The sequence below is a fragment of the Pseudomonas sp. FSO-7 genome, assembly GCF_059579345.1.
Map to the genome: position 1 here is coordinate 1 of NZ_CM184193.1, position 229,908 is coordinate 229,908.

The 229,908-nt window shown below is 60.8% G+C and carries 203 protein-coding genes, 3 tRNA genes, 4 rRNA genes and 3 pseudogenes (1 of these 213 only partly in view); 110 read left to right on the plus strand and 103 right to left on the minus strand.

The window, feature by feature from the left end:
* From dnaA to gabP, 5 genes are all read left to right on the plus strand, one after another.
* The gene (gene dnaA, locus AC515T_RS00005) at positions 1-1,527 is read left to right on the plus strand and encodes a chromosomal replication initiator protein DnaA (protein WP_496530955.1); all 1,527 of its coding nucleotides are present in this window, start codon (positions 1-3) and stop codon (positions 1,525-1,527) included.
* Positions 1,528-1,566: 39 nt separating this feature from the next.
* Positions 1,567-2,670 (plus strand): DNA polymerase III subunit beta, encoded by a 1,104-nt coding sequence (gene dnaN, locus AC515T_RS00010; RefSeq protein ID WP_003196145.1) that lies wholly within the window; start codon positions 1,567-1,569, stop codon positions 2,668-2,670.
* 23 nt (positions 2,671-2,693) lie between these two features.
* Complete coding sequence (recF, locus tag AC515T_RS00015; protein WP_003196148.1) at positions 2,694-3,797, plus strand: DNA replication/repair protein RecF; 1,104 nt, start codon at positions 2,694-2,696, stop codon at positions 3,795-3,797.
* A 5-nt stretch (positions 3,798-3,802) separates the two neighbouring features.
* Complete coding sequence (gene gyrB / locus AC515T_RS00020) at positions 3,803-6,220, plus strand: DNA topoisomerase (ATP-hydrolyzing) subunit B (RefSeq protein ID WP_496530956.1); 2,418 nt, start codon at positions 3,803-3,805, stop codon at positions 6,218-6,220.
* A gap of 303 nt (positions 6,221-6,523) precedes the next feature.
* Positions 6,524-7,918 carry a GABA permease gene (gene gabP, locus AC515T_RS00025; RefSeq protein ID WP_496530957.1) on the plus strand — a complete coding sequence of 465 codons (1,395 nt, stop codon included), beginning with the start codon at positions 6,524-6,526 and terminating at the stop codon, positions 7,916-7,918.
* Between the two features lie 46 nt (positions 7,919-7,964).
* Here gabP and AC515T_RS00030 read toward each other — a convergent pair whose 3' ends face one another.
* Positions 7,965-8,699, minus strand: a complete 735-nt coding sequence (locus tag AC515T_RS00030) for a response regulator transcription factor (protein WP_014335791.1) — start codon at positions 8,697-8,699, stop codon at positions 7,965-7,967.
* Positions 8,700-8,932: 233 nt separating this feature from the next.
* On the opposite strand from AC515T_RS00030, the gene AC515T_RS00035 reads away from it, so the two are divergent.
* A complete protein-coding gene (locus AC515T_RS00035; RefSeq protein WP_496530958.1) occupies positions 8,933-10,450 on the plus strand; it encodes a sensor histidine kinase in 1,518 nt (505 codons plus the stop codon).
* A 202-nt stretch (positions 10,451-10,652) separates the two neighbouring features.
* On the opposite strand, the gene AC515T_RS00040 is transcribed toward AC515T_RS00035, so the two are convergent.
* The 4 genes from AC515T_RS00040 to glyQ all read right to left on the minus strand — a co-directional run bounded on the left by AC515T_RS00040 (position 10,653) and on the right by glyQ (position 15,054).
* Entirely contained in the window at positions 10,653-11,432 is a 780-nt protein-coding gene (locus AC515T_RS00040; RefSeq protein WP_496530959.1) for a lysophospholipid acyltransferase family protein, read from the minus strand.
* Between the two features lie 80 nt (positions 11,433-11,512).
* Positions 11,513-12,046: a D-glycero-beta-D-manno-heptose 1,7-bisphosphate 7-phosphatase gene (gmhB, locus tag AC515T_RS00045; protein WP_496530960.1), complete on the minus strand. Its 534-nt coding sequence runs from the start codon at positions 12,044-12,046 to the stop codon at positions 11,513-11,515.
* Between the two features lie 3 nt (positions 12,047-12,049).
* Complete coding sequence (gene glyS / locus AC515T_RS00050) at positions 12,050-14,104, minus strand: glycine--tRNA ligase subunit beta (protein WP_496530961.1); 2,055 nt, start codon at positions 14,102-14,104, stop codon at positions 12,050-12,052.
* The gene (gene glyQ, locus AC515T_RS00055; protein ID WP_003177094.1) at positions 14,101-15,054 is read right to left on the minus strand and encodes a glycine--tRNA ligase subunit alpha; all 954 of its coding nucleotides are present in this window, start codon (positions 15,052-15,054) and stop codon (positions 14,101-14,103) included. The genes glyS and glyQ overlap by 4 nt, the downstream gene beginning before the upstream one ends.
* An 81-nt stretch (positions 15,055-15,135) precedes the next feature.
* Here glyQ and AC515T_RS00060 point away from each other — a divergent pair, with 81 nt between their 5' ends.
* From AC515T_RS00060 to AC515T_RS00075, 4 genes are all read left to right on the plus strand, one after another.
* The gene (locus AC515T_RS00060) at positions 15,136-15,693 is read left to right on the plus strand and encodes a DNA-3-methyladenine glycosylase I (protein WP_060739899.1); all 558 of its coding nucleotides are present in this window, start codon (positions 15,136-15,138) and stop codon (positions 15,691-15,693) included.
* Positions 15,694-15,736: 43 nt separating this feature from the next.
* Positions 15,737-16,624: a lysophospholipid acyltransferase gene (locus AC515T_RS00065; protein ID WP_496530962.1), complete on the plus strand. Its 888-nt coding sequence runs from the start codon at positions 15,737-15,739 to the stop codon at positions 16,622-16,624.
* A 325-nt stretch (positions 16,625-16,949) separates the two neighbouring features.
* Positions 16,950-17,675 (plus strand): hypothetical protein, encoded by a 726-nt coding sequence (locus AC515T_RS00070; protein ID WP_496530963.1) that lies wholly within the window; start codon positions 16,950-16,952, stop codon positions 17,673-17,675.
* Positions 17,676-17,883: 208 nt separating this feature from the next.
* Positions 17,884-18,672, plus strand: coding sequence for an SDR family NAD(P)-dependent oxidoreductase (locus AC515T_RS00075; RefSeq protein WP_496530964.1), 789 nt, complete (start codon positions 17,884-17,886; stop codon positions 18,670-18,672).
* Between the two features lie 116 nt (positions 18,673-18,788).
* Here AC515T_RS00075 and AC515T_RS00080 read toward each other — a convergent pair whose 3' ends face one another.
* The 5 genes from AC515T_RS00080 to AC515T_RS00100 form a co-directional block, all read right to left on the minus strand.
* Positions 18,789-18,962, minus strand: coding sequence for a hypothetical protein (locus tag AC515T_RS00080; protein WP_496533210.1), 174 nt, complete (start codon positions 18,960-18,962; stop codon positions 18,789-18,791).
* 33 nt (positions 18,963-18,995) lie between these two features.
* The gene (locus AC515T_RS00085) at positions 18,996-19,415 is read right to left on the minus strand and encodes an organic hydroperoxide resistance protein (protein WP_003196182.1); all 420 of its coding nucleotides are present in this window, start codon (positions 19,413-19,415) and stop codon (positions 18,996-18,998) included.
* A 798-nt stretch (positions 19,416-20,213) separates the two neighbouring features.
* A complete protein-coding gene (locus tag AC515T_RS00090; protein WP_496530965.1) occupies positions 20,214-21,338 on the minus strand; it encodes a GGDEF domain-containing protein in 1,125 nt (374 codons plus the stop codon).
* A 254-nt stretch (positions 21,339-21,592) separates the two neighbouring features.
* Complete coding sequence (locus AC515T_RS00095; protein WP_122567698.1) at positions 21,593-21,967, minus strand: lysozyme inhibitor LprI family protein; 375 nt, start codon at positions 21,965-21,967, stop codon at positions 21,593-21,595.
* Between the two features lie 138 nt (positions 21,968-22,105).
* Complete coding sequence (locus AC515T_RS00100; protein WP_496530966.1) at positions 22,106-22,663, minus strand: hypothetical protein; 558 nt, start codon at positions 22,661-22,663, stop codon at positions 22,106-22,108.
* 552 nt (positions 22,664-23,215) lie between these two features.
* Here AC515T_RS00100 and AC515T_RS00105 point away from each other — a divergent pair.
* Positions 23,216-23,575 carry a DUF6124 family protein gene (locus AC515T_RS00105; protein WP_496530967.1) on the plus strand — a complete coding sequence of 120 codons (360 nt, stop codon included), beginning with the start codon at positions 23,216-23,218 and terminating at the stop codon, positions 23,573-23,575.
* Between the two features lie 201 nt (positions 23,576-23,776).
* Here AC515T_RS00105 and AC515T_RS00110 read toward each other — a convergent pair whose 3' ends face one another.
* The 3 genes from AC515T_RS00110 to AC515T_RS00120 form a co-directional block, all read right to left on the minus strand.
* Positions 23,777-24,550, minus strand: coding sequence for a MetQ/NlpA family ABC transporter substrate-binding protein (locus tag AC515T_RS00110; RefSeq protein ID WP_496530968.1), 774 nt, complete (start codon positions 24,548-24,550; stop codon positions 23,777-23,779).
* A gap of 91 nt (positions 24,551-24,641) precedes the next feature.
* The gene (locus AC515T_RS00115) at positions 24,642-25,316 is read right to left on the minus strand and encodes a methionine ABC transporter permease (RefSeq protein WP_003196204.1); all 675 of its coding nucleotides are present in this window, start codon (positions 25,314-25,316) and stop codon (positions 24,642-24,644) included.
* Entirely contained in the window at positions 25,316-26,323 is a 1,008-nt protein-coding gene (locus AC515T_RS00120) for a methionine ABC transporter ATP-binding protein (protein ID WP_496530969.1), read from the minus strand. The genes AC515T_RS00115 and AC515T_RS00120 overlap by 1 nt, the downstream gene beginning before the upstream one ends.
* A 268-nt stretch (positions 26,324-26,591) precedes the next feature.
* On the opposite strand from AC515T_RS00120, the gene katE reads away from it, so the two are divergent.
* Positions 26,592-28,730: a catalase HPII gene (gene katE, locus AC515T_RS00125; RefSeq protein ID WP_496530970.1), complete on the plus strand. Its 2,139-nt coding sequence runs from the start codon at positions 26,592-26,594 to the stop codon at positions 28,728-28,730.
* 107 nt (positions 28,731-28,837) lie between these two features.
* Here the strand turns inward: katE and AC515T_RS00130 are convergent, their stop codons facing one another.
* From AC515T_RS00130 to zur, 4 genes are read right to left on the minus strand one after another with little or no spacing between them, the layout of a single operon-like run.
* Positions 28,838-29,551 carry a PA5502 family lipoprotein gene (locus AC515T_RS00130; protein WP_496530971.1) on the minus strand — a complete coding sequence of 238 codons (714 nt, stop codon included), beginning with the start codon at positions 29,549-29,551 and terminating at the stop codon, positions 28,838-28,840.
* A 37-nt stretch (positions 29,552-29,588) separates the two neighbouring features.
* Positions 29,589-30,377, minus strand: a complete 789-nt coding sequence (znuB, locus tag AC515T_RS00135) for a zinc ABC transporter permease subunit ZnuB (protein WP_003196213.1) — start codon at positions 30,375-30,377, stop codon at positions 29,589-29,591.
* The gene (znuC, locus tag AC515T_RS00140) at positions 30,370-31,152 is read right to left on the minus strand and encodes a zinc ABC transporter ATP-binding protein ZnuC (protein ID WP_496530972.1); all 783 of its coding nucleotides are present in this window, start codon (positions 31,150-31,152) and stop codon (positions 30,370-30,372) included. The genes znuB and znuC overlap by 8 nt, the downstream gene beginning before the upstream one ends.
* Complete coding sequence (gene zur, locus AC515T_RS00145) at positions 31,152-31,634, minus strand: zinc uptake transcriptional repressor Zur (protein WP_018602776.1); 483 nt, start codon at positions 31,632-31,634, stop codon at positions 31,152-31,154. Before zur ends, znuC begins: the two co-directional genes overlap by 1 nt.
* Positions 31,635-31,700: 66 nt before the next feature.
* On the opposite strand from zur, the gene znuA reads away from it, so the two are divergent.
* The gene (gene znuA / locus AC515T_RS00150; protein WP_496530973.1) at positions 31,701-32,630 is read left to right on the plus strand and encodes a zinc ABC transporter substrate-binding protein ZnuA; all 930 of its coding nucleotides are present in this window, start codon (positions 31,701-31,703) and stop codon (positions 32,628-32,630) included.
* Positions 32,631-32,761: 131 nt separating this feature from the next.
* Here znuA and AC515T_RS00155 read toward each other — a convergent pair whose 3' ends face one another.
* Together AC515T_RS00155 and AC515T_RS00160 are read right to left on the minus strand one after the other, a co-directional pair.
* Complete coding sequence (locus AC515T_RS00155) at positions 32,762-33,712, minus strand: homoserine kinase (protein WP_496530974.1); 951 nt, start codon at positions 33,710-33,712, stop codon at positions 32,762-32,764.
* A 59-nt stretch (positions 33,713-33,771) separates the two neighbouring features.
* Positions 33,772-34,059 carry a DUF2782 domain-containing protein gene (locus AC515T_RS00160; RefSeq protein ID WP_018602771.1) on the minus strand — a complete coding sequence of 96 codons (288 nt, stop codon included), beginning with the start codon at positions 34,057-34,059 and terminating at the stop codon, positions 33,772-33,774.
* A 74-nt stretch (positions 34,060-34,133) separates the two neighbouring features.
* On the opposite strand from AC515T_RS00160, the gene polA reads away from it, so the two are divergent.
* Entirely contained in the window at positions 34,134-36,902 is a 2,769-nt protein-coding gene (gene polA / locus AC515T_RS00165) for a DNA polymerase I (RefSeq protein WP_496530975.1), read from the plus strand.
* Positions 36,903-37,338: 436 nt separating this feature from the next.
* On the opposite strand, the gene yihA is transcribed toward polA, so the two are convergent.
* Positions 37,339-37,980 carry a ribosome biogenesis GTP-binding protein YihA/YsxC gene (yihA, locus tag AC515T_RS00170; protein ID WP_003196227.1) on the minus strand — a complete coding sequence of 214 codons (642 nt, stop codon included), beginning with the start codon at positions 37,978-37,980 and terminating at the stop codon, positions 37,339-37,341.
* 191 nt (positions 37,981-38,171) lie between these two features.
* On the opposite strand from yihA, the gene AC515T_RS00175 reads away from it, so the two are divergent.
* From AC515T_RS00175 to AC515T_RS00205, 7 genes are all read left to right on the plus strand, one after another.
* A complete protein-coding gene (locus tag AC515T_RS00175; RefSeq protein ID WP_003196231.1) occupies positions 38,172-38,462 on the plus strand; it encodes a c-type cytochrome in 291 nt (96 codons plus the stop codon).
* 46 nt (positions 38,463-38,508) lie between these two features.
* Positions 38,509-39,120, plus strand: coding sequence for a c-type cytochrome (locus tag AC515T_RS00180; protein WP_496530976.1), 612 nt, complete (start codon positions 38,509-38,511; stop codon positions 39,118-39,120).
* A gap of 187 nt (positions 39,121-39,307) precedes the next feature.
* On the plus strand, positions 39,308-39,949 hold the full coding sequence (locus AC515T_RS00185; protein ID WP_496530977.1) for a thiol:disulfide interchange protein DsbA/DsbL: 642 nt from the start codon (positions 39,308-39,310) through the stop codon (positions 39,947-39,949).
* A gap of 15 nt (positions 39,950-39,964) precedes the next feature.
* Entirely contained in the window at positions 39,965-40,843 is an 879-nt protein-coding gene (locus tag AC515T_RS00190) for an endonuclease/exonuclease/phosphatase family protein (protein WP_496530978.1), read from the plus strand.
* Entirely contained in the window at positions 40,840-42,894 is a 2,055-nt protein-coding gene (locus tag AC515T_RS00195; RefSeq protein WP_496530979.1) for a GGDEF domain-containing protein, read from the plus strand. The genes AC515T_RS00190 and AC515T_RS00195 overlap by 4 nt, the downstream gene beginning before the upstream one ends.
* Before the next feature lie 102 nt (positions 42,895-42,996).
* Positions 42,997-43,776, plus strand: coding sequence for an N-acetylmuramoyl-L-alanine amidase (locus AC515T_RS00200; protein ID WP_496530980.1), 780 nt, complete (start codon positions 42,997-42,999; stop codon positions 43,774-43,776).
* Positions 43,777-43,851: 75 nt separating this feature from the next.
* On the plus strand, positions 43,852-45,465 hold the full coding sequence (locus tag AC515T_RS00205) for an EAL domain-containing protein (RefSeq protein ID WP_496533205.1): 1,614 nt from the start codon (positions 43,852-43,854) through the stop codon (positions 45,463-45,465).
* Between the two features lie 29 nt (positions 45,466-45,494).
* Here the strand turns inward: AC515T_RS00205 and AC515T_RS00210 are convergent, their stop codons facing one another.
* The 4 genes from AC515T_RS00210 to algB form a co-directional block, all read right to left on the minus strand.
* On the minus strand, positions 45,495-46,631 hold the full coding sequence (locus AC515T_RS00210) for a CgnE/CgnB domain-containing protein (RefSeq protein ID WP_496530981.1): 1,137 nt from the start codon (positions 46,629-46,631) through the stop codon (positions 45,495-45,497).
* 98 nt (positions 46,632-46,729) lie between these two features.
* Positions 46,730-46,891 carry a hypothetical protein gene (locus AC515T_RS00215; protein WP_496530982.1) on the minus strand — a complete coding sequence of 54 codons (162 nt, stop codon included), beginning with the start codon at positions 46,889-46,891 and terminating at the stop codon, positions 46,730-46,732.
* Positions 46,892-47,064: 173 nt separating this feature from the next.
* A complete protein-coding gene (locus AC515T_RS00220; RefSeq protein WP_496530983.1) occupies positions 47,065-48,852 on the minus strand; it encodes an ATP-binding protein in 1,788 nt (595 codons plus the stop codon).
* 10 nt (positions 48,853-48,862) lie between these two features.
* Positions 48,863-50,209: a sigma-54-dependent response regulator transcription factor AlgB gene (algB, locus tag AC515T_RS00225; protein WP_053126909.1), complete on the minus strand. Its 1,347-nt coding sequence runs from the start codon at positions 50,207-50,209 to the stop codon at positions 48,863-48,865.
* Positions 50,210-50,646: 437 nt separating this feature from the next.
* Here algB and AC515T_RS00230 point away from each other — a divergent pair, with 437 nt between their 5' ends.
* The 5 genes from AC515T_RS00230 (at position 50,647) to AC515T_RS00250 (ending at position 55,162) form a co-directional block, all read left to right on the plus strand.
* Positions 50,647-50,931 (plus strand): hypothetical protein, encoded by a 285-nt coding sequence (locus AC515T_RS00230; RefSeq protein ID WP_496530984.1) that lies wholly within the window; start codon positions 50,647-50,649, stop codon positions 50,929-50,931.
* Positions 50,932-51,012: 81 nt separating this feature from the next.
* Positions 51,013-51,177 (plus strand): DUF1328 domain-containing protein, encoded by a 165-nt coding sequence (locus tag AC515T_RS00235; RefSeq protein ID WP_003177151.1) that lies wholly within the window; start codon positions 51,013-51,015, stop codon positions 51,175-51,177.
* A 2-nt stretch (positions 51,178-51,179) separates the two neighbouring features.
* Positions 51,180-51,644, plus strand: coding sequence for an inhibitor of vertebrate lysozyme family protein (locus AC515T_RS00240; RefSeq protein ID WP_496530985.1), 465 nt, complete (start codon positions 51,180-51,182; stop codon positions 51,642-51,644).
* A 700-nt stretch (positions 51,645-52,344) separates the two neighbouring features.
* Positions 52,345-53,676, plus strand: coding sequence for a glutamate/aspartate:proton symporter GltP (gene gltP / locus AC515T_RS00245; protein WP_496530986.1), 1,332 nt, complete (start codon positions 52,345-52,347; stop codon positions 53,674-53,676).
* Positions 53,677-53,932: 256 nt separating this feature from the next.
* Positions 53,933-55,162, plus strand: a complete 1,230-nt coding sequence (locus AC515T_RS00250) for a nucleoside recognition domain-containing protein (protein ID WP_496530987.1) — start codon at positions 53,933-53,935, stop codon at positions 55,160-55,162.
* Between the two features lie 5 nt (positions 55,163-55,167).
* On the opposite strand, the gene AC515T_RS00255 is transcribed toward AC515T_RS00250, so the two are convergent.
* The 10 genes from AC515T_RS00255 to AC515T_RS00300 all read right to left on the minus strand — a co-directional run bounded on the left by AC515T_RS00255 (position 55,168) and on the right by AC515T_RS00300 (position 66,392).
* Positions 55,168-55,800 carry an ABC-type transport auxiliary lipoprotein family protein gene (locus AC515T_RS00255; RefSeq protein ID WP_496530988.1) on the minus strand — a complete coding sequence of 211 codons (633 nt, stop codon included), beginning with the start codon at positions 55,798-55,800 and terminating at the stop codon, positions 55,168-55,170.
* A complete protein-coding gene (locus AC515T_RS00260; RefSeq protein WP_496530989.1) occupies positions 55,797-56,735 on the minus strand; it encodes an MlaD family protein in 939 nt (312 codons plus the stop codon). Before AC515T_RS00260 ends, AC515T_RS00255 begins: the two co-directional genes overlap by 4 nt.
* Before the next feature lies 1 nt (position 56,736).
* Positions 56,737-57,540, minus strand: coding sequence for an ABC transporter ATP-binding protein (locus tag AC515T_RS00265; RefSeq protein WP_496530990.1), 804 nt, complete (start codon positions 57,538-57,540; stop codon positions 56,737-56,739).
* Positions 57,537-58,685, minus strand: coding sequence for an ABC transporter permease (locus AC515T_RS00270; protein WP_496530991.1), 1,149 nt, complete (start codon positions 58,683-58,685; stop codon positions 57,537-57,539). The genes AC515T_RS00265 and AC515T_RS00270 overlap by 4 nt, the downstream gene beginning before the upstream one ends.
* 52 nt (positions 58,686-58,737) lie before the next feature.
* Positions 58,738-59,763: a DUF5924 family protein gene (locus AC515T_RS00275; RefSeq protein WP_496530992.1), complete on the minus strand. Its 1,026-nt coding sequence runs from the start codon at positions 59,761-59,763 to the stop codon at positions 58,738-58,740.
* A gap of 184 nt (positions 59,764-59,947) precedes the next feature.
* Positions 59,948-61,336, minus strand: a complete 1,389-nt coding sequence (locus AC515T_RS00280) for a M16 family metallopeptidase (protein WP_496530993.1) — start codon at positions 61,334-61,336, stop codon at positions 59,948-59,950.
* A 186-nt stretch (positions 61,337-61,522) separates the two neighbouring features.
* Positions 61,523-63,181, minus strand: coding sequence for a Na/Pi cotransporter family protein (locus AC515T_RS00285; RefSeq protein ID WP_496530994.1), 1,659 nt, complete (start codon positions 63,179-63,181; stop codon positions 61,523-61,525).
* A 349-nt stretch (positions 63,182-63,530) separates the two neighbouring features.
* Complete coding sequence (locus AC515T_RS00290) at positions 63,531-64,298, minus strand: TerC family protein (protein ID WP_496530995.1); 768 nt, start codon at positions 64,296-64,298, stop codon at positions 63,531-63,533.
* Between the two features lie 72 nt (positions 64,299-64,370).
* Complete coding sequence (locus AC515T_RS00295) at positions 64,371-65,678, minus strand: CitMHS family transporter (protein ID WP_092167797.1); 1,308 nt, start codon at positions 65,676-65,678, stop codon at positions 64,371-64,373.
* 375 nt (positions 65,679-66,053) lie between these two features.
* Entirely contained in the window at positions 66,054-66,392 is a 339-nt protein-coding gene (locus AC515T_RS00300) for a DOPA 4,5-dioxygenase family protein (RefSeq protein ID WP_496530996.1), read from the minus strand.
* 84 nt (positions 66,393-66,476) lie between these two features.
* Here AC515T_RS00300 and AC515T_RS00305 point away from each other — a divergent pair, with 84 nt between their 5' ends.
* Positions 66,477-67,136, plus strand: coding sequence for an NAD(P)-dependent oxidoreductase (locus AC515T_RS00305; protein WP_496530997.1), 660 nt, complete (start codon positions 66,477-66,479; stop codon positions 67,134-67,136).
* Positions 67,137-67,228: 92 nt separating this feature from the next.
* Here AC515T_RS00305 and AC515T_RS00310 read toward each other — a convergent pair whose 3' ends face one another.
* The gene (locus AC515T_RS00310) at positions 67,229-68,179 is read right to left on the minus strand and encodes a choline sulfate utilization transcriptional regulator (protein WP_496530998.1); all 951 of its coding nucleotides are present in this window, start codon (positions 68,177-68,179) and stop codon (positions 67,229-67,231) included.
* A gap of 114 nt (positions 68,180-68,293) precedes the next feature.
* On the opposite strand from AC515T_RS00310, the gene betC reads away from it, so the two are divergent.
* The 3 genes from betC (at position 68,294) to AC515T_RS00325 (ending at position 72,473) form a co-directional block, all read left to right on the plus strand.
* Positions 68,294-69,808, plus strand: coding sequence for a choline-sulfatase (gene betC, locus AC515T_RS00315; RefSeq protein WP_496530999.1), 1,515 nt, complete (start codon positions 68,294-68,296; stop codon positions 69,806-69,808).
* A gap of 16 nt (positions 69,809-69,824) precedes the next feature.
* Positions 69,825-70,745, plus strand: coding sequence for a choline ABC transporter substrate-binding protein (choX, locus tag AC515T_RS00320; RefSeq protein ID WP_496531000.1), 921 nt, complete (start codon positions 69,825-69,827; stop codon positions 70,743-70,745).
* A 159-nt stretch (positions 70,746-70,904) separates the two neighbouring features.
* Entirely contained in the window at positions 70,905-72,473 is a 1,569-nt protein-coding gene (locus AC515T_RS00325; RefSeq protein WP_496531001.1) for a SulP family inorganic anion transporter, read from the plus strand.
* 151 nt (positions 72,474-72,624) lie between these two features.
* On the opposite strand, the gene aroE is transcribed toward AC515T_RS00325, so the two are convergent.
* Both aroE and hemF read right to left on the minus strand, forming a co-directional pair.
* Complete coding sequence (aroE, locus tag AC515T_RS00330) at positions 72,625-73,446, minus strand: shikimate dehydrogenase (RefSeq protein WP_496531002.1); 822 nt, start codon at positions 73,444-73,446, stop codon at positions 72,625-72,627.
* A 13-nt stretch (positions 73,447-73,459) separates the two neighbouring features.
* On the minus strand, positions 73,460-74,374 hold the full coding sequence (gene hemF / locus AC515T_RS00335; protein ID WP_496531003.1) for an oxygen-dependent coproporphyrinogen oxidase: 915 nt from the start codon (positions 74,372-74,374) through the stop codon (positions 73,460-73,462).
* 164 nt (positions 74,375-74,538) lie between these two features.
* On the opposite strand from hemF, the gene AC515T_RS00340 reads away from it, so the two are divergent.
* The gene (locus AC515T_RS00340) at positions 74,539-75,516 is read left to right on the plus strand and encodes an NADPH:quinone reductase (RefSeq protein ID WP_496531004.1); all 978 of its coding nucleotides are present in this window, start codon (positions 74,539-74,541) and stop codon (positions 75,514-75,516) included.
* A 318-nt stretch (positions 75,517-75,834) separates the two neighbouring features.
* Here the strand turns inward: AC515T_RS00340 and tsaC are convergent, their stop codons facing one another.
* The 3 genes from tsaC to AC515T_RS00355 all read right to left on the minus strand — a co-directional run bounded on the left by tsaC (position 75,835) and on the right by AC515T_RS00355 (position 78,654).
* A complete protein-coding gene (tsaC, locus tag AC515T_RS00345; protein ID WP_014335849.1) occupies positions 75,835-76,392 on the minus strand; it encodes an L-threonylcarbamoyladenylate synthase type 1 TsaC in 558 nt (185 codons plus the stop codon).
* 61 nt (positions 76,393-76,453) lie between these two features.
* The gene (dprA, locus tag AC515T_RS00350; protein WP_496531005.1) at positions 76,454-77,548 is read right to left on the minus strand and encodes a DNA-processing protein DprA; all 1,095 of its coding nucleotides are present in this window, start codon (positions 77,546-77,548) and stop codon (positions 76,454-76,456) included.
* 80 nt (positions 77,549-77,628) lie between these two features.
* Positions 77,629-78,654, minus strand: a complete 1,026-nt coding sequence (locus AC515T_RS00355) for a LysM peptidoglycan-binding domain-containing protein (protein WP_496531006.1) — start codon at positions 78,652-78,654, stop codon at positions 77,629-77,631.
* Between the two features lie 170 nt (positions 78,655-78,824).
* Here AC515T_RS00355 and def point away from each other — a divergent pair, with 170 nt between their 5' ends.
* From def to AC515T_RS00380, 5 genes are all read left to right on the plus strand, one after another.
* Entirely contained in the window at positions 78,825-79,331 is a 507-nt protein-coding gene (gene def, locus AC515T_RS00360; protein WP_003196300.1) for a peptide deformylase, read from the plus strand.
* A 71-nt stretch (positions 79,332-79,402) separates the two neighbouring features.
* A complete protein-coding gene (fmt, locus tag AC515T_RS00365) occupies positions 79,403-80,362 on the plus strand; it encodes a methionyl-tRNA formyltransferase (RefSeq protein WP_496531007.1) in 960 nt (319 codons plus the stop codon).
* The gene (gene rsmB, locus AC515T_RS00370) at positions 80,359-81,669 is read left to right on the plus strand and encodes a 16S rRNA (cytosine(967)-C(5))-methyltransferase RsmB (protein WP_496531008.1); all 1,311 of its coding nucleotides are present in this window, start codon (positions 80,359-80,361) and stop codon (positions 81,667-81,669) included. The genes fmt and rsmB overlap by 4 nt, the downstream gene beginning before the upstream one ends.
* Positions 81,670-81,692: 23 nt before the next feature.
* Positions 81,693-83,066: a Trk system potassium transporter TrkA gene (gene trkA, locus AC515T_RS00375; protein WP_496531009.1), complete on the plus strand. Its 1,374-nt coding sequence runs from the start codon at positions 81,693-81,695 to the stop codon at positions 83,064-83,066.
* Positions 83,067-83,242: 176 nt separating this feature from the next.
* Positions 83,243-83,554, plus strand: coding sequence for a tetratricopeptide repeat protein (locus AC515T_RS00380; RefSeq protein ID WP_496531010.1), 312 nt, complete (start codon positions 83,243-83,245; stop codon positions 83,552-83,554).
* Between the two features lie 178 nt (positions 83,555-83,732).
* On the opposite strand, the gene AC515T_RS00385 is transcribed toward AC515T_RS00380, so the two are convergent.
* Entirely contained in the window at positions 83,733-84,698 is a 966-nt protein-coding gene (locus tag AC515T_RS00385; RefSeq protein ID WP_496531011.1) for an endonuclease/exonuclease/phosphatase family protein, read from the minus strand.
* Between the two features lie 392 nt (positions 84,699-85,090).
* On the opposite strand from AC515T_RS00385, the gene AC515T_RS00390 reads away from it, so the two are divergent.
* From AC515T_RS00390 to AC515T_RS00400, 3 genes and pseudogenes are all read left to right on the plus strand, one after another.
* Positions 85,091-87,079 (plus strand): M10 family metallopeptidase C-terminal domain-containing protein, encoded by a 1,989-nt coding sequence (locus AC515T_RS00390; RefSeq protein ID WP_496531012.1) that lies wholly within the window; start codon positions 85,091-85,093, stop codon positions 87,077-87,079.
* 12 nt (positions 87,080-87,091) lie between these two features.
* Positions 87,092-87,193, plus strand: a pseudogene (locus AC515T_RS00395) (hypothetical protein); the annotation flags it as partial.
* A 720-nt stretch (positions 87,194-87,913) separates the two neighbouring features.
* On the plus strand, positions 87,914-89,053 hold the full coding sequence (locus AC515T_RS00400; protein ID WP_496531013.1) for an alpha/beta hydrolase: 1,140 nt from the start codon (positions 87,914-87,916) through the stop codon (positions 89,051-89,053).
* A 241-nt stretch (positions 89,054-89,294) separates the two neighbouring features.
* Here the strand turns inward: AC515T_RS00400 and AC515T_RS00405 are convergent, their stop codons facing one another.
* Positions 89,295-89,657 (minus strand): DUF6124 family protein, encoded by a 363-nt coding sequence (locus AC515T_RS00405; RefSeq protein ID WP_496531014.1) that lies wholly within the window; start codon positions 89,655-89,657, stop codon positions 89,295-89,297.
* Positions 89,658-90,345: 688 nt separating this feature from the next.
* On the opposite strand from AC515T_RS00405, the gene AC515T_RS00410 reads away from it, so the two are divergent.
* Together AC515T_RS00410 and AC515T_RS00415 are read left to right on the plus strand one after the other, a co-directional pair.
* Positions 90,346-92,532: a TonB-dependent receptor gene (locus AC515T_RS00410; protein WP_496531015.1), complete on the plus strand. Its 2,187-nt coding sequence runs from the start codon at positions 90,346-90,348 to the stop codon at positions 92,530-92,532.
* Positions 92,533-92,728: 196 nt separating this feature from the next.
* On the plus strand, positions 92,729-93,373 hold the full coding sequence (locus tag AC515T_RS00415) for a DUF2459 domain-containing protein (RefSeq protein ID WP_496531016.1): 645 nt from the start codon (positions 92,729-92,731) through the stop codon (positions 93,371-93,373).
* A gap of 64 nt (positions 93,374-93,437) precedes the next feature.
* Here the strand turns inward: AC515T_RS00415 and AC515T_RS00420 are convergent, their stop codons facing one another.
* The 3 genes and pseudogenes from AC515T_RS00420 to AC515T_RS00430 all read right to left on the minus strand — a co-directional run.
* On the minus strand, positions 93,438-94,070 hold the full coding sequence (locus AC515T_RS00420) for a uracil-DNA glycosylase (RefSeq protein ID WP_496531017.1): 633 nt from the start codon (positions 94,068-94,070) through the stop codon (positions 93,438-93,440).
* 139 nt (positions 94,071-94,209) lie between these two features.
* A complete protein-coding gene (locus tag AC515T_RS00425) occupies positions 94,210-94,638 on the minus strand; it encodes a hypothetical protein (protein WP_496531018.1) in 429 nt (142 codons plus the stop codon).
* 196 nt (positions 94,639-94,834) lie between these two features.
* Positions 94,835-95,035 (minus strand): annotated as a pseudogene (locus tag AC515T_RS00430) (transposase); the annotation flags it as partial.
* Between the two features lie 276 nt (positions 95,036-95,311).
* Between AC515T_RS00430 and AC515T_RS00435 the strand changes: the two are divergent.
* Positions 95,312-95,899: a DUF805 domain-containing protein gene (locus AC515T_RS00435; protein WP_496531019.1), complete on the plus strand. Its 588-nt coding sequence runs from the start codon at positions 95,312-95,314 to the stop codon at positions 95,897-95,899.
* 326 nt (positions 95,900-96,225) lie between these two features.
* Here AC515T_RS00435 and AC515T_RS00440 read toward each other — a convergent pair whose 3' ends face one another.
* The 6 genes from AC515T_RS00440 to AC515T_RS00465 all read right to left on the minus strand — a co-directional run bounded on the left by AC515T_RS00440 (position 96,226) and on the right by AC515T_RS00465 (position 100,994).
* Complete coding sequence (locus AC515T_RS00440; RefSeq protein ID WP_496531020.1) at positions 96,226-96,663, minus strand: GNAT family N-acetyltransferase; 438 nt, start codon at positions 96,661-96,663, stop codon at positions 96,226-96,228.
* A gap of 425 nt (positions 96,664-97,088) precedes the next feature.
* Positions 97,089-97,724 (minus strand): SCO family protein, encoded by a 636-nt coding sequence (locus AC515T_RS00445; protein ID WP_109752904.1) that lies wholly within the window; start codon positions 97,722-97,724, stop codon positions 97,089-97,091.
* Complete coding sequence (cyoE, locus tag AC515T_RS00450) at positions 97,721-98,620, minus strand: heme o synthase (protein WP_496531021.1); 900 nt, start codon at positions 98,618-98,620, stop codon at positions 97,721-97,723. Before cyoE ends, AC515T_RS00445 begins: the two co-directional genes overlap by 4 nt.
* A complete protein-coding gene (locus AC515T_RS00455) occupies positions 98,608-99,687 on the minus strand; it encodes a COX15/CtaA family protein (RefSeq protein WP_496531022.1) in 1,080 nt (359 codons plus the stop codon). Before AC515T_RS00455 ends, cyoE begins: the two co-directional genes overlap by 13 nt.
* Positions 99,688-99,697: 10 nt before the next feature.
* Entirely contained in the window at positions 99,698-100,291 is a 594-nt protein-coding gene (locus tag AC515T_RS00460; RefSeq protein ID WP_207963478.1) for a PA_0111/PP_0108 family redox-active disulfide protein, read from the minus strand.
* Entirely contained in the window at positions 100,257-100,994 is a 738-nt protein-coding gene (locus tag AC515T_RS00465; RefSeq protein WP_496531023.1) for an SURF1 family protein, read from the minus strand. Before AC515T_RS00465 ends, AC515T_RS00460 begins: the two co-directional genes overlap by 35 nt.
* A gap of 70 nt (positions 100,995-101,064) precedes the next feature.
* Here AC515T_RS00465 and AC515T_RS00470 point away from each other — a divergent pair, with 70 nt between their 5' ends.
* Complete coding sequence (locus tag AC515T_RS00470) at positions 101,065-101,268, plus strand: twin transmembrane helix small protein (RefSeq protein ID WP_122567766.1); 204 nt, start codon at positions 101,065-101,067, stop codon at positions 101,266-101,268.
* Between the two features lie 8 nt (positions 101,269-101,276).
* On the opposite strand, the gene AC515T_RS00475 is transcribed toward AC515T_RS00470, so the two are convergent.
* The 4 genes from AC515T_RS00475 to coxB all read right to left on the minus strand — a co-directional run bounded on the left by AC515T_RS00475 (position 101,277) and on the right by coxB (position 105,664).
* Positions 101,277-102,164 (minus strand): cytochrome c oxidase subunit 3, encoded by an 888-nt coding sequence (locus AC515T_RS00475; protein ID WP_072411165.1) that lies wholly within the window; start codon positions 102,162-102,164, stop codon positions 101,277-101,279.
* Between the two features lie 24 nt (positions 102,165-102,188).
* Complete coding sequence (locus tag AC515T_RS00480; protein WP_496531024.1) at positions 102,189-102,740, minus strand: cytochrome c oxidase assembly protein; 552 nt, start codon at positions 102,738-102,740, stop codon at positions 102,189-102,191.
* Between the two features lie 121 nt (positions 102,741-102,861).
* On the minus strand, positions 102,862-104,454 hold the full coding sequence (ctaD, locus tag AC515T_RS00485; RefSeq protein ID WP_092167716.1) for a cytochrome c oxidase subunit I: 1,593 nt from the start codon (positions 104,452-104,454) through the stop codon (positions 102,862-102,864).
* A gap of 82 nt (positions 104,455-104,536) precedes the next feature.
* On the minus strand, positions 104,537-105,664 hold the full coding sequence (gene coxB, locus AC515T_RS00490; RefSeq protein ID WP_496531025.1) for a cytochrome c oxidase subunit II: 1,128 nt from the start codon (positions 105,662-105,664) through the stop codon (positions 104,537-104,539).
* Between the two features lie 372 nt (positions 105,665-106,036).
* On the opposite strand from coxB, the gene AC515T_RS00495 reads away from it, so the two are divergent.
* On the plus strand, positions 106,037-106,687 hold the full coding sequence (locus tag AC515T_RS00495) for a hypothetical protein (RefSeq protein WP_122567770.1): 651 nt from the start codon (positions 106,037-106,039) through the stop codon (positions 106,685-106,687).
* A 440-nt stretch (positions 106,688-107,127) separates the two neighbouring features.
* Here the strand turns inward: AC515T_RS00495 and AC515T_RS00500 are convergent, their stop codons facing one another.
* From AC515T_RS00500 to AC515T_RS00510, 3 genes are all read right to left on the minus strand, one after another.
* On the minus strand, positions 107,128-108,657 hold the full coding sequence (locus AC515T_RS00500; RefSeq protein WP_496531026.1) for a SulP family inorganic anion transporter: 1,530 nt from the start codon (positions 108,655-108,657) through the stop codon (positions 107,128-107,130).
* Positions 108,658-108,745: 88 nt separating this feature from the next.
* Entirely contained in the window at positions 108,746-109,477 is a 732-nt protein-coding gene (locus tag AC515T_RS00505; protein ID WP_060739823.1) for a carbonic anhydrase, read from the minus strand.
* Positions 109,478-109,682: 205 nt separating this feature from the next.
* Complete coding sequence (locus tag AC515T_RS00510; RefSeq protein WP_496531027.1) at positions 109,683-110,741, minus strand: PA0069 family radical SAM protein; 1,059 nt, start codon at positions 110,739-110,741, stop codon at positions 109,683-109,685.
* Positions 110,742-110,923: 182 nt separating this feature from the next.
* Between AC515T_RS00510 and AC515T_RS00515 the strand changes: the two genes are divergently transcribed.
* Positions 110,924-111,604 carry a dual specificity protein phosphatase family protein gene (locus AC515T_RS00515; protein ID WP_496531028.1) on the plus strand — a complete coding sequence of 227 codons (681 nt, stop codon included), beginning with the start codon at positions 110,924-110,926 and terminating at the stop codon, positions 111,602-111,604.
* Between the two features lie 4 nt (positions 111,605-111,608).
* Here AC515T_RS00515 and AC515T_RS00520 read toward each other — a convergent pair whose 3' ends face one another.
* The 3 genes from AC515T_RS00520 to prlC form a co-directional block, all read right to left on the minus strand.
* Entirely contained in the window at positions 111,609-113,597 is a 1,989-nt protein-coding gene (locus tag AC515T_RS00520; protein WP_496531029.1) for a M3 family metallopeptidase, read from the minus strand.
* A gap of 115 nt (positions 113,598-113,712) precedes the next feature.
* On the minus strand, positions 113,713-113,991 hold the full coding sequence (locus AC515T_RS00525; protein WP_047230061.1) for a YheV family putative zinc ribbon protein: 279 nt from the start codon (positions 113,989-113,991) through the stop codon (positions 113,713-113,715).
* A complete protein-coding gene (prlC, locus tag AC515T_RS00530; RefSeq protein WP_496531030.1) occupies positions 113,988-116,039 on the minus strand; it encodes an oligopeptidase A in 2,052 nt (683 codons plus the stop codon). Before prlC ends, AC515T_RS00525 begins: the two co-directional genes overlap by 4 nt.
* 99 nt (positions 116,040-116,138) lie before the next feature.
* Between prlC and AC515T_RS00535 the strand changes: the two genes are divergently transcribed.
* Together AC515T_RS00535 and AC515T_RS00540 are read left to right on the plus strand one after the other, a co-directional pair.
* Entirely contained in the window at positions 116,139-116,684 is a 546-nt protein-coding gene (locus AC515T_RS00535) for a gamma carbonic anhydrase family protein (RefSeq protein WP_496531031.1), read from the plus strand.
* A gap of 165 nt (positions 116,685-116,849) precedes the next feature.
* On the plus strand, positions 116,850-117,500 hold the full coding sequence (locus AC515T_RS00540) for an HAD family hydrolase (RefSeq protein ID WP_496531032.1): 651 nt from the start codon (positions 116,850-116,852) through the stop codon (positions 117,498-117,500).
* Between the two features lie 192 nt (positions 117,501-117,692).
* Here the strand turns inward: AC515T_RS00540 and AC515T_RS00545 are convergent, their stop codons facing one another.
* The 4 genes from AC515T_RS00545 to aspA all read right to left on the minus strand — a co-directional run bounded on the left by AC515T_RS00545 (position 117,693) and on the right by aspA (position 123,283).
* Positions 117,693-118,685 carry an AraC family transcriptional regulator gene (locus tag AC515T_RS00545; protein ID WP_496531033.1) on the minus strand — a complete coding sequence of 331 codons (993 nt, stop codon included), beginning with the start codon at positions 118,683-118,685 and terminating at the stop codon, positions 117,693-117,695.
* A gap of 96 nt (positions 118,686-118,781) precedes the next feature.
* A complete protein-coding gene (locus tag AC515T_RS00550; RefSeq protein ID WP_496531034.1) occupies positions 118,782-119,786 on the minus strand; it encodes an asparaginase in 1,005 nt (334 codons plus the stop codon).
* Positions 119,787-119,918: 132 nt separating this feature from the next.
* Positions 119,919-121,370 carry an alanine/glycine:cation symporter family protein gene (locus AC515T_RS00555; RefSeq protein WP_496531035.1) on the minus strand — a complete coding sequence of 484 codons (1,452 nt, stop codon included), beginning with the start codon at positions 121,368-121,370 and terminating at the stop codon, positions 119,919-119,921.
* A 488-nt stretch (positions 121,371-121,858) separates the two neighbouring features.
* Complete coding sequence (aspA, locus tag AC515T_RS00560) at positions 121,859-123,283, minus strand: aspartate ammonia-lyase (RefSeq protein ID WP_003196363.1); 1,425 nt, start codon at positions 123,281-123,283, stop codon at positions 121,859-121,861.
* Between the two features lie 180 nt (positions 123,284-123,463).
* Between aspA and AC515T_RS00565 the strand changes: the two genes are divergently transcribed.
* From AC515T_RS00565 to AC515T_RS00585, 5 genes are all read left to right on the plus strand, one after another.
* Positions 123,464-124,381: a LysR substrate-binding domain-containing protein gene (locus AC515T_RS00565; RefSeq protein ID WP_496531036.1), complete on the plus strand. Its 918-nt coding sequence runs from the start codon at positions 123,464-123,466 to the stop codon at positions 124,379-124,381.
* A gap of 332 nt (positions 124,382-124,713) precedes the next feature.
* Positions 124,714-125,205: a 5-(carboxyamino)imidazole ribonucleotide mutase gene (gene purE / locus AC515T_RS00570; RefSeq protein WP_003196369.1), complete on the plus strand. Its 492-nt coding sequence runs from the start codon at positions 124,714-124,716 to the stop codon at positions 125,203-125,205.
* Between the two features lie 12 nt (positions 125,206-125,217).
* A complete protein-coding gene (locus tag AC515T_RS00575; protein WP_496531037.1) occupies positions 125,218-126,303 on the plus strand; it encodes a 5-(carboxyamino)imidazole ribonucleotide synthase in 1,086 nt (361 codons plus the stop codon).
* 102 nt (positions 126,304-126,405) lie between these two features.
* Positions 126,406-126,651, plus strand: coding sequence for a GlsB/YeaQ/YmgE family stress response membrane protein (locus tag AC515T_RS00580; RefSeq protein WP_003196372.1), 246 nt, complete (start codon positions 126,406-126,408; stop codon positions 126,649-126,651).
* Positions 126,652-126,740: 89 nt separating this feature from the next.
* A complete protein-coding gene (locus tag AC515T_RS00585) occupies positions 126,741-127,277 on the plus strand; it encodes a DUF3299 domain-containing protein (RefSeq protein WP_013691991.1) in 537 nt (178 codons plus the stop codon).
* A gap of 136 nt (positions 127,278-127,413) precedes the next feature.
* Here AC515T_RS00585 and AC515T_RS00590 read toward each other — a convergent pair whose 3' ends face one another.
* Positions 127,414-128,313, minus strand: coding sequence for a D-hexose-6-phosphate mutarotase (locus AC515T_RS00590; RefSeq protein WP_496531038.1), 900 nt, complete (start codon positions 128,311-128,313; stop codon positions 127,414-127,416).
* A gap of 57 nt (positions 128,314-128,370) precedes the next feature.
* The gene (locus AC515T_RS00595) at positions 128,371-128,775 is read right to left on the minus strand and encodes an acyl-CoA thioesterase (RefSeq protein ID WP_003177184.1); all 405 of its coding nucleotides are present in this window, start codon (positions 128,773-128,775) and stop codon (positions 128,371-128,373) included.
* 376 nt (positions 128,776-129,151) lie between these two features.
* Here AC515T_RS00595 and AC515T_RS00600 point away from each other — a divergent pair, with 376 nt between their 5' ends.
* The 8 genes from AC515T_RS00600 (at position 129,152) to AC515T_RS00635 (ending at position 140,021) form a co-directional block, all read left to right on the plus strand.
* Positions 129,152-130,450, plus strand: coding sequence for an MFS transporter (locus AC515T_RS00600; RefSeq protein WP_496531039.1), 1,299 nt, complete (start codon positions 129,152-129,154; stop codon positions 130,448-130,450).
* 282 nt (positions 130,451-130,732) lie between these two features.
* A complete protein-coding gene (locus AC515T_RS00605; RefSeq protein WP_496531040.1) occupies positions 130,733-131,728 on the plus strand; it encodes a phosphate ABC transporter substrate-binding protein PstS in 996 nt (331 codons plus the stop codon).
* A 218-nt stretch (positions 131,729-131,946) separates the two neighbouring features.
* A complete protein-coding gene (locus tag AC515T_RS00610) occupies positions 131,947-134,232 on the plus strand; it encodes an ABC transporter permease subunit (RefSeq protein WP_496531041.1) in 2,286 nt (761 codons plus the stop codon).
* Between the two features lie 15 nt (positions 134,233-134,247).
* Positions 134,248-135,918, plus strand: coding sequence for a phosphate ABC transporter permease PstA (pstA, locus tag AC515T_RS00615; RefSeq protein ID WP_496531042.1), 1,671 nt, complete (start codon positions 134,248-134,250; stop codon positions 135,916-135,918).
* Positions 135,919-136,084: 166 nt separating this feature from the next.
* Complete coding sequence (gene pstB / locus AC515T_RS00620) at positions 136,085-136,918, plus strand: phosphate ABC transporter ATP-binding protein PstB (RefSeq protein ID WP_122567789.1); 834 nt, start codon at positions 136,085-136,087, stop codon at positions 136,916-136,918.
* 97 nt (positions 136,919-137,015) lie between these two features.
* The gene (gene phoU / locus AC515T_RS00625) at positions 137,016-137,777 is read left to right on the plus strand and encodes a phosphate signaling complex protein PhoU (protein WP_060739809.1); all 762 of its coding nucleotides are present in this window, start codon (positions 137,016-137,018) and stop codon (positions 137,775-137,777) included.
* A 170-nt stretch (positions 137,778-137,947) separates the two neighbouring features.
* The gene (locus AC515T_RS00630; RefSeq protein WP_496531043.1) at positions 137,948-138,901 is read left to right on the plus strand and encodes a response regulator; all 954 of its coding nucleotides are present in this window, start codon (positions 137,948-137,950) and stop codon (positions 138,899-138,901) included.
* A gap of 223 nt (positions 138,902-139,124) precedes the next feature.
* Complete coding sequence (locus tag AC515T_RS00635; protein WP_496531044.1) at positions 139,125-140,021, plus strand: peptidoglycan DD-metalloendopeptidase family protein; 897 nt, start codon at positions 139,125-139,127, stop codon at positions 140,019-140,021.
* A 167-nt stretch (positions 140,022-140,188) separates the two neighbouring features.
* Here AC515T_RS00635 and AC515T_RS00640 read toward each other — a convergent pair whose 3' ends face one another.
* From AC515T_RS00640 to phoB, 3 genes are all read right to left on the minus strand, one after another.
* The gene (locus AC515T_RS00640) at positions 140,189-141,529 is read right to left on the minus strand and encodes a hemolysin family protein (RefSeq protein WP_030138217.1); all 1,341 of its coding nucleotides are present in this window, start codon (positions 141,527-141,529) and stop codon (positions 140,189-140,191) included.
* Positions 141,530-141,642: 113 nt separating this feature from the next.
* Positions 141,643-142,929 carry a phosphate regulon sensor histidine kinase PhoR gene (gene phoR / locus AC515T_RS00645; RefSeq protein WP_496533206.1) on the minus strand — a complete coding sequence of 429 codons (1,287 nt, stop codon included), beginning with the start codon at positions 142,927-142,929 and terminating at the stop codon, positions 141,643-141,645.
* Positions 142,930-143,009: 80 nt separating this feature from the next.
* Complete coding sequence (gene phoB / locus AC515T_RS00650; RefSeq protein WP_003177195.1) at positions 143,010-143,699, minus strand: phosphate regulon transcriptional regulator PhoB; 690 nt, start codon at positions 143,697-143,699, stop codon at positions 143,010-143,012.
* Positions 143,700-143,851: 152 nt separating this feature from the next.
* Here phoB and AC515T_RS00655 point away from each other — a divergent pair, with 152 nt between their 5' ends.
* Complete coding sequence (locus tag AC515T_RS00655) at positions 143,852-144,235, plus strand: COG4315 family predicted lipoprotein (protein WP_496531045.1); 384 nt, start codon at positions 143,852-143,854, stop codon at positions 144,233-144,235.
* A gap of 178 nt (positions 144,236-144,413) precedes the next feature.
* Here the strand turns inward: AC515T_RS00655 and ubiA are convergent, their stop codons facing one another.
* Both ubiA and AC515T_RS00665 read right to left on the minus strand, forming a co-directional pair.
* On the minus strand, positions 144,414-145,304 hold the full coding sequence (gene ubiA / locus AC515T_RS00660) for a 4-hydroxybenzoate octaprenyltransferase (RefSeq protein WP_305469052.1): 891 nt from the start codon (positions 145,302-145,304) through the stop codon (positions 144,414-144,416).
* Positions 145,304-145,867 carry a chorismate--pyruvate lyase family protein gene (locus AC515T_RS00665; RefSeq protein ID WP_496531046.1) on the minus strand — a complete coding sequence of 188 codons (564 nt, stop codon included), beginning with the start codon at positions 145,865-145,867 and terminating at the stop codon, positions 145,304-145,306. Before AC515T_RS00665 ends, ubiA begins: the two co-directional genes overlap by 1 nt.
* Before the next feature lie 176 nt (positions 145,868-146,043).
* Here AC515T_RS00665 and AC515T_RS00670 point away from each other — a divergent pair, with 176 nt between their 5' ends.
* The 3 genes from AC515T_RS00670 (at position 146,044) to AC515T_RS00680 (ending at position 147,851) form a co-directional block, all read left to right on the plus strand.
* The gene (locus tag AC515T_RS00670) at positions 146,044-146,211 is read left to right on the plus strand and encodes a rubredoxin (protein ID WP_003177199.1); all 168 of its coding nucleotides are present in this window, start codon (positions 146,044-146,046) and stop codon (positions 146,209-146,211) included.
* 24 nt (positions 146,212-146,235) lie between these two features.
* Positions 146,236-147,384 (plus strand): NAD(P)/FAD-dependent oxidoreductase, encoded by a 1,149-nt coding sequence (locus AC515T_RS00675; RefSeq protein WP_496531047.1) that lies wholly within the window; start codon positions 146,236-146,238, stop codon positions 147,382-147,384.
* 191 nt (positions 147,385-147,575) lie between these two features.
* Positions 147,576-147,851, plus strand: a complete 276-nt coding sequence (locus AC515T_RS00680) for an HU family DNA-binding protein (protein WP_003213368.1) — start codon at positions 147,576-147,578, stop codon at positions 147,849-147,851.
* A 283-nt stretch (positions 147,852-148,134) separates the two neighbouring features.
* On the opposite strand, the gene AC515T_RS00685 is transcribed toward AC515T_RS00680, so the two are convergent.
* Positions 148,135-149,226 carry an aminopeptidase gene (locus AC515T_RS00685; RefSeq protein ID WP_496531048.1) on the minus strand — a complete coding sequence of 364 codons (1,092 nt, stop codon included), beginning with the start codon at positions 149,224-149,226 and terminating at the stop codon, positions 148,135-148,137.
* 57 nt (positions 149,227-149,283) lie between these two features.
* On the opposite strand from AC515T_RS00685, the gene AC515T_RS00690 reads away from it, so the two are divergent.
* Positions 149,284-149,697, plus strand: a complete 414-nt coding sequence (locus tag AC515T_RS00690; RefSeq protein WP_496531049.1) for a PA0061/PA0062 family lipoprotein — start codon at positions 149,284-149,286, stop codon at positions 149,695-149,697.
* A gap of 41 nt (positions 149,698-149,738) precedes the next feature.
* Positions 149,739-150,164, plus strand: a complete 426-nt coding sequence (locus AC515T_RS00695) for a PA0061/PA0062 family lipoprotein (protein ID WP_496531050.1) — start codon at positions 149,739-149,741, stop codon at positions 150,162-150,164.
* A 6-nt stretch (positions 150,165-150,170) separates the two neighbouring features.
* On the opposite strand, the gene AC515T_RS00700 is transcribed toward AC515T_RS00695, so the two are convergent.
* Positions 150,171-150,404 (minus strand): DUF1161 domain-containing protein, encoded by a 234-nt coding sequence (locus tag AC515T_RS00700; protein ID WP_496531051.1) that lies wholly within the window; start codon positions 150,402-150,404, stop codon positions 150,171-150,173.
* Between the two features lie 152 nt (positions 150,405-150,556).
* Complete coding sequence (locus AC515T_RS00705) at positions 150,557-150,988, minus strand: OsmC family protein (protein ID WP_496531052.1); 432 nt, start codon at positions 150,986-150,988, stop codon at positions 150,557-150,559.
* A 237-nt stretch (positions 150,989-151,225) separates the two neighbouring features.
* On the opposite strand from AC515T_RS00705, the gene AC515T_RS00710 reads away from it, so the two are divergent.
* On the plus strand, positions 151,226-152,227 hold the full coding sequence (locus AC515T_RS00710; protein ID WP_496531053.1) for an LLM class flavin-dependent oxidoreductase: 1,002 nt from the start codon (positions 151,226-151,228) through the stop codon (positions 152,225-152,227).
* 54 nt (positions 152,228-152,281) lie between these two features.
* Here the strand turns inward: AC515T_RS00710 and AC515T_RS00715 are convergent, their stop codons facing one another.
* Both AC515T_RS00715 and AC515T_RS00720 read right to left on the minus strand, forming a co-directional pair.
* Positions 152,282-152,503 carry a DUF1161 domain-containing protein gene (locus tag AC515T_RS00715; protein ID WP_003177208.1) on the minus strand — a complete coding sequence of 74 codons (222 nt, stop codon included), beginning with the start codon at positions 152,501-152,503 and terminating at the stop codon, positions 152,282-152,284.
* Positions 152,504-152,618: 115 nt separating this feature from the next.
* Positions 152,619-152,834, minus strand: coding sequence for a dodecin (locus AC515T_RS00720; RefSeq protein ID WP_003177209.1), 216 nt, complete (start codon positions 152,832-152,834; stop codon positions 152,619-152,621).
* Between the two features lie 156 nt (positions 152,835-152,990).
* On the opposite strand from AC515T_RS00720, the gene AC515T_RS00725 reads away from it, so the two are divergent.
* Positions 152,991-153,317 carry an ElaB/YgaM/YqjD family protein gene (locus tag AC515T_RS00725; RefSeq protein ID WP_025211165.1) on the plus strand — a complete coding sequence of 109 codons (327 nt, stop codon included), beginning with the start codon at positions 152,991-152,993 and terminating at the stop codon, positions 153,315-153,317.
* Here the strand turns inward: AC515T_RS00725 and AC515T_RS00730 are convergent.
* A complete protein-coding gene (locus tag AC515T_RS00730; protein ID WP_496531054.1) occupies positions 153,290-154,207 on the minus strand; it encodes a LysR family transcriptional regulator in 918 nt (305 codons plus the stop codon). The genes AC515T_RS00725 and AC515T_RS00730 overlap by 28 nt on opposite strands.
* A 113-nt stretch (positions 154,208-154,320) precedes the next feature.
* Between AC515T_RS00730 and trpB the strand changes: the two genes are divergently transcribed.
* Positions 154,321-155,553, plus strand: a complete 1,233-nt coding sequence (gene trpB, locus AC515T_RS00735) for a tryptophan synthase subunit beta (RefSeq protein WP_496531055.1) — start codon at positions 154,321-154,323, stop codon at positions 155,551-155,553.
* Entirely contained in the window at positions 155,553-156,365 is an 813-nt protein-coding gene (gene trpA / locus AC515T_RS00740; protein ID WP_496531056.1) for a tryptophan synthase subunit alpha, read from the plus strand. The genes trpB and trpA overlap by 1 nt, the downstream gene beginning before the upstream one ends.
* 231 nt (positions 156,366-156,596) lie before the next feature.
* On the opposite strand, the gene AC515T_RS00745 is transcribed toward trpA, so the two are convergent.
* The 4 genes from AC515T_RS00745 to AC515T_RS00760 all read right to left on the minus strand — a co-directional run bounded on the left by AC515T_RS00745 (position 156,597) and on the right by AC515T_RS00760 (position 159,635).
* Entirely contained in the window at positions 156,597-158,558 is a 1,962-nt protein-coding gene (locus AC515T_RS00745) for a DUF7844 domain-containing protein (protein WP_496531057.1), read from the minus strand.
* Positions 158,555-158,875, minus strand: a complete 321-nt coding sequence (locus AC515T_RS00750) for a DUF2388 domain-containing protein (RefSeq protein ID WP_003187020.1) — start codon at positions 158,873-158,875, stop codon at positions 158,555-158,557. Before AC515T_RS00750 ends, AC515T_RS00745 begins: the two co-directional genes overlap by 4 nt.
* 27 nt (positions 158,876-158,902) lie before the next feature.
* Positions 158,903-159,211 carry a DUF2388 domain-containing protein gene (locus tag AC515T_RS00755; protein ID WP_496531058.1) on the minus strand — a complete coding sequence of 103 codons (309 nt, stop codon included), beginning with the start codon at positions 159,209-159,211 and terminating at the stop codon, positions 158,903-158,905.
* Between the two features lie 106 nt (positions 159,212-159,317).
* The gene (locus AC515T_RS00760; RefSeq protein WP_053127081.1) at positions 159,318-159,635 is read right to left on the minus strand and encodes a DUF2388 domain-containing protein; all 318 of its coding nucleotides are present in this window, start codon (positions 159,633-159,635) and stop codon (positions 159,318-159,320) included.
* Positions 159,636-159,693: 58 nt separating this feature from the next.
* Between AC515T_RS00760 and AC515T_RS00765 the strand changes: the two genes are divergently transcribed.
* Positions 159,694-159,873, plus strand: a complete 180-nt coding sequence (locus AC515T_RS00765) for a hypothetical protein (protein WP_496531059.1) — start codon at positions 159,694-159,696, stop codon at positions 159,871-159,873.
* Between the two features lie 95 nt (positions 159,874-159,968).
* Here AC515T_RS00765 and AC515T_RS00770 read toward each other — a convergent pair whose 3' ends face one another.
* The 6 genes from AC515T_RS00770 to AC515T_RS00795 form a co-directional block, all read right to left on the minus strand.
* A complete protein-coding gene (locus AC515T_RS00770) occupies positions 159,969-160,184 on the minus strand; it encodes a DUF1127 domain-containing protein (protein WP_003187014.1) in 216 nt (71 codons plus the stop codon).
* Positions 160,185-160,502: 318 nt separating this feature from the next.
* Complete coding sequence (gene scpC / locus AC515T_RS00775) at positions 160,503-161,996, minus strand: succinyl-CoA:acetate CoA-transferase ScpC (protein WP_496531060.1); 1,494 nt, start codon at positions 161,994-161,996, stop codon at positions 160,503-160,505.
* A 200-nt stretch (positions 161,997-162,196) separates the two neighbouring features.
* On the minus strand, positions 162,197-163,633 hold the full coding sequence (locus tag AC515T_RS00780) for an NAD(P)(+) transhydrogenase (Re/Si-specific) subunit beta (protein WP_186708190.1): 1,437 nt from the start codon (positions 163,631-163,633) through the stop codon (positions 162,197-162,199).
* On the minus strand, positions 163,633-163,956 hold the full coding sequence (locus AC515T_RS00785) for an NAD(P) transhydrogenase subunit alpha part 2 (protein WP_003187010.1): 324 nt from the start codon (positions 163,954-163,956) through the stop codon (positions 163,633-163,635). Before AC515T_RS00785 ends, AC515T_RS00780 begins: the two co-directional genes overlap by 1 nt.
* A 15-nt stretch (positions 163,957-163,971) precedes the next feature.
* Positions 163,972-165,093, minus strand: coding sequence for a Re/Si-specific NAD(P)(+) transhydrogenase subunit alpha (locus tag AC515T_RS00790; protein WP_496531061.1), 1,122 nt, complete (start codon positions 165,091-165,093; stop codon positions 163,972-163,974).
* A gap of 434 nt (positions 165,094-165,527) precedes the next feature.
* Positions 165,528-166,424: a LysR family transcriptional regulator gene (locus AC515T_RS00795; protein ID WP_496531062.1), complete on the minus strand. Its 897-nt coding sequence runs from the start codon at positions 166,422-166,424 to the stop codon at positions 165,528-165,530.
* Positions 166,425-166,580: 156 nt separating this feature from the next.
* Between AC515T_RS00795 and AC515T_RS00800 the strand changes: the two genes are divergently transcribed.
* From AC515T_RS00800 to pgaD, 14 genes are all read left to right on the plus strand, one after another.
* A complete protein-coding gene (locus AC515T_RS00800; RefSeq protein WP_014335919.1) occupies positions 166,581-167,762 on the plus strand; it encodes an acyl-CoA dehydrogenase in 1,182 nt (393 codons plus the stop codon).
* Positions 167,763-167,775: 13 nt separating this feature from the next.
* On the plus strand, positions 167,776-168,996 hold the full coding sequence (locus tag AC515T_RS00805; protein WP_496531063.1) for a CaiB/BaiF CoA transferase family protein: 1,221 nt from the start codon (positions 167,776-167,778) through the stop codon (positions 168,994-168,996).
* A 629-nt stretch (positions 168,997-169,625) separates the two neighbouring features.
* A 16S ribosomal RNA gene (locus AC515T_RS00810) occupies positions 169,626-171,162 on the plus strand.
* 81 nt (positions 171,163-171,243) lie between these two features.
* Positions 171,244-171,320, plus strand: a tRNA-Ile gene (locus tag AC515T_RS00815).
* Positions 171,321-171,350: 30 nt separating this feature from the next.
* Positions 171,351-171,426 (plus strand) — tRNA-Ala (locus AC515T_RS00820).
* Positions 171,427-171,671: 245 nt separating this feature from the next.
* A 23S ribosomal RNA gene (locus tag AC515T_RS00825) occupies positions 171,672-174,563 on the plus strand.
* A gap of 168 nt (positions 174,564-174,731) precedes the next feature.
* A 5S ribosomal RNA gene (gene rrf, locus AC515T_RS00830) occupies positions 174,732-174,847 on the plus strand.
* A 107-nt stretch (positions 174,848-174,954) separates the two neighbouring features.
* Positions 174,955-175,070, plus strand: a 5S ribosomal RNA gene (gene rrf, locus AC515T_RS00835).
* The 16S, 23S and 5S rRNA genes sit together here with 2 tRNA genes alongside, the layout of an rRNA operon.
* Positions 175,071-175,246: 176 nt before the next feature.
* Positions 175,247-175,882 (plus strand): NADH:ubiquinone oxidoreductase subunit N, encoded by a 636-nt coding sequence (locus tag AC515T_RS00840; protein ID WP_496531064.1) that lies wholly within the window; start codon positions 175,247-175,249, stop codon positions 175,880-175,882.
* 157 nt (positions 175,883-176,039) lie between these two features.
* On the plus strand, positions 176,040-177,545 hold the full coding sequence (locus AC515T_RS00845; RefSeq protein WP_496531065.1) for a YdgA family protein: 1,506 nt from the start codon (positions 176,040-176,042) through the stop codon (positions 177,543-177,545).
* Positions 177,546-177,790: 245 nt separating this feature from the next.
* Entirely contained in the window at positions 177,791-180,271 is a 2,481-nt protein-coding gene (pgaA, locus tag AC515T_RS00850) for a poly-beta-1,6 N-acetyl-D-glucosamine export porin PgaA (protein WP_496531066.1), read from the plus strand.
* A gap of 12 nt (positions 180,272-180,283) precedes the next feature.
* Positions 180,284-182,281 (plus strand): poly-beta-1,6-N-acetyl-D-glucosamine N-deacetylase PgaB, encoded by a 1,998-nt coding sequence (gene pgaB / locus AC515T_RS00855; RefSeq protein WP_496531067.1) that lies wholly within the window; start codon positions 180,284-180,286, stop codon positions 182,279-182,281.
* Between the two features lies 1 nt (position 182,282).
* Positions 182,283-183,638 carry a poly-beta-1,6-N-acetyl-D-glucosamine synthase gene (pgaC, locus tag AC515T_RS00860; RefSeq protein ID WP_103310345.1) on the plus strand — a complete coding sequence of 452 codons (1,356 nt, stop codon included), beginning with the start codon at positions 182,283-182,285 and terminating at the stop codon, positions 183,636-183,638.
* Positions 183,635-184,141, plus strand: a complete 507-nt coding sequence (gene pgaD / locus AC515T_RS00865; RefSeq protein WP_496531068.1) for a poly-beta-1,6-N-acetyl-D-glucosamine biosynthesis protein PgaD — start codon at positions 183,635-183,637, stop codon at positions 184,139-184,141. Before pgaC ends, pgaD begins: the two co-directional genes overlap by 4 nt.
* Before the next feature lie 201 nt (positions 184,142-184,342).
* Here pgaD and AC515T_RS00870 read toward each other — a convergent pair whose 3' ends face one another.
* Positions 184,343-185,875: an FAD-dependent oxidoreductase gene (locus AC515T_RS00870; protein ID WP_496531069.1), complete on the minus strand. Its 1,533-nt coding sequence runs from the start codon at positions 185,873-185,875 to the stop codon at positions 184,343-184,345.
* Positions 185,876-186,014: 139 nt separating this feature from the next.
* Here AC515T_RS00870 and AC515T_RS00875 point away from each other — a divergent pair, with 139 nt between their 5' ends.
* From AC515T_RS00875 to AC515T_RS00885, 3 genes are all read left to right on the plus strand, one after another.
* A complete protein-coding gene (locus AC515T_RS00875; protein ID WP_496531070.1) occupies positions 186,015-186,575 on the plus strand; it encodes a YbhB/YbcL family Raf kinase inhibitor-like protein in 561 nt (186 codons plus the stop codon).
* A 154-nt stretch (positions 186,576-186,729) separates the two neighbouring features.
* Positions 186,730-186,903 carry a hypothetical protein gene (locus AC515T_RS00880; RefSeq protein WP_170866874.1) on the plus strand — a complete coding sequence of 58 codons (174 nt, stop codon included), beginning with the start codon at positions 186,730-186,732 and terminating at the stop codon, positions 186,901-186,903.
* A gap of 38 nt (positions 186,904-186,941) precedes the next feature.
* Positions 186,942-188,255 (plus strand): MFS transporter, encoded by a 1,314-nt coding sequence (locus AC515T_RS00885; RefSeq protein ID WP_496531071.1) that lies wholly within the window; start codon positions 186,942-186,944, stop codon positions 188,253-188,255.
* 8 nt (positions 188,256-188,263) lie between these two features.
* Here AC515T_RS00885 and AC515T_RS00890 read toward each other — a convergent pair whose 3' ends face one another.
* Positions 188,264-189,142 carry a LysR family transcriptional regulator gene (locus AC515T_RS00890; RefSeq protein WP_496531072.1) on the minus strand — a complete coding sequence of 293 codons (879 nt, stop codon included), beginning with the start codon at positions 189,140-189,142 and terminating at the stop codon, positions 188,264-188,266.
* 107 nt (positions 189,143-189,249) lie between these two features.
* Here AC515T_RS00890 and AC515T_RS00895 point away from each other — a divergent pair, with 107 nt between their 5' ends.
* The 5 genes from AC515T_RS00895 to AC515T_RS00915 all read left to right on the plus strand — a co-directional run bounded on the left by AC515T_RS00895 (position 189,250) and on the right by AC515T_RS00915 (position 194,130).
* Positions 189,250-190,251, plus strand: coding sequence for a zinc-dependent alcohol dehydrogenase family protein (locus AC515T_RS00895; RefSeq protein ID WP_496531073.1), 1,002 nt, complete (start codon positions 189,250-189,252; stop codon positions 190,249-190,251).
* 102 nt (positions 190,252-190,353) lie between these two features.
* Positions 190,354-190,935 carry a hypothetical protein gene (locus AC515T_RS00900; protein ID WP_496531074.1) on the plus strand — a complete coding sequence of 194 codons (582 nt, stop codon included), beginning with the start codon at positions 190,354-190,356 and terminating at the stop codon, positions 190,933-190,935.
* Positions 190,936-191,092: 157 nt separating this feature from the next.
* Entirely contained in the window at positions 191,093-192,769 is a 1,677-nt protein-coding gene (locus tag AC515T_RS00905; protein WP_496531075.1) for a vWA domain-containing protein, read from the plus strand.
* Between the two features lie 174 nt (positions 192,770-192,943).
* Positions 192,944-193,516 carry an RNA polymerase sigma factor gene (locus AC515T_RS00910; protein WP_496531076.1) on the plus strand — a complete coding sequence of 191 codons (573 nt, stop codon included), beginning with the start codon at positions 192,944-192,946 and terminating at the stop codon, positions 193,514-193,516.
* Positions 193,513-194,130 carry a hypothetical protein gene (locus AC515T_RS00915; protein WP_496531077.1) on the plus strand — a complete coding sequence of 206 codons (618 nt, stop codon included), beginning with the start codon at positions 193,513-193,515 and terminating at the stop codon, positions 194,128-194,130. Before AC515T_RS00910 ends, AC515T_RS00915 begins: the two co-directional genes overlap by 4 nt.
* Positions 194,131-194,261: 131 nt before the next feature.
* On the opposite strand, the gene AC515T_RS00920 is transcribed toward AC515T_RS00915, so the two are convergent.
* From AC515T_RS00920 to AC515T_RS00930, 3 genes are all read right to left on the minus strand, one after another.
* Positions 194,262-194,786 carry an AidA/PixA family protein gene (locus AC515T_RS00920; protein WP_496531078.1) on the minus strand — a complete coding sequence of 175 codons (525 nt, stop codon included), beginning with the start codon at positions 194,784-194,786 and terminating at the stop codon, positions 194,262-194,264.
* Positions 194,787-194,906: 120 nt separating this feature from the next.
* Positions 194,907-195,410, minus strand: a complete 504-nt coding sequence (locus AC515T_RS00925) for an inclusion body family protein (RefSeq protein ID WP_496531079.1) — start codon at positions 195,408-195,410, stop codon at positions 194,907-194,909.
* A gap of 358 nt (positions 195,411-195,768) precedes the next feature.
* Positions 195,769-195,845 (minus strand) — tRNA-Arg (locus AC515T_RS00930).
* 349 nt (positions 195,846-196,194) lie between these two features.
* Here AC515T_RS00930 and gabD point away from each other — a divergent pair.
* The 3 genes from gabD to AC515T_RS00945 all read left to right on the plus strand — a co-directional run bounded on the left by gabD (position 196,195) and on the right by AC515T_RS00945 (position 200,447).
* Positions 196,195-197,637, plus strand: a complete 1,443-nt coding sequence (gene gabD / locus AC515T_RS00935) for an NADP-dependent succinate-semialdehyde dehydrogenase (RefSeq protein WP_496531080.1) — start codon at positions 196,195-196,197, stop codon at positions 197,635-197,637.
* A gap of 173 nt (positions 197,638-197,810) precedes the next feature.
* Positions 197,811-199,088 (plus strand): 4-aminobutyrate--2-oxoglutarate transaminase, encoded by a 1,278-nt coding sequence (gene gabT, locus AC515T_RS00940; RefSeq protein WP_092204970.1) that lies wholly within the window; start codon positions 197,811-197,813, stop codon positions 199,086-199,088.
* Between the two features lie 144 nt (positions 199,089-199,232).
* Positions 199,233-200,447, plus strand: coding sequence for an HDOD domain-containing protein (locus tag AC515T_RS00945; RefSeq protein ID WP_496531081.1), 1,215 nt, complete (start codon positions 199,233-199,235; stop codon positions 200,445-200,447).
* A 369-nt stretch (positions 200,448-200,816) separates the two neighbouring features.
* Here the strand turns inward: AC515T_RS00945 and AC515T_RS00950 are convergent, their stop codons facing one another.
* The gene (locus AC515T_RS00950) at positions 200,817-201,806 is read right to left on the minus strand and encodes a GGDEF domain-containing protein (protein WP_305469107.1); all 990 of its coding nucleotides are present in this window, start codon (positions 201,804-201,806) and stop codon (positions 200,817-200,819) included.
* A gap of 329 nt (positions 201,807-202,135) precedes the next feature.
* On the minus strand, positions 202,136-203,320 hold the full coding sequence (gene desA, locus AC515T_RS00955) for a delta-9 fatty acid desaturase DesA (RefSeq protein ID WP_496531082.1): 1,185 nt from the start codon (positions 203,318-203,320) through the stop codon (positions 202,136-202,138).
* A 145-nt stretch (positions 203,321-203,465) separates the two neighbouring features.
* Here desA and dibA point away from each other — a divergent pair, with 145 nt between their 5' ends.
* On the plus strand, positions 203,466-205,373 hold the full coding sequence (gene dibA, locus AC515T_RS00960; RefSeq protein ID WP_496531083.1) for a phosphodiesterase DibA: 1,908 nt from the start codon (positions 203,466-203,468) through the stop codon (positions 205,371-205,373).
* Positions 205,374-205,858: 485 nt separating this feature from the next.
* Here dibA and AC515T_RS00965 read toward each other — a convergent pair.
* Positions 205,859-206,242, minus strand: a pseudogene (locus AC515T_RS00965) (DUF6124 family protein).
* Positions 206,243-206,722: 480 nt separating this feature from the next.
* On the opposite strand from AC515T_RS00965, the gene oscA reads away from it, so the two are divergent.
* From oscA to AC515T_RS01005, 8 genes are all read left to right on the plus strand, one after another.
* On the plus strand, positions 206,723-206,905 hold the full coding sequence (oscA, locus tag AC515T_RS00970) for a sulfur starvation response protein OscA (RefSeq protein WP_003186967.1): 183 nt from the start codon (positions 206,723-206,725) through the stop codon (positions 206,903-206,905).
* 136 nt (positions 206,906-207,041) lie between these two features.
* Positions 207,042-208,055: a sulfate ABC transporter substrate-binding protein gene (locus AC515T_RS00975; protein WP_496531084.1), complete on the plus strand. Its 1,014-nt coding sequence runs from the start codon at positions 207,042-207,044 to the stop codon at positions 208,053-208,055.
* Positions 208,056-208,203: 148 nt separating this feature from the next.
* Entirely contained in the window at positions 208,204-209,022 is an 819-nt protein-coding gene (gene cysT, locus AC515T_RS00980) for a sulfate ABC transporter permease subunit CysT (protein ID WP_013692011.1), read from the plus strand.
* Between the two features lie 12 nt (positions 209,023-209,034).
* On the plus strand, positions 209,035-209,904 hold the full coding sequence (gene cysW / locus AC515T_RS00985) for a sulfate ABC transporter permease subunit CysW (protein ID WP_024618577.1): 870 nt from the start codon (positions 209,035-209,037) through the stop codon (positions 209,902-209,904).
* Positions 209,905-209,907: 3 nt separating this feature from the next.
* Positions 209,908-210,897: a sulfate/molybdate ABC transporter ATP-binding protein gene (locus AC515T_RS00990; RefSeq protein ID WP_003196507.1), complete on the plus strand. Its 990-nt coding sequence runs from the start codon at positions 209,908-209,910 to the stop codon at positions 210,895-210,897.
* 286 nt (positions 210,898-211,183) lie between these two features.
* A complete protein-coding gene (locus AC515T_RS00995; RefSeq protein WP_496531085.1) occupies positions 211,184-212,551 on the plus strand; it encodes a cytochrome C in 1,368 nt (455 codons plus the stop codon).
* Positions 212,541-213,050 carry a sorbitol dehydrogenase gene (locus AC515T_RS01000; RefSeq protein WP_496531086.1) on the plus strand — a complete coding sequence of 170 codons (510 nt, stop codon included), beginning with the start codon at positions 212,541-212,543 and terminating at the stop codon, positions 213,048-213,050. Before AC515T_RS00995 ends, AC515T_RS01000 begins: the two co-directional genes overlap by 11 nt.
* Positions 213,047-215,269 carry a GMC oxidoreductase gene (locus AC515T_RS01005; RefSeq protein ID WP_496531087.1) on the plus strand — a complete coding sequence of 741 codons (2,223 nt, stop codon included), beginning with the start codon at positions 213,047-213,049 and terminating at the stop codon, positions 215,267-215,269. The genes AC515T_RS01000 and AC515T_RS01005 overlap by 4 nt, the downstream gene beginning before the upstream one ends.
* 119 nt (positions 215,270-215,388) lie before the next feature.
* Here the strand turns inward: AC515T_RS01005 and AC515T_RS01010 are convergent, their stop codons facing one another.
* Positions 215,389-215,913, minus strand: a complete 525-nt coding sequence (locus AC515T_RS01010; RefSeq protein WP_496531088.1) for an Mpo1 family 2-hydroxy fatty acid dioxygenase — start codon at positions 215,911-215,913, stop codon at positions 215,389-215,391.
* Between the two features lie 87 nt (positions 215,914-216,000).
* Between AC515T_RS01010 and AC515T_RS01015 the strand changes: the two genes are divergently transcribed.
* From AC515T_RS01015 to AC515T_RS01025, 3 genes are all read left to right on the plus strand, one after another.
* Positions 216,001-216,687, plus strand: a complete 687-nt coding sequence (locus AC515T_RS01015) for a Crp/Fnr family transcriptional regulator (protein WP_496531089.1) — start codon at positions 216,001-216,003, stop codon at positions 216,685-216,687.
* Positions 216,688-216,958: 271 nt separating this feature from the next.
* The gene (locus AC515T_RS01020) at positions 216,959-217,207 is read left to right on the plus strand and encodes a helix-turn-helix domain-containing protein (RefSeq protein ID WP_496531090.1); all 249 of its coding nucleotides are present in this window, start codon (positions 216,959-216,961) and stop codon (positions 217,205-217,207) included.
* Positions 217,200-218,438 carry a type II toxin-antitoxin system HipA family toxin gene (locus AC515T_RS01025; protein ID WP_496531091.1) on the plus strand — a complete coding sequence of 413 codons (1,239 nt, stop codon included), beginning with the start codon at positions 217,200-217,202 and terminating at the stop codon, positions 218,436-218,438. The genes AC515T_RS01020 and AC515T_RS01025 overlap by 8 nt, the downstream gene beginning before the upstream one ends.
* A gap of 126 nt (positions 218,439-218,564) precedes the next feature.
* Here the strand turns inward: AC515T_RS01025 and AC515T_RS01030 are convergent, their stop codons facing one another.
* Complete coding sequence (locus AC515T_RS01030) at positions 218,565-219,569, minus strand: AraC family transcriptional regulator (RefSeq protein ID WP_496531092.1); 1,005 nt, start codon at positions 219,567-219,569, stop codon at positions 218,565-218,567.
* Positions 219,570-219,669: 100 nt separating this feature from the next.
* Here AC515T_RS01030 and AC515T_RS01035 point away from each other — a divergent pair, with 100 nt between their 5' ends.
* Positions 219,670-220,743 carry a fatty acid desaturase gene (locus tag AC515T_RS01035; RefSeq protein WP_496531093.1) on the plus strand — a complete coding sequence of 358 codons (1,074 nt, stop codon included), beginning with the start codon at positions 219,670-219,672 and terminating at the stop codon, positions 220,741-220,743.
* Between the two features lie 153 nt (positions 220,744-220,896).
* Here the strand turns inward: AC515T_RS01035 and AC515T_RS01040 are convergent, their stop codons facing one another.
* The 3 genes from AC515T_RS01040 to AC515T_RS01050 form a co-directional block, all read right to left on the minus strand.
* Positions 220,897-223,401 carry a TonB-dependent siderophore receptor gene (locus AC515T_RS01040; RefSeq protein WP_496531094.1) on the minus strand — a complete coding sequence of 835 codons (2,505 nt, stop codon included), beginning with the start codon at positions 223,399-223,401 and terminating at the stop codon, positions 220,897-220,899.
* 86 nt (positions 223,402-223,487) lie between these two features.
* Positions 223,488-224,489 (minus strand): FecR domain-containing protein, encoded by a 1,002-nt coding sequence (locus AC515T_RS01045; RefSeq protein ID WP_496531095.1) that lies wholly within the window; start codon positions 224,487-224,489, stop codon positions 223,488-223,490.
* Positions 224,479-224,979 (minus strand): sigma-70 family RNA polymerase sigma factor, encoded by a 501-nt coding sequence (locus tag AC515T_RS01050; protein ID WP_496531096.1) that lies wholly within the window; start codon positions 224,977-224,979, stop codon positions 224,479-224,481. The genes AC515T_RS01045 and AC515T_RS01050 overlap by 11 nt, the downstream gene beginning before the upstream one ends.
* Positions 224,980-225,257: 278 nt before the next feature.
* On the opposite strand from AC515T_RS01050, the gene AC515T_RS01055 reads away from it, so the two are divergent.
* The gene (locus AC515T_RS01055; RefSeq protein WP_496531097.1) at positions 225,258-227,138 is read left to right on the plus strand and encodes a methyl-accepting chemotaxis protein; all 1,881 of its coding nucleotides are present in this window, start codon (positions 225,258-225,260) and stop codon (positions 227,136-227,138) included.
* A 391-nt stretch (positions 227,139-227,529) separates the two neighbouring features.
* On the opposite strand, the gene AC515T_RS01060 is transcribed toward AC515T_RS01055, so the two are convergent.
* Together AC515T_RS01060 and AC515T_RS01065 are read right to left on the minus strand one after the other, a co-directional pair.
* Positions 227,530-227,994, minus strand: a complete 465-nt coding sequence (locus tag AC515T_RS01060) for an SRPBCC family protein (RefSeq protein WP_496531098.1) — start codon at positions 227,992-227,994, stop codon at positions 227,530-227,532.
* 32 nt (positions 227,995-228,026) lie between these two features.
* Positions 228,027-229,908, minus strand: partial view of an amino acid adenylation domain-containing protein gene (locus tag AC515T_RS01065; RefSeq protein ID WP_496531099.1) — the 3' portion only. 1,646 nt of this gene lie beyond the right edge of the window; the window shows 1,882 of its 3,528 coding nt (coding positions 1,647-3,528); its start codon lies beyond the right edge, outside the window; the stop codon is at positions 228,027-228,029.

Sequence of the window (229,908 nt, forward strand, 5' to 3'; positions counted from 1 at the left end):
GTGTCAGTGGAACTTTGGCAGCAGTGCGTGGAGCTTTTGCGCGATGAGCTGCCTGCCCAACAATTCAACACTTGGATCCGTCCACTACAGGTCGAAGCCGAAGGCGACGAGTTGCGTGTCTATGCACCGAACCGTTTCGTTCTCGACTGGGTCAACGAAAAGTACCTGGGCCGGGTCATGGAATTGCTCGACGAGCATGGCAATGGCATGGCGCCTGCGTTGTCCTTATTAATAGGCAGCAAACGCAGTTCGGCACCCCGCGCCGCGCCCAATGCGCCGCTGGCCGCCGCCGCATCACAAGCCCAGCAGGCTGCCCCGGCGCCGGTGCACAACCATGCCGCCCCGGTGCCCGCGCCTGCCCCGAGCAAACGCAACACGCAAAAAGTTGCCGAGGTCAGCGAAGAACCTTCCCGGGACAGCTTCGACCCTATGGCCGGTGCCAGCTCCCAGCAGGCTCCGGTGCGGGCCGAACAGCGCACCGTCCAGGTCGAAGGCGCGCTCAAGCACACCAGCTACCTGAACCGGACCTTTACCTTCGAGAATTTCGTCGAAGGTAAATCCAACCAACTGGCTCGCGCGGCGGCCTGGCAGGTCGCGGACAACCCCAAGCACGGCTACAACCCGCTCTTCCTGTATGGCGGCGTCGGCTTGGGTAAGACCCACTTGATGCACGCGGTGGGCAACCACCTATTAAAGAAGAACCCGAATGCCAAGGTCGTGTACCTGCATTCCGAGCGTTTCGTGGCCGACATGGTCAAGGCGCTGCAACTGAACGCCATCAACGAGTTCAAGCGCTTCTACCGTTCGGTGGACGCCTTGCTGATCGACGACATTCAGTTCTTCGCCCGCAAGGAACGTTCCCAGGAAGAGTTTTTCCACACCTTCAACGCATTGCTTGAAGGCGGGCAGCAGGTCATTCTCACCAGTGACCGCTACCCGAAAGAGATCGAAGGCCTCGAGGAGCGCCTCAAGTCGCGTTTCGGCTGGGGCCTGACGGTGGCCGTCGAGCCGCCGGAGCTGGAAACCCGGGTCGCGATCCTGATGAAGAAAGCCGACCAGGCCAAGGTCGAGCTGCCGCATGATGCTGCGTTCTTCATCGCCCAGCGTATCCGCTCGAACGTGCGTGAACTCGAAGGTGCCCTCAAGCGGGTGATCGCCCACTCGCACTTCATGGGCCGCGATATCACCATCGAGTTGATTCGCGAATCCTTGAAGGACTTGTTGGCGCTCCAGGACAAATTGGTTTCTGTGGATAACATTCAGCGAACGGTTGCCGAATACTACAAAATCAAGATCTCCGACCTGCTGTCCAAACGCCGTTCGCGTTCGGTGGCGCGTCCGCGTCAGGTGGCCATGGCCCTGTCCAAGGAACTGACCAACCACAGCCTGCCGGAAATTGGCGATGTGTTTGGCGGACGCGACCACACCACCGTGCTGCACGCCTGCCGCAAGATCAACGAACTTAAGGAATCCGACGCGGACATCCGCGAGGACTACAAGAACCTGCTGCGTACACTGACCACTTGATGACCACCAGCGCAGCTTATTAAGGCAAGGGACTAGACCATGCATTTCACCATTCAACGCGAAGCCCTGTTGAAACCCCTGCAACTGGTCGCAGGCGTCGTCGAACGCCGCCAGACCTTGCCGGTACTTTCCAACGTGCTGCTGGTTGTCGAAGGCCAGCAATTGTCGCTGACCGGTACCGACCTGGAAGTCGAACTGGTCGGTCGTGTGCAACTTGAAGAACCGGCTGATCCGGGCTCCATCACCGTGCCGGCGCGCAAGCTGATGGACATCTGCAAGAGCCTGCCCAACGATGCGCTGATCGACATCAAGGTCGATGAGCAGAAGCTCGTGGTCAAGGCCGGTCGTAGCCGCTTCACCTTGTCCACACTGCCCGCCAACGATTTCCCGACTGTTGAAGAAGGCCCGGGTTCGCTGACCTGCAGCCTGGACCAGAGCAAATTGCGTCGCCTGATCGAACGCACCAGTTTCGCCATGGCCCAGCAGGACGTGCGTTATTACCTCAACGGCATGCTCCTGGAAGTGTCGGCCGGCGTTATCCGCGCCGTCGCCACCGATGGTCACCGCCTGGCGATGTGCTCGATGCAGGCCGATATCGGTCAGCCGGATCGCCACCAGGTGATCGTGCCGCGTAAAGGTATCCTGGAGCTGGCCCGTCTGCTGACCGAGCCGGACGGCAACGTCAGCATCGTGTTGGGCCAACACCACATCCGCGCCACCACCGGCGAGTTCACCTTCACGTCGAAGCTGGTGGACGGCAAGTTCCCAGACTACGAGCGCGTGCTGCCAAAAGGCGGCGACAAGCTGGTCCTGGGTGATCGTCAGGCGCTGCGCGAAGCCTTCAGCCGTACCGCGATCCTGTCCAACGAGAAGTACCGCGGTATTCGCCTGCAACTGGCCAACGGTCAGCTGAAGATCCAGGCGAACAACCCGGAACAGGAAGAAGCGGAAGAAGAAGTAGGCGTTGAGTACAACGGCGGCTCCCTGGAGATCGGCTTCAACGTCAGCTACCTGCTGGATGTGCTGGGCGTGATGACCACCGAGCAAGTGCGTCTGATCCTGTCCGACTCCAACAGCAGTGCGCTGGTGCAAGAGTCCGATAACGACGATTCGGCTTACGTTGTCATGCCGATGCGTCTGTAATCATCATGCCCAGCAGAAGCTAGATGTCCTTAAGTCGCGTCTCGGTCACCGCGGTGCGCAATCTGCACCCGGTGACCTTCTCCCCCTCCCCCCGCATCAATATCCTTTACGGCGCCAACGGCAGCGGCAAAACCAGCGTCCTGGAAGCCGTGCACCTGCTTGGGCTTGCCCGTTCGTTTCGCAGCACTCGCCTGTTACCGGTCATCCAGTACGATCAACTGGCGTGCACGGTGTTCGGGCAGGTGGAATTGGCGGAAGGCGGTCATAGCGCCTTGGGGATCTCGCGGGACCGGCAAGGCGAGTTCCAGATCCGCATCGATGGGCAGAATGCGCGCAGCGCCGCGCAGCTGGCCGAGATCCTGCCGTTGCAGCTGATCAACCCGGACAGCTTCCGCCTGTTGGAGGGCGCGCCGAAGATTCGCCGGCAATTCCTCGACTGGGGCGTGTTCCACGTGGAACCGCGTTTCATGACGACTTGGCAACGCCTGCAGAAGGCGCTGCGCCAGCGAAACTCTTGGCTGCGGCATGGTACACTTGACGCCGTTTCGCAAGCGGTTTGGGACAGGGAACTGTGCCAGGCCAGCGCTGAAATCGATGAATACCGCCGCGCTTACATCAAAGCCTTGAAACCGGTCTTCGAGCAGACCTTGAGCGAACTGGTTGAGCTTGAGGGCCTGACGCTCAGCTATTACCGAGGCTGGGACAAGGACCGGGAACTGAGCACCGTGCTGGCTGGCTCGCTGCAGCGGGATCAGCAGATGGGCCATACCCAGGCTGGACCACAACGCGCTGACTTGCGCCTCAGATTGGGCGCGCATAACGCCGCGGACATCTTGTCCCGGGGGCAGCAGAAGTTGGTGGTGTGTGCCTTGCGTATCGCCCAAGGGCACCTGGTCAGCCAGGCCCGTCGCGGTCAGTGTATTTATCTGGTGGATGACTTGCCGTCCGAGCTGGACGAAGCCCACCGCCGCGCGTTGTGCCGCTTGCTGGAAGACTTACGCTGCCAGGTGTTCATCACCTGTGTAGACCACGAATTATTGAGGGAAGGCTGGCAGACGGAAACGCCAGTCGCCCTGTTCCACGTGGAACAGGGCCGTATCACCCAGACCCACGACCATCGGGAGTGAAGGCATTGAGCGAAGAAAATACGTACGACTCAACGAGCATTAAAGTGCTGAAAGGCCTGGATGCCGTACGCAAACGTCCCGGTATGTACATTGGTGACACCGACGATGGCAGCGGTCTGCACCACATGGTGTTCGAGGTGGTCGACAACTCCATCGACGAAGCCCTCGCCGGCCATTGCGACGACATCAGCATCATCATCCACCCGGATGAGTCCATCACCGTTCGTGACAACGGCCGTGGCATCCCGGTAGACGTGCACAAAGAGGAAGGCGTTTCCGCCGCCGAGGTCATCATGACCGTCCTCCACGCGGGCGGTAAGTTCGACGATAACTCCTACAAGGTCTCCGGCGGTCTGCACGGTGTAGGTGTCTCGGTGGTGAACGCGCTGTCCGAAGAACTGGTCCTGACCGTTCGCCGCAGTGGCAAGATCTGGGAACAGACCTACGTCCACGGGGTGCCTCAGGCACCGATGGCGATCGTTGGCGACAGCGAGTCCACCGGCACCCAGATCCACTTCAAGGCGTCGAGCGAAACCTTCAAGAACATCCACTTCAGCTGGGACATCCTGGCCAAGCGGATTCGTGAACTGTCCTTCCTCAACTCCGGTGTCGGCATCGTCCTCAAGGACGAGCGCAGCGGCAAGGAAGAGCTGTTCAAGTACGAAGGTGGCCTGCGTGCGTTCGTTGAGTACCTGAACACTAACAAGACCCCGGTCAACCAGGTGTTCCACTTCAACGTCCAGCGTGAAGACGGCATCGGCGTGGAAATCGCCCTGCAGTGGAACGACAGCTTCAACGAGAACCTGTTGTGCTTCACCAACAACATTCCGCAGCGCGATGGCGGCACCCACCTGGTGGGCTTCCGTTCGGCGCTGACCCGTAACCTGAACAACTACATCGAACAGGAAGGCCTGGCGAAGAAGCATAAAGTCGCCACCACCGGTGACGATGCCCGTGAAGGCCTGACGGCGATCATTTCGGTGAAGGTGCCGGATCCGAAGTTCAGTTCCCAGACCAAGGACAAGCTGGTGTCTTCCGAAGTGAAGACTGCGGTCGAACAGGAGATGGGCAAGTACTTCTCCGACTTCCTGCTGGAGAACCCGAACGAAGCCAAGTTGGTGGTCGGCAAGATGATCGACGCCGCCCGTGCCCGTGAAGCCGCGCGCAAGGCCCGTGAGATGACCCGCCGCAAAGGCGCGCTGGACATCGCCGGCCTGCCGGGCAAATTGGCCGACTGCCAGGAAAAGGACCCTGCCCTGTCCGAGCTGTACCTGGTGGAAGGTGACTCTGCTGGCGGTTCCGCCAAGCAGGGTCGTAACCGTCGCACCCAGGCCATCCTGCCGCTCAAGGGCAAGATCCTCAACGTCGAGAAGGCGCGCTTCGACAAGATGATTTCCTCCCAGGAAGTCGGCACCTTGATCACCGCGCTGGGTTGCGGCATTGGCCGCGAAGAGTACAACATCGACAAGCTGCGCTATCACAACATCATCATCATGACCGATGCTGACGTCGACGGTTCGCACATCCGCACCCTGCTGCTGACCTTCTTCTTCCGTCAGTTGCCGGAACTGATCGAGCGCGGCTACATCTACATCGCCCAGCCGCCGCTGTACAAGGTCAAGAAAGGCAAGCAAGAGCAATACATCAAAGACGACGACGCCATGGAAGAGTACATGACGCAGTCGGCCCTGGAAGACGCGAGCCTGCACCTGAACGAAGATGCCCCAGGCATTTCCGGTGAAGCCCTCGAGCGCCTGGTCAACGACTTCCGCCTGGTGATGAAGACCCTCAAGCGTCTGTCACGCCTGTATCCACAGGAACTGACCGAGCACTTCATCTACCTGCCGGCCGTGAGCCTGGAGCAACTGTCCGATCACGCGGCGATGCAGGATTGGCTGGCCCAGTACGAAGTACGCCTGCGCACCGTCGAAAAATCCGGCCTGGTCTACAAAGCCAGCCTGCGCGAAGACCGTGAGCGTAACGTCTGGCTGCCGGAGGTCGAACTGATCTCCCACGGCCTGTCGAACTACGTCACCTTCAACCGCGACTTCTTCGGCAGCAACGACTACAAGACCGTCGTATCCCTCGGCGCGCAACTGAGCACGCTGCTGGACGAAGGCGCGTACATCCAACGTGGTGAACGCAAGAAAGCCGTGACCGAGTTCAAGGAAGCCCTTGAATGGCTGATGGCCGAAAGCACCAAGCGCCACACCATCCAGCGATACAAAGGTCTGGGTGAAATGAACCCGGATCAGCTGTGGGAAACCACCATGGACCCAAGCTCGCGCCGGATGCTGAAAGTCACCATCGAAGACGCCATTGGCGCGGACCAGATCTTCAACACCCTGATGGGTGACGCGGTCGAGCCTCGTCGTGACTTCATCGAGAGCAATGCGTTGGCGGTGTCCAACCTGGATTTCTGATCCTTCTGCGGCGATTCGTTCCAACAAAAAGCCAACGCTTATGCGTTGGCTTTTTTTTACATTTGAAAATCTCTGCACCCCTTCGGACCCGTCGGTCATAAACGGGGTAACTCGGTAACACCCTGGCACAAAGCCTTCATTCTCAATAGGTTAGGAATCCGGGGAGAGTCCCGGATAACGGGAGCTTTAGATTTTCTGGCGCAGAACTTGCGTGTTTAATAACTTACACATCGTTTTTTTAAATTTACAGAAAGCGATGGGTCGAGGTGGTACGAATAAATTCAAATGCCAAGGGTAGTCTCAATGAGCGGTACGCAAACTTCCGATAATCTGGCGCAAGGGCTCAAGCCCCGTCATGTGACGATGCTTTCCATCGCCGGTGTGATTGGCGCCGGTCTGTTTGTCGGCTCCGGCCACGCGATCGCAGCGGCCGGTCCGGCCGTGCTGCTGGCCTACGCGGCGGCGGGTGCCTTGGTGGTGCTGGTGATGCGGATGCTGGGCGAAATGGCGGTGGCGTCGCCGGACACCGGTTCCTTCTCGACGTACGCGGACCGGGCGATCGGTCATTGGGCTGGTTTCACCATTGGCTGGCTCTACTGGTGGTTCTGGGTCCTGGTGATTCCGCTGGAGGCCAACGCCGCTGCGACGATTCTGCATGCCTGGTTCCCGAACGTGGCGATCTGGGTGTTCACGTTGGTCATCACCCTGCTGCTGACGGTCACCAACCTGTTCAGCGTGAAGAATTACGGGGAATTCGAATTCTGGTTCGCCCTGGTCAAGGTGGTGGCGATCATTGGCTTCATTGGGCTGGGGCTGATGGCGATATTTGGTTTTCTGCCAACCAGTCAGGTCAGCGGCGTTTCACACCTGTTCGACACCCAGGGCTTCCTGCCCAACGGCATGGGCGCGGTGTTGGGGGCGATCCTGACCACCATGTTTTCCTTCATGGGCACCGAGATCGTGACCATCGCGGCGGCTGAATCGAAGAACCCGGGCCAGCAGATTTCCAAGGCAACCAACTCGGTGATCTGGCGGATTGGCTTGTTCTACCTCGTGTCCATCTTCATCGTCGTCGCCCTGGTGCCGTGGAACGATCCGCTCTTGGCCAGCGTCGGCTCCTACCAGACGGTACTGGAGCGCATGGGCATTCCGAATGCCAAGCTGATCGTCGATATTGTGGTGCTGGTGGCGGTCACCAGTTGCCTGAATTCGGCGCTGTATACGGCGTCGCGGATGATGTTCTCGTTGGGCAAGCGCGGTGATGCACCGGCCGTTTCCCAGCGCACCAACAAGAGCGGCACGCCTCACTGGGCAGTGATGCTGTCGACCGGTGCGGCCTTTTTGGCGGTATTCGCCAATTACGTGGCACCGGCGGCGGTCTTCGAATTCCTGCTGGCCAGCTCTGGCGCCATTGCGTTGCTGGTGTACCTGGTCATCGCGGTTTCGCAGCTGCGGATGCGCAAACAACGCATGGCTCGCGGTGAAAAAATCGCTTTCAGCATGTGGCTGTTCCCCGGCCTGACCTATACGGTGATTGTCTTCATCGTCGGGGCCTTGACCATCATGCTGTTCCAGGAAGCTCACCGTACGGAGATCCTGGCGACGGGGCTGCTGAGTGGGTTGGTGGTGCTGTCCGGCGTGCTGATACAGCGTCGCCGGATCGCAAAAACAGGAAGCCTGGTGCAGACGATCGGGTGATACCCATTGTGGTGAGGGAGCAAGCTCCCTCGCCATGGATGCAACCCTAACTCGCGACAGACGCCTCACTCCCCGCCGCCACACTCTCCAACCGATACCCATACCCGTAAATCGTCAGCAACTGCCAACCCCGATCCGCCGTCAGCCCGAGCTTGTTGCGCAGGCGATAGATGTGGGTGTCGAGCGGGCGGGACGAGGTCATTTCCTCGTGGGTCCAGAAGCGCTCGTAGAAGTACTCCCGAGACAGCGGCCGGCCCAGGTTGGCGAACAGGCACCGGGCCAGGCGGTATTCCCGTTCGGTCAGGCTGATGGGAATGCCGGCGCGGGTGATGGTCAGCTCGGCGTCGTCGAACGCCAGGTCGTTGAACACCAGCACGTCGCTGGCGGGCGCGCGTTGCAGGTTGTGGCGCCGCAGCACGGCCGTGACCCGGGCCTTGAGCTCGTTGGGCCTGAAGGGTTTGCTCACGTAGTCGTCGGCACCGGCGTTGAGGGCCTGGACGATGTCGTGCTCGCCGTCGCGGCTGGTCAGCATGATGGCGGCCGGTGGTGAATCCATGTGCTCGCGGGTCCAGCGCAGCAGCGAAAGCCCGCTGATGTCGGGCAGTTGCCAGTCCAGGATCAACAGGTCGAAGGTTTCCCGACGCAGTTGCCGCAACAGGTCTTCGCCTCGTTCAAAACTATGCAGGGTCCAGGCTTGCTCGCCTCTGCCGGGGATTTGTTGCAGTGTCTGTTCTACCCGGCGCAGCTCGGCCGGCTCATCGTCCAGTATGGCGACACGCATGGAATGCGATTCCTTGATCTCGAAAGTAACGGACATCCTCAGGTGGCAATGAAAGGCAGCCAGTGGCTGATTCATTGACCTGTCGCTGGTTGCGACAATACCGGCTCGCGGCACAGAGGGAAAGGCAGCAGCGCGCCACCCATCGAGTCCGTTATAGTCGTGGGCGTTTCAGCCTGTCGACTGATGCGGGCCAGTGAAGATATCCACAGTCCTTGAGTTCGGCCAGGAGGCCTATGAGTAACCAGCGTCGCCGTGAGAGTCGTGAACCCACTCAGGTCCAGCGGTTGTTTCGCCAGTTGGTACGGGAGTGGTTGTGGATAAGTCTACTGCTATTGCCGCTGACAGCCTTGCTGTCATTGAGCAGCCAATCCACAGGCAACCACTCAGGCGCCGCGTTGTTGTCGGTGTGCCTGGTGGGCTGTGTATTGGGTTTGCTGCTGTTGCGCCCACGCCTGGCCCTGTGGACAACGGTGGGCGGCATGAGCCTGGCCCTGTTGATCAGCGCCGTGCTGGGCGCGCGGGGTTGGTGGTGGTCGCCCATGGCCAGTGTGCTGGGCATCATGTTCGGCTACCTGATCTGGAACTGGCGGCGCCTGAGCGTGGTGCTGGCCTATTTCGGCTGGGAGCTGGCACGCCTGGACGCCGAGCCCAAGGTCTTCCCTGAACGTCGCCGTGCCTCCTACACCGGCAGCGACCGTTTGCAGGGCCAGATCATGGCCCTGGAACAAGCCATGAGCCGAACCCGCGACACTCGGCGCTTCATTGCCGACGGCCTGGAATACTTGCCGGTGGCAACCATGATCAGCGATCCCCAAGGCAAACTGCTGCTGGGTAATCGCAAGGCGCGCGAGCTGTTCGGCCATGGTCTGGCGGGCGGCGATGTGCTGGAGCACCTTGGGCAATTGGGTTATCCGGGGCTGGAGCATGGGGCGCATCACCGGTTATCCACATTGCCCTTGGTGGAGTTTCGCGACATTCGCGAGCGCAGCTTGCGCCTGGAACGGGCGGCGCTGTTGCCGGTTGATGGCGATGCGCCGATTGGCTGGTTGCTGAGCCTCACGGACCTGAGCGCCGAACGTGAGGCGGAAGAACAGCGCAGCGTCATGCTGCGGTTCCTCTCCCATGACTTGCGCGCCCCTCACTCGGCGATCCTTGCGCTGCTCGATGTGCAGCGGCATCAGGCGGGTGGCGATCATCCGCTGTTCGACCAGATCGAGCGCCAGGTACGGCGCGCCCTGGACCTGACCGAGGGCTTTGTGCAATTGGCCAAGGCCGAATCCGAGGCCTATCAATTCCAGCCGACGCTGTTCGCCATGCTGGTGCTGGACGTGCTCGACCAGGCGCTGCCCATCGCCCAGGCGAAACGTATCCAGTTAGTCCACGAAATAGAGGATGAAGAGGCGACGGTGAGGGCCGATCAATCGTTGCTGACTCGTGCCCTGTTCAATCTGTTGGAAAATGCCATCAAGTACAGCCCGCCCGATGCCTGCATTTCTCTGCAGGTTCATTGCGCCGCGGGTTGGTTGATCTGCAATGTCGCTGACCAAGGCAAGGGCATCAGCGTCGAAGAACTGCCGGACCTGTTCAGTCAGTACCGACGGTTTTCGTCGGCCCAAGGGGTCGATGGAATTGGCCTTGGGTTATCGATGGTCAAGGCAGTGGTTGATCATCACGAGGGGAAAATCGAGTGCCACAGCGTGGTAGGTAAAGGCACAACGTTCAGCCTGCGCTTCCCGTTGCTGGAAGATTGAAAGATCGCCGCCTTCGGCAGCTTCTACAGGACGTATCGAATCTCTGCAGGAGCTGCCGAAGGCTGCGATCTTTCAGGTGCTATAAAAACTTATGCACCTGCAGACGGGTTTTATGTGTTTAGGAAATATGTATTAAAAACAGATACCTACAACATAAAAGCAACGGATTTTGAAAAAACGGTACACAGGTTATCCACAGATCTCAAACAGCGGCTTGTTCCGTGGGTACTTCCGCGACAGGGCCGGGAGGAAGCGAGCCCATTTCCCGTTGTGCCTGTTCATTCCAAGCCTGTACGCGGTCATTGAGCTCGGCGATGGCGCGGGGCCCGGTGCCTTCGGCATACATCGGCGCGCCGATCACCACGGTGATGACGCCCGGCGTTCTGATCCAGCCCGCCTTGGGCCAGAATTTGCCGGCATTGTGTGCAATCGGCAGCACTGGCAGGTTCGCGTTCACCGCCAATGCGGAACCGCTGCGGGAGAACTTGCCAATCTTCCCGTAAGGAACACGGGTGCCCTCGGGGAAGATCAGCACCCAGGTGTTGTCCCTCAGCAGCTCGTCACCCTTCTTCGCCACCTGCTTGAGCGCCAACTTGGGGTTGTCGCGATCGATGGCAATCGGACGCAGCATCGCCATGGCCCAGCCGAAGAACGGTACGAACAGCAGTTCACGCTTGAGGACCTGGCTCAACGGCTCGAAATAGGCCGAGAGGAAGAACGTTTCCCAGGTGCTCTGGTGGTTGGACTGGATCACGCAGGGCCGGTCCGGCACGTTCTCGGCGCCCTTCACTTCATAGCGGATGCCCAGGAACACCTTGCTCAGCCACAGTGCGCAGCGGCACCAGTACACGTTGATGAAACGGTAGCGCGCCCTGAACGGCAGAAAGGGCGCGATAAAAAAACTCAGGGAGCACCACAACAAGGAACTGGTGCCCAGCAGCAGGTAAAAGAGAAAGCTTCTGATGGCCTGCAATATCGACATAGCGGCGTTTACCGTTGCGGGCAATGCCCGCCTGTTCAAGCGCTTCCCGAACAATCCTTGATCAGGATGTATTGGGAGCTCTAATTGTGGATAAGTTCAGCGGCAATCGCCGCCAGGTCGTCAAAAATCAAGGTGCCCACCGGCAGGGTCTTGCCCAGAGTCTTCTCGCCCTTTCCGGTCTTTACCAAAACTGGCTGACAATCGACGGCCTTGGCCGCCTCCAGGTCACCGAGACTGTCGCCGACGAACCACACACCCGCCAAGGCCACATCGTAATGTGCGGCAATGGTTTTCAACATGCCCGGCTTGGGCTTGCGGCACTCGCAGCCGTCGTCCGGCCCGTGCGGGCAATAGACGATCAAACCGACTTCCCCGCCCTGCTCCGCCACCAGGGCGCGCAAGCGCTCATGCATGGCGTCCAGGACGGCGAGGTCATAATAACCGCGGGCAATGCCCGACTGGTTGGTGGCGACCGCCACCGTCCAGCCGACCTTGCTCAACTGCGCGATGGCTTCGATCGAACCGGGTAGCGGCAACCACTCCTCCACCGATTTGATGTATGCGTCGGAGTCGTGATTGATCACCCCGTCCCGATCGAGAATCAGCAGTTTCAAGCGTTACCCCAGCAACGAAATATCGGCGACGCCGAGGAACAGCCCACGCAGACGCGCCAGCAGTGCGTAGCGGTTGGCCCGTACTTTGGCGTCTTCGGCGTTGACCATCACCGCCTCGAAAAACGCATCCACCGGCTCGCGCAGTGCCGCCAGGCGCGCCAGGGTTTCACTGTACTGACGCGCTGCCGCCATCGGCTGGACCGCCTGGTCCGCCTGCTGGATCGCCGAGTACAGGGAAAACTCGTTGGCGTTGTCGAAGTACTTGGCTTCGACGGTGGCCGCGATGTTGCCTTCGGCCTTGCCCAGCAGGTTCGATACCCGCTTGTTCACCGCTGCCAGCGCGGCGGCTTCCGGCAATTTGCGGAACGCCTGCACCGCTTGTACGCGCTGGTCGAAGTCCAGGGCCGAACCCGGTTTCAGGGCACGCACCGACAGGTAGGTGGCGACATCGACGCCTTCATCTTCATAACGCGCACGCAGGCGGTCGAAGATGAATTCCAGCACCGCATCGGCCAGGCCGGCGGCCTTGACCTTGCTGCCGAACGCATTGACGGCGAATGCCACGGCGTCGTTCAGGTCCAGGTCCAACTGCTTGTCGATCAGGATCCGCAACACGCCCAGCGCCGCGCGACGCAAGGCATACGGGTCTTTGCTGCCGGTGGGCAGCATGCCGATGCCGAAGATGCCCACCAGGGTGTCGAGCTTGTCGGCGATCGCTACGGCCGCACCGGTCAGGGTGGTCGGCAGTTCAGCACCGGCACCGCGGGGCATGTACTGCTCGTTCAGCGCCAGGGCTACGTCCTGCGGCTCGCCATCGTTGAGGGCGTAGTAGTAACCGGCAACGCCTTGCATCTCCGGGAACTCACCGACCATCTCGGTGGACAGGTCGCACTTGGACAGGATGCCGGCACGGGCCGCGCGCTGGGCGTCGCCGCCGATGCGTGGGGCGATGAATGCCGCCAGTTTCGAAACACGCTCGGCCTTGTCGTAGACGCTGCCGAGTTTTTCCTGGAACACCACGTTGCGCAGGCGTTCGTTGAAGCTTTCCAGGGGTTGTTTCTTGTCTTGCTTGAAGAAGAACTCGGCATCGGTCAGGCGCGGGCGAACGACTTTCTCGTTACCGGCGATGATCTGCTGCGGGTCCTTGCTTTCGATGTTGGCGACCGTGATGAAGCGCGGCAGCAACTTGCCGTCGGCGTCCAGCAGGCAGAAGTACTTCTGGTTGTCCTGCATGGTGGTGATCAGCGCTTCCTGCGGCACTTCAAGGAAACGTTCCTCGAACGAGCACACCAGCGGCACCGGCCATTCCACCAATGCGGTCACTTCGTCCAGCAGGTTGGCCGGCACGATGGCGGTGCCTTCCTGCAGGGTGGCCAGCTCTTCGGTGCGCTTGCTGATCAGCTCGCGACGCTCGTTGGCGTCGGCCAGCACGTAGGCGGCGCGCAGGTCGGCCAGGTAGTTGGCCGGCGAGGTGATGCGCACGCTCTGTGGATGGTGGAAGCGGTGACCGCGGGAATCGCGACCGGCCTTCTGGGCCAGGATCGTGCAATCGATGACCTGGTCACCGAGCAGCATCACCAGCCATTGGGTCGGACGCACGAACTCTTCCTTGCGCGCCGCCCAGCGCATGCGCTTGGGGATCGGCAAGTCATTGAGGGAGTCTTCGACGATGGTCGGCAACAGGCTGGCGGTCGGCTTGCCCTTGATGCTCTGGCTGTAGCGCAGCTTCGGACCGCTCTGGTCGATTTCGCTCAGGTCCACGCCGCATTTCTTGGCGAAACCCAGGGCGGCCTGGGTCGGGTTGCCGTCGGCATCGAACGCGGCCTGGCGTGGCGGGCCGTCGAGGTTGATGCTGCGGTCCGGCTGTTGCGTCGCCAGGGCAGTGATCAGCACGGCCAGGCGGCGCGGCGCGGCGTAGACGTGCTTGGCTTCGTAGTTCAGGCCGGCGGCTTGCAGGCCTTTGTCTATACCGGCCAGAAACGCATCGGCCAGGGTGTTCAGGGCTTTGGGTGGCAGTTCTTCGGTGCCCAGTTCAACCAGAAAATCTTGAGCACTCATTGTGCAGCCTCCAGCTTAGCCAACACTTCATCACGCAGGTCCGGGGTCGCCATCGGGAAGCCCAGCTTGGCACGGGCCAGCAGGTAGGCTTGCGCAACGGAACGCGCCAGGGTGCGCACACGCAGGATGTATTGCTGGCGCGCGGTCACGGAAATCGCCCGGCGTGCGTCCAGCAGGTTGAAGGTATGGGATGCCTTCAACACCATTTCATAGCTCGGCAACGGCAGCGGCTGGTCGAGCTCGATCAGGCGCTTGGCTTCGCTCTCGTAGAAATCGAACAGCTCGAACAGCTTCTCGACGTTGGCGTGTTCGAAGTTGTAGGTCGACTGCTCCACTTCGTTCTGGTGGAACACGTCGCCATAGGTCACTTTGCCGAACGGGCCATCGGCCCACACCAGGTCGTAGACCGAATCCACGCCCTGCAGGTACATGGCCAGGCGTTCCAGGCCGTAGGTGATTTCGCCGGTGACCGGGTAGCACTCGATGCCGCCCGCCTGCTGGAAGTAGGTGAACTGGGTCACTTCCATGCCGTTGAGCCAGACTTCCCAGCCCAGGCCCCAGGCGCCCAGGGTTGGCGATTCCCAGTTGTCTTCGACGAAACGAATGTCGTGCACCAGCGGATCGAGGCCGACGTGCTTGAGGGAACCCAGGTACAGTTCCTGGAAGTTTTCCGGGTTCGGCTTCAGCACCACCTGGAACTGGTAGTAGTGCTGCAGGCGGTTCGGGTTTTCGCCGTAGCGGCCGTCAGTCGGGCGGCGGCTGGGCTGCACATAAGCGGCGTTCCAGGTTTCCGGGCCGATGGCACGCAGAAACGTGGCAGTGTGGAAAGTGCCGGCGCCTACTTCCATATCGTAGGGCTGAAGTACCACGCAACCTTGCTCGGCCCAGTATTGCTGGAGGGCGAGGATCAAGTCTTGGAAGGTACGCACGGCTGGCGTAGGCTGGCTCACGAAATTCACCTGTTTCTTGGGCTGCGATTTAAAGAGCGGGAGTATACCCGATTCGTTCGTGCGCACGCCCCCTGGAGCCTTATGCCACGCTGCTTTTGGTGTTCTGACGATCCGTTGTACATGGCTTATCACGATCAGGAGTGGGGCACGCCGCTGCGCGATGCGCAGGGTTTGTTCGAGTTGCTTTTGCTCGAAGGGTTCCAGGCGGGGTTGTCCTGGATCACCGTTTTGCGCAAACGCGAGCGCTACCGGGAAGTGTTGTACGGCTTTGACGTGCAGCGTGTGGCGCAGATGAGCGACGCGGAAATCGATGAGCTGATGCTCGACCCGGGCATCATCCGCAACCGCCTCAAGCTCAAGGCCGCCCGGCGCAACGCCCAGGCCTGGCTGGCGCTGGAAGACCCGGTGGCGTTTCTCTGGTCGTTCGTGGGCGGCAAACCCATCATCAACCATTTCAAGGACCGCAGCGAAGTGCCGGCCATCACGCCCGAGGCGCTGGCGATGAGCAAAGGCCTGAAAAAAGCCGGGTTCACCTTCGTCGGGCCGACCATTTGCTACGCCTTGATGCAGGCCTCGGGCATGGTCATGGACCACACCCAAGACTGTGACCGCTACGCCGAGTTGGTAAACGGCGGTTAGAATAGCCGGCTCGCAACACGGCCCATACATTCAGGAGTGACCTGTGGATAAGTTGAAAGGCGCCTTGCTGGTCGGCGCTCTGCGGTTGTTTGCGCTGCTGCCCTGGCGAGCGGTGCAGGCGGTGGGCTCGGCCATTGGCTGGCTCATGTGGAAATTTCCCAACCGTTCCCGCGACGTGGTGCGGATCAACCTCGCCAAGTGCTTTCCCGAGATGGACTCGGCCGAGCGTGAGCGCCTGGTGGGCCAGAGCCTCAAGGACATCGGCAAATCCCTGACCGAAAGCGCTTGTGCCTGGATCTGGCCGGCTCAGCGCTCCATCGAGCTGGTGCGCGAAGTCGAAGGCCTGGAGGTGCTGAAAGAAGCCCTGGCCTCCGGCAAAGGCGTGGTCGGCATCACCAGCCACCTGGGCAACTGGGAAGTGCTCAATCACTTCTATTGCAGCCAGTGCAAACCGATCATTTTCTACCGCCCGCCCAAGCTCAAGGCGGTGGATGAATTGCTGCAAAAGCAACGCGTGCAACTGGGCAATAAAGTCGCGGCCTCCACCAAGGAAGGCATCCTCAGCGTCATCAAGGAAGTGCGCAAAGGCGGCCAGGTGGGCATCCCCGCCGACCCGGAACCGGCCGAATCCGCCGGCATCTTCGTGCCCTTCTTCGCCACCCAGGCCCTGACCAGCAAGTTCGTGCCGAACATGCTCGCCGGCGGCAAAGCCGTCGGCGTATTCCTCCACGCCCTGCGCCTGCCGGACGGCTCCGGCTACAAAGTCATCCTCGAAGCCGCCCCGGACGCGATGTACAGCACCGACACCGAAACCTCATGCGCGGCCATGAGCCAAGTGGTGGAGCGCTATGTACGCGCCTACCCGAGCCAGTACATGTGGAGCATGAAACGCTTCAAGAAACGCCCGCCGGGCGAGGCGCGGTGGTACTGAAAACCTGTTGCTTTCTATGAGCGTGGGGGCTTGGGATTTGGGGTGAATGCAGGATCTGTGAACACCCAGAGCCAAGCTTGCTCGCGATGACGGCGGCACATTCAACATCGATGCAAGCAGACCCACCGCTATCGCGAGCAAGCTCGCTCCCACAGTTTTTCCGGGTTGTTCACAGACATCGCATCCATCCCAAATCCTGTGAGAGCGAGCTTGCTCGCGATAGCGCCCTGACAGCCGCCGCATAACTCACTGACCCCACCCCCTCTTAAAGCTTGGTCCCCCCCTGTCGATAACCCGATGTATCCGCCAATCATGGACCGATGAAATGGAACTCTCCCTGAACGCTGCCTCTATCTCGCCCGGCAACACCAACCTCGCCCGTTCCGACCAGAAGTTGGTGAGCAATCCTCCAGCGGACGCCGTAAAGCAGCTGGCAAATGCCGGCCCAGCAGCGATCTACCACCCCGGCGAAGAAACCCAGCTCATGGTGGAGTCGCCGGTGGTCATCGAAACCTGGATCGGTCGATCCCAATCGCCAGATTTCCCTCGATACGCCGCCATCACCGAGAGCGCGAAAAACACCCTGAAAAGCTCTTTCGAGACATTCCAGTCAACGCTTTCGGCAACCCATCCGGATTTGGCCGGTAAGAAATACGGCTTCACCGTCGAGGCCGATGGCAGGCTCAAGGTGCTCAACACGGCCGGCCAGCTCAGCAGCTCGGACACCCAGCGCCTGACGGATCTGCTCAATGAATCCGCTGATTTGAAAACCGCGGCCGTTGCGTTCCGCGACGCCTCGATCGACATGGTCGACGCCGACTCGCCGTGGTCTGGAAGCTACCTGGGCCGCTACAACCTGACCCAGGAAAACTTCGCCAACACCATCGATCTGGCGCCGATGCTCAAGCGCCCCGGCTCGGTACCGCCCCAGGAGTTTTCGGACGGGTTGTTTTTCAACCAGTTGGCGTACAAAGGCGAACTCGCGACGCGAGAGACGGAGGCGGCAATGTTTGAACGGCGTGCAGCCCAGCGATTCAGCGCGCAGGCCTGAAAGGCTGGGTCGCGAATCCGTGGTCAGATCAGTAATTAACCTGACGGCTGATTGATCACAAAGAGGCGCAAAGCCTCAATCGTGTCCATGATTAAGGGCCTGCGATAGCGGCGACGTTGGGATGGCAAAGCCATCTCTAAATCCGTCGGACTACCCTCCAGCCAGAAATATCGCACTTCCTCTGGTTCATTAATCAAGGAGTCCCCTCATGAACATCGATTTCACCGGACGTCAGGTCCTGGTTACCGGGTCCACTAGCGGCATCGGTTTTGCGACCGCCAAAGGCTTCCTGCAAGCCGGCGCCCACGTGGTCATCAATGGTCGCAGCGAGAGCAGCGTGGAGGACGCGCTGCAGCGCTTGGGCGACCTTGCCTCAAGGGCGACTGGCTTTGTGGGCGATCTCAGCAACGCGCCTGGCTGTCAGGCACTCGTCGCCCAGCACCCAAGTTTCGATATCGTTATCAACAACCTGGGCATTTTCAAACAGGAAGACTTTTTCGAAACGCTGGACAGCGAATGGCAGCGCTTCTTCGAAACCAACGTAATGTCTGGCGTGCGTGTTTCCAGGGCCTACGCGCAAGGCATGGTCGAGCGTGGTTGGGGGCGGATTGTGTTTGTCTCGTCGGAATCGGGCGTGAACATTCCCGCTGACATGATCCACTACGGCTTCACCAAAACCGCCCAACTGTCCATCGCTCGCGGCCTGGCCAAGCGACTCGCCGGCACGGGCGTGACGGTGAACTCGGTGCTGCCTGGGCCGACCCTTTCCGAAGGTGTTGCCCAGATGCTCCAGGCAGACGTCGAGCGCAGCGGGGAAAGCTTGGAAAAAGTCGCGGCGGATTTCGTCAACCAGCACCGCAGCACCTCGATCATCCAGCGTGCGGCGCGCGTCGAGGAAGTCGCCAACATGATCATCTATGCCAGCTCGGAACAGGCCTCGGCCACCACCGGTGCGGCGTTGCGTGTGGATGGTGGTGTGGTGGATAGCATCGTTTAGGGCCCTATGACACGTTGCAAAAAAACGCCGCTTCCTCATGAGAGATAAGCGGCGTTTTTTCTTTCGGAAGCAACATGGGTTGATATGACCGGTTTTCGGAGCGTTGAAGGGTTTGTTCAGCCTACCCGGTTTTCGATCAAGCGATCCGAGCCGCCTTCGGCTACACGTTTTTCGATCAGGCGATCCGAACCACCCTCAGCGAACGTAGGTTGAACAGAAGAAGTCGCGAACGCATTGCCGAGCGACAGAGCCAGAAGCGAGCCAACGAGAGTTTTGCTGAAAGTGTTCATGTCCTGATCCTTTTTATTCGTAGATGAAGTGAGTTAGACGGTGACGTGCAAACGGACGTCGACGTTGCCGCGTGTCGCGTTGGAGTACGGGCAAACCTGGTGAGCCGCGTCGACCAGCGCTTGAGCATCGGCTTGATCCAGACCTGGCAGGTTGATGTGCAGGTCGATGTCCAGACCGAAACCGCCAGGGATCTGGCCGATGCCAACGTGTGCTGTGATCGAAGCGTCAGCAGGAATGCTGCGTTTGCTCTGGCTGGCGACAAACTTCAACGCGCCGATGAAGCAAGCCGAGTAGCCGGCGGCGAACAACTGCTCAGGGTTGGTGGCTTCACCACCGGCGCCGCCCAGGGCTTTTGGAGTAGCCAGTTTCACGTCGAGAATCTTGTCGCTGGAAACAGCACGGCCATCACGGCCACCGGTGGAGGTTGCGACTGCGGTATAGAGAACGTTCATGGTGTTTCCTCTTTTGCTGATTGATTTGATCGTTTTGGCTTGCGCTAAATGTTTGTGCGCTAACCAGTTGAGATAAAGTTAACGGATGAATAATTAGCGCGCAAGATAAATTTTTAAAAATTTACCTGCCTTGAATTAACCAATTGATCTAAAAAGAAATTTATTTTTAGGCGTCGCAGTGTCGCCAGCTTGTGTGGGCCGCGAGGAGAGCCAAGGAGAAGGAAGTGCTAGGGGGATCAGCAGGTCCAGCGCAATTGCAGGCCTTCGGAGACAGGGAGTTCAAAGCAGAATAATGGGCTTCTCGATCGTTCCCACGCTCCGGCGTGGGAAGCCGCCAGGGACGCTCCGCGTTCCGCTTGTGGGGTGTGACGCAGAGCGTCACGGGATGCATGCCCACGCAGAGCGTGGGAACGACCACCACGCCTCCGCCAGCCCACACAGCCTAGCGCCTTTGCCTACAACCACACCGGAACCCACCTGCTTGTGTGCCCTGCCCCCCGGGTTCTATTGTTTTACTGCCACTGCCCATGAACCCCACTTCTATTGATGAGTTTTCCATGAAGGCTTCCAAGCGCCCTTCAAAGCCATGCTTGCAGCTCAGCACCAAGTGGAAGCCCGCCGTCTGGCTGGCTGCGCGACTACTATTGAGCGCCAGTTCTTGTCGGTTAGCCTCGCCAAGGGTAAGGAGCTTGAACCCGTTGGCCGTATGGCCAGTGCCAGAACCTGATTTTCTGCTGATACAAAAAAACGCCGAATTGGCGTTTTTTTGGTTTTCCGCTGAGGGTAAAGCCAACCCGACTAAGCAACAGCCACTCGATTGCGACCCAGCGCCTTCGCCCGATACAGGGCCTTATCCGCATCGTTCATCAAGCTGTGAAGGTCCTTATTGCAAGCCTCCGTCGACGCGACGCCAAGGCTGGCGGTTATGCAGTGAACAGGCTCGATCATCAAACCCGCAATCGTATCGATGAGCTGTTCTGCAATCTGGGTAGCGACTTCGATGGACGTGTCCGGAAGCAGAATGGCGAACTCTTCCCCACCTAGCCGACCGTGAATATCCGTCGCCCGAAACGACGAACTGATGACCATCCCCATCTCGCGCAAAACCTGATCCCCGACCTGATGGCCGTAGGTGTCGTTGATGTGCTTGAAGTGATCCATGTCCAACATGACCGCGCACAACCCTAACCGGTTGGTCTTGCATTCGTCATAAAGCTGCTGAGCATGTTCGAAAAAAGCCCGTCGACTCTTCAGGCCGGTCAGTTCATCGGTTTGTGCGGCGCGGGTTGAAATGCTGTTCGCCTGTTCCATTTCACGGGTAAGACGAAAGGCGATTTCCAGGGCCTGGGACATTTTGTGTGTGGCGCGGGCCGCAAATGCGGCGAACACCAGGATCGAAAGGGCCATGCCAACTTGGATCGGCGACGGTTGAAACAGCAGCCAGACGGTGCACGGAAACAACACCAGGCCAATGGAGACCAGCGTCATATCGCGGTAGGCCGAATAACAGGACACCGCGCTGACGGACATCCCGACGGTAAAGAGCATCACCAACGCCTGGGACAACAGATCGTCCGCCGGCATGACCACAAACGCCCCGCCGCCCCAGATGCTGGCGGACAATACCAACGTGACCCAGTACCTGCGCTCCCAGCGTTGAGGCGTACGCTCACTTTCGTCGCTGCGAAAATAGGCAACGAACATCGCGATACGCACCAGCGTCGATGCTGTCAGGAAGGCCAGCCACCAAAGAATGACACTGTGCTCAAACCGATCCCAACACAGCCAACTCAACATGATGGCAGCCATGTAACTGCCGAAAACCGCAGAAACGGATTGGCGAAACAGTTGCTGCAATCGATCAGTCCGCACCTGCTCGGCTATGCAAAAATCCTGGCCATTGCGAGATCTTGGGCCGCCCATTTGATCCACCTGATCGTGACGCAACGAAAGCGGCGATTGTGGCACCCTGCCACCAACGCAAACAACTGAATTACTGTGGCGAGGGGATTTATCCCCGCTGGGCTGCGAAGCAGCCCCAACCCTTCCCACAACAAACTGTGCATCATCTTCTTTACAGGAGCAGGCTGGAATCAATCCGCAATAACGGGTGAACCCGCCAAAGAAAAACCCGACGCTTTACGTCGGGTTTTTCAGCGAAGGCAAGTTGTTACGGGTTACTCGACTTGCGACAGCTTGGCGTCGTCGCAACCGGCAGCACGGCACTCGCGCTCGACCGCTTTGAGGATGACGATACGCGCCTCGGTCTTCTCGTTGGCACAGTCCAGGTAGAGCAGGCCATCGTTGGAACAGGCGCTGTCACGATTTTTGATCCACTGGATTTGAGCGGCTTTCACCTTTTTCTTTTGCTCCGGGTTCAGCGCACTCATCGTCTTCTTGTATTGATCGTTGATGTCCTGATCCGACTGAACCATTTTCAGCGACGCGCAATAGGTTCTGTCATAGGCGTTTCTAGGGTTATCGCAACTCATCGCAGATGCCGATGCGGATGCCATTGCCAGCAATGCTCCAACCAACAAAGACTTGATCACTCACTTCACTCCCTGAATGCCCTCTATTCATTAGAGGTCGCGGCGGGAAATTTATCATGAGGGCTGTAGAACAATGAAGCGGGTCCTACCCCCCCCTCATGTTTTCCATGGCCCACAATCGGCCGCGACTGCCTTGCGTTACAGCTTTGACGTTCTCGACCAAAGATCAAGGTCGCTGCCGCACGCCGCAACGATGTAGTTTCCACACCAAGAGAATCCGAACGCCCTCACGTGGTCCCTGTAGATCACCGTGCAATCTGCTTGATGACCCTCAATCAGTGCATTTTTGAAGGGTTTGCTCAGAATAAGGCTGTTCTCGGGCCAATCTGGGGAAACCAGCTCCAGTCCCTCCCCGGCGATGTTGCTGGTTGGCAAGCCTCCGCCCTGTATGCCACACAGCGGTATGACTTCATCGGCGATCACGCCAATGCCCTGGCAATGCAACCCAAGCTCGCTCAAGCCTGCATACTCTTCATAGTCGCGCTCAATTTTTTCGCCTGTGTCGCAGTGCACAACACTCCGACCCGAGCTTGAGACGACCAGCAAGTAGGGACCTTTTTGCGAAAACCCTACCGATAGCAGCCCGCCGACGGCTATCGAAGCCACATGAGCCCAGCCCTCGGGGTTCTTATCGACAGGGATCTGTTCGATGAGTCGTATCAAGCGTTTTCGATTGTCTTCGCGTAATGAATTCATGGGGGCATTCGGATAAAAAGGGGCAAGTATATTCCTGCGCTCCCCCCTTTTTCGGAGCGAAAGACAGCAACCATCACGTACCGAGCGGGCATCCCGAGCCGGTCAAACATTCGTGGCGAGGGAGCTTGCTCCCGCTGGGCTGCAACGCAGCCCCACCCACTTCAAACCTCAACCGCAAACCCGTCTAGCCCCGATTTATGGGCCAAAACCAAGCCCTGTTTATTCCGCTGGCGTGATCCTTCCATCAAGCTACACATCCTTGCGCCATTACCTACAACTACGCCAGAATCCGCCCGCTTGTGCACCTTGCCCCTGGGTTCTATCGTTTTCCTGCCACTGCCCATCAGTGGTCGGGTTTAGTAGCCCGAGGTATTTAGTAAGGTGCAAAGCTCTATCAATCAGGTATTTCCATGCCTGTATTTGATGGCGGTTGTGCGCAGGGCGCCCTCGGGCGCGCCGGCTTGCTAAGTCCCCGGTCTACTAACCTGCGTACAGCTGCCACCCCTTGTTTAGTAGCTAGAGGGTTGCGGCTTCAACTATAGGACTTAGTACATGTTCAAACCTACACCGAATCCGCCAGAGGCGGACCAAGCTCCCCCGCGCACCAAATCCAAGGCCAAAAAGCACGACGAAGCCACCAAACGCGTCCTGGATCACTACCTGCTCCCAAAACCGGAAAAGTCCGAAGATGCGTCCCAACCGGGTCAGCTCTTCACCGTCGCAAAAAACGCCGACAACGAATCCCTCCTAGCCAACCTCAGCGAAACCCTGGCGGCAGCCGACGCAATGGTCAGCAACCTGGCCTTCGATCTGGAAGGTCAGCGCCGCCACATCCTTCTCGGCATCCAGCAATTGATTGAGCTGAGTTCATTGCTGGCTAACCGGGTGTTGGATAACGTTGATCCGCGATAGCAAATAAACATCCTTGCCAAAAGCAAACCCTACACCTTGCGTCGGGTTCGCTTTTTTAACGCTCCAGAAACACGAAAGCCCGCAGAGATTTCTATGAATGCCCGTGATCTTGCGGATTTTTGCCCGTCACGCATATTTCCGAGCAAAAAAAAACGGGCCTGCATTCCCACGCAGCCCCGTTTTTTTCACCACCTGATCAGCTCAAAACGCCGGCAAAACCGCCCCTTTGTACTTCTCAAGAATAAAAGCTTTCACCTCCGGCGTATGCAGCGCCGCAACCAGCTTCTTCATCGCCTCACTGTCCTTATCATCCTCACGGGCAACCAGAATGTTCACATAAGGCGAGTCGCTACCTTCGATCACCAGCGCGTCCTTGGAAGGATCAAGCTTCGCCTCCAACGCATAGTTGGTATTGATCAACGCCAGATCCACCTGAGTCAGCACCCGCGGAATGGTCGCCGCTTCCAGCTCACGGAACTTCAAATCCTTCGAGTTCTCGGTAATGTCCTTGGTCGTCGACAGGATGTTGTTCGAATCCTTCAACTTGATCACCCCAGCCTTCGCCAGCAGCAACAGCGCACGGCCGCCGTTGGTAGCGTCGTTAGGAATCACCACGTTGGCGCCGCCTGGCAGTTCTTCAAGCTTCTTGTACTTACTGGAATAAGCGCCCAGTGGCTCCAGGTGCACACCGGCCACGCTCACCAGGTGCGTGCCCTTGGCCTTGTTGAACTCATCCAGGTACGGCTGGTGCTGGAAGAAGTTGGCGTCCAGGCGCTTTTCCGCGACCTGCACGTTGGGCTGGATGTAGTCGGTGAAGACTTTGACCTTGAGGTCTACGCCTTGCTTTTCCAATGCCGGTTTGACGAATTCGAGGATTTCCGCGTGAGGGACCGGCGTGGCCGCGACGGTCAGGGTGTCGGCGGCGTGGGCGGAAAACGCTGCGGCGGCAGCGAAGGCAACCAGTAGTTTCTTCATTCAGCTAACTCCTTTTGAGTGCCCGCTTGCGGCGCCTGCTCTCGGCGCCTGCCAGCGAATGGCCGGCTCATGGTTTATTGGCCGCGAGGCCTTATTTTCTAGAAAAATGCACAACCAGTTTGTCGCCCACGGTTTGCAGGACCTGGACCAGCACCAGCAGCAACACCACTGTGACCACCATGACGTCGGTCTGGAAACGCTGGTAGCCGAAACGGATCGCCAGGTCGCCCAAACCACCGGCGCCGACCACACCGGCCATGGCCGTGTAGGACACCAGCGTAATCGCTGTCACCGTAATCGCGGCAAAAATGCCCGGACGGGCTTCCGGCAGCAAGGCGTTGACGATGATCTGCCGCGTGGTAGCGCCCATGGCCTGGGTCGCTTCGATGATGCCGCGGTCGACTTCGCGCAGTGCGGTTTCCACCAGGCGGGCGAAGAACGGTGTCGCGCCCACCACCAGTGGTGGGATCGCGCCGGCCACGCCCAGGGAGGTGCCGGTGATCAATACCGTGAACGGGATCATCACGATCAACAGGATGATGAACGGCAGTGAACGCAGGATGTTCACGATCAGCGACAGCAGCGCATACACACCGCGGGCTTCGAGCAACTGGCGCGGGCTGCACAGGAACAGCAGCACGCCCAGGGGCAGGCCGAGCAGCACGGTGAACAGCAGCGAGCCGAACAGCATCAGGAAGGTGTCGCCCGTCGCCAGCCAGATTTCCAGCCAGTCGATGTTGGAGAAGAACGAACTCAACAGTTCCATTAGCGCAGCACCTCCATGTGGACATCGGCCGCGGTGAAGCGGGCGAACGCCGCCTCCATGTCACCGCCGGTGATGGCGAGGGTCAGTTGCCCGTAGGGGGTGTCTTTGATGCGGTCGATGCGACCGGCCAGGATGCTGTAGTCCACCCCGGTTTCCCGGGCGACGGTGCCGAGCAACGGCGCGTAGGTCGCGTCGCCCTGGAACGTCAGACGCACGATGCGCCCCGGTACGTGAGCGAAATCGTCGCGCTGTTCGCTTTCGTCGATCTGCTCGTCCTCCTGGACGAAACGCTTGGTGGTCGGGTGCTTGGGGTGCAGGAACACTTCGGCCACCGGGCCTTGTTCGACGATCACACCGGCGTCCATCACCGCCACTTGATCGCAAACGCGGCGGATCACGTCCATTTCATGGGTGATCAGCACGATGGTCAGCTTCAGCTCGCGGTTGATCTCCGCCAGCAGTTGCAGGACGGAGGCGGTGGTCTGCGGGTCGAGGGCGCTGGTGGCCTCGTCGCACAGCAGGATCTTGGGCTTGGTCGCCAGGGCGCGGGCGATGCCGACGCGCTGCTTCTGGCCGCCGGACAATTGCGCCGGGTATTTGCGGGCGTGGTCGGACAGCCCTACCCGTGCCAGCAGTTCGGCGACGCGCTGGTCGATTTCGCTGCGGGACAACTCACCTGCCAGCGTCAGCGGCAGCGCCACGTTGTCGGCCACGGTCTTGGAGGCCAGCAGGTTGAAGTGCTGGAAGATCATCCCGACTTGCTGGCGGAAGCGCCGTAGGCCGCTGGCGTCCAGGGCGGTGACTTCTTCGCCGTCGACGATGATCGTGCCGCCGCTGGAGTCTTCCAGGCGATTGATCAGGCGCAGCAGGGTACTTTTTCCCGCACCGGAATGGCCAATCAGGCCGAAGACCTGACCGTTCTCAATCGTCAGACTGGTCGGGTGCAGGGCGGGGATATCCCTACCGGCGACCCGGTAGGTTTTATAAACGTTTTGAAACTCGATCACGTAGCGAACCTTGTGGGGCGCGTTGGAAAAGGATCAGCGGTTAGCCGGGCGCGCATTTTAGCCTGTCCGTATAGAGGTTCTTAGCATTTATTTGCGATCGGACCAGTCATTTGGCAATAACGCGATCAATGGGCATAAAAAAGGAACACAGCCAAACGGCATCGGTCACTCATTAAGCAACTCGAAAATGCCCAGGTACCGACCTGCGGTATCTATCGAACTCAAGAGTCCTGGCCACGGCGGGGATCGCAAAGAGGAGTTATGCCTGATGAGTACCGAAAAGCCTACGGTCAACAAGAGCCAACTGGCCGGGACCGACACCCTGGATCGCGGCAACACCAACGCCAAGCTCGAAAGCCTGGAACAGTTTCGCTCCGACGCCACCGAGCAGGCGTTGCGCACCAATCAAGGCGTGAAAATCGCCGATAACCAGAATACCCTTCGTGTCGGCGCTCGCGGTCCCTCGCTGCTGGAAGACTTCATCATGCGTGAAAAAATCACGCACTTTGACCATGAGCGCATCCCGGAGCGCATCGTCCACGCCCGCGGCACCGGCGCCCATGGCTACTTTCAGAGCTATGAGGCGCATTCGGCGCTGACCAAGGCCGGTTTCCTACAAGACCCGAGTAAGAAAACCCCGGTGTTCGTGCGTTTTTCCACTGTGCAAGGTCCACGAGGTTCCGGCGACACCGTGCGCGACGTGCGTGGCTTTGCGGTCAAGTTTTTCACCGAGGAAGGCAACTTCGACTTGGTGGGCAACAACATGCCGGTGTTTTTCATTCAGGATGCGATCAAATTTCCTGACTTCGTCCACGCGGTGAAACCCGAACCCCACAATGAAATACCTACCGGTGGTTCGGCCCACGACACGTTCTGGGATTTCGTCTCGCTGGTGCCGGAATCGGCCCACATGGTGATCTGGGCGATGTCCGACCGTGCCATTCCGAAAAGCCTACGCAGCATGCAAGGTTTCGGCGTGCACACCTTCCGCATGATCAACGCCGAAGGCAAAAGCAGTTTCGTCAAATTCCACTGGCGCCCTACCGTCGGCACCTGTTCATTGGTGTGGGACGAAGCCCAGAAGCTGGCAGGTAAAGACACGGACTACCATCGTCGCGATCTCTGGGAGTCGATCGAGATGGGCGACTATCCGGAATGGGAGTTCGGCGTGCAGATTGTCGCCGAGGAAGACGAGCACAACTTCGACTTCGACCTGCTCGACCCGACCAAGATCATCCCTGAAGAGCTGGTGCCCATCACACCCCTGGGCAAGATGGTGCTGAACCGCAACCCGGATAATTTCTTCGCCGAAGTCGAGCAAGTTGCGTTCTGCCCCGGGCATATCGTGCCGGGCATCGATTTCTCCAACGATCCGCTGCTACAAGGTCGACTGTTTTCCTACACCGATACGCAAATCAGCCGACTCGGTGGGCCGAACTTTCATGAGCTGCCGATCAACCGGGCGATCACCCCGGTGCACAACGGCCAGCGTGACGGCATGCACCGCAGCACCATCGACAAGGGGCGCACGTCCTACGAGCCCAACTCCATCGACGGTGGTTGGCCGAAGGAAACCCCTCCCGGCCCGGAGGACGGCGGCTTCGAAAGTTATCCAGAGCGTATCGACGCCTACAAGATCCGCCAACGCAGCGATTCGTTCGCCGATCACTTCTCCCAGGCGCGGCTGTTCTACAACAGCATGAGCCCCCACGAAAAAGAGCACATCATCGCCGCCTACAGCTTCGAGCTGGGCAAGGTGGAGCGGGAGTTCATCCGGAAGCGGCAGGTGAATGAGATCCTCGCCAACATCGACTTGGACCTGGCTGGGCGAGTCGCGAAAAACCTCGGCTTGCCGGCACCGACCGCGGGTACCGTCGATGTTCCGACGCCTTCGCTGGAGCAATCCCCGGCCTTGAGCCAGGCGAACCTGCTGTCCGGCGACATCAAGACGCGCAAAGTGGCGGTGTTGGTGGCCAACGGTGTCGATGGGGCGATCATCGATGCCCTCAAGCAGGCCCTGAAGGCAGAAGGCGCTCACGCCAAAATCCTCGGACCAACCTCCGCGCCGGTCACCACCGCCGACGGGCAGACGCTACCGGTGGATGCCTCCATGGAAGGCCTGCCGTCCATTGCCTTCGACGCAGTGTTCGTTCCAGGCGGGGCGCAATCGATCCAGGCCCTGAGTGCCGATGGGGTGGCGTTGCATTATGTGCTGGAAGCCTACAAGCACCTGAAGGCCATCGCGCTGAATGGCGAGGCCCGGCAATTGCTGGTGCTGTTGAAGCTGGAGGCGGATGCGGGGTTGATTCCGGATGTGGATGCCAGCAAGTTCCAGGCGTTCTTCGATGCGATTGCTCAGCATCGGGTTTGGGCGCGGGAGCCGAAGGCCAAGGCGGTTCCAGCCTAAAGAGAGTTGTTGTCTGGTAGGACGCTATCGCGAGCAAGCTCGCTCCCACAGGGGTTAGGTGCCGATCACTAAACCCCATGTGGGAGCGAGCTTGCTCGCGATGCTTTTTAAGGCTTGCGCGGAGTCAGCACGACCTGGGCCGGCACGCTGCGCAAAATCTGCTTCTGCAGCTTCAGATCAAACCCAGGGTCCAGCTTCTTGACCCGCTTGGTCAGCAACGTCGCCAACCATGGATAGTCATCGGTGCGCGGCGCCTGGATGCTGACGTCACACTGATAATTCACCACATCGGCGGCGATGGCATCCAGTTGTCGGCGCATTTGCTGTATATCGGCGAGGTTGAGCGCAACCGTGGTGCTGGGGGCGCTCGGGTCGATCACTTTGGCGACCGGTTTGGCTTCGGCGGCCTTGAGGTCGGCCTCGGCCTTTTCCAGGTCGGCCTTGCGGGCTTCGGCAATGGCGCTGTTGACCTCGCCGGTGAGGGCCGGGGCCTTGGGCATCAGTGCTCGGGCGCGGCTCAGGGCGGTGGCGGCGGCGTTGACGTCGCCTTTTTGCAGGTCGATCTGGCTGCGGCGCAAATACGCCTCGGCCAGTTGCCGCTGGTAAGGTTCCAGCGACCGGTCTTCCGGCGACTGGGCTTGCAAAGCGGCCAACTGGCCTTCAGCGGTGGCCAGCTCATTGCTGGCCAGGCTTTGCTCGAGCTGCGCGATGGCCGGGCCCCGCGTATCGGGAGCCTGGGTGGCCGGCGGTGTACTCTGGCAAGCGCCCAGCAGCAGGGAAAATGCGACAAGGAGCAGATAACGGGAGGCGAACGGCTTCATTCCTGCGACTCTCTATTTGCGCAAAAAGCGAGCAAGTCTACACCCCTCGACGAGGCAGGACAAAACTCAGCAGAAACAACGCAGCGGCGCTGACCACGATCGACGGGCCGGCCGGGGTGTCCTTGAACCAGGAAAGTGCCAGGCCACCACACACCGCGAGCATGCCCAGCAGGCTCGCGCCCAGGGCCATCTGCTCGGGTGAGCGGGCGTGACGCTGTGCCGCAGCCGCCGGAATGATCAGCAATGACGTAATCAGCAACACACCGACGATTTTCATCGCCACGGCGATGACCACTGCAATCAGCAGCATCAGCGCCAACCGTAAACCCAGCACGGGCAGGCCTTCGACCCGGGCCAGTTCCTCATGCACGGTAACGGCCAGCAATGGCCGCCACAGCGCCACCAGCAACAGCAGCACCGCCGCGCTACCGCCCAGGATCCACGACAGGTCCGTCGGGCTGATCGCCAGCAGGTCGCCGAACAGATAGGCCATCAGGTCGATGCGCACATCATGCATGAAGCTCAGCACCACCAGCCCGAGGGACAGGGTGCTTGGCGCGAGAATGCCTAGCAACGTGTCGGATGCCAGCGGCTGACGGTGTTGCAAGGTCACCAGTACCACCGCCAGCAACAGGCAACCGACGGTCACTGCTACCGCCGGGCTGACATCCAGCAGAAACCCCAGGGCCACGCCGAGCAACGCGGCGTGGGACAAGGTGTCGCCAAAATAGGCCATGCGCCGCCAGACCACGAACGAACCCAGGGGGCCGGCGACCAGGGCGAGTGCCAGGCCTGCGAGCAGGGCGTACAACAGAAAATCAGCCATGCTTGCAGCCATCTCCATGAACATGATTGGAAGCAGAAGGGGCGCTGACCACCGAGCCATGCAGGTCATGGGCGTGGTCATGGTGGTGGTGATAAATCGCCAGGCTTTGTGCGTTCTTTCCGAACAGTTCGACGAAAGCCGGATCGCCGCTGACCTGCTCGGGATGCCCGGAACAGCAGACATGGCGGTTGAGGCAGACCACCTGGTCGGTGGTGCTCATCACCAGGTGCAAATCGTGGGACACCATCAGCACGCCGCAGCCGTGGCGGTCGCGCAGGCGCGTGATCAGGCTGTACAACTCGGCCTGACCCGCCACATCGACCCCTTGCACCGGTTCATCGAGGACCAACAACTCAGGCTCTCGCAACAGGGCGCGGGCCAGTAGCACACGCTGCATCTCGCCCCCGGACACGCTTTGCACCGGGCTGTCGATCACCTGTTCGGCGCCCACTTCGTTGAGCGCGGCCAAGGCGCGCGTGCGATCCACGCCAGGCACCAGGCGCAGGAAGCGCAGCACCGACAGTGGCAGCGTTGGGTCGACGTGGAGTTTTTGCGGCATGTAACCGACGCGCAACCTGGGCTTGCGCCAGACGCTGCCGCTGTCGGGCTTGAGCAAACCCAGTACGGCGCGCACCAGGGTGGTCTTGCCGGCGCCGTTGGGGCCGATCAAGGTCACGATCTGTCCCGGCTCGACGCTCAGGTGAATGTTGTCCAGCACGCTCTGGCCGGCGAATGTCACGGCCACCTGCTCGAGGCGGATCAGCGCGTTGCTCATCAGGCCCCCTGGCAGCCGGAGCACAGACCCACCACTTCGACGGTCTGGGTGTCGACCACGAAGCCCACGTCCTTGGCACTGGCGATGATCGCATCGCTGATGGACTTCTGCTCCAGCTCGATGGCGGCGTGGCATTCGCGGCAGATCAGGAACTGGCCTTGGTGGGCGTGCTCCGGATGGTTGCAGCCGACGAAGGCGTTCAGCGACGAGATGCGATGCACCAGGCCGTTTTCCAAGAGGAAATCCAGCGCCCGGTAGACCGTCGGCGGCGCGGCACGACGGCCGTCCTGCTCGCTGAGCACGGCGAGGATGTCGTAGGCGCCCAGCGGCTTGTGGCTCTGCCAGACCAATTCCAGCACGCGCCGCCGCAGGGCGGTCAGGCGCAACCCCTGGCGCGCGCAGATGGCGTCGGCCTCGGACAGCGCGCTGTGCACGCAGTGGGAGTGATCGTGGGGACGACTGGCAAGGGGCGTAATAGGCATGGGCAGCGACGTGTTCAGTGAGAGACGTTATTATGTTACCCGTTCTCGCTTCTACGAGTGGTCATCGTGTCCCGATTTTTTTCGCTCTTTGTCGCTTTTGTCGCAAGTTTTCTACTGATCGGCCCGGCCCAGGCCGACGTCAAGGTCCTCACCAGCATCAAGCCGTTGCAGCTGATTGCCGCCGCCGTGCAGGACGGCGTGGCGGTTCCGCAAGTGTTGCTGCCGCCAGGGGCTTCGCCGCATCACTATGCGTTGCGGCCCTCGGATGTACGCAAGGTGCAGTCGGTGGACCTGCTGTACTGGATTGGGCCGGACATGGAAGGTTTCCTACCGCGGGTGTTGAACGGTCGTACCCTTCCCTCCGTTGCGGTGCAGGATCTGCCGGGGCTCACGTTGCGTCACTTCGCCCAGGACAGCGCCTCCCACGAGGATCATGACCATGGCGACGATGAACACGATCACGACCATCGCCCCGGCACCGTGGATGCCCACCTGTGGCTATCGCCGCACAATGCGCGGGTGATCGCTGCGAAAATGGCGGCGGACCTGAGCGCGGCGGATCCGGCGAACGCGGCGCGCTATCAAAGCAACCTCACGGGCTTCAACCAGCGTCTCGACGCCTTGGACACGCGCCTCAAGACGCGTTTGGCCGGGGTCGCGGGCAAGCCGTATTTCGTGTTCCACGAGGCGTTCGACTATTTCGAAGACAACTACGGTCTCAAGCACGCCGGGGTGTTCGCCGTGGCCGCCGAAGTCCAGCCCGGCGCCCAGCATGTGGCGGCGATGCGCACGCGCTTGCAAGCGGTGGGCAAGACCTGCGTTTTCAGCGAACCGCCGCTGCGCCCGCGTCTGGCCGAAACCCTGGTGGCCGGGTTGCCGGTGAAGCTGGCGGAGCTGGATGCACTGGGCGGCGACACCCCGGCGACGGCGCAGGGGTATGAGCAGTTGTTGGAGAAGTTGGGGAATGATTTGGCGGGGTGCCTGGAGTCGCTGTAACCCCACGGCTCTTGTGGCGAGGGAGCTTGCTCCCGCTGGGCTGCGAAGCGGCCCTAAAATCTTGCGGTCGCTACGCAACCGAGCGGGAGCAAGCTCCCTCGCCACAAAAGCCTTCGTGCGCCTGTGGGTTGTCAGAGGGCGAAAGGCAACAAAGTGTGGACCGTCTGCCGCTGCGCCAACCGCTGCTGGAACTCCATCGGATCGTGAATCAACACATCCTGCCCGGCAAACGACTCAGCGGCGATCAATCGCGACAGCCAGAATCGCACGCACGCCACGCGCAGCATGGTCGGCCATAGCTCGGCCTCGGCAGCCGTAAACGGCCGCAACGCCGCATAGGCACCCAGCAACGCCCGCGCCCGGGGGCCATCGAGCGCACCGTCGTCATCCGAGCACCAGTCGTTCAAAGCGATGGCAACGTCATACAGCATCGGCCCGGAGCAGGCGTTGTAGAAGTCGATCAACCCGGTCAGGTGCGTGCCTTCGAACATCGCATTGTCGCGGAACAGATCGGCATGGATGTTGGCCCGGGGTAGCGCCAGGATGCCGACCTTCCGCAAAACGATTTCATCCAATGCCGCTTCCAGCAACCGACGCGGCTCATCGTCGAGGTGCGACAACAGCTTGGCGCCCTCCTCCTGCATCCAGTCCAGGCCGCGATCGGTCTTGCGCTTGATCATGTTGTCCCGGGTTGCCAGGTGCAGATGCGCCAGCAACTCCCCGACCTGGGCGCAATGCTGGGCGTTGGCCAGCTTGATGTGCTTGCCGGCCAGGCGCGGTTGCAACAGCGCCGGCTTGCCCGCCAGTTCCCGCAGCGCGACGCCGTCGGTGGTGCGCAAGGCGTAAGGCACCGGCAGGTCGGCGTTGTGCAGTACGTCCAGCAGTTCGATGAAGAACGGCATTTCCTGCACCGGGCCACGCTCGACCAGGGTCAGGACGAATTCGCCCTGCTCCAGGCTGATAAAGAAATTGGTGTTTTCGCTGCCGGCGGCGATCCCCTGGAAATCAAGCAGACGGCCAAGCCCGTAAGGGGCGAGAAAGGTTTCCAGCTCGGGCCGAGCCAGGGGCGTGAACACAGACATGGTTAAAACTGCCAGTACGGGCGCCCTTCAGCGGGCGCCGGTTGAAGTGCAGAGCGGTACTACCACTCAAAGATTTTCCACGAAGGGATCAGCATATCCGGCTGGTCCGAGCGGATGAAGTTTGCATCAGTGCCATCGGCGCGCACCAGGAAATAAGGCTTGCCGTTCTTGGGCGTGACCTTGATCGCGTACAAAAAGCCGTTTTGCCGATACTCCTGAATGGTTTTATCGCCTTCGGTGCGGATGGTGACGTCCGGGTCCGCCGAGGGCGCGTCATCCGCTGCCATGACGGCCAACGGGGTGATTGCAAACAAGCCAGCCAGTAACAGGCGATTTAGTGTACGCATGATAACCTTGTCCCTTTGTCGTCAACGGTCCCGCTATTCTAGCCCCGGACCCGCCGAAAAGGTTGATCCTGCTCATGAGCCAAGCCCCCCTCGTCCTGGTGGACGGTTCTTCTTATCTGTACCGCGCCTTTCACGCGCTGCCACCGCTGACCACGTCCAAAGGCCTGCCGACCGGTGCGGTCAAGGGCGTGTTGAACATGCTCAAGAGCCTGCGCAAGCAGTATCCGGACAGTCCGTTCGCCGTGGTGTTCGACGCCAAGGGTGGGACGTTTCGCGATGCGCTGTACGCCGAATACAAGGCCAACCGCCCGAGCATGCCCGACGACATGCGCGTGCAGATCGAGCCGCTGCATGCCAGCGTCAAGGCCCTGGGCTTCCCGCTGCTGTGCGTGGACAACGTCGAAGCCGATGACGTGATCGGCACCCTGGCCCGCAGCAGCGCGGCGGCCGACCGTCCGGTGGTGATCTCCACCGGCGACAAGGACATGGCGCAGTTGGTCGACGGGCACATTACCTTGGTCAATACCATGACCGGTAGCGCCCTGGACGTGGCTGGCGTGAAGGAGAAGTTTGGCGTCGCTCCCGAGCAGATCATCGATTACCTGGCATTGATGGGCGACTCCTCCGACAACATCCCCGGCGTTCCGGGTATCGGGCCGAAGACCGCATCCGGCCTGTTGGTAGGCGTCAATGGCGGCCTGACCGAGCTGTATGCGCAACTGGACATCGTTGCCACCTTGCCGATCCGTGGCGCCAAGACCCTGGCCGCCAAGCTTGAAGAGCACAAGGAAATGGCATTCCTTTCCTACGAGCTGGCGACCATCAAGACCGACGTGCCGTTGGACGTCGGCCTCGACGACCTGCAAATGGGTACGCCCGATCACGAGAAACTGGCTGAGCTGTACACGGTGCTGGAGTTCAAGAGCTGGCTCGAAGAAAACCAGCGGGACGCCAAGCGTGCCGGCCAGGAAATCGTCGAAACCCGCGACGAACAGCCCGGCGCTGCCGAGGCCAAGTACGAGGTCATTCTCGATCAGGCGCGCTTCGAGGCCTGGCTAGCGAAACTCGACAAAGCGCCGCTGTTTGCCTTCGTCACCGAAACCAACGGCGGCGATGCCCAGCATTCGCAACTGGTCGGCTTGTCGTTCGCTGTGGCCCCTTTCGAGGCGGCCTACATCCCATTGACCCATTCCTACATGGGCGTGCCGGAGCAACTGGACCGCGACACGGTGCTCAAGGCGCTCAAGCCGCTGCTGGAAAACCCGAACAAGCTCAAGATCGGCCAGCACGCCAAGTTCGAAACCAACATCCTGGCCAACTGCGCCATCGGTGGCGACCAGGACAATGGCATCCTGGTCCAGGGCATCGCCTTCGACACCATGCTCGAATCCTACGTGCTGGACTCCACCGCGACCCGCCACGACATGGACAGCCTGGCGCTCAAGTACCTGGGCCAGAGCAAGACCGATTTCCAGGACATCGCGGGCAAAGGGGTCAAGCAACTGACCTTCGACCAGATCTCCCTGGAACTGGCCGGTCCTTATGCCGCCGAAGACGCCGACGTGACCTTCCGCCTGCATCAGGCCTTGCAGGAAAAACTGGCCGCCACGCCAAGCCTGGGCCCGGTGCTCAACGATATCGAAATGCCGCTGATGCCGGTCCTGGCGCGCATCGAGCGCCAGGGGGCGTTGGTCGATGCCAACCTGCTGGGCGTACAGAGCGTCGAGTTGGGCGAAAAACTGGTGGCGTTGGAGCGTGAGGCGTTTGCCATCGCCGGCGAAGAATTCAACCTGGGTTCGCCGAAGCAATTGGGCGTGATCCTGTATGAAAAGCTCGGCTTGCCGGTGCTCAGCAAAACCGCCAAGGGCCAGGCATCCACCGCCGAAGCGGTGCTTGCCGAGCTGGCGGAGCAGGATTACCCGCTGCCCAAGGTGCTGATGCAGTACCGTTCCCTGAGCAAGCTCAAGAGCACCTACACCGATCGCCTGCCGGAACAGATCAACAGCCGCACTGGCCGCGTCCACACCAATTACCAGCAGGCCGTCGCCGCGACCGGGCGTCTGTCCTCCATCGACCCGAACCTGCAGAACATCCCGATTCGCACGGCCGAAGGCCGACGCATCCGCCAGGCATTCGTCGCGCCGAAAGGCTACAAGCTGCTGGCGGCGGACTATTCGCAGATCGAACTGCGGATCATGGCGCACCTGGCCAAGGATGAGGGGCTGCTTCATGCGTTTCGTAATGACCTGGACGTGCACCGGGCCACGGCCGCCGAGGTGTTTGGTGTTGAGCTGGAAGCCGTCACCCATGACCAGCGCCGCAGCGCCAAGGCGATCAACTTCGGCTTGATCTACGGCATGAGTGCGTTCGGCCTGGCCAAGCAGATCGGCGTTGATCGCAAGCAGTCCCAGGCCTACATCGACCGCTATTTCACTCGCTACCCGGGTGTGCTGGCGTACATGGAGCGCACCCGCGCCCAGGCGGCCGAGCAAGGTTTTGTCGAAACCATTTTCGGTCGCCGGTTGTACCTGCCGGACATCAACGCGAAAAACCCGGCCCTGCGCAAAGGCGCCGAGCGCACCGCCATCAACGCGCCGATGCAGGGCACGGCGGCCGATATCATCAAGAAAGCCATGGTCGCGGTGGATCGCTGGCTGACGACGTCCGGGCTGGACGCGAAGGTCATCCTGCAGGTCCACGACGAACTGGTGCTGGAGGTGCGTGAAGACCTGGTCGACCAGGTGCGCGAGGAAATCCGCCAGCACATGAGCACCGCCGCCACCTTGGACGTGCCGTTGCTGGTGGAAGTGGGCGTGGGCAATAACTGGGACGAGGCGCACTGAGCCGTTTGTTCTGAGGCCTCCTCGCCACAGGGGGGGCTGATAGAGCTGGGGGGAGTGAAAGATTGTCATCGCGAGCAAGCTCGCTCCCACAGGCGTTTTGTGTCGAGCCGACTATCGAGCCAACACCCATTCACTGTGGGAGCGAGCTTGCTCGCGATAGCGTCAGCCCAGACAACCTATGCCCATTGAGTCACCCAAAACCCAGGTGCGGCCTCATTAGCTCGGAAAGCTCCTACGGTTATTTCCAAAAATAATCTGAACTAAACCCGTGAATCGCCACTCAGAGATTCTGAATGGCTGGTGAAGCCCTTCAATGCTCCTATGTTGTGTTAAGTGTTGGCAGATATCTGGACCCCGCCCTAGCGGTCCGGAACTTGGACCCCGAACTTCCCCCTCCCCATAAGAAGTCCGGGGTTTTTTTTGCCTGCGATGTGGCTTATTCGGCCTCTTCGCTGCCCTTGTCCGCCAATTCCATCCAGTCGGCCAGCACTGTGTAGGCTTCTTCCAGGCCCATGCGCTTGGGCGCCGAGAACAGTTGGATGGTGATCGCGTCGCCCCAGCCCTTGCGAATCTCCGACTGCACTTTGAGCAAGGTATTTTTCGCCGCGCCGTAGGTGAGCTTGTCGGCCTTGGTCAACAGGATATGCATCGGCATGCCGCTGGCGACCGCCCAATCGAGCATCAACAGGTCGAAGTCGGTCATCGGATGGCGAATATCCATCATCAGGATCAGGCCTTTCAAACTCTCGCGGCTGCCCAGGTACGCTTCCAGGTGGCGCTGCCAGTGTTGCTTGAGCGGGATCGGGACCTTGGCGTAACCATAGCCGGGCAGGTCGACCAAACGCCGTTCATCGTCTAGCTTGAAGAAGTTCAAGAGCTGCGTGCGACCCGGGGTTTTCGAGGTGCGTGCCAGGCTCGCATGGGTCAAGGTGTTCAGCGCGCTGGATTTGCCGGCGTTGGAACGTCCGGCAAACGCCACTTCGAAGCCTTCGTCGTCTGGGCATTGATCGACTTTGGCGGCGCTGAGCATGAAGGTGGACTGTTGGCACAGGCCAAGGATGGGGTTCTTCAGTTGCATGGGATTTCCGATGTGGGCGGCGTCGGGAATGGACGCGGCAAGCTGTGTCGTTTCCGTTTCAGTGACGCCAGTATATAATGCCGCAGATTTTGTGTGCGCTTTGTCCCAGCGTAGGATGAAGCTCACGGGAGCGACCGACCGAAATTGCGCATTAGAACGCAGCTCGTTCCCAACCCTGAAAAGGTCGTTTTATGACGAAATGGCTGCTAGCTGCCGGTGTCTTGATGCCGCTTTACAGCGCTCAGGCTACACAGGATCCGGAAGCTGTGTACAACCGTGTTTGTGGTGCCTGTCATTCCGGCCAACTCCCCATGGCGCCCCGCAAGGGCGATCAGGAAGCTTGGACGCCGAGGTTGGCGAAAGGTATGGAGACGCTGGTGCAACACGTGACCCAGGGTTTCAAGGCGATGCCGCCGCGTGGTTTGTGCATGGACTGCAGTGCCGAGGATTACCGAGCCATCATCCAGTGGATGAGCGAGTAAACCCGGTCCATAACTCTTTAACCCTTAGCCGTAGTTGGATTAGCTGATGAACAAACTGATCGTGAGTCTGCTGTTGACCTTGGGGATATCCGGCGTAGCCCACGCCGCTGGCGACGCCGCTGCCGGTCAGGCTAAAGCGGCTGTATGCGGGGCCTGCCACGGCCCGGATGGCAATAGCATGGCGCCCAACTTTCCGAAACTGGCGGGCCAAGGCGAGCGTTACCTGAACAAGCAACTGCACGACATCAAGTCCGGCAAGCGCACGGTGTTGGAAATGACCGGGCTGCTGACCAACCTGAGCGATGAAGACCTGTTGGACATCGCGGCCTATTTCGCCAGCCAGAAGGGCAGCGTCGGCGCCGCCGATCCAAAACTCGTGGCTCGCGGTGAAGCGCTGTTCCGCGGCGGCAACCTCGACAAAGGCCTGCCAGCCTGCACCGGTTGCCACTCCCCGGACGGCAAGGGCAACGCCGCCGCCGGCTTCCCGCACCTGGGTGGCCAGCATGCCCAGTACGTTGCCAAGCAGCTGACCGATTTCCGTAAGGAAGAAAGCGGCCGTACCAACGATGGCGACACCAAGCCCATGCAGAGCATCGCCAAAAAGCTGAGCGACGAAGATATCGCGGCAGTCTCCAGCTACATCCAGGGCCTGCACTAAGGCCGTTGCGAGGGGGTACACCTCTTGTAACGTTAACGCTCGATTAATCTGTCGATGCGAGCATCAAAAGGGTGGCTTTGGCCGCCCTTTTTTGTGGCCGCTGCCGTTACACTAGAGAACTTGAACCCGCCACGGTCTGTCTTAGAAACAGGCCTTGCGAGGCCCCCTCATTGTCCAGGAGTAAAGCATGCGTAATCTGATCATCAGCGCCGCGCTCGTCGCCGCCAGCCTGTTCGGCATGACTGCCCAAGCGGCTGAAAAGCCCGCCGCACCCTATGTCGAATTGACCAACCCCGTTGCGGTGGCAGCGCCTGGCAAGATCGAAGTCGTGGAACTGTTCTGGTACGGCTGCCCGCATTGCTACGCGTTCGAACCGGTCATCAACCCATGGGTCGAGAAACTGCCGTCGGACGTTAACTTCGTCCGCATCCCCGCCATGTTCGGCGGCCCATGGGACGCCCACGGCCAAATGTTCCTGACCCTCGAATCCATGGGTGTCGAGCACAAGGTTCACGCGGCGGTATTCGACGCGATCCAGAAGGGAGGCAAGAAGCTGACCGACAAGAACGACATGGCCGACTTCCTCGCCACCCAGGGCGTCGATAAGGAAAAGTTCCTCGCCACGTTCGACTCCTTCGCCATCAAGGGCCAGATCAACAAGGCCAAGGAGCTGGCGAAGAAATACGAAATCACCGGCGTACCGACCATGATCGTCAACGGTAAATACCGCTTTGACATCGGCTCCGCCGGCGGTGCCGAACAAGCACTGCAACTGGCCGACCAACTGATCGCCAAAGAGCGAGCGGCCACCAAGGCTGCCGCCAACTAAGCGCGGCCCACGCCCATGGCCCGCTGGAGTACCGAACGCGTCGTTGGCCTGCATGAACCACGGGTCAACGAGCATCATGTCTCGTCCACGGGCCTGCCTGGCGACAGCCGCTTGCGGCTGCTCAGCTTCAATATCCAAGTGGGCATCAGCACCGAACGCTACCGGCATTACCTGACCCGCGGCTGGCAGCATTTGCTGCCGCACACCGGGCGTGCCGGCAACTTGCAGAAGATCGGCGCCCTGCTCAAGGACTTCGACCTGGTAGCCCTGCAAGAGGCCGACGGTGGGAGCTTGAGGTCAGGCTACGTCAATCAGGTGGAACACCTGGCCCAATTGGGCGCCTTCCCCTACTGGTACCAACAACTCAATCGCAACCTCGGACGCCTCGGCCAGCACAGCAATGGCGTGTTGAGTCGCTTGCGCCCGTGGGCGATCGAAGACCATCCGCTGCCGGGCCCCAAGGGGCGCGGGGCGATCCTTGCGCGTTTCGGCGAAGGTCCGGAGGCGCTGGTCGTGGTCATGATGCACCTGGCGCTCGGGGCGCGGACCCGGACGATGCAGCTGGCGTACATTCGCGAGCTGATCGGTGGTTACAAGCACCAGATCCTGATGGGCGACATGAACACTCACGCCACCGACCTGCTGCAGACTTCACCGCTGCGCGATCTCGGTCTGCTCGCCCCCCAACTGGAAGCGACATTCCCCAGCTGGCGCCCCCAGCGCTGCCTGGACCATATCCTGTTGAGCCCGACCCTAACCCTCGAACGCGTCGAGGTGCTGGCCCAACCCATTTCCGATCACCTGCCGGTCGCGGTAGAAATTCGTTTGCCGGGTTCGCTCACGGCCGATGCATTCCCCGCGCTGAGTACTGCCCCTCGCGGATCCGATGAATGAGCGACGACGCCGAACGCTGGAGAGAGAAATACCTCAAGAGTATCGAACAGCAGGAAAAGCTCGAGCGCCGCTGGGATGCTCGGCTCGACTTGCTGCGTCGTGGCCTGGTGCGCAGCACCCTGGCCGCCGAGGGCACTGATCGGGCGGTCGATCAATGCATGAAAGAAATGCGCGAGGTGGTGCGCACCGATGACATGGACGCCGGCCTCGCCGCTCTGATTCCGCGCCTGGAGAAAGCCGTACTCGATTCCGAACAACGTCGCGAAACCCGGGTCGAGCAAACGAGCGCTGCGTTGACGGCCCTGGTTGCCCAGTTGCAGAGGCTGCCGTTGCCGAAAGAAGTCAGCCGGTCGCTGAAGAAGTTCGCCAAGCAACTGGAGGATCGGGCCAGCCAGGCTCGGGAGATTCCGCTGCTGCTCAGCGAGTTGAGCGGCTTGCAAGGCAAGGCGCTGAGTGCCCTGGACGCCCCTGTCGAACCGAGCCGCCCCGGACTGCTGCAACGGCTGTTTGGTGGTCAAGGCCATGATGACGCGTCACCCCAGCCTCACGAGCCTGCCCAGGCCAGCGTGGCGCCCCCGGCAGACACGGCCCAGCCAGTAGCCGTTGAGCCGGCAGCTGCCACAGCATCCGTCGCACCAGCACCAGCACCACCGTCGGACGCGGAGCCGGCACCCTCGTTGGAGGAGACGCCCGAACCGATCGACTTGGTTGCACCGCAGACCGAAGCCGCTCCAGCGCCCGCTCCGACTCCAGCAGCCGACGTGGTCCAGCCGATCACCAAACCGGACGAAGCCATCGAGCTGGCGGCATTGCAGGCACCGGTCGCCGACGAACCCCCGGTAGCGGCACCCGCCCTGGAGAATCCCGACGAACTGATGTCCGAGGAGGCGCCACAGGCCCTCCCCGACTCCTCGGCGCTTCCAGCAGAAGCCGAGCCCGACGAGTCCCTGACAGCCGCCGATGCTGCTGACGCCCAATACGCCCTGCCCGACTCGCCGGAACCGTCCTACAGCTCGGTCGCCAAGCACATCGAAGACACCTTGTTGGGCCTGTTGGGCGACCTGACCTTGCCCGAGCGCCATCGGCCACAAGCCGAAGCCATGCGTGAGCGGCTGCGAAATGGCCTGAACTGGTACGAGTTGTTGCCGATCCTCGATGATCTGGCGGTGCTGATGCTGGCCATCACCGACACCGGCCAGCATGAATTCGAAGCGTACCTGCAACGCCTCAATGATCGTCTCGAGTCATTCCAGAGCAGCCTGCAGGCCGCCAGTGAAGACCACGCCGACAACCTGTCGGCTTCTCGGGAAATGGACACCCAGATCCGCGAACAGGTGGACGGCCTGCAAAGCAGCGTGCAACAAGCCGATGACCTGGAAGGCCTCAAGCAGGTGCTGGAGAACCACCTCGAAGGCTTGCTCGGGACGATGGACCAACACCGCCAGCAACGGGATCAACGCGAGCACGAAGTCTCGATGCGCCTGAAAAGCCTGGCCGATCGCGTCGCGCTGATGGAGCAGGACGCCCAGGTCGTGCGAGAAAATCTCGAGGAGCAGCGGCAAAAAGCACTGGTCGATCCGCTCACCGGGTTGCCCAACCGCGCCGCTTGGTCCGAGCGCCTGGAGCATGAAGTCGTCCAGTGGCAGCAGCACGGCAACAGCTTGTTGCTGGCCATGCTCGATCTCGATCATTTCAAGCGAATCAATGACAACTATGGCCATCTGGCCGGTGACCGGGTGCTGAAACTGATCGCCTCGGTCCTGCGTAAACGCCTGCGTGGCGGCGATTTCATTGCGCGCTTTGGTGGCGAGGAGTTTGTCCTGCTGGTGCCGGATACCCCCCTGGCAGCGGGTGCCAAGCTGGCCGAGGCGCTGCGTCTGGCCATCGAAGCCTGCCCGTTTCATTTCAAGGGCGAGCCGGTCACGGTGACGGTATCGATGGGCATGACGGCTTTCAAGCCGGGCGAACACAGCGATTCTGTGCTTAAAAGAGCCGATCAGGCGCTTTACCGGGCTAAAAATGCTGGACGCAACCGCGTGGAGCTAGGCTGAGGCTAATTGTTCCAATTTGTTTAATATCGTCCCGCGCGACGGATCATCGCGGGGTGATACGTTACACTGTTGCATTACTTCCAGCGCGTAATGCCTTCCGCCATGAAATTCCTTTCGCTCATTGTTTCTTTATTTATCCTGGCCGGCTGCACCAGCGGTCCTCGGTTCGACACCAGCCACCCTTCCGTCAACCACGACAACCGCATCCAATTCGTGGTGGTGCATTACACCTCGGCGTCTCTGGAGCGTTCACTGGCCCTGCTGACCCATGGCGAAGTCAGTGCCCATTACCTGATTGGCGACGATAAAGACGCGACCATCTACAAGTTGGTGGATGAAAGCCGACGCGCCTGGCACGCCGGGGAAAGCGAATGGGAAGGCCGGACCTGGCTCAACTCCAGTTCCATTGGCATCGAAATCGTCAATCCGGGTTTCGTCGACACGCCCACCGGGCGCCTCTGGTATCCCTACAGCGAAGCCCAGGTCCAGGCCTTGACCGTCTTGCTCAAGGACATCATCCAGCGCAACGGGATCAACCCGCGCAGCATCATCGGCCATAGCGACATCGCGCCCCTGCGCAAGCTCGATCCGGGGCCGCTGTTCCCTTGGAAGCGCCTGGCGCAAGCGGGCTTGGGGGTGTGGCCGGATGAACAGGCCGTGGCACGCCAGCAGGTGCTCTTCGCCGCGCAATTGCCGCCTGCCAGTTGGTTCCAGGCCGAGCTGGCCCGCCTGGGCTACCCGACACCGCAGACCGGCGAATGGGACGTGGCCACTCACCATGTGCTGGCCGCCTTCCAAATGCACTATCGACCGACCCGTTTCGATGGCACGCCGGACGCGCAAAGCGCGGCGATTCTGCAGGTGCTCAACCAGACAAAATAATGACGCCCGTCCGACGAATCGGGCCAAATCCAAATCAGAAGCTATAACTCATTGGTAACTTTCGGATTACCCATGATGACGGCTGCCCGCGAAACCCTACAGAGCTGGCTCCATCGCCCCCTGTTCCTGGCGATGATGGCGGCTGCCCTGAGTACCGTCCTGCTGCTGGCGGGCAGTCTGTTCGTGGTCGTGCAGCAGATCCAGCAGCGTGAAAGCGATCAGATGAATGCCCAGGGCGAGCGCTTTCTGCTGCGGCTGGAACAGCTCTTCGGGCAATTGCGTGAAAGCCTCGACGATTTGCAAAACCAGCCGTTGCGCGGTTGCGACGATGACATGATCGCGACCTTGCGAGAGGTCAGCTTCAATTACCGCTTCGTTTATGAAGCGGTGTACATCGACGGCAGCGGTGTCTGTTCCAACCGTCCGCGCCAGAGCGGATTGTCGGTGACCCGCCCGCCCGACCTGCGGGGCCCGACCTACAGTTACTGGCTCAATACCACCACCGAACCCAACGAAGACCGCGCGGCGCTGATGCTGGGCCGTGGCAATTTCCGCGTTGCCACCTCCCGCGGGCATCTGGCCGACGTGGTCGACCTGCCCTCGGGCAGCAGCCTGCTGGTGGTCCTGGATCACGGCACGCGGGCCATTCCCGTGTTGGGCACCCAGCAATACTGGCCGCCCACGGAGCCTTGGCCGCCGAAAAGCCACAACGCCTTGCAGATAACGCCGACCCGGTTGATCTATCGGATGCCCACCGACAGCCCGGAATATCAACTGGTGCTGATCGCCCAGCGCAATGCTTTCAAGGTTCCGGCCTATGCCTGGTGGATGCTGCCCATCAGCCTGGTGCTGGGCCTGGGGATTGGTTTCCAGGTGTTTCTGCTGGCGCGCCATCGCCAGTCCATGGACGCCGAGCTGCACGGGGCCATCCGGCGCGGTGAGTTGCAGGTGCTGTACCAGCCGATTTTCGACCTGGACAGCCGCAACTGCGTCGGTGCCGAAGCCTTGCTGCGCTGGCGACGACCGGACGGCACCCTGACCAGCCCGGACTTGTTTATCCCGATGGCCGAAAATACCGGGCAGATCCGCCAGATCACCGATTTCGTGCTGCAGCGGTTGTTCGATCAGTTGGGCCAGCTGCTGCGGGCCAATCCGCAATTGTATATCTCTGTGAACCTGGCGGCCTGCGATGTGATGGTGCCGCGTATTGGCGAAGTGATCGCGCGCCTGCTGGCGTTGCATCGGGTCTCGGCGCGTCAAATTGCCTTCGAAGTGACCGAGCGCGGGCTGATCGATGTGTTGGTCGCTCGAGATAACCTGCAATCGCTGCGTGACGTTGGGCATCAGGTGCTGATCGACGATTTCGGCACGGGTTATTGCAGCTTGGCCTACCTGCAAACCCTGCCGGTGGACTGCCTGAAAATCGACAAGGCCTTCATTGATGCCTTGGGGCACGATGCCGCCAGCAGCGGTGTGGCTCCGCACATCATCCGTATGGCCCACGCGTTGCAGCTCAAGGTGATCGCCGAAGGCATCGAGCATGAAGCCCAGGCCTCCTACTTGAGCAGCGAAGGGGTGAGGTTCGGCCAGGGCTGGCTGTTCGCCCATGCCCTCAGCGCGGTGCAGCTCATCGAATTGATTACCCGTGGCCGACGCCTGCGTGGACGTCGGCTCGATGATGAAGCCTGAGCGCTGGCGCCAATGAGCTGTAGTGTTCGCTAGAAGCGAGCTGCACAGCAATCCGCATCTGTCAGTGGAGGGGAAAGAACGTCCTCATGCCCGCGGCCAAGATGAAGAGAGCGCCAGTTGGATGAAGGTTGGATGTCGGCGAGATCAATATATTTTCCCGACGCATTCGCACGGATAAGTCCACCCCGGGCAATAAGGTCAACGTGAGTTTCGCACTCGAAGCCCACATCACCGATGGCTTGGTTGTGATTCCCAAAACCAAGGTGCACTCCGGGGCATCGTTCATTCAGAAGGCAGTTGTCGGCGGCTGGAATTTCCACCTGCGTATTGGTGCCAAAGCCAAGTTCGCCGACCCGGCGAGCATTCTCATAGGTAAAAGCTTTGTCCAGAATGCGCATGATTTCCGGGCGCGCGCAGGAAAAATCAACGACTTCGCTGTTCTTTATATCGAGGGTGAGGGGAGTAGTGTTCAATCGGATATCATCGATAATGCGGAAATTCGCTTGCAGTGCAAAGTCAGCGACCAGTCGGCCAGAAACAGTCACAGGGTAGGTAGCGATCTCACCACTTGGCAGGACAAGTGCTTTTCCTGAATAGATAATTCCACTCATGCTTAGCCATCTGAACCTGGAAAGATCCAAGCCGACTTCGAGTTCAGTGCCGCCCGGTGTCGTAATGGTCAGAGACGAACTATCCCGGCAATGTTCAAAGATGGCAGCGTTCTTGGCGGCATGTTCTTCTGGTTTAACCTTCAGGCCGTTGGCAAACAGGTGGCGGCTTGCATTGAGAGCACGCACCACGAGATAACAGTCGAAAGCATAATTCATGAATGTCTGCTGTAAGATCTCGTCATGTGAAACCGTGTCTCGCTCAAACAGCACGACAACACAACGGCGGTGCGTTTCACGATAAGGCGCAATCGATGTCGACAGGCGCTGACAAAAATCGGGATCTCGCAACGGTAACATCGGTATCAGCGTGGTGGATACGCCGCGCAATTCCAAGGCGAGAGCGACCCACGCCGCAGGCTCCCGTACATCCAGGGTATAGGCAAGAACGACGTTGTCCTCCTGAGTGATATGGGCGTAATTATCAATCAGCGACTGAATACCATCCCATGCCGCTTGATCGAGGTTATCCAACGTATCCGTCTTGATAGCGTTCATGGTTCTGACCCCTATCGATGCAAGGTAAACAACCTGACAATCCGATCTCCGTGCAGGGATTATTTTAAATGAAATCACTGCACGGAGTGTTCGCGGAGTCAAGGGATATAGGTTATTTTTCCTTCAGGGCTAATCTCGAGGGTATAGGGCTGGTCAGAACGAAACTTGCCTTTTTCCTCTTTTTTTAATTTGTTCAGAATGACCATCAGTTCTTTCTGAAGATGCTCTGGAAGAGGGGTTTTTTGCGGTTCTTTGTTCATGTTAATAATCTCCAGACTAAAATCATGGAACGTTATCGTAAGGGCCCTCAGCATATACATCATCACTGAAATTAAAATCTAATGACGAGTTGCACACTTGGCTACTGTTAGAACTAACAGTGAGTTAGTGTGTTTTGGAATAACAAGAGTTGCTCTTGTGGCTGGTTCGGCGCTCAGACCGTCAGCGCCATGTAGAACTGCGTGCCCTGCCCCGGCCTTGAATAAACGCCCATGCGTCCGCCGTGGAGCTGGACGATCTCCTTGCACAGGGCCAGGCCGAGGCCGGCGCCGCCCTTCTTGCGTCCGACCTGGACGAAAGGTTCGAAGATCCGTCCCTGTTGGCCGTAGGCAATGCCTTCACCGTTGTCCTCGACACTGATGATCACCCGCTCGCCGTGGCGCCGGGCCTGCAAGCGGATCTGGCCGTCTTCGCCGGTGTGGCGCATAGCGTTGTCGATCAGGTTATCGAGCACCCGATCCAGTTGCGCAGCGTCGGCATGCAGCCGCGGCAGCGGCCCCTGGATCGCCACGAGCAGCTCGATACCCTTGGCTTGGGCCTGCTCGGCGAACCGCAATCGGGCCTCTTCCAACAGGTCGTCGATGGAACAAGGCGCGAGGGTCAGCTTTTGCAGGCCGTTCTGGTAGCGAGAGAAATTCAGCAGGTCATTGATCAACTGCATCAGCCGCTGCATTTCTTCCGTGACGGTGTTGAGCAGGTCCGCCTCGCGCGACTCCTCTGGAAAATGCAGGCGCTCCTGCAACAGGCCGAATGCCATGTGCATGCCCGTCACCGGGGTACGCAGTTCATGGGAGGCCCGCAGGACGAACTCGCTGCGCACCCGTTCGAAGGCGCGCTGTTCGGTGACGTCATGCAGCACCATGACCGCGCCGAGGATGTGGCCTTGGGTGTGGCTGACCGGCGTAAGGCTGTAGGTCAGCACCCGCGACTCGCCGTCGACCTCGATGCTCAGGTCTTCCGGCGCACGTTCCAGGGTTCCCCCGCGCAGCACCAGGTGCAGTTCTTCATCCAGTTCCAGGCGGCCCAGCGCCTCGCCGAGCCCTTGGCCCAGGCGTGCCTCATCCCAGCCCAATTGACGCTGGGCCACCGGGTTGAGGTGCTCCAGCTGGCCTTGGCGATCGATCATCAGCAAGCCGTCGTCGATGCTGTCGAGCACCGCTTGCAAACGTTGCTGGCCGGCGAGCAGTTCATCGACATTGGTGGCTTGATGCTCGCGCAGTGCCTGGGCCATGACCCCGAAACGACGGGTCAGTAAATTCAACTCGGCGGCGGAAGAAATGGGCAGCGTGACCTCGAAATTGCCCTGGCCGATGTCATCCGCCGCCGCGACCAGTGCCTCGATCGGCTCGCCGAAACGCCGGGCAATGCCATGGGCCGTGATAAAGCCGATGATCAGCACCGCCAGCCCCACCAGCCCCAGCAGTCCGGAAATCCACATCGCACGTTCGCGGGCGCGGTCCTGGGTTACGCTGATGTTGTTCAAGGCGTGCCGGTATCCTTCGATCAGACCGGTGCGCAATACGTTGAATTTTTCGGTGAGGCCCTGAAGTCCGGTGAGAGAGGGTTGCTGGCGAGAGGCCGCGAAGGCGTCAAGAAAACTGATGTAGTCGGCTTTGGCCTTGCTGAAGTTGTCCACCAAATCGGCTTGCCCTTGTTCGTGGGCGATGCCCTCTTCGAGCAAATCGAAATACTGTCGCTTGGACTCCTCCAACGCAGCCAGGTTGGGGTTGTCGTCGAGCATGATCATCAACTGATCGCCGAGGGTCTGGCGCAGCTTGAGGCCCAAGTCCAGCAGGACGAAGTTGTCGCGTACCGATTGTTCCTGGGTATTGGCCATTTGCATCACGCTGACCAAGCCCAGCACCAGCCCCAGCAATGCCACGGTAATAAGGGCCGAGATACTGAGAAACAGCCGTGTGCGCAGCTTCATCGCCAGTTTCATAAGGTGTCGCTCACAGGTTGTACTGCTTGCGTTTGCGATAGAGCGTGGAGGCATCGATACCCAGCGTCTTGGCCGCCTGGTCGAGGGTGTCAGCCGTGGCCAGCACCGCGCCGATGTGAGCTTTTTCCAGTTCGTCGAGGCTCAACGCGGCACCGATGCGCGGCGCATTGTTGACCGGCTGCTCGGCCATGCCCAGGTGACTGATTTCGACTTTTTCCTGCGGGCAGATGATGCTGGCGCGCTCGACCACGTTGCGCAGTTCGCGGATGTTGCCGGGCCATCGGTAGCCCAGCAGCGCTTCGCGGGCCTCGTCGCTGAAGCCCCGGGCCGGGCGCGCGTATTCCTTGACGAAACGGGCCAGGAAGCGGTCGGCCAGGGTCAGGATGTCTTCGGCGCGCTCACGCAGCGGCGGCAGGTGCAGGGTGATGACGTTCAGGCGATACAGCAGGTCTTCGCGAAAACGCCCGTCGCGCACCATGTCTTCGAGGTTGAGGTTGGTCGCGGCGAGAATCCGCACATCGGCGCGACGGGTGACCGGATCCCCTACCCGCTCATATTCCTTGTCCTGGATGAAGCGCAACAACTTGGGTTGCAACGTCAGGGGAAAATCGCCGATCTCGTCGAGAAACAGCGTGCCACCGTCGGCCTGGTTGACCCGCCCCAGGGTACTTTCGCTGGCGCCGGTAAAGGCTCCACGGCTGTGGCCGAACAATTCGCTTTCCATCAATTCGGCGGTCAGCGACGGGCAATTGATGGTGACGCAGGACTTTTTCGCGCGCTTGCTCCAGCCATGGATCGCCCGGGCCAACTCGCCTTTACCGGTACCGGATTCGCCGAGGATCAGGATGTTGGCGTCGGTGCTGGCAACCTGGCGCGCGGTCTCCAGGACGACTTTCATCGCCGGGCTGTGGGAATCGAGGCCGTCCTTGGGTTTGCGCACTTCCCCTTCCAGGGCTTCGAGCCTTGCCGACAGCTGGCGCACTTCCAATTGCTTGGCGGTGGCCAGGCGCAGTTGATCCGGGCTGCAAGGCTTGACCAGGTAGTCGGCCGCCCCGGCCTGGATCGCATCGACTGCGGTATCGACCGCCGAGTGAGCAGTGACGATCACCACCCGCATCCAAGGCGCCTGGATGCGCATTTGTGCCAGGACATCCAGGCCGTTGTCTTCCCCCAGGCGCAGGTCGAGAAAGCACAGGTCGAACACCTGGCGTTGCAGCAGTGTGTCGGCCTGGGCGGCGCTGTTGGCAGTGGCGACGGTATAGCCTTCGTCTTCCAGGCAGTAACGGAACGTACGCAGGATGGCGGACTCATCGTCTACCAGCAGAATGCGGCCTTGGTGCTCAGTGGCGGATTCCATTTTTCCTACGCTCCTTAATGAATGATGTTGGTTAGTGTCAGAAAAATCGGGCAAGTTGCATGGTCGATTCTGAGGGGATATTACCCACCGAACTTGCCTCTGTGGACGTCTGACTCCTAAAAGACTGATTTGAGTTCCTTTTTTTGTGATTTGTCCGGGGCGGACGGTTCATATCGCTGATTCCGACGGCTGCGTCTGACAGGAAACTTCAGAACCACCTTACGCCTTTTCCCTTCCGTTCGTGCAATACGCACGACGTTCGCACGGGTCATCGTGCAGGATGCGTCCCACAGCTCCCTTAGCCATTTGCTAACTATTTGATTTTAAAGAGATTTAACTCTTAAAAAATCCTGGCACGCCGGCTGCACTGCTCTGGTCAACGTGGCGTGAGAGCGCCTCAACCAGATCACCACACCCGGGTGGGGAGGAATTTCAGGATGAATCGTCAATGTGCCGCCCAGTTTCGACTCTCTTCCTTGAAGATCCAGCAGGGCTTATGGGCTGCTCTGGCATTGCTGATCACGCTCGTGATTGGCCAGCAATGGTTGCTCTGGCATGAACGTCAACAGCCAGAAGCGCCACAGGTGACGATTCAACGTGCCCCACAAACCCATTTCAGCGCCGTCAGCGCCGCAGAAGCTTCCGCTTCCATGCGCATGATGGATGTCGATCAGGCTCAGCCAGTGGCCGACATGACGCGTGAAGAGCGCTGGGTGTTTTAACCCCGATGTACCGGTCGTCCACTGCGCCGGAACCATCACCGCCAGACCCTAACTAAATAGAAAAGCGTAAGGAGAATCACCATGTTGAGCTGGGCAATTACCTTCCTGATCATTGCCATCATCGCCGCCGTACTGGGCTTCGGTGGTATCGCAGGCACCGCCACGGGCATCGCCAAGATTCTCTTTGTCGTGTTCCTGGTGATGTTCATCGCTTCCTTCTTCTTTGGCCGTCGTGGCCGAGGCTGACCATGAGCGTTTCCTTAAAAGGACTGGCCGCCGCCCTGTTGTTGGGCGGCAGTGCCATGGCAATGGCTGCCAATGACGGACAGATGCGCGTCAATCAGTTGCTGGAGGCGGACCCGCAATACCGCGAGACCTGGCAGCACGTCGTCAAAAAAGAAGAACGCCTGCCCGATTGGGTGTTGAACCTGTCAGGCGATTCGCAGCAGATGAATGCAGTCGAGGAAGACGGCGACAAATACCTGGTGGGACCGCTGTGTGAAACCCAGGCCACGTGTCGCAACAAGCGCTTGATCGTCGCCTTCAGCTTCGACAAGGACGAGGCCTATGCCATGTTGGTGGAAGTCCCTGCCGGACTGCCGGCCGACAAGCCCCCGACCCGACATGCGGACTACCGTTTCCTCGGTAATCCCAATGAAGGTATGCAAGAACTGTTAATGGAGCAACTCAAGAAAGATCCGAACTGGTACTGATTCTGAAAAGGGGAAAAGCAGCCCTGCTTTTCTCTGTTGCACAGCCCGAGGAGGGCCGATGCATGACCAGGGGGCCGGGACGTTCTGACGGATGTGCGTCGGAGTGACCTACGGGCACAAGGAGTGCCTGCGAAAGGGCCGGGTCAGGTAAAAGCTGTGACGCAAGTTCGCAAAGCCCTCGCGGCTTGGCGAACTTGCGTCGAGCTTCGGATCGCAAATGTGTGGGCCAGAGCGGTTGTTCGACCTGGCGTCGCAAGCAGGCCGCGATGCGGCATTTTGTCTCCTCCCGCCAATTTATTGCCCTTTCCCTGACCGTATATCGGAGAATGACGAGACGATTTCTCTCTTGGGTCGCGTCTGGATCCGTCGCTGTTTCATCGATTCCTCACGTTTGGAAGAAAAAGCCCAGCTACGCTGAAATGGCCGGTTCACGGCACTTATGCCTGCAAAAATGTCGCATTCGAACCGCTTGTCACGCGGCTTTCGTTTGGAAAATCTCATGCCGATTCGGCATGGGGTAGGCGTTTACGGCATTAGACGAGCCCCCCTGGCATCGCAATAGTTGCGCCTTTTTTCGCCTGCCAGTAAGCCGCTAGCGCGCTCGGGGTGACCTTATACGGGGGCAGGGGCGCGAATGTTTTTCGTCATCGACGAGCCGTTCGCGCCACTGCCCGAGTCCAACTGAAGTAAGGGTAACGACATGAAGAAGGCACGACTAAGCCTCGCCTGGCAGATCCTCATCGGTCTGGTGCTGGGGATTGCATTGGGCGCGCTGCTCAACCATTTCAGTGCCGAGAAGGCCTGGTGGATCAGCAATGTGCTGCAACCGGCGGGCGACATCTTTATCCGTCTGATCAAGATGATCGTGATCCCGATCGTGATTTCCTCGCTGATCGTCGGCATTGCCGGGGTCGGTGACGCCAAGAAACTCGGGCGTATCGGCCTCAAGACCATCCTTTACTTCGAAATCGTCACCACCATCGCCATCGTCGTCGGCCTGCTGCTGGCCAACATCTTCCAGCCGGGCAGCGGCATCGACATGAGCACCCTGGGCACGGTGGATATTTCCAAGTACCAGGCCACGGCTGCGGAAGTCCAACATGAACATGCGTTCATCCAGACCATCCTCAACCTGATCCCGTCGAACATCTTCGCCGCCGTCGCTCGTGGCGAGATGCTGCCGATCATTTTCTTCTCCGTATTGTTCGGCCTGGGCCTGTCCAGCCTGCAATCGGACCTGCGCGAGCCGTTGGTGAAAATGTTCCAGGGCGTGTCGGAAAGCATGTTCAAGGTCACCCACATGATCATGCAGTACGCGCCAATCGGTGTATTTGCCCTGATCGCGGTGACGGTCGCCAACTTCGGCTTCGCATCCCTGCTGCCGCTGGCGAAACTGGTGATCCTGGTTTACGTCGCCATCGCCTTCTTCGCCTTCGTGGTGCTGGGCCTGATCGCCCGCCTGTTCGGCTTCTCGGTGCTCAAGCTGATGCGCATCTTCAAGGATGAGCTGGTGCTGGCCTACTCCACCGCCAGTTCCGAAACCGTGCTGCCGCGGGTGATCGAGAAGATGGAAGCCTACGGTGCGCCGAAAGCCATCTGCAGCTTCGTGGTGCCCACCGGGTATTCGTTCAACCTCGACGGCTCGACCCTGTACCAGAGCATCGCGGCGATTTTCATCGCTCAGCTGTACGGCATCGACCTGTCCATCAGCCAGCAACTGCTGTTGGTGCTGACCCTGATGGTCACTTCCAAAGGCATCGCCGGCGTGCCGGGCGTGTCGTTCGTGGTGCTTCTGGCCACCTTGGGCAGCGTGGGCATTCCGCTGGAAGGCCTGGCCTTCATCGCCGGTGTCGACCGCATCATGGACATGGCCCGTACCGCGCTGAACGTCATCGGCAACGCCCTGGCCGTGTTGGTCATCGCCCGTTGGGAAGGCATGTACGACGATGCCAAGGGCCAGCGCTACTGGAACTCCCTGCCGCACTGGCGCAGCAAGGAGCCGCTGCCGGCGGGGGAAACTTCCAGCCGTTGATCCATTGGGGGGGAGTTCGGGCCAGCAACAAAGTGCCTGAACAACCCCGGTCATTGTGGGAGCGAGCTTGCTCGCGATAGCGCCGGATCAGTCAGTATCGATGTTGACTGACACACCGCCATCGCGAGCAAGCTCGGCTCCCACAGGGTGTTCATTGCTCACCTGCACAGTACCAATCAAACCCCGGAGCAATCCGGGGTTTGTCGTTTCTGCCAGCCCCGCTATCATTCGCGGCATCTTCCGGGGGATTTAACCGATGCTCAATGGCCTGTGGCTTGGCTTCTTTATCGTGGCAGCCGTGTCGGCTCTGGCGCAGTGGCTGATCGGCGGCAACGCCGGGATCTTCGCGGCCATGGTGGAAAGCATTTTCGCCATGGCCAAGCTGTCGGTGGAGGTGATGGTCCTGCTGTTCGGCACCTTGACCCTGTGGCTGGGCTTCCTGCGCATCGCCGAAAAGGCCGGCATCGTCGACTGGCTGGCCAAGGCCCTCGGCCCGCTGTTCTTGCGCTTGATGCCGGAAGTGCCCGCCGGCCACCCGGCGATCGGCCTGATCACCCTCAACTTCGCCGCCAACGGCTTGGGGCTGGACAACGCGGCCACCCCCATCGGCCTCAAGGCCATGCGCGCCCTGCAAGATCTCAACCCCAGCCCGACCATTGCCAGCAATGCACAGATCCTGTTTCTGGTACTCAACGCCTCGTCGCTGACCCTGTTGCCGGTGACCATCTTCATGTACCGCGCCCAACAAGGCGCGCCGGACCCGACCCTGGTGTTCCTGCCGATCCTGATCGCCACCACCGGCTCGACCCTGATGGGGCTGCTGTCCGTGGCGTTCATGCAGCGCCTGCGCCTGTGGGATCCGGTGGTGCTGGCTTACCTGATCCCGGGCGCGCTGGCGCTGGGTGGCTTCATGGCGCTGCTGGGGACGCTCTCGGCCACGGCGCTGGCGGGGTTGTCATCGATCCTCGGCAACCTGACGCTGTTTGGCCTGATCATCCTGTTCCTGGTGGTGGGCGCACTGCGCAAGGTGAAGGTGTACGAGGCCTTCGTCGAAGGCGCGAAAGAAGGGTTCGATGTTGCCAAGAACCTGCTGCCGTACCTGGTGGCGATGCTCTGCGCCGTCGGCGTGCTGCGGGCGTCGGGGGCGCTGGATTTCGGCCTGGACGGCATCCGCCACCTGGTGCAGTGGGCCGGCCTGGATACGCGCTTCGTCGATGCCTTGCCCACCGCCATGGTCAAGCCGTTCTCCGGCAGCGCCGCCCGGGCGATGTTGATCGAGACCATGAAGACTTCCGGCGTGGACAGCTTCCCGGCCCTGGTGGCAGCGACCATCCAGGGCAGTACCGAGACCACGTTCTATGTGCTGGCGGTCTATTTCGGCGCCGTGGGCATCCAGCGGGCGCGCCATGCCGTGGGCTGCGCGTTGCTGGCCGAACTGGCGGGCGTGCTGTCGGCGATCGGGGTCTGCTACTGGTTCTTTGGCTGAGGCCTTCAGGGCGCCGGCGTTGCGAAACGCTGGCCCTGCTCCAACGTCCAGTTCACCACTTCGGCGGTCAGCCGATCACCAGCCCGGCCAAAGCCGTCCACAACCGCCGGCACTTTCACATCGCTCAACGGCTGGCGCACTTCAAAACGGCGACTGGCCAGGATGCGTTGGTCGAACCCACGCACCAACAGTGCGTCCAGGCGAATCACCACGCTGGCCGCTGTGCCCTGGTATTCGGTCTGGAACGCCTGCAGTTGTCCGCCCAGTTCCAGGTCCGCTTGCAGGTTGCTGTCGGCGACGCTCAACAGCCTGACGCGCCCGTCCTGGGCAAAACCATCGAGCAGGCGGTTGCGCAACAGCACCGGGGCTGGGTCGCTCCAGCGCGAGGCGGCGTAACTGCTGAACAGATTGCCCTGGGGAATCACCGCGATTTTCGGGCTGTTGAGCACCTCGCTGGTCTGGGGGCTGGCCAGTCGCAGCGACCAGCTCACCGCCGTGCCCGCAGATACCGGGGCCTGGGTGGCCGGCAAGCGATACACATCCGAAGGTTCGGCCTTGGGCAAAATCGAGCAACCACCTGCCAGGGCAAATCCTGCCAGCAAGAGAAGAGGGCGGATAAACCGGTTGGACGGCTTCATGGCGTGAACTCCTTGTCCTTGTCATTGCCCAGCAAATAGCCGCTGGGGTTGGCATCCAGACGCCGGGAGATCCCCCGCAAGGCACTCAGGGTTTCGCGCAGCTCACGCACGGCTGGCGCCAGGGCATTGAGGCCTTGCATGCCGTTATTCAACGAATCGCGGTTGTCGCTCAACAGTTTGTCGAGGGTCGCGGTGCTGCGAGCCAGGGACTGCATGGCCTGGCCGGCGTTGCCGAACGCCTGTTTGCCCTGGTCGTTGAGCAAACCATTGGCGTTGCGCATCAACGCCGTGGTCTGTTCCAGCGTGGCGCTGGCCTGTTTGCCGATGGACGCCAGTTGCTGCATGGCCTGGCGAATATCGCCGCGCTGCTCGGCAATGACCCCAGTGGTTTGTTCCAGATGCTCAAGCGTCTTGCCCAGGCTTTGGACGTTGTCCGAGGAAAACACCTCATTGGCGTTGTGCAGCAACAGGTTGATGCTGGTCATCAAGTCATCGCTGTTGTTGAGCAGGCGGGCGATGGGCGAGGGGGCGGCGATGATCACCGGCGGTTCACCGTCGTGCCCTGTCAGCGCCGGGCTCTGGGGCGTGCCGCCACTGAGCTGGATAATCGAGGTGCCGGTGATGCCGGTCAATGCCAGCTTGGCCTGGGTGTCTTGCTTGACCGGTGTTTCCCCGCTCAAGCGCACCTGTGCCAACACCCGGCGCGGGTCGTTCGGGTCCAGGCGCAGATTGACGACGTCGCCGACCTTGATCCCGCTGTACTCCACCGAGCTGCCCCGGGACAGCCCGCTGACCGCCTCGTTGAACACCACTTCGTAATACTTGAATTCACTGTCCACGTTGGACTTGGCCAGCCACAGGCCAAACAGCAGGGCGCCGGCCACCACAATGACGGTGAACAGGCCGATCAACACATGATGGGCTCGGGTTTCCATGTCAAACCTCGTTGGATGGTGTAGCGGTCGATAACGCCGCGCGGCCGCGAGGGCCATGGAAGTATTCGTGAATCCAGGCATCGTCGGTTTCCGACACCTTGTCGATGACATCGGCCACCAGTACTTTTTTCTGCGCCAGTACCGCCACCCGATCGGTGATGGTGTAGAGGGTGTCCAGGTCGTGGGTGACCAGGAACACGCTCAAGCCCAAGGCATCGCGCAGTGTCAGGATCAACTGGTCGAACGCCGCCGCGCCGATGGGATCGAGGCCGGCGGTGGGTTCGTCGAGAAACAGGATGTCCGGGTCCAGGGCCAGCGCACGGGCCAGGGCGGCGCGCTTGATCATGCCGCCGGACAGTGAGGCGGGGTATTTGTCGGCGGCCGAGAGTGGCAGCCCGGCCAGCGCCAGTTTCACCGCCGCCAAGTGCTCGGCGTCGGCCCGGCTGAGCCCGGCGTGTTCGATCAGTGGCAGGGCGACGTTTTCTGTCACGGTCAGTGACGAAAACAGCGCGCCTTTCTGGAACAACACGCCAAAGCGCCGTTCCACCCGCGAACGTTGTTCCGGGGGCAGGCTCGGCAAGTCCTCGCCGAACACCCGCACAGCACCCTCGCTGGGCCGATTCAGGCCGACGATGCTGCGCAGCAGCACCGATTTGCCGCTGCCGGAGCCGCCGACCACGGCGAGAATCTCGCCCTTGTACACATCCAGATCGAGGTTTTCATGCACGCTCTGGCGGCCAAAGCGATTGCACAGGCCCCGCACCTGAATCACCGCCTCGGTGGGCGGTCGTAAGGGTTGGCTCACCAGTTCATCTCCATGAAAAACAGCGCGGCCACGGCATCGAGCACAATCACCACGAAAATCGACTGCACCACGCTGGAGGTGGTGTGAGCTCCGACCGATTCGGCACTGCCACTGACCTTGAAACCTTCCAGGCAGCCCACGGCAGCGATCAGGAAGGCAAAGATCGGCGCCTTGACCATCCCCACCACGAAATGCTGCACGCCGATGTCTGACTGCAACAGCGTCAGGAACATGGCCGGTGAAATACCCAGCGACAAAGCGCAGACCACACCGCCACCAATAATCCCGGAGAGCATGGCCAGGAAGGTCAGCATCGGCAGCGCCACCAACAGCGCCAGCACCCGTGGAATCACCAGCAACTCGACGGGATCGAGGCCAAGGGTGCGGATCGCGTCGATTTCTTCATTGGCCTTCATCGAGCCGATCTGCGCGGTGAACGCGCTGGCGGTGCGGCCCGCCATGAGGATGGCCGTGAGCAAAACGCCGAATTCGCGCAGGAACGAGAACGCCACCAGGTCCACGGTAAAGATGCTGGCGCCAAAATCGGCCAGCACCGTCGCGCCGAGGAACGCCACCACCGCGCCCACCAGGAACGTCAGCAGGGCGACGATGGGGGCCGCGTCCAGGCCGGTCTGTTCGATATGAACGACCATCGCTGTCATGCGCCAGCGCTTGGGGCGAAACAGGTTGCGGGCCAGGGTTTCCAGGATCAGGCCGACAAAACCCAGCAGTTGCAGGGTGTCTTGCCAGACTTTGTCCACGGCGCGGCCGATACGCGTCAGCAACTGGGTCATCACGCTGACCTGCGGCTCTTTCACCGGCACACAGAAGTCCGTCAGCGAGCAGTAGACCGTCTGCAACAGCGCTCGCTCGGCGGCCGGCAAGCTGCAATCGGGGTGCTCGGCGGTCTTGCCCAGCCGTTCGGACCCCAGCAGTTCCACCAGCAACGAAGCCCCGGCGGTGTCGAGGGCGCCGAGGCCGTTGAGGTCGATCAGGGTGTTTTCGTCGTATTGGCCGCGCAAGGATTCGCTCACGCGCTTGAGCTGCGCGTAATGGGCCAGCGTCCAGTCGCCGCCGACCCAGAGCTGCGCCGGAGAGCGAGACGTGTCCAGCCGGGCAGTGCCAGTGTGGGATCCGGGGGTCATATGCTCCATGCTCGTTCGACTTGAACAGCGCTACCTAATAGCACGACCACCGTTATTTTGCCTCGGGTACGGCAGCGTTCACCTCGAAACGCAGCACACCGATCAACTGGCCGTTTTCCGTGAGCACCCGCACCTGCCATTTGCCTGTCGGGTCGTCCGGGAAGTTCTGCTTGTGGGTCCAGGCGCGATAGCCTTCCTTGCGCCCGCCGTGGATGTCCAGGGCGATGCGGTCGACTTCTTTGCCGTTGAACTGCCAGACGTGATAAATCCGCTCGTCGAGCCCTCGCGGCGCGTTGATGGCCGTGTAGGCGTACAAGCCATTGCCGCGGATCTGGGCGGCGCTGACTTCCTTGAGGCTGGCGCCCGGCGTGCGGTCCTCCAGTTGGGTGCTGATCGCCACTTCGGTCATCCACAGCGTGGCTGGCGGCACCCAGGAGCGCAGTACCCAGCCGGCGGCACCAATGCCCAACGTGATGCAGAGGATCGCCAGGGCGTTGCGTACGGTGCGGATCGGGAAGATCGAGGCCAGGCTGGGAAACGACAGCAGCATGGCAATGCCCAGCGCCAGCTTGAAGCTCTGGTCGGTGGTCAGGTGCAGGATGACCGGCAACGCGGTGAGCAGGGCGGCGAACAGCGTCAGTGTGTGCAACGCCAGGAACGCCCAGCGCCGGGGTGCCAGCCATTTGTAGTACAGCGGGTCGGTGATCGAGATCAGCGCCGCGATCGTCAGCAGGCCGGTGAAAAGCAGCTGGCTGCTGTTCCAGGTGGTGGTGATGAAGAAAAACGGCAGGACGAAAAACAGGCTTTCCTGGTGAATCATCTGCGTGGCGTAGCGCAACAGCGGCTGGGGGATTTCCCGTTTGAAAATCCGCGTGAACAGCCGGGTCATGCTGTTCTCGACCATCAGCCAGAGCCAGCTCACCAGCATCATGATGGCGATCCAGGTCGCCAGGCCCTGCTGGCGGTCCACCAGCATGAAACTGCCGACCCCGGAGATGAAGCCACCGAGCGCAATGACCCCGGGATAGCGCTTCATCAGCTCAAGGATGCGCTGGACATAGACCGTCAGGTTCTGCATTCGGTGGTTTCACAGTAAGTCGTAGGAAATATCCCTGACAGAGTATCGCCAAGGCGGTGACGTGGCGAGGCTCGCGACGCGTGTCGTGGTGATCTTTTGTGGCGAGGGAGCAAGCTCCCTCGCCACGGGATTTGAGTTGTCCTGGCGGGAGCCATTCGCGAGCAAGCTCGTTCCCACTGGGGGATCAACCAGGCTCCGGTCGCGTCCTGCGACACAATCGCCAGCCAATCCCCACCAGCAACAACCCCAGCAAACCACCCAGCCCCCAAACCAGCTCATCATCACTGAGCAACGGCTTTTCGATGCGCAGGTAACCCGGGTCCTTGAGCAGCTCGCGCAGGGCCACGTTGGCCTGTTCCAGGCTCACCTCCTGCAGGCGCACGGCCGGGTTGGCGAAGCGACCGTCTTCATAGTCGCCCAAGGCCCCCCAGTAGTAATCGGCCAGTGCGCTGTTGCCTTGAACCGCCCAGGACTGATGGGCGATGGCCGCGCGTTTGATCCGCACGAAACTGGCGGGGTCCAGGCCATCCTTGTGCAAGGTCTTGCGCAGTTCTTCGAGCGCCTGTTCGGCTTCGGGCAAGTCTTCGCGGGACAGGTCGGCGTTCAGGCTGAAGAAGCCGACGCCGCCGAACACTTCGCGCTCGGTCCACGGCCCGTAGGACAGGCCGCGGGCCAGGCGCAGCTGGCGATAAAGCGCCCAATCCAGGTAATCCTTGAGCAGGTCGAAGGTTTCGTCATGCTGCTCGTCCAGCACCGGTTCCGGGAACAGCCAGTGAAGCTTGGCGCTGTCGCCAGCCAAGCCACGGATCAGGTTGCGCTTGGTGACCGCCTTGTAGCGGATCTGCGGCAACGCCTCGTGGGCACTGGGCTCCACCGGCTCGAGTTCGCCAAAGGCGCGTTCCAGGTAGGCAGGCAGCAGTCGGTCGAGATCGCCGACCACGATCAGCGTCATGTTGTTCGGCGCATACCAGTCCTTTCGCACTTGTTCGAGGCGGGCGAGGGTATGGCGCTGGACCTCGGCCCGTTCCGCGCAGCGCAGGCCCAACTCAACCGCCAATTGGTTGCTGGCCTTGTGGCCCAGGTCCTGGTGATCGAGCCAGCGTTGCAGGTGGGTGTAGTGGCCACCGTCCTCGCGTTCCACCACTCGTTTGGCCGCCTCCAGGGCTTTTTCGTCGATACGGGTGCGGGTCAACAGCGCCAGCAGCAGGTCCAGCACCTTGCGCTGATTGCGCGCCGGTGCCTCGATGACGAACGTGGTATCGGCGTTGCTGGTGAAGGCATTCCACTCGCCACCCAAGGCCTGCATGCGCTCTTCCAGCCCACCTTCACCACTGTCATCGACGCCGCTGAACAGCAGGTGTTCGAGCAGGTGCGGCAGTTCCTTGTCGGCGCAACTGAAGTCGTCCAGGCCCACGCCGACCACCAGCCGGATCGCCACATGCCCGCGCTCGGTGCCGGGCTTGAGCATCAGTTGTATGCCATTGGGCAGCGTATAGCCTTCGACCTGGAACCGGTCCAGGGCAACCACGGGCAGTGAGCCGAGCAAAAGAAAGGCGAGCAACAGACAACGCATAAGGGCTTCCTGGCGGCTGAGTGGGGGTCCATGGTGCCGGGCAGGCCGTCATCGGCGGAGTGTCGCCCGGAGTCGGCTCGCTCCCCCTATCGAATTTATGCGGTATTCATGACAACGGGAGCAGGCGGGCCGGTGAACGGTTTCAGGCCCGAGCCTTTGTTACTGACTGACCAATGCGCCAGTCGTTCACGGCGAATGGGTTATGTCGGAAATTTCATCGACCGCCAGCGCACCGATCTCGGCCGTCTCCAGCACCACATAGGCGCTGCCGCAAAACAGCGAATTGAGGCGTCTCATGTCGGCGATCAGCTCCAGGTGCAGGGAACTGGTCTCCAGACTTTGTACGACTTTGCGTTGCAGGCGGCTGACGTGGGCATGGGCCATGCGCCGTTCCTGCGCCCGAAAGCGACGTTTCTCACGCAGCAACTGGCGGGCGCTTTCCCGGTCGGCGCTGAGGAATACCGACAACCCCAGCCGCAGGTTGGCGATCAAGTGGCTGTGCAGCCCCGCCAATTCCTCCAGGCCCACATCGGAAAAGGAGCGGCGTTGGGAAGTCTTCTGCTGCTGGACCTTGCGCAACATGCGCTCGATAAGGTCGCTGGCCAGCTTGAGGTTGATCGCCAGTTCGATGATCTCCGCCCAGCGGCGGCTGTCTTGTTCGCTGAGGTCTTCACGAGGCATTTGCGCCATGTACAACTTGATGGCACTGCACAGCGCCTCGACGTCATCACTCATGCGCCGTACATCCTGGGTCACCGCCGTTTGCGTACCGCGCAGCACGTCCAGCATGGCTTCGAGCATGTTTTCGATCAGGTCGCCAATGCGCAAGGTTTCCCGGGCGGCGTTCGCCAGCGCCAGGCTCGGGGTGGCGAGGGCCGTGGGGTCCAGGTGGCGGGGCTTGGCCGTGCCGTTGGTCTCGGGCCGTTCCGGCAGCAGCCAGGCACAGAGCTTGGCCATCGGCGCGACGCTGGGCAGCAGCACCAGGCACCGCACGGTGTTATAGAGCAGATGAAAACCGATCACCGTTTCCTGGGGGCTGAAATCCAGGCCGTCCAGCCAGCCCACCAGCGGATCGAGCACCGGAATGATCAACACCAGGCCGATCAGCTTGTACAACAAGCTGCCCAGCGCCACCTGGCGCCCGGCGCTGTTTTGCATGCTGGTGCTGAGGAACGCCAATACGCCGCTGCCGATGTTGGCGCCGATCACCAGGCCGATGGCCACCGGCAGGCTGATCACCGCTGCGCCGGCCAATGTCGCGGTCAGCAGCACGGCGGCCAGGCTGGAATAGGAGATCATCGCGAACAGCGCGCCGACCAGCGCATCGAGCAGGATGTCGCCGGTCAGCGAGGCGAAGATCACTTTCACACCTTGGGCGTGGGTGATGGGCGCGGCGGCTTCGACGATCAATTGCAGGGCCAGGATGATCAGCCCCAGGCCGATGCCGACCCGGCCCATTTGTCCGACGCGGGTCTGTTTGCGCGAGAGGAAAAAAATCACCCCGAGGAAAATCAGCAGCGGCGACAGCCACGACAGGTCGAGGGTCAGCACCCGTGCCATCAACGCGGTGCCGACATCGGCGCCCAGCATGGTCGCCAGGGCCGGGGTCAACGCCATCAGGCCCTGGCCGACGAACGAGGTGACGAGCATGGCCGTGGCGTTGCTGCTCTGGACCATGGCCGTGACCATGATCCCTGCGATAAACGCCAGCCAGCGCCTGGACATGTTCTGGCCAATGACATGGCGCAGGTTCGAGCCATAGACCCGCAAGATGCCAGTACGCACGATATGCGTGCCCCAGATCAGCAGGGCCACGGCGGAGAGCAAATTGAGCAGGGTCAGCATGAGAGGCCCCCTGTTAGCGTCCCAAAGGAACAAATTGACGATGCCACATTCTTCTTTCTTGTACTTAAGCTGTAGTTGGCGAACGGTACGGGCGCCAGCATTGCACAGCTAAAGAATCGTTTGAAACAAAACTGTCATAAAAACCGCTTCGCCAAAAGACACCGCGAAACCCTGTGGGAGCGAGCCTGCTCGCGATGGCGGCAGCACATCCAACATCACCGGTTCAGACAGACCGCTTTCGCGAGCAGGCTCGCTCCCACAGTTGCTCAATCAAGCTGATCGAGCGGCCGCTTTCCTGCAGGCATGAAAAAGGGGCTCGAAAGCCCCTTCATTCACTGCCCCGCAACCCTTACTGGCCCGGAACATCCTTACGCAGTTTCACCGGATCCTGCTGCTTGCGCTTGCGCGCCATGGCGGTGCGCATCTTGATGTTGACCGCTTCCACCGCCAGGGAGAACGCCATGGCGAAGTAGACGTAGCCTTTTGGCACATGCACGTCGAACGACTCGGCGATCAGCACGGTACCGACCACCAGCAGGAACGACAGCGCCAGCATCTTCAGCGACGGGTGCTTGTCGATGAACGTGCTGATGGTGCCCGAAGCCAGCATCATCACCAGCACAGCGACGATGATCGCGGCGACCATCACCGGCACATGGGAGACCATGCCGACGGCGGTAATGACCGAGTCCAGGGAGAACACAATGTCGATGATCGCGATCTGGATGATGGTGTAGATGAAGTTGCCGCCCTTGCCCGAAGGTTCGTCGTTGGTTTCATCTTCGCCTTCCAGCGCGTGGTACATCTCCTGGGAGCTTTTCCACAGCAGGAACAGGCCGCCGAAGAACAGGATCAGGTCACGACCGGAGATGCCCTGGCCGAACACTTCGAACAAATCGGCGGTCAGGCGCATGACCCAGGTGATGGACAGCAGCAACAGGATCCGCGTGATCATGGCCAGCGCCAGGCCGAAGATCCGGGTGCGCGCCTGCATGTGCTTGGGCATGCGGCTGACCAGGATCGAGATCATGATGATGTTGTCGATGCCCAGGACGATTTCCAGGGCGGTCAGGGTAAAGAAGGCAACCCAGATTTCCGGGTTGGTCAGCCATTCCATGTGAGTTCCTTTGAGCGAGTGTTAGGCCGTGCCGCGCCTTGTCAGACAGGCACGGCACAGCGAGCGTTGCTTTTATAGAGTGCTGAACAGCGGAAAAATCCCCATCAGCAAGGCGGCGAACATTATGCACAGGCAAACCAGTACTGCCCACTTCAGGGTGAAGCGCTGGTGATCGCCGAACTCGATCCCGGCCAAGGCTACCAGCAGGTAGGTCGACGGAACCAGTGGGCTCAACAGGTGGACGGGCTGGCCGACGATGGAGGCACGGGCCATTTCAACGGCGGTAATGCCGTAGTGGCTGGCGGCTTCGGCGAGAACCGGTAACACCCCGTAATAAAATGCATCGTTAGACATGAAGAAGGTGAACGGCATGCTCACCAGTGCGGTGATGACCGCCAGGTAAGGACCGAGGAACTCCGGAATCACCGCCAGCAGGCTCTTGGACATGGCGTCGACCATGCCGGTGCCGGACAGGATGCCGGTGAAGATACCCGCCGCGAAAATCAGCCCGACCACCGCCAACACGCTGCCGGCGTGCGCCGCGACGCGGTCTTTCTGCTGTTGCAGGCAGGGGTAGTTGACGATCATCGCGATACTGAAGGCCACCATGAACAGCACCGGCAACGGCAACAGGCCGGCGATCAGGGTGCACATCAGGGCCAGGGTCAGGGCGCCGTTGAACCAGATCAGCTTCGGACGACGGGCGTCCGGGAACTGGGACACACTGATTTCGCTGTGGTCGATCTCGTCGCCTGCCAGGTGCAATTCACCCAGGCGCGCACGCTCGCGTTTGCCGTACATGTAGGCGATCGCCAGGATCGCCACGACACCGGCCAGCATCGCCGGAATCATCGGCACGAAGATGTCGGACGGGTCCACATGCAGCGCACTGGCCGCTCGGGCCGTCGGGCCGCCCCATGGGGTCATGTTCATCACGCCGCCGGCGAGGATGATCAGGCCCGCCATGATACGTGGGCTCATGCCGATGCGGCTGTAGAGGGGCAGCATCGCGGCCACGCAGATCATGTAAGTGGTCGCGCCGTCACCATCAAGGGAAACGACAAGCGCCAGAACGGCGGTACCGACCGAAACTTTCAACGGGTCGCCCTTGACCAGCTTGAGGATCTTGCGCACGGCCGGGTCGAACAGGCCGGAGTCGATCATCAGGGCAAAATACAGAATCGCGAACATCAGCATCACCCCGGTCGGGGCGAGCTTGGTGATGCCTTCGAGCATCATCGGGCCGATTTTCGGGGCGAAGCCACCGAACAGGGCGAACAGGATCGGGATGATGATCAGGGCGATCAGCGCGGACAGGCGCTTGGTCATGATCAGGAACATGAACGTGATGACCATGGCGAAGCCAAGGAAAGTCAGCATGGGAAATACTCCAGGCGTGGCGCGGCTATGAAATGCGAACCGGACAGGTCAGCGCGAAATGCAAAGCACGAGGGGGACGGATGGAGTGGGTGCAGCGGGACGGGTAGCAGCGGACATCGGAAATCACCATTGTTGTTGTTAAAAGGGCCGAACGAGCCTTGAAAACTCGCTTTTGGCCGACCGGTCTGTTGCCGGAAGTGAGGTGATCCTAATCGCGCTAGCTTTCAGTAAGCTTTCGCCGCTGCAATGGCTGATGGTTGGCCAGGCGAGTCTTTGTGGCGAGGGAGCTTGCTCCCGCTCGGTCGCGCAGCGGCCGCAAAATCCTGGGGCCGCTTCGCAGCCCGGCGGGAGCAAGCTCCCTCGCCACAGAAGCAATCAGGTCTTTGCTTTAAAGGCTGAAAGATTCAACGGCCGTACCGCCCCCATCCAGATCGCATGCTCGGTGTGGTCCGTCAGGTCATCGCCGGTCTCCGGGTGCAGGAAAATCACCAGGCCCTTGCGATTGAGCGCCAACCAGGGCAAGACCACGCCGATGTACTGCGGATCGAACGCCAACTGACAGCTCCAGTCCGGATGCGGGCCGACCGGGCGTTGATGGACGCGGCCCATTTTCAGCGCAAATAGCTGCGCCGCTTCCTCGCACAGGGCCCGCGCCTGGTCGAGGGTGGTGGCGTCGAAATACACGTGGGCGTGGTAGCCCTTGATCCGCTGCATTTGTACTCCTTGAAAAAGAGGCCGAACCCTCGCCGTTTGCCGCGGGTCAGAGCCTTTACATGCCGGACAAAGAGGAAAACAGCCATGAAAAACGCCGAAACCCCGGTCATCAAAGTGGTGCTCTATGGTGCCATGAGCAGCCTCGGCAGTGCGTTGATGGCTGAAATGCTGCGGCGCCAGCATGAGGTCATCGCGATTCTCGACGATCTTACCGCCCTGGCTCCACGCCCGGGCCTGCGGACCAAGACCGGCGATCTGTTCGACCCGGAGCGGGTCAAGCAAAGCGTCGCTGGCGCCAGCGCCGTGGTGTGTCTGTTGAACGCGCCGGGGTTGCCAATGAACAGTGAGCAAGTGGAGCGCACCTTGATTCCCGGCCCGGTGGAGCAAGTCCTGGCGGTGGACGCACTGATCGCCGGCATGCAGGCGGTGAACATTGCACGGTTGTTCCTGGTGGGGGATTTTGCGGTGCTCGACGAAGAACAGGCCGACGATGACTTGCAGCGCCATGCCGCCGAAGAAGTGCTCGATGCCCTGAAGAACAGCGCGTTGCAGTGGACCTTGATCAATGCACCCTATGCCGCGCCAGGCCTGGGCATCGAGCATTTCAGCCAGGTCAGCACCAGCCTCGAACCCGGCATGGCCGAATCCCTGGAGCGGCTTAACCGCGTGGCGGTCGGCATCGCCGATGAGCTGCGCCTGAACCTGCATGTGGGTGAGCACGTCAGCTTCGTGGCCGCCCACTAGCTGTGGATATCCATATCCCTGTGGCGAGGGAGCTTGCTCCCGCTGGGCTGCGAAGCAGCCCTAAAAAAGGACAATGCCCCCCGGCCCTGTCCTCAAACAGCAATCGACGGCAACGGCAACCCCGTGAGCGATTCGGCACTGTTGGCCTGTTCCTCCATCAGCCAGTCCACAAACAGCCGGATCAACACCCCGCGCCGTTTACGCTGGGGCAAGACCACGTAATACCCCAGCCGCGACAGCACCGTTTCCGCGATCGGACGACACAGCAGCCCTTGCGCCAATAAGTTATCCACAAGGTGCCGCCAGCCGATGGCGACACCTTGGCCGCCAATCGCCGCCTGAATGAGCAACGTGTAGTTGTCGAAGCGCAGTTGCCCGGGCGCCGGTGGCGACGTGATGCCCAGCTCGCGAAATACACCGCTCCAGTCGAACCAACTGTTGCTGTTGCCCGCGCGCAAGTGCAGCAAGGGAAATTCCGCCAAGGCCTGGGCGGGCAAGGGCAGGGGATGCTCCTTGAGCAGCAGCGGGCTGCATACCGGAAAGACTTCTTCACTGAACAGCCAGCGACTTTCGCCTTGTTTGAAGCGACCGTCGCCGAACAGTACGGCAACGTCGATATCGGTGCGCAACATGTTGTGGTTGCGTTCGCTGGTCACCAGGCTCACGTCCACCTGCGGATTGGCGGCGTGAAAGCGATGCAGGCGCGGCATCAGCCAATACGCGGCGAAGGCGAAGTCGGTGGCGACTTGCAGCACCTCATGTTGGTGCTGGGCGGTGATGGCGCTCAGCCCGGCATCGATGCTCTGCAAACCGACCTGCACCTGCTCGAACAGGATCGTCCCGGCCTCGGTCAGTTCGATGCCGCGGTAGATCCGGTCGAACAACCGTGCGCCCAGTTGCTCTTCCAGACGCTTGATCTGCTGGCTGATGGCCGGTTGTGTGGTACCCAGCTCAATCGCCGCCGCCGTAAAGCTCTGGTGGCGGGCGGCGGCTTCAAAGGCGCGGAACAGTTCCAGGGACAGGTTACCCAAGGCGTCATACATAAGCTGTGCTTATCCTAGTCATTATCCTGCATGGGCTTTACCCCAAAACCCGGGGGCTACATGCTCAATCGCAGCAATGTCGCATAACTGCCTACTATGGAATGCCGCGAATACATGAAGCGCAAGAACATTCTTTTCATCATGGCCGATCAAATGGCCGCGCCAATGTTGCCGATCTACGGTCCTTCGCCGATCAAGCTGCCGAACCTGTCGCGCCTGGCGGCCGAGGGCGTGGTGTTCGACGCCGCCTATTGCAACAGCCCGCTGTGCGCACCGTCGCGGTTTACCTTGGTGAGCGGCCAGTTGCCGAGCAAGATCGGCGCCTACGACAACGCGGCGGACTTTCCCGCAGACGTGCCGACCTACGCCCATTACCTGCGCCGCCTCGGCTATCGCACGGCGTTGTCCGGCAAGATGCACTTTTGCGGTCCCGACCAACTGCACGGCTACGAAGAGCGCCTGACCAGCGACATCTACCCGGCCGACTACGGCTGGGCGGTGAACTGGGATGAGCCGGACGTGCGGCCGAGCTGGTACCACAACATGTCGTCGGTATTGCAGGCCGGCCCTTGCGTGCGCACCAACCAGCTGGATTTCGATGAAGAAGTGGTATTCAAGGCCCAGCAGTATCTGTTCGACCACATCCGCGAAGACGGCGACCAGCCGTTCTGCCTCACCGTGTCGATGACCCACCCACACGATCCGTACACGATTCCCAAGGCGTTCTGGGATTTGTATGAGGACAACGACATCCCGTTGCCACAGACCCCGGCGCAAACGGACCTCGATCCACATTCCCAACGGCTGCTGAAGGTCTATGACCTGTGGGACAAGCCACTGCCTGTGGATAAGATTCGGGATGCTCGCCGCGCCTATTTTGGCGCGTGCAGCTACATCGACAGCAATGTCGGCAAGCTGCTGCAGACCCTGGAAGACACCGGTCTGCTGGACGACACGATCATCGTGTTCTCCGGCGATCACGGGGACATGCTTGGCGAAAAGGGCCTCTGGTACAAAATGCACTGGTTCGAAATGGCCGCCCGCGTACCGTTGCTGATCAGTGCGCCGGGGCAGTTCGCCAGCGGCCGGGTGGGCGCAGCCGTGTCCACCGCCGACTTGCTGCCGACCCTGGTGGAACTGGCCGGCGGCACGCTGGAACCGGGCTTGCCGCTGGATGGCCGCTCGCTGGTGTCGCATCTGCAAGGGCAGGGCGGGCATGACGAAGTCTTCGGTGAATACATGGCCGAAGGCACCGTCAGCCCCTTGATGATGATTCGTCGTGGCCCGTGGAAATTCATCTACAGCGAAGATGACCCGTGCCTGCTGTTCGATGTATGCAACGATCCCAAGGAACTGGAAGATCTCAGCCAATCGCCCGAGCATCAATCCGTGTTCGCCGATTTTCTCGCCGAAGCCCGTGCCAAGTGGGATATTCCGACGATTCATCAACAGGTGCTCGCCAGCCAGCGACGCCGCCGTTTTGTCGCCCAGGCGCTGACCCTGGGCAAACTCAAGAGCTGGGATCACCAGCCGCTGGTGGACGCCAGCCAGCAGTACATGCGCAACCATATCGACCTCGACGATCTGGAGCGCAAGGCCCGTTATCCACAACCCTGCCAAAACCAATAACGTAAGGGGCACGCACATGCAAAAGTTATCCACAGTACTGACCGCTGGACTGTTGGCGTTGAGCAGTGTTTCGGCCTGGGCCGAGCAGAGCTGCGAGACCGTGAAGATGGCCGATCCAGGCTGGAGCGACATTGCCGCGACCAACGCCATCACCGGTTTCCTGCTGGACGGGATGGGCTACAAGGCCAAGGTCGATACCCTCGCGGTGCCGATCACCTTCGGTGGCCTCAAGGACGGCCAGGTGGATGTGTTCCTGGGTAACTGGATGCCGGCGCAGCAGGGCTTCTATGACAAGTTCGTGGCCACGGGCGACGTCACGCAACTGGCCAAGAACCTGGACGGCACCGAGTTCACCCTGGCGGTACCGGACTACGTCTGGGACGCCGGTGTGCATAACTTTGCCGACTTGAACAAATTCGCCGACAAGTTCGACAAGAAGATCTACGGCATCGGCTCCGGCGCCCCGGCCAACCTCTCCCTGAAAGAAATCATCAAGACCAACGACTTCGGCATGGGCCAGTGGAAACTGGTGGAGTCCAGCGAGCAGGCGATGCTGGCGGAAGTCTCCCGGGCCGTGAAGAAACAGAAATTCGTGACCTTCCTCGGCTGGACACCGCACCCGATGAACGTGCAGTTGAAAATGCACTACCTCAAGGGCGGCGAGAAATACTTCGGCGACACCGGCAGCGTCTACACCCTGACCCGCAAGGGTTATGCCCAGGCCTGCCCGAACGTCGGCAAGCTGCTGACCAACCTGAGTTTCACCCAGGAGATGGAAAACAGCATCATGGCCGAGGTGGTGAACAACAAAGTCAGCAACGCCGATGCGGCCAAGGCCTGGATCAAGGCCAACCCGGCGGTGCTGGATAAATGGCTGGACGGTGTGAAGACCCTGGATGGCAAGGATGCGTTGGCGGCGGTGAAGGCCAAGCTCTAGGCATAATCGCGAGCAGCTTTTGTGGCGAGGGAGCTTGCTCCCGCTGGACTGCGCAGCGGTCCCAATTTTTGCGGCCGCTGCGCGACCGAGCGGGAGCAAGCTCCCTCGCCACATTGGTTCACCTGATACTCTTGCGCCAAACCCCATCCTTGAGGCCCCATGGCAATCCCCACGCGCCATTCACTCTTTCCCTTCCTGAGCTGGCTGCCTCGGCAGGCCCGCGCCAGTGTCGGCCGTGACCTGATCGTCGGCCTGAGCGGTGCGATTCTCGCGTTGCCGCAGTCCATTGCCTACGCCTTGATTGCCGGTTTACCCCCCGAATACGGCTTGTACGCAGCAATCGTGCCGGTGCTGATCGCCTGCCTGTGGGGTTCGTCGTGGCACCTGATCTGCGGCCCCACGGCGGCGATTTCCATCGTCCTGTACGCCACCGTCAGTCCGCTGGCCGTGCCCGCCAGCCAGGACTACATCACCTTGATCCTGCTGCTGACGGTGCTGGCGGGTATTTTCCAATGGCTGCTGGGGTTGCTGCGTTTCGGTGCGCTGGTGAATTTCGTTTCCCACTCGGTGGTGCTGGGGTTCACCCTGGGCGCGGCGGTGGTCATTGCCCTGGGGCAGTTGCCGAACCTGCTGGGCCTCGACCTGCCGAACGAAGCCACGGCGCTGAGGGGCCTGCTGATGCTGGTCGATCACATCGGGGCTGTGGATAAACCTTCACTGCTGCTGGGGGTGGGCACGCTGATCCTGGGTATCGTGCTCAAGCGCTTGCTGCCGCGCTGGCCGAGCCTGTTGATAACCTTGGTCATCAGCAGCCTGGTGGTCTGGTTGTGGCCGGCGATGTTCGGGCATGTGGCGCTGGTCAGCGCCTTCGCCGGGCGCCTGCCGCCGTTCACGCTGCTGCCGCTGGACCTGGAACTGATCCTGCGCCTGCTGCCCGGGGCCGTCGCGGTGGGCATGCTCGGGCTGGTCACCAGCCTGTCCATCGCCCGTTCGTTGTCGGTACGTTCCGGGCAATTGCTCGATGCGAATCAGGAGGTGAGGGCGCAGGGGCTTTCCAACCTCGTGGGCGGATTTTTCTCCGGATCATTGTCGGCCGGTTCCTTTACCCGCTCCGGCCTCAGCTATGAAGCCGGGGCCTGCTCGCCCCTGGCCGGAGTGTTCTCGGCCTTGTGGGTGGCGTTGTTTGCGGTCGCCGGGGCGAAACTGATCGCACACATCCCGATTCCGGCCATGGCCGGCAGCATCCTGCTGATCGCCTGGGGGCTGGTGGACCATCGCGGGATCCGGGCGTTGTACCGCGTGAGCCGCGCCGAATTCATGGTGATGAGCCTGACCTGCCTGGCTACGTTGCTGCTGGAACTGCAAACCGCCATCTACGCCGGCGTGCTGGCTTCGCTGTTCTTCTACCTCAAACGCACCTCACAGCCGCGGGTGCAGCATTTTCGCGAAGGGGAAGCGGAGATCCTGCGGGTGGGCGGCTCGATCTTTTTCGGCGCCAGCCATTACCTGCAAGTGCGCCTGCAACGGTTGCAGGCGCAGCGGGTGGTCATCGACGCCCAGCAGATCAACTTCATCGATTATTCCGGGGTGGAAATGCTCCACCAGGAAGCCCGGCGCTTGCGTAGTCAAGGACGTAGCCTGACCTTGCGCATGGCCCGGCCCCAGGTGGTGGAAGAGTTGTTGAAGCTGGAGGGGGCGCAGAAGTGCCCGATCCATTTCGAAGACTAGGGCTTAAGGCAGGCATACCCTGTGGCGAGGGAGCTTGCTCCCGCTGGGCTGCGAAGCAGCCCTAGAAGGCCTGCCAACCTTTAGTCAGTTTTGCGGGCGCTTCGCACCCGAGCGGGAGCAAGCTCCCTCGCCACAGGCCACAGGCCACAGTTCACAGCGCCAGTTGGCGGCGCAACTCGGCCAGCACCGGCGCGGTGTCCGGGCGCACTCCGCGCCACAGGTAGAAGGCTTCGCCCGCCTGTTCGGCGAGCATGCCCAGGCCATCCATCGCCACTGCCGCGCCGTGCTCATGGGCCCAACGGCAGAATGACGTCGGCTCCTTGCCATACATCATGTCGTAGCAGAACGTCTTGCCGGGCTCGATCAAGCTGGCGGCAATCGGCGGTACATCCCCCGACAGGCTCGCAGAGGTCGCGTTGATGATCAGGTCCACCGGCTCTTGCAGCCAGTCGAACCCGCTGGCCGAGACCGGGCCCAGGTCGGCGAACAACTCGGCCAGCAATTCGGCTTTTTCCACCGTGCGGTTGGCGATGATCACCGAGGCCGGCGCTTCGGCCAGCAGCGGTTCGAGGGCTCCGCGCACCGCGCCGCCGGCCCCGAGCAACAGGATGCGCTTGCCCTGGAGGCTGAAGCCGGCGTTGACGGTCAGGTCCCGGACCAGCCCGGCGCCGTCGGTGTTGTCACCCAACAGGCGCCCGTCGGCCAGTTTGCTCAACGTATTGACCGCCCCGGCCCGCTGGGCGCGCTCGGTCAGGCTGTCGGCCAGGCGGAAGGCGTCTTCCTTGAATGGCACCGTGACATTTGCCCCACGACCTTCGCGGAAAAATTCTCGGGCGCAACCGGTGAAATCCTCCAGGGGTGCCAGCAGCGTGCTGTAGTCCAGGATTTGCCCGGTCTGCTCGGCAAACAGGCGATGGATCAACGGCGACTTGCTGTGGCCGATGGGGTTACCCATTACAACGTAGCGGTCCATGGATAATCCCCGTTCAGGCCGTTGCCAGCCAATCGCGATCCTTCAGGAAATACTCGGTCAGCCGCGCCTCTTCGCTGCCCGGCTCGGCTTTCCAGTCGTAGCCCCAGCGCACTTGCGGTGGCAGGGACATCAGGATCGATTCGGTACGTCCGCCCGATTGCAGGCCGAACAGGGTGCCACGGTCGTAGACCAGGTTGAATTCCACGTAGCGCCCACGGCGAAACTCCTGGAACTCCCGTTGCTGGGCGGTGAACGCGTCGTGCTTGCGGCGACGCATGATGGGCAGGTACGCATCAATGTAGGCGTCGCCAATGGCGCGGATGAAGGCGAAGCAGGTGTCGAAATCCCACTCGTTCAGGTCGTCGAAAAACAGGCCGCCGATACCCCGGGGCTCGTTGCGATGCTTGAGGTGGAAGTAGCTGTCGCACCAGGCCTTGTAGCGCGGATACACCTCGGGGCCGAACGGCGCACAGGCCTGCTCGGCGACGCGGTGCCAATGGACGCAGTCTTCCTCCACGCCGTAGTAAGGCGTCAGGTCGAAACCGCCGCCAAACCACCAGACCGGCTCTTCACCTTCCTTCTCGGCGATGAAGAAACGCACGTTGGCGTGGGAGGTCGGTACGTGGGGGTTGTGTGGGTGGATCACCAGCGACACGCCCAAGGCTTCGAAGCCACGACCGGCCAGTTCTGGCCGATGGGCGCTGGCCGAAGGTGGGAGACCGCTGCCGAAGACGTGGGAAAAGTTGACGCCGCCCTTTTCGATCACCGTGCCGTTTTCGATCACCCGCGTGCGACCGCCACCGCCGGCCGGCCGGGCCCAGGCATCTTCGACGAAGCGCGTGCCACCGTCCTCGGTTTCCAGGACGGCGCAGATACGGTCTTGCAGGTCGAGCAGGTAGGCTTTCACGGCCTCGGTGCGAGTGGACATGACATCACCTTGATCAGGGCTACGCTACGCGGCGTCTAGCGGGCCGGTGGCAAATGGGCGCACAGGATACCACCGCACTTGCCCACGCCACAGTTGACGACGGTCAAGCTTAGGAGTCCGATAGAAGGCTTGGTAAAAAGTCCTGCGACAAGGAGAGAGTGAAGATGGCCAAACGTATCCAGTTCAGTTCCCACGGCGGTCCCGAAGTACTCGAGTACGTCGGCTATCAACCGGCCGAGCCGGGCCCGCAGCAAGTGCGCGTCAGCAACAAGGCGATCGGCCTGAACTTCATCGACACCTACTACCGCAGTGGTCTGTATCCGCCACCGACGCTGCCTTCGGGCCTGGGCGCCGAGGGCGCGGGTGTGGTCGAGGCCATCGGTTCAGGCGTTACGCGGTTCAAGGTCGGCGACCGGGTGGCGTACGGCAGCGGCCCGCTGGGGGCCTACAGCGATGTGCATGTGTTGCCCGAAGCCAACCTGGTGCACCTGCCCGAATCCATCAGTTTCGAACAGGCCGCCGGCGTGATGCTCAAGGGCCTGACCGTGCAATACCTGTTGCGCCAGACCTATGAACTCAAGGGCGGCGAAACCATCCTGTTCCACGCCGCCGCCGGTGGCGTGGGCTCCTTGGCCTGCCAGTGGGCCAAGGCCTTGGGCGTGAAGCTGATCGGCACCGTCAGTTCGCCGGAAAAAGCCGCCATCGCCAAATCCCACGGCGCCTGGGAAACCATCGACTACAGCAAGGAAAACGTCGCGCAGCGCGTGCTGGAATTGACTGATGGCAAGAAGGTGCCCGTGGTGTACGACGGGGTTGGCAAGGACACCTGGCTGACCTCCCTGGACAGCGTCGCTCCCCGTGGGCTGGTGGTGAGCTTCGGCAATGCCTCGGGGGCGGTGGACGGTGTGAACCTGGGGATTCTCTCGGCCAAGGGCTCGCTGTACGTCACCCGCCCGACCCTGGCGACATACGCCAACAATGCGGAGAACCTGCAGCGCATGGCCGATGAACTGTTCGGGATGATCGCCAGCGGCAAGCTCAAGGTGGACATCAACCAGCGTTATCCACTGGCCGAAGCGGCCAAGGCCCAGGCCGAGTTGTCGGCGCGGCGCACGACCGGCTCGACCATTCTTCTGCCTTGATTTAGAGCTCGCTGAAGAACCTGTGGTGTTCATAAATACTGTGTGCAACACAAAACCTTGTGGGAGCGGGCTTGCTCGCGAAAACGGTGGGTCAGCTTGCATCAATGTTGAATGTGCCGACGCCTTCGCGAGCAAGCCCGCTCCCACACTCGGATCAGTGGTGAGTTCGATTCCCTGGTCGCCGCAAATCCCCTGTGGGAGCGAGCCTGCTCGCGATAGCGGTGTGTCAGTCAACATCAATCCTGGCTGATCTGACGCTATCGCGAGCAAGCTCGCTCCCACAGGGTTTTTTGTAAGATGCAGAATTTGTGTTCGTGCTTAGTCCGGCCGCACCACTTTGCCGGTCGCCAGGTCACGAATCACGCTGGGGTTCTTGCGCCCGCCCAGGTTACCGCCCAGCACCAGGTCGATCTGCCCGCGGAAATACTGCTCGACGCGAATCCGCGTGCGCGCCGCCGGGCGCCCTTGGGGGTTGGCCGAGGTGGACACCAGTGGCCCGACCAGTGAGCACAAGTCGCGCACGGTGGGGTGATCGCTGACCCGCAGCGCGACGGTGTCGTGCACGCCGGTGATCCACTCCGGCAGCAGGTTCTGGTGCGGCACCAGCCAAGTGTTGGGTCCCGGCCAGGTGCTGGCCATGCGGTCCATCCAGGTTTCGGGGAAGTCTTCGAACAGAAAGTCGAACTGGTGGATGTTGTCAGCCACCAGAATCAGGCCTTTGTCGGGCAGCCGCGACTTGATCGCCAGCAGGCGCTCCACCGCCTCCTCGTTCCATGGGTCACAACCCAGGCCCCAGACCGCTTCGGTTGGATAGGCAATCACCGCCCCGGCGCGAATTTCTCGCGCGGCTTGTTGCACACGCCAACTGTTGACCATGAACGATTCTCCCGCAACGCAAATAAGGCTGTGGGCAGTTTACCGATCTTCCCCATAAAACCTAGCGTGCAAACCAACGTCCGTTGTCACAGCTGGCGCGTCCTTCCATCTCCAGCTCGGTCAACGCCGCCAGCACTTTGGACAACCCCCAGCCGCTGGCGTCGGCCAACGCCTCGCTGCTTAGCGGCGCGGCATGCAGCAGGCGCAGCAGCGGATGGGTCACCGGCTCGGGCACCGAGGCCAGCGGCAACCGCTGCCAACCGCGCAATGCTTCGAGGATGTGCTCGACGGTTTCCACCAGCGCCGCGCCGTCGCGGATCAGTTGATGGCAGCCTCGGGCGCCGGGATGATGGATCGATCCAGGAATCGCATAGACCTCGCGGCCCTGTTCCGCCGCCAGGCGAGCGGTGATCAGCGAGCCGCTGGCGACACTGGCTTCCACCACCAGCACGCCCAGGGACAAGCCGCTGATGATCCGGTTGCGCCGCGGAAAGTGACTGGCGTGGGGCGGCGTGTCCAACGGGAACTCCGACAGCACCGCGCTGCCCTGGGCAATCATCGCGTCCGCCAGCCGACGATTGCGCTGTGGATAAAAATTTTCCAGGCCAGTGCCCAATACACCGATGGTGCGCCCGCCAACGTCCAACGCCGCCTGATGGGCTGCCGCATCGATGCCCAAGGCCAGGCCGCTGGTGATGACAAAACCGGCCCCGGCCAGGCTGCGGGAAAACGCCGCCGCGGTGTCCATGCCCGGCCGCGATGCCCGGCGACTGCCGACCATCGCCAGCTGGGGTTTTTCCAGAATGGTGGCGTCGCCGGCGACGAACAGAAGCGGCGGCGCATCGCTGATCTGCGCCAGCAGCGCCGGGTAGTCGGGTTGGTCCCACATCAATAAATGCTGGCCCGCACGCTCAAGCCAGGCCAATGCATGGGCGGCACCGTCACGCACATCCGGGTTGCGTCGCGCCTCGGCGCAGGCCACGGGCAAGCCCAGCGATCGCCAGGCACTGGCCGGTGCACTGATGGCTTTGGAGGCCGAGCCGAAGGCCTCCATCAGGGTCATGAAACGCTTGGGACCGAGTTCCGGCAAGCGGTGAAGGCGTAGCCGGGCCTCCAGTTCCGCAGGGGAAACCGGAGCAGATTCAGGTAATGACATGCGATCATCCTTGACCGTTATGAGCCCCGTAAAAACGGGAACAAGCTGTGGATAACTCTGTTGGTAACTTGTGAGACCCGTTATGGATTACGGACCTTGTCGAGCACCGACAACGAGCGTGAGGCGTACAGCACCAAGCCGTAGCTGAGTTTGTCGTAAGTGCGGAACACCATCAGCAGGCCGGCCCGCTCATCGGGGATTTTCACCGGTGCGCCGGTGATGCGATCGCGCACGGTTTCACCGGTCTTCATCACCGCCAGCACGTTGCCTTCGATCAGCCCGTCGCGGCGGCCCTTGTTCAGGGTGACCACGTCCAGCGCGCCGATCTGGGTCACGCCCCGGGGCACGTCCAGGATCAAGCCGTTGATGTCCGATTTCGGCGCGCTGGGCATGAAGGTCGAGTTGATCGAACGCTCTTCGCCGCTGAACAGGCGATCACCCAGGCGCACTTCCTGAGTGGTGCGTTGCAGGACCAGGGTGGTGACATCGCCCTCGGTGGCGACCACTTCGCCGCCGCCGATGTCGTCGGCGTTGATGCCCAGAAATTCCTTGGTCTCGGGGTCGGTGTAGACCTTGCCCTGGCGGAAGATGCCGTAGGCCGACTGGTTCGAGTCGAATGTGCCACGGGCAAAGACCCGATCCCCCATGCCGCTGAGCACGCGCTCGGCGTTGCCGGCGACAACGTAGGGCGCCTTGTCGAAATCTTCAGGCGTGTCGACGATGCGGTTGCTCAGCAGGAAGCTGTTGATGGCTTGCAGCGGAATGCTCGGGATGGCGTCGGCCACCGGCGAACTGCGAATGCGTGGCGACAGCTTGATGGTGCCGCGCGAGGCGCCGCGATTGAGGGTCAGGCGCGGCTGGCCGTTGACGTAGACCAGCGACAGGGTGTCGCCCGGATAGATCAGGTTGGGGTTTTCGATCTGCGGGTTGGCCTGCCAGAGTTCGGGCCATTTCCATGGCTCGCGCAGGTATTTGCCGGAAATGTCCCAGAGTGTGTCCCCCGTCACCACCGTGTATTGCTGGGGAAAACCTTCCCGAAGTTGCACTTGCCCGTGCGCGATACCGGCCGAAGCCAGGAGCAGCAGGGCGAGTAGTGATTTCCTCATGCGGTGAATCCCTTTATTATGTGCGTTCGCGTAAAACGCCAGAGCCCCCGTGGCTCGCTGCCCTGCGGAGCTGTTTTCCACAAGCGCAACGTTTTACAACGGTAGCCTGCATCCCAAGACACGCCAGGCCAGCCACCCGACTTTACCTCACACGTGCATTTATCAAGCTTATGGCCATTTTGAACATTCTCGAATTTCCGGACCCGCGCCTGCGCACTATCGCCAAACCGGTGGCCGTAGTGGACGACGAAGTGCGTCAGTTGGTCGATGACATGTTTGAAACAATGTATGAGGCGCCAGGCATCGGCCTCGCCGCGACCCAGGTCAACGTGCACAAGCGTATCGTCGTGATGGACCTATCCGAAGACCGCAGCGAGCCCCGGGTGTTCATCAACCCCGAGTTCGAAACCCTGACCGACGAGATGGACCAGTACCAGGAAGGCTGCCTTTCTGTGCCGGGCTTCTACGAAAACGTCGACCGTCCGCAGAAGGTCAAGATCAAGGCCCTGGACCGTGACGGCCAGCCTTATGAACTGATCGCCGAAGGCTTGCTGGCGGTGTGCATCCAGCACGAGTGCGACCACCTCAACGGCAAGCTGTTCGTGGATTACCTGTCTACCCTCAAGCGTGACCGGATCAAGAAAAAACTGGAAAAACTTCATCGCCAGAATGCTTGATGCCCCCCTTCAAAGGCTTGCCGCGGCAAGCCTTTTTCTTTTTGCGACTGCTTTGTAATTGAGAGCTTCCCATGACTGAGCCCCTGCGCATCGTCTTTGCCGGCACTCCCGAATTTGCCGCCGAACACCTCAAGGCCCTGCTGGCCAGCCCCCACGACATCGTCGCGGTCTACACCCAGCCGGACCGGCCGGCCGGTCGCGGGCAAAAACTGATGCCCAGCCCGGTCAAGCAGCTTGCCCTGGAGCACGGCATCACGGTGTTGCAGCCGCCGACCCTACGCGACGCGCAAGCCCAGGCCGAACTGGCGGCGCTGAAACCGGACTTGATGGTGGTGGTCGCCTACGGCCTGATCCTGCCCCAAGTGGTGCTGGATATCCCGCGCCTGGGTTGCATCAACAGCCACGCCTCGCTGCTGCCGCGCTGGCGCGGTGCCGCGCCGATCCAGCGCGCCGTGGAAGCGGGCGATGCCGAGAGCGGCGTGACCGTGATGCGCATGGAAGCCGGCCTGGACACCGGGCCGATGTTGCTCAAGGTCAGCACCCCCATCAGCGCCGAAGACACCGGTGGCAGCCTGCACGACCGCCTCGCCCTGATCGGCCCGCCCGCCGTGGTCCAGGCCATCGCTGGCCTGGCCGCAGGCACGCTGGAGGGCGACGTGCAGGACGACAGCCTCGCCACCTACGCGCACAAACTGAACAAGGACGAAGCCCGTATCGACTGGAGCCGTCCAGCCGTTGAGCTGGAACGCCTGGTGCGGGCCTTCAACCCTTGGCCGATCTGTCACAGCACCCTGAACGGCGAAGCCCTGAAAGTGCTGGCGGCCGGTCATGCCGAAGGGAAGGGCGCACCGGGAGAAATCCTCGGCGCCAGCAAGGACGGCCTCGTCGTTGCCTGCGGTGAGCAGGCGTTGTGCCTGACACGTCTGCAACTGCCCGGGGGCAAGGCGCTGAACTTCAGCGACCTGTTCAACAGCCGCCGTGAGAAATTTGCCGTCGGTACCCATCTCGGCCAAGCGACGGACGCCTCATGAACCCGCGTCTGGCCGCCGCCAAGGCACTTGCCGCGGTACTCAGCGGGAAAGCCTCGCTGAACAGTTCCCTGCCGACCCAACTGGACAAGGTGGAAGACCGTGATCGCGGTTTCACCCAGGACCTGGCGTTCGGCACCGCCCGTTGGCAGCCACGGCTGTCGGCCCTGGCGGCCAAGCTGTTGCAGAAGCCGTTCAAGGCCGCCGATGCCGACGTCGAGGCGCTGCTGCTGGTGGGGCTCTATCAACTGCTCTACACCCGCGTTCCGGCCCACGCCGCCATCGGCGAAACCGTGGGCTGCGCCGACAAGCTGAAAAAGCCCTGGGCCAAGGCCTTGCTCAATGCCGTGTTGCGCCGCGCCCAGCGGGAAAGCGAAACCCTGCTGGCCGAATTGGAACACGACCCGGTGGTGCGCACCGCCCACCCGCGCTGGTTGCAGAAATCCCTCAAGGCCTTCTGGCCCGAGCAATGGGAAGCCATCTGCGCCGCCAACAATGCCCATCCGCCGATGATCCTGCGGGTCAATCGTCGCCACCATACCCGCGATGCCTACCTGGCGTTGCTGGGCGAGGCGGGCATCCCCGCCATCCCGTGCCAGTACAGCCGCGACGGCATCGTCCTGGAAACCCCGGGCGATGTACGCGCACTGCCGGGCTTTGCCGAGGGCTGGATCAGCGTCCAGGACGAAGCCGCCCAACTGGCCGCCGACTTGCTGGAACTGGCGCCCGGGCAACGGGTGCTGGACGCCTGCTGTGCGCCGGGAGGCAAGACCTGTCACATCCTCGAAGCCGAGCCGAAGCTGGCCGGCGTGGTGGCGGTGGACCTGGAAGCCAAGCGCCTGGTGCGGGTCAAGGAAAACCTCGAGCGCCTGGGCCTGGACGCCGAGCTGATCGCCGCCGACGGCCGCGACACCGCGACCTGGTGGGACGGCAAGCCCTTCCAGCGCATCCTGCTGGACGCGCCATGCTCGGCCACGGGCGTGATCCGCCGGCATCCGGACATCAAGCTCACCCGCCAGCCGGACGACATAGCCGCATTGGCCGTGCTGCAAGGTGAACTGCTCGATGCCCTGTGGTCGACCCTGGACGTGGGCGGCATGCTGCTCTACGCCACCTGTTCGACCTTGCCGACCGAGAACACCGAGGTGATCGAGGCATTCCTCGCTCGCACCCCGGGCGCCCGGGAGCTGGACATCGCAACCCAGGCCGGCCTCAAGCAGCCCCATGGCCGTCAGTTGCTGGCCCAAGAAGGCGGGCACGATGGGTTCTATTACGCAAAGTTGATCAAGATTGCCGCCGCACGCGGTTAAACCGATTCGATAGGAGTGGCTGGATGAAAATCATCATCCTCGGTGCAGGGCAGGTCGGCGGTTCGCTGGCGGAACATCTGGCCAGCGAGGCCAACGACATCACCGTGGTCGACACCGACGGCGAACGCCTGCGCGACCTCGGCGACCGCCTCGACATCCGCACCGTGCAAGGTCGTGGCTCGTTGCCGACGGTGCTGCGCCAGGCCGGCGCCGACGACGCGGACATGCTCGTGGCCGTGACCAACAGCGATGAAACCAACATGGTCGCCTGCCAGGTCGCCCACACGTTGTTCCACACCCCGACCAAGATCGCCCGAGTGCGCGAAGCGGCCTACCTGACCCGCGCCGACCTGTTCGACAACGAAGCGATACCGGTGGATGTGCTGATCAGCCCCGAACAGGTGGTGACCAACTACATCAAGCGCCTGATCGAACACCCCGGTGCCTTGCAGGTGATCGACTTTGCCGAAGGCAAGGCGCAACTGGTGGCGGTCAAGGCCTACTACGGCGGGCCGCTGGTGGGCCAGCAACTGCGCCAGTTGCGCGAGCACATGCCGAATGTGGAGACCCGGGTCGCGGCGATCTTCCGCCGTGACCGGCCGATCCTGCCCCAGGGCGACACGGTGATCGAAGCCGACGACGAAGTGTTTTTCATCGCCGCCAAGGCGAACATTCGCGCCGTGATGAGCGAAATGCGCCGCCTGGACGAGAACTACAAGCGCATCGTCATCGCCGGTGGCGGGCAGATCGGCGAGCGCCTGGCCGAAGCCATCGAAAGCCGCTACCAGGTCAAGATCATCGAGATGAACCCGGCGCGCTGCCGCTACCTCTCCGACACCCTCGACAGCACCGTGGTGCTGCAAGGCAGTGCCTCGGACCGCGACCTGCTGCTGGAAGAAAACATCGCTGACGCCGACATCTTCCTGGCCCTGACCAACGACGACGAAGCCAACATCATGTCGTCGCTATTGGCCAAGCGCCTGGGGGCGAAGAAGGTCATGACCATCATCAACAACCCGGCCTACGTCGACCTGATCCAGGGCGGCGACATCGACATCGCCATCAGCCCGCAACTGGCAACCATCGGCACCTTGCTCGCCCACGTGCGCCGCGGCGACATTGTCAGCGTGCACTCCCTGCGCCGTGGCGCGGCCGAAGCCATCGAGGCGATTGCCCACGGCGACGCCAAGTCCAGCAAAGTCATCGGCAAAGCCATCCGCGACCTCGGCTTGCCGCCGGGCACCACCATCGGCGCGATCATCCGCGACGAACAAGTGCTGATCGCCCACGACGACACCATGATCCAGACGGGCGACCATGTGATCCTGTTCTTGGTGGATAAAAAGCACATTCGCGATGTCGAGAAGCTGTTCCATGTGGGGTTGAGTTTCTTCTGATCCAGCGCTTGCGGTGGCAGCCATGGCCCCATCGCGAGCAAGCTCGCTCCCACAGAGGAACTCCAGTGCTCACAATATTGTGAGCAACCCCCAACCCCTGTGGGAGCGAGCTTGCTCGCGATAGCTATCTAACAGCCAACTGATCAACCCCTGACGCACCAGATAAGGACGCCGCCATGCTCGACTCCCTGGAAAAAATGCTCGCCAAGGGTGTGGATAACTCACTGCTGCGCTTCGGCCTGGGCAAGGGCTATCTCGATCTCGGCGAATTCGCCCGGGCCGCCGAACACCTCCAACGCTGCGTCGAACTCGATCCCAAGTATTCAGCAGCATGGAAACTCTTAGGCAAAGCCCATCAAGGTCAAGGCGACCTACCAGCTGCCCGCCAAGCCTGGGAACAAGGCCTGGAAGCTGCCCGCGCCCACGGCGACAAACAGGCTGAAAAGGAAATGACCGTATTCCTGAAAAAGCTGGATCGCCCGCGCTGACTTCACACAGAACCGCTTCCGTGGCGAGGGAGCTTGCTCCCGCTTGAGTGCGCAGCACTCATAAAAAAGCCCACCACCTCTGATGTCGGTCAGCCAAGCAAACAGCCCCCCAGATCCCAGACAGTCAATACGATCTGCCTGGTTGCTTATTAATTGGGAGTCACTTAAATCTGGCTCTTTAGAACTTCATCTTGAAAGCGACCGGACAATGGTCAGAGCCTTTCATTGGTACAGGAAGTTCCCACAACGAACCTGCTACGTAGTGCTTCTTTAATTCGCTGGTCAGCAGCGCATGGTCAATCAGCCATTTGGAACCTCCGCCCCGACATTCAGGCAGTGCCTTAACACCATTGGTTGGGCGAAACAGCTGGGCAGCAGACGGTTCGCCGTCTGAAAGCTCCGCATACAGACTTACTTCGGGGGCTGTTTCGTGTTCAACCGCAGCGTCAAATCTGCGATTGAAATCGCCAATAATCATTGCAGAAGCGCCGGACTGGATTGCGCTATCGAGCCATGCCTCCAGTGCAGATGCTTGCCTTTTAAGCACGTCGCAGGTGATGACCCCGTTAGCTTTATCGCGCTCGGTGGCATACCCGCTGTTCAATGCCTGGTCAAAACAGCCGCTTTTGAGGTGTATGGATAGAAGTTTGAGGCGCGTGCCTTTGATCATCACGGGTAGTTCCGCGCCATGGCGAGCGTGACTCTTGAAGGCCTCTCCAAGCGGGCGGATATCGCCGAGCATCTCGATCTCAAGCCCACGGGACCTGCGGACAACAAACCCAGTGCGCTGTATCCAAGGGCTCTGCATGTTCACATAGAAGTCGTACTTATCCTTCGACCAGATCTGCTGAAGCGCCTCAGGACTTTCGACTTCCTGCACTGCAATCACGTCAGCATTCAGCTTTTCTGCCACTGCCTTCATGTCCGCTATCTGCGCAGGAGATTTGCATTCCCATCGGTAGGGGTGTGTTTCTTCAAGTTGCTCTCGAACAGCAGCCTTGATTTTGGTGCACTCATCAAACTGACTCTGGCTGAGAGGGGCCGATCGCTGCCACGCCAGGTTCCATGTTGCGAAGGTAATGGTTTCAGCCAGAGCAGAATGGGAAAAACCCAAAAGCAATAAGGCTAAATGTATGGTTTTCATGAGATTAGGTTCTGAGCGCCGCGACAATGAGAGTCAAGACGGCACTGCTTTAGCCGTTTTCTGAGCATAGCAGCGCATTCAGCGTTGCTATTGGGTGTTTTACTGCCTATTGCTGCAAATCAAAACCCGACGCAGGTATTGGTTGGAGGGGAAGAGGAAACATTAATATCAACGATGAGTTATCCCCTTTGCGGCCTCTGCCTTCGGGAGCAGCCGCCGGCACTGCCGCGTCCGGGGGGCGGGCGGATTTAATCAGAAAATAAATCCGTCCCCTTATTCCGGTCCCCTTATTCCCTCGGTCGTCCAAGCACCTCCCTTCGTCTCGTAAAGTGGCAACCCGACCGACCCGTGCCTATAGTCTTTGGCGCTAGATAGCCACCGGAGGCATGGACATGAGCCAGAGCATTTCGCCCGCCGCTTCAGCTGCGCAGAACACCGGCATGGTCGCCACGACCTTATGGGGCTCGGACAAAATCGCAAGTATTACGGTCGATCCGGACGGTGCTATCTGGCTTGGCGCTTATAGCCGCCTGGGGCTAGGAGGCGAAGAGGATTCAGGCTTCACCGGCAGCCTGGTCCGGTTCAATGCCAACGGTAGCCTGGACCGCGACTTCAGCGGCGACGGTAAATCCCTTCTCCCGGTGTCGCTCGACATCGAGGACGGCGGTAATGCCGCCGTGCAGCCGGGCGGAGGCTACCTGGTGGCGCGCTACGTGAAAGTAGGCGACGCCTGGGTGTCGGGCATCAGTCGTAACTTGGCCGACGGCAGCCTCGACACGAGTTTCGGGAACGGCGGCACCGTGACAGTGCCTTTCTATTGGAATGAAGATCTAGGCCAGCAAGCGTCGTTCTCCGTGCAACGCGACGGCAGCTTTTTCGCCAGCGCTGGGTATCCCTCTGGGGAGATCTACATCGCCCGCTTCGACGCGACAGGGACCTTGGTCTCGACTTTCGCCGAGGCTGGGGTCCTGCACCTACCCGCGTCCGTCGGCATTCACCCCAGCGGCACGTTCGACGTTTCATTGCAGGGAGACGGGAAGGTATTGGTCACGGGGCAAGACACCCTGACCCGCCTCAACCCGGACGGTACGCTGGATAGCAGCTTTGCGAACGGGGGCAGTCTGGCCCTGGATGTTCACGCAGACGCCCTCGTCATCCAGGATGACGGCAAAATCCTGCTGGCGGGCGCCTCGGGCGGCGTGGCGAGCGTCATCCGACTCAATGCCGACGGCTCACTCGACACCGAATTCGGCGATCAGGGTCAGGTACGTTGGGGCTCGGAAAGCGCTCCTTTCGCAGTCGCCGACATGATCGTCCTGGCCGACGGCAGGCTGTTGATTGGTGGAAGCCAAGGGACGCGCGCGGACGGCTATCTGGCCGCCTTGGTCCAGTTGAACCCCGACGGCAGCCTGGACCACAGCTTTGGCAATCCCGACGACGGCTATTACCACCTTGACGGTGGCCGCGATGATGACTTCTTGCTCGGGACCGCGTCGTTCGACGATGCGATCTTTGGCGGGGCTGGTAACGATCTGCTCGATGGCCAGCAATGTCGTGACCTGCTCACGGGCGGTGCCGGGGCCGACACGTTCCGTTACCAGTCAGTCACAGACAGTTACCGCACCGCCACTGCGGCCCATAGCGACCGCATCACTGACTTCGATCTCAGCACCGATACCCTCGACCTCTCCTCCCTGGGCTTCCTCGGGCTGGGCAATGGCCATGACGGAACGCTGGCGATACGAATCAACGAAAGCGGGACGCGGACCTACCTCAAAAGTTTCGAGGCCAACGCCGATGGGGAACGCTTCGAAGTGGTCTTCGACGGTAACTTGGGCCAAACGCTGAATGAAACCAACATCCTGTTTCAGCAAGCCAGGTTGATGGGCACCGAAGGGGATGATCGTTTACAAGGCAATGCTCGGGGCGAAGTCATCGAAGGGGTCGCGGGCGATGATCGCCTTTATGGCGCGCTAGGGAATGATGTGTTGGTTGGCGGAGAGGGTCGAGACCTATTGGTGGGTGGCGGCAACAACGATGTGTTCCGCTTCGACGGACTGAGCGACAGCTACCGTACCGCCACCGAAAACCACACTGATCGCTTGATGGACTATACCGCGGGTGAAGACACGATCGACTTGTCCGCTTTGGGCTTTACCCGACTGGGGAATGGTTACGACGGCACGTTGGATGTGGTGGTCAATGAAGCCAAGAACCTGACTTACTTGAAGAGCTACGAAGCCGATGCAGTTGGGGCTCGATTTGAGTTGAGCTTGGTAGGGGATCACTCCGGTTACCGTGATTTGAACATTGTCTTTGCCGAGCCTTCGGAAGAGGAGGCTATTCAATTGATTGGAGTGGCTAACGACGTCTGGGTGTAAAACGCAAACCAAGGCGATCTACCAGCAGCACGCCAAGCCGCCCGGGCCCACGGCGACAAGCAGGCCGAGAAGGAGATGATGGTGTTCCTGAAGAAGCTGGATCGTCAGCGCTGAACTCACACAAAACAGCTTTTGTGGCGAGGGAGCTTGCTCCCGCTTGAGTGCGAAGCACTCACAAAAAGCCCACCGCGTTTTCATTGCCTGTCCGCCAAGCAGCTGACACATACAACCCTGTGGCGAGGGGATTTATCCCCGCTGGGCTGCGCAGCAGCTCCAAACAGTCAACGCGGTCTGTCTGATATACCGAGAACTACAGAGTCTTAATCTAGATGTCTGCTTTGGCCGAAACGCCGGTTGCGAACGGCAGCAGTCGGCCAAGACCGGACGTTTGGAAAGCGGGATTATGACGAACAGCAATAAGCCGAAATACTGCACGATCTGCAGACGCTTACTCGACAACCCAGCAGATCCGCTATCAGGCAATTGCGGCGGAGATTGCTGGGGATGCATAGGCGCTATCGAGGCGGAAATGGGATGCGCAGAGTCGCTCGCCTACGTACGCAAAGAATACGAGGCAGGACTTCGGCCTGGCTGGATTGATCCATTCAAGCCCTGATTTGGAAGCTGCGTTACGACCGCTTTGGGTCGGTTTCTGCCCGTCGTCAACTCCCGTTCCTAGCTGACTTTTGCCAGAGCTGATTGGTTCGTCTGATCCAGCACGGACATTCTAGGACCTGCCTTGAAAAAGCTGACAAAGGATCATGGCAATTTGACATATCGAGTTTTCTAGCCTTAATTGTTGTAGTGCTTTTATTACGGAGTACGGAGGCAGGGATGAAACTTAAATGTGGCTTTGGCGTGCTGATTATTGCGCTGTTAGTGTCAGGGTGTGCTTCTCAGCAAGATAATTATCAAGCATCAGATCCGTTAGCAGGTGCTTCGCCAACATCAGATGAAATTGATTCCGGTGTTGTTAAAGTGGTTGACGGAAATAATCATGGATTAGTGCGAGTGCTGTTTGCAACTAATCGTGAACTCCTGGTCAAAAATCGTTGCCTGGGAGCATATTCCGGTAAAAGAGGGGTGTATGGCAGGCTGAACTATGGTCATTGCATGGTAAGTATTCCAGTGGGGCATGAAGTAGGCGAGATTGAATTGCGACGCTGGTATCAACTAGTCGAAGATCCTAACAAGCATGTTTCCATTTTGGGGGGTGGTACGATAGATGAAGCTGAATTCAAGGAGGTAGTGCGGCGCGGTTTGAATAATGGAGATGGAGCCTCGCTGATATTTGTTCATGGATTTAATGTCAGTTTTGAAGATGCTGCGAGACGAACTGCTCAATTAGCTTATGATCTGAGTTTTAAAGGAGTGCCAGTTTTCTTTAGCTGGCCTTCCAATGGCAAGGTGTTGACTTACAATGGTGATGAGGAAAGCATTATCTGGTCTGAAGATGCTATATACAGCTTTCTGGTAGATTATCTTTCAAACCCCGAATTGAAGCAGGCGTTTTTGATAGCTCACAGCATGGGTGGGCGTGGTGTCTTAGAGGCACTGAAGAGGATCAGCGCGACTCGTCCTGAGCTAAGGGGCAAGTTGAAGGAAGTGGTTTTGGCGGCGCCTGATGTGGGGCGAGAGCTCTTTACTGATACCATCGCACCAATTATTCTCAACGAGAATTATCCAGTTACTGTGTACGGTTCAAAAAACGATAGGGCGCTAAAACTTTCTTATAAACTGAAAACATACGATCGGTTAGGCGGTGTTCCTGCAGTTGTGGATGTGTGGAAAGGTGTAGATTTTATAGATGCCAGCGACGTGAAGACTGATTTTCTAAATCATTCGTATGGGATTGGTTCAGATACTGTTCTTTCCGACATCGTTTCTTTGTTTTCCGGCAACCGGCCTCCTCAGAGAAATCGTTTAACAGCGGTGGAAGCGAATAATGGAATATATTGGAGACTCACCAAATAGTGAAGAAAGGGCGGCTTAGGTCGCCCTCTTTCTTTTCGTGCGCCCGGCAAGAGGAAGTGTTAGCTAGAGGCAAGGGTGTCGCGGGTGACTGCGAATCAGGATGAAGCCCGAGGCAAAGTAACGGGGGCATGGTATTGATGCTGATTGACCGCTGCTGGCCGTTTTCGGTCACTCTTGGAGGGCGGGAGGCAAAAAGAAACCCGACGCAGGACGCCGGGTTTTTTCATTGGCAAACTTTTACCTATTGCCTCGGCTCCACGTTATCCAACACCCGATTCGCCAGCAACGAACTCAGTTCAATCAACTGCTGAATCCCCTGCGCCACATGACGCCTCGATCCCTCCAGATCAAACGCCAGATCACTCACCATGGCATCAGCCGAAGCCAACGTCTCACTGAGATTGGCGAGCAGGCATTCGTTGTCGAGGCCTTTTACGACGGTGAATAGCTGCCCCGGTTTGGGGTCGTCTTGGGATTTATCCGATTTCGGTAGCAAGTAGTGATCGAGCACCCGTTTGGTGGTTTCGTCTTGCTGCTTGGCTTTGGATTTTGCAGATTGTGGGGTGGGGTCTGCATCTGGGGGATTTGGAGTTGCTTTGAACATTGGTGTGATCCTCGTAAGGGCCGCTCCATTTCGCTACTAAACGGAAGGGTGGCGGCTGTGCGCAAGTTAGTAGACCGGCGAATCACACCAAAACCGGCGCGCCCGAGGGCGCCATGCGCACAGCCACCATCAAGAACAGGCAAGTACCTGACTGATGAGACTTGTACAACCGAGGTGTGAACCGGGCTACTAAACCCGACCACTGATGGGCAGTGGCAGGAAGACAATAGAACCCAGGGACAAGGCGCACAAGCGGGCGGATTCTGGCGTAGTTGTAGGCAAAGGCGCAAGGATGCGTAGCTTGATAGCGGGGTGTAGGTGGGGGCTGTAGGAGGGAGGATTTTTGGGGATTCGGGTGGGGTGTTCGGCTCTGGAACTGGGGCGATTTCATCGCGAGCAGGCTCGCTCCCACAGGGCTCGGTATTCGGCTCGACACAAGTCCCCTGTGGCGGGGGAGCTTGCTCCCGCTGGCCTGTGCAGCAGGCCCCTGTATTTCTTCAGGCAAACCGCATCGTTCGGTTTTGCGTCTGCTGCGCAGCCGAGCGGGATCAAGCTCCCTCGCCACGGGGGCTGACTCAACCGCTTTCCAAATCTTTTATGGCAGCGTGCCATTGGTTATAGATAATCTATCTGCGAATCATTAGCATTGCCTGCATTGGTTTCCCGTTTCCTCGCAGGTACTCACTCCATGCTATTTCCATCTCGCCTTACGTTGCTGGCTGCGTGTTGCTCAGTCAGTTTTCTTGCCCAGGCGGCAGAGCCTATTGAATTGGGAGCGACCGACGTTACTGCCAGTGCGACCAATTCCAACACGCTACCCACGCCCTATGCGGGAGGTCAGGTGGCGAGGGGAGGCCAGATGGGGGTGCTGGGCAATCAGGACAACATGGATGTCCCGTTCGTGATGACCAGTTACACCTCGCAGTTGATTGAAGATCAACAAGCTGAAGACGTGGGTGATGTGCTTCTCAATGATCCGTCGGTGCGCCAAGCCTATGGGTTTGGTAACCAGTCCCAGGTGTTCGTGATTCGGGGCTTGCCGCTTAACAGCGACGACATTTCCTACAATGGGCTGTATGGCGTCTTACCGCGTCAGATTCTGTCGACGGATGCTATCGAGCGTGTCGAGGTGTTCAAAGGCCCCAACGCGTTTATCAACGGTGTCAGTCCGACGGGCTCGGGTCTTGGGGGCGGCGTCAACTTGCAGCCCAAACGCGCAGAGGATGTGCCGACGCGTCGCTATACCCAGGACATCAGCACCGATGGCCGCATTGGCGAGCATTTGGATATCGGGCAGCGATTCGGCGAGGATAACCGCTTTGGTGCCAGGTTGAATCTGAGCCAGCGGGAAGGTGAAACAGCGATCGACAACCAGGATCAGCGCACAAAGTTGTTCGTGGCGGGCTTGGACTATCAAGGGGATAACTTCCGCGTTTCCACCGATTTCGGGTATCAGAAACAGCGTATCAATGGGCTGCGTAATTCCGTGAATATCGGCAACGCCACCCGCATTCCCACGGCTCCGCACGCCAGCCACAATTATGGGCAGGACTGGACTTACTCCGAAACGGAAGACACCTTCGGCATGGTTCGTGGCGATTGGGATCTGAACGAAAACTGGACCGCCTACCTGGCTGGTGGTGTAAAGCACACCCGAGAAACCGGGGTGTACGCCACACCGACACTGGTCGGCAATAACGGCGTAGCGACGATCGGTGGCTCGGAAATTCCTCACAATGAAGACAATACATCGTTCAGTGGCGGGTTGAACGGGCGCTTTAACACGGGCCCTGTTTCCCACCAGGTTGCGATGGGTGGCTCGACGATCTGGACCGAGCAGGAAAACGCCTACACGTTCTATCGTCCCGTTACCGGGAACAGCAATATCTACGACACCCCCAAGCTTCCTGAGCCGACTGCGGTATCCAGCACGGGCGGTGAAATGGGTGATCCCGGGGTGACCGGCAAAACCCGTAACCGCAGCCTGGCGATTTCCGACACGCTGGGCTTGTTCGATGACACATTGCTGGTCACTTATGGTGTCCGTCGTCAGCAGTTGCGTGTCGAAAACTATAAGTACGATGGCACGACTTCAAACGGTGTAGCCAATGCAGCAAACGATGGCAGTCGTAGCGCGCTCTACGATGAAGCCATTACCACGCCTGTTTACGGCATCGTCTACAAGCCTGTGGAAAGCGTGTCGCTCTACGCCAACCGAATCGAAGGCCTTGCAAAAGGACCAGTGGCGTCCGGTACCGGCATCACGAACCTGGGCCAAGCCTTCCCCCCTGGCCGCACAAAACAGTTGGAAGCGGGCATCAAGCTGGACCTGCAAACCTTCGGTGCCAACCTGGGTGTTTTCCGCATCGAGAAACCTTCCGATGGGTACGTCGACAACGCGCAGAGCCTCTATGTGCGTGATGGCGAGCAGGTCAACAAGGGGCTGGAGCTCAGCGTTTTCGGCGAACCCATCGAAGGCCTCCGGTTGATGGCCGGCGGTACCCGCATGACGTCTGAGCTGAAAAAAACCGCTGGCGGTCTCAACGATGGCAATCACGCCATTGGCGTGCCAACGTTTCAACTCAATGCCAGCGTGGATTGGGATGTTCCGGGTATCGAAGGGGCCGCGCTCAGCGCAAGGATGTTGCGCACTGGCGGGCAGTACGCGGATCAGGCTAACAACCTGAGTTTGCCGACCTGGAACCGTTTCGACGCGGGCGCACGTTACAAAATGAAATTCGTGGAGAAAGACCTGACGTTGCGCTTCAACGTGGAAAACATTACCGATAAGAACTACTGGGCGTCGGCAAACGGCGGCTACCTCTCGCAGGGTGACCCGCGGTTGGTGAAGTTCTCGGGGACTATCGATTTCTGAGTAAAAAGGGGATTTGAAAAGGGGAGAGCGTTGGCGAGTGCCCCAAGCTTTGAATGCTAGGCTTGGTCTCTGAGATATCTTGTGGCGTATGGCTGCTTTGGGTGTCTAAACGCCATGGTTGCTTCTGGCCGAGATAGAGCGCCAACCCCCGCCGGGTTTTCCCACGTTTCGTTAGCGAGCCTCCGAGCCCTTGTGTATGCGCATTGTAGTGCTGGCCCTGGTCCTCATGCTGTTCGGCTGCGCTACCGCGTCGGACCCGCCGAGGGGCGAGGGTGGCGATTGGCGGTCCTTCTATGTAGTGAATCATGGCCTGCATACCGGATTGATCATTGCGCGCCCCGATCTACTTCAGGTGCTTCCCGCATTGGCCGAAGCGTTCAGCGACGGCGACTTCGTGGAGTTCGGTTGGGGCGACGAGGATTTTTACCGAGCCCCACAGGCCACCTTGAGCCTTGCCCTGCGAGCCTTGTTCGGGTCGAAGGCAACGGTGCTGCATGCGGTCAAGATTGACGGGGACCCCAGGCGGCGTTTCGCCGCAAGCGAGGTCATCGAAGTGCGGGTGACGGAGGACGGCTACCAACGACTGCTCGCGTTCGTGGCCGGGACCTTCACCCGCTCAGCAACGGGCACCTTGGTGGTGCTCGGACCTGGCCTGTATGGAGAGAGCCGGTTCTACCAGGCCGAGGGTAGCTATTCGCTGTTTTATACCTGCAATACCTGGGTCGCAGAGGCGCTGGCCGCGAGCAGTTGCCCAATGTCGCCTACGGCGGTGATTACGGCGGGGAGCGTCGTGTCGCAGTTACGCCGGGCGACAGCGGTCGGTGCATCCTGCGTTGACTGAAAAAGAGTGAAAAGGGGATAGATTTATTTGCTGGTAATAGATCTGTCCTCTTTTCTCCACTCATCTACGAATCGTTCTCTGAGTGAACTCGGCTGGCCTCCGCCCATATTTCTGGTATTAGCTCCCACATTGCCCGGTTCATATTCCGGACCTTGGGTGAAGGATGTGCAGACGTAAATATCTTCACGTTCATTGATTGCATAAACCTTGCAGCCTTTCCTGCTTGACGGCCTACCAGCACCACCGTTTTTAGTTTGGGCAGTAGCGTCAAGAGGCCTGCAAGCTCCTCTACGCCAGCACGTCTCTCGCCAGCTGTTATCTTGATGGTGCCATTCCATCCGGGTATGACATTCCACAGCACCATTCTCTTGCGGTCGATTTCTGCCTTTTCGGAGAAGGTGAAGAGAGCTTCTGCAGTTGAATCATCGTTGTTACGCGAGATAAAGCCAGAACCCTTTCGTTTCGTTTGAGGGGACGTCATGGGGCCGGGCTTTTCCAGCAAAAAGAGCATGTCCGCATTTATCCCGCCATCCATGGGATCAAAGTCTGGAAATTCCCAGTCAGGATGTTTGGTGCGAAGACTCTCTACATAGGCCGTCAGTGGAGCAATGTGAGGTTCATAGAGCATGCGCCGCCGCATAGCTACAAGTTCCGGGTGCCTGAAATTTCGAGGGACATCGTGATATTCAATCGTCATAAGAAAACTCAATCGTCCAAGAACCAAAACCCGGCGCAAGACGGGTTTTTCCGTTGACTGAAAAGTGACCCGAACGGGGACAGAATTATTTGCTGGAAATAAATCTGACCTTTTTTCTGAGGCGATTCACTTCGCCCCGCTAGCCGGGCTGATTACCTATGCAGTCAGGCAGGTCGGTGCCAATCGTGATCATTTCGACGGAAACTGTAGGGTGGCTGCCGAAGCCCCAAGACACAGGTCCCCCATAGTTCACCAGATCGTAGATCTCACTTTCGCCCATCAGCTGGCCGTTGCGATTATCGTACAAGCGAAAAAAGGCCGGAATCTCCCAGCGAACAAACCACTGTCGCTGCTCTGGCTCATCCGGGGGCGACTGGGGGTGAAAGAGGCCGGGCAGTATCCAAAAAGGCTTGAATTCCTGAACCCGGAAGCAGCCGTTGGGGCTGATTCTGGCGGCGCCGACGGGCTTCGCCAGAGCCTTTTCCCACCACTGTGAAACGGCCCATAGCCCCGCGCAGAACACGAGTGCAATGAGGGCTAATGTTGGGAGCCGGGTTAGTTTATTCATGTTCGCAGACCTGTCGTCGGTAACTCGCATCTGAAGTTGTTCTTCCCAGTCTTAAGTCGCAGTCACTGGGCTAACGCTCAATGCGCTGATCGACTGCCGGGATGGCGGGAAACTGGGAACAGACCACGATTTTGCGCTCACCTGTAATCGGACCGTCTCATAATCGTGGTCTGTCCCCCCGTTTCTTGCCGTTTCTGCGAAAGCGCTGATACACCGTTGACCAGGGGCCGAAGCGCTCGGGCATATCGCGCCAGGCGGCGCCCGAGCAGAGCACCCAAAGAACGCCGTTGAGCATCAAGCGATCATCTGTTCGCGGGTGCCCGCTACGGCGGGGTTCGTTGAAGATATCTGCAACCAAATCCCAGGCTGCGTCGGGGAGTTCGTACCGTTTGGTCATCGTGGGCTCCTGCCTTTGATGGTCGCGGACTGTACTGAATCTCAACGGTTGTGGAATTCAAATTGATTTCGGCTGATTTCGTACAGAGCCTAGCGGCAAAACACTTCATAAGGTGTACTGCGCGCACCATGCGACAGATCCACACATGCTGTGGTGCATACAGCCCCCCTTACACGATAGCGTCTTCTCTTGAGTTTGATGCCGGCCTTCGATTAGATATGAGGCGTAAACGTTGTGACGTGAATAGCACCATAAAACACAGGGGAGTAGCACTAAATGGCAAGGATAGAACCCGTTTTCGGCAGCATCAGCAGCGAAATCGAAAACCCATACCAACCGGGTGACGCCCAACTGATTGACGACGAGGTTGTCACGTTTTCAAAACCCAAGATTCTTGATTTTTCCGGGCGTATTTCTCTGGCGCGCTTCTGGCTGATTCGTGTGCCCTTGGTGCTGGTTCTTCCGTGCATTTTGCTGTCGTTCTTTATGGTGGGGTTGCGCCATCAACTGGTGGTTTTGCTGATAGTCGGTGTCACCGTTGTCGTTCCTGCCATCCTGCTCGACGTGTCTCTACTGGTACGCAGGGCACGAGATCTAGGCTGGAGTCCGATGATATGGGGAATTCTCTTCGTGTTCCCTGTTATCGGCTTTGTGATAACGCTTCCGCTCGTCATGCTGCCGGGGCGTAAAGCGATCAATAAATACGGCCCGCCCAATCCACCTCTCTCGACGTCGGTAAAGCTACTTACCGTGCTGTTGGTGGTGCTGGCGCTTGTAACTTCAACCGTGCTAGTTGCGTATTTTCCCCAATACCATCCACAGGCACTCTACGAGCGGTTCTTTAATGCATTGGTTCAGGCGTAACGTTAGCGTACGCGAAGTCCATGCTTCGCCTCATTGCGCGGCGCCAAGTGCTCAGGTGCCTTTGTAGAGAGCGCTGCGCGCACCACGCGATAGCCCTACGTACGCCGCGGTGATGTCCATTGGGAAAAGAGAACAGATTTATTTCTCTGCTCTAAACGTCCGCTCTTGGCTGTTTGCAGCCTATCGCTAGGAAGGACCGTGGTGGGATATGCGGGAAAAGAAATTTGAGACGAACAAAAACCCGACGGAGAAACTGGGGACAGACCACGATTTTGCGTTCACCTGTAATTGGACCGTCTCATAATCGTGGTCTGTCCCCGTTTCCGCTATGCCCCAGAAGAGTCATACCGTTTGACAAACCGACGCTCGTCGACCGCGTAACCTTGCTGCTGATAAAAAGTGTGAGCCTGTATTCGGTGGTCGCTGCTAGTCACTTCAGCCCGGACGCAAAGTTGCTCTAAAAAAAACGTATCCGCAGCAGAAACCAGCATTGCCCCAACTCCTTGTCCTCGGAAGTCATCATCAATGACAAGGGAGGTAATGCGTCCGAGCCTACCGGGCTGATGAAACAGCTCAAGCACATGCAAACTTATAACACCGATAATATTTTTACCTTCTTGTGCCAGCAGCACGGTATCGCGAGCGCTGAGTTCTAAAGCTTCAAGCTTATCTCGGACTAGCTTTGGCGAGGCTTGGTAGCCTAACTGGTTCAGGAGTTTGGACACCGATTCTGCATCGGTGAGTAAGGCTTTTCGGACTTTCATATTGTTCTCAACTGGATTCGTCTGCCTCCATGGAAAAACCAAAACCTAACGCAACATGTCAGGTTTTTCGTACATTGATGCAAGCTGATCTGCCGCTTTCGCGAGCAGGCTCGCTCCCACAATGGGCGGCGTTAGGCTTGGCATTCGGCTCGACACAAAACCCCGTGTGGGGGCGAGGGCAATCCTCCATTTCCTGACAGCAACCCCCTGTGGCGAGGGAGCTTGCTCCCGCTGGCCTGCGCAGCAGGCCCCTGCATTTCTTCAGGCAAACCGCATCGTCCGGTTTTGCGACTGCTGCGCAGCCGAGCGGGAGCAAGCGCCCTCGCCACGGGGTTGTCTGGGCGGGCGCCATCGCGAGCAAGCCCGCTCCCACAGGGGATCGGGGTGTTGCAGATACTGTATTCCGCAGGGGTCTCGCTTTGGCCTTATTTGCGCTTAAGCATCTCCGGCAACTGCGCCACCAGTTTCTGGTTGTTCAGCGGTGCGCGGATGAACCCGCGTTGGGTGCCATCCGGGCCAATCACGGCGAGGTTGCCGCTGTGATCAACCGTGTAGTTGGGCTTGCTGGTGTCCGCCGGGATGAACGGAATGCTCACCGCATTCGCCAGTTTTTGCAGGTCTTCAACCGATGAAGCGGTCAGCCCTTTGAACTGCGGATCGAAGTAACCCAGGTACTGCTTGAGTTGCTTGGGGGTGTCGCGGTTCGGGTCGACGCTCACCAATACGATCTGCAACTTATCCACAGCCTCGGGCGGCAGTTCGCTCTTGATCTGGCGCAGTTGGGCGAGGGTGGTCGGGCAGATGTCCGGGCAGAAGGTGTAGCCGAAGAACAGCAGGCTCCATTTGTCTTTCAACCCGTCCATCGCCACGGGCTGGCCGTCCTGGTCAGTCATTTTCACGTCCGGCAGGTTGCGGCTCTGGGGCAGCAGGATGATGCCGGCATCGATCAGCGCGGTCGGGTCGCCCTGGCCTTTGCCGGACAGCACCTTATTGATGGTCAGGCCGAGGATCAACGCGATCACGGCCACGAGAATGAAGACGGTTTTCTGGGTTCGAGTCATAGGCTCAACAGTAAGTAGTGATCTACAAGCAGGGCGATGAACAGCAGGAACAAGTACCAGATAGAGTACTTGAAGGTGTTGATCGCCGCGTGCGGCCGACTGCCACGGTACAACACCACGGCCCATTGCAGGAACCTGGCGCCCAATACGAGAGCGCAGACAAGATAGAGCATCCCGCTCATCTGGATCACGAACGGCATCAGGCTCACCGCCAGCAGCACCAGGGTGTACAGCAGGATATGGATCTTAGTGTAGTGCTCGCCGTGGGTCACCGGCAGCATCGGGATGTCGGCCTTGGCGTATTCCTCTTTGCGGTGAATCGCCAGGGCCCAGAAGTGCGGCGGGGTCCAGGCGAAGATGATCAGCACCAGCAGCAGTGGTTCGGCGCTGACATGCCCGGTGGCCGCCACCCAGCCCAGCAGCGGCGGCGCCGCGCCGGCCAGGCCGCCGATGACGATGTTCTGCGGCGTCGCCCGTTTCAGGAAACCGGTGTAGACCACCGCATACCCCAGCAACGAGGCCAGGGTCAGCCAGGCCGTCAGCGGGTTGGTGAACGCCAGCAGCATGGCCTGGCCAGCCACGGCCAGGGCCAGGGCGAAGGTCAGTGCCGCGGCCGGGGAGATGCGCCCTTCAGCCAACGGCCGCTTGTGGGTGCGGGCCATCACCGCGTCGATGCGCCGGTCCACCACATGGTTGACCGCCGCCGCGCCGCCGGCACACAGGGCGATGCCCAGGTTGCCGAACACCAGCACCGTCCACGGCACGCCGGCACGGGTGGCGAGGAACATGCCGACCAGCGAAGTGATCAGCATCAGCACCACCACTTTGGGCTTGGTCAGCTCCAGGTAATCGCGCCAGATCGCCTGGCTGTGGCGTTCACCGGTCAAGGTTGCCATGGCATCTCTCCTTTTATTGTGATGGGGCTGACGCTGTGTTTATGCGGGTTGAACCGCCAGCGCAGCGGGACCTGATGCTTGACCCGGACCAGGCTGGTCCGGGCGTGATAGTTGACCAATACCAGGGTCAGCAACAGCGCGGCGCCCCCGGCGTTGTGGGCGACGGCCACCGGCAACGGCAGATGGAACAGCACGTTGCTGATGCCCAGGGTGATCTGCGCCGCCAGTGCAGTCAGCACCAGCCCGGCCAGCCGGGTCATGCCGACGGTCTTCAATTGCCAGGCCAGCCCCAGCAGCACCACGGCCACCAGCAAGGCGCCGATGCGGTGGGTCAGGTGGATGGCGGTGCGGGCGTCGCTGTCCAGTTGCCCGCCCAGGTAGTTGGGGCCGATGTGCTGGGTCAGATGGAAGCCGTTGGCAAAATCGGCCGGTGGCAGCCATTGGCCGTGGCAGGTGGGGAAGTCGATGCAGGCCACCGCCGCGTAATTGGAACTGACCCAGCCGCCCAGGGCGATCTGGCCGATCACCAGCAACAGCCCGGCCGTGGCCCAGTGTTGCAGGCGCTTGGGCACGGTCAGCGCCGGCAGTACGCCGGACAACCTCAAGGTAAGCAGGAACAGCAGGCTCAAGGTCGCGAACCCGCCCAGCAAATGCCCGGTGACCACCTGTGGCCAGAGCTTGAGGGTCACGGTCCACATGCCGAACGCCGCTTGCGCGAAGACCACGGCCAGCAGGAACAGCGGCAGTTTCAACGGCAGGCCGGGGTGGCGACGGTTCATCCAGGCCCGGGCGGCCAGCACGGTAATCATCAGCCCCAGGGCGCCAGCGAAGTAGCGGTGGACCATTTCGTTCCAGCCCTTGTGGGCTTCCACCGGGGCGTCGGGAAAATGCAGCTCGGCATGGGCCAGTTGGGCTTCGCTCTTGGGCACGCTGATGAACCCGTAGCAACCGGGCCAGTCCGGGCAACCGAGGCCGGCGTGGGTGAGCCGGGTGTAGGCGCCCAGCAGGACGACGATCAATGCCAGCAACGTGGCGAACAGCGCGAGGCGAAATCCAGGTTTGGCCATGTCGATGCCCTCATCCGATGTTCGACAGTTTCAGCAGGTGGCGCAGGTCGTTGAGCAAGTCCTTGCCCTTGACCCGGGCGTCGTAGCGCAGCACCAGGTTGCTGTGGGGATCGATGATCCACAGTTGGGCACCGCCGGAGCCCTGGGCGCCTTTCTGATAGGCCGGCAGGTCCAGCGGATAACGTTGCAGTTGTGGGTATTCGCGTTGCAGTTGAGCGTCGTACTCGGCGTCCAGCGGTTGAGCGATCGCCAGGGCATGGCTGGCGCGGCCGGCTTCGCGGCCCAGGCCGATCTGGACCTGGCGGGCCAGGTACACCAGTTGCCGGCAATCCACCGAGCACTCCTGTGGCGCCGTGACCAGGATCTGCCAGCGCTGTTCATCGGCCTGCACGCCAATCTCGGCGCGGGTCTGGCCGTTGCCGATCAGTTCACCGTGGTAGCTGCGGCTGTCAGGCACCCAGAACTGGAACTTGTACATGCCGGTGGCCAGGATCATCGGGCCGATCACCCCGAGCACGATCAGCAGCAATTGCACGCGGCCCTTGCGACGGTTGGGTGCCACGGGCGCCTCAGACGTGTTGGTTGGATTCATGGTGCTTCCCATGGTGTCTCCCTGCGTTGTGCCATCCGAGATAAAGGAACAGGCCGAACAGTGCCGCCGCCATGGCGAACCACTGCACGGCATAGCCGAGGTGTTTTTCCGGGCCCATGGCCACCACCGGCCAATCGGTCCGGTAGGCGCCAGGGCCGCTTTGTTGGCGCAATTCATAGGCGAAGCCGTTGCGGCCCAGGTCAGCCCAGAGCTTGTCCGGCTCGATGGCGGTGACCAGTCGCGGCCAGGGCGCGCCCGCCGGGTCGGCGTGGAGCTGGAACGTCGCGCCGGGGGCGACATAGACCCAGGCCTGGAGGCTTACGGGTTGTTCCGGCGTGTTGAAGACCGGTGGGGTGCGACGGTCAGGCCAGGGCAGCCAGCCGCGATTGACCAGCAGCCAGAGCCCGGTCCGGTGGTCGAGGAACGGTTGCAGCAACTCGACGCCGACCTTGCCGTCGTGTTGGCGGTTGTCCAGCAGGATGCTGTGCTCGGCGTCGAACTGGCCCTGCAGCGTGACCGGTCGAAACGCCGGGTCGGGGGTATGCGCCAGCTCGGTGCTGTCCATTGGCGGTGCCACGCGGCGCTCGGCGTAAGTGTCCATGAGCACACGCTTCTGTTCGCCCCGGCTCAATTGCCAGAACCCCAGGCACACCATCACCGGCACCAGCACGGCCACCACCAATGACGGCACGATGCCTGGCCGGAAACCTTTCATGGCGCCGTCCGAAAGCCGTCGAACGAGACAGCTATACTCACGTGCATCGCGTCCCCCCGGAGTGTCCCTAATGCTCAAAGCAGCCATCGTCCTGATGCTGATTGCCACGGTTGCCAGCCTGTTCAGCGGTCTGTTTTTTCTGGTCAAGGACGACAGCAGTTCCAATCGCCTGGTCATCGCCCTGGCGATTCGGGTCAGTCTGGCCGCCGCCACCGTCGGCTTGATCGCCTGGGGTTTTTTCAGCGGCCAGTTGGTGTCCCAAGCGCCCTGGTAACGGCTGCCTCAGAGTATGTAGACGAAGAAGAACAAGCCGATCCACACCACATCGACGAAGTGCCAGTACCAGCTCGCAGCCTCGAAGCCGAACTGATGCTCGTTGTCGAAATGCCCGCGCATGATGCGCATCAGCATCACGAACAAAATGATCGTGCCGATGGTGACGTGGGCGCCGTGGAACCCGGTGAGCATGAAGAACGTCGCGCCGTAGATGCCCGAGCCCAACGTCAGGCCCAGCTCTTTATAGGCGTGAATGTATTCCTCGGCCTGGAAGCCCAGGAAGGCGCAACCCAGCAGCACCGTGATCGCCAGCCAGATTTTCAGCGCGCCGCGATGGCCTTTTTTCAGGGCATGGTGGGCGATGGTCACGGTGACGCTGGAACTGACCAGCAGGATGGTGTTGAGCAGCGGCAACCCCCAGGGGCTGATCACATCCTTGGGCGGTGGGAAGAGCTTGGGGTCGGGGTTGTTCAACAACGGCCAGACGTATTCGAAGTTCGGCCAGAGCATTTCCGACAAGCCCTTGCTGCCTTCCCCCGCCAGGCCCGGTGCTGAGATCGTGCGCACATAAAACAGCGCACCGAAGAAGGCGATGAAGAACATCACTTCGGAAAAGATGAACCAGCTCATGCCCCAGCGGAACGAGCGGTCGAGCTGTGCGCTATAGAGCCCGGCGCGGCTTTCCTTGATCACCGCGCCGAACCAGCCGAACAGCATGTAGGCCACCAGCAGGCCGCCGACGAAAAAGATCAGCGGGCCGTGGGAATCCGGGCGCGCCGCCTTCAGGTCGTTGAACCAGGTGGCCAGGCCATACACCGTGACGAACATCCCGACCGTGGCGATGATCGGCCATTTGCTCTGGGCCGGAACGTAATAGTGTTCGTGAGTTGCCATTTATTGTTCTCCTTATCGGGCACGCTATCGGTCAGTGTTTAGAGCCACCGGTGGATGACGAGCGGTGATGTCGAACAGCGTGTAGGACAGCGTCAGATGCTTCACTTCCTTGGGCATGTCCCGGTCAACGATGAAGCGCATGGGCATTTCGATGCGTTCGCCGGGTTGCAGCACTTGCTGGGTAAAACAAAAACATTCGGTCTTGTGGAAATACGCCGCCGCGTTGCTCGGCGAGATGCTCGGCACGGCTTGGGCGCTCATTGGCCGGTCGGTGGGGTTGTGGGCGACGAACACCATCTCGTTGACCGCCCCGGGCTTGACCACCAGCTCATCGCCCTTGGGGTAGAAGTCCCAGACCATGTCCACCGAGTTGGTCGACAGGAACTGCACGCGGACCTGGCGTGACTCATCGACGGTCTGCTCGCCTTCGTACTGCCCGCCGGTCTTGCCGTTGATGCCGAACGCCTTGCACATCACGTCGTAGATCGGCACCAGGGCGAACCCGAAGATGAACATGGCCACCACCACCAGCAGCAGGCGGGTGACCAGTTTCTTCAGCGAGATCGAATCAGCCATGATTTCCAGTCCTTACCCAGAACCCTGTGGGAGCGAGCTTGCTCGCGATAGCGGTGTGTCTGACACACCGAGTCGCCGCTATCGCGAGCAAGCTCGCTCCCACACAAGGCCCCGGTGTCATCTATTTCACTTCCGGCGGCGTGGTGAAGGTGTGATACGGCGCCGGCGATGGCACGCTCCACTCCAGCCCTTCGGCGCCATCCCACGGCTTGGCCGGTGCCGGCTCGCCGCCACGGATGGTCTTGATCACGATGAACAGGAAGAAGATCTGCGTGGTGCCGAACATGAACGCGCCGATGGACGAGACCATGTTGAAGTCGGCGAACTGCAGGTTGTAGTCGGGAATCCGCCGGGGCATGCCCGCCAGGCCGACGAAGTGCATTGGGAAGAACGCCAGGTTCATGCCGATGAACGACAGCCAGAAGTGCAGCTTGCCGAGGGTTTCGTCGTACATGTGGCCGGTCCATTTCGGCAGCCAGTAGTAGGCCGAGGCGAAGATCCCGAAGATCGCGCCGGGCACCAGCACATAGTGGAAGTGGGCGACCACGAAGTAGGTGTCCTGGTACTGGAAGTCCGCCGGGGCGATGGCCAGCATCAGCCCGGAGAACCCACCGATGGAAAACAGGATCACGAACGCCACGGCAAACAGCATCGGTGTCTCGAAGGTCAGCGAGCCTTGCCACATGGTGCTGGCCCAGTTGAACACCTTCACCCCGGTGGGCACGGCGATCAGCAGGGTGGCGTACATGAAGAACAGCTCGCCCACCAGCGGAATGCCGACCACGAACATGTGGTGCGCCCAGACGATGAACGACAGGAACGCAATGGCGGCCGTGGCGTACACCATGGAGGTGTAGCCGAACAACGGCTTGCGCGAGAACGCCGGGATGATCGAGCTGACGGCACCGAAGGCCGGCAGGATCATGATGTACACCTCGGGGTGGCCGAAGAACCAGAACACGTGCTGGAACAGCACCGGGTCACCGCCACCGGCGGCACTGAAGAAGCTGGTACCGAAATGGATGTCCATCAGCATCATCGTCACGCAGCCGGCCAGCACCGGCATCACGGCGATCAGCAGGAACGCGGTGATCAGCCAGGTCCAGACGAACAGCGGCATTTTCATCAACGTCATGCCGGGGGCGCGCAGGTTGAGGATGGTGGCGACCACGTTGATCGCGCCCATGATCGAGCTGATGCCCATCAGGTGGATGGCGAAGATGAAGAACGTCACGCTTTCCGGCGCATAGGTGGTGGACAGCGGCGCATAGAAGGTCCAGCCGAAGTTCGGCCCGCCGCCCGGGGTGAACAGCGTCGACACCAACATCAGGAACGCCGCCGGCAACAGCCAGAAGCTGAAGTTGTTCATGCGCGGCAGGGCCATGTCCGGCGCGCCGATCATCAACGGGATCATCCAGTTGGCAAGGCCGACGAACGCCGGCATCACCGCGCCGAAGACCATCACCAGGCCATGCATGGTGGTCATCTGGTTGAAGAATTCCGGTTGGACGATCTGCAGGCCGGGCTGGAACAACTCGGCGCGGATCACCATGGCGAACGAGCCGCCCAACAGGAACATGGAGAAGGCGAACCACAGGTACAGCGTGCCGATATCCTTGTGGTTGGTGGTCAGTACCCAGCGCATCAGGCCCTTGGCGGGGCCGTGGGCGTGGTCGGCGCCGGCATGACCGTGGTCATCGATCACAGCACTCATGTCCTGTCTCCTTCGAACGAGTGGGCTGGACGGCTCGGGGCGGTGAGCCCCGACCGGTTGCGGGAACAAGCGTCAGGCCGGCTCATTGGCTGTCCGCCTGTTTGAGTTCCAGCACTTCTTTAGGCGTCACCATGTCGCCCTTGTTGTTGCCCCAGGCGTTGCGTTCATAGGTCACGACCGCGGCGATATCGACTTCCGACAACTGTTTGCCGAACGCGGCCATGGAGGTGCCGGGTTTGCCGTGGAAGACAATGTTCAGGTGATCCTTGATCGGCCCGGTGGCGATCTTCGAGCCCTTGAGCGCCGGGAACATCGGCGGCAAGCCCTGGCCTTCGGCCTGGTGACAGGCCACGCAGGTGGTGTGGTAGACCTTGTCACCACGCTCAACGAGTTCTTCGCGCGTCCATTCCTTGCTGGTCAATTCCTTAAGCTGCGCGGCTTCGGCCTTGCGTTCGCCCAGCCACTTCTCATAGTCGGGCTTGCTCTTGACCTCCACCACGATCGGCATGAACCCGTGGTCCTTGCCGCACAGCTCGGCGCATTGGCCGCGGTACAGGCCGGGCTTGTCGACACGGGTCCAGGCTTCGTTGACGAACCCGGGGATCGCATCGCGCTTGACCGCGAAGGCCGGTACCCACCAGGAGTGGATCACGTCGGCGGAGGTCACCAGAAAGCGCACCTTGGCATCGACCGGCAGCACCAGCGGCTTGTCGACCTCCAGCAGGTAATGCTCGCCCTTGGCGCTCTGGTTATGGATCTGTTCGGCGGGGGTCGCCAGGTTGCTGAAGAACTCCACATCCTGGCCCAGGTACTTGTAGTGCCACTTCCATTGATAGCCGGTGACCTGGATGTCGATCTCCGATTCGCTGGAGTCGTACATCTTGATCAGGGTGGCGGTGGCGGGAATCGCCATCAGCACCAGGATCAGGAAGGGCACGATGGTCCAGAGGATTTCGACGCGGGTGTTTTCGTGGAAATGCGCGGCATTCTGGCCGGTTGAACGGCGGTGCATCATCATCGACCAGAACATGGCGCCGAAGACGATGATGCCGATGACCACACAGATCCAGAAAATGGTCATGTGCAGGTCGAACACTGCGTTGCTGATCTGTGTCGCTCCAGGCGCCATATTCACAGTCCAGGCCGCTTGTGCCTGACTGAAAATCGACCACAACAGGAGGCCCATCCATACGTGTGGATGTCGCGTCATTGCGGGTTCCCCTTATCGTTCTTGTTATCCCGTAGGCGTAAAGCCTGCGGCAAGGGATCGGCTATTCAGACTGCTTAATTGACTCGCCGCGCCTTGCTGCACATGCAATCGGGTGTCATCAGCTAACTCCATTCCAAACCGAGTATAGACAGCACCTGCAACCTCGCAACGCGATGGCGTAAATCGTTTGAAACAGCCGGGGCTTGCGCTAGAGCCCACGAATGGAGAAGGATGCGAACTGAGTGATGGCAAACCGATATAACTGTGACGCAGCAAGGATGAGGCGGTTATGAAAAATAGGTCTTAGGAGTGTTTTTGCGCCAGCTAAGTTATGTCTTCCCTATTTCATTGCCTTTGTTTCCTGGAGTTGTCATGAACACCGCCGCATTGCGCGAGCAGATCCAAAAAGCCCAACAACACGAAGCCGAGACCGGCCAATTGACCCGCCAGCTGGAGGCCCAGTTACCGCATCTGCATGCCGCGATCCAATTGCCAGACATCGACGCGAAGGGCGTCATGACCCGTTTTGTCACCGCTTACATCGAGCAAGTACCGGACCTGCTGGACGCCGCCAACGAGGTGGCCCGCGAAGCCGGGATCGAATCGCAGATCAAGCCGGTGCTGAAAATCGCCGAACAGTTTTTTCTTCAGCCACCGAAGTTGATGGAAGGCCACGTTGGCCTGGACAGCCTGCTGGACGAGGCCTACCTGGCCCACCGGCTGGTGGAGGAGGTCAACGATCTGTACATCAAGCACTTCAGCCAGCCGCTGATTCCGCTGGACATGACCGTCGCCAACCTGATCGCTCACCATTTGATCGGCGAGCCGTTCGCCAACCAGTTGGACGAAGCCGTGCATCACGCCGTGGATGAAATGCTCGACGAAGACAGCTTTGCGCTGGAGTCGGTGGAGTCTTACCGCGAGAAAATCGGCAGCCCGGACACGGGCGCGGCCTGGAAGCGCTGGCCTTGCCTGTCGCGCCAACTGGGCGTTGGGCTGGAGCTGGATCAGCCAGCGGCATGATGAGTTGAAATGCAAACCCCTTGTGGGAGCGGGCTTGCTCGCGAAGACGGAGTGTCAGGCAGCATTTAGCTAACTGATCCACCGCTTTCGCGAGCAAGCCCGCTCCCACATTGAATCTGTGGTGTTCATCAATCATGTGCGCGACACCACAACCCCTGTGGGAGCGAGCTTGCTCGCGATTGCATTGGACCAGCAACATCGCAGTTGGCTGATACACCGCTTTCGCGAGCAAGCCCGCTCCCACATTGAATCTGTGGTGTTCATCAATCATGTGCGCGACACCACAACCCCTGTGGGAGCGAGCTTGCTCGCGATTGCATTGGACCAGCAACATCGCAGTTGGCTGATACACCGCTATCGCGAGCAAGCTCGCTCCCACATTGGGTCTGTGGTGTTCATGAATCATGTGCCCTACACCCAACGCCTATGGGAGCGAGGTGTCAGGCAGAGGCTGCGCCAACCCCAACAGTCGTACGCAACCGCCCTTCCAACCGGCGCTTGAGCCCACGGGATTCGATCAGCAGCTTCGAACCCTTGCTGGCGTTCGCCCGGCCCCATTCTTCCAGCAACTCCAGGCACGAGTGATCGATGTAGCTCAGGTTATTGAGCGGCACATGCACGGTCGCGCCCGTCGGTATGGTGCCCAGCACCTGGGTCAGCGCCGGTACCTTGAGGAAGGTGGCCGCCCCGACCAGTCGCAGTTCCATCTCGCCTTCCTGGGGCAGGTCGATCAGGCTGATTTTCAGGCGCGAGGCTTTCCAGGCCAGTTTCACCAGGGTCAGGCCGAAGCCGATCAGCACACCGGTCAGCAGGTCGGTGAAGATGATCGCCAGCGCCGTTGCGGCGTAGGTAAACATCGGCATCCGGCCGTAACGACCCAGGCTGCGAAACGCTTTGAGGTCCACCAGTTTGAAACCGGTGTAGACCAACACACCCGCCAGGCTTGCCACCGGAATGCTTTGCAGCACGCTGGACAGCAACAGCACGAACAGCAACAACCACAGACCGTGGAAAATCGTCGACATCCGCGTGGTGGCCCCGGCCTGGACGTTGGCCGAGCTGCGCACGATCACCCCCGTCATCGGCAGGGCGCCGAGCAGGCCGCAGAGCATGTTGCCGATACCTTGGGCCGACAGTTCCCGGTCGAAGTCCGCACGTTCACCGCTGTGCATGCGATCGACGGCGGCCGCTGACAGTAGGGTTTCGGCGCTGGCGATGAAGGCCACCGCGAATGCGGCGATCAGCAGCGTCGGGTCGGCCAGGTTCAGCAGGTCCGCCGGACGCAGCCAATCGATGGCTTCGGCCATGTTCTCCGGAACCTCCACGCGCTTGACCTGCAAGGCCAGCATCAGGCTGGCGACGGTCGCCAGGCCCACGCCGAGCAAGGCGCCAGGAATGAAACGCAGGCTGTGGGGGCGAAGCTTTTCCCACAGCCACATCACCGCAATCGTCGACAGACCAAGCAGGCCAGCCTGCCAGCCGAACGACGGTAAAGCCTGGGCAACCGCCGCAGGGAACGCCGCCAGGTTATCCAGTCCCGAGGGCTTGGGCGCTGCGTCGAGCATGACATGGACCTGGGACAAAATGATCAGCACACCGATACCCGCCAGCATGCCGTACACCACCGCAGGCGCCGTGACCCGAAACCAGCAACCGAGGCGAAAACGCCCGGCCAGCAATTGCAGAAGCCCGGCCAGCAACAGGATCGGCCCGAGCATTGCCACGCCATGTTGGCGCACCAGTTCGAAGACCAACACCGCCAACCCGGCGGCCGGGCCGCTGACTTGCAGCTTCGAGCCGGCCAGGAAACCGACTACCAGACCACCGATGATCCCGGTAATCAGGCCTTTGGCCGGCGGCAGGCCAGAGGCGATGGCAATGCCCATGCACAAGGGCAGCGCCACCAGGAACACAACCACCGAAGCCAGTAGCTCCCGTGGCAGAACAGCTTTTAATTGAGCGGCACGCATGGCGACTCTCCCGAAGTTTTCTTCAGGCATGGCGAAGCCCTACCGCGCAAATGGCGGCAAGGCTTGAACCACACAAGTTTAAGAGTGGTTAGAAGCGCGCTTTGGGCGTCGCCACCGGTATCGGATGGCTGCCATCGAGCGGCAGGAAACGTCCCTGGTCCGCGTCAAAGGCTTTGATCTCGCTGGTCTCGATGTTGTACACCCAGCCATGGATGAACAACTGACCGCTGGCCATGCGCGACGCGACCGAGGGATGCGTTCGCAAATGCTGTAGCTGCGCGATCACGTTCTCTTCGGTGAGGATGGGCATGGTCTGTTTTTCGTCGCCGCACGGACAGTTGTCGTGGACCATGGTCTTGGCCACTTCGGCGTGGCGCAGCCAGGCTTTAACCGTGGGCATTTTTTCCAGGGTGTCGGGGTTGAGCACGGCCCGCATGGCGCCGCAATCGGAATGACCACAGACAATGATGTGCTGCACGCCGAGGGCCAGCACGGCGTATTCGATGGCGGTGGAGACGCCGCCGTTCATCTGCCCGTAAGGCGGCACGACGTTGCCGACGTTGCGGGTCACGAACAGGTCGCCGGGGGAACTATGGGTGATCAACTCGGGCACGATGCGCGAATCGGCGCAGGTGATGAACATCGCCCGGGGCGCTTGGGCGGTGGCGAGTTTCTTGAAGAGTTCTTCCTGTTGCGGAAAGATCTCGTGATGGAAATGCAAAAAGCCGTCAACAATATGCTGCAGCGCTGCATCGGCGGTTTCCGCCTCGGGTTGGGCTGAAGCCGACGCAGCCAACGGCTGTTTATCCTTGTCACTCATGATTCATCCTCTTTTTGACGGTCTGACGCCAGTGGCTGGTTAAAAAACATCCAGGTCGAGATGTTCGACCCGTCAGTCACTCGCTGAACAAGGTAGCGGCCGAAACTTAACTCAAACTGAATCGAAGGCTCTAGGACAACGATTCCAGGGGTGGCGAAACGCTGGCGCAGATCATGTCCAGTCGCCATTCCAGGGTCAACTTTAATCAAATCAACGACATCTGTCGGCCCGGCGGACAGAAGGCATCGCAGTCAAGATTGTATCCTTCGCGGCGTTCCAGCCCCAGGCGCTTGAGTGCCTTGGCAAATCGCTGGGCCAGCAGGTCGGCGAACGGGCCTTCGCCGCGCATTCGCGCTCCGAAGCGGCTGTCATACAGTTCGCCACCGCGGCTCTGGCGCACCAGGCTCAGCACGTGGGCGGCGCGTTGCGGGTAGTGCGCCTGCAGCCACTCCTCGAACAGCGGTGCGACCTCCAGCGGCAAGCGCAGCATGACGTAGGCGGCATTCTGCGCGCCGGCGGCGTGGGCTTCGGCCAGCAGGCTCTCGATCTCGCTGTCGTTGATCATCGGGATCATCGGTGCACACAGTACCCCCACGGCAATGCCCGCCTCGCGCATGACCTTGATCGCCCGCAGCCGCGCCTTGGGCGCCGCCGCCCGGGGTTCGAGAATGCGCTTGAGTTCATCGTCCAGGGTGGTGAGGCTGATCATCACGTGCACCAGGCGCTGTTGCGCCAGCTCGGTCAGCAGATCCAGGTCGCGCAGGATCAGCGAACCCTTGGTGACGATGGTCACCGGATGCCGGTAACGCAGCAGCACCTCGAGAATCCGGCGGGTTATCCGTTGTTCGCGTTCGATAGGCTGATAGGGATCGGTGTTGGAACCCAGTGCGATCGGCGCGCATTGATAGCCGCGCCGGGACAATTGTTCTTCCAGCACATCGGCGGCATTGGTCTTGGCGATCAGCTTCGTTTCGAAATCCAGCCCCGGCGACAGGTCCCAATAGGCATGGCTGGGGCGTGCGTAGCAGTAGATGCAGCCGTGTTCGCAGCCTCGGTACGGGTTGATCGAGCGGTCGAACGGGATATCGGACGAGGTGTTGCGGGTAATGATGGTCTTCGCCGTTTCGATGCGCACCTCGGTGCCCTGGGTCTGCGGGACTTCCTGATACCAGCCGTCATCTTCGGCCACCGAGCGACTCGGGGCGAAGCGGTTGTGCGGGTTGGTGGCGGTGCCGCGGCCGCGCGGTGGAAGGGAGGCTGGCATGGGAATACTCCGGAAGCTGTATGTGCATACAGTATTCGCTGTATTCGATTAAGACCAGTGCCATTCAGCAGCCCAACTACCGGAGCGCCGTTCACAACGCTTTGACGTTCTGCTCACAGGCTTTTAACCGGAGCGAGCCGACACTGAGCCTCTCGTGTTTCTTCGTACTCGGTCGTCCGTGCATGCTCAAGCTCTGTTCCCATTCGTTGTTGTGCCTGGCCTTGCTCACCGGGCTGGCCGAGGCGCCCGCCCAAGCGGCCGATTCCATTGATGCGAGGCCCGCTGAATGGGCACAGCCGGTGGCAAAGGACTACAACCTCTATCAGATGTCTCCGACGCTTTACCGCAGCTCCCTGCCGGACGGCGGGACGCTGCCCTGGCTGACGAAGCTCAGGATCGGCACGGTCATCAACTTTCTGCCGGAGTCGGACCAACGCTGGCTGTCCACCCCCGGCATCGAGCAAGTGCAGTTGCCCTATCGCACCAACCATGTCGACGACAGCGACATACTTAGGGCCTTGCGCGCTGTCCAGGCGGCCGAAGCCAAGGGGCCGGTGCTGATGCACTGCAAGCACGGCTCGGACCGCACCGGGCTGGTGGCCGCCATGTACCGGGTGGTGGTGCAGGGCTGGAGCAAAGAGGACGCGTTGAACGAGATGACCGAAGGTGGCTTCGGTGACAGTCATCACTTCAAGGACGGCGTGCGCTACATGATGCAGGCCGATGTCGACAAACTCCGCACGGCGTTGGCGAACGGCGATTGCAGCACCAGCGTCTTTGCCCTTTGCTCCCTGGAGAGTTGGATCAACTCGACCACCACGGCTCAGCACCTTGACCCTCAGGCTGTGCTTCCCGAGCGCTGATCGGTCATGTGGCTAAAAACGCCTGGATCGATTCAGACAACGGTCGCGAATCGCCCGGCGCGAAAATCGTTTCGCGCAACGCCCGCCCGGTTTGCGGATTGAACAGCCCGTCGCGCTGGAATCGCTGGAACACGCTTTTCGCCAGTTCTTTCGACCAGGCATAGGCGTAGATCCCGGCGTCATAGCCGGTCACCAGATAATCCAGGCCATTGGGCCAGCGTTCGGTGGCGGACACGGGCAGGTGGCCGACGTGTGCGCTGACTTGATCGAACACCTGTTGGGCGGTTCGTCCGTCGCCGTGGCTGCGGTGCAATTCCATGTCGAACAGCGCATCGCGCAAGAACAGTGCGGCGTCCCAACTGGTCTGGGTATCGAGGTAAAGCAGTAACTGATCGGCGATGCTGTCCGGCAAGGGGGCCCCGGTCTGGTGATGTTTAGATACCCGGATCAGGCAGGACTTGGTGAAGCACCATTGCTCGAACAATACCCCGGCAAACTCGGCTGTATCCCGGGACAATTCGGTGATGCCCGAAACGTCGCGGTATTGCGCCCGGCTCAGGACGTGATGCAGGCAATGGCCGAACTCATGAAAAAGGATTCGCAACTGCCGATGGTCCAACAACACCGGATGTGTCCCTGAGGCGCGCGGCAACCAGCCATGCAACACGGCGATGGGATGCCGCGGTCGGCCTTCGGCGGTGATGCGGCGGTTGCGCAGGGTGGTGGTATTGGGGAAACCGTCCTGGTTCGCGGTTGCAAACGGGTCGAAATAGACGTAACCAAGGGCTTCGCCCCGCTCGCGAACTTCAAAAAGGCGCACCTCTGGATGCCAGGTCGCCACATCCTGGCGTTCAACGATATCCACGCCGAACAGGTCCTTGGCGATCAGCAACAGCTGTGAAAACGTCGACTCCAGCGCAAACCAGGCGCTGGCGGCCTGCTCTGAAACACCTGCGGTTTGCCGCCGCAGCTTTTCCGCCAGGTATTGATAATCCCAAGGCTGCAGCCCGCTGAAACCTTGCGTCGCGGCAAATGCCTCCAGTTGTTGGGCGTCCCGGGTAAAGACCCTGTGCTGCCGTGCGAGCCGTTCGTGCAGGAACGCCATGACCTGTTCCGGCGACTTGGCCTGTTCTGGCTCGATGGCCATTTGCGCGTAATTCGAATAGCCCAGTAACTTGGCGTATTGATGACGATCCCTGAGCAACTGCGCGAGCACTTCACCGTTGTCGAACACGCCGGCATGCGGTCCTTGATCCGAAGCACGTGTGCTGTAGGCGATGTACATCTGCTGGCGCAAGCGATGATCGTCAGCGTAACGGGTGACGACGCGAAACGCGTCCTCATTGAGCGTCAGCAACCAGCCCTTACGCCCGGCTTCGCGGGCCTGGTCGGCCAGGCGTTGTTTGAAAGACGCCGGCAGGCCACTCAGGCGGGCCTCATCGTCGATTGTTTTGCTCCAGGTTTTATTGGCTTCGTGCAGGTGCTCCATGAACAAGCTCCGGGCCCCCTGGATACGTAGCTTCAAGTCTTGCAGGTCGGCCTGGGCGGCGTCGACGAAGCCGTCGTGACGAAACTGCCGGAGGATTTTTTCCAGCGTTCTTGTTCTCGCCGGTGCGAAATGCCGGGCGATCTGGCTGTTCGCCAAGCGCTGATAGAGTTGAAACAGTTCAGGGTTTTGCCTCAACGACCGTTGGTAATCGTGCAACCGTTCGTGGCAGTCGAGCGACGCCTGTGTCCAGGCGTCGCCTGTCCTGGTCGAGGCCAGCCGCTCCAGCACATAACCGAAGCCCTTCAACCGGGCGTGAATCTCGTCCATTGCCAACACGAGGTCGTCCCAGGTGGGAAACGGTGTCTGGGTCCTGATGATCTCGGCCACTTGAGCGCGACTCTCGGCAATGATCTGGTCGAGGGCCGGCGAGAAATGCCGGGCTTGGATCTGGGAAAAAGGCGGCAGGTCATGGGCCTGCAACAGCGGGTTGTCATCGGTGGGCATCGGAAGCCTTCCATGGACTGAACGGGATGAACAGTCTGGGCAGGCCGATGTGTGGCATGGCGGTATATATGTATCGCTTCCGGGCCGCGGGGCCCGGAAGGTGAGACCGGATCATTCAGTCGGTTTTTTTCTTCAACTTCGGGTTGGGGAAAAACTGCACTGCCTGGACCTTGGCGTCCGGCACTTTGAGCGCCGAGGTGTTGACCCGGGTGCCCAATTCCTTGGGCACCGACAGGCCTTGCTCATTGAGCGTGTCGGAATAACCGCAGGCCACGCATTCGCGGTGTGGCACGCCGTCTTCGTTCCACATCATCAATTTGTCCGGCTCGCTGCAGGCCGGGCAGACCGCCCCGGCGATAAAGCGTCGCTTGGTAATCACAGGCCCCTCACTCATGCTGCCGCGTCCTCGGTCAGGCCGCTATGGCGCAAGAGTGCGTCAATCGACGGCTCACGGCCACGAAAGTCGACGAACAGCACCATGGGTTCCTGGGAGCCGCCACGGGCCAGGATCGCCTCGCGGAAGGCGCGACCGGTGTCGGCATTGAGCACGCCGTCCTCTTCAAATTTGGAGAAGGCATCGGCCGACAAGACTTCGGCCCATTTGTAGCTGTAGTAGCCCGCCGCATACCCGCCGGCGAAGATGTGGGCGAAGCTGTTGGGGAAGCGGTTGTAGGCCGGAGGACGCATGACCGACACCTCGTCGCGCACGCCTTCGAGTACTTGCAGCACGCTGCGGCCATCGCCGTGGGTGGCGTGCAGCTCGAAGTCGAACAGCGAGAACTCCAGCTGACGGACCATCATCAGGCCGGACTGGAAGTTTTTCGCCGCGAGCATTTTTTCCAGCAGGTCCTGGGGCAGTGGTTCACCGGTTTCGTAGTGGCCGGAAATCAGCGCCAGGCCTTCGGGTTCCCAGCACCAGTTCTCCATGAACTGACTCGGCAGCTCCACGGCATCCCAGGCCACGCCGTTGATGCCGGACACGCCGGCGTGTTCGACGCGGGTCAGCAGGTGGTGCAGGCCATGGCCGAACTCGTGGAACAGGGTGGTGACTTCATCGTGGGTCAGCAGCGCGGGCTTGCCGCTGTCGGCCGGAGTGAAGTTGCACACCAGGTTGGCGACCGGGCTTTGCAGCACGCCCTCGAAGGTGCGACGACGGTCGCGGGCGCCGTCCATCCAGGCGCCGCCACGCTTGTTGGCGCGGGCATAGAGGTCGAAGAAGAAGCGGCCGACGTGCTGGCCGTTCTCCTTGATTTCGAACAGGCGCACGTCCGGGTGCCAGCTGTCGAAACCTTTCAGTTCGGCGATCTCGATGCCGTAGAGGCGCTGCACGATGGCGAACAGGCCGCTCAGTACCTTGTCGATCGGGAAGTAGGCGCGCAGGGCTTCCTGGGCCACGCTGTAACGCTGCTGGCGCAGTTTTTCACCGTAGAAACCGCTGTCCCAGCTTTGCAGGTCGGGGCAGCCCTGTTCGGCGGCGAAGGCTTTGAGCTGCTCCAGGTCCAGGGCGGCGAACGGCTTGCTGCGCTTGGCCAGGTCACGCAGGAAACTGAGGACCTGATCGCTGGATTCGGCCATCTTGGTCGCCAGGCTCAACTCGGCGAAGTTGGCGAAACCGAGCAGTTGGGCCAGTTCCTGGCGCAGGTCGAGGATCTGTTCCATCACCGGGCCGTTGTCGTTCTGGCCGGCATTCGGGCCCTGGTCCGAGGCGCGGGTGCAGTAGGCGGCGTAGACTTCTTCACGCAGGGCGCGGTCTTCGGCGTAGGTCATCACCGCGTAATAGCTGGGGAATTCCAGGTTGATCAGCCAGCCGTCCAGGTCCTTGGCCTGGGCAGCGGCGGCCATTTGCGCCTTGGCCGAGTCGGTCAGGCCGGCGAGGGCGGCCTCAGAGGTGACGTGCTTGGTCCAGGCCTGGGTCGCGTCGAGCAATTGATTGGAAAAGCGGCTGCCCAGCTCGGACAGTTTGCTTTGCACCTCGGCGTAGCGCTTCTGCTGCTCGGGCGGCAGGTCGATGCCCGACAGGCGGAAATCACGCAGGGAGTGTTCCAGGATGGTTTTCTGCGCCACGTCGAAGCCGGCGGCTTCCGGGCTGTTGGCCAGGGCTTCGAAGGCCTGGAACAGCTCGCGGTTCTGCCCCAGTTCGGTGGAGTAGGCACTCAACGCCGGCAGGCAGGCCTCGTAGGCCTCGCGCAGTTCCGGGCTGTTGCGCACGGCGTTCAGGTGACTGACCGGGCTCCAGGCGGCGCCCAGGCGATCATTGAGTTCGTCCATCGCCAACACCAGGCCGGCCCAGGTAGGCTGCTGGACTTGGGTCTTGAGGAGTTCGGCGATGGCTGCACGGTTATCAGCCAGGATCTGCTCGATGGCCGGTTGCACGTGCTCGGCACGGATCGCCGAGAATGGCGGCAGGTCATAGGGCTGCAAAAGAGGGTTGTTCACGCTCACGGTCGACACCTTGGCTGGAAGAAACATCGGCCCATCTTAATTACAATCGGCGCTCACCGCAGCTAGCAGCGCCTATCACCGGATAAGAGAGAGCCTATCGTGACCCTTCGCACGTACCAGAACCACAGCCCGCGGCTTGCCCGTGGCGCTTTTGTCGACAGCACCGCGGTGGTGATCGGCGACGTCGAAATCGGCGAAGACAGCTCCGTCTGGCCGCTGACGGTCATTCGCGGTGACATGCACCGCATCCGTATCGGTGCGCGTACCAGCGTCCAGGATGGTTGCGTGCTGCATATCACCCACGCCGGGCCCTTCAATCCGGATGGCTTCCCGTTGTTGATCGGCGACGACGTGACCATTGCCCACAAAGTCATGCTCCATGGTTGCTCGGTGGGCAGCCGGATCCTGATCGGCATGGGTAGCATTGTCATGGACGGCGCAGTGGTCGAAGACGAGGTGATCATCGGTGCCGGCAGCCTCGTACCGCCGGGCAAGCGCCTGGAAAGCGGCTTTTTGTATGTGGGCAGCCCGGTGAAACAGGTTCGGCCGCTGACCGACAAGGAACGCGCGCTTTTCACCTACAGCGCGGCGAACTACGTGAAGCTCAAGGACCTGCACCTGGCCGAAGGCTACGACCGGCCTTGATGGGTTTGTCACTGTTCTTACTTGTTTGATTCATCGTGGCGAGGGAGCTTGCTCCCGCTTGAGCGCGAAGCGCTCACAAAAAACGGGTCTGCTGCGCCCGAAGCGTCGGACCGACCCAGCGGGAGCAAGCTCCCTCGCCACGTGATGCCACTACCAGGACCTGCAATGCACTACCAGACCGTACTCTTCGACCTCGACGGCACCCTCACCGATCCCCGGGAAGGCATCACCCGTTCGATCCAGTTCGCCTTGAGCAAGCTGGGCATCGACGAACCCGACCTGACCCGCCTCGAGCATTTCATCGGCCCGCCGCTGTTGCAGGCCTTCATGCAGTTCTACGACTTCGACGAAGCGAAGGCCTGGGAGGCGGTGAATTTCTATCGTGAGCGGTTCAAGGTCACCGGCCTTTATGAGAACCGTGTCTTCGACGGCGTGATGCCGTTGCTGGAAACCTTGGGCGGCCAAGGGCGCCAGTTGTACATCGCCACCTCCAAACCCTGGGTTTTCGCCCGGGAAATCGCCCGCCACTTCGACTTCGCCCGGCACTTCAAGGTGATCTACGGCAGCGAACTGGACGGCACCCGCACCCATAAAGTCGAGCTGATCGCCCACCTGCTGGCCGAAGAAGGCCTCGACCCGGCCAGCACCCTGATGATCGGCGACCGCAAACACGACCTGATCGGCGCCCACAGCAATGGCCTGGATGCTGCGGCGGTGGGGTATGGGTTTGGTAGCCATGAAGAACTCAGCGCCGAGGGCCCGGCGTATCACTTCCAGACGGTGGATGAGTTGCATCAGGCGTTTTTGCGGCGTTAGCTATATTGCCATCGCGGGCAAGCTCGCTCCCACAGTATTCCGAGGTGCCCACAAAATCGGTTGCCTACTACCACCCCCAGTGGGAGCGAGCTTGCTCGCGATGACGGCAGCCCATACACCCCCAGCCTCAAGGCGCCCACTTGTGGCGAGGTAGCCATGCCTGGCCCGACAAGGGTAGATGAAAGCGACGCTTCAGGCCCTGAACTGGCTGGGCGCCACGCCGCTCCACCGCACGAAGGCATGGCGGAAGCTGGCGGTTTCGCTGAAGCCCAGGCGTTCGGCGATTCGATAGATCGGCAATTGGTCCTCGCAGAGCATCTGCTTGGCCCGCTCGAAGCGCAGTTCGTCCAGCAGCTCCTGGTAACTGCAGCCCAGGTCCTTGAGGTGGCGACGCAAGGTGCGCGCCGAGCAGTTCATCTGTTCGGCCAGGCCTTCCAGGCCGGGGGCGGCGTCCAGTTGGGCGTCGAGCAACTGGCGGATCCGCCCCAGCCAGGCTTGGCGTCCGGTGAATTCGGTGTTCTGCCGGCGACAGCGTTCGGCCATGGCGTGATGGGTGATGGGGTCGGCCAGGGGCAAGGGTTGGTCGAGCCAGTGGCGGTCGAAGGCAAAAGCGTTATCGACGCTGTCGAAGCGCACCGGGCAGTCGAAGAGCGCGGTGTAGCGCGCCTGATAATCAGGCGCCGGATGTTCGAAGCGCGCAGCGTGCAAGGGCAGCGCATGGCCGAGGAGGTCATTGCAGATCACCTTCAGCGAAACCATGCAGAACTCGGCATTGAACACCGCCAGGGCCGGGTTCTCCCGATAATCGCTGGCGCTGAACCAGATGTGCTCGCCATCGTCGTCCAGATTCAGTTCGAAGAGTGTTCCCAACAGCGCCGGATAGCGCAGTGCCAGGCGCAAAGCGTCACCTAAGGTGGCACTGGTGAGCAGGGCATAGCCGAGCAGGCCGTAGGACGAAACGTGCATGCGCAGGCCCAGTTCCAGGCCGATGTCGCGCTTGAGGGCCACGGCGTTGGCGCAGACTTGCATCTCCTGGTTGGTGGTGATGCGCGTATCGGCCCGGCTCAGGTCCGCCGCGCTGATGCCGCTGCCGGCCAACAAGGCATCACTGGGCAACCCTGCGTTTTTAAAGGTGCTCAGGACCAGTGAGACGGCGTTGAGGGTGGTGAGGTGGGAATGAAGCATGTCCGTTTCCAGCCTGGGGAAGCTGGAAACGGAGCAAGTTATATGCCGGGTGAAGATTGCAGGGCTTGAGCGAACCCCCACAGGTTTTGCAGGGTGTCAGCTCAGCTCGCCACACAGGTCCAGCTCTACCAGCCGCCGAACCTCTTCCACCGGCAGCCCGGCGCCAATCAAGGCCTGCAACTTGCCGAACGCGGCTTCGCGGGTCATGCCGCCGCCGGACAGCACGCCGACACCGCGCAAACGGCTGCCAGCTTCATACACGTCCAGCTCGACGCCACCTTCATGGCATTGGGTCACCGCCACGACCACCACGCCGCTGTCCCGCGCCCGCTCGAGGCTGGCGAGGAAGGCCGGGTTGTCGCTCGGCCCGGTGCCGCTGCCGTAGCACTCCAGCACCAGGCCCTGGATACCGCTGCCCAGCAGGCCATCGAGGACCTGGGCGCTGATGCCGGGAAACAGCGGCAGCGCCGCGATGTTCGCCAGTTGCTTGGGCTGGTCGTAGTTCAACTGCGCCGGCAGCGAGGAGGCTTTAATGCCGCCGCCCTGGCGTTCCAGGCGCTTGAACGGGTGACGACCAAAGCTGCGCACCTTCGCGCACCGGGTCGGCGCCAGCAGCTCACCGTGGAAGTACAGGTGCACGCCCGGCGCCAGGCCCTGACCGAGGGCGACCAGGGCACCGCTGAGGTTTTCCCAGGCGTCGCTGTCGGTCACGCCGGCGGGCAGCATCGAGCCAGTGAAGCAGACCCGCGCATGCAGGCCCAGCAGTTGGAAGCTCATCGCCGCCGCGCTGTAGGCCAGGGTGTCGGTGCCGTGCAGGATCAACACGCTGTCGCAGCCTTGCACGTCCACGGCATCGACCACCGCTTCGCGCAATTGCTGCCAATAGGCCGGGGTCATGTTGGCGCTGTCGATCAGCGGCGACATTTCCCGGAAGCGCCATTGCGGTATGACGAGTTCGGGCTGGCTGTGCAGGTAATCGCGCATCCGCGCTTCGAAACCGGATGCCGGGGCCAGGCCGTGGGCGCTGGCTTGCATGCCGATGGTGCCGCCGGTGTAGAGCACCATGACGTGCTGGGCGGCAGGGTAGGTCAAGGAATTCATGGTTGTTCTCCGAGGACGAAAACGGCAGCTTGGGTCAGCCGTCACAACATAAGGCCGAGCATGACGCCGACCTTACGTTGTGTCACGCCGGGCGCAGGGGATGCGCCCGGTTTTTTACAATCAGCCTGCGGCTCAGCGTTGCGCTGCGGCCACGCCAGCCGTCGCGGCGTCAGGCTTGGCAGCCGGTGCCGACGGGGTGGCTGGCCATGCGTTGCGGTCCAGGTCCAGGTCCGGGAACTTGCTGGAGTCGAACACCGGTACCTTGATGCCGGCCGAACGCTGGTCATCGTAGTCACGCAGGATGCGCATGCCGACCTTGAACAGCAGGAACAGCGCGATCAGGTTCACGAACGCCAGCAGGGTCATGGTGATGTCGGCGAACGCGAACACGGTGCCGAGGTTTTCGATGGCGCCCCAGAAAATCAGGACCAGGACCAGCGCGCGGTAGCCCATCAGGACCTTGCGATTGTCACCCATCATGAAGCGCAGGTTGTTCTCGCCCAGGTAGTAGTTGTAGAGGATCGAGGTGAACACGAACAACGACAGGGCCACGGAGATGAATATCCGGCCCCAGTCACCCACGACGGCCGCCAGGGAGTTCTGGGTCAGGGCAATGCCGTCGCCTTCGAAGCCCGGGGTGTAGAAACCCGACAGCAGGATCAGCAGCGCGGTGCAGGTGCAGATCACGAAAGTGTCCAGGAACACGCTGAACGCCTGGACCACGCCTTGGGCGACCGGGTGCTCGACCGACGCGACGGCGGCGACGTTAGGCGCACTGCCCAGGCCGGCTTCGTTGGCGAACACGCCACGCTTGACGCCCATGACGATGGCGCTGCCGATCAGGCCGCCGAAGGCCTGGTCCAGACCGAAGGCGCTCTTGACGATGGTCGCCAGCATGCCTGGTACATGTTCGAACTGCAGCACGATCACGTAGAGGGTCACGGCGATGTACGCCAGGGTCTTGACCGGTACCAGCAGGTCGGCAACCTTGGCGATGCGCTTGATTCCGCCGATGAACACCAGACCCAGCAGCACCGCCAGGCCGAGGCCGGTGTAGGTGGTGTCAAAGCCGAAGGCGTTGTTCAGGGAATGGGTGACCGCGTGGGCTTGCAGGCCGTTGAAGGCGAAGCCGAAGGTGACCAGCAGCAGGAACGCCATGATCATGCCCAACCAGCGTTTCTGCAGACCGTGCTGGATGTAATAGGACGGGCCGCCACGGTACTGGCCTTCGGAGTCGCAGCGCTTGTAGAGCTGGCCGAGGGAGCACTCGAAGAAGCTGCTGGACATGCCGACCAGGGCAGTCACCCACATCCAGAACACCGCACCAGGGCCGCCGAGGGTCACGGCGATGCCGACACCGGCGATGTTGCCCGCGCCGACACGGCCGGCCAGGCTGAGCATCAGGGCCTGGAAAGAACTGAGCTGGTCAGTGCTGCTTTTCAGGCTGTCACGGAACACCGTGAACATGTGGAAGAAGTGACGGAACTGGACGAAACGCGAGCGGATCGTGAAGTAGCCACCGAGCCCGACAATGAGCACGATCAGCACTTTCCCTGATAGGAAGTCGTTGATGACTTCGAGCATGAGTATTCCTCGCTGTTTTTTGTTTAAGCAAATGCTGGCCATTTGGAAACATCGCGTTACATCGGTCGGCGCGCGGCCCGACAGATGAGGCGAAGTTTCGTCCCGGTCCATTTTCGCGGGTTTGTTATTAGTTCGGTTTTCGCATGTTTAAGGGTCTCGTTGCGGACGACCGCTCATGCGAAGAGGGGCGGCACTATACCTATCAGTGCGGTGCCCGTCTGCACAGTTGTGGTGCGTCCGACGAAACGAACCCTTTGAAACACCTGGCCTTACGGTCAGGTTCTTGTGGGGGCGAGCCTGCTCGCGTTGGCTGGCGACACGGTTTACAACGGGCAGCGCGTCGTCGTTTATCGCGAGCAGGTTCCTTCCCACAGATTCGGTCATCCTTGGCTGCTATCAATTAAAAAAAGGGCTTGGGGAAGATCCCCAAGCCCTCAAAAGGTGAGAGGTGTCTAGTCCCTCGACCTGGTGAGCGGTGGTCGTGTCGATCACGCTTTGAGCGGGACCAGACGCGGAGCAATCATGTTTTCCGGGCGCAGGATGTCGTCGAGCATGGCGTCGTCGAGCAAGCCTTCTTCGCGCACCAGTTCCAGCACGCCGCGGCCACTTTCCAGGGCAACACGGGCGATGCGGGTGGCGTTTTCATAGCCGATGTACGGGTTCAGGGCGGTGACCAGGCCAATCGAGTGCTCGACCAGTTCACGGCAGCGCGCTTCGTTGGCGGTGATGCCGACGATGCAGTGCTCGCGCAGCATGTCCATGGCCCGTTGCAGCAGGCGGATCGAGTCGAAGATCTTGAAGGCGATCAGCGGCTCCATCACGTTCAGTTGCAGTTGGCCGCCTTCGGCCGCGATGGTCAGGGCCAGGTCGTTGCCGATGATCTGGAATGCCACCTGGTTGACCGCTTCCGGGATCACCGGGTTGACCTTGCCGGGCATGATCGAGCTGCCTGGCTGGCGGGCCGGCAGGTTGATTTCGTTGATGCCGGTGCGTGGGCCGCTGGACAGCAGGCGCAGGTCGTTGCAGATCTTCGACAGCTTGACCGCGGTGCGCTTGAGCATGCCGGAGAACAGCACGAAGGCGCCCATGTCGGAGGTGGCTTCGATCAGGTCGGCGGCCGGGACCAGCGGCTGGCCACTGATGGTCGCCAGGCGCTGCACGGCCAGGGCCTGGTAGCGCGGGTCGGCGTTGATGCCGGTGCCGATGGCGGTGCCGCCCAGGTTCACTTCGGTGAGCAGTTCAGGTGCCAGGGTTTTCAGGCGCGCCAGGTCTTCGCTCAGGGTGGTGGCGAAAGCGCGGAATTCCTGGCCGAGGGTCATCGGCACGGCGTCTTGCAACTGGGTGCGGCCCATTTTCAGGACGTGGCTGAATTCTTCACCCTTGGCCGCGAACGCCTGGATCAGGCTGTCGAGGCTGGCCAGCAACGCGTCGTGACCCAGCAGCAGACCCAGGCGGATCGCGGTCGGGTAGGCGTCGTTGGTCGACTGCGCCATGTTCACGTCGTTGTTGGGGTGCAGGTACTGGTACTCGCCTTTCTGGTGGCCCATGGCCTCCAGCGCGATGTTGGCGATGACTTCGTTGGCATTCATGTTGGTCGACGTGCCGGCGCCGCCCTGAATCATGTCCACCACGAATTCTTCGTGGAAGTCGCCGCGGATCAATCGTGCACAGGCTTCGCTGATGGCGGCGTGCTTGGCTTCGCTGAGCTGGCCCAGTTCGCGGTTGGCGTCAGCGGCGGCCTGTTTGACCATTGCCAGACCGACCACCAGCTTGGGGTAATGCGAGATCGGGACGCCGGAGAGACGGAAGTTGTTTACCGCTCGTAGGGTCTGGATGCCGTAATACGCTTGCGCCGGTACTTCGAGTACGCCAAGCAGGTCTTTTTCTGTGCGGAATGATGCAGCGGAGGACATGACGGAAATCATCTCGATAAGGACCCGGTCTGAGCCGGAACGCTGTGGATCCTAGGCTCTGGGAAAAAATAGGGCCAATGCTGTTAAACACTGGCCTATGCATATTCGGCATAATGCCGGTGTGACGCCGACGGTGCGGCGAACGTGTGACCTGTTTTGGTGCGTGTAGGGGAAGACGTGATGAATCTTGAAAGCAAATGGCTTGAGGACTTCAGTGCCCTGGCCGCTACCCGCAGTTTCTCCCAAGCGGCCGAGCGGCGTTTCGTGACGCAACCGGCGTTCAGCCGACGAATCCGCAGCCTTGAGGCGGCACTCGGGCTGACCCTGGTCAACCGTTCACGTACGCCCGTCGAGCTGACGGCGGCGGGGCAGTTGTTCCTGGTGACGGCGCGTACGGTGGTGGAGCAATTGGGTGAAGTGTTGCGCCATTTGCATCACCTGGAAGGTGGCCAGGGCGAAGTCATCCAAGTGGCCGCCGCCCACTCCCTGGCGCTGGGCTTCTTCCCGCGTTGGATCGCGCAATTGCGCAACGAAGGGATGAACATCGCCACGCGGCTGGTAGCGACCAACGTCGGCGACGCCGTCCACGCCCTGCGTGAAGGCGGCTGCGACTTGATGCTGGCCTTCTACGATCCGGATTCGGCCATGCAGATGGATCCGGAGATCTTCCCGTCGCTGCACCTGGGCCAGACCGAAATGCTCCCGGTGTGCGCCGCCGATGCCAGTGGCAACCCGCTGTTCGACCTTGAAGGCGAGGCCAGCGTGCCACTGCTGGCCTACAGCGCCGGGGCGTTCCTCGGGCGTTCGGTCAACCAGTTGCTGCGCCAGCGGGCGCTGCGTTTCACCACGATCTACGAGACGGCCATGGCCGACAGCCTGAAAAGCATGGCCCTGGAAGGCCTGGGCATCGCCTGGGTGCCGCACCTGAGCGTTCGCGCCGAACTGGCCCGGGGTGAATTGGTGATCTGCGGCGGCACGCAATGGCACGTGCCTCTGGAGATCCGCCTGTACCGCTGCGCCCTGGTGCGCAAGGCCAATGTGCGGTTGTTGTGGCGCAAGCTCGAAGGCGGCGCGGCGCAGAACGCCATCGGATCCTGAAAACAACGCAGAACCCTTGTGGGAGCGGGCTGCTCGCGAATGCGGTGTGTCAGTCGCCACCTTCTGAACTGACACACCGCATTCGCGAGCAAGCCCGCTCCCACAGGGGATTTGCGGTGATGGTTCGCTGACCTGCGAGTCAATAAATCCGCCACTTCACCGCAAACGACAGGTGGTCGGCGAAAGTGCGTTTAACGCACCATTTTCGGTATACTGCCCGGCCTTCGGTCGGTTCGCCCGGCCACAATTCGTACAACAAGCCACGCCGGTTTCCTGCGTGGCTTGTTGTTTTTTGACGCGCCTGCGGGCGCCCAGAGAGAAGAGGCACGACGATGAGTGCACTGGTTGGCGTGATCATGGGCTCCAAGTCCGATTGGTCCACCCTTAGCCACACCGCCGATATGCTGGAAAAGCTCGGCATCCCTTACGAGGTGAAAGTGGTCTCCGCCCACCGTACCCCGGACCTGCTGTTCCAGTACGCCGAAGAGGCCGAGGCGCGTGGCATCGAGGTGATCATCGCCGGTGCCGGTGGCGCGGCCCATTTGCCGGGCATGTGCGCGGCCAAGACCCACCTGCCGGTGCTGGGCGTGCCGGTCCAGTCGTCGATGCTCTCGGGCGTCGATTCGTTGCTGTCGATCGTGCAGATGCCGGCCGGCATCCCGGTCGCGACCCTGGCCATCGGCAAGGCCGGCGCGATCAACGCGGCCCTGCTGTCGGCGAGCATCCTGGGCGCCAAGCATCCACAGTTTCATACCGTGCTGAAAAAATTCCGCGCTGAGCAGACAGACAGCGTCCTGGACAATCCAGACCCACGCATTGCCTGAGGTTGTTGACGAATGAAGATCGGTGTAATCGGTGGCGGCCAGTTGGGTCGCATGTTGGCCCTGGCAGGTACGCCGCTGGGGATGAACTTCGCTTTCCTGGACCCGGCGCCGGACGCCTGTGCCGCGGCGCTGGGTGAACACCTGCGGGCCGACTATGGCGATCAGGATCACCTGCGCCAATTGGCCGATGAAGTCGACCTGGTGACCTTCGAATTCGAAAGCGTCCCGGCCGAAACCGTGGCCTTCCTGTCCCAGTTCGTCCCGGTCTACCCGAGCGCCGAAGCCTTGCGGATCGCCCGTGACCGCTGGTTCGAAAAGAACATGTTCAAGGATCTGGGCATTCCTACGCCGGCCTTCGCCGACATTCAGTCCCAGGCCGACCTGGACGCCGCGGTCGCCGCCATCGGCCTGCCCGCCGTGCTCAAGACCCGCACCCTGGGTTACGACGGCAAGGGCCAGAAAGTCCTGCGCAAGCCTGAAGACGTGGCCGGTACGTTCGCCGAGCTCGGCAGCGTGGCCTGCCTGCTGGAAGGTTTCGTGCCGTTCACCGGAGAAGTCTCGTTGATCGCCGTACGTGCCCGCGACGGTGAGATCCGCTTCTATCCGCTGGTGCACAACACTCACAAGGACGGCATTCTCAAGCTGTCCGTCGCCAGCACCGATCATCCGTTGCAGGCCCTGGCCGAGGACTACTCCAGCCGGGTGCTCAAGCAACTCGACTATGTCGGCGTGATGGCGTTCGAGTTCTTTGAAGTGGACGGCGGCCTCAAGGCCAACGAAATCGCACCGCGGGTTCACAACTCCGGGCACTGGACTACCGAAGGCGCCGAGTGCAGCCAGTTCGAAAACCACCTGCGGGCGGTGGCCGGGCTGCCGCTGGGTTCGACCGCCAAGGTCGGTGAGAGCGCGATGCTCAATTTCATCGGCAAGGTGCCGGACAGTGACAAGGTCCTGGCGATCGCCGACTGCCATTTGCATCACTATGGCAAGGCGTTCAAGGTCGGGCGCAAGGTCGGTCACGCCAACCTGCGCTGCGCTGACCGGGCCACGCTGGCCCAGCAGATCATCAAGGTCGAGACGCTGATCGCCGAACAATAATCTGGGACGGCGGTGGAACCATTCGTCGGCTAATCTCTCTCATGGCTAAGTGCCAAAGCCTGACCGGGCTTTGGCTTACTGACTTAACCAGAGGGGAATGCCATGGGAATCATCGGAACCATTTTTATCGGCTTGATCGTTGGCCTGCTGGCGCGCTTCCTGAAACCGGGCGATGACAGCATGGGCTGGATCATGACCATCCTGCTCGGTATCGGCGGTTCGTTGGCAGCCACTTACGGCGGCCAGGCCCTGGGCATTTACCAGGCCGGTCAAGGCGCTGGCTTCATCGGTGCCCTGGTCGGCGCAGTGGTATTGCTGGTGATCTACGGCCTGATCAAAAGAAACTGATTCAAATGCGACAAAGCCCTCTCTGCGTGGCGCGCAGAGGGGGCTAGAATGCCCGGCGTTGCACTTCCCGTTCATTGCCGAGCCCTTTCATGCGCCGTCTAGTGTTGACCCTTCTTCTGCTGGGCAGTGGCCTGGCCCATGCTGCCGAGCTGCCGGAAACCGACTGGCTCGAACTGATGCCCAAGTCGGACCAGAAAGCCCTCGAGGCCATGCCCGAGATCGACCACAACTCCCCGGAAGCCAACGGCACCTTCACTGAAAAAGGCGGCCTGAAGCAAAGCAAGGGCTTGCCGGCGGTGATGTATTCGACCAAGACCGTGGCGGCGATGAACGACAAGCACATCCGCATTGGCGGTTATCCGGTGCCGCTGGAAACCGACGCCAAGGGCCGCAGCACGCTGTTCTTCCTGGTGCCCTACCCTGGCGCCTGCATCCACGTCCCGCCACCGCCGCCTAACCAATTGGTGCTGGTGCGCTATCCCAAGGGCCTGAAGCTGGACGACATCTACACGCCGCTCTGGGTGACGGGCACGCTGAAGATCGAAAAGGTCGACAACGACCTGGCGAGTGCGGCGTATGCGCTGGAGGCGGAGAAGGTTAGGGTGGTGCAGGAGGCGGATTTGTAACAGGCCGCAGATATGGCGTAGATCCAAATGTGGGAGCGGGCTTGCTCGCGAAGGCGGCGTGTCAGTCAAATGAGTATCAACTGATACACCGCCTTCGCGAGCAAGCCCGCTCCCACAAGGGGATTTTCAGTGTGCCTTAGAGCGGCTTGCTGCCAATGCTCACGCCCAGGGTATGGCTGGCCTGTGGTAACAGCGTCACCACGTCGTCCATCACATTCGCCGTCTCGATGCACAGCATGCGCTGCCAGCCATCGTCGGCCATGTCGCTGAAGGCCTTGGCGCGTTCGGTCCAGGGGTTCCAGATCACCGCCGAGCGCGAACCGCTGCTGGTCAGTTCGATCCGTCGTTCCCAGTGCGGGTCAAGGATGCTCAGCGTCGGCGGGGTGTCGAGGTAGATACGGTCGGTCTCGCCGGCAAAGTGCAGGTTGCCGGCCTGGGTGTGGGTGTTCCAGTCGTCCAGGGTCTCGATGTAGCTCAAGCCATCCACCCCTTCGACCTGCACGTTGCGCACGTCGCTCACGGCAAAATAGCTGTGCAGCGCCTGACTGAGGCTGACGGTTTCGCTGCCACGGTTATGGCTGGTGAGGCGGATGTGCAGTTGCTCGTCCATCACGATGGCCAGCGTCAGGTCAACCCGGTGAGGCCAGCCCGAGAGGCCGTTTTCAGGATAGGGCAGCACGAACTCCACCTTGAGACTTTCGCCTTCGGCTTCGATGCCCTTCAATTCCCAATCCATCGCCCGCACCAGGCCGTGGGCGGTGGCCGGGTCGTTGCTCACGCGCATGGCCTGCACGCTGTCGGGGTTGCGCGTCAGGTTGCCGAACCACGGCCAGCACACCGGCACGCCTGCGCGAATGCTTTTACCGGCCTTGAACGTGGCCTGGTCGTTGAGCCAGATCAGTGGCGGCTGGCCGTCCACTTGATAACTGAGGATGTGCGCGCCCTGCTGGGCTACCAGCAACTCGGCCTGACCGTGACGGATGCGCCAGGCGTTCAGTTCATCCAGTTTGACCGCTTCGACGTTGGGCGTAGGCATGTTGCAAATCTCGCTCGGGAACAGGGACTGCAATGGACCGCAAAACGGCCGCCGTGTTTAACGGGCGCGTGGCGGAACCGAGCGGGTACGACCGCTGCCGTCGATGGCGACGAAGACAAAGACCGCCTCGGTCACCTTGCGCCATTCACTGGACAGCGGGTCGTCGCTCCAGACCTCGACCATCATCTGGATCGAGCTGCGGCCGATTTCCAGCGCCTGGGTATAGAACGACAACTGTGCACCCACCGCCACCGGCACCAGGAATGCCATGCGATCGATCGCCACGGTGGCCACGCGTCCGCCGGCCACTTTGCTGGCCATGGCGGTGCCGGCCAGGTCCATCTGGGACACCAGCCAGCCGCCGAAAATATCGCCGAAGCCGTTGGTCTCGCGAGGGAGCGCGGTGATTTGCAGGGCCAGGTCGCCTTGCGGGATTGGATCTTCTTGTTCGAGCTCTATCATGCCGAGGGGGCCTCTGACCCGTAACGCTGTCTGGTGCTTCAGGTGAATAGCCGTCTTTGAAAAAAACGATTCAGCCCGAACATACTGCGTTCGTCACGTTTTTCGTAAAGGCGTGCCAAAGGGAAACTCTGCGAAACCGGCTGGTTCTGGTACTACGCCCCCAACGACGTTTTCGCACAGCAACCCCTTACAGAGTACTGCAAGGTTGCGAGTATATCGGGCGATAGACGTCGAGACGACCACTCGGTTCTGATTTCGACTGTCAAATACGCGCCTCTATGTGCTTTTTCGAACAATTTGCTATCGTGCCGGACCTGCCCAGGCCCCAACCCGTGTCGCCAGGGTTGCAGAACCGACTATAAGAGAAGCCCTTGCCATGACCACTGCGCCTTCGAGCACGGCGACGCCCGCACAACCGGCACGTCCATTGACCCGCAACGATTACAAGACCCTGTCGCTTTCAGCCTTGGGCGGTGCGCTGGAGTTCTACGATTTCATCATTTTCGTGTTCTTTGCCACCGTGGTCGGCAAATTGTTCTTTCCCGCCGAAATGCCCGAGTGGCTGCGCCTGATGCAGACGTTCGGCATTTTTGCCGCCGGTTACCTGGCCCGGCCCCTGGGCGGGATCATCATGGCCCACTTCGGCGACCTGCTGGGACGCAAGAAAATGTTCACCCTGAGCATTTTCATGATGGCTGTGCCGACCCTGATCATGGGCCTGCTGCCTACCTATGCGCAGATCGGCATGTGGGCGCCCATCCTGCTGTTGTTGATGCGGGTGATTCAAGGCGCGGCCATCGGCGGGGAAGTGCCGGGCGCTTGGGTATTCGTTTCCGAACACGTTCCGGCACGCCACATGGCCTATGCCTGCGGCACCCTGACCTGCGGCCTGACGGCGGGGATTCTGTTGGGTTCGCTGGTCGCCACGGCCATCAACAGTATTTATACGCCGGTGGAAGTGGCGGATTACGCCTGGCGGATCCCATTCCTGATGGGCGGTGTGTTTGGCCTGTTTTCGGTGTACCTGCGGCGCTGGCTGCACGAAACCCCGGTATTCGCCGAACTGCAACTGCGCAAGGCCCTGGCCGAGGAAGTGCCGCTGCGGGCCGTGCTGCGTGATCATCGCGGCGCCATCGCCATTTCCATGCTGCTGACCTGGCTGCTGTCGGCCGGCGTCATTGTGGTCATCCTGATGACACCGACCGTGCTGCAGACGGTGTACCACTTCAGCCCGACCGTCGCGTTGCAGGCCAACAGCCTGGCGATCGTGTTCCTGAGTTTCGGTTGCATCGGTGCGGGTGTGCTGGCCGACCGTTTCGGTGCCGGCCGGGTGTTCGTCTTCGGCAGCGGTTTGCTGATGATCACGTTCTGGACCTTCTACCACTGCCTGTTCGACCACCCCGAGTGGCTGTTCCCACTGTATGCCTTGAGTGGCTTGCTGGTGGGCACCATCGGCGCGGTGCCTTATGTCATGGTCAATGCCTTCCCGGCCGTGGTGCGCTTCAGCGGCCTGTCGTTTTCCTACAACCTGGCCTACGCGATCTTCGGCGGGTTGACGCCGATGATCGTGACCTTGCTGTTGAAAGAGAGCTCGATGGGGCCGGCGTATTACGTGGCGGCCATCTGTGGGATCGGGATTGTGGTGGGCGGGTATCTCTGGAAGAAGGGCCGCTAGGCGGCGCTGCCCACTTAAGGCGGGTGTGTTCATTGTGGCGAGGGAGCTTGCTCCCGCTGGGTTGCGCAGCGACCCCCCTTTCTTGTGAGTGCTGAGCACTCAAGCGGGAGCAAGCTCCCTCGCCACGGATTAGTCCTCTCTGTAAATGCTCTATCGCCACGGAATCATCCTGCAAAACTCAATGCTGGCCTTTCATCCAATTGTCATATTTCAGCCATAGAGTGTTCACACGGCTTACCAATACTTGGCCGACTTAACACACCTATCTGCTAGGAGTAAGGCATGAAACTGAAGCGTTTGATGGCGGCAATGACTTTTGTCGCTGCTGGCGTTGCGACTGCCAACGCGGTTGCCGCTGTTGACCCTGCGATCCCGAGCTACACCAAGACCACTGGTGTGTCGGGCAACCTCTCCAGCGTCGGCTCCGATACCCTGGCCAACCTGATGACCTTGTGGGCCGAGAACTACAAGAAAGAATACCCGAACGTAAACATCCAGATTCAAGCCGCCGGTTCCTCCACCGCGCCGCCCGCTCTCACCGAAGGCACCGCCAACCTGGGCCCGATGAGCCGCAAGATGAAGGACAACGAACTGCAGGCCTTCGAAACCAAATACGGCTACAAGCCAACCGCTATCCCGGTGGCCGTGGACGCCCTGGCCGTATTCGTGCACAAGGACAACCCAATCAAGCACCTGACCATGGCTCAGGTCGATGCCATTTTCTCCTCGACTCGCCTGTGCGGCGCCAAGGCTGACGTCAAGACCTGGGGCGACCTGGGCGTGACCGGCGACCTGGCCAACAAGCCGGTCCAACTGTTCGGTCGTAACTCGGTGTCTGGCACCTACGGCTACTTCAAGGAAGAAGCCCTGTGCAAAGGCGACTACAAGCCAAACGTCAACGAACAACCTGGTTCGGCTTCGGTTGTGCAGTCGATCAGCAGCTCGCTTAACGGCGTCGGCTATTCGGGTATCGGCTACAAGACCGCCAGCGTGAAAACCGTTGCCCTGGCCAAGAAAGAAGGCGGCGAGTTCATCGAAGACACCGAAGAAAACGCCCTGAACGGCAAGTATCCGCTGTCGCGTTTCCTCTACGTCTACGTCAACAAAGCGCCGAACAAGCCTCTGGCCCCGCTGGAAGCCGAGTTCGTGAAGCTGATCCTGTCCAAGCAAGGCCAGGAAGTCGTAGTCAAGGACGGCTACATCCCACTGCCAGCCAAGGTGGCCGCCAAGGCACTGGCTGACCTGGGTCTGCAAGAAGGCAACGTCGCCAAGCAGTAATACCTGAGCCCGGGCCAACGCCCGGGCTACTGTGGGAGCGAGCTTGCTCGCGATAGCGGTAGGTCTGTCACCGTTGATGTTGAATGGGATGACTTCATCGCGAGCAAGCTCGCTCCCACAGACCAAATTTCTGTCCGCTGCCGGTTTCCACCGGCGGCGGATTTGTTGCGTCACTTCACTGTCATCTTTCTGTCATACAGGATCGCTAGGGTGTGCGCATGAATGATCTGGCCAACTCCACAATGACTACGACTTCCCCTCCCAAGCGCATTGATTTCAATACGCCTGAGCTGCAACGCAAGCGCCGAATCCGTGCGCTCAAGGACCGCCTGACACGCTGGTATGTGCTGGTCGGCGGCCTCGCCGTCCTGGCGGCCATTACCCTGATTTTCTTCTTCCTGGCCTACGTGGTGATGCCCCTGTTCCAGGGCGCGGACCTGACCGCCAAGGATTCGATCAGCCCGGCCTGGATGCAAGACGCCGGCAAACCGCTGATGATCTCTATCGAAGAACAGAACCAAGTGGCCATGCGGGTTTCCGACAAGGGCCAGGCGCTGTTCTACGACCTCGACAGCGGTGCCGAACTGCGCCGCGTCGACCTGCCGATTCCAGCCGGTGCCAGCGTGACCGCCATTGGCGAGGACCAGCCCGGTAGCCCGTTGGTGGCCATTGGTCTGTCCAACGGTCAGGCCTTGGTGTTCCGTCACACGTATAAGGTCTCCTACCCGGACGGCAAGAAAACCATCTCGCCCGCCATCGAATATCCTTACGGCGAGGCGCCGATCGCGTTGAACGAACAGGGCGTGGCCCTTGAGCATGTCAGCCTCAACGCCACGGATTCGACCCTGCTGCTGGCCGGTTCCAGCGGCGCCCAGCTGCAAGTGTTGTCGCTTACCAGCGAAGAAAACATGATGACCGGTGAAATCACCAGCGAGCAGACGCGTATCGACCTGCCGCAGATGACCGAGCCGGTGAAGAACATCTTCGTCGACCCGCGCCAGCAATGGCTGTATGTGGTCAACGGACGTGCCCAGGCCGATGTGTTCAGCCTGCGGGACAAGAGCCTCAACGGTCGTTACAAACTGCTGGAGAACGGCGACGCCCAAGTCACCGCTGCCGCCCAGTTGGTGGGCGGGATCTCGCTGATCGTCGGCGACTCCACGGGCGGCTTGGCCCAGTGGTTCATGGCCCGCGATCCAGACGGCGAATTGCGCTTCAAACAGATTCGTACCTTCCAGATGGGCAGCGCGCCCATCGTCGAGATCAGCGCCGAAGAACGTCGCAAAGGTTTCGTGGCGCTCGACGCCGCCGGCAAGCTGGGGGTGTTCCACAGCACCGCCCACCGCACCCTGCTGGTGGACCAGGTGGTCGACGGCCAAGGCCTGTTCGGCATGTCGCCACGGGCCAACCGGCTGATCGTTGAACAGGGCGGCAAGTTGCAACCGTTGACGCTGGACAACCCGCACCCGGAAGTGTCGTGGAGCGCGTTGTGGAGCAAGGTCTGGTACGAAAACTACGACGAGCCTAAATATGTCTGGCAATCGACCGCCGCCAACACCGACTTCGAACCCAAGCTGAGCCTCTCGCCGCTGACTTTCGGTACCTTGAAAGCGGCGTTCTACGCGATGCTGCTGGCCGCGCCGCTGGCGGTTGCCGCGGCGATCTACACCGCCTACTTCATGGCCCCGGGCATGCGTCGCAAGGTCAAGCCGGTGATCGAGCTGATGGAAGCGATGCCGACGGTGATCCTCGGCTTCTTCGCCGGCCTGTTCCTGGCGCCGTACGTCGAAGGGCACCTGCCGGGCATCTTCAGCCTGCTGATGTTGTTGCCGATTGGCATCCTGGTCGCCGGTTTCGCCTTCAGCCGCCTGCCGGAATCCATTCGCCTGAGAGTGCCGGACGGCTGGGAAAGCGCCTTGCTGATCCCGGTGATCCTGTTCGTGGGCTGGCTCTCGCTGTACATGAGCCCGTACATGGAAGCCTGGTTCTTCGGCGGCGACATGCGCATGTGGATCTCCCATGACCTGGGCATCACCTACGACCAGCGCAACGCCCTGGTGGTCGGCCTGGCGATGGGTTTCGCGGTCATCCCGAACATCTATTCCATCGCCGAAGATGCCGTGTTCAGCGTGCCACGCGGCCTGACCCTGGGCTCCCTGGCCCTCGGTGCCACGCCGTGGCAGACCATGACCCGCGTGGTGATCCTCACCGCCAGCCCCGGCATTTTCTCGGCACTGATAATTGGCATGGGCCGTGCGGTGGGCGAGACGATGATCGTGCTGATGGCCACCGGTAACACGCCGGTCATGGAAATGAACCTGTTCGAAGGTCTGCGCACCCTGGCGGCCAACGTGGCGGTGGAGATGCCCGAGTCGGAAGTCGGCGGCAGCCATTACCGCGTGCTGTTCCTGTCGGCCCTGGTGCTGCTGTTGTTCACCTTCGTCATGAACACCCTCGCCGAGCTGATCCGTCAGCGTCTGCGCAAGAAATATTCGTCGCTTTAAGAAAGGTAGAAGTCTGTGAAACAGAACTCCCTGAAAGGATGGTTCAAGAGCGGCGCCCCTGGCGTCTGGATCAGCGGTGGCGCGGTGTCCATCGCGGTCATCATGACCATTGGCCTGCTGGCGGTGATCGCTGTGCGCGGCCTGGGCCACTTCTGGCCGGCGGACCTGATCCATGCCAGCTACAACGTGCCGGGCATGCCTGCGCACCTGGTGGTCGGCGAAGTCGTGCAGAAAGAAGAAGTACCTCGCGAGCGCCTGAAAAGCGCCGGCCTGCCGGTGCCGGACGAAGGCCCCGAGTTCATGACCCGCGAACTGATCAAGGTCGGCAACCGAGACCTGAACGGCACTGACTTCACCTGGATCGTCGGCGATTGGCTGACCAACCAGACCACCCCACCGGAACTGATGGCCATCGAGCGTCGTGAGTGGGGCAACTTCTACGGTTACCTGGTCAACGTCAAGGAAGGTGGCAAGGTCATCGCCGAGGGCGAGGCCGCCTGGCCACAACTGCAGGCTCGCGTACAGCGCGTCAACCAGTTGGCCGCCGAGCTCAAGACCCTGGAAAAAGTCGACATCGGCGCAATCAACGCCGGCCTGGAACGTGTCCGCCTGCACGGTCGCAAACTAGAGCTAGACGGTAAGCTCGACGCTTCGGCCCAGGCCGACCTGGAAAGCGAGCGCGCCGAACTCAACGCCCGCTACAAGGACATCGAAGCGCGTCTGGCTGACCTGCATGCGCAGTTCAACCGCGACAGCCTGACGGCCCGCGATGCCAACGGCAAGGAAGTGGAGATCGAAATCGGCAAAGTGGTGCACGCTTACCAGCCAAACGGCATGGGCACGTTCACCAAGATGGGTTTCTACTTCAGCAAGGTCTGGGAGTTCCTCAGCGACGATCCCCGTGAAGCCAACACCGAGGGCGGCATCTTCCCGGCGATTTTCGGCACCGTGATGATGACCCTGATCATGGCGATGATCGTGACGCCGTTCGGCGTGCTGGCGGCGGTCTACCTGCGTGAATACGCCCGCCAGGGCCCGATGACCCGTCTGATTCGCATCGCGGTGAACAACCTCGCGGGCGTTCCAGCCATTGTTTATGGTGTGTTCGGCCTGGGCTTCTTCGTCTACGTGCTGGGTGGTTCGGTCGACCGCTTGTTCTTCCCCGAAGCCCTGCCGGCACCGACCTTCGGCACCCCGGGCCTGCTCTGGGCGTCCCTGACCCTGGCGCTGCTGGCGGTGCCGGTGGTGATCGTGGCCACTGAAGAAGGCCTGGCGCGAATCCCGCGTACCGTGCGCGAAGGCTCCCTGGCCCTCGGCGCGACCAAGGCCGAGACCCTGTGGAAAATCGTCCTGCCCATGGCCAGCCCGGCGATGATGACCGGGATGATCCTCGCCGTGGCCCGTGCCGCGGGTGAAGTGGCGCCGTTGATGCTGGTGGGCGTGGTGAAACTGGCCCCGTCGCTGCCGCTGGACGGCAACTACCCTTACCTGCACCTGGACCAGAAGATCATGCACCTGGGCTTCCATATCTATGACGTCGGTTTCCAGAGCCCGAACGTCGAAGCGGCGCGACCGCTGGTGTACGCCACGGCGCTGCTGCTGGTGCTGGTGATCGCGATACTGAACCTGTCGGCGGTGTGGATCCGTAACCACCTGCGCGAGAAGTACAAAGCACTGGATAGCTGATTTTCATGTGGGAGCGAGCTTGCTCGCGAAGACGGCGGCACCTTCAGCAGAGATGCAAGCTGACACACCGCTTTCGCGAGCAAGCCCGCTCCCACAAGTACACCGAATGGCATGCATGGCCGCTCAGCGGCCAACGAACCGAATTTGTTAGCACAGGGAGCCTCCCATGCAACACGAAACACAGACACACGGCATCAACATGTCGGCCCTGGGCCGCGACAAGCAGAGCTTGGACCTGGCCCAGGAAACCGTCGCCATCGAAGTGCCCGGCCTGAATCTGTTCTACGGCGAGAAACAGGCGCTGTATGACGTCAGCCTGAATATCCCGAAACAGCGTGTCACCGCGTTCATCGGTCCGTCGGGCTGCGGCAAGTCAACGTTGCTGCGCACCTTCAACCGCATGAACGACCTGGTGGACGGCTGCCGCGTCGAAGGTGAAATCAACCTCTACGGCAACAACATCTACCGCAAGGGCGAAGACGTGGCCGAGCTGCGTCGTCGCGTGGGCATGGTGTTCCAGAAGCCCAACCCGTTCCCGAAAACCATCTACGAGAACGTGGTCTACGGCTTGCGCATCCAGGGCATCAACAAGAAGCGCATCCTCGACGAAGCCGTGGAATGGGCCCTCAAGGGCGCGGCGCTGTGGGACGAGGTCAAGGACCGTCTGCATGAGTCGGCCCTCGGTCTGTCCGGCGGCCAGCAGCAACGCTTGGTGATCGCCCGCACCATCGCCGTGGAGCCGGAAGTGCTGCTGCTCGACGAACCCTGCTCGGCCCTGGACCCGATCTCGACCCTGAAAGTCGAAGAGCTGATCTACGAGCTCAAGTCCAAGTTCACCATCGTCATCGTGACCCACAACATGCAACAGGCGGCGCGGGTTTCCGACTACACCGCGTTCATGTACATGGGCAAACTGGTGGAATTTGGCGATACCGATACGCTGTTCACCAATCCGGCGAAGAAACAGACCGAAGACTACATCACCGGTCGTTACGGCTAGTCGAGGCAACTGCATAGCCGCACTGCGCTATCAGGATCAACATTTAACTGCTTGAAGCTTGCAGCTTGAAGCTTGCAACTTTCGCGGAGCGAACAAGATGATTTCGAAGGAAGGCCTTACTCACCACATTTCCGCACAGTTCAACGCCGAGCTGGAGGAAGTGCGCAGTCACTTGCTGGCCATGGGCGGGCTGGTGGAAAAGCAGGTCAACGACGCGGTGACCGCGCTGATCGAGGCCGACTCCGGCCTGGCCCAGCAGGTGCGCGAAATCGATGACCAGATCAACCAGATGGAACGCAACATCGACGAGGAGTGCCTGCGTATCCTGGCCCGTCGTCAACCGGCCGCGTCCGACCTGCGGTTGATCATCAGCATTTCCAAGTCGGTGATCGATCTTGAGCGGATCGGCGACGAAGCCACCAAGATCGCCCGTCGCGCCATTCAGTTGTGCGAAGAAGGCGAGGCGCCGCGCGGTTACGTCGAGGTTCGCCACATTGGCGACCAGGTGCGCAACATGGTCCGTGACGCACTGGACGCCTTCGCCCGCTTCGACGCCGACCTGGCGTTGTCGGTGGCTCAGTACGACAAGATCATTGACCGCGAATACAAGACCGCCCTGCGCGAGCTGGCGACCTACATGATGGAAGACCCGCGCTCCATCTCCCGGGTGTTGAGCATTATCTGGGTGCTGCGTTCTCTGGAGCGTATCGGCGATCATGCGCGCAACATCTCGGAACTAGTCATCTACCTGGTGCGCGGCACCGATGTGCGCCATTTGGGGCTCAAGCGGATGAAGGAAGAAGTTCAGGGCACCCCGTCCGAAACCGCTAATGTTCCGGGCGAAACTGACGATAAGTAAGATTGCCAAGAAAAGCGCCCGGCCTTCTGGTCGGGCTTTTTTTTGGGTTTTTTTTAATCGAAAGCAGCACCCCGCGAACGAAAAGTCCCGGCGTGACTGACGGTTTTTTTTGGCAATATGCCATCAGTAAAAGCGGTATGCTTGCCGGGATTTTTTAGAGGTGTAACTGGATGAGTAAGGTCAGTGTGTTGGTCGTGGACGACGCTTCGTTCATTCGTGACCTGGTGAAGAAGTGCCTGCGCAACTACTTCCCGGGCGTGCGTATCGAAGACGCGGTGAACGGCAAGAAAGCCCAGGCCCTACTGGCTCGCGAGGCATTCGATCTGGTGCTGTGCGATTGGGAAATGCCGGAAATGTCTGGCCTGGAACTGCTGACCTGGTGCCGCCAGCAGGACAACCTCAAGGGTATGCCGTTCGTCATGGTCACCAGCCGCGGCGACAAGGAAAACGTGGTCCAGGCGATCCAGGCCGGCGTTTCCGGCTACGTCAGCAAGCCGTTCACCAACGAACAGTTGCTGACCAAGGTCAAGCAGGCCCTGCACAAGGTCGGCAAGCTCGACACGCTGATGAACAGTGCCCCGACCAAGATGAACTCGGCATTCGGTAACGATTCCCTCAGTGCCCTGACGGGTAATAAGGCTCCGGTTGCGGCTGTTGCTTCGGCGCCTGCGGCGAATTCTTTTGCCAAGCCGGCCGCCGCTTCCGCTCCTGCAGCCGCTGCTGCCCCGGCCCGTGGCTTGCTCAACAGCCCGCCCGTCAAGGCCCCGGCCGCCTCCGCTCTGGCCGCCAACCGTGGCCAGGGCCAGCTGCGCCTGTCCAGCGGCACCCAGCAATGCGTGATCAAGGCCCTGAGCCTCAAGGAAGCGCTGCTGGTGGTCAAGCGCACCGACACCCTGCCACAAGTGCTCGAAAGCGCCGTGCTGGACATGGAGCAGGGCGACAACGCCGAAACCGCTCGTCTGAACGGCTACCTGCACGCCATCGTCGCTCATGAGCAGACCGCCGACAGCGAATGGCTGCAACTGACGTTCCGCTTCGTCGACAAAGACCCGCAGAAACTCGACTACATCTCCCGCCTGATCGCCCGCGGCACGGCGCAGAAACACTTCGTACCGGGCGCCTGATCCGGCGGCGCCCTTCAGCCCGCTATCGCGAGCAAGCTCGCTCCCACCGTTGATCTCCAGTGGTCAGCAGATCCAATGTGGGAGCGAGCTTGCTCGCGATGGGGCCATCAGTCTCGGCACAGCCTTATCTGCCAACCATTTTGAAACATCCGTCGACTACGCTGGTCCATCCCAGCTGCTAGGCTGCTGTTCAAGCCTTCATTTTTCGACAGAACTTTTGCCCATGCTCGCGCCCTTGTTGTACGCCTGCGCTCTTGTCCTGGCCTCCACCTCGGTCGAGGCCATGACGATCTACAAATCCACCGATGCCAATGGCGTGGTGTCCTACAGCGACCGCCCCAGCAAAGGCGCCCAGGTGTTCGTGTTCCGCGACCGCATGGTCGAGCGCCTGGAGCGGCAGGTGTTTCTCGATATCAAGAAGCAGAAGGGCGGGGATGCGGTGTTCGTGCGCAATGACCTGTACGCGCCGGTGGAGATCGAGTTGAGTTTCGCCGGGCTGCGCAACGTCAGCGGGGCGCCGAGCCGGCCGATTCGTCGAGTGCTGCCGGCACGCAGCAACCTGCGCCTGGCGCTGCTCACGGCCACCCGACCCGGCAGGCCGTTGGTGTATACCCCTCGGTTCGAATATTCCCTGGGCGACCCGGCCGGTGCGGCGCAGGCCTATCGCTACCCGTTGCCGTGGCGTGGCGGGCCGTTCCGGTTGAGCCAGGGGGCCAACGGCCAATACAGCCATTACGGCCCGAAGAACCGCTACGCCATGGACATCGCCATGCCTGTCGGCACGCCGATCATCGCGGCGCGGGGGGGCGTGGTCATCAAGACTGAAAACGAGCAGACCGGCCGCGGGGACGATCCTGCGGGCAACTTCGTGCGGGTGCTGCACGATGACGGCACGATGGGCGTCTACCTGCACCTGCAGAAAGGCTCGGTGAGCGTACGGGAAGGGCAGCGGGTCGGGGTGGGCACGCCGTTGGCGTTGTCGGGCAATACCGGCAACAGCTCAGGCCCGCACCTGCATTTCGTGGTGCAGCGCAATACCGGGTTGGGGCTGGTGTCGATTCCCTACCAGTTCAATCAGCCGGTGGGCGACTTGCCCAACTTTGCGTTGGGCAAACAATAACGCTGAGGCGTGATGAAGGTGCATTTGTGGTGGAGGGATTTATCTGTGGGAGCAAGGCTTGCCCGCGACGAAGGCGGCGCGGTCTTTCAGAGATCGAGTCGCCTGTATCGCGAGCAAGCTTTGCTCCCACAGCTTTGCCACAGGCTCGCCGGAAAGCGGGTTGATACTCAATCGAGCATCAACACCTTCGCCAGGATGATCTTCGGCCCTTTCATCTTCTTGATGATGATCCGCAGGCCTTCGACTTCCAGCACTTCTTCCTCTTCCGGCACGCGCTTGAGGGTTTCATAGACCAGGCCGGCCAGGGTTTCGGCTTCGATGTGGTCCAGGTCGATCCCCAGCAGGCGCTCGACCTTGAACAATGGCGTGTCGCCGCGTACCAGCAGCTTGCCCGGCTGGTAGGCCAGGATCCCGCGCTCGGCCTTGCGATGCTCGTCCTGGATGTCGCCCACCAGCACTTCCAGCACGTCTTCCATGGTCAGGTAGCCGATGATGTTGCCGTCGGCTTCCTCGACCACGGCGAAGTGCGAGCCGCCCTTGCGGAACTGCTCCAGCAACTGCGACAGCGGCATGTGCCGCGACACCCGCTCCAGTGGCCGGGTCAGTTCGGCCAGGTTGAACGACTCGGGAATGTGATCGAGGGCCGCCAGTTCCAGCAGCAGGTCCTTGATGTGCAGCAGGCCGACGAACTCCTGGCGCTCGCTGTCGTACACCGGATAACGGCTGAACTTGTGGCGACGGAACATCGCCAGGATTTCCTTGAGCGGCGCGTTGAATTCCAGTGTCACCAGGTCTTCCCGGGAGTTGGCCCAGTCCACCACTTCCAGCTCGCCCATTTCCACGGCCGAGGCCAGCACGCGCATGCCCTGGTCGCTGGGGTCCTGGCCACGGCTGGAGTGCAGGATCAGCTTCAGTTCTTCGCGGCTGTAATGGTGTTCGTGATGGGGCCCGGGCTCGCCTTGGCCGGCGATGCGCAGGATGGCATTGGCGCTGGCGTTGAGCAGGTAGATCGCCGGGTACATGGCCCAGTAGAACAGGTACAGCGGCACGGCGGTCCACAGCGACAGCAGCTCGGGTTTGCGGATGGCCCAGGATTTGGGCGCCAGTTCACCGACCACGATGTGCAGGTACGAAATAATGAAGAACGCGGTGAAGAACGACACGCCCTTGATCACTTCCGGCGACTGTACGCCGACCGCGCCCAGCAACGGCTCGAGGATGTGGGCGAACGCCGGCTCGCCGACCCAGCCCAGGCCCAGGGACGCCAGGGTGATGCCCAACTGGCACGCCGACAGGTAGGCGTCGAGCTGGCTGTGGACGGTGCGCAGGATGTGCCCGCGCCAGCCGTTCTGTTCGGCAATGGCTTCGACCCGGGTCGAGCGCAGTTTGACCATGGCGAATTCGGCCGCAACGAAAAAACCGTTGAGCAAAACCAGGATCAGAGCAAAAAGAATCATGCCGAATTCGGCGAAGAGTGTGACGAGGGACAAGCCAGGGGAAGGGTCCATGATGGGGTTTTGCGGGTTCCGAATAGTCGTGGGAATTGGAAATGGGCGCCCGAATAGGCAGGCGCAAGTCAGTCAATGTAGCGGCTGACTCGGCGATTGCCTAGGGGGCGTTCTCAATCAGCGGGGCGGGCGAGGCGTGCGCGAACCACCTGGGCCGGGGCGAAATGGCAGGTAAAGGTGCTGCCATGGCCGGGTACGCTGCTGATTTCCATGCGGGCGCGATGACGCAGCAGGACGTGTTTGACGATGGCCAGGCCCAGCCCGGTGCCCCCGGTGTTGGAGTTGCGGCTGGAGTCGACGCGGTAGAAGCGCTCGGTCAGGCGCGGCAGGTGCTTGCTGTCGATACCGATGCCCGAATCGCGCACGCTCAAGTGCGCGCCTTGCTCATCGCCCCACCAGCGCACATGGATGCGACCTTGCTCCGGCGTGTATTTGACCGCGTTGAACACCAGGTTGGAAAACGCACTGCGCAGTTCCGCCTCGCTGCCTTTGAGCTGCACGGCCGGGTCGGCTTCCAGGGTAATGGTCTGCTGTTTGGGGCCGGACAGTTCCTGCGCATCTTCGGCAATGGTTTGCAGCAGGTCCTCGATGTGCACCGGTTGGTTGTCCGACGGGTAGTCGGTGGCTTCCAGCTTCGCCAGCAGCAACAAGTCGTTGAGCAGGGTCTGCATGCGCCCGCTTTGCTGGTGCATCTGCTGCAGGGCCCGGCTCCAGCGCGGATTCACCTCCTCGACGTTGTCGAGCAGGGTTTCCAGGTAACCGCAGATCACCGTCAATGGCGTGCGCAGTTCGTGGGACACGTTGGCGATGAAATCCTTGCGCATCTGTTCCAGCTGATGGATGCGCGTGACATCGCGCACCAGCATCAAGTGCTCGTTGTTGCCGTAACGGGTGATGTACAGCTGGATGCGCAACCGATCGTTGGTGGGCGAAGGAATCTCCAGCGGCTCGGCGTAGTTGGCTTGCTCGAAATATTCCTTGAAGCGCGGATGGCGCACCAGGTTGGTCACCGGCTGGCCGCTGTCCTGGGGCGTCTTGAGGCCCAGCAGGGTTTCGGCGGCGCGGTTCCACCACTCCAGGTTGCCGTCGCTGTCGAGCATGATCACCGCGTCTTTCAGCGCGGCGGTGGACTCCTGGACCCGGTCGATCACCGCCTGCAGGCGTCCGCGAACACGCTGGTCGCGCCGTTGCAGGTGGTAGATGCTGTCGAACACCTCACCCCACAGGCCATAGCCGTCGGGCGGGGCTTCGTCGGGTTGGTGCAGGCGCAGCCATTCATGCAGGCGCAGCAGTTGCTTGAGTGTCCAGGCCAGGTAAAGCCCCAGCCCCGCCGCCAGGCTCCAGCCGTAATAACCGCTGATCAGGCCGATCAGCAAACAACCGGTCACCAGCAACAACATGTGGCGAATCAGGGTGCCATGCCAGTTTTGATTCACGTGACGCGCGTCCTTGTCAGCTTGTCGGGCGGTAAGGGCTCGGATCAGGCCTTTGTCGAAAAACGATAACCGGTGCCGCGCACGGTTTGTACCAGATTTTCATAAGCGTCGCCGAGAGCCTTGCGCAGGCGCCGGATGTGCACGTCCACGGTGCGTTCCTCGACGTAGACGTTGCCACCCCAGACCTGGTCCAACAGCTGGCCACGGGTGTAGGCACGTTCCTGGTGAGTCATGAAGAATTGCAGCAGGCGGTATTCGGTCGGGCCCATCTCGGCGGGTTTGCCGTCGATGGTCACGCGGTGGCTGATCGGGTCGAGCAGCAGGCCACCGACTTCAATCGGCGCTTCACCATCGGTCGGCCCGGCGCGTCGCAGCACGGCTTTCAGGCGCGCCACCAGCTCCCGTGGGGAGAACGGCTTGGTGATGTAGTCGTCGGCGCCGACTTCCAGGCCCTGGATCTTGTTGTCCTCTTCGCCCTTGGCGGTGAGCATGATGATCGGAATATCACCGGTCAGCTCATCGCGCTTGAGGCGTCGTGCCAGTTCGATGCCTGACGTGCCGGGCAGCATCCAGTCCAGCAGGATCAGGTCGGGTTTGCGGTCGACGATGATGGCATGGGCCTGTTGAGAGTTTTCTGCTTCCATGCAGTCATAGCCGGCCATCTCCAACGCAACGGCGATCATCTCGCGGATGGGTGCCTCGTCGTCGACGATCAGAATGCTCCTGCCAACCATGGGGTAATCCTCTTGTCATTTAACTGTCTTGCGCCGCATTAGATAACGGAATTATTGCAGTCGTGTGACAGATATTTCGTAATCCGGCAGCGAAGGGGATCCTGGGCTACGCTTTTCAGTCCGAATCCTGACAACCACAAAAGAAGGTTTCCATGAATTATTTCACCCAATCCATCCAGGCACTGGCGGTAACGGCTGCCCTGGCGTTGCCGGCATTGGCGTTCGCGGCTGAACCGGCGATGGAGAACAATGGCATGCTGACCGATCACAAAGGCATGACGTTGTATACGTTTGCCAAAGACTCGGGCGGCAAGTCGATGTGCAATGACAAATGCGCCGCCAACTGGCCACCGCTCATGGCTGAAAGCGGCGACAAGGCCATGGGCGAATGGACAGTGGTCACCCGTGACGACGGTACGAAGCAGTGGGCCTACAAGGGGAAGCCGCTGTATACCTTCATCATGGACAAGAAGGCAGGGGACATGACAGGGGAAGACAAAATGGACGGCGCCTGGAAGGTCGCCAAGCCCGACTGATCGCCCCGAAACGCTTCTGTGGCGAGGGAGCTTGCTCCCGCTCGGTTGCGCAGCGACCGCAAGATTTTGGGGCCGCTTCGCAGCCCAGCGGGAGCAAGCTCCCTCGCCACAAAGGCTTTCGTGACTCAAGGTTCCACAAAGGTTTCATGACCCAAGGATTACCGCTGGGTCAGCGGCCTCAGCGCAACGCGTAATCCAGCACAATCCCCACGAAAATCGCCAAGCCAGCCCAGTGGTTGTGCAGGAACGCCTGGAAGCAGCGCATCCGGTCCCTGCCACGGGTGTACCAGAACTCCCAGGCGAAGCACGCGGCAGCGGCCACCAGCCCCAGGTGGAACCAGCCGCCCAACTGGAATTTCGACCCGGCCAACAGCAGGCAGCCCAAGGCCAGGCCTTGCAGCGTCAGGATGATCGCCCGGTCGGCATCGCCAAACAGGATCGCCGTGGATTTCACACCGATGCGCAGGTCATCGTCCCGGTCGGTCATTGCGTAATAGGTGTCGTAGCCCACCGTCCACAGCAGGTTGGCGATGTACAGCAACCAGGCGGCCGCCGGCAGATGGCCGGTTTCGGCGGTGAACGCCATTGGCATGCCCCAGGAGAACGCCGCCCCCAGCACCACTTGCGGGTAGTAGGTATAGCGCTTCATGAACGGGTAGCTGAACGCCAGCGCCAGGCCACCGAGGGACAACAGGATGGTCGGGGCGTTGGTGCACAGCACCAGCAGGAAGCTCACGCTCATCAGCACGGCGAAGAACACCAGCGCCTCTTTCGAACTGATCTTGCCGCTCACCAGCGGGCGCTGTTCGGTGCGTTTGACGTGGCCGTCCACCTTGCGGTCGGCCCAATCATTGATCACGCAGCCGCCGGCGCGGGTCAGCACCACGCCGAGGACGAAAATCACCACGTTGGCGACGGACGGCGAGCCTTCACCGGCAATCCACAACGCCCACAACGTCGGCCACAGCAGCAGGTAAATGCCGATGGGCTTGTCCATGCGGGTCAATTGCACGAAGTCCCACGCCCTTGGGTTCAGGCGATTCAAGGATTTGAGCAGTTGCACGTACATCAGAAACTCTCCGAATAGGCGCGGGCGACGGTCCACAAGCGTGGCAGGAAGATTTCCGCCACCAGCACGCTCAACGCACCGCGATCGAAACGTGAGCGGCGACCCCACAGCCCGCTGGCGCGGACGTCTTCCGGCAACCCGGCCTCGGGGTAATGGCAAACCTCGATGGCCCGGCGCTGGAACGCCTGATCGCAAAACAGCAATTCACCCAGGGAGCGGCTGCCCAGTTCGTCCATCTGCAACCCGTCACCCTGCAAGGCGCTGCGCGCCGCCACGCTGCGGGCGAACACCCAAGGCTGGTCGCGGCCGCGCAGATACACTTCGCGTACCCAGCCCTCGCTGCCCTCTGCCAGGTCCAGGGCGGCACATTCGTCGGCGCGCAAGGGCTGCCAGCCTTCGAACAACGGCGTCACGCTGAAATGCCCGTCCGACAGGCGCGTGAGGCGCCGGGTCAGGGAGCCTTCGTCGAACAGCCAGTCGAGTACAGCCGCATCGGGGCGGGGCGACAGCAGGTGCTGGGGCAGCCATTGGAGTGTAGGAAATATCGAATTTGTATGCGGCACAGAGGTCTTGAATGGCAGCAAAGGAGGTCGCGAGCTTACCATGCCGGTCACTGGTTTTGATTGGCCCGGCCGGCTGCCCTGCTGATCGTGCTTGCATCTGTGGCAACCGATCAGTACAAAACGGCCCTGAGCCGGAAAATACCGGCCAAGGCCTGACATCTTGAGGAAGTATTGGAATGAAGAAGTGGCAATGTATCGTCTGCGGCCTGATCTACAACGAAGCGGACGGCTGGCCTGACGATGGCATCGCGCCTGGCACTCGCTGGGAAGACGTACCGGCAGACTGGCTGTGCCCGGATTGCGGCGTCGGCAAAATGGATTTCGAAATGATCGAAATCAACTGATCGTTTCATCGAAGGGAGAGCAACATGAGCGCACCTGTCGTCATCGTCGGTACGGGCCTGGCCGGTTATAACCTGGCCCGGGAGTTTCGCAAGCTCGACAGCGAAACCCCGTTGCTGCTGATCACCGCGGACGACGGTCGCTCGTATTCCAAGCCGATGCTCTCCACCGGCTTTGGCAAGAACAAAGACGCCGACGGCCTGAGCATGGCCGAACCGGGGGCCATGGCCGAGCAACTCAAGGCCGAAGTGCGCACCCACACCCGCATCAGCGGTATCGATCCGGGCCACAAACGGCTGTGGATCGGCGAAGAGGCGGTGAACTACCGCGATCTGGTTCTGGCCTGGGGCGCCGAAACCGTGCGCGTGCCGGTACAGGGCGATGCGGCGGACCTGATTTTTCCCATCAACGACCTGGAAGACTACGCACGCTTCAGGGCCGCGGCGGCCAGCAAGCGCCGGGTGTTGTTGCTGGGTGCCGGCCTGATTGGCTGCGAATTCGCCAACGACCTGAGCCTGGGTGGCTATGAAGTAGAACTGGTGGCGCCGTGCGAGCAAGTCATGCCGACGCTGTTGCACCCGGCCGCTGCGGCAGCGGTCCAGGCCGGGCTGGAAAGCCTCGGTGCGCGCTTCCACCTGGGCCCCGTGCTCAACCGCTTGCAGAAGGTCGCCGACGGGCTGGAGGCGCACCTGTCTGACGGCCAGGTGATCGCCTGCGACTTGGTGGTCTCGGCCATCGGCCTGCGTCCGCGCATCGACCTGGCAGCCGCGGCCGGCCTGGTGGTCAACCGCGGCGTTGTGGTCGACCGTCACCTGAAAACCTCCCACGCCAACATCTACGCCCTGGGTGACTGCGCCGAGGTCGACGGCCTGAACCTGCTGTATGTGATGCCGCTGATGAGCTGCGCCCGGGCCCTGGCTCAAACCCTGGCCGGCAACCCGACTGCTGTCAGCTATGGCGCCATGCCGATTACCGTCAAAACCCCGGTGTGCCCCCTGGTGGTGTCGCCGCCACCGCGAGGCTGCGAGGGCGTGTGGAGCGTCGAAGGGCAGGGGGCGGACATCAAGGCGCTGTGCCGCGACGCGCAAGGCAACCTGTTGGGTTACGCCCTGACAGGTACGGCGGTGATGGAGAAACTGGCGCTGAACAAGGAGCTTCCAGCCCTGCTGGCGTAAATACCGGTCGTTCTGTCGCAAAAACCCTACTTTTGGTCCCACAAAGGTGGCCCGGACACTGGCGCGGTTTTCGGCACCGTGCCATCCTCACTTCCGTCTGCCGCAGAGTAGAGCCTGCGGCGCCTTAGGGGCTGTTCCAAAGAGAACAGCACGGACATAACAACAAAAAAACCGTCAAAGGGGCTTCATTCATGCGTAAACCAGAACTCGCCGCCGCTATCGCGGAAAAAGCAGACCTCACCAAAGAACAAGCCAACCGCGTCCTCAACGCCGTCCTCGAAGAAATCACCGGTGCCCTGCACCGCAAGGACAGCGTTACCCTGGTGGGCTTCGGCACTTTCCTGCAACGCCACCGCGGCGCCCGCACTGGCAAGAACCCACAGACCGGTGAACCGGTGAAGATCAAGGCCAGCAACACCGTTGCCTTCAAACCAGGCAAGTCCTTGAAAGACAGCGTCAACCCGTAATTGCTTCGAGTACCTCGGTCAGGGGGAAGCAAACCGCAATAAAAAGGGCATACCGATGAATCGGTATGCCCTTTTTATTGCGGGGTTGCTGGCTGTGGCCAGGCTTGGTGAGACAGCGATGGCTTGGATGCCCATTATCCGTGTCGAGGGAGCTTGCTCCCGCTGGGGCGCGAAGCGGCTCTGAAAAGCGACGACTGCTGCGCAGCCGAGCGGGAGCAAGCTCCCTCGCCACAGGATTGGAGATGCCCAATGTGGGAGCGAGCTTGCTCGCGATGACGTCCGCCTAGTCAGCAGAGGTCTTCGGCTCTGCCAACACCTTCAAGGCCGCCTTGCGGGCTTCGATTGGTAATTTGCCCAGCTTTTCCACCGCTGCATAAAACGCAACCCAATCACCACCCTCCTGCTTGAACAGCGCCGCAAAGGCCGGCACCCACTGGCTATACAGCCCGAACGGTAATAATCGCGCATTGTTCAGTGGCGCGTAGACCCAGGCATCGTAGTATTTGTCGCCTGCCCACTGGGTGTCGCGTATTCGCACATAGTCGGCACGCAGGCGCTCGAATTCCGCAGCCTTGCGTTGGCGCATCTGTTCGGCCGGCAGGGGTTGGGTATAGAGCTGCTCCAGGCGCCGACGGGTGTCGAGGATCAGTTGGATGAATTGGTCGCGCTGGTGCCCTCGCTTGCTGTTATCCGGCCCCAGCCCACGGTTGGCGCGCCATTGCCGGGTGCCTTCCTGTTCGACGAAGGTGGCGAAGGACTCATTGAATTCGGTGTCGTCCTTTACGTAAAACCGCTGGTGTGCCAGTTCATGAAAGATCAGCGTCGCCAGGCGTTCGTCTCCCCAATGCATCATCGAACTCAGGATCGGATCGTTGAACCAGCCCAGCGTCGAATAGGCCTCTACACCACCAATCGCCACGTCCATGCCCTGCAAGCGCTGCAACGCGGCCTCGCCACGGGCGGCGCCCTGACTGTAATAACCGCGATAAGCCACGCAACCGGCAATGGGAAAACAATGATTGTGCGGCGTCAGGGAAAATTCTGGCGTGGCAAAGACATTCCAGACTACGAATGGACGGCCAATGTCCGCATACAGGCGATAGCTTTGATTGTCCGGTAAATGCAGGTGATCACTGGCAAACGCCCGAGCCTCGCGCGCCTGGGCCAGATGCGCCTTGAGTTGGGGATCGCGAGCGGGGTCGGCGATGACTTGGTCGATAGGCTCTCGGGCCTGCAACAGCCGCAGCTGCCCGCCTACAAGCTGGCTGTAATAACCGGCGCTAGTGCAACCGTTCAGTAACAAAAGCAGGAGGCCTGGAAACAAAATCTGGAAAACACGGTCGAGTAACCGATGGCTTGAACGCGGCCTGATCAATTGGAATCACCCTGGGAAGTCTGCCCCAAGACTATCTCGCTTGCCTGGAGCTTCGCTATGCGCGTGTTGATGCTGACGAGTGGCCTGTTGTTGCTCACCGGTTGTGCCGGCTTGCCTGACCCTGATCCCTCCCAAGCGTGGATCGACCTGGGAAACCAGCAGGACACCGCGCTACAAGCGCTGGAAGTCGATGACAAGATGTCCGTCGATCGGCGTTATTTCGAAGTGCAACCCGGTAGCCATGAACTGACGGTGCGTTATCAGTTTGCCGTCGAACCCGGCAACATCGGCCCGGATGCCGAGCCGCTGTGGCGCGATTGCCGGTTGAATCTGAAATTCAAGGATTTCAATGCCGGCCAACGTTACCAGCTGCAGGCCGGCAACATTGGTTTTCGACCGTGGGCCAAGCTTTACGACCAGCAGCGCAAGGTAGTGGGACAAGGTACGCCGGCGGGCTGCCAGCAAAGTTGATCGGCGTTATGCTCAAGACCTGGTTATTCAGGAAACTCACCATGCGCCTTCATATGCTGTTACTGGCCTTCGTTGCCATGGGCGGTTGTACAGCGACCCCGTTGCCATCGGTCGATCCGAACATGGCCTGGGTCGATTTCGCGACGCCTACACCTGGTGGCAAGGTACTGATGGCTGAAAAACTGGATGGCCAGCGACTGCGAGACGGGCGCTTCTTCCAGGTTTCGCCGGGCAGCCATGAATTGGAAGTTCGCTTCGACTTCGAGGTGTTGGGTGGCGGGGGGCTGGGTTTGATGAGCGAGCCGCAAGAACGACTGTGCTACCTGACCGTGCGATACGATCATTTCGAGGCCGGCCAGCGCTATCGCCTGGAGGCGCGTAACCTGGCATTCACCCCAAGCGCCCGGCTCTATGACGCCAAGCGAGAGATCGTTGCCGAAGATCGACAAGCCCGCTGCATGCCATAGCGCGTCTTAGCGGTCGTTCTTCTGATAGATGATTTTTTTCGTGCCGTTTTCGCAAGTGCCCACCACCATATTCTGATCGTGGACTTCGTCATTCGTGACGATTTCCAGCGTGTAGGACGACACGCCCTGTGCCTGGATCTTGGCTTCGATTTCGGCCTTGAGTTCTTCGCAGGGTTTGGGGGCCGCGAGGGCCGACGAGGCCAATGCGCAACCGATGACTGCCAGGGCAAATCGTTTCATGCTCGAATTCCTCATTGCAGCACGCACTGCCTGTGCGCTGAGACTGCGGGCATGCATTCGACCACAATTGCATCAAGGTAAACAGATCACCCGTCTCCAGAAAGGTCGCAGTCTCCACAGTGCCTGCAAAGGCTGCGACCGCCTTCAGCGGGTCAGTTCACCAGTGTTGCGTCCAATGTGATCTCGGCATTCAGTACCTTGGAAACCGGGCACCCTTCCTTGGCCTTATTGCTCAGCTCCTCGAATTGAGCCTGGGTGGCACCGGGGATTTTTGCCTTGAGCACCAGCTTGACCGCTGTGATCGCAAAACCGCCCTCGACCTGGTCCAGAGTCACTTCAGCATTGGTGTCGATGCTGTCGGCCTTCAACCCGGCATCGCCGAGGATCATCGAAAAGGCCATGGAAAAGCAGCCGGCATGGGCCGCGCCGATCAATTCTTCCGGGTTGGTGCCCTTGCCGCCTTCGAATCGCGCCTTGAAGCCATAGGGCGCTTCGCGCAACACACCGGTTTCCGTGGAGATGGAGCCGATGCCGGTTTTCAGGTCACCTTCCCAATGAGCCGATGCTTTCTTGATGATAGCCATGTCTGCCTCCTCAATATCCGGCGCGAGGTTCGCGCCTGGTGTTTTTCGTTGTCAGGGTTGTGAGGATAGACCGCCCGATAAAGTTCATCCTGTCGATTAGCCGACCGATTTAGTAGGAAAATTCGTTTCTGCTATTGAAACTCGGGTATATGCCCACATTGCATGGAACACACCTATAGAAACGGCAGGCTTTTGCCCATAGGAAAAAGCCCGGAACGCCGTTGGAGATCCCGGCCCATGAAACAGCTGTCCGACGTGAAATTCTCAACCCTCGACCTGGTGCCTGTCCGCGCCGATGGCAATGCCGCCCAGTCCTTGCGCAATTCGCTGGACCTGGCGCAGCACGTGGAAAAATATGGCTACACCCGCTTCTGGGTGGCCGAGCACCACAACATGGACGGTATCGCCAGTTCGGCGACGGCGGTGCTGCTGGGTTATCTGGCGGGGGGCACTTCGACCATTCGCGTCGGCTCCGGCGGCGTGATGCTGCCCAACCATGCGCCGTTGATCATCGCCGAGCAGTTCGGCACCCTGGAAAGCCTCTACCCCGGCCGAATCGATCTGGGGCTGGGCCGCGCACCCGGTTCCGACCAGATGACTGCCCGGGCGCTGCGTCGCGAGCGTTCCGGCAGTGCGGACGACTTCCCCGAGGACGTGGCCGAACTGATGCGCTATCTCGGCCCGCGTACGCCGGATCAACGCATCATCGCCATGCCCGGCACCGGGACCAACGTGCCGGTATGGCTGCTGGGTTCGAGCCTGTTCAGTGCGCAATTGGCTGGTGAGCGCGGTTTGCCCTACGCGTTCGCCTCCCATTTCGCCCCGCGCTTCATGCATGAGGCAATTCGCATCTACCGTAACCACTTCAAACCGTCGGCGGTGCTCGACAAGCCTTATGTGATGCTCGGCGTGCCGCTGGTGGCGGCAGATACCGATGAACAAGCCGATTACCTGGCCACGTCTGTGTACCAGCGGATCCTGGCGCTGATGCGTGGCCAGAGCCTGGTGCAGCGTCCGCCGGTGGAAACCATGAACGGTCTCTGGTTGCCCCATGAGAAAGAGGCGGTTGGCGATTTCCTGGGCCTGGCGATGGTTGGCGGCCCGCAGAAGATTCGCGCCAAGCTGGAGGTATTGATCGAGCAAACCCAGGCCGATGAGCTGATTTTCACCAGTGATCTGTATGAGCACGCTGATCGCTTGCACTCCTACGAGCTGCTGGCGCAGGTCATGAAAGGCTGAATCGCGGCCAATAAAAAGCCGACGCTGTGCGTCGGCTTTGATGTTCGAAAAGAATCACTTTTTATAGACGATTTCTTTCGCACCACCCTCACAGGTGCCGACGACTTTTCCGTCAGCCGCTGCGCCTTTATCGACAATTTCCAGCGAATAACCTGACACGCCCTTGGCGTCCAGCTTCGCTGCGATTTCGCTTTTCAGCTCTTCACAGGGCTTACCAGCCGCAAACGCACCACCGGCAAGGCTCAGCAAACCCAGGGCCACCATCAACTTTTTCATCGCTCGCACTCCTTGGTCGGATCAAATAGGGCAGGTTTTGGAAAACATAATGCGCAGACCATAGCGCATCGCCACTCCCTATGGCACTCCGCCAGCGTGCAAGTTCAAAAGAACCTCAGCTGTTGGCGATCCGGAACCCGACTTTGATGGTCACCTGAAAGTGCGCGGCCCGGCCATTTTCGATGTGACCGCGGGTTTCCGTGACTTCGAACCATTCCAGATGCTTGAGGCTTTTGCTGGCCTCGGCCAGAGCGTTGTTGATGGCGTCTTCAATGCTGGTGGGAGACGAGCCGACCAGCTCGACCTTTTTGTAAGTGTGATGATCACTCATGGGGGTTCTCCTTGGTTGTGTTTAACAGCCTAGCAGCGATTTTTCGCCTTACGTGTGTCGTCGTTCGCGCGCTGAAGTTCAGATTTACTGCACTTTCAGAAACGACCGGAGTCCCAATTCACACACGCCACTCAACCACTGCAGGAGAGAGCCACCATGGCCAGCAATTCGTTACGTAAAGCCTCGTTGCAAAGCATGGAAGCGGAGATCGAGAGTCTGCTCAAGTCGTTGGAAAGCCTGAAGGACGACGCTTCGGACGAGTCGCGTAAGACCCTCAAGTCGCTCAAGGCCAATGCTGAGAGCGCGCTGAAACATTCTCGCCATCTGCTCAGCGACGCCTATGAAGAGGTCAAGGTGAAAACCCGTGAAACCGGGATCGCCACCCGCGACTACGCGCAGGAACACCCGTGGACCACGGCCGGTGTCGCGGTTGGTGCGCTGGGTTTGCTGGCTGCTTACCTGCTGTGCAAACGCGGTGACTGAGTCGGTTGGCTCAGCTCATGCCTGAGCCACTGGGCCAATTGTCGAGCGCGTCCGTCTGCGGCGCGCTTGGGTAGCCATAACGCCAGTCGCGCCGCGGTTTCATCGAAGCCCCACGGCGCGACCAGGCGGCCGGCGCGCACGTCCTCAGCCACCAGCGGCTCGGGCGCGATCGCTACGCCTAACCCCGCTACGGCGGCCTCCAGCAAATAATACAAATGCTCGAATCCTTGGCCGAACTTCAATGCCTGGGGTTCCAAGGCGTTTTGCCGTGCCCAGGTCGGCCAGGCCTGGGGGCGGGACGTGGTGTGCAGCAACGGCTCGTCCAGCAGCGCGCTGGCCGGTGCGGCTTGCAAGCGGGCGAACCCGGCGTAGTGCGGGCTCATCACGGGGCCGATCCGCTCGCTCACCAGTTCGTACACCTGCATGTCGGCCGGCCAGGGCGGCTCGGCGAATACCAGCAGGGCGTCGAGCCCCGGACGCCTGGGATCCAGGTCGCCTTCGCCGGCGGACAGGTGCAGGCGCAAATCCGGCAGGTCGGCGTTGAGCCTGCCCAAGCGAGGAATAAACCAGCGCGCCAGCAGGCTGCCCGAGCAGCCCAGGACAAACGGGGCATCTGCCGTACTTTGCGTCAGCTCCGCGCAAACGCTACGTAACCGCTCGAACGCGTCAGTGCTGGCGTCGCGCAGACGCATGCCGGCATCTGTGAGTTTCAAGCCGCGTCCATCCTTGACGAACAGGCTGACACCCAAATGCTCCTCCAGCACCTTCAGCTGTCGACTCACGGCCCCATGGGTGACATGCAGCTGTTCGGCCGCCTGGCTTACGCTGTTCAGGCGGGCGGTAGCCTCGAAGGCGCGCAAGGCGTTGAGGGGGGGCAGGTCGTGGCGCATGGGATATGTGAGTTTTCCTGACGGGTTGTGGCGATCTTATCGGTTTTCAGCGCGGGATGTCAGGGGTAGAGTGAGCCTCATTGTCCTTCTACGCACTCGCCTGGAGCGCCCCGATGACCCTGTCTACGACCCCTTTCAACCTGCGTAATGGCCCCGATGCCAACGGCCTGTTCGGTGCATTCGGCGGCCGCTATGTGGCCGAGACCCTGATGCCGCTGATCCTCGATCTGGCCCGTGAATACGAAGTGGCGAAGGAAGATCCGGCCTTCATCGAGGAACTGGCTTATTTCCAGCGCGACTACGTCGGTCGTCCGAGCCCGCTCTATTTCGCCGAGCGTCTGACCGAATACTGCGGCGGCGCCAAAATCTATCTCAAGCGTGAAGAGCTGAACCACACCGGCGCGCACAAGATCAACAACTGCATCGGCCAGATCCTGCTGGCGCGACGCATGGGCAAAAAACGCATCATCGCCGAAACCGGCGCCGGCATGCACGGCGTGGCGACCGCCACCGTGGCCGCGCGTTTCGGTCTGGATTGCGTGATCTACATGGGCACTACCGACATTGAGCGCCAGCAGGCCAACGTGTTCCGCATGAAGCTGCTGGGTGCCGAAGTGATTCCGGTAGTCGCCGGCACCGGCACCCTGAAAGATGCCATGAACGAGGCCCTGCGCGACTGGGTCACCAATGTCGACAGCACGTTCTACCTGATCGGCACCGTGGCTGGCCCGCATCCGTATCCGGCGATGGTGCGCGACTTCCAGGCCGTGATCGGCAAGGAAACCCGCGATCAACTGCAAGCCCAGGAAGGTCGCCTGCCGGACAGCCTGGTGGCGTGCATCGGTGGCGGCTCCAACGCCATGGGCCTGTTCCACCCATTCCTGGACGATAAGAGTGTCGAGATCATCGGCGTCGAAGCCGCGGGTTATGGCATCGAGACCGGCAAGCACGCGGCGAGCCTGAACGGCGGCGTCCCGGGGGTACTGCACGGCAACCGCACCTTCCTGTTGCAGGATGACGACGGCCAGATCATCGACGCCCACTCGATTTCCGCAGGTCTCGACTACCCCGGCATCGGCCCGGAACATGCCTGGTTGCACGACATTGGTCGTGTCCAGTACACCTCGGTCACCGACGCCGAAGCCCTGGAAGCCTTTCACAAATGCTGTCGCCTGGAAGGGATCATTCCCGCTCTGGAAAGCGCCCATGCCCTGGCGGAAGTGTTCAAACGCGCACCCAACCTGCCGAAAGATCACTTGATGGTGGTCAACCTGTCCGGCCGGGGCGACAAAGACATGCAAACTGTGATGCATCACATGGAACAGTCCCAGCAGGAGAAACACTGATGAGCCGCCTGCAAACCCGTTTTGCCGAACTCAAGGAACAGAACCGTGCCGCGTTGGTGACGTTCGTCACCGCTGGCGACCCGAACTACGACACCTCGCTGGCGATCCTCAAAGGCCTGCCGGCGGCCGGAGCCGACGTGATCGAGTTGGGCATGCCCTTCACCGACCCGATGGCCGATGGCCCGGCGATCCAGTTGGCGAACATCCGCGCCCTGGGTGCCCAGCAGAACCTGGCGAAAACCCTGCAGATGGTTCGCGAGTTCCGCAAAGACAATACCGAGACGCCGCTGGTGTTGATGGGCTACTTCAACCCGATCCACCGTTATGGCGTGCAGCGTTTCATTGGCGAGGCGCTGGATTCCGGTGTTGATGGCTTGATCGTCGTGGACATGCCGCCCGAGCACAACAGCGAACTGTGTGAACCGGCCCAGGCGGCTGGCCTGGACTTCATCCGCCTGACCACGCCCACCACTGACGACGTGCGTTTGCCGACGGTGCTCAACGGCAGTTCGGGTTTTGTGTACTACGTGTCGGTGGCGGGCGTGACCGGTGCCGGTGCCGCGACGCTGGAGCATGTGGAAGAAGCCGTGGCGCGCTTGCGTCGTCATACCGACCTGCCCATCAGCATTGGTTTTGGCATCCGTACGCCGGAGCAGGCGGCGGCCATCGCGCGGTTGGCCGACGGGGTGGTGGTCGGCTCGGCGCTGATCGACCATATCGCCAGTGCCGACACGTCGGAACAGGCGATCGATGGTGTGTTGAGCTTGTGTGCCGCCCTGGCTGATGGTGTGCGCAAGGCGCGTCTTGGCTGATTTTGATTCGACTCGCAGCCACGAAAAAGGGGTTCAGAACCAAGTTCTGAACCCCTTTTTAATTTATGGTTTTCGCGCTGCTCTTGTGGCGAGGGAGCTTGCTCCCGCTCGGCTGCGAAGCAGTCGTAAACCAGCCAATGCGGTCCCTCTGAAAAATTGCGCGAGCCTGTTTGGGGCCGCTTCGCGGCCCAGCGGGAGCAAGCTCCCTCGCTACAATGGCGGAACAGTGCATCAAGGCAACTCCAATCCGCCCCCGGCCTTGTGCAGCTTGCGCAAATGTTCGCCAATCGCTTTCACATTGGCCTCGCTCGCAGCAATTTCAGCCGCGCGGCTCGGCTCGAGCAACGCCCGGACCTCCTTGTCCAGATCGCCTGTCAGCGTTTGCAGTTGTTTCTGGCGCAAACTGCTTTCCGATTCCAGGCGTTGCCACTCGCTGGGTTGCGGCAAGCCGTAGCCGCTGCTGCCCAACAGTTCGGCTGGACGGCTCAGGAAACCACTGTTGGCGAGGATCTGCTGCAGCGTCGCGTTAGCCCTTTCCATACCGCCATTCTGCAATTCACGGGCTCCAAGGTAACGCTGCTTGACTTCGTCCTGTGCCAACAACAGTTGCCGACGATAACTGGCCTGTTCCAGCAGCAACAACGCCGCGCTGGTGCGCAGGTCGGCCTGTTCGAACCAGACGCGGCGTTCAGCGGCGTCCAGGGCCAGCCAGTCTTCCACCGTTTGTTGCTTGATCGGCAGATACTTCTTCAGCACATCGAACATCGCCTGATACCGCTCGCGGAAGGAGTCGAAGCGGTAGCCCAGCCGCAAGGCTTCCTTGGGATCATCCAGCACGCTGGTATCCGCCAGGCCCCGACCCTTGAGTACTTCCAGCAGGCCGTTGGGCATGATGCTGTCCAGGCCCTTGAGTCGCTCGTTATTGCTGCCGCTGCGCAGCAGCTTCAAGCTTTCCACGGCGCAGTTATTGGACAGGAAGTAATAGTTGCCGTCGTAGCTCCAGTGCATTTCGGCGGCGTGCTCGACTGTTTCCTCGATCTCAGTGCGCGACAGGTTCAGCGGGACCGATGCCAGGCTACGCAGCTCGGTCTTGGTGTACTCATCGATCACCTGGGCCAACGGCAATACGAACAGGCGCGACGGGTATTTGCCGACCAGTCCGTCCCAGCTCGACAACTGCACATCGCCCACGAACGCGCGGTAGGACAGCACCAGGTGTTGGTCCAGATCCAGTCGACAGTCCGGGCCACGCGGCCGGCCCGGTGCGCAGATCACCAGCCGGAGCATGCTGTGGCCCCAGCGGCTCACCCAGTTCTGGTTGGCTTCGGCCAGCAGGTAATCAATGGCATAGACCCGTTCCGGGTCGACCTTGCCCAGCGGTGTCTTGGCGAAGTCGTTGCCGGCGTTGAGGAAGGCGAACGATTGGGCGCAGGTGTCCTTGGCGGCGGGTGCCCAACCGAAATGTTCCTGGTAATAGCGGTACAGGGCGGGGCGTCGGCAGGCGTAGCTCGGGTCGAGGAGAAAGTACTCCATATTGACCGCGACGAACTCCTTGGGGCTGCTCGTTTCGTAGAGATCCGGGCTGCGGGCGACCTGGCGGTTGTGCTGTTCCCGCTCACCGCGACGGCCGACGTATTGTGGCCAGCCGGCGAGGTCCAGCAAGCGAGGATCATCGCTGAGGGTAAAACGGCGGTCGTTCTGGCCCCGGCATGCATCGGGAAGACCGATCAACCCGGCGCTGCTGTTGCGTCGAGTGCAACGCTGGATCAGTGCGCGTTCGGCCTCTGGCCAGAGACGCGAGCGGTCATAGATGTGGGTCAGTTCGTGGAGGACCGTGGCGAGCATTTCCCGGCGCACGGTGCCGTGGGGGCGATGGGTCTTTTGTGTCGCGGCGCTGCCGTCGACAAGGCTGTCGAGCAGATTGCTATTGAGGTCCAGTTGCGACACCAGCGAGGCCTGGCCGTAGGCATTGGCGGGCATCTGGTCGGTCCAGCCGACATCGATGGGTCGGTCCAGCCGCTCGATGAAGCGCGGCGGCAGGGCCCGCATGGCTTCATCGAGCAGCGCTTGGCTGGCCTGCTGTTGCGCCGGGCTCAGGCCTTCGACGTTGAGGTGCAATTGCAGGCCGGCCTGGGCCATGCTGCTCGTGAGCAGCAAGACCCCAGCCGCCAGCCAGGCGGCGAACCGCCTCACAATGCGAGGATGGCTTCGGCGAGGACCTGGTCACTGGCGTCGCGGGCTTCCGGCACGCGGGTGCGCAAGGTGTCGAAGGCGGCCTCGAGATGAGCGCCTCGAATTTCACCATTGCTGGCGACAAAACTGGCCGCATCGTCATGGGCTTCGCGGACGATTTTCGAATCACGGATGGACGTGGTGGTGTCGGAAGTGAAATCGATCGTGCGCTGGGAAGCGCGAACGATGATGTTACTGGTGGCTACCAGGGTATGTGCCTGGGCCACATCGGCCAACACCAGCAGGCCTAGGGCGGCAGCAATCAGCGGGCTACGCATGGAACGACTCCGGAAAAATAAGGATAACTATTGGACGAGAATTGCCTGTGCCAGTTCAAGGTCGCTGACGTGAAGTTTTGGCTGGGTCCGGCGCAGGTAACCCAGGGCCGATTCCAGTTGTGCACCTCGCAACTGCCCGTCGCTGGCGACGAATGCCGCAGCGTCATCGTGAGCGGCGACGATCAGTTTATGGTCGAAGGGCGCGGAGGTCACCATGCTCGTGGCATAGCCGCTGACCACCACTTGCTGGGTGGACACATCGAAGGCATGGGCCGGAACCGACCAGCAAAAAACGATGAAGAAAGACGCGATGAACAGATCTGAGTAGAAACGCATGGGACTCGACGGCTGATGGCGAGCTTGAAGGCTAGCGCAAACCTGCGGGCTAGAGCCAGCGCTGAAACATCGGAACACCATTTGGCGTCCGATGTTTCATGTTGCATCAAATCACCAGGATGGCCTGGGCCAATTGCGCATCGGTGGCGTTGAGCTGCGGTGCCTGCTGGCGGATGTAATCCAGGGCACTTTCCAGCTTCACACCACGGATGGCGCCTTCGCTGGCCACGAAGCTGGCGGCGTCATCACGGGCGGCTTGAACGATCTTGTTGTCCCGCAGGGATGAGGTTGCATCGGAGGTCACGTCGGAGGTGGCCTTGAGTGCTCCGACGAGGGAGTCGGTGGTGACGATGAAGCTGCTGGCGTTGGAGTGGGCGGCTACGGCCAGCAGGGCAACTGCGCTAAGCAGGCGAAGACGGATCATGATGAAGCTCCTTGAATGATGAGGTGATGCCGGTGCGTGTAGCTGGAAGAGGAGACGCATGCTCGACTCGCTTCGCCACGTTCGCCTCGATATTAGGACAGGAACGCGTTGGCTGACAGCCCTTGCGACGCTCACGCTGTTCGCATCGGGCGTCACGCCCGAGAAACTGTACTGGTTTGTTTTTGTTTATGCAAAAACTGTTATGTCTCTTCGTTCTTTCCAAAAATCAGACGCGTAAAACGACAAAACCCGTCGCGGTTACCCGCGACGGGTCTTGTGTGTTCAATTCGGTGCTGGCGGTGGACCCGGTGGGTCAGGGCCAGCGACGCTGAGTTAGCGCCAGAACGGCTTGCTCAGCTCTTCGTAGCGTTGTGCTTCGCTGATACCGGCATCAGCCAGCAGACGCGAATCCAGACGAGCCAGTTGGTGACGGCTGGCGATGCGGCGCTGCCACAACATCAGGTTGGCAATAACGCGAAGAGGCAGGGAAGCCTGGTTTTTTTCAGCTTTGTCTTCGAAAAACAGCTCGGAACTGAGTGTACGTTCCATGGTGACATCCTTCCGCTTGTGGCGGGATTAGGTAGTGGTTTGACTGGTGCCCATGATCCTCTCGTTTGGCCAGTCTCTCTAGATACAGTTCACCTGTATTGTGAGAGACCAGTTAACTGTTAAAGAGCGGTGTACTGGTCGATATTGAGGCAACTGTACCTGTCTGCACGCTATTGGTGCATTTTTGCTGTTTGATGATTGTTTTACGGAAAAAGACTGTAAGAAAACACCGGTACAGCAGTACAGTTTTTGTCGCTTCAGGCTCGAATGACAAGCTGCAACCAAAACTGTATCTGCGATAGCGGTGATCCAGCTGTATCAGACGGCCAACATGCGTCCGGTTTCTTCGAGGTTCAGGTGCCAACTCAGTGCATCGCGCAGGATGTGCGGGGTATGCCCACCCAAGGCGCACGCGGCGTCGAAATACTCATTCAAGGCCTGGCGGTAGGCGGGGTGCACGCAATTGTCGATGATCACACGTGCGCGCTCCCTAGGTGCCAGGCCCCGCAGGTCGGCCAGGCCGATCTCGGTCACCAGGATGTCGACGTCATGTTCGGTATGGTCCACATGGCTGACCATCGGCACGACACTGGAGATGGCTCCGCCCTTGGCAATCGACTTGGTGACGAAAATCGCCAGGTGAGCATTGCGGGCGAAATCTCCCGAGCCGCCGATGCCATTCATCATCCGCGTGCCGCAGACATGGGTGGAGTTGACGTTGCCGTATAAGTCGAACTCCAGCGCGGTGTTGATACCAATGATGCCCAGACGGCGCACCACCTCGGGATGGTTGGAAATTTCCTGTGGGCGCAGGACCAGTTTGTCCTTATACCTTTCCAGGTTTCCGAACACGTCGGCGTTGCGTCGACCCGATAGGGTGATCGAGCTGCCGGAGGCGAAACTCAGCTTGCCGGCGTCGATCAAGTCAAATGTCGAGTCCTGCAAAACCTCGGAATACATGGTCAGGTCTTCGAACGGGGAATCGATCAGCCCGCACATCACGGCATTGGCGATGTTGCCAATCCCGGCCTGCAACGGCCCGAGCTTGTTGGTCATGCGTCCGGCCGAAACCTCCTGCTTGAAGAAGTCGATCAGGTGATCGGCAATGGCTTGGGTGTCGCTGTCCGGTGGCGCGACGGTCGAAGGCGAGTCTCCTTGGTTGGTAATGACAATGGCGACGATTTTTTCCGGCGGGATCGCAATGGCGGGGCTGCCGATACGGTCGTCGACCTTCACCAGGGGGATGGGTGTACGGGTGGGGCGATAGGTCGGGATATAGATGTCGTGCAGCCCTTCCAGGTTCGGGTTGTGAGCCAGGTTGATCTCGATGATCACTTGCCGGGCGAAGATGGCGAAGCTGGCAGAGTTACCCACCGATGTGGTCGGTACGATATGCCCTTGCTCGGTGATGGCCACGGCTTCGATCACGGCAATATCGGGCAGTTTGAGCTGGCCGTTGCGCAGTTGCTCGACGGTTTCCGAGAGATGCTGGTCGATGAACATCACCTCGCCTGCGTTGATCGCCTTGCGCAGCGTGCTGTCGACTTGGAACGGCATGCGCCGCGCCAGTACACCGGCTTCGGTGAGTTCCTTGTCGAGGTCGTTGCCCAGGCTCGCACCGGTCATCAGGCTGATTTTCAGCGGAGTGACCTTGGCGCGTTCAGCCAGGGCGTGTGGGACTGCTTTCGCTTCTCCGGCACGGGTAAAGCCGCTCATGCCGACGGTCATGCCGTCCTGAATCAACAAGGCTGCTTCGGCAGCGCTCATCACTTTATTCAATAACGAAGGCAAGCGGATGCGATCACGGTACATAGGTGGTTATCTCGGGCTGGAAAGCAAGATGCGCAGTCTAGTGAATTAGCGCTGTGCCCGACCCGCTACAAAGGTCGCATTTTAGGCGTCTATTACGGGCGTTTCAGGCAAAACATCATTACCGGATCAGTAATATTTTGCCTTGATACAAATCAAAACGCCCCGACAAGTCGGGGCGTCTTGGGTGAAGCAGCGAGGGGTTACTCCACCGCTTTGACCATGTCTTCAATGACCTTCTTGGCGTCACCGAACACCATCATGGTCTTGTCGAGATAGAACAGCTCGTTGTCCAGGCCGGCATAACCGCTGGCCATCGAACGCTTGTTGACGATGATGGTCTTGGCCTTGAACGCTTCGAGGATCGGCATGCCGGCAATCGGCGACTTCGGATCGTTCTTCGCCGCCGGGTTCACCACGTCGTTGGCGCCCAGCACCAGCACCACGTCGGCCTGGCCGAACTCGGAGTTGATGTCTTCCATTTCGAACACCTGGTCGTAAGGCACTTCGGCCTCGGCCAGCAGCACGTTCATGTGTCCGGGCATGCGACCGGCCACCGGGTGGATCGCGTATTTAACGGTCACGCCGTGGTGGGTCAGCTTCTCGGTCAGCTCTTTGAGCGCATGCTGCGCCCGTGCCACCGCCAGGCCGTAGCCCGGCACGATGATCACGGTGTCGGCGTTGGTCAGCAGGAAGGTTGCGTCGTCAGCCGAGCCGGATTTCACCGGACGGGCTTCTTTGGAGCCTGCCGGGCCAGCAGCATCTGCTGTATTGCCGAAGCCACCGAGCAGCACGTTGAAGAATGAACGGTTCATCGCCTTGCACATGATGTACGAGAGGATCGCACCACTCGAACCCACCAGCGAACCGGCAATGATCAGCATCGAGTTGTTCAGCGAGAAGCCGATGCCCGCTGCGGCCCAACCGGAATAACTGTTGAGCATCGACACCACTACCGGCATGTCCGCACCGCCGATCGGGATGATGATCAGCACGCCCAATACAAAGGCCAGGGCCAGCATCAAGGCGAACGCGCCGAGATTGCCGGTGAACATGAAGGTCAGGCCCAGGCCCAGCGTTGCCAGGCCCAGGATCAGGTTGAGCTTGTGCTGGCCGCCAAACTGTACCGGTGCGCCCTGGAACAGGCGGAACTTGTATTTGCCCGAGAGCTTGCCGAAGGCGATCACCGAGCCGGAGAAGGTAATCGCACCAATGGCTGCGCCGAGGAACAGTTCCAGGCGGTTACCCGCCGGGATCGAATCACCCAATTGCTTGACGATGCCCAACGATTGCGGCTCCACGACCGCCGCGATGGCAATGAACACCGCCGCCAGGCCGATCATGCTGTGCATGAACGCCACCAGCTCCGGCATCTTGGTCATCTCGACACGCTTGGCCATGATCGAGCCGGCGGTGCCGCCGACCAGCAGGCCGACGATCACATAGCCAATACCGGCAGTGGCCAGCTCAGCGCCCAGCTTATAAATGAGGCCCACGGTGGTAAGCACCGCCAGCGCCATGCCGAGCATGCCAAACAGGTTGCCGCGCCGCGACGTGGTGGGGTGCGACAGGCCTTTGAGGGCCTGGATGAAGCAGATCGACGCGATCAGGTAGAGCGTCGTTACCAGGTTCATGCTCATTACTTGGGCGCCTCTTCTTTTACGGCTTTCGGGGCTTTTTTCTTGAACATCTCAAGCATGCGGCGCGTCACCAGGAAGCCACCGAACACGTTCACCGCGGCCAGGGCCACGGCGAGGGTGCCCATGGTCTTGCCCAAAGGGGTCACGGTCAGCGCGGCGGCGAGCATGGCGCCAACGATCACGATCGCCGAAATGGCGTTGGTCACCGCCATCAACGGCGTGTGCAGCGCGGGCGTTACGTTCCAGACCACGTGGTAACCGACATAGATCGCCAGCACGAAGATGATCAGGTTGTAGATACCGGGGGAGATAAGCTCTTCCATTGTCTGAATCCCTGCTTAGGCGTTTTTGCGGATGACTTGGCCGTCGCGGCACATCAGGCACGCGGCGACGATGTCGTCTTCCAGGTTCACGTCGAACTGACCTTCCTTGGTGAAGACCAGCTTCAGGAAGTCCAGCAGGTTACGGGCGTACAGCGCCGAAGCGTCGGCCGCGACTTCGCCGGCCAGGTTGGTCGGACCGCAAATGGTCACGCCATTTGCGATCACGACCTGGTCGGCCACGGTCAGCGGGCAGTTTCCGCCCTGGGCTGCCGCGAGGTCGATGACCACCGAGCCGGGTTTCATCTGCGCGACGGTTTCGGCACTCAGCAACGTCGGTGCCTTGCGGCCCGGAATCAGTGCGGTGGTGATGACGATGTCAGCCTGTTTGGCGCGCTCGTGCACTGCTTGGGCCTGGCGCTGCATCCAGCTGGCCGGCATCGGCCGGGCGTAACCGCCGACGCCGACGGCGCATTCACGCTCTTCGTCGGTCTCGTAAGGCACGTCGACGAACTTGGCGCCGAGGGACTCGATTTGCTCCTTGACCGCCGGACGCACATCCGAAGCCTCGATCACAGCGCCCAGACGCTTGGCGGTGGCAATCGCCTGCAACCCGGCCACGCCCGCGCCGAGAATCAGCACCCGCGCCGCTTTCACGGTGCCCGCAGCGGTCATCAGCATCGGCATGAAGCGCGGATAGTAATGAGCGGCCAGCAGAACGGCTTTGTAACCGGCGATGTTCGCTTGAGACGACAGCACATCCAGGCTCTGGGCACGGGAGGTACGTGGCGCGGCCTCAAGGGCGAAAGCGGTAATACCGCGTTCGGCCAGCTTGGCGATGGTTTCGTTGTTGAACGGATTGAGCATGCCCACCAGAACGGTGCCGCTCTTGATCAGCGTCAGTTCGCTGTCGCTGGGGGCTACCACCTTGAGGATCAGCTCGGCCCCGAATGCATCACTGGCGCTGCCAATGGTTGCGCCCGCTGCCTCGTAGGCACTGTCGATAACGCTGGCCTTGATACCGGCGCCGCTTTGAACAGTGACTTTATGGCCTTGGCCGATCAACTTCTTGATGGTTTCCGGGGTAGCAGCAACCCGTGTTTCACCCGTTTGGGTTTCGAGGGGAACACCAATGTGCACGTCAAATCTCCTGCGTGATCTTATTGAGTAAACCCAGGCACTTCGGATGGTGCGGCTGGGGCGGCCGATCAGCACGATCCCGCCAAACCAGGCGGGGCGCGGCATTTTGCAGGCGAAAATTCAGCCCTTCAAGGGATTATGACGGGTGACGGAAAATTAACTACAAGTCACCCTGTGACCGAATGTCGCAATTATCGATCGACAGCCCTTGTGGGCCGTGCTTTCCAAGGATTCAGGTTCAAATTGACAATTTTTCCCATCGGCCAGATGAATAAGCGCTGATGCGTTGCGCGATATGGCGCAAAGCCATGTATTTAGACGCTTTGGAGACTACTGCACGGCCTTGCTAACAGATTGACTGAATGCGACATAAACTTATATCTGTAGCGACTTATGTTAGTTGACTACCTAAGTCTGTTTTGGATTTTTCCTTGTTAATCAAGTAGATAGTTACTGGCTTGTTTCACCAACCAGTCACGAAAAGCTCGAAGGGAGGCGGATTCGACCTTTCGCTCTGGAATCATCAGGTAGTAGGCCTTGATGCTCGACAGCGCATTACGGTTGGCCACGACCAGTCGTTTCTCCGCCAGCTCGCGCTGAATCAAAAAGGGCGGAATCAGCGCAATGCCCATGTCGTGCATCGCCGCCTGGGCGAGCATGGAGAATAGTTCATAACGCGGCCCTGTCAGGTCTCGCGCAATATTCAGGTGCTGGGCGTTGAACCACTGGCGCCACGCATACGGGCGAGTGGTCTGCTGGAGCAAGGGCAGTTCGGCGATCGCCTCCGCTGTCAGGCTCTTGCGACCGTCCAGCAAGACGGGACTGCATACCGGCATCGGATTTTCGCCCATCAGCTTGTGGGATTCGGTACCGGACCAGTCCGCATCGCCAAAATAGATGGCGGCGTCAAACTCCGTGTCTGCAAAGAGAAAGGGGCGTGTGCGGTTGGTCAGGTTGACGGTGACTTCCGGGTGCTGCTGCTGGAAGTCCTTGAGCCGTGGCAGCAGCCATTGGGTGCCGAAAGTCGGAACCACGGCCAGTTCGATCACGTTCGCACCGGTGTGGCCCATCACTGAAAGCGTGTCGCGCTCGACGGCATCCAGCTGGGTGGCAACCCGACGGCTGTAGGACAGACCTGCTTCGGTCAGTTTGACGCCGCGGCGCGATCGTCGGAAAAGCTCCACGCTGAGGAAGTCCTCCAGGCTGGCGATCTGTCGGCAGATAGCACCTTGCGTGAGGGAAAGCTCCTGCGCAGCCTTGGTGAAGCTTTCATGGCGCGCGGCAGCCTCGAAACTGATCAGGGCGGCGGTGCTGGGAATTTTACGGCGCATGTACGTAAGCCTCACTCAGTAACGGTATAAACGGGGTTTACGGCGTTTACGGAGTGAGAAATTAGCACAGGTAAGTGCGTAATCCTCGTTTGCCCTTGTAGGAAACCGCGCCTAGGATCAATCCACGATTTTCATTTAATTGGCGAGGACTCTTTCATGGCCGGTAAAGCGAGCTTCAACTGGATCGATCCGTTGTTGCTGGATCAGCAGCTCACCGAAGAAGAACGCATGATCCGCGACACTGCCGAGCAGTTCGCCCAGCAGAAGCTCGCACCGCGAGTGCTGGAAGCGTTCCGTCATGAGAAAACCGACCCGGCGATTTTCCGCGAGATGGGTGAGGTAGGCCTGCTGGGCGCAACTATTCCTGAGCAGTACGGCGGCAGTGGGTTGAACTACGTCAGCTATGGCCTGATCGCTCGTGAAGTGGAGCGCGTCGATTCCGGCTATCGCTCGATGATGAGCGTGCAATCCTCGCTGGTCATGGTGCCGATCAATGAATTCGGGACTGAGGCGCAGAAGCAGAAGTATTTGCCCAAGCTGGCGTCGGGTGAATGGATCGGCTGCTTTGGTCTGACCGAGCCGAACCATGGTTCCGACCCGGGCGCGATGATTACTCGTGCGCGCAAGGTGGAAGGCGGCTACAGCCTGACGGGCAGCAAGATGTGGATCACCAACAGTCCGATCGCTGACGTATTTGTGGTCTGGGGCAAGGACGACGCTGGCGATATCCGCGGCTTCGTTCTCGAAAAAGGCTGGAAGGGTCTGAGTGCGCCGGCTATTCATGGCAAGGTCGGGCTGCGCGCCTCGATCACTGGCGAAATCGTCATGGACAACGTATTCGTTCCGGAAGAAAACATCTTCCCGGATGTCCGTGGTCTGAAAGGCCCGTTTACTTGTCTGAATTCGGCGCGCTACGGCATCTCCTGGGGCGCCTTGGGCGCCGCTGAATTCTGCTGGCACACCGCTCGCCAGTACACGCTGGATCGCCAGCAGTTTGGTCGTCCGCTGGCTGCGAATCAGTTGATCCAGAAAAAGCTGGCCGATATGCAGACTGAAATCACGCTGGCTCTGCAGGGATGCCTTCGTCTGGGGCGTATGAAAGATGAAGGTACGGCGGCGGTCGAAATCACCTCGATCATGAAGCGCAACTCCTGCGGCAAGTCCTTGGATATTGCTCGCATGGCGCGGGACATGCTGGGAGGCAACGGTATTTCCGATGAGTTCGGCATCGCGCGGCATCTGGTTAACCTGGAAGTCGTGAACACCTATGAAGGCACGCACGATGTGCATGCGCTGATTCTGGGACGTGCGCAAACCGGTATCCAGGCGTTCTATTAATAGGAGAACGGTCATGGGCGCGCTTTCGCATCTGCGGGTATTGGATTTATCGAGGGTCTTGGCCGGGCCGTGGGCCGGACAGATCCTGGCGGACCTGGGGGCTGATGTCATCAAGGTCGAGCGCCCCGGCAATGGTGATGACACGCGCGCCTGGGGGCCGCCCTTCCTGAAGGATGCCCGGGGCGAGAACACGACCGAAGCCGCTTATTATCTTTCAGCCAATCGCAACAAGCAGTCGGTGACCATCGACTTCACGCGGCCAGAGGGCCAGCGGCTTGTGCGAGAGCTGGCTGCCAAGTCCGACATCCTGATCGAGAACTTCAAGGTGGGCGGCCTGGCGGCGTATGGTCTGGACTATGACTCGCTAAAGACGATCAATCCGCAATTGATCTATTGCTCGATAACCGGGTTTGGCCAGACCGGCCCTTATGCCAAGCGCGCGGGGTATGACTTCATGATTCAAGGGCTGGGAGGCCTGATGAGTCTGACCGGTCGCCCTGAAGGTGATGAGGGCGCGGGGCCGGTGAAGGTGGGTGTCGCGTTGACGGATATCCTCACGGGGCTGTATTCGACCGCTGCCATTCTGGCGGCGTTGGCTCATCGTGATCATGTCGGCGGCGGGCAGCACATCGATATGGCCTTGCTGGATGTTCAAGTGGCTTGCCTGGCCAACCAGGCGATGAACTACCTGACCACGGGCAATGCGCCGAAGCGGCTGGGCAATGCGCATCCGAATATCGTGCCTTATCAGGACTTTCCTACGGCTGATGGCGACTTCATCCTTACCGTGGGTAATGACAGTCAATTCCGAAAGTTCGCTGAGGTTGCCGGTCAACCTCAGTGGGCTGATGATCCGCGTTTTGCCACTAACAAGGTGCGCGTGGCGAACCGGGCAGTGTTGATTCCATTGATTCGCCAGGCAACGGTGTTCAAGACCACCTCTGAATGGGTGACTCAGTTGGAGCAGGCGGGTGTGCCGTGTGGGCCTATCAACGACCTGGCTCAGGTGTTTGCCGATCCTCAGGTACAGGCACGTGGGTTGGCGATGGAATTGCCTCACCTGCTGGCCGGTAAAGTGCCGCAGGTGGCCAGTCCGATTCGACTGTCCGAGACGCCGGTGGAGTATCGCAATGCTCCGCCTTTATTAGGGGAGCATACGCTGGAGGTGCTGCAGCGAGTGTTGGGGTTGGACGAAGCTGCGGTGACGGCTTTCAAGGAGGCCGGCGTCCTGTGAGTCTTCTCTTCTATATAGAGGAGCGTTTTAAAGGGCAAAGGCAACGGGTTTACCGGTGCTGCGCAACTTATTGATAGAAAAGCGAAATTAAGGGTTGACGGCAGATTCTGGACGTCTATAATTCGCCCCACTTCCGGCGCAGTCGAAACGGAAAACTCCATGAGATTCAACGAGTTAAGTAGGTTTCGATGGTGCAGGGCTTCAGTTCATCGAAGTCCGGAAGGAGCAGATAGCGCAGTGTTGTTTGGCGCTATCGGCGGTTCGATCTTCTCGGTCGAAAGCGGTGAAAAAGAGGTGTTGACAGCAGCGACTGACGCTGTAGAATTCGCCTCCCGCTAACGAGAGATCGGAAGCGCAAGTGGTTGAAGTTGATAAGGAAACTTTGAAAACTTCTGAAAATAACCGCTTGACAGATACACGGGGCGCTGTAGAATGCGCGCCTCGGTTGAGACGAAAGACTCAGCCAACCGCTCTTTAACAACTGAATCAAGCAATTCGTGTGGGTGCTTGTGGAGTCAGACTGCTAGTCAACAGATTATCAGCATCACAAGTTACTCCGCGAGAAATCAAAGATGTAACCAACGATTGCTGAGCCAGGTTTAGGGTTTTCTCAAAACCCAAAGATGTTTGAACTGAAGAGTTTGATCATGGCTCAGATTGAACGCTGGCGGCAGGCCTAACACATGCAAGTCGAGCGGTAGAGAGGTGCTTGCACCTCTTGAGAGCGGCGGACGGGTGAGTAATGCCTAGGAATCTGCCTGGTAGTGGGGGATAACGCTCGGAAACGGACGCTAATACCGCATACGTCCTACGGGAGAAAGCAGGGGACCTTCGGGCCTTGCGCTATCAGATGAGCCTAGGTCGGATTAGCTAGTTGGTGGGGTAATGGCTCACCAAGGCGACGATCCGTAACTGGTCTGAGAGGATGATCAGTCACACTGGAACTGAGACACGGTCCAGACTCCTACGGGAGGCAGCAGTGGGGAATATTGGACAATGGGCGAAAGCCTGATCCAGCCATGCCGCGTGTGTGAAGAAGGTCTTCGGATTGTAAAGCACTTTAAGTTGGGAGGAAGGGCATTAACCTAATACGTTAGTGTTTTGACGTTACCGACAGAATAAGCACCGGCTAACTCTGTGCCAGCAGCCGCGGTAATACAGAGGGTGCAAGCGTTAATCGGAATTACTGGGCGTAAAGCGCGCGTAGGTGGTTCGTTAAGTTGGATGTGAAAGCCCCGGGCTCAACCTGGGAACTGCATTCAAAACTGTCGAGCTAGAGTATGGTAGAGGGTGGTGGAATTTCCTGTGTAGCGGTGAAATGCGTAGATATAGGAAGGAACACCAGTGGCGAAGGCGACCACCTGGACTGATACTGACACTGAGGTGCGAAAGCGTGGGGAGCAAACAGGATTAGATACCCTGGTAGTCCACGCCGTAAACGATGTCAACTAGCCGTTGGGAGCCTTGAGCTCTTAGTGGCGCAGCTAACGCATTAAGTTGACCGCCTGGGGAGTACGGCCGCAAGGTTAAAACTCAAATGAATTGACGGGGGCCCGCACAAGCGGTGGAGCATGTGGTTTAATTCGAAGCAACGCGAAGAACCTTACCAGGCCTTGACATCCAATGAACTTTCCAGAGATGGATTGGTGCCTTCGGGAGCATTGAGACAGGTGCTGCATGGCTGTCGTCAGCTCGTGTCGTGAGATGTTGGGTTAAGTCCCGTAACGAGCGCAACCCTTGTCCTTAGTTACCAGCACGTTATGGTGGGCACTCTAAGGAGACTGCCGGTGACAAACCGGAGGAAGGTGGGGATGACGTCAAGTCATCATGGCCCTTACGGCCTGGGCTACACACGTGCTACAATGGTCGGTACAGAGGGTTGCCAAGCCGCGAGGTGGAGCTAATCCCACAAAACCGATCGTAGTCCGGATCGCAGTCTGCAACTCGACTGCGTGAAGTCGGAATCGCTAGTAATCGCGAATCAGAATGTCGCGGTGAATACGTTCCCGGGCCTTGTACACACCGCCCGTCACACCATGGGAGTGGGTTGCACCAGAAGTAGCTAGTCTAACCTTCGGGAGGACGGTTACCACGGTGTGATTCATGACTGGGGTGAAGTCGTAACAAGGTAGCCGTAGGGGAACCTGCGGCTGGATCACCTCCTTAATCGACGACCGCAGCTGCTTCATGAGCTCCCACACGAATTGCTTGATTCATTGAAGAAGACGAAAGAAGCAGCCCGAAATTGGGTCTGTAGCTCAGTTGGTTAGAGCGCACCCCTGATAAGGGTGAGGTCGGCAGTTCGAATCTGCCCAGACCCACCAATTTTGTGTGGGAAACGCCTGTAGAAATACGGGGCCATAGCTCAGCTGGGAGAGCGCCTGCCTTGCACGCAGGAGGTCAGCGGTTCGATCCCGCTTGGCTCCACCACTACTGCTTCGATTGTATAAAGCTTAGAAATGAGCATTCCATCGGTTCGATGGTGAATGTTGATTTCTAGTCTTTGACTAGTTCGTTCTTTAAAAATTTGGGTATGTGATAGAAAGATAGACTGAACGTTACTTTCACTGGTAACGGATCAGGCTAAGGTAAAATTTGTGAGTTGCTCCTAGAGCAAGATCGAATTTTCGGCGAATGTCGTCTTCACAGTATAACCAGATTGCTTGGGGTTATATGGTCAAGTGAAGAAGCGCATACGGTGGATGCCTTGGCAGTCAGAGGCGATGAAAGACGTGGTAGCCTGCGAAAAGCTTCGGGGAGTCGGCAAACAGACTGTGATCCGGAGATGTCTGAATGGGGGAACCCAGCCATCATAAGATGGTTATCTTGTACTGAATACATAGGTGCAAGAAGCGAACCAGGGGAACTGAAACATCTAAGTACCCTGAGGAAAAGAAATCAACCGAGATTCCCTTAGTAGTGGCGAGCGAACGGGGACTAGCCCTTAAGCTTCTTTGATTTTAGCGGAACGCTCTGGAAAGTGCGGCCATAGTGGGTGATAGCCCTGTACGCGAAAGGACCTTAGAAGTGAAATCGAGTAGGACGGAGCACGAGAAACTTTGTCTGAATATGGGGGGACCATCCTCCAAGGCTAAATACTACTGACTGACCGATAGTGAACTAGTACCGTGAGGGAAAGGCGAAAAGAACCCCGGAGAGGGGAGTGAAATAGATCCTGAAACCGTATGCGTACAAGCAGTGGGAGCCCACTTTGTTGGGTGACTGCGTACCTTTTGTATAATGGGTCAGCGACTTATTTTCAGTGGCGAGCTTAACCGAATAGGGGAGGCGTAGCGAAAGCGAGTCTTAATAGGGCGTCTAGTCGCTGGGAATAGACCCGAAACCGGGCGATCTATCCATGGGCAGGTTGAAGGTTAGGTAACACTGACTGGAGGACCGAACCGACTACCGTTGAAAAGTTAGCGGATGACCTGTGGATCGGAGTGAAAGGCTAATCAAGCTCGGAGATAGCTGGTTCTCCTCGAAAGCTATTTAGGTAGCGCCTCATGTATCACTGTAGGGGGTAGAGCACTGTTTCGGCTAGGGGGTCATCCCGACTTACCAAACCGATGCAAACTCCGAATACCTACAAGTGCCGAGCATGGGAGACACACGGCGGGTGCTAACGTCCGTCGTGAAAAGGGAAACAACCCAGACCGTCAGCTAAGGTCCCAAAGTTATGGTTAAGTGGGAAACGATGTGGGAAGGCTTAGACAGCTAGGAGGTTGGCTTAGAAGCAGCCACCCTTTAAAGAAAGCGTAATAGCTCACTAGTCGAGTCGGCCTGCGCGGAAGATGTAACGGGGCTCAAACCATACACCGAAGCTACGGGTATCACGCAAGTGATGCGGTAGAGGAGCGTTCTGTAAGCCTGTGAAGGTGAGTTGAGAAGCTTGCTGGAGGTATCAGAAGTGCGAATGCTGACATGAGTAACGACAATGGGTGTGAAAAACACCCACGCCGAAAGACCAAGGTTTCCTGCGCAACGTTAATCGACGCAGGGTTAGTCGGTCCCTAAGGCGAGGCTGAAAAGCGTAGTCGATGGAAAACAGGTTAATATTCCTGTACTTCTGGTTATTGCGATGGAGGGACGGAGAAGGCTAGGCCAGCTTGGCGTTGGTTGTCCAAGTTTAAGGTGGTAGGCTGGAATCTTAGGTAAATCCGGGATTCTAAGGCCGAGAGCTGATGACGAGTTACCCTTTGGGTGACGAAGTGGTTGATGCCATGCTTCCAAGAAAAGCTTCTAAGCTTCAGGTAACCAGGAACCGTACCCCAAACCGACACAGGTGGTTGGGTAGAGAATACCAAGGCGCTTGAGAGAACTCGGGTGAAGGAACTAGGCAAAATGGCACCGTAACTTCGGGAGAAGGTGCGCCGGTGAGGGTGAAGCACTTGCTGCGTAAGCCCACGCCGGTCGAAGATACCAGGCCGCTGCGACTGTTTATTAAAAACACAGCACTCTGCAAACACGAAAGTGGACGTATAGGGTGTGACGCCTGCCCGGTGCCGGAAGGTTAATTGATGGGGTTAGCTAACGCGAAGCTCTTGATCGAAGCCCCGGTAAACGGCGGCCGTAACTATAACGGTCCTAAGGTAGCGAAATTCCTTGTCGGGTAAGTTCCGACCTGCACGAATGGCGTAACGATGGCGGCGCTGTCTCCACCCGAGACTCAGTGAAATTGAAATCGCTGTGAAGATGCAGTGTATCCGCGGCTAGACGGAAAGACCCCGTGAACCTTTACTATAGCTTTGCACTGGACTTTGAATTTGCTTGTGTAGGATAGGTGGGAGGCTTTGAAGCGTGGACGCCAGTTCGCGTGGAGCCATCCTTGAAATACCACCCTGGCAACTTTGAGGTTCTAACTCAGGTCCGTTATCCGGATCGAGGACAGTGTATGGTGGGTAGTTTGACTGGGGCGGTCTCCTCCTAAAGAGTAACGGAGGAGTACGAAGGTGCGCTCAGACCGGTCGGAAATCGGTCGTAGAGTATAAAGGCAAAAGCGCGCTTGACTGCGAGACAGACACGTCGAGCAGGTACGAAAGTAGGTCTTAGTGATCCGGTGGTTCTGTATGGAAGGGCCATCGCTCAACGGATAAAAGGTACTCCGGGGATAACAGGCTGATACCGCCCAAGAGTTCATATCGACGGCGGTGTTTGGCACCTCGATGTCGGCTCATCACATCCTGGGGCTGAAGCCGGTCCCAAGGGTATGGCTGTTCGCCATTTAAAGTGGTACGCGAGCTGGGTTTAGAACGTCGTGAGACAGTTCGGTCCCTATCTGCCGTGGACGTTTGAGATTTGAGAGGGGCTGCTCCTAGTACGAGAGGACCGGAGTGGACGAACCTCTGGTGTTCCGGTTGTCACGCCAGTGGCATTGCCGGGTAGCTATGTTCGGAAAAGATAACCGCTGAAAGCATCTAAGCGGGAAACTTGCCTCAAGATGAGATCTCACTGGGACCTTGAGTCCCCTGAAGGGCCGTCGAAGACTACGACGTTGATAGGCAGGGTGTGTAAGCGCTGTGAGGCGTTGAGCTAACCTGTACTAATTGCCCGTGAGGCTTGACCATATAACACCCAAGCAATTTGCAACTCCGAGCCTAAAGGCGAAGGAGACCAGATTGCGGTGTGTGAAGACGAAACGAACCGAAAGTTCGAGATACTCACAGACAGCACCAACCTATCGCATACCCATTCGCTGGAACGTGACCGCAAGGCACGCGCTGGCTACCGAATTTCTTGACGACCATAGAGCATTGGAACCACCTGATCCCATCCCGAACTCAGAAGTGAAACGATGCATCGCCGATGGTAGTGTGGGGTTTCCCCATGTGAGAGTAGGTCATCGTCAAGATTAAATTCCGAAACCCCTATCTGCTGATGCAGGTAGGGGTTTTGTTTTTAGTAGAAGTCATCGATTTTACCGACACGTTGTTCTTGAACGGGTCGGACACAGAATTTCTTGACGACCATAGAGCATTGGAACCACCTGATCCCATCCCGAACTCAGCAGTGAAACGATGCATCGCCGATGGTAGTGTGGGGTTTCCCCATGTGAGAGTAGGTCATCGTCAAGATTGAATTCCCAGAACCCCTGTCTGCCTCAGCAGACAGGGGTTTTGTCGTTTTGGGCCGGTAATCGGATCAAGCCCTCGATGCCCCGGCAAACCACCAATGCCGTTGCTATGCTGTGATAGTCGAGCCCTGGCGACCAAGAGGGCCCACGACGTCACAGGTCATGGGGATTCCAATAATGAAAAACCCTTATGCTCCCGGCTTTTGGTGCGCCACTGCGGCATTGCTGCTGCTTTCGGCCACTTATTTCTATGGCGTCATGCTCACTCATCAAATCGACAAGGCGCTGTTGTTCCTCGATAGCGCGGCAGCGTTGATTGGCGTGATATCCATCGCAATCGTGGCCTGGGCTTCGCTTCAGGGCCAACGCATCAAGAAAAAACACCTTGAGCAAGGCAAGACCCTGGTGCTGATCTGGGACACCAAGGTGGCGTTGCGACGCGTCGAAACGGTGTTTGACCGTTACTTCTGGGGCAGTTACTGGCAACCTGGCCGCACATTCCAGGAAGTGATGGGCGAGCTCACCGGTACCCCGCTGGAAAAAAGCCTGGAAGCCCTGAAAGCCCAGTGTGCGGCCCTGGACAAGCAGGTCACCCAGGACGGCTGGCACTGGCTCAACAACGCCCGTGAGTTGTGCGACGTGGCTAACGCCATGGCCCGGGAGCGCTATCAACTGGACTTTTGCGATTCGCGCGCCGAATCATCGGGGGCGGCGGTGATCAATCGCGATTTCGAAGTGCTGGTGTACACCTGGACGGCCCGGCTCAAGACGTTCGACCATCAGCTCGACGAGATCGAAGTCCAATATTCGTAGACCACCTCTCAAGAAAACGTTTTTACCCCTACAAACATTGGGCCCGCAGGGGTGCCTGATGGTAATCTCCCCTTCCTCTTTACGGCGTCGAGCCACCCCTTTGCGGGTCAGGGAAGACGACGGCTTTCTTCAACCATGGATATCGATCGGGTCACTCATGAATAAATCAGCAAGCGTACTTCTGGGAATCGTTGTGGCTGTCGGTGCTATCAGTGCGGGCGGCGCCTGGTACACCGGGACCAAACTCGAAGGCGTGTTGAAAAATGCTATTGCCGATAGCAATAAGCAAATGCAGACCGCCTTGGCCGGGTCCAACAGCACTGCCGCCCTGGAGCTGGTTTCCATGGACCGTGGCACATTCAGCAGCACCGCCCACTACCGTCTCAAAGGCGAAGGCGAGATGTTCGGTGGCGAGTCGGTCGAGCTGCTCTTCGTCGACCGGATCGAGCACGGCCCTCTGCCATTCTCGCGCTTGATTACGCTCAAGTGGCTGCCGGTCATGGCCACCAGTCACACCGCTCTTGAGCGCAATCCACTGACTGACAAGTGGTTCGCTGCGACCAAGGACCAGTCCCCGCTCAAAGGTGTGGTCAACTTGGGTTACGACGAGTCCATCAACGGCACCTACGAGCTGCTGCCGTTGGACACCAAGCTGGATGAGCAGTCCCAGCTCACCTTCTCCGGTCTTAAAGTCGACGTCGCCGCCAGCGCCCAAGGCCAGAAGATCAAGGCTGACGGCTACATGGACAGCTTCAAGTTGACCACCGTTGCCGAAGACCAGACGCCCGTGCAGGTCGAGCTGAACGGTCTGACATTGGCCAGCAACCTGAGCAAAAGCTCATACGGTTACTACATGGGCGACAACACCCTGCTGATGAGCAACACCAAGGCCACCTTTGGTGAGCCGAAGTCGGTGCTGGGCCTGAAGAACTTCGAAATGAAGAACAACAGCAGCGAGAACGGCACCAGTGCTTCGGGGCGTGCCGATTACAAGATCGGTGAGTTGTCGTTCAATGACAAGACCATTGGTTCGGCGCAGATGGCGGTCAGCCTGAAGAACCTGGACATCCCGGCCACCATGTCGCTGATGCAGATCTACCAGACCAAGCTGCAACCCTACGAAAAAGCGGCCGCCGAAGCCGCTGCAGCTGGTGAACCGGCTCCAGAGTTGAGCCTGACCGAAGCTGAAGAAGCACAGGTTAAAGCCGATCTGGAAAAACTCTTGGCCGGTGCCCCGCAAGTGGCCTTGGAAAATCTGTCGTTCAACACCGCCAATGGTGAAAGCCGTGCCAGCCTGATCGTTGATCTGACCAAGCCGCAGTCCATGGACCTGCCGCCGGATGAATTGGGCCGCCAGTTGCTCGCTCTGCTGGACTTCAATCTCAAGGTTTCCAAGCCGATGCTGGTGGACCTGATCACCGTGCAAGCGCAGATGGAAGGCCAGACGGATGCCAAGCTGATCGCCGATCAAGCCACGGCTACCAGCGATATGTTCAGTGCCATGGCCGTCGGTACTCAACTGGCGACCCTTGAGGGCAACGACGTTGTCACCAAGTTGCACTACGCCAACAATCAGGTCGATTTCAACGGCCAGAAAATGACCGTTGAGCAATTCACGGCATTTGTGATGAACAAGCTGGGCGGCGGCGTCGCCATCCAGTAAGCCGTTCAAGTCACACCCAGAACCCGGCCCGTGCATGACGCACGACCGGGTTTTTTTATGCCCACCGATCAGCGCTGCGCCGAAATCTGTATCGATTCTGAAGAATTGTGGCGTTCCTGAAGATGACCCGCCCGAGAGTGCAAGACTAGGCCCATTAGAGCTTGGCTGGATTCCTTTGATCCGGCTTCCTGTTTGATGGGCAAGGGGGCACTGCGACCCGGCTGGCCATGTAAGGATGCTGACGAATGCCGCGTACTGTGGTTCCTTTTATTCAACGTGGTTTGCGCCCGTTGTTTCGCGTCGCACTGTGCAGCCAACTGTGCTGGCCGATGCTGGCGTTTGCCGATACCGCCTATGACCAGATGGTGCTCGACGCCCGTGCAGGCCATTACACGCCTGCGCTGACTGCGTTGCGCCAGGTGCCGGCCGGCCAGGCCAGCGCCGCGCAGATCAGTGACCACTTGCAGATCGCCAGCTGGGCCGGCCTCGATACCGAGGTGGTGACGGTCTATGAGACCCAGGGCCGCCATCGAGTGCTGCCCGTCCAGGCCCTGACTGCAACGGCTCGCGCCTATCGCAACCTCAAGCGTTGGGATTCGGCGGCCGAGCTGTACCGCCAGGCCTTGGTGATCGACCCCCAGAACCCCGACTTGCAACTCGGTCTGGCCTTGACCCAGGCCGATGCAGGCCAGCCCGACGAAGCCGTCACTCGCGCCAAGGCCCTGGTCGCAGCCAAGCCGACAGATTCGATGCGTCGACTGGCACTGGGTTATGCCTTGACCCGCGCCAACAGCCCCCACGAAGCGCTGTTTGAATACGATCAGGCCTTCACGCGCGCCGGCAACAGCCCGGAGGTTGCGCGCGAATACATCTACGCCCTGCAACGCGCGCGGCTGCCGGAGCCGGCGCTGCGCCTGGCGCGTCTGCAGCCGGGGCTGATCGACCGTGGCGTGCAGCGACGCCTGGAAGGTGACGTCGCCGCCGAACGGGTGCGCCTGGCGGACATGGCCAGTCGCAGCGAACAGGAGCGCTTCATCATTGCCGACCGCGCCCTGGCCGACTACGACAAGTTGCTCGCCACCTGGACCCCGGTGGCCGAGGCCCATGACGACGTACTCCGTTGGCGCATCGATCGCATGGGCGCCCTCAATGCCCGCGCCCGGCGGGCTGAAGTGATTGCCGAATACCAGAAGCTGATCGCCGAGGGTGTGAGCATTCCCACTTATGCCCTGCGCTGGGTGGCCTCTTCCTATCTGGAACAGCGTGAGCCGGAGATCGCCGTCGATCTGTACCGCCGGGTCCTGACCGCGCCGGATGCCGATCCTGCGGAGCGTTTTGAAGACAGTACCGCGCTCTACTACGCGTTGCTGGAAAGTGAAAAATCCGAAGAGGCCCGTGCACTGGCCGAAGACATGGCGAAGGCCCAGCGCCCGCGCATCGAACTCAAGGGCCTGCCGATCGGCAACCCCAACGATGAGTGGATGGACGCCCAGCAACTCGCCGCCCAGGCCGGCACGTACGGCGCCGACTTGCCTTCTGCCGAGGCGCGCCTGGAAACCCTGGTCAACCAAGGCCCCGGCAACACCGGCATGCGCCTGGCCCAGGCCGATCTATACCAGGCCCGTGACTGGCCGCGCCGTTCGGAAAACCTGCTCAAGGAAGTCGAGGCGACGATCCCGCGCAACCGTGACCTGGAAGTCGCCCAGGCCCGCGCTGCCATGGATTTGCAGGAATGGCGGCAGATGGATGCACTGACCGACGACGTGGTCGCGCGCTATCCGGAAAACGCCCATGTCAAACGTCTGCAACGCCAGCGTGAGGTACACGACATGGCCGAGCTGCGCATCGAAGCCTACACCGGCAAGAGCTATGGCGGCGGCAACGGTGACGCCGGTGCAGTCACTGGCAGCCGGGACTTTGGTATCGAAACGCTGCTCTACAGCCCGCCCATCGATGAAGACTGGCGGCTGTTCGGCGGCGTCGGCTATGCCACCGGTGATTTCGAGGAAGGCACCGGCCACCACCGTTGGCAGCGTCTGGGTGTGGAGCGTCGTACCCGGGACATGACGCTGGAGGCCGAGGTCTCCAATCACTCCTATGGTTCCGGCGACAAGCAAGGCGCGCGCGTGGCCCTGGCACGGGACATCGACGACCACTGGCAGTACGGCGGCAGTCTGGATTATCTGTCGGCCAATACCCCACTGCGGGCGCTCAACAGCGGCATCCGCGCCAACGGCGGGAGTGGTTTCGTCCGTTGGCGGGCCAATGAAAGCCGCGAGTGGCGACTGGCGATCAGTCCGTCCCATTTCAGCGATGGCAACAACCGCCTCGAAACCCTGCTGACCGGCCGCGAGGGCATCTACAGCGCGCCGCGCCTGCAAGTGGAGCTGGGTCTGGAAGTGGGCGCCAGCCGCAACAGCGGCTCCAACGAAGTGCCCTATTTCAACCCGAAAGCGGATTTCAGCGTCATGCCGACCGTGAGCGCCAACCACGTGTTGTACCGCCGCTACGAAACCACCTGGAGCCAGCAATTCCAGGTCGGTGCCGGCACCTACAGCCAGCGCGACTACAACACCGGGGCCATGGGATTGCTCAGCTACCGCCAGCGGTTCATCTGGAACGACGTGCTGGAGGCAGGTGCCGCGCTGAGCTGGCTCAACCGCCCCTACGACGGCGATCGCGAAAGCGATTTGCGCCTGCTTGTCGACCTCACTTATCGCTTCTAGAAGAGTTTGAAGATGCCTGTCATTTCGCGATTCATCCTTCTGCTGGGGGTCTTGCTGATCAGCGCTTGTGCCCAGCAAGCCCCGGCGTTCACGCCACCTTCGCAGCGTCCGCTGGCGGCCAATGATGCCCCGTGGCCGAAGAACCATGTGCTCGGCATCGCCTACCACGATGTCGACGACCGAGACCCGGACCAGGCGCTGGTGGCCGTGCGCACTGAACGTCTGATCGAGCAACTGGCGTGGCTGCGGGAAAACAACTACCAGCCGGTCACGGTGGACCAGATCATCACGGCCCGCAATGGCGGCCCGGAACTGCCACCGCGTGCGGTGCTGCTGAGTTTCGACGACGGCTACTCGAGCTTTTATACCCGCGTCATGCCCATCCTGCGCGCCTATAACTGGCCGGCGATCCTCGCCCCGGTCGGCAGTTGGGTGGATACGCCACTGAACCAAACGGTGGATTTCGCCGGAGTGCCGCGCAAGCGTTCCGAGTTCCTGACCTGGGAGCAGATTCGCGAGGTGTCCAAATCGGGCCTGGTGGAAATCGCCGCCCACACAGACGCCAATCACAAAGGCGTGCTCGCCAACCCGCAAGGCAACCAGCAACCCGCCGCGACCACCCGGCGCTACGACCCTGCCACCGGTCGTTACGAGACCGAGGCCGATTTCCAGGCTCGCTTGCGCAAGGACGTGGCGGCCATTTCCGAGAAAATCCGCAAGGTCGCCGGTTATAGCCCACGCGTTTGGGTCTGGCCTTACGGTGAAGCCGACGGTACTGCGTTGCAGGTGATTGGCAGTGAGGGCTATCAAATGGCCCTGACCCTGGAGGACGGCCTCGACAGCCTGGATAACCTGATGAGCGGCCCACGTTTCCTGGTGGCGTCCGATCCGGATGGTGCCCATTTCGCCGAAAGCATCGTGTCGGTGCAGACGATTGACCCGATGCGCGTGGTGCATGTCGACCTGGATTATGTCTACGACCCGGACCCGGTGCAGCAGGAAGCCAACGTCGGCAAGTTGGTCCAGCGCATTTCCGACCTGGGTGCCAATACGGTGTTCCTGCAAGCCTTCGCCGACCCGAAAGGCGACGGCCTCGTGCATTCGTTGTACTTCCCCAACCGTCACTTGCCGGTACGCGCTGACCTGTTCGACCGGGTCGCATGGCAGCTGCGCACTCGGGCCAATGCCAAGGTCTATGCCTGGATGCCGGTGCTCAGTTTCGCCTTGGACGCGAAGCTGCCACGGGTCCAGCGCTGGGATCCGGAAACCGGCAAGACCGGTGTCGCCCCGGACCAATACGTGCGCCTGTCGCCGTTCGACCCGAACGTGCGCAAGGTCATCGGCGAGATCTACCAGGACCTGGCACGGATGAGCTCGTTGGATGGCGTTCTGTACCATGACGACGCGGTGTTCTCCGACTTCGAGGATGCCAGCCCCGCGGCCCTGAAAGTCTATGCCGCCCACGGCTTGCCGACGTCCATCGCCGCCCTGCGGGACGATCCTGCGGCGATGCAACGCTGGACCCGCTTCAAGAGCCGCTACCTGATCGACTTCACCCATGAGCTGACCGCCAAGGTCCGGGCGATTCGCGGCCCTCAGGTCCGGACAGCGCGCAATATCTTTGCCGAACCGATGCTCAACCCGGAAAGCGAAGCCTGGTTCGCCCAGAACCTCGACGACTTCCTAGGCGCCTATGACTGGACGGCACCGATGGCCATGCCGCTGATGGAAAAGCAGACCCGCGAACAGTCCGGCCCCTGGCTCGAGCGCCTGGTGGACACCGTCAAGGCTCGCCCCGGCGCGCTCAAGCGCACGGTGTTCGAACTGCAGGCCCGCGACTGGCACAGCAAGCCGGTCAGCGACATCGACGGCGAACAACTGGCCGACTGGATGGGGCGACTCAAGCGCAAAGGCGTGACCAGCTTCGGCTACTACCCGGACAACTTCATCGAAGACCAGCCCGCCGTGAAAACCGTGCGGCCGGCGCTCTCCAACAAGTGGAATCCTTGACATGCTCGACAGACTGCTCGCCCTGCTGGTGCTGGCGATTGTCCTTGGGGTGCCCCTGGGCCTGATCTTCCTGGTCACCGGGCAATTCCTGATGGACTTCGTGTTCTTTTACCCGCTGTTCATGTCCGGGCTGTGGATCGCCGGCGGCCTGTATTTCTGGCTGCACTGGGAACGCCACTGGCCCTGGAAGGACGACACCTTGCCACCGCCCCTGGCGGGCGAGCCGCTGATCAGCATCCTGATCCCGTGCTTCAACGAAGGCGACAACGTCGCCGACACCATTCACGCGGCGCTGGGCCAGCATTATCCAAACATCGAAGTCATCGCCATCAACGACGGTTCGAAGGACAACACCGCCCAGATGCTCGATCAACTGGCGACTGAGGACCCGCGCCTGCGCGTCTTGCACTTGGCGGAAAACCAGGGCAAGGCCGTGGCCCTGCGCATGGGCGCCATCGCGGCGCGTAGCGAATACCTGGTGTGCATCGACGGTGACGCGCTGCTGGCGCCGAACACCTGTGCCTACCTGGTGGCGCCGATGCTGGACAACGCCCGCCTCGGCGCGGTGACCGGCAACCCGCGCATCCGCACCCGCTCGACCCTGATAGGCCGGGTCCAGGTCGGCGAGTTTTCCTCGATCATCGGCCTGATCAAGCGTACCCAGCGGGTCTTCGGGCGGATCTTCACCGTGTCCGGCGTGATCGTCGCGTTCCGTCGTACCGCCCTGCACCGGGTCGGCTACTGGAGCCCGGACATGATCACCGAAGACATCGACATCAGTTGGAAGCTGCAGCTGGATCACTGGAGCATCTTCTACGAGCCACGCGCGCTGTGCTGGATCCTCATGCCCGAAACCCTGCGCGGCCTGTGGCGGCAACGCCTGCGCTGGGCCCAGGGGGGCGCCGAGGTGCTGTTCAAGAACATCCGTGGCATCTGGCAATACCGCCACCGCTACCTGTGGCCGCTGCTGTTCGAATACTGCCTGTCCACCGGCTGGGCGTTCACCTTCCTGCTGTCGGTGATCTTCTGGGGCGCCGGTAAATTCGTCGAGATGCCAGCGGCCATCGCCGTGGATCACCTGATGCCGCCAGCCTTCACCGGCCTGTTGCTGGCCGTGGTGTGCCTGTTGCAGTTCGCGGTGAGCATCCTGATCGACCGGCGCTACGAAAAAGGCCTGTGGCACATCATGTTCTGGGTGGTCTGGTACCCGTTGGTGTTCTGGCTGATCAGCCTGTTCACCACCCTGGTGAGCTTTCCCAAAGTGCTGTTCGGGCAGCATCAGAAGCGTGCGCGCTGGATCAGCCCGGATCGCGGTATCAAACCGTTCGATGATCAGGAAGAGGAAGTGATCCGATGAAAATTATCAGGACCCGGCAACGGCCTTTTCTGGTGGTCATCGATGCGCTTTTCACCGTGCTGGCGTGGGTGGGGCTGTTGTATTTGCTGGTCAATGGGCTGTGGCCGCTGTTCGGCAGCCAGGCGGGCCCGCGCCTGGGAGGGTCACTGTTCGACACCCTGGGAACCCTGCAAGTCTATGCTTGGATCGCGTTGGTCAACGCGGTGCTGCTGATTACCTGGGCGCGTTACCAACAGCGTAAAAGCCGCAGCTTCGCCCAGCGTCGGCTGCCGGCGCCGGTGGTGGATGACCAGGGCTTGAGCGCCAGTTTCAAGTTGACCGGTGAGCGCCTGGATACGTTGCGCCAGCCCGGTTCGAAGATCATCCACAACAACCAGGAGGGCGACATCAGCCACGTCGTGCCGCATTTCCACTTGCTCAGCCCGGACTTGCAGCCACCGCCCCTGGCGCCCTTGGAGCGGCCACGGGTTATCCATTTGCCGGCCGATCAGTCCGTGCATTGATGCAAGCTGACCCACCGCTATCGCGAGCAAGCTCGCTCCCACAGGGATTGGGGGTGGGGCGGATATTTCGGTCAAGACAGAACAAAACTGTGGGAGCGAGCTTGCTCGCGATGGCGTCGGGTCAGCCATATTGAAGTCGACTGTTTCACCGCTATCGCGAGCAAGCTCGCTCCCACAGGGGATTTGGGCTGTGGGGCAGATCTACGATGAGAAATCCCGGATCAGCCGCCACGCCTCGTCCACCGGCAATGGTTGTTTCATGCGCTGGGCCAGCGCCGCCATGGCCCGGCCTTCATCGCAGGCCACGGCGGCGGCAACGAGGCCGTCCTTGCCCAGCAGTGCGATAAAGGGCGGATGTTCGGGCGTGCCCTTGAATTCCACTTCATCCCAGTGCTCGGCGTGGCCGAGGTAGTCGTAGCGTTTGCCGAAGTGATAGGTCCAGAAAAACGGCACGTCCAGGTAGTGCTCGTCGCCGCCGAGCATGTTCGCGGCGGCGATGCGCGCCTGTTGCTGAGCCAGGCGCCAATGCTCGATGCGCACAGGCGCGCCGTTCAGGGGGAAGGTCACGATATCACCTACGGCCCATAAGCCATCCGTCACTCGCATGCCCGCGTCAACGGACAGTGACTGGTCCTGTTCCCGGGGCAATTCGGTAAACGGCTCGGTGGCCGGGCGCACGCCGATGCCGACGATCACCAAGTCCGCGGCCACACGCTGGCCGTTCTCCAGTACCACGGCTTCGACCTTGTGCGCGCCCTCGATCCGCGCCGCTTCGCCGTCGGTGTGGTACACCACGCCGTTGGCCCGGTGCCGGGCCAGGATGGCCTGGCCGACGCTCTCGCCCAGTTGCGCGGCGAAGGGCACCGGGTGCCGGGCCAACACGGTGACGCTCAGCTCGCGCTTGCGCAGGGACGAGGCCACCTCCATGGCGATGAAACTGTCACCGATGATCACCGCCCGTTGCCCTGGCCGGACAGTGTCGAGAATCTGTCGGGCGTGGGCGATCGAACGCAGCACGAAGACTTGCGGCAAATCGATGCCGGGTAGGGCTGGCGTCTTCGGCTCCCCGCCTGTGGCAATGAGCGCGGCGTCGTAGTCCAGGTGCCGGCCATCGGCGAGCTGGATCTGCCGAGCATTGGGGTCCAAATGGGTGACCTCGCCGTGGAGCCTTTCGATGCGTTGCTGGGTGAAATAAGTTTCATCGCGCAGCGGCGCCGTCTCGTTGGCCGCCATGTCGCCGGCCAACACATACTTGCTCAGTACCGTACGGTCGTAGCCGGCTTCGGCCTCGCGGTCGATCAACAGGATGCGACCGCCAAACCCTTTCTCTCGCAATGCCGCCGCGCAAGCCGTGCCGGCCGCACCGGCGCCGATGATGACAAACGTGCGTGTGTCATCGGCCGGCGGAATCTTATCGGCCGGCAGCGGTTGGTCATCGACCCAGACGTCACCGTCCCGAACCTCGACGTGATAGCGCAACAGGCTGTCGAGGGCCGGCGGCTCGCACAGGGCGCCGTCTTCAGCCCGGAACGCCGCCTTGTGCCACGGGCAAATCAGCCGTCCATGGCACACCGCGCCCTTGGCCAGTGGTGCGCCTGCATGCGGGCACTTGCCTTGGAAGGCGCGCACCTGATCGCCTGAACGCAGCAGCAGGATGGACGTGTCGTTGATGTTGACTTCGAGGCCGCGGTCTTCGCGCACATCGGCGAAACGGGCGACTTGATGCACAGGCATGGTCGTTCTCCGGCAGGCGTTTCCCTTTGGAGTCGCGGGGCCGGAACGAGGTTCAGCATAATTGTCACTGCAACCTTGGCGAAGCTGCGGCTATAGTTCGCAAGCCGTCCATGGCCTGACACGCACAAGGTGCCCCGGTATGACCCGATTGAACATTCTCACCCCTTGGCTGGCGGCCGTCGCCCTGGTGCTGTGCGCACAAGGGGCTGCCCAGGCCGAGGAGCGTTTCACCCTCAGTATTCCCGGCGTGTCCGACGACCGTCTGTTCACCGCGGCGGCGGCCAGTGATGCCAACACCTGTGGCGGCAAGAACATTTCCCCGGCCCTGAGCTGGAACGCCGGCCCACCGGGTACCCTCAGCTACGCCATCGTCATGTTGGACCCGGACGGCCAGAGGGGGCAGGGTGTCGACCACTGGATCCATTACGGCATCAAGGTCACCACCCGGCAGATTCCAGCGGGCGCCGGTACCAAGTCCTCGTTGGAAGGCATGAGCGGCATCAACAGCAAGAACACCCACGGCTACATCGGCCCTTGCCCGCCCATCGGCGACAGCGCGCACCACTACCTGATCCAGCTCTTCGCCCTGGACCTGCCGCCGGAAGCCTTCCCCGCTGGCCTCACCCGAGCCCAACTGATGGAAAAAATCAAAGGTCACGTCCTGCGCAACAGCAGCGTCGTGCGCCGCTACCACCGCTGACCCGAATAACACAAACCCCTGTGGCGAGGGAGCTTGCTCCCGCTGGGCTGCGCAGCAGCCCCCACAATGCTGCTGGCGCCCCGACACAACATTGGCATCACGCGCCAAAAGCGAGCACTATCGAGCCCCTGTTTACTCATGCCGGAGGATGGCGATGACGCAGAAACCCGACGGCATCGCCCGCCTCCTGAACTGCCCCACCAAGGGCGACGAAATGCGCCGGGCCATCGCCCAGAGCCGCAAGGATTTCCTGCCTGCCGACGAGGCCGAAGACGCCGAGCCAGGCCAACCACCGGTTCAACCGGTGGACACTGATCGCGACGACTGAACCGTCGTCCTCTTTCAACTTATCGTTCAAAACTGCCTATGACTGCCACCCCTGTTTCACCCGGTGACCGATTCAGCCGATCCGATTACAAGACCCTGGGCCTGGCCGCCTTGGGGGGCGCGCTGGAGATCTACGATTTCATCATCTTCGTATTCTTCGCCCTGACCCTCAGCCAGTTGTTCTTCCCGCCGGAAATGCCCGATTGGCTGCGCTTGCTGCAAAGCTTCGGGATTTTCGCCACCGGCTACCTGGCCCGGCCCCTGGGCGGCATTCTCATGGCGCACTTCGCCGATCGCCTGGGGCGCAAGCGTGTGTTCAGCCTGAGCATCCTGATGATGGCCTTGCCGTGCCTGCTCATCGGGGTGATGCCGACTTACGCGCAAATCGGTTATTTCGCACCGTTGCTGCTGCTGGCGTTGCGTATCCTGCAGGGCGCGGCGGTGGGCGGCGAGGTGCCAAGCGCCTGGGTGTTCGTCGCCGAACATGCGCCGCTGCATCATCGCGGCTATGCCCTGGGGTTCCTCCAGGCCGGCCTGACCTTCGGCTACTTGCTGGGCGCCCTGACTGCAACGGCGCTGGCGCGGATCTATACGCCGGCGGAGATTCTCGACTACGCCTGGCGCCTGCCGTTCCTGCTGGGGGGCGTCTTTGGCGTGATCGGTGTCTGGCTGCGCCGCTGGCTGAGCGAAACGCCGATCTTCATGGCCCTGCAAGCCAATCGCGAAGGCGCTGCGGAACTGCCGTTGCGCACGGTCCTGCGCGACCACCGCCAGGCCTTGCTGCCCGCCGCCATCCTGACCTGCGTGCTGACCTCTGCCGTGGTGGTGTTCGTGGTCATCACCCCGACCGTGATGCAGAAAAGCTTTGGCATGACCCCCAGCCACACCTTCGCCCTGAGCAGCCTGGGCATCGTCTTCCTGAACATCGGCTGCGTCCTGGCCGGCCTCATCGTCGACCGCATCGGCGCCTGGCGCACCGTCATGCTCTACAGCCTGCTGCTGCCCCTGGGCATTGCCGTGCTCTACGCCAGCCTGATCAGTGGCAGCGCCTGGCTGGGCCTGGCCTACGCCGTGGCCGGCCTGGGTTGCGGCGTGGTCGGCGCGGTGCCGTCGGTGATGGTCAGCCTGTTCCCACCGAAGATCCGCGTGTCCGGCATTTCGCTCACCTACAACATCGCCTATGCGCTATGGGCCAGCATGACCCCGTTGATGCTGATCGCCCTGGTACCGTGGAGCCCGTGGGTGTGCGTAGGGTATTGCGTGGTGATGGGGGCGGTGGGGGTGGCTGCGGCGGCGTACTTTCCGGGGCGACATGGGAAGGCTGCGCAGCCGTCATTGGTCTGTGAATCCTAGTCCGGCCTTCAAAGACGCTCACGCAAAAAATCCACAAAGGCCCGGGTTCGTGCCGAGCGGCGTCGGTCGTGACTGAACACGGCGCTGATGGGCAGCGCCAGCGGCTGGTAATCGGTCAGCAGGGGGCTGACGGTTCCCTGGCGAACATCGGCCGCGAACAGCCACTGCGGTGACAGCGAAACGCCCAAGCCCGACAGCACCATTTCCCGGATCGCCTCGCTGCTGTTGCAGGTGACGTTGCCCTTGATCGTTACGGTGTGCTGCTGGCCATCCTGCGCGAATCGCCAGATGTCGTAATGCTCCAGCAGCGTGAACGCCAAACAGTTATGGCGGACCAGGTCGGCCGGTGCGAGGGGCGTGCCGTGCTGTTGCAGATAAGCAGGGGAGGCGTACACCCGGCGCGGGCTATCGCCGAGGGAAACCGCCACCAGTCCTTCGTTTTTCACCACGCCGATGCGAATGGCCAGGTCGATGTTTTCCTTCAGCACATCTTCGTTCTGGTCGCTTAGCCTCAAGTCGATCCGAACCTGTGGGTGACGGGCCAGAAACTCGCCCACCAGGGGCGCAATGCACAACCGGCCGAAACTGACGGGCGCCGCCACGCGCAGAAGGCCGGCGATCTGTTCCTGTCCACTGGCGAAACTGAGCCGTGCCGCGTCCACGCTGGCGAGTATGTCCTTGCTCTCGGCGTAGAAGCGCTTCCCCTGGTCGGTCAACGCGAGCTGGCGGGTGCTGCGGGCAAACAGCGCCCCACCCAGATGTTGCTCCAACGCGCGGACCTGCTTGCTCACCGCCGGTTGGCCCAGGTTCAGCTCCCTGGCGACGGCCGAGAACGAGCCGCGTTCCACCACACGTACGAACACCTGCATTGCGTCGAGCATATCCATGAGGATTTAGCCTTTGTCTGGAATAAATCCTATTCATTGTTGCTCACTTATCGGAATGAGTCTTCGCTCCCATGATGAACCTGCCCACTCATTGGAGGTTTACCGTCATGAACAACACCATGTTCGCCGCCGTTGCCGAAACCGCTCAGGCGCCACTGATCGTCCGTTCCATCGCCCGACCCGTTCCCGGCAAAGGCCAAGTATTGATCAAGGTGCATGCCGCCGGAATCAACCCGTTGGATACCAAGATCGCGGCGGGCGGCGGTGCCCATGCACGCCAGCCGTTGCCCGCCGTGTTAGGGATCGACCTGGCCGGGACAGTGGTTGAACGGGGTGAGGGTGTGAATGACTTCGTCCCCGGCGACGAGGTATTCGGTATGGCTGGCGGAATCGGCGGGGCTCAAGGCGCGCTGGCCGAATACATCGCGGTCGATGTCCGCCTGATTGCGCCCAAGCCCCGCTCATTGAGCATGCGCGAAGCGGCCGCGTTGCCGCTGGTATTCATTACCGCCTGGGAAGGCTTGGTGGACCGCGCCAACGTCCGGGCTGGGCAGCAGGTGCTGATTCATGGCGGCGCGGGCGGCGTCGGTCAAATGGCCGTGCAAATCGCCAAGGCCCGGGGCGCCGAGGTCTACGCCACGGGTTCGGCCAGCAGCCTGGATTTCATTCGCGAACTGGGCGCGCGGGCCATCGACTACCGGACCCAGGCCACCGACAGCTATGTGCGCCAGTACACCGATGGCGAAGGCTTCGACATTGTCTACGACACCGTTGGCGGCCCGACCCTGGATGCGTCGTTCAACGCGGTAAAGACCTACACCGGCCATGTGCTCAGTTGCCTCGGCTGGGGCCAGCACAGCCTCGCGCCGTTGTCGTTCCGGGGGGCAAGCTATTCCGGTGTGTTTACCTTGATGCCGCTGCTGACCGGAAAAGGTCGCGAGCATCATGGGCGGATCTTGCGGGAGGCCGCGGCTCTGGTTGAGTCAGGGCAACTGCGGATCAACGTGGATCAGCGCCGGTTTGGCCTGGGGAACGTCAATGAGGCGTTTGCCCAGGTAGCCGAGGGGCGCGGGGCGGGGAAAACGGTGGTGGACATTGGCTTTGAATGAGACGGGACCGCGCTCCACAAGGGCAAACAACTTGAGCGCGCGTTCAAACCCCGTAGAATGCAGCCGCCATTATGCCGCTGCCTCTCAAGGACGAATTCAAACATGCGAGTTTTTACCCTCTTCCTGGCCCTCTGCCTTATGGCAGGTTGCGCTTCCAAACCCGATTACTACATTTCCCCTGCGCCGGTGGCGATCCCCGAGACCGCCACCTATTGGATCGACACATTCAACGTTGAAGTCGTGGGCAAAAACGAACGCTTCCTGCCTGACGAAAAAGTCCGTGACCGGTTGCACACCGACCTGATCGTCCGCCTGCTCGACGGCAATCGCTATGCCTCCAGTAAGGAAACCGCTGACTATCTGCTGGACGTCAACGCCGTCTACGCGCGCCGTATTCAAGACACCCAAGGTGGCCTCATGAACAAGATCGTCGCCGACGGGACGTATCTGGCCAGTGTCGATTTCAATTATCAGGTCAAGGTGAAGAAGGCGGGTGCCGAGGTGTTGCACTTTGCCCAGGCCCGCCAGGGGCTGATGCCGGGTGGAGCGATCGGGCAACTTGAGGTCCTGAGAGGCATGGCGGGCGCCCTGACGAACAGAGGCAACTCCGATGTCGAAGATTATTACACCGGCCAGTTGAGCGGATTCATCGCCGATGACCTGCGGGGCATTCCATCCCGCTAGTGTTGCCTGCTGCAACGCGTAGTAACGGCATGGCCACTCTGGGGTGGCCGGCGCTGTCTTTTCAGCGCATTAAAAAAATTTCTTGGTCGTTAACCCGAACCCTGTGCGCCCTGCGTCTGACTCTGTGAACGGATCATTCATTCACGAGGTTCAGCCCATGTCCCGTCCAATTCTCTTTATGCGTCCTGCTGCCCAAGGCTTCGCCGTGACTTTGCTGGTGGCGTTGGCCGGTTGTGGGTTGTCTTCCTCCCGGGAGGCTGCCAAGCCGTCCGAACCGGTGGCTGTGGCACCCAGCGTCGTGCCACAAGGCGAGATCGCCGAAGTGCGCCAGTCGACGGTCAAGCGCATGCTCATGAAGCCGGCTGCGATGCCCGCTCCCAGCGTGGCGAACGATGCCGTCACCGCGGGTTATCGCGCCGAATCGCGTGAACAGTATGAAAAACTGCCGGATAACCCGATTCACAGCGTGGCCGAAACGCCGGTGTCGACCTTCAGCGTGGATGTGGATACCGGCAGCTACGCCAATGTGCGACGTTTGCTCAATCAAGGCAGCCTGCCGCCCGAAGGTGCGGTGCGGCTGGAGGAAATGGTCAATTATTTCCCGTACAGCTACGCCCTGCCCACCGACGGTTCGCCCTTTGGCGTGACCACCGAAGTGGCCCCGTCACCGTGGAACCCCCACACCCGCTTGCTGCGCATCGGCATCAAGGCCAGCGACCGCGCCGTGGCGGACCTGGCGCCGGCCAACCTGGTCTTCCTGGTGGACGTTTCCGGTTCCATGGACCGTCGTGAAGGCCTGCCGTTGGTCAAGAGCACGCTGAAACTGCTGGTGGACCAATTGCGCGATCAGGACCGGGTGTCCCTGGTGGTGTATGCCGGCGAATCCCGGGTGGTGCTCAAGCCCACCTCGGGTCGCGACAAGGTGACTATCCGCAACGCCATCGATCAACTCGACGCCGGTGGTTCCACCGCGGGCGCCTCGGGCATCGAACTGGCCTATCAGATGGCGCGGGAAAGCTTTATCGATAAAGGCATCAACCGCATCCTGCTGGCCACTGACGGTGACTTCAACGTCGGCATCAGTGATTTCGACAGCCTCAAGCAGATGGCGGTGGACCAGCGTAAAAGCGGTGTCTCCCTGACGACGCTGGGCTTCGGTGTGGATAACTACAACGAACACCTGATGGAGCAATTGGCCGACGCCGGCGATGGTAACTACGCCTACATCGACAACTTGCTCGAAGCGCGCAAGGTGCTGGTGGACCAGCTCAGCTCGACCTTGGCGGTGGTGGCGCGGGACGTGAAATTGCAGGTGGAGTTCAACCCCGCCCAGGTCAGTGAGTATCGCCTGCTGGGTTATGAGAACCGCGCGTTGAAACGTGAAGACTTCAACAACGACAAGGTCGACGCTGGCGAGATCGGCGCGGGGCATACGGTGACGGCCTTGTATGAAATTGTTCCGAAGGGCGCGCCGGGCTGGTTGGAGCCGCTGCGTTATGCAAGCACGCCCAAATCGCAGAGCGCATCAGGCGAATTGGCAATGTTGCGCGTACGCTACAAGCCGGCTGAGGGCGGAAGCAGTCGTTTGATCGAGCATCCCATTGCTGGCGTGCAGAACGACCGCAAGCCCAGCGATGACCTGCGCTTCTCGGCCGCTGTGGCCGCCTTCGCCCAACAGCTCAAGGGCGAGGGACGCTACACTGGGACGATGACCTTGAAGGACACCGCGCAATTGGCGCGCTCGGCCCGCGGTGATGATCCGTTTGGGCTGCGGGCCGAGTTTGTGCAGTTGGTGGAACTGGCCCAGAGCCTCGAGCCTGCGGCCAAGCGCTGATCCCGGGCACAACGAGGGTCAAATGTGGGAGCGAGCTTGCTCGCGATAGCAACAGACCGATCATGATCATCATTGACTGATCCGACGCCATCGCGAGCAAGCTCGCTCCCACAGGGTTCCCATGTTGTCTGTCAGGACTGTGTTGCAATGACCGGAAAGGAGTTCGCCCCCCACATGCCCGCTGCGCTTGATTCTCCCAGCGACGAATCGCTGCTGGCCCGCTACCGCGACGGCGACGGGGCTGCTTTCGAAGCCTTGTACGCCCGTCATCGCCAAGGGCTTTACCGTTTCCTCGTGTCCTTGAGCAACAGGGCCGAACTGGCCGAGGAAGTGTTTCAGGACACCTGGCTCAGCCTGATTCGCAGCACCACGCAGCCACAAGGCCGGGCGAGTTTTCGTACCTGGCTGTTCCAGATTGCCCGCAATCGCCTGATCGACCACTGGCGCAAACATGGCGTCCACAACCCGTTGCACGACAGTTACGACGAGCAGTTGCACGTCCAGCCCGACGACACCAGCAGCCCCGAGCAACAACTGAGCCTGAGCCGCGACCAGGCGCGTCTCGATGCCGCGTTGCAGGCCTTGCCCGAGGACCAGCGCGAAGTCTTCCTGCTGCGCTTGCACGGCGACCTGGAGCTGCCGCAGATTGCCGCCCTGACCGGCGCCCCGCTGGAAACGGTCAAAAGCCGCTTGCGTTACGCCCAGCAGAAATTGCAACGACTGCTGGCCGAGGAGGTACCCGCATGATCGACGCCAAACATACCCCGGATTCCGACGACGAAAGGCTCATCGAGCATTTTCGCCAACACGCCAGCGGCGAGCCGCCAGCCTCCCTGGACGCCTTCATCCTGGCCACCGCCCGCCGCGAAGCCCCGACACCCACGCCAAGCCTGTGGCAACGCTGGCTGCAAGCCTGCCAACGGCCGCGCTGGCAAATGGCATTCGCTACGGTCGCCGGTGTGGCGCTGATGATCGGCCTGGTGCTGCGTTCCCCCGTGCCCCACGACGAGCTGGCCTCACCCGCCTCGATGGAGTTTTCCGCCGATCGGCAAGCGCCCGCCGTTGCCGCCGCACCCCCGCCGGCGATGCCCGCCCCCGCCCCGATCACCCGCATGGCGCCCCAAGGCGAACTGGCCCGAGCCCCGGCAAGCCCTGTGCAATCCTTGGCGGAAAAGCCAGCGGCGAAGATGAGCAAATCCGCCCCCGTTGCACTGCCATCGTTGGAGCAAGGCTTGCTGGAAATCCTGCGCTTGCGTGAGGCGGGTGAGAGCAAGGCTGCTGATGAGAAGCTGCTGGCGCTGCACAAGCGCTTTCCAAAGGAGGACTTGCCGGCGCGGTTGGAGGCGTTGCAAAAACGTTGAGTCAATCGTCGCAAAAAGCCCTCAGGTCCAGGCGGCCTGGGGGCGTTTTTGCATTCAGGGGCGTGGGTACGCAGGCTGATTCACAGGGACGACTGCTCGCGTTCATACCCATGAAATGAGCCTGACCCCACTCACTCGACCAGAATCTCGACAGCCCAACTGAAATAGCCCACCGCTTCACACCGGCTGTTCACCACCATAAACCTCAATTCACCTTTCTCCTTGCCTTGACTGAGCGGCTGGCAACGCCAGAAATGATCGTCAGCCTGTTGGAGAATGGGTTGGGTGAGGTTTTCGATGTCGATGGCGGGTACGCTTTGGTCGGCGCTGACCACCAGGTCAGGCGCCGGCAACACGGCTGCCGTTCCGACCGTGAACCCATAGATCACCACACTGTGTTCAGCTCGAAGGGCGATGGTACGACTGCGCAAGTGGGTGGTCTGACCGAGGCTGATCGGCAGCACCGTGCTGTCGATTTTTGTATGGGAGAGAAGGGCGCTTCCAAGGACGAAGATAAAACCCTCATCCACAGGGGTTGGCGCGTCCGGGTCTTGGCTGGCCTGTGGATAACGCGAGAGCAATGTCTCGGCATCGATGATAAGGGAAACATGCGCAGTGGCTGTTTCGCTGGAAATAGCGTTGGGTTCGGTAGACATCACGGCTTCCTTTCATGATGTTGGCGATAGTCGTGGCCGCTGTTGATAGAGCGAAACATCCTGTCCGGTCGCAGCGGCCACGAGGTGGGTTGGCCCCCTGTCGCCAAGGGGCCGGCTGCATCAGTTATGGATGGAAATGAACGGGTCCCACGAGCAGCAGGCGACGATGCTGCAATTGCGGTCGACGATCAGGAAGTTGAAGTGGTAGGTCACACGGCCACACGCCAGGGTTTCCGAAGACCAATAGTGGTTATCGACCTTTTGGCAGCTGGGTACGGACGGATTGCTGGGGTTGGGAACTGCGACGCAAGCAGTCGCCTTGCGCGGTGACGGCGGGGAGATCAGTTCATTGCCTGCGTTGCCGATGAACTTGTAGAAGATCACCGCCGTTTCGAAACTTTGCGACAGGCTGGTTTCACGCCAGCGGATCAGGTCGCCGACCTGGGCCTTCAAGTCGAGTTCGCCACCGGCCTGGCCGCTCACCACATTGTCCTGGTTCGTGACCATGTAGACATGCTTGAAGTCGATCAGCGTTGGCGAGTTAGGGTTTTTACTAATGTTCGGGTAGTTTTTCAGGATGGTTTCAGTATCGATTGAAACCAGCACATCCGTGACTCGAGACATTATGAAGCTCCTTGATAGTGGGTCTTTTGGCTTGTGCCAAAGACAGCAATGTTTCACCGCATTGCGGCCTGCGTGCGCACGATCGGAAGGAATTTTTTTGTCACGGATACGAGCTGGCCTGGCTCCATGCCGACTGGCTGACGATTCAGGTTCCTTCCTGCAGGTCGCGGTTCTGACTATAGGTCGGATCAGGAAGCTGTCAAAAAACAAAATCACATTAACGAGAGAAGAGCTTGGCGTCCGCAGATCCGCGTGCCAGAGGCGTGGAGCAAGAAAACCCAGAAACAACAAAGCCCGCACGGAGCGGGCTTTTTTGAAGAGACGCGTAGACTGTCCGGGACAGGTCTAGCTTTCGATATGGTGCACCAGGCGGGATTCGAACCCACGACCCCTGCCTTCGGAGGGCAGTACTCTATCCAGCTGAGCTACTGGTGCGACGCGGGCGCCATGATACTCATATGCGTGGCGGGCGTCCATGCTGCTGAATCGCCTGCGTTTTTGGGCAGCTCGCCGGGTGTTGGCTACGCTGATCAGAAAAAGCGGGCAAATTCGGTTTTTTCGTTCTTTTTTTCGAACAGCCTATTGTCCTTCACCCCCATCGGCCCTAGGATTCGTTTGAGATTTCAAACGCTCTTGTCTGGGTGCTGAACCGCACGTCTGTGCTTATGTGCGTTATTTCTGTGCTTCAGCCCGGTGAATGATTTCCCTGACGGCAGCCCCCGAGGCGCCTTTCTACAAATCTAATTTGCTCCGCGTGCGCGCGGTGCTGTTAAGGAAAGCCGACATGCAGCTTAAAGACACCCAGTTGTTCCGCCAGCAAGCCTTTATCGATGGCGCTTGGGTCGATGCGGACAATGGTCAGACGATCAAGGTCACCAACCCGGCGACGGGTGAAGTGTTGGGTACTGTGCCGAAGATGGGCGCTGCCGAGACCCGTCGTGCGATTGAAGCCGCCGACAAGGCGCTGCCGGCCTGGCGTGCGCTGACCGCCAAGGAGCGCGCCAACAAGCTGCGCCGCTGGTACGAATTGCTGATCGAAAACCAGGACGACCTCGGTCGCTTGATGACCCTGGAACAAGGCAAGCCGCTGGCCGAAGCCAAGGGCGAAATCGTCTACGCCGCCTCGTTCATCGAATGGTTCGCCGAGGAAGCCAAGCGCATCTACGGTGACGTGATTCCCGGCCACCAGCCTGACAAACGCCTGATCGTGATCAAGCAGCCGATCGGCGTGACCGCGGCCATTACCCCGTGGAACTTCCCGGCCGCGATGATCACCCGCAAGGCCGGCCCGGCCCTGGCCGCCGGTTGCACCATGGTCATCAAGCCAGCTTCGCAGACCCCATTCTCGGCCCTGGCCCTGGTGGAACTGGCGCACCGTGCCGGCATTCCGCAAGGTGTGCTGAGCGTGGTCACCGGCAGTGCCGGCGACATCGGCGGCGAGCTGACCAGCAACCCGATCGTGCGCAAGCTGTCCTTCACCGGCTCGACCGAAATCGGCCGTCAGTTGATGGCCGAATGTGCCAAGGACATCAAGAAAGTTTCCCTGGAACTGGGCGGCAACGCGCCGTTTATCGTGTTCGACGACGCAGACCTGGATAAGGCCGTCGAAGGGGCGATCATCTCCAAATACCGCAACAACGGCCAGACCTGCGTCTGCGCCAACCGCCTGTACATCCAGGATTCGGTGTACGACGCGTTCGCCGAAAAACTAAAAGTGGCGGTGGCCAAGCTCAGGATTGGCAACGGTCTGGACGATGGCACCACCACCGGTCCGTTGATCGACGGCAAGGCGGTCGCCAAGGTGCAGGAACACATCGCCGATGCCGTCAGCAAAGGCGCGACCGTGCTGTCGGGTGGCAAAGCGATGGAAGGCAACTTCTTCGAGCCGACCATCCTGACCAACGTACCGAAAAACGCCGCCGTGGCGAAAGAAGAAACCTTCGGCCCGCTGGCGCCGCTGTTCCGCTTCAAAGACGAAGCTGAAGTGATCGCGATGTCCAACGACACCGAGTTCGGCCTGGCTTCGTACTTCTATGCCCGCGACCTGGGTCGTGTGTTCCGTGTGGCCGAAGCCCTGGAATATGGCATGGTCGGCGTCAACACCGGGTTGATTTCCAACGAAGTCGCGCCGTTCGGCGGCATCAAGGCCTCGGGCCTGGGCCGTGAAGGCTCCAAGTACGGCATCGAGGACTACCTGGAAATCAAATACCTCTGCCTGGGTATCTGATCCGCTTCAAGCGCAAAGGGCACGAGAGCGCTGTCCCTTTGCGCGTTTCACCCGTTCTGTTTCTTGTGGCCGGAACGCTGCGGCAGTCGATCATCGCATGCTGTCGCAGTTGCCTCCCTGCCATGTATTCCTTGAACTACGCCGACCGATGAGCGGCGAATGAGGACATTTTAATGAGCAAGACCAACGCAGACCTGATGGCCCGCCGCACCGCCGCTGTTCCCCGTGGCGTCGGCCAGATTCACCCGATCTTCGCTGAATCGGCGAAGAACGCTACGGTAACCGACGTCGAAGGCCGTGAATTCATCGACTTCGCTGGCGGCATCGCCGTGCTGAACACCGGCCACGTGCACCCGAAAATCATCGCCGCCGTGACCGCACAGCTGAACAAGCTGACCCACACCTGCTTCCAGGTCCTGGCCTACGAGCCCTACGTGGAGCTGTGCGAAAAAATCAACGCCAAGGTCCCGGGTGATTTCGCCAAGAAAACCCTCCTGGTCACCACCGGTTCCGAAGCGGTGGAAAACGCCGTGAAGATCGCCCGCGCCGCCACTGGCCGTGCCGGTGTGATCGCCTTCACCGGCGCTTACCACGGTCGCACCATGATGACCCTGGGCCTGACCGGTAAAGTCGTGCCGTACTCGGCCGGCATGGGCCTGATGCCCGGCGGTATCTTCCGCGCGCTGTACCCGAACGAACTGCACGGCGTGAGCATCGATGATTCCATCGCCAGCATCGAGCGCATCTTCAAGAACGACGCCGAACCCCGTGACATCGCCGCAATCATCATCGAGCCGGTACAGGGCGAGGGTGGCTTCTACGTAGCGCCCAAGGCCTTCATGCAGCGCCTGCGCGCCCTGTGCGACCAGCACGGCATCCTGCTGATCGCTGACGAAGTGCAGACCGGCGCCGGCCGTACCGGCACCTTCTTCGCCATGGAGCAGATGGGCGTTGCCGCCGACCTGACCACTTTCGCCAAGTCCATCGCCGGCGGCTTCCCGTTGGCCGGTGTGTGCGGCAAGGCCGAGTACATGGATGCCATCGCCCCAGGTGGCCTGGGCGGCACTTATGCCGGTAGCCCGATCGCCTGTGCGGCGGCGCTGGCGGTGATGGACGTGTTCGAAGAAGAGCACCTGCTGGACCGCTGCAAGGCTGTGGGCGAGCGTCTGGTGACCGGCCTCAAGGCGATCCAGAAGAAGTACCCGGTGATCGGCGAAGTGCGTGCCCTGGGCGCGATGATCGCCGTGGAGCTGTTCGAAAACGGCGACACCCACAAGCCGAACGCCGCGGCAGTCGCCCAGGTGGTGGCCAAGGCACGTGACAAGGGGCTGATCCTGCTGTCCTGCGGTACCTATGGCAACGTTCTGCGGGTGCTGGTGCCGCTGACCTCGCCGGACGAGCAACTGGACAAAGGCCTGGCGATCATCGAAGAGTGCTTCTCCGAGCTCTGATATTACGACGCTGACTGTGCACTGATTCACAAAAAACCCGCTTCGGCGGGTTTTTTCATGGCCGCGGGCATGTCCCGCAGTTTTGAGCTGTCTGGAACGGCCTTCATTGTCTAAGGTGCATGTATAGCAAGGGAGCGATGTTGCATGACTGCTGTGGTTTTACCCGCCGTACCGCGTGTATTGATCGCCGAGGCCGACCCGGCGTCCCGGGAGCTGCTGGAGCAAGTGCTGTCGGGCGTGCGCTGCGATGCCCGGGTGGACACCTGCGGCGACGGGCAACAGGCCCTGGATTTGCTGGCACATAATTCGTACGACCTGGTCATCGCTGATTGGGAGCTGCCGGGTGTCGATGGCCTGACGATCCTGCGTGGCCTTCGCCAACAGCATCGAGCTGCGCCGTTACCGTTCATTCTGATGAGCCGGCGTAACGACAGCGCCAGTGTGCGTGAGGTCGTGCCACTGGCGCCGACGGCGTATTTGACCAAGCCGTTGAACCGGGAAAGCCTGACCCTGCGTTTGCAAGGGTTGCTGTTGAGTGGCGCTGAAGAAACCAGCGACGTGCCGGTCCCGGGCCCGGGGCTGACCCTGGTCGCCTTCCTGGAGCGACGGCGTGATCTGTCCGAGGGCGCGCCGCTGATGACCGATGTGCAAGTGGCGGTCAAGCGCTGCCTCAACCCCACTGGCCTGGATCTGAAGTTGCTGGAAGAAGAGATCCGCACCGACCCGCAAATCACTGGGGTGCTGATTGCGGCGGCCAATAGCGCTGCCCAGCACCAGGGTGGCAGCCCGGTGCAGACCGTGGCCCAGGCGCTGCACCAGCTCGGCTCGGGGCAGAGCATGAACCTGATCCTCGTCCTGACCCTCAAGCGTTGCGCCCGGCTCAGCGTTCCCTGTCTGGCGGATTATGCCAAGCGCTACTGGGAATTATCGCTGCACACCGCCGAGTACGCCCGGATCCTGGCGCGGTTGCTGGATCTGGAACCGGAGCGCTGTTACTGCGCGGGGCTGTTGCATCGCCTGGGCGACCTGGCGCTGCTGCGTTGCCTGGAAGAATGGACGCAGGCGGGGGGCGAACTGGATGAGTTGGAGGAAGTCGGGAACGCCCTCGATCAATACGGCGCCGGCTTCGGCTCGGCGCTGCGCACTCGCTGGCGTCTGCCGCTGGAGTTGCGTGAGTTGATTGCGGCAGCCTATAGCCTGGGGGGTGGGGTTTATTCCCGCGAGGCGCTGGTGATGAACATGGCGGCGCAGATGGCCCACCTGACCGAGCATGAAGGGCTTGAAGAACTGGCCCAGGGGCGCACTGCGCGTTTGCTGAAGATCGGATTGCCGGAGCTGATGCGGTTGCGCCGCAAGTAGCACCACCACTGAACCCCTGTGGGAGCGAGCTTGCCTGCGATGGCGTCAGTCCAGACAGCCCAGAACCTGTGGCGAGGGAGCTTGCTCCCGCTGGCCTGCGCAGCAGGCCCCCCAACCTGCTGACAGGCAGACCGCGTCGTTCGGTTTTGCGACTGCTGCGCAGCCGAGCGGGAGCAAGCTCCCTCGCCACGGGAGGTTGGCGTGGCTCGGAATTTCGCATCTATCCCGGAACCAAAACTGTGGGAGCGAGCTTGCTCGCGATAGCGGCATGGCTGTCATCCCATCAGTGAATGTCAGGCCCTCATCGCGAGCAAGCTCGCCCCCACAGGATCAGTGGCATGACTGGATTCAATTGCACTGCGATTGGTGTCAAGCCGCGATGATGCGGTTCTTGCCCTTGCGCTTGGCCTCGTACATGGCCGCGTCGGCGCGGGAGAACAGACTGTCGAGGGACTGGTCCTCGGGGGTAATGGCAGTCAGGCCCTGGCTGACGGTAATGCCGAAGGTCTGCTCGCCACAACGGAACATCAGGCGCTGGATTTCCCGTTGCAGCCGCTCGGCCACTTGCAACGCCATGTCGGGGGCGCAACCAGGGAACACCGCCGCGAATTCTTCGCCGCCGATCCGCCCGAACAGGTCGCCGCGCCGGAGCACGGAACGGCCACTTTCGGCGATCTTCTGCAACACGGTATCGCCTTCCTGATGGCCGTAGGTGTCGTTGATCACCTTGAAGTCATCGATGTCCAGCAACAGGAACGCCATGGGCGTCCCTTGTAGCCGCGCCTGCTCGAATTCACGATGAGCGCATTCGAAAAAATGCCGGCGGTTGCTGCTCTGGGTCAGCACATCGGTGGTGGCCAGTCGCTGCAGCTCACTTTCCAGCAGCTTCTTTTCGGTGATGTCCTCAGCGATGCCAACCACGATCACCGGTTGCCCGGGCTCGGCCTTGCGGTTGATGAAGCATTTGTCGCTCAGCCAGCGGACCTGGCCGTCGCCAGCGATGATGCGGTATTCACGGTCTTCGACGGCGCCCTTGACCAATACTTCGGCCAAGCTGCGTTCGGCGTACTCCAGGTCGTCGGGGTAGATTGCGTCGCGCCATTCGTTGTAGTCAGCCAGGACCAGGCCGGCGGGGCGGCCGAAGATCCGCTCGTAGGCGGGGCTGACATACAGCACTTGCCGGGTTTCCCAGTTGAACGCCCACAGCACGGCATTGACGCTGACCAGCAGCGAGCTGAACAGTTGCTCACGTTCGCTCAGGCGCGCCACTTCGCCTTGGGCATGCATCAACGCCATGAGCGTCTGGGCCGCCTCGGGCCAATGAGGTAGGGAGTAATCCTGCAGGTTCTTGTCGACCATCGGCACAAATCTCAAAGAGCGTGCACTGCTGTTGTTCTGCACGCACTTTTCTCCAAAGCCCGCCTGGATGGCGAAGTGCTCTTTGAGATAGGGGATTCGGGGCGAAGTTCCTTTTCAGGCGACGAAGGGCGGGGGATTTAGCGAGTCGAATACTGAGGGGGACCCTGTGGCGAGGGAGCTTGCTCCCGCTGGGCTGCGAAGCAGCCCCAAGACAGTCGATTCAATTGATCTGATGCACCGAGCCAGTAGGTATCAGGGCTGCTGCGCAGCCCAGCGGGGATAAATCCCCTCACCACAAAAGCCCTTCTTCACAGTGGGGAGTTGCATCGTCAGGCCGTGGCAGGCCGTAGCGAGTAGGTCTTGAGCTGATCGGCGAAGTCCCGCAGGGACTGGATGCCGCTGGCCTCGGCTTCGCTGACCCATTCCTTGATGGCGGCGAGCATGTCGTGGCCGTTGCTGCTGGTCTTGACCCAGATCTGCTGCAAGGCCAGGCGTTTCTCGTAGATCACCTTCAGTGCCTGGCTGTGTTCGAGCATGTTCTGGATACGCACGTGGTGGCGGTCGTCCAGCAGGCTGGTTTCCCGCGACAGCAGGCGTTTGGCCCGGTGGAACTGGTGACGCACCGAGTGATCGACCTTTTCCAGTTCCTGCTTGACCAGCGGCGCGATGACCAGCCGGCGGTACTGCGCCATGATCTGGAAGCGGTTGTTGAGAATCGCCATGGCCGTGTCCATGTCCAGATGGCCCTTGCCTTCGACCCGGTGGGCGATCGGCGCCACGCGCTGGACCTTGGCCAGGCGCAGGAAACTGAACACCCGTATCCAGGCCCAGCCCAGGTCGAACTCCCATTTGCGCACCGACAGCTTGGCCGAGTTGGGGTAGGTGTGGTGGTTGTTGTGCAGTTCTTCGCCGCCGATCAGGATGCCCCAGGGCACCAGGTTGGTCGCCGCGTCGCGGCATTCGAAGTTGCGGTAGCCCACGGCATGGCCCAGGCCATTGACCACGCCGGCGGCCCAGACGGGGATCCACATCATCTGGATGGCCCAGATGGTGATGCCGATGGTGCCGAACAGCAGCAGGTCGATGACGCCCATGATCGCCACGCCCAGCAGCGGGAAGCGGCTGTAGAGGTTGCGCTCGACCCAGTCGTCGGGGCAGTTCTTGCCGTAGATGCGCAGGGTTTCCGGGTTTTCCGCTTCGGCGCGATACAGCTCGGCGCCTTTGCGCAGCACGGTGGACAAGCCCTTGATGACCGGGCTGTGAGGGTCATCCTCGGTTTCGCATTTGGCGTGGTGCTTGCGGTGGATGGCGGTCCACTCGCGGGTGTTCTGCGCCGTGGTCAGCCACAGCCAGAAACGGAAGAAATGTTTGAGACCGGCGTTGAGCTCCAGGGAGCGATGCGCCGAATAACGGTGCAGATAGACCGTGACGGCAATGATCGTGACGTGGGTCATCAGCAGGGTGACTGCCACCAGTGACCAGGCCGACAAGCCAAGAAAACCTTCGTACCACATAGGCTGTAGGGCCCTCGATAAAGATAGAAACCGCCGTTGCATTATCACCAGCCTCACAGATAAAACCAGTCGGCCTTTCAGATAAGAGTGGCTGAATGTTTCTTCCTTTATAATCCCACCTCTTTGTAGGGACATGGATGGCCGAATGCCTGCCTATCAACGCAGTGCCATGCGCGTAGCGCTGCTGTACCTCGTGCTGTCAGTCGTCTGGCTGCAGCTGATTGGTTATTTATTGAGCAGTTTCTTCGATCAATTCGCCGACAGGCAGCGCTGGCTCCTGATCAACGGGTATGCCTGGATCCTGTTTAGTGCCGGGTTGATCTTCCTGTCCCGGGCGCGGATCTCGCGGTTTTTCGCCAAGGGCGAGCACGGCGCCGATCGCGAGCGCCTGCGCCAGGCTGCCGCCGTCTTCGATTGCACCCGCGAAGGGGTGTTGGTGACCGACCGCAACGGCCTGATCGTGCATGTGAACAGGGCGTTCATGGCGATCACCGGTTATGCCCGGGACGAAGTGCTGGGCCAGGGCCCCAACCTGTTCAAGTCCGGTCGCCATGGGCCGGACTTCTATCGCGACATGTTTGCCGCCCTGGCCAGCCTGGGCGAATGGAGCGGCGAGATCTGGAACCGGCGTAAAAGTGGCGAGATCTACCCGCAGTGGCAGACGATCCGCGTCATTCACGATGACAACGGCCAAGTCAGCCATTATGTCGCGGTGTTTTCGGACATCAGCGCCCTCAAGGATTCCGAGCACGAGCTGGCGTACCTGGCCCATCACGATCCGCTGACAGGCTTGCCCAACCGCCTGCTGTTTTCCGACCGCACCGAGCAGGCCTTGGCGTCGGCGCAGTTGCACAAGCGTGGCTGTGCGCTGTTGCTGGTGGATCTGGATCACTTCAAGAACATCAATGACAGCCTCGGCCACAACGTGGGCGATGAGTTGCTCAAAGCCGTGGCCGAGCGGTTTCGCGGACTGTTTGCGCCGGGCGTGACCCTGGCCCGGCTGGGGGGCGACGAATTTGCGCTGCTGGTGGAAAACTGCTCCCAGCCCGGCCAGGCCGCAGCGTTGGCCCGGCGCATCCTCGACGCCTTGAAAGAACCGCTGCGGCTCGATGAGCACGCGTTGTTCATCAATGCCAGCATCGGCATCAGCCTGTTTCCCGGCGATGCCCTGAACGCCGGGCAGCTATTGCGCAATGCCGACTCGGCATTGTTCAAGGCCAAGAGCGCCGGACGCGATGGCTACGCCTTGTACACTGAAGAACTCACCGCCCACGCGCAGCAACGGGTCGAGATTGCTTTTGAGCTTCGTCGCGCCCTGCAGCAGCAGGAGTTGCGCGTTCATTACCAACCGGTACACGACTTGGCGAGTAGCCGTCTGGTCGGCGTCGAGGCGCTGGTGCGCTGGGAGCATCCCACGCGGGGGCTGGTGTCGCCGGCCGAGTTCATTCCCATCGCCGAGCGAACCGGCCTGATTGCCCAGATCGATGCCTGGGTCATGGACCAGGCCTGCCGGCAGATGTGCCGGTGGCAGCAGGCGGGCGTGGCGTTGGCGTTCGTCGCGGTCAACGTCTCGAGTCGGCTGTTTGCCCATCGCGAGTTGTACGAGCAGGTCGCCCAGGTGTTGCATGACACGGGCCTGGATCCGGCCTGTCTGGAACTGGAAGTGACGGAAAGCGCGGTGATGGAGGATCCGGAGGTGGCGCTGGAACAGATGCATCGTCTACGGGAATTGGGCGTGCGGCTGGCCATCGACGATTTTGGCACGGGTTATTCGTCGTTGCTGCGGCTCAAGCGCCTGCCGGTGCAGAAGCTCAAGATCGACCAGGGTTTTGTCGCGGGGTTGCCGTGGGATGAGGATGACGCGGCGATCGTCCGGGTGATCATCGCCTTGGCCCACAGCATGGGTATGCAGGTGCACGCCGAGGGCATTGAGCAGCGCGAGCAAGCGGCGTTTTTGCTTGGACAGGCGTGTGAGTTGGGGCAGGGTTACTGGTTTGGTCGGCCGATGGTGGCGGCGCAGTTGGATTGGGATCGGGCGCCGGTCATTGCTTGATCGTCAGTGGTGTTGATGTTGACCGAGTACATATCCATTGCTGCGGTAACGGCGGCTTAGGGTTCCGCCCTTACGGCGGGTCACTTTTGAAGAGCGCAAAAGTAACCAAAACGCTCCTGCCCCACCACTCGGTGCCTCGCTTAGGCTCGGCATGCCCGAACGCAGGCATTGCTCCGTGGGCCCGCCGCGAAGGGCCATCCATGGCCCAGCGCGGCTATCCCGGCATCCATGCCGGGATGCCCACTCCACAATGCCTGCGTTCGGCCATCGTGGTTAACGGGGCGCCGAGATCAACGTCCACCCCACCGCGAGGCGGCCTGAGAGCCGACCTGGTTCTTGTTGAGACCGCGTTCCCCCTGTGGGAGCGGGCTTGCTCGCGAAGGCGGCCTTACAGCCGGCCTATCTCTCCCGGCTGTACCCCGATCCAACTGTGGGAGCGAGCCTGCTCGCGATGGCGTCGGCACGGCTTGCATCAAAGCAAAGCCCTACCCCTCGGTCCCAGGCGCCGCTATCTCCTTGGTTTCCAAATGATCCAACGCCCGCTCAACCAGCAACTGCACCCCATCGGCCATGCGGCTGATCGCCAGGGCGACGCAGCGGCGTGAGTCGTCCACGTCGTCAGCCAGGTCGGCGGCGATGGTGCTGATGGAGAGCAGGTCTTCGGAGGCGTTGGCGAGCAGGGTTTCGGTGTCGATGTGGGGTGAGACGATGAAGAGTTGGTTTTTGTCGGGTTCGGGCGGTGAGGCGGGCTTGGGGTTGAGTTAGTAGTCGAGGGTGCGGGTGGCGGCGTCTTCGCGCTTTTTTTCTTCCTGCGCTTGGACGCGGGATTTGTGGCCGCTTTGCGGCGGATTCGGTGAATGCTTGACCATATTTATGTACCAGAGTTGGAGTGGCCATCCTTTCGCTTGCATTCGAAGAGGTGGCAACTGTACGTAGGTGTGCAAGACCGGTCCGGTACCGCCGGCAGACCCGAAGGTCTCCCACGCACAATTGCCATAACGGACGCGAGCATAAAAAAATGCTCGGTCAATAGCCATAAGCAATTGCGTACCAGTCCGGACTTGCACGTCCGCGTCACCGTTTTTTGCGATGACGCACAGAGGTTAGCGGCGCTCGGGAACGCTGCCTAGTTCATGAACAGCCCTGCGTCGTGAAGGAAATATCCGAGGCTTTGGCAGGGAAAAGCCCGCCAATCACAGCTGCCGTAGGACGTCGGCTACGCTCTGTAATTTTGGTTATATAAAAATTCTTAAATAGTCTTTTTAAGAATATCCGCACTTATCTAGTATTGCTCCCACGCCGCAAGCAGTGCCGCCCACTGCCAGGCATTCATTCAAAGGAGCAGCAGCATGAGCGCATCTCTACGTAGCGTTGACGGCCAGGACGAAGCAACCATCTTGCGCGAGATCCAGAGCGCGTTGCGCGATCTACGCTTTGGGGCAGTGGAAATCACCGTGCACAACGCCCAGGTGGTGCAGATCGAACGCAAGGAAAAATTCCGGCTGCAACAACCCAGTCATAAGCCGTCTTGAAAAACAGAAGAGCGCAGCCTTCGGCAGCGCCTACAGGGGGCTAGGCGTAGGCGCTGCCGAAGGCTGCGATCTTTTTCTACAAGCCAAACGAATTTTCAGAAGCCATAAGAAAACCAGAATTCCAGGAGCTTTCACCATGTCGTCCATTCGTCGTTATGCCCTGGCCGCGCTGGCCAGTGCTGTTTTTGCAGGTTCCGCCGTCGCCAAGGATTACGAGCTGCTCAACGTGTCCTACGACCCGACGCGCGAGCTTTACCAGGATTACAACGCCGAATTCGTCAGTTTCTGGAAGAAAGCGCACCCGGACGACAGTGTGAAGATCCAGCAGTCCCACGGTGGTTCGGGCAAGCAAGGCCGGGCGGTGATCGATGGGCTGCGGGCCGACGTGGTGACCTTGGCCCTGGCCGGTGACATCGATGAAATCGCCAAGCTGGGCAAGTCCCTGCCAGCGGACTGGCAAACACGCCTGCCGGACGCGAGCACGCCTTACACATCCACCATTGTGTTCCTGGTGCGCAAGGGCAACCCCAAGGGCATCAAGGATTGGGGCGATCTGATCAAGAATGACGTGTCGGTCATCACCCCGAACCCGAAGACCTCCGGCGGTGCGCGCTGGAACTTCCTCGCTGCCTGGGCCTACGGCCTCAAGGCTAACGGGGGTGACGAAGCCAAGGCCAAGGAATACGTGCAAGCGCTGTTCAAGCACGTGCCGATCCTCGACACCGGCGCCCGTGGCTCGACCATTACCTTCGTCAACAACGGTCAGGGCGACGTGTTGCTGGCCTGGGAAAACGAAGCGTTCCTGGCACTGAAAGAGGACGGTGGCGCCGACAAGTTCGACATCGTCGTGCCGTCGTTGTCGATCCTCGCCGAACCTCCGGTGGCGGTGGTGGACAAGAACGCCGAGAAAAAGGGCAATGCCGAGATCGCCGAGGCGTACCTCAAGCACCTGTACAGCCCGGCCGGCCAGGAAATCGCCGCGAAAAACTACTATCGCCCGCGTGACAAGGACGTGGCCGCCAAGTACGCACGGCAATTTCCGAAGGTGGAACTGGTGACCATCGACAAGGACTTCGGTGGCTGGAAAACTGCCCAACCGAAATTCTTCAATGATGGCGGCGTGTTCGACCAGATCTATCAGGCGCAGTAAGCTGGGTTTGTCTTCAGGCCAGTCAGTTAAGCCACAAAACCTGTGGGAGCGAGCTTGCTCGCGATGGCGTCGGTTCAGTTTGCATTGATGTTGACTGATGCACCGCTATCGCGAGCAAGCTCGCTCCCACAGTTAACCAAGGACTTTTATGTCGCGTCGCATATCCCCCGTCATACCCGGCTTCGGGCTGACGCTGGGCTACACCCTGGTGTACCTCAGTCTGATTGTGCTCATACCTCTGGCGGCGATGTTCGTGCATGCCGCCCAACTCACCTGGGAACAGTTCTGGGCGATCATCTCGGCGCCGCGGGTGCTGGCGGCCTTGAAGCTCAGTTTCGGCACCGCGCTGTACGCCGCGATCATCAACGGCGTGATCGGTACGCTGCTGGCCTGGGTGCTGGTGCGCTACACCTTCCCCGGCCGCAAGATCATCGACGCGATGATCGACCTGCCGTTCGCCCTGCCCACCGCCGTGGCCGGTATTGCCCTGACGGCGTTGTACGCGCCGACCGGTCTGGTTGGCCAGTTCGCCACCGACCTGGGCTTCAAGATCGCCTATACGCCGCTGGGCATCACCCTGGCGCTGACCTTCGTGACGCTGCCGTTCGTGGTGCGCACGGTGCAGCCGGTGCTGGCCGATATTCCCCGTGAAGTCGAAGAGGCGGCCGCCTGCCTCGGTGCCAAGCCGTGGCAGGTGTTCCGTCACATCCTCGTGCCGGCGTTGTTGCCGGCCTGGTTGACCGGCTTCGCCCTGGCCTTTGCCCGTGGCGTGGGCGAGTACGGTTCGGTGATTTTCATCGCCGGCAACATGCCGATGAAAACCGAGATCCTGCCGCTGCTGATCATGGTCAAGCTCGACCAATACGACTACACCGGCGCCACCTCCATCGGCGTGCTGATGCTGGTGGTTTCCTTCGTCCTGTTGCTGCTGATCAACCTGCTGCAGCGGCGCATCGAAACCCCATAAGGAGGCGCGAACATGTCCCAATCGTCTATTTCCGCAGCCTCCACCAACGCCGCCCGTCGCGGCAGTGCAACGTCGCGGCGCGTGTTGATCGGTCTTGGCTGGCTGATTTTTGCGCTGTTTTTGCTGTTGCCGCTGTTCATCGTGGTGTCCCAGGGCCTGAAGCTCGGGCTGGGAGCGTTCTTCACCGCGATCTTCGAACCTGACGCGCTGTCGGCGTTGAAACTGACGGTGATCGCGGTGCTGATCTCGGTGCCGCTGAATCTGGTGTTCGGTGTCAGCGCCGCATGGTGCGTGAGCAAGTATTCATTCCGTGGCAAGAGCATGCTGGTGACGCTGATCGACCTGCCGTTCTCGGTGTCGCCGGTGATCGCGGGCCTGGTCTACGTGCTGATGTTCGGCGCCCAGGGCCTGTTCGGGCCGTGGCTGTCGGATCACGACATCCAGATCGTGTTCGCGCTGCCGGGCATCGTCCTGGCGACCATCTTCGTCACCGTGCCGTTCGTGGCCCGTGAGCTGATCCCGCTGATGCAGGAACAAGGCACCCAGGAAGAAGAGGCCGCGCGCCTGCTGGGCGCCAATGGCTGGCAGATGTTCTGGCATGTCACCGTGCCGAACATCAAGTGGGGCCTGATCTATGGCGTGGTGCTGTGTACCGCCCGGGCCATGGGCGAGTTTGGCGCGGTGTCGGTGGTGTCCGGGCACATTCGCGGGGTGACCAACACCCTGCCGCTGCACGTCGAGATCCTCTACAACGAATACAACCACGTGGCCGCGTTCGCTGTGGCGAGCCTGTTGCTGATCCTGGCGCTCTTCATCCTGCTGCTCAAGCAGTGGAGCGAAAACCGAATCAACCGCCTGCGCGCCAGCGCCGCGGAGGAATAAGTCATGTCGATCGAAGTTCGTAATGTCAGCAAGAATTTCAACGCCTTCAGGGCCCTGGACGAGATCAGCCTGGACATCCAGAGCGGCGAGTTGGTGGCACTGCTCGGCCCGTCGGGCTGCGGCAAGACCACCTTGCTGCGGATCATCGCCGGCCTCGAGACCCCGGACCAAGGCAGCATCGTGTTTCACGGCGAGGACGTGTCTGGCCACGACGTGCGGGATCGCAACGTCGGTTTCGTGTTCCAGCACTACGCCTTGTTCCGTCACATGACGGTGTTCGACAACGTTGCCTTCGGCCTGCGCATGAAGCCCAAGAATCAGCGCCCGAACGAAAGCCAGATCGCGACCAAGGTCCATGAACTGCTGAACATGGTGCAACTGGACTGGCTCGCCGACCGCTACCCGGAGCAGCTGTCCGGCGGCCAGCGCCAGCGGATCGCCCTGGCCCGCGCCCTGGCGGTGGAGCCCAAGGTGTTGCTGCTGGACGAACCGTTCGGTGCCCTCGACGCCAAGGTCCGCAAGGAACTGCGGCGCTGGCTGGCGCGGCTGCACGAGGACATCAACCTGACCTCGGTGTTCGTGACCCATGACCAGGAAGAAGCCATGGAAGTCGCCGACCGGATCGTGGTGATGAACAAGGGCGTGATCGAGCAGATCGGCTCGCCGGGCGATGTCTACGAAAACCCGGCCAGCGACTTTGTGTACCACTTCCTCGGCGACTCGAACCGCCTGCACTTGGGTGAGGACCGGCATGTGCTGTTCCGCCCTCACGAAGTGTCACTGTCGCGCTCGGAGCTGGAAGACCACCACGCCGCCGAAGTGCGGGATATTCGTCCATTGGGCGCGACCACTCGGGTGACCCTGAAGGTGGAAGGCCAGAGCGAACTGATCGAGGCGGAAGTGGTGAAGGACCATGACAGCCTGGTGGGCCTGGCGAAAGGCGAGACACTGTTCTTCAAGCCGAAGGTCTGGCAGAAAGTCGCCAACCTTTAAGATCAAAAGCATCGCGAGCAGGCTCGCTCCCACAGTAGAACTTCAGTGAACACAATATTTGTGTACCTATGAAAATCCATTGTGGGAGCGGGCCTGCTCGCGATGGCGCCCTCACTGACACCCCGAGCCGAATCCGAATAACACCGCCCGACCTTGCTTCGATTGGTTCTATCTCACCACCTTTTCCCATCTCAAACCCTACCTAGACTCTCACTTGCCAGGAGGCAGTAAGAGTCCAATGACGGACCGGTGTTATCTCCTGGCGCCTGATGCCAAGGAGATGAGTATGAGAGTGGAAGTCAGTCGGCATGGCCCGTTTGGCTGTGCATTGTTAGGCGTCTTGCTGGCCCCGGCCGCCAGCGCCGCCCCCTCGTTGTCCCCCCAGATACCCTTCGATGTCACGGTCACCCAACCGGTTTCACTGGCCAGCCTGCAAGCCAATTTCGATGAACTGTCGTGGCAGACCTTCATCGCCCTGAGCTGGCCGGCGCTGGATAACGGGGATCCGAATACCGGCACCCCCATCGGTAAGCAGGACGGCGCCACCGTGTGGGAAAGCTGGAAAGAGAGCTACCAGATTTTCCGCGCCAAAGGCCAGACGCCGCTGCCCTGGAATGCATCGGCGACCCTCCCTGAAGCGTGCAAGTCGCTCAAGCCCGGTCGCCTGTTGCAGCAGATGGGCAAGGTGCCCGATGTGCTGGATGAGTTTATCCAGCCCTTCGAGAGCGGCCCGCTGGTGGACCAGAACGGTACCTACACGCGCAACGAAATCGTGGTCAACCAATCGATGTTCAACGGGATCGTCGACAACGGCCTGTACAGCATCGAAGGCCAGCAGAAATTCTTCGCCGCCAACCCGAACAACACCGTGGCGTTCAGCTGTGGTTCCACCAAGACCCAACAGGTCGGCGCGGTGATGGTGAAGGCGTCGTGGAAAGTGCTGGGCCCCAACGACAACCGCCAGGATTTCCATACCGTCGATGCACTGGTCTACACCCCGGGCAACAACGACCCGAGCCATGGGCCGATTGTCGCGGAGTCATGCGTGTCCGAGCCGGTCGGGCTGGTGGGATTGCACATGGTTCATAAGACCGCCAGCGCGGCGCAATGGGTCTGGTCAACCTTCGAGCATGTGAAAAACGTGCCGGAAAAAACCACGCCCGTCGCCCAGCGGACGGGGCCTTATCTGTTCTACAACGCGGCGAGCAAAAGCGACATCAACCAGCCGCCGCCACGGCCATGGAACCCGGCAGTCAAGGCGACACCTTCACAGATCGTACGGGAAGTGCCGCTGACCGAGGCCACCAAAAACCTCAATGCCACCTATCAAGCGCTGTTGCGTACGGTGAACCCGCAGAGTGTCTGGGCGAACTATCAATTGATCAGTACCCAGTGGCCGTCGGCACCACAGCCGAACTGTCAGATATCAGCCGCCAACCCGTTGGGCAGCCCCGCGCCGTTGTTCCTGGCCAACGCCACGCTGGAAACCTACATCCAGGGCACCGTGCCCCAGGCGTCCTCCAGCTGCATGGCCTGTCACGGCAATGCGGCCACCCATGTCACCGAGTCGCCGCGCACCAGCTTCGCGGATTTCACCTATTTGCTCGAACGCGCACAGTCCACTGGCGGACAAGGAGTCAACCATGAGCAGTGATCTGGACAATTTCGTAGGCCTGTCATCGGCCCTGACCGGCATTCCCACGGATCGGCTGGCACCGGCGATCGACCAGGTGGGGTTGCCGCCAACTTTTCTCGCGTTCATCACCCCGCGTATCACCCCTGAGGTGCTCAACACCTTGCTGACGCAGTACGCCACACTGGTGGCGGAGCACATGTCGCCCGACCAGATCGCCAAGGCGGTGCTGATGGACGGATCTCGTCCAGCCGTCACCCAGACTGCCCAAGCCGCGCGTTCGATCATGAAGCTGTGGTTGCTGGGGGTCTGGTATCAGCCGTATGCCACGGGCAGCTATACATCGACCGATTCGACGGTGGTGTCCGACCAGGCCTACATCCAGAGCTGGGCCTGGAAAATTGCCCAGGCCCATCCCATGGGCTACAGCGAGATGTTTTTCGGCTATTGGAACACCACGCCACCGAGCCTTGAGGACTACACCGGCGTGCCTGCCAACGCACAAGGAGCTTCGTCATGAGTACCGAACAAGCCGAGGTGATCATCGTTGGCGCGGGGCTCGCCGGCAGCATCATCGCTTATCAGTTGGGCATGGCCGGCGTCGATGTGCTGGTGCTCGAATCGGGTCCGGAGATCCCGGTCAACCGCGCGCAATACCTGGAGCGCTTCTATACCGCCACCCTGAAAACCCCGGAGTCGCCTTATCCGCCAGTATCGACCCTGGACACGCCGCGCGACCCGAGCAAGGAAAATGCCCCACGAGCGACCATCGCCGACCTGATTCTCGGCTGGAACAAGCCGGAAACCAGTTACCTGGTGCAGAAAGGCCCACTGCCCTTCAACAGCACCTATGAACGGGTAGGCGGCGGTACGACCTGGCATTGGGTCGGGACGTGCCTGCGCATGGTGCCGAACGATTTTCGCCTGAGGAGCAAGTACGGCGTCGGAGTGGATTGGCCGATCGGCTACGACGACCTGCAAAGCGCCTATTGCCGGGCGGAGGCGGAAATCGGCGTGTCGGCCAATGTCGCCGACCAGGCCTACCTGGGCATGACTTTTCCCGAGGGCTATTCATTCCCGATGCACAGCATTCCGCTGTCGTTGGTCGATGGCAGTTTTGTCACGGCCGTGACCGGCCAGACCTTCGACGGGTTGCCGCTGGTGGTCAGCCCGACGCCGGCCGGACGCAATTCCCAGCCCTACGCCGGGCGCCGGGTGTGCGCCGGCAATACCAACTGCACGCCGATCTGCCCGATCCAGGCCAAGTACGACGCGACCGTGACCATGAACAAGGCCCTGGCCACCGGCAAGGTCCGGGTCATGTACCGGACCGTGGCCAGCAAAGTGACGGTGGGCCCGGACAAGCACATCAATGGCGTCGAGTTCATTCAATACCAGCTTGGCGAGGGGCCGCAGACGGGGACCGGCGTGGCCATCGGGCAGCGTTACGTGATCGCGGCCCATGCCATCGAAACCCCTAAACTGTTGCTCAACTCCAAGACCCCGGCTTGGCCCAACGGTGTGGCCAACAGCAGCGGGCAGGTGGGACGCAGTTTGTCCGATCATCCGATTTACCTGGCGTGGGGGCTGATGCCGGAAGGCAAGACGGTGTTCCCGTACCGTGGTCCGGTGTCCACGGCGGGCATCGAGAGCCTGCGTGATGGCGAGTTTCGCAGCCAGCGAGCGGCGTGGCGTATCGAAATCGGTAACGAGGGTTGGAACTGGCCGGTGGGCGACCCTTACGTCACCGTGGCCGATTTTATCGACGGGGCGAACAATAGCCACACCAACCCATTGCCATCGAAAGAGAACCCGCCGCCGCCCACTGAAGCGCTTTACGGCACAGCGCTGATTCAACGGCTCAACGGCCTGTTCATCCGCCAGTTTCGGATCGGCTTTTTGGTGGAGCAGGTGGAGGCCCATCCCGACCAGTCCGATAGCTACATCGTGCCCTCGACGGACAAGCTCACGGACGGGCTCGGCATTCTCCGGCCGGAAATCCACTACGACCTGTCCGATTACACCAAGGAAGGGTTCAGGCAGGCGAAGATACTGGCGAGCCACATCATCAAGGACCTGCTCGGCGCCGTGGAGCTGACGGCACCCATTGGCAAAGGGACCTTCAACTACAAAGGCGAAGATTACAGCTTCCAGGGCGCCGGGCACCTGATGGGCACCTACCGCATGGGCGATGATCCGACCAAGTCGGTGGTGGACAAGGACCAGCGCAGTTGGGACCACAAGAATCTGTTCCTGGTGGGCGACGGCGTCTTTCCCAGCACCGGCACCTCGAACCCGAGCCTGACGATTGCGGCGTTGTCGTTCCAGGCCGGAGACACCGTGGCCAACGACCTGAAGGCGGTGACGATGCAGGTCCAATCCACCATCGCCTGGCAGGGCACTGGCGTGCAGGTCAACGGGTTGGTACCGCGTCTGGTTCGCTACGTCAGTGGGCTATGGTGTGCCAGCCCGCAAGGCGGCAATGTCGATGGAAAGGGCGGTTCGAGGCACATCGACTACAGCAGCTATGCCTTGCCCGGTGCCGCCGAAGGCGCCTTGATCGGTCGCGTGGGCAACGGTGGCAAGCCGTTCCTGGTGGGTGATCTGGCGCAGGTTCCGGGCGACCAGCAAGGGGAACTGCAACTGTGCATCAACGATGACCTGACCGGGCAATACGGGTCTGGCTTGAAAGATAACACCGGCGCGCTGACCATCCGGGTCGAGTTTGGTGCGCTGTAACGCCTAACTCCTGTGGGAGCGAGCTTGCTCGCGATTGCGCTCTGCCGGTCACCAATGTGTTGACTGACCCACCGCTATCGCGAGCAAGCTCGCTCCCACAAAGGATGGCGTAGTTGTTTTCAGGCCGCCGAACGCTGGTTGCGCAACGCCACCGGCCCGGCGCGCTCTTCGATGGCCCGCTTCAGGTCGCCGCGAAGCCCCAGCAGGAAACCCGCCTCCACCACCACGAACAACGGCCCGACAATCAGCCCGGAGAGGTCGTCGACGAACGCCGGCTTGCGGCCTTCGTAATAGTGGCCGACGAACTGAATCACCCAGCCCACCACGAACATCCCCAGACCACTGCCCAGCCACACCCAGGTGCTTTGTGCGGCGAGCACCTGACCCAGCCATACCGCCAGGCCCAGCAGCACCGTCATCAGCACGCCCAGGCGCAACTCCAGGCGCAGGTAGAACCAGGCACTGGCCGCGGCCACCAGCAGCGCCGGCGACACCAGCACCGCGCCCACGGGCCAGCCGGGCCGTGACAGCAGCACGGCGACGGCGACGAAGATCAGCGGAATCCCGATGAAATGACTGGCGATGTTGCGCGGGTCGCGGTGATAGGCGGCGTATTGACTGAGATGATCGACGAGGCTTTTCATTGTTGTTCCTCCTGAGGTGATGCCTGCATGATGCCCGGGTATCACGAGGCGTTCTGTCAGTTAGCCGACACTTGTCCCGGAGTTTCCATGAGTTCGCATCCCTGGCACTCACACCTGATGGCCGGCCACTGGTACAGCCATCTGCCTGCTGAGTTACAGAATAGTCTGTTGGGCATGTCGCGGCTGCGCCGTCTGCCGCCGGGCCATCGGCTGTTCCAGCGCGGCGATCCACCCTGCGGATTGTATGCCGTGCTGGAAGGCGCGGTGCGCGTCGGTGCGGTGAACGAGCAGGGCAAGGAGGCGTTGCTGAGCGTGGTGGAGGCGCCCCATTGGTTCGGAGAAATCTGCCTGTTCGATGGCCAGCCACGGACCCACGATGCGGTCGTGGTGGGGCAATGTACGTTGCTGCATGTGCCCCAGGCGCCGTTGCTGGCCTTCCTGCAAGCGCAACCGGTCTACTGGCGGCATCTCGCATTATTGATGAGCCATAAACTGCGCCTGACCTTCATCAACCTCGAACACCTGAGCCTGATGCCCGCCCCGGCCCGCCTGGCCCACCGCCTGCTGATGATCGCCGAAGGCTACGGCGAGATCGAACCGGCCCGACGCGTGTTGCAACTGCCCCAGGAACAGCTGGCGCTGATGCTCTCGCTGTCACGCCAGACCACCAACCAGATCCTCAAGGACCTGCAGGCTCAAGGCATCCTTCATCTCAGTTATGGCGAGATCGAAATCCTCGACATCGAGCGGTTGCGAGCCCTGACCACGACCTGAAATCGGTGTGGTAGCGAGCTTGCTCCGACAGATGATCCGTGGCGTACAAACCCTGTGGCGAGGGAGCTTGCTCCCGCTGGCCTGCGCAGCAGGCCCCAGCATGTCTACAGGCAGACCGCTGGGACCGGTTTTGCGACTGCTGCGCAGCCGAGCGGAAGCAAGCTCCCACAGGAATGTGTGTATGCGCTACACTTCGATTAAATTTGACTCAAATACAATGCACATTCTGGTAATTTAATAATTTGCACTGTATACGATGCGGAATATAAGCATGAAAACCCTCGGCGAAGTGATTAGGCGACTGCGTAAAGAACACAACCTCTCTCAGGAGGCCTTGGCTGCGCAATACGGTATGAGCCGTGCCACGATTTCGGGCATCGAGAACAACACCGTTCCTGAGGTAGGGATCCGTAAGGTAGATGCGATCCTCAATGGATTTGGTTACGAGTTGACGGCTGTGGCCCGACCAACGAAACGCCCTACGCTCGATTCGCTGAAAAAGGATTCTTTCCATGGCTGACGAGCAAGGTCTGGACAGGCTACAGGTCTCGGTTAGCGAAGCGGACGTGGGTGTTCTGGGGCGAGGGCAGCAGCGCAGTGACTCCGTGTTCACCTACGCCGCAAGCGCGTGCGAAGAGCAGTCTGTTTCGCTGACCATGCCGATGCGCCTTGAAAGCTACACCTGGGAATCAGGCGTGCCGCCGATCTTTGAAATGAACCTGCCGGAGGGGGCCTTGCGTGATGAGCTGGTTCGTCGTTTCAGCAAAGCAGTTCGAGGCTTTGATGACTTCGCCATGCTTGCCATCGTAGGGCCTCATCAGCTGGGTCGGGTAGGCATCGGTCACTTGCGGACGGAGGCTGGGCCGCCCGAAACCAGTCTGGCGGATGTGTTGGTGCACGACGGAGCCGAAAGTTTATTCGACGATTTGTTGCACACCTACGGGCAGTATTCGGGCGTTTCCGGCGTACAGCCCAAGGTGCTGGTTCGCGACAGCGCATCGACAATCGATCGCCTGACCCATCGAGGTGCCACCCATCTGATCAAAGCGTTTCGCTCCGACGAGTTTCCTGAGTTGGCCGCCAATGAGTTCTTTTGCATGCGAGCCGCGCTGCACGCGGGGCTCGAGGTGCCGGAGTTCGACCTGAGCGAGCGCGGCAAATTTTTGATCGTTAAACGCTTTGATTTGCCAGGCACTGGCAAGTATCTGGGCTTTGAGGATTTCTGTGTGCTCAACGGCTCTCCATCGAGGGCTAAGTACGATGGCTCATATGAAGGAGCGGCCCGACAGATCAAGGCATTCGTTTCTCCTCATTTACTCAATCATGCGCTGGAGTCCCTGTTCAAGATTGTTGCGCTCTCGGCCGGCCTGAAAAATGGCGATGCGCACCTGAAAAATTTCGGCGTGCTGTATGAGCACTGCGGCGCCGATGCGTCGATCAGGCTTGCGCCGGCCTATGACATCGTCAGCACGGCGGTGTATATCCGCAATGACAACATGGCGTTGTTGCTGGGCGGTTCCAAAGCCTGGCCCAAATATAAAATGCTGGTGAGGTTCGGTCGTTCAGCCTGCAACCTGACCGAAAAGCGTTGTAAGGAACTGATGGCGCAGGTCATTCATGGAATGGACCTTGCCATGGTTGAAATGCGCCATTACATGGGCGCTAACCAACGGTTCAGGGCGACTGGAGAGGCCATGATCGAGGCCTGGGCGGCAGGGCTTGCACGCAGCCTTGAACCCGGTGCCGACTGACCCACCGCCATCGCGAGCAAGCTCGCTCCCACAGGGGTTGGTGCTGTTGCAAAGGTCGCAATGACACCGTCCCCAATGTGGGAGCGAGCTTGCTCGCGATAGGGCCTGCCCAGGCGCTGCGAATCTCTAGCGCAACCCATCCCGGAACTGCCCCGGTGTCATCCCGGTCCAGCGCTTGAAGGCGCGGCTGAAGCTGCTGGCGTCGGCGAAGCCCAGCAGATAACTGACTTCGCTCAGCGAACATTGGGGATCGCGCAGGTGCAGCAGCGCGAGATTTTCCCGACATTCGTTGAGCAGGGCGTCGAAGCGGCAGCCTTCGTCGGCCAGGTGCCGTTGCAGGCTGCGCAGGCTCAGGTGCATGGCCTGGGCGATGCGTTCGGCGCTGGGCTCGCCTTCGGGCAGTTGGGCCTCGATGGCGGCGCGGACCTTGCGTTCCCAGGTCAGCGGCTTGAGCTGGGCGAGGGTGCGTTCGAGCACCGTTTCGTTGTGTTCGGCCAGTTCCGGGTTGGCGTCGTCCAGGTGGCTGTCGAAATCGGCGAGGTTGAACTCCAGGCAATCCTGGGCGGCACTGAAGTGCACCGGCGAGCGGAACACCTTGTGCCAGGGGCTGGGGTCCACCGGTTCCGGGCGGCGCAGGTACACCGCCAGCGGTGCGTAATCACGGCCGAGGCGGTTGCGACAGGTGCGCACGTAAATCGCCGCGAAGGCATCAATCGCTTCGAAGGCCGGGGCTGGGCATCCTGCCGGTACATCGAGGCTGAAGCGGTAGCGGTCTTCGCCACGGCTCAATTGCAGGGTCAGTGCATCACTGACCACCGGGTGATAGCGCACGATCCGCTCGAACACTTCCCGCAGGCTGCCGCTGGCCACCAAGGCGTAACCCAGTGCGTGAAACGTGGTGGGGCTGACAAAGCGCGACACCCGCAGGCCGATGGCCGGGTCGCCGCTGGCTTGCACGGCCAATGCCCACAGGCGCGTGGTGGCCGAGAGCGGATAACGGGCGTTCGGGTCGTCCATCCATTGCGGGTCGAGGCCGGCCTCGACGCACAGGGCATGGCTGTTCAGGCCCAGCGCATCGAGCTGTTTGCGCAGGGCGCGGGTCCAGCTGGCGAGGGAAGTCGGTTCAGTCATGACGATTGGCGCTTGCGGTCAACAGGTTGGCGTATACGGCTACCACCCCGTGGGACAACGCCCGGCAGGATGAGCACATCTCTAACAGAGGATGTAAGCCATGCACGGCACTTGCGCAAGCCCCGAGCGATTGAATGCACAACAACGAGCGGCCCATATTCGCCAGGTGGTCTTGGCCCGGGGCGAGGAATTACGGCGGCGTTATCCGCTCCTGCGCCACCAGGATGCGTTGGGCGCGGGCATCCTGGCGTTCGCCCTGGCTGGGATGATCGGTTCGGCGCTGCTCTACATCAACGGTGACCTGGCCGGGTGGGCGTGCCTGTTGCTCAACGCATTTTTCGCGTCGCTGACCCACGAGCTGGAACACGACCTGATCCACAGTATGTACTTCCGCAAGCAACGCCTGCCCCACAACCTGATGATGGGTTTGGTCTGGCTGGCGCGGCCGAGCACGATCAACCCGTGGATCCGCCGTCACCTGCACCTTAACCATCACAAGGTGTCCGGCAGCGAGGCCGACCTGGAGGAGCGAGCCATCACCAACGGCGAACCCTGGGGGCTGGCGCGGTTGCTGATGGTCGGCGATAACGTGATGTCGGCCTTCATCCGTCTGCTGCGGGCCAAGACCTGGGCGCACAAGCGCAGCATTCTCAAGCGCACGCTGAAGGTTTATTTCCCCCTGGCATTGCTGCACTGGGGCGCCTGGTATGTGTTCCTCGGTTTCCACGGGGCCAATGGTGTCGCCAGCCTGTTGGGGACTTCAATTGACTGGTCGGCCACCACGCTGGCGACGATGCAGGTGATCGACATCGCGGCGGTGGTGATCATCGGGCCGAACGTGCTGCGCACCTTTTGCCTGCATTTCGTCAGCTCGAACATGCATTACTACGGCGACATCGAGCCGGGCAATGTCATCCAGCAAACCCAGGTGCTCAACCCCTGGTGGTTGTGGCCGTTGCAGGCGTTCTGCTTCAACTTCGGCAGTAGCCATGGCATTCATCATTTCGTGGTGAAGGAGCCGTTCTACATTCGCCAACTGACGGTGCCGGTGGCCCATGAGGTGATGCGGGAAATGGGCGTGCGGTTCAATGACTTTGGCACGTTCGGACGGGCGAATCGGTTTGTGCGGGAAGAGGGTGTGGTGCGGGAGGAAGGGGACGTGGTGCGAGTTTGATCGATACAGGTTCGAGCGGTGAAACGCGAACCCTGTGGCGAGGGAGCTTGCTCCCGCTGGGCTGCGTAGCAGCCCCAAAAAACCAGGGCCGCTTCGCGTTCCAGCGGGAGCAAGCTCCCTCGCCACAGAGAATGAGTCAATGACAGGGACAGGTCAGAACTGGTAACTCACCGTCGCCGCCACATTGCGCTCTTCGCCCAGGTAGCAGTAGCTCAGGCTGGCGCACGAGGCGACGTAGGTTTCGTTCGTCAGGTTGTTCGCGTTCAGGCGCACGTCCACGCCCTTCAAGCCGACCTTGCCCAGGTCATACCCCACCGAGGCGTCGAACAAGGTGTAGGACGGCACCTTCATGGTGTTTTCCGCATCGGCCCAGCTGTAGCCCACATAGCGCACGCCACCACCCAGGCGCAGGCCATCGAGGGCACCGCTGTCGAATTTGTAGTCAGCCCAGAGCGAGGCCATGTGGCGTGGGGCCTGGGTCGGTGAGTTGCCCTTGTTTTCGATGATGTCGGTGGGCGTGCTGAGGGTGCTGACCATCGATTTCGAGTATTCGATGTCGGTGAAGGTGTAGCTGCCCAGCACTTTGAATTGTTCGGTCAACTGCAGGTGCGCCTCCAGTTCCAGGCCTTGGGAGCGCACGGCACCGACGGCGCGGTAGAAGTTTTCCTGGGGCAGCTTGGTCGCGAGGTTTTCCTGGTCGATACGGAACAGCGAGGCGGTGTACAAATCATCCGTGCCCGGTGGCTGGTACTTCAGGCCCAGTTCCCATTGCTTGCCATCGGTAGGCGGCAGCGGGTTGCCGGCGCTGTCGGCATAGGAGTTCGGGTTGAATGACTCGGAGTAGCTGATGTACGGCGCCAGGCCATTGTCGAACAGGTACAGCGCCCCGGCACGGCCGGTGAGCTTGGTGCGTTTGTCGTTGATCTCGGTGCCTTGCGGGCGGCCGAATTCGGCGATGCGGTTCTCATCCGAGGTTTGCACCCAGTCCTGGCGCAGGCCCAGGGAGAAGCGCCACTTGTCCATTTCGATCAAGTCTTGCAGGTAGACGCCGGTCTGCTCCAGGCGCCGCAGGTAGCTGGTGGGGCTGAAGTAGGTGATGGTCGAGTTGCCGTAGACCGGGTCGAAGGCATTGATCGGCGCCAGGCTGCCGCTGGTCCAGTCGACCACGGTTTTGCGCCGCTGGTAGTCGGCACCCATCAGGACGGTGTGCTTGGTCGCGCCGGTGAAGAATTCGGCTTGCAGCATGTTATCGACGATGAAGGCATGGAGCTTTTCTTCGGCGCCGGTGTAGTAGCGGTTCAGCTCGTTGCTGGTGGGCGTGGTCCAGTCATAGGCATAGACCTGATCGTTGGTGACCTCGGAGTCCAGGTAACGGAAGTTCTGCCGGGCGGTGAAGACGTCGTTGAAACGGTGTTCGAACTGGTAGCCGAACGACTGCTGGTCGCGTTCGTAACCGTCGACGCCCGGCTCACCTTCGAAGAAGTGCTCGGAAATCCGTCGACCGTTGCGCGGGTGCAAGGTGCCGTTGGCCGGCATGCCACCGTGGTAGCCGCCGTCGGGGTCATGCTGCAGGTAGGCCTGGAGCGTCAGCGAGGTGTCTTCGCTGAAGTCGATGTTCACTGTCGGCGCGAGGGCGAAGCGCTTTTCCTTGTTGTGGTCGAACTGGGTGTCGGAGGTGTCCGCCAGGCCGATCAGGCGATAGGTGATGCGTTTGTCGTCATCCACCGGGCCGCTGAAGTCGAAGCCCATGCCGCGCTGGCCCTGGGTGCCGACCGTGGCCTGGATCTGGTGATAGGCCTCGTACAGCGGCTTTTTGCTGGTCAGGGCCACCAGGCCGCCGGGCGAACTGCGACCGTAGAGCACTGAGGACGGGCCTTTGAGGATATCGACCCGCTCAAGGAAGTACGGATCGACCTGGATGGAGCTGTAGGTGCCGCTGTCGCCCATGGACTTGAGGCCGTCGAGGTAGATGTTATCCACAGAGCCGTCGTTGAAGCCGCGCATCGCCACGTAGTCGTAGCGGTGGGTGGCGCCGTAGGGGTTGGTCAGCACGCCGGGGGTGTAGCGCATGGCCTGGGAGACGGTTTGCGCGCCCTGGTCGTCCATTTGTTCGCGGGTGACCACCGACACGCTCTGGGAGGTTTCGCGCAGGGCGGTACTGGTCTTGGTGGCGACCTGACTGTGGGTGGCGTTGTAGCCTTCCATGCTGCCCAACGCGTTACCCAGGGCGAAGCCCTTGATGTCGGTGGTCGGTAATTCCAGCGTGCTGCCAGCGGTCTCGGTGTGCAGCACGTAGCTGCTGCCATCCTGGCTGACGGCGACCAGTCCCGAGCCGCTGAGCAACTGGCTCAGGGCCTGGTCGGGCGAATACTCACCCTTGAGCCCCGGTGACTGGACGCCGCCGGTTTGCGCCGGCGTGCTTGCCAGGGTGATCCCGGCCTGGCGGGCGAACTGGTTCAGCACATCGCTCAATGGGCCGGGGGCAATGTTGTAGCTCTGCCGGCTGGCGGTCACGCCGTTTTGCGCGGCCATCGCGAGCGTCGGCACGACGCTGACCCCCAGCGCCGTGGAGAACAGCGCGGCATGAATCGCCTGGCGTAACAGGCCGGGTTGCGTAGAGAAGCCGAAGGGGTTCTTGAGAAGTACGCGCTCAGTCATTGTAGGTTCCGTTGGAGTCGCTGAAGGCAGATAAGGGTTGCTTACTGTCCTAGCCGGACGCCGGCCTGAAACCCGCCAAAAAAAAATCAAGCCAGGCGTTCCACCGTGATCCACCAACGGGTTCGATAGCGCAGCTGCACCGGGAGCGTGCGGGGCAGGACGGCGAGCAATTTGTCGGTGTCCTCCAAACGGAACACCCCTGACAGGCGCAGGTCGGCAATCGACGCCGCGCAGTGCAGATAACCCGGGCGGTAGCGGCCTACTTCATTGAGGAAGTCTTCCAGGCGCATGTTGCGGGTGACGATCAAGCCGTCGGCCCAGGCGCCTGCGTCCATGTCCAGGAGCGGTGTCAGGGCCGCTGTCGAGGGGCCGACCCGGTAGCTTTGCCCGGCCTCGACCTGGATGGGCGAGCCATCGCTGTTGGAGTGCGAACGGATGACGACTCGGCCGCTGGTGACGCTCAAGCGCGTGCAGTCGCTGTCCTGGCGCACGACGAAACGCCCCTCCAGCCCTTCGAACAGGCCATGCCGGCTTTTCACCAGCAGCGGCCGCCCCGGGTCGCGACCACAGGCGACCATGATTTCACCACGGGCCAGGGTAATCAGGCGCTGTCGGGCGCTGAAGTCCAGGTTGGCGGCGCTGTGGGTATTGAGCTCGAGCCGCGTGCCGTCCGGCAACTGGAACCCCCGACGTTCACCGGTGGCGGTGGCGAAATCGGCATTCCACGCCTGCCAGCCCGGATCCTTGCCCAGCCATGCCGCGCCGCCCACCACGGCAACGCCCGAGAGCAACTTCAGGGCCTGGCGACGACTGAGGCGCTGGGCACTGTTTTCCAGGGTGTCCAGGGCGATGTGGGCACCGGGCACGGCCCGCAGGTTCGAGGTCAATTCGCTGTGCAGCGATTGCACCCGTTGCCAGGCCAGTTCGTGTTCGGGGTGGGCGGCGCGCCAGGCTTCGCACTGTTGGCGCAGGGTCGGGTGGGTGGTGTGATTGCGCAGGCGCAGCAGCCAGTTGATCGCCTGCCTGACCACCTGTTGCGACGGGCCGTTGCGGCGGCTCTGCAAGTGATCCGCCGACTCAACTTTCATAGCGCAATACATAGCAGTGATACAGCGCATCGGCGACGTAGCGCTCCACTGAGCGCAAGGAGATGCCCATCTGCTCGGCAATCTGCTTGTACGTCAGGCCTTCGCACTGGGCTAACAGAAAGGCCCTGCGCACTTTCGGCTTGAGGCCTTCGAGCATTCTGGCAACGGCTTCGAGCAGTTCCAAGATCAACGCCTGGGCTTCGGCCCCCGGGGTTTCGGCTTCCGGCAGGTGAGCTATGGTTTGGAGGTAGGCGTGTTCGATTTCTGCTCGCCGCCAATGGTCGATCACCAGGCCTTGGGCAATGGTGCGCAAAAAGGCGCGTGGGGCCCGAAGCTCCAGGCGTTCGCTACGCTGCAAGAGGCGCATGAAGGTGTCCTGGGCCAGGTCCGCCGCGTCGGCGGCATTGCCCAGCCGGGTGCGCAGCCACGTATTGAGCCAGCCGTGATGCCGGCTGTAGAGCGCCTGTACTGCAAACTCGGGAGATGACATGGACGCGACAGCCTGGAAGCTACAAATGATAATAGGTCGCATTGTCATCATCGCCCGGCGAATTTGCAACCACCGTTCGCCACCCACTGAAGGTTCCCGCGCCCTGTACTTCTACCCCCCGTCGCCCAATTCTCTATAACCCTCATTTTTTCCAAGCCCTTGCCGACAGAGTGATAAGCGTGCACCAAACTGGAGCATGGCAAAAAGCCTGTTCCTGTTTTTACATGAAAATATTGCAACTGGAATGCAACCCCACTCTTTGCATAAGAAGCCCATCGATGAATCTAAAGTTCAGTCACAAAATCCTTCTCGCCGCCTCTGGTGTGGTGGTTCTGGCTTTTGCCCTGTTCACGCTCTACAACGATTATTTGCAGCGCAACACCATTGGCAGCAGCCTTGAGTCGTCCATCGAGCAATCCGGTGACCTGACGGCCAGCAGCATCCAGAACTGGATGAGTGGGCGGATACTGGTGTTGGAAAACCTGGCGCAAAACATCGCGCATCAGGGGGCAACCGCCGATCTGCCGGGGCTGGTCGATCAGCCGGCGCTGACGTCGAACTTCCAGTTCACGTATGTGGGCCAGGCCAACGGTGTCTTCACCCAACGCCCTGACGCCAAAATGCCTGACGGCTACGACCCGCGTCAGCGCCCTTGGTACAAACAGGCGGTGACCGCCGATAAAACCATGTTGACCCCGCCTTACCTGGCCGCGGTGGGTGGCCTGGTGGTGACCGTTGCCCTGCCGGTGAAGCACAACGGCGAACTGCTGGGCGTGGTGGGCGGCGACCTGAGCCTGGAAACCCTGGTGAAAATCATCAACTCCGTGGACTTCGGTGGTATCGGCCATGCGTTCCTGGTCAGCGGCGACGGTCAGGTGATCGTCAGCCCGGATAAAGACCACGTGATGAAGAACCTCAAGGACATCTACCCTGGCACCCCGGTGCGCATCGGCAAGGGGATCCAGGAGGTTGAACTGAACGGGCAGGACCGTATTCTTTCGTTCACCCCTGTCACCGGCCTGCCGAACGCCGAGTGGTACATCGGCCTGTCGATCGACAAGGCCAAGGCCTACGCGCCGCTGAGCCAGTTCCGTACGTCTGCGCTGATTGCGATGTTCGTCGCGGTGGCGGCCATTGCGTTGCTGCTGAGCATGCTGATCCAGGTACTGATGCGCCCGTTGACCACCATGGGCCGCGCCATGCAGGACATCGCCCAGGGCGAAGGCGACCTGACCCGGCGCCTGGTGGTGCAGGGTAAGGATGAGTTCGCGGTGCTGGGTGGTTCGTTCAACCAGTTCGTGGAGCGGATTCATGCGTCGATCTCGGAAGTGTCTTCCGCCACGCGCCAGGTGCATGACCTGTCGCAGCGGGTGATGACGTCGTCCAACGCTTCGCTCGTCGGTTCGGATGAACAGAGTGCCCGCACCAACAGTGTGGCTGCGGCCATCAACCAGCTGGGCGCCGCGACCCAGGAAATCGCTCGTAATGCCGCCGATGCCTCGCAGCATGCCAGCGGTGCCAGCGAACAGGCCGATGACGGTCGCCAGGTGGTGGAAAAAACCATCCAGGCCATGACCGAGCTGTCGCAGAAGATCAGTCTTTCGTGCACTCAGATCGAGACCCTGAACGCCAGCACCGACAACATCGGGCACATCCTGGACGTGATCAAGGGCATCTCCCAGCAAACCAACCTGCTGGCGCTGAACGCTGCGATCGAAGCGGCCCGTGCCGGTGAAGCCGGTCGTGGGTTTGCGGTGGTGGCCGATGAAGTGCGCAACCTGGCGCACCGCACCCAGGAGTCGGCGGAAGAAATCCACAAGATGATCACCTCGCTGCAAGTCGGCTCCCGTGAAGCGGTGACCACGATGAACGCCAGCCAGACCTCCAGCGAAGAAAGCGTGGAAGTGGCGAACCAGGCCGGCCTGCGACTGGTCAGCGTGACGCAGCGCATCGGCGAGATCGACGGCATGAACCAGTCGGTGGCCGCCGCGACCGAAGAACAGACCGCTGTGGTGGAAACCCTCAACATGGACGTCAGCCACATCAACCTGCTGAACCAGCAAAGCGTGGCCAACCTGAATGAAACCCTGAAGGATTGCGATGCCTTGTCCCAACAGGCCAATCGATTGAAACAACTGGTGGACAGCTTCAAGATCTGACCCCAGTCGCAAGCCGACCCATTCCCCTGTGGCGAGGGAGCTTGCTCCCGCTCGGCTGCGCAGCAGTCGTAAAGCCAACCAACGCGGTCCGCCTGTAAGCATGCTGGGGCCTGCTGCGCAGGCCAGCGGGAGCAAGCTCCCTCGCCACGGATGCTGGGTTGAATGGTCCAGCGCCATCGCGAGCAAGCTTGCTCCCACAGGGGACTGGCGGTGGACCTGGGTTTCGCATCCACCTCTGCTTCCACAGGGGATGGTTGGTGAGCCTGAGTCTTGGGTTCACTCCAGCTCAGTGTGGGAGCGAGCTTGCTCGCGATGGCGGCAGTCCAGTCAAATGACTGCAAACTGACCCACCGCTTTCGCGAGCAAGCCCGCTCCCACAGGGCATTGCCGCTTACTTGAACATCCCCTGCACATTCCCCATCGCCTCATCGGCGAAGCCCTGGAGGAAGTCCCTGAAGCCCGACGGTGTATGGGCGTCGGTGTGGTCGGCGATGATGGTCCAGGTGGCGCGGCAGCGGTTGTCCGCCAGGGGTTCGACGCGCATGGCCGCCCACAGGTTGTCGATGCCCAGTGTGTTGTAGATCAGCGTCCAGGTCATGTGCATGGCCTGGTCGTCACGGCTGTTGAGCTGTTCCACCACCAGGTTCTGCCCATCGCGGAAGAATTTCTTGCGCAGGGACCTCACGCCCTTGCCGGTCATTTCGATGTGCTCCAGTGCATGGATGAATTGATCGAAGCCGCCAAAATTACCCACGATGTTCCAGACGCGTGCCGCGTCAGCCGCGACCTCCACCGAGGTTTCGACGTGGCAGGCGTGGGGGTTCTTGATCAGGGTGTCGGGTTGAAATGCACTCATGGTCTTGCTCCTTGCTTTGGGTTGAGGGTGTTTCAGATGAAGTCGATGGCCTTGAGGTAATCGGCACCGCGCCGTAGCAGGGCCGGGGATTTTTCCGGGTAGCTGGCGCCCATCTGCCGCACGCCGGCGCGGGCGTTGTCGTGGCTGATCAGCGAGATGTCGCCGATGTCTTCCTCGAAGCCGTTGAGGTAGAAACCCAACACGCCAAACAACGCATTGTCGGCATCGACCCGAGCCAGTTGCCGTTGCCACTCGGCGACGCTCACCAGGGAAAACTCCCGGCCGCTGTCGCGGAACGACGCCACATAAGCGTCCCAGCTCAACGGCTGCGGGTTGTGCAGGTTGAACACCGCTTGGGTGGGCTGGTAGCGGCTGGCGTGGAAGGCGATAAAGCGGGCCAGGAAATCCACCGGCATCAGGTCGAAATTGAGTGACAGGTCCGGCACCTGGCCGAGCTGGATCGAACCCTTGAGCATCAGCATCAAGCGATTCTTGTGGGGCTGGCAGACCCCGGTCAGGCTGTTGAAGCTGATGTTGCCGGGGCGGAACAGATTGACCCAAACCCCGCGATCACGGGCCCGTTGCAGGATCCGTTCACCCACCCATTTGGACAGGTTGTAGCCGTTCTTGATGTAGATCGGCGGCGTCTCGGCGGCAGGCTGTTCCAGCACCTGGCCATCGGCATCCAGGGCACTGGAGGCGGACAGCGTGGAGACGAAATTGAAGATCTTCTTGCTGCGCCCCTCACACAGGCGCAGGCACTCGAAAATCGGCTCCACGTTGTCCCGCGCCAACGACTCGTAGTCGAGCACATGGTTGACGTGGGCCGCGTTGTGCACCAGCGCGCCGAAGGTGCGGTCGATGCGGGCGTAGACGTCGTCCGGCAAACCCAATTGCGGTTGGGTGATGTCGGCGGCATAGACGCTGACGCGGTCCAGGTCCAGATGGGCCAGGTGATTGTCCCGCAGGGCCTGGGAGAAACGCTCGGCTGCACTGTGTTCAGCGCTGGCGCGTACCAGGCACGCGACTTCGGTGGCGCCCCAGGCCAGCAGCGCTTCGACGATGTGCACGCCGAGAAAGCTGTTGGCGCCGGTCACCACCACCTTGTGCACATCGCCGCATTGGCTGATGGGCAGCGGTTCGAGGTTGAGCTCGGCCTCGGCATCGATGAAGGCCTGGGGGCTGAGGACCGAGGCGCCGCTGTGTTCCGGGTCGTCTAGCAACTTGGCCAAGGTCATCAGCGTCGGGGCTTCGATGAAGCGGTTGATCGACAAGCTGCGGCCGAACGTCTGGCGGATGCTCAGCAGCAGTCGCGACAGCAGGATCGAGTGCCCGCCGAGGTTGAAGAAGCTTTCGTCGGTGGCGATGTCGTCGACCGGCAGTTCAAGCAACTCGGCCCACAGTTGCTGCAGTTGGGTCTCCAGGGCGTTCTGCGGCTGGCGCCGCTGGCCATCGACGGGCACCTGCACCGCCGTGGCGAGCAATGCCCGGCGATCGACTTTGCCGTTGCTGGTGTAGGGCAGGCTGGGCAATTCGACGTAGGCCGTCGGATGCATGTAGCTGGGCAAGCTGTTTTGCACATGCTCGCGCAGCGCCTGGAGGGCGGCACCGGGGTGCGCTGGCTCGGGATGCACCAGGAACGCCAGGATCCGCCGCCGTTCATCGACCCCCACCGCCACTTGGCGAAACAATTGGCTTTCCCGCAGGCAGTGCTCGATTTCCTCGGGCTCGACCCGAAAACCGCGGATCTTCACTTGGTTATCGCGGCGGCCGCACAGTTCGATGCCATCGTCGGTCCACTGGCCGATGTCGCCGGTGCGATAGGCCCGCAGCGTTTGCCCGGTGGGCAGCGTCAGGTCGAGGTAACGCGTTGCGGTCAGTGTCGGATCGTTCAGATAGCCGAGGCCGACGCCC

Coding starts and splice junctions, on each gene's coding strand:
- phoR (WP_496533206.1), bottom strand. CDS start 142,929: ATGTTGTTGCTGGTGACCGGTTGTTTGCTGATCGGCCTGATCAGCGGT.
- trpA (WP_496531056.1), top strand. CDS start 155,553: ATGAGCCGCCTGCAAACCCGTTTTGCCGAACTCAAGGAACAGAACCGT.
- AC515T_RS00040 (WP_496530959.1), bottom strand. CDS start 11,432: ATGTCGATATTGCAGGCCATCAGAAGCTTTCTCTTTTACCTGCTGCTG.
- AC515T_RS00575 (WP_496531037.1), top strand. CDS start 125,218: ATGAAGATCGGTGTAATCGGTGGCGGCCAGTTGGGTCGCATGTTGGCC.
- AC515T_RS00750 (WP_003187020.1), bottom strand. CDS start 158,875: ATGCGTAGCCCGCTGATTGCTGCCGCCCTAGGCCTGCTGGTGTTGGCC.
- AC515T_RS00695 (WP_496531050.1), top strand. CDS start 149,739: ATGCGCCTTCATATGCTGTTACTGGCCTTCGTTGCCATGGGCGGTTGT.
- AC515T_RS00280 (WP_496530993.1), bottom strand. CDS start 61,336: ATGCGTTGTCTGTTGCTCGCCTTTCTTTTGCTCGGCTCACTGCCCGTG.
- dprA (WP_496531005.1), bottom strand. CDS start 77,548: ATGTCATTACCTGAATCTGCTCCGGTTTCCCCTGCGGAACTGGAGGCC.
- AC515T_RS00155 (WP_496530974.1), bottom strand. CDS start 33,712: ATGTCTGTGTTCACGCCCCTGGCTCGGCCCGAGCTGGAAACCTTTCTC.
- AC515T_RS00295 (WP_092167797.1), bottom strand. CDS start 65,678: ATGCTGACTTTCCTTGGCTTCGCCATGGTCATCACGTTCATGTTCCTG.
- AC515T_RS00655 (WP_496531045.1), top strand. CDS start 143,852: ATGAATTATTTCACCCAATCCATCCAGGCACTGGCGGTAACGGCTGCC.
- znuB (WP_003196213.1), bottom strand. CDS start 30,377: ATGGCTGATTTTCTGTTGTACGCCCTGCTCGCAGGCCTGGCACTCGCC.
- AC515T_RS01035 (WP_496531093.1), top strand. CDS start 219,670: ATGCACGGCACTTGCGCAAGCCCCGAGCGATTGAATGCACAACAACGA.
- def (WP_003196300.1), top strand. CDS start 78,825: ATGGCCATTTTGAACATTCTCGAATTTCCGGACCCGCGCCTGCGCACT.
- AC515T_RS00580 (WP_003196372.1), top strand. CDS start 126,406: ATGGGAATCATCGGAACCATTTTTATCGGCTTGATCGTTGGCCTGCTG.
- AC515T_RS00390 (WP_496531012.1), top strand. CDS start 85,091: ATGAGCCAGAGCATTTCGCCCGCCGCTTCAGCTGCGCAGAACACCGGC.
- AC515T_RS00595 (WP_003177184.1), bottom strand. CDS start 128,775: ATGATAGAGCTCGAACAAGAAGATCCAATCCCGCAAGGCGACCTGGCC.
- AC515T_RS00765 (WP_496531059.1), top strand. CDS start 159,694: ATGCTCGACTCGCTTCGCCACGTTCGCCTCGATATTAGGACAGGAACG.
- choX (WP_496531000.1), top strand. CDS start 69,825: ATGCAAAAGTTATCCACAGTACTGACCGCTGGACTGTTGGCGTTGAGC.
- AC515T_RS00990 (WP_003196507.1), top strand. CDS start 209,908: ATGTCGATCGAAGTTCGTAATGTCAGCAAGAATTTCAACGCCTTCAGG.
- AC515T_RS00215 (WP_496530982.1), bottom strand. CDS start 46,891: ATGAACAAAGAACCGCAAAAAACCCCTCTTCCAGAGCATCTTCAGAAA.
- AC515T_RS00260 (WP_496530989.1), bottom strand. CDS start 56,735: ATGGAAACCCGAGCCCATCATGTGTTGATCGGCCTGTTCACCGTCATT.
- AC515T_RS01040 (WP_496531094.1), bottom strand. CDS start 223,401: ATGACTGAGCGCGTACTTCTCAAGAACCCCTTCGGCTTCTCTACGCAA.
- fmt (WP_496531007.1), top strand. CDS start 79,403: ATGACTGAGCCCCTGCGCATCGTCTTTGCCGGCACTCCCGAATTTGCC.
- AC515T_RS00210 (WP_496530981.1), bottom strand. CDS start 46,631: ATGAACGCTATCAAGACGGATACGTTGGATAACCTCGATCAAGCGGCA.
- cysW (WP_024618577.1), top strand. CDS start 209,035: ATGTCCCAATCGTCTATTTCCGCAGCCTCCACCAACGCCGCCCGTCGC.
- AC515T_RS00600 (WP_496531039.1), top strand. CDS start 129,152: ATGACCACTGCGCCTTCGAGCACGGCGACGCCCGCACAACCGGCACGT.
- AC515T_RS00760 (WP_053127081.1), bottom strand. CDS start 159,635: ATGATCCGTCTTCGCCTGCTTAGCGCAGTTGCCCTGCTGGCCGTAGCC.
- AC515T_RS00550 (WP_496531034.1), bottom strand. CDS start 119,786: ATGAATTCCTTGACCTACCCTGCCGCCCAGCACGTCATGGTGCTCTAC.
- AC515T_RS00910 (WP_496531076.1), top strand. CDS start 192,944: ATGCCCGCTGCGCTTGATTCTCCCAGCGACGAATCGCTGCTGGCCCGC.
- AC515T_RS00540 (WP_496531032.1), top strand. CDS start 116,850: ATGCACTACCAGACCGTACTCTTCGACCTCGACGGCACCCTCACCGAT.
- AC515T_RS00525 (WP_047230061.1), bottom strand. CDS start 113,991: ATGAGTGAGGGGCCTGTGATTACCAAGCGACGCTTTATCGCCGGGGCG.
- AC515T_RS00700 (WP_496531051.1), bottom strand. CDS start 150,404: ATGAAACGATTTGCCCTGGCAGTCATCGGTTGCGCATTGGCCTCGTCG.
- AC515T_RS00220 (WP_496530983.1), bottom strand. CDS start 48,852: ATGAAACTGGCGATGAAGCTGCGCACACGGCTGTTTCTCAGTATCTCG.
- ctaD (WP_092167716.1), bottom strand. CDS start 104,454: ATGAGTGCTGTGATCGATGACCACGGTCATGCCGGCGCCGACCACGCC.
- AC515T_RS00725 (WP_025211165.1), top strand. CDS start 152,991: ATGGCCAGCAATTCGTTACGTAAAGCCTCGTTGCAAAGCATGGAAGCG.
- AC515T_RS00470 (WP_122567766.1), top strand. CDS start 101,065: ATGCTCAAAGCAGCCATCGTCCTGATGCTGATTGCCACGGTTGCCAGC.
- AC515T_RS00785 (WP_003187010.1), bottom strand. CDS start 163,956: ATGGAAGAGCTTATCTCCCCCGGTATCTACAACCTGATCATCTTCGTG.
- pgaC (WP_103310345.1), top strand. CDS start 182,283: ATGCTCGACAGACTGCTCGCCCTGCTGGTGCTGGCGATTGTCCTTGGG.
- AC515T_RS00080 (WP_496533210.1), bottom strand. CDS start 18,962: ATGAACACTTTCAGCAAAACTCTCGTTGGCTCGCTTCTGGCTCTGTCG.
- dibA (WP_496531083.1), top strand. CDS start 203,466: ATGCCTGCCTATCAACGCAGTGCCATGCGCGTAGCGCTGCTGTACCTC.
- AC515T_RS00310 (WP_496530998.1), bottom strand. CDS start 68,179: ATGTATGACGCCTTGGGTAACCTGTCCCTGGAACTGTTCCGCGCCTTT.
- AC515T_RS00630 (WP_496531043.1), top strand. CDS start 137,948: ATGAGTAAGGTCAGTGTGTTGGTCGTGGACGACGCTTCGTTCATTCGT.
- AC515T_RS00075 (WP_496530964.1), top strand. CDS start 17,884: ATGAACATCGATTTCACCGGACGTCAGGTCCTGGTTACCGGGTCCACT.
- AC515T_RS00975 (WP_496531084.1), top strand. CDS start 207,042: ATGTCGTCCATTCGTCGTTATGCCCTGGCCGCGCTGGCCAGTGCTGTT.
- gabD (WP_496531080.1), top strand. CDS start 196,195: ATGCAGCTTAAAGACACCCAGTTGTTCCGCCAGCAAGCCTTTATCGAT.
- gabT (WP_092204970.1), top strand. CDS start 197,811: ATGAGCAAGACCAACGCAGACCTGATGGCCCGCCGCACCGCCGCTGTT.
- phoU (WP_060739809.1), top strand. CDS start 137,016: ATGATTTCGAAGGAAGGCCTTACTCACCACATTTCCGCACAGTTCAAC.
- AC515T_RS00840 (WP_496531064.1), top strand. CDS start 175,247: ATGAAAAACCCTTATGCTCCCGGCTTTTGGTGCGCCACTGCGGCATTG.
- AC515T_RS00085 (WP_003196182.1), bottom strand. CDS start 19,415: ATGAACGTTCTCTATACCGCAGTCGCAACCTCCACCGGTGGCCGTGAT.
- AC515T_RS00515 (WP_496531028.1), top strand. CDS start 110,924: ATGCTCAAGCTCTGTTCCCATTCGTTGTTGTGCCTGGCCTTGCTCACC.
- AC515T_RS00895 (WP_496531073.1), top strand. CDS start 189,250: ATGAACAACACCATGTTCGCCGCCGTTGCCGAAACCGCTCAGGCGCCA.
- AC515T_RS00270 (WP_496530991.1), bottom strand. CDS start 58,685: ATGACCCCCGGATCCCACACTGGCACTGCCCGGCTGGACACGTCTCGC.
- AC515T_RS00410 (WP_496531015.1), top strand. CDS start 90,346: ATGCTATTTCCATCTCGCCTTACGTTGCTGGCTGCGTGTTGCTCAGTC.
- AC515T_RS00240 (WP_496530985.1), top strand. CDS start 51,180: ATGAGCGTTTCCTTAAAAGGACTGGCCGCCGCCCTGTTGTTGGGCGGC.
- gabP (WP_496530957.1), top strand. CDS start 6,524: ATGAGCGGTACGCAAACTTCCGATAATCTGGCGCAAGGGCTCAAGCCC.
- AC515T_RS00425 (WP_496531018.1), bottom strand. CDS start 94,638: ATGAATAAACTAACCCGGCTCCCAACATTAGCCCTCATTGCACTCGTG.
- AC515T_RS00110 (WP_496530968.1), bottom strand. CDS start 24,550: ATGAAGAAACTACTGGTTGCCTTCGCTGCCGCCGCAGCGTTTTCCGCC.
- yihA (WP_003196227.1), bottom strand. CDS start 37,980: ATGCAACTGAAGAACCCCATCCTTGGCCTGTGCCAACAGTCCACCTTC.
- AC515T_RS00405 (WP_496531014.1), bottom strand. CDS start 89,657: ATGTTCAAAGCAACTCCAAATCCCCCAGATGCAGACCCCACCCCACAA.
- AC515T_RS00715 (WP_003177208.1), bottom strand. CDS start 152,503: ATGAAAAAGTTGATGGTGGCCCTGGGTTTGCTGAGCCTTGCCGGTGGT.
- algB (WP_053126909.1), bottom strand. CDS start 50,209: ATGGAATCCGCCACTGAGCACCAAGGCCGCATTCTGCTGGTAGACGAT.
- AC515T_RS00845 (WP_496531065.1), top strand. CDS start 176,040: ATGAATAAATCAGCAAGCGTACTTCTGGGAATCGTTGTGGCTGTCGGT.
- AC515T_RS00465 (WP_496531023.1), bottom strand. CDS start 100,994: ATGAAAGGTTTCCGGCCAGGCATCGTGCCGTCATTGGTGGTGGCCGTG.
- pgaD (WP_496531068.1), top strand. CDS start 183,635: ATGAAAATTATCAGGACCCGGCAACGGCCTTTTCTGGTGGTCATCGAT.
- AC515T_RS00945 (WP_496531081.1), top strand. CDS start 199,233: ATGACTGCTGTGGTTTTACCCGCCGTACCGCGTGTATTGATCGCCGAG.
- AC515T_RS00565 (WP_496531036.1), top strand. CDS start 123,464: ATGAATCTTGAAAGCAAATGGCTTGAGGACTTCAGTGCCCTGGCCGCT.
- AC515T_RS00545 (WP_496531033.1), bottom strand. CDS start 118,685: ATGCTTCATTCCCACCTCACCACCCTCAACGCCGTCTCACTGGTCCTG.
- AC515T_RS00415 (WP_496531016.1), top strand. CDS start 92,729: ATGCGCATTGTAGTGCTGGCCCTGGTCCTCATGCTGTTCGGCTGCGCT.
- AC515T_RS00690 (WP_496531049.1), top strand. CDS start 149,284: ATGCGCGTGTTGATGCTGACGAGTGGCCTGTTGTTGCTCACCGGTTGT.
- AC515T_RS01015 (WP_496531089.1), top strand. CDS start 216,001: ATGAGTTCGCATCCCTGGCACTCACACCTGATGGCCGGCCACTGGTAC.
- hemF (WP_496531003.1), bottom strand. CDS start 74,374: ATGTCCACTCGCACCGAGGCCGTGAAAGCCTACCTGCTCGACCTGCAA.
- AC515T_RS00780 (WP_186708190.1), bottom strand. CDS start 163,633: ATGAGCATGAACCTGGTAACGACGCTCTACCTGATCGCGTCGATCTGC.
- katE (WP_496530970.1), top strand. CDS start 26,592: ATGAGTACCGAAAAGCCTACGGTCAACAAGAGCCAACTGGCCGGGACC.
- AC515T_RS00475 (WP_072411165.1), bottom strand. CDS start 102,164: ATGGCAACTCACGAACACTATTACGTTCCGGCCCAGAGCAAATGGCCG.
- AC515T_RS00325 (WP_496531001.1), top strand. CDS start 70,905: ATGGCAATCCCCACGCGCCATTCACTCTTTCCCTTCCTGAGCTGGCTG.
- pgaA (WP_496531066.1), top strand. CDS start 177,791: ATGCCGCGTACTGTGGTTCCTTTTATTCAACGTGGTTTGCGCCCGTTG.
- tsaC (WP_014335849.1), bottom strand. CDS start 76,392: ATGGTCAACAGTTGGCGTGTGCAACAAGCCGCGCGAGAAATTCGCGCC.
- AC515T_RS00795 (WP_496531062.1), bottom strand. CDS start 166,424: ATGCGCCGTAAAATTCCCAGCACCGCCGCCCTGATCAGTTTCGAGGCT.
- zur (WP_018602776.1), bottom strand. CDS start 31,634: ATGCCTATTACGCCCCTTGCCAGTCGTCCCCACGATCACTCCCACTGC.
- AC515T_RS00520 (WP_496531029.1), bottom strand. CDS start 113,597: ATGCCCACCGATGACAACCCGCTGTTGCAGGCCCATGACCTGCCGCCT.
- AC515T_RS01005 (WP_496531087.1), top strand. CDS start 213,047: ATGAGTACCGAACAAGCCGAGGTGATCATCGTTGGCGCGGGGCTCGCC.
- AC515T_RS00185 (WP_496530977.1), top strand. CDS start 39,308: ATGCGTAATCTGATCATCAGCGCCGCGCTCGTCGCCGCCAGCCTGTTC.
- oscA (WP_003186967.1), top strand. CDS start 206,723: ATGAGCGCATCTCTACGTAGCGTTGACGGCCAGGACGAAGCAACCATC.
- AC515T_RS00800 (WP_014335919.1), top strand. CDS start 166,581: ATGGCCGGTAAAGCGAGCTTCAACTGGATCGATCCGTTGTTGCTGGAT.
- AC515T_RS00455 (WP_496531022.1), bottom strand. CDS start 99,687: ATGGCCAAACCTGGATTTCGCCTCGCGCTGTTCGCCACGTTGCTGGCA.
- AC515T_RS00070 (WP_496530963.1), top strand. CDS start 16,950: ATGGAACTCTCCCTGAACGCTGCCTCTATCTCGCCCGGCAACACCAAC.
- pstB (WP_122567789.1), top strand. CDS start 136,085: ATGCAACACGAAACACAGACACACGGCATCAACATGTCGGCCCTGGGC.
- AC515T_RS00510 (WP_496531027.1), bottom strand. CDS start 110,741: ATGCCAGCCTCCCTTCCACCGCGCGGCCGCGGCACCGCCACCAACCCG.
- AC515T_RS00100 (WP_496530966.1), bottom strand. CDS start 22,663: ATGAATTCATTACGCGAAGACAATCGAAAACGCTTGATACGACTCATC.
- AC515T_RS00460 (WP_207963478.1), bottom strand. CDS start 100,291: ATGGGAAGCACCATGAATCCAACCAACACGTCTGAGGCGCCCGTGGCA.
- AC515T_RS00435 (WP_496531019.1), top strand. CDS start 95,312: ATGGCAAGGATAGAACCCGTTTTCGGCAGCATCAGCAGCGAAATCGAA.
- scpC (WP_496531060.1), bottom strand. CDS start 161,996: ATGTACCGTGATCGCATCCGCTTGCCTTCGTTATTGAATAAAGTGATG.
- cysT (WP_013692011.1), top strand. CDS start 208,204: ATGTCGCGTCGCATATCCCCCGTCATACCCGGCTTCGGGCTGACGCTG.
- AC515T_RS00030 (WP_014335791.1), bottom strand. CDS start 8,699: ATGCGTGTCGCCATACTGGACGATGAGCCGGCCGAGCTGCGCCGGGTA.
- AC515T_RS00230 (WP_496530984.1), top strand. CDS start 50,647: ATGAATCGTCAATGTGCCGCCCAGTTTCGACTCTCTTCCTTGAAGATC.
- AC515T_RS01045 (WP_496531095.1), bottom strand. CDS start 224,489: ATGAAAGTTGAGTCGGCGGATCACTTGCAGAGCCGCCGCAACGGCCCG.
- AC515T_RS00920 (WP_496531078.1), bottom strand. CDS start 194,786: ATGTCTACCGAACCCAACGCTATTTCCAGCGAAACAGCCACTGCGCAT.
- AC515T_RS00675 (WP_496531047.1), top strand. CDS start 146,236: ATGAGCGCACCTGTCGTCATCGTCGGTACGGGCCTGGCCGGTTATAAC.
- AC515T_RS00505 (WP_060739823.1), bottom strand. CDS start 109,477: ATGAGTGACAAGGATAAACAGCCGTTGGCTGCGTCGGCTTCAGCCCAA.
- AC515T_RS00175 (WP_003196231.1), top strand. CDS start 38,172: ATGACGAAATGGCTGCTAGCTGCCGGTGTCTTGATGCCGCTTTACAGC.
- AC515T_RS00890 (WP_496531072.1), bottom strand. CDS start 189,142: ATGGATATGCTCGACGCAATGCAGGTGTTCGTACGTGTGGTGGAACGC.
- aroE (WP_496531002.1), bottom strand. CDS start 73,446: ATGGACCGCTACGTTGTAATGGGTAACCCCATCGGCCACAGCAAGTCG.
- AC515T_RS00130 (WP_496530971.1), bottom strand. CDS start 29,551: ATGAAGCCGTTCGCCTCCCGTTATCTGCTCCTTGTCGCATTTTCCCTG.
- AC515T_RS00200 (WP_496530980.1), top strand. CDS start 42,997: ATGAAATTCCTTTCGCTCATTGTTTCTTTATTTATCCTGGCCGGCTGC.
- AC515T_RS00205 (WP_496533205.1), top strand. CDS start 43,852: ATGACGGCTGCCCGCGAAACCCTACAGAGCTGGCTCCATCGCCCCCTG.
- AC515T_RS00805 (WP_496531063.1), top strand. CDS start 167,776: ATGGGCGCGCTTTCGCATCTGCGGGTATTGGATTTATCGAGGGTCTTG.
- AC515T_RS00235 (WP_003177151.1), top strand. CDS start 51,013: ATGTTGAGCTGGGCAATTACCTTCCTGATCATTGCCATCATCGCCGCC.
- AC515T_RS00905 (WP_496531075.1), top strand. CDS start 191,093: ATGTCCCGTCCAATTCTCTTTATGCGTCCTGCTGCCCAAGGCTTCGCC.
- znuC (WP_496530972.1), bottom strand. CDS start 31,152: ATGAGCAACGCGCTGATCCGCCTCGAGCAGGTGGCCGTGACATTCGCC.
- AC515T_RS00060 (WP_060739899.1), top strand. CDS start 15,136: ATGCCACGCTGCTTTTGGTGTTCTGACGATCCGTTGTACATGGCTTAT.
- AC515T_RS00500 (WP_496531026.1), bottom strand. CDS start 108,657: ATGCGTGCCGCTCAATTAAAAGCTGTTCTGCCACGGGAGCTACTGGCT.
- AC515T_RS00355 (WP_496531006.1), bottom strand. CDS start 78,654: ATGAGGAAATCACTACTCGCCCTGCTGCTCCTGGCTTCGGCCGGTATC.
- AC515T_RS00105 (WP_496530967.1), top strand. CDS start 23,216: ATGTTCAAACCTACACCGAATCCGCCAGAGGCGGACCAAGCTCCCCCG.
- AC515T_RS00640 (WP_030138217.1), bottom strand. CDS start 141,529: ATGGACCCTTCCCCTGGCTTGTCCCTCGTCACACTCTTCGCCGAATTC.
- dnaN (WP_003196145.1), top strand. CDS start 1,567: ATGCATTTCACCATTCAACGCGAAGCCCTGTTGAAACCCCTGCAACTG.
- AC515T_RS00555 (WP_496531035.1), bottom strand. CDS start 121,370: ATGCTCGAAGTCATCAACGACTTCCTATCAGGGAAAGTGCTGATCGTG.
- AC515T_RS00605 (WP_496531040.1), top strand. CDS start 130,733: ATGAAACTGAAGCGTTTGATGGCGGCAATGACTTTTGTCGCTGCTGGC.
- AC515T_RS00995 (WP_496531085.1), top strand. CDS start 211,184: ATGAGAGTGGAAGTCAGTCGGCATGGCCCGTTTGGCTGTGCATTGTTA.
- AC515T_RS00305 (WP_496530997.1), top strand. CDS start 66,477: ATGAAAAACGCCGAAACCCCGGTCATCAAAGTGGTGCTCTATGGTGCC.
- AC515T_RS00590 (WP_496531038.1), bottom strand. CDS start 128,313: ATGCCTACGCCCAACGTCGAAGCGGTCAAACTGGATGAACTGAACGCC.
- AC515T_RS00250 (WP_496530987.1), top strand. CDS start 53,933: ATGCTCAATGGCCTGTGGCTTGGCTTCTTTATCGTGGCAGCCGTGTCG.
- AC515T_RS00420 (WP_496531017.1), bottom strand. CDS start 94,070: ATGACGATTGAATATCACGATGTCCCTCGAAATTTCAGGCACCCGGAA.
- desA (WP_496531082.1), bottom strand. CDS start 203,320: ATGTGGTACGAAGGTTTTCTTGGCTTGTCGGCCTGGTCACTGGTGGCA.
- AC515T_RS00380 (WP_496531010.1), top strand. CDS start 83,243: ATGCTCGACTCCCTGGAAAAAATGCTCGCCAAGGGTGTGGATAACTCA.
- recF (WP_003196148.1), top strand. CDS start 2,694: ATGTCCTTAAGTCGCGTCTCGGTCACCGCGGTGCGCAATCTGCACCCG.
- phoB (WP_003177195.1), bottom strand. CDS start 143,699: ATGGTTGGCAGGAGCATTCTGATCGTCGACGACGAGGCACCCATCCGC.
- AC515T_RS00285 (WP_496530994.1), bottom strand. CDS start 63,181: ATGCTGACCCTGCTCAATTTGCTCTCCGCCGTGGCCCTGCTGATCTGG.
- AC515T_RS00730 (WP_496531054.1), bottom strand. CDS start 154,207: ATGCGCCACGACCTGCCCCCCCTCAACGCCTTGCGCGCCTTCGAGGCT.
- AC515T_RS00275 (WP_496530992.1), bottom strand. CDS start 59,763: ATGCAGAACCTGACGGTCTATGTCCAGCGCATCCTTGAGCTGATGAAG.
- AC515T_RS00495 (WP_122567770.1), top strand. CDS start 106,037: ATGAACACCGCCGCATTGCGCGAGCAGATCCAAAAAGCCCAACAACAC.
- AC515T_RS00440 (WP_496531020.1), bottom strand. CDS start 96,663: ATGAAAGTCCGAAAAGCCTTACTCACCGATGCAGAATCGGTGTCCAAA.
- AC515T_RS00915 (WP_496531077.1), top strand. CDS start 193,513: ATGATCGACGCCAAACATACCCCGGATTCCGACGACGAAAGGCTCATC.
- AC515T_RS00160 (WP_018602771.1), bottom strand. CDS start 34,059: ATGCGTACACTAAATCGCCTGTTACTGGCTGGCTTGTTTGCAATCACC.
- gltP (WP_496530986.1), top strand. CDS start 52,345: ATGAAGAAGGCACGACTAAGCCTCGCCTGGCAGATCCTCATCGGTCTG.
- AC515T_RS00635 (WP_496531044.1), top strand. CDS start 139,125: ATGCTCGCGCCCTTGTTGTACGCCTGCGCTCTTGTCCTGGCCTCCACC.
- AC515T_RS00585 (WP_013691991.1), top strand. CDS start 126,741: ATGCGCCGTCTAGTGTTGACCCTTCTTCTGCTGGGCAGTGGCCTGGCC.
- AC515T_RS01055 (WP_496531097.1), top strand. CDS start 225,258: ATGAATCTAAAGTTCAGTCACAAAATCCTTCTCGCCGCCTCTGGTGTG.
- AC515T_RS00900 (WP_496531074.1), top strand. CDS start 190,354: ATGCGAGTTTTTACCCTCTTCCTGGCCCTCTGCCTTATGGCAGGTTGC.
- AC515T_RS00255 (WP_496530988.1), bottom strand. CDS start 55,800: ATGAAGCCGTCCAACCGGTTTATCCGCCCTCTTCTCTTGCTGGCAGGA.
- AC515T_RS00720 (WP_003177209.1), bottom strand. CDS start 152,834: ATGAGTGATCATCACACTTACAAAAAGGTCGAGCTGGTCGGCTCGTCT.
- AC515T_RS01025 (WP_496531091.1), top strand. CDS start 217,200: ATGGCTGACGAGCAAGGTCTGGACAGGCTACAGGTCTCGGTTAGCGAA.
- polA (WP_496530975.1), top strand. CDS start 34,134: ATGAGCCAAGCCCCCCTCGTCCTGGTGGACGGTTCTTCTTATCTGTAC.
- AC515T_RS00180 (WP_496530976.1), top strand. CDS start 38,509: ATGAACAAACTGATCGTGAGTCTGCTGTTGACCTTGGGGATATCCGGC.
- AC515T_RS01050 (WP_496531096.1), bottom strand. CDS start 224,979: ATGTCATCTCCCGAGTTTGCAGTACAGGCGCTCTACAGCCGGCATCAC.
- AC515T_RS00705 (WP_496531052.1), bottom strand. CDS start 150,988: ATGGCTATCATCAAGAAAGCATCGGCTCATTGGGAAGGTGACCTGAAA.
- aspA (WP_003196363.1), bottom strand. CDS start 123,283: ATGTCCTCCGCTGCATCATTCCGCACAGAAAAAGACCTGCTTGGCGTA.
- AC515T_RS00300 (WP_496530996.1), bottom strand. CDS start 66,392: ATGCAGCGGATCAAGGGCTACCACGCCCACGTGTATTTCGACGCCACC.
- AC515T_RS01010 (WP_496531088.1), bottom strand. CDS start 215,913: ATGAAAAGCCTCGTCGATCATCTCAGTCAATACGCCGCCTATCACCGC.
- AC515T_RS00400 (WP_496531013.1), top strand. CDS start 87,914: ATGAAACTTAAATGTGGCTTTGGCGTGCTGATTATTGCGCTGTTAGTG.
- AC515T_RS00385 (WP_496531011.1), bottom strand. CDS start 84,698: ATGAAAACCATACATTTAGCCTTATTGCTTTTGGGTTTTTCCCATTCT.
- trkA (WP_496531009.1), top strand. CDS start 81,693: ATGAAAATCATCATCCTCGGTGCAGGGCAGGTCGGCGGTTCGCTGGCG.
- AC515T_RS00610 (WP_496531041.1), top strand. CDS start 131,947: ATGAATGATCTGGCCAACTCCACAATGACTACGACTTCCCCTCCCAAG.
- AC515T_RS00115 (WP_003196204.1), bottom strand. CDS start 25,316: ATGGAACTGTTGAGTTCGTTCTTCTCCAACATCGACTGGCTGGAAATC.
- AC515T_RS00880 (WP_170866874.1), top strand. CDS start 186,730: ATGACGCAGAAACCCGACGGCATCGCCCGCCTCCTGAACTGCCCCACC.
- AC515T_RS00480 (WP_496531024.1), bottom strand. CDS start 102,740: ATGGCTGATTCGATCTCGCTGAAGAAACTGGTCACCCGCCTGCTGCTG.
- purE (WP_003196369.1), top strand. CDS start 124,714: ATGAGTGCACTGGTTGGCGTGATCATGGGCTCCAAGTCCGATTGGTCC.
- AC515T_RS00290 (WP_496530995.1), bottom strand. CDS start 64,298: ATGGAATGGCTGACCAACCCGGAAATCTGGGTTGCCTTCTTTACCCTG.
- AC515T_RS00680 (WP_003213368.1), top strand. CDS start 147,576: ATGCGTAAACCAGAACTCGCCGCCGCTATCGCGGAAAAAGCAGACCTC.
- coxB (WP_496531025.1), bottom strand. CDS start 105,664: ATGACGCGACATCCACACGTATGGATGGGCCTCCTGTTGTGGTCGATT.
- AC515T_RS00770 (WP_003187014.1), bottom strand. CDS start 160,184: ATGGAACGTACACTCAGTTCCGAGCTGTTTTTCGAAGACAAAGCTGAA.
- ubiA (WP_305469052.1), bottom strand. CDS start 145,304: ATGTACGTGCAACTGCTCAAATCCTTGAATCGCCTGAACCCAAGGGCG.
- AC515T_RS00190 (WP_496530978.1), top strand. CDS start 39,965: ATGGCCCGCTGGAGTACCGAACGCGTCGTTGGCCTGCATGAACCACGG.
- AC515T_RS00950 (WP_305469107.1), bottom strand. CDS start 201,806: ATGGTCGACAAGAACCTGCAGGATTACTCCCTACCTCATTGGCCCGAG.
- AC515T_RS00925 (WP_496531079.1), bottom strand. CDS start 195,410: ATGTCTCGAGTCACGGATGTGCTGGTTTCAATCGATACTGAAACCATC.
- glyS (WP_496530961.1), bottom strand. CDS start 14,104: ATGAGTGCTCAAGATTTTCTGGTTGAACTGGGCACCGAAGAACTGCCA.
- AC515T_RS00090 (WP_496530965.1), bottom strand. CDS start 21,338: ATGGGCGGCCCAAGATCTCGCAATGGCCAGGATTTTTGCATAGCCGAG.
- AC515T_RS00340 (WP_496531004.1), top strand. CDS start 74,539: ATGGCCAAACGTATCCAGTTCAGTTCCCACGGCGGTCCCGAAGTACTC.
- AC515T_RS01000 (WP_496531086.1), top strand. CDS start 212,541: ATGAGCAGTGATCTGGACAATTTCGTAGGCCTGTCATCGGCCCTGACC.
- betC (WP_496530999.1), top strand. CDS start 68,294: ATGAAGCGCAAGAACATTCTTTTCATCATGGCCGATCAAATGGCCGCG.
- AC515T_RS00870 (WP_496531069.1), bottom strand. CDS start 185,875: ATGCCTGTGCATCAAGTCGCCCGTTTCGCCGATGTGCGCGAAGACCGC.
- rsmB (WP_496531008.1), top strand. CDS start 80,359: ATGAACCCGCGTCTGGCCGCCGCCAAGGCACTTGCCGCGGTACTCAGC.
- trpB (WP_496531055.1), top strand. CDS start 154,321: ATGACCCTGTCTACGACCCCTTTCAACCTGCGTAATGGCCCCGATGCC.
- AC515T_RS00885 (WP_496531071.1), top strand. CDS start 186,942: ATGACTGCCACCCCTGTTTCACCCGGTGACCGATTCAGCCGATCCGAT.
- AC515T_RS01030 (WP_496531092.1), bottom strand. CDS start 219,569: ATGACTGAACCGACTTCCCTCGCCAGCTGGACCCGCGCCCTGCGCAAA.
- AC515T_RS00710 (WP_496531053.1), top strand. CDS start 151,226: ATGAAACAGCTGTCCGACGTGAAATTCTCAACCCTCGACCTGGTGCCT.
- AC515T_RS00035 (WP_496530958.1), top strand. CDS start 8,933: ATGAGTAACCAGCGTCGCCGTGAGAGTCGTGAACCCACTCAGGTCCAG.
- AC515T_RS00195 (WP_496530979.1), top strand. CDS start 40,840: ATGAGCGACGACGCCGAACGCTGGAGAGAGAAATACCTCAAGAGTATC.
- AC515T_RS00445 (WP_109752904.1), bottom strand. CDS start 97,724: ATGACTCGAACCCAGAAAACCGTCTTCATTCTCGTGGCCGTGATCGCG.
- pgaB (WP_496531067.1), top strand. CDS start 180,284: ATGCCTGTCATTTCGCGATTCATCCTTCTGCTGGGGGTCTTGCTGATC.
- AC515T_RS01060 (WP_496531098.1), bottom strand. CDS start 227,994: ATGAGTGCATTTCAACCCGACACCCTGATCAAGAACCCCCACGCCTGC.
- cyoE (WP_496531021.1), bottom strand. CDS start 98,620: ATGGCAACCTTGACCGGTGAACGCCACAGCCAGGCGATCTGGCGCGAT.
- AC515T_RS01020 (WP_496531090.1), top strand. CDS start 216,959: ATGAAAACCCTCGGCGAAGTGATTAGGCGACTGCGTAAAGAACACAAC.
- AC515T_RS00670 (WP_003177199.1), top strand. CDS start 146,044: ATGAAGAAGTGGCAATGTATCGTCTGCGGCCTGATCTACAACGAAGCG.
- AC515T_RS00755 (WP_496531058.1), bottom strand. CDS start 159,211: ATGCGTTTCTACTCAGATCTGTTCATCGCGTCTTTCTTCATCGTTTTT.
- AC515T_RS00875 (WP_496531070.1), top strand. CDS start 186,015: ATGACCCGATTGAACATTCTCACCCCTTGGCTGGCGGCCGTCGCCCTG.